167 protein-coding genes, 2 tRNA genes and 1 riboswitch (1 of these 170 only partly in view) are annotated in these 173,570 nt (G+C 61.1%); of the genes, 75 read left to right on the top strand and 94 right to left on the bottom strand.

The genetic code is table 11. The features are described from left to right. Positions 1-206, top strand: the final stretch of a protein-coding gene (locus tag ACH2DG_RS04775) for an MFS transporter (protein WP_395024547.1). Its footprint begins 1,255 nt before the window's first position; the window shows 206 of its 1,461 coding nt (coding positions 1,256-1,461); its start codon lies beyond the left edge, outside the window; the stop codon is at positions 204-206. A gap of 10 nt (positions 207-216) precedes the next feature. Here the strand turns inward: ACH2DG_RS04775 and ACH2DG_RS04780 are convergent, their stop codons facing one another. Continuing rightward, positions 217-876, bottom strand: coding sequence for a helix-turn-helix transcriptional regulator (locus ACH2DG_RS04780; RefSeq protein ID WP_395024548.1), 660 nt, complete (start codon positions 874-876; stop codon positions 217-219). Positions 877-964: 88 nt separating this feature from the next. Here ACH2DG_RS04780 and ACH2DG_RS04785 point away from each other — a divergent pair, with 88 nt between their 5' ends. Further along, positions 965-2,410 carry an MFS transporter gene (locus tag ACH2DG_RS04785; RefSeq protein WP_395024549.1) on the top strand — a complete coding sequence of 482 codons (1,446 nt, stop codon included), beginning with the start codon at positions 965-967 and terminating at the stop codon, positions 2,408-2,410. 99 nt (positions 2,411-2,509) lie between these two features. Here ACH2DG_RS04785 and ACH2DG_RS04790 read toward each other — a convergent pair whose 3' ends face one another. From ACH2DG_RS04790 to ACH2DG_RS04810, 5 genes are all read right to left on the bottom strand, one after another. After that, a complete protein-coding gene (locus ACH2DG_RS04790; RefSeq protein ID WP_395024550.1) occupies positions 2,510-3,304 on the bottom strand; it encodes an ABC transporter ATP-binding protein in 795 nt (264 codons plus the stop codon). Between the two features lie 21 nt (positions 3,305-3,325). Next, positions 3,326-4,210, bottom strand: a complete 885-nt coding sequence (locus tag ACH2DG_RS04795; RefSeq protein WP_395024551.1) for an ABC transporter permease — start codon at positions 4,208-4,210, stop codon at positions 3,326-3,328. Positions 4,211-4,321: 111 nt separating this feature from the next. Next, positions 4,322-5,290 carry an ABC transporter substrate-binding protein gene (locus ACH2DG_RS04800; protein WP_395024552.1) on the bottom strand — a complete coding sequence of 323 codons (969 nt, stop codon included), beginning with the start codon at positions 5,288-5,290 and terminating at the stop codon, positions 4,322-4,324. Between the two features lie 287 nt (positions 5,291-5,577). Further along, the gene (locus ACH2DG_RS04805) at positions 5,578-6,237 is read right to left on the bottom strand and encodes a lipocalin family protein (protein ID WP_395024553.1); all 660 of its coding nucleotides are present in this window, start codon (positions 6,235-6,237) and stop codon (positions 5,578-5,580) included. Positions 6,238-6,435: 198 nt separating this feature from the next. Beyond that, complete coding sequence (locus ACH2DG_RS04810; protein WP_395024554.1) at positions 6,436-8,142, bottom strand: electron transfer flavoprotein-ubiquinone oxidoreductase; 1,707 nt, start codon at positions 8,140-8,142, stop codon at positions 6,436-6,438. A 281-nt stretch (positions 8,143-8,423) separates the two neighbouring features. On the opposite strand from ACH2DG_RS04810, the gene ACH2DG_RS04815 reads away from it, so the two are divergent. Then, positions 8,424-8,846 (top strand): acyl-CoA thioesterase, encoded by a 423-nt coding sequence (locus ACH2DG_RS04815; protein WP_395024555.1) that lies wholly within the window; start codon positions 8,424-8,426, stop codon positions 8,844-8,846. Positions 8,847-8,929: 83 nt separating this feature from the next. On the opposite strand, the gene ACH2DG_RS04820 is transcribed toward ACH2DG_RS04815, so the two are convergent. The 8 genes from ACH2DG_RS04820 to ACH2DG_RS04855 form a co-directional block, all read right to left on the bottom strand. Then, a complete protein-coding gene (locus ACH2DG_RS04820) occupies positions 8,930-9,604 on the bottom strand; it encodes a GntR family transcriptional regulator (protein WP_395024556.1) in 675 nt (224 codons plus the stop codon). 76 nt (positions 9,605-9,680) lie between these two features. After that, the gene (locus ACH2DG_RS04825; RefSeq protein WP_395024557.1) at positions 9,681-10,616 is read right to left on the bottom strand and encodes a 4-hydroxyproline epimerase; all 936 of its coding nucleotides are present in this window, start codon (positions 10,614-10,616) and stop codon (positions 9,681-9,683) included. Positions 10,617-10,659: 43 nt separating this feature from the next. Further along, positions 10,660-11,913 carry an NAD(P)/FAD-dependent oxidoreductase gene (locus ACH2DG_RS04830; protein ID WP_395024558.1) on the bottom strand — a complete coding sequence of 418 codons (1,254 nt, stop codon included), beginning with the start codon at positions 11,911-11,913 and terminating at the stop codon, positions 10,660-10,662. Between the two features lie 52 nt (positions 11,914-11,965). After that, on the bottom strand, positions 11,966-12,952 hold the full coding sequence (locus ACH2DG_RS04835) for a TRAP transporter substrate-binding protein (protein ID WP_395024559.1): 987 nt from the start codon (positions 12,950-12,952) through the stop codon (positions 11,966-11,968). A gap of 26 nt (positions 12,953-12,978) precedes the next feature. After that, the gene (locus tag ACH2DG_RS04840; RefSeq protein WP_395024560.1) at positions 12,979-14,244 is read right to left on the bottom strand and encodes a TRAP transporter large permease; all 1,266 of its coding nucleotides are present in this window, start codon (positions 14,242-14,244) and stop codon (positions 12,979-12,981) included. A gap of 19 nt (positions 14,245-14,263) precedes the next feature. Continuing rightward, the gene (locus ACH2DG_RS04845; RefSeq protein ID WP_395024561.1) at positions 14,264-14,899 is read right to left on the bottom strand and encodes a TRAP transporter small permease; all 636 of its coding nucleotides are present in this window, start codon (positions 14,897-14,899) and stop codon (positions 14,264-14,266) included. A gap of 14 nt (positions 14,900-14,913) precedes the next feature. Further along, positions 14,914-15,828, bottom strand: a complete 915-nt coding sequence (locus ACH2DG_RS04850) for a dihydrodipicolinate synthase family protein (RefSeq protein WP_224149220.1) — start codon at positions 15,826-15,828, stop codon at positions 14,914-14,916. Positions 15,829-16,140: 312 nt separating this feature from the next. Then, on the bottom strand, positions 16,141-16,506 hold the full coding sequence (locus tag ACH2DG_RS04855; protein WP_395024562.1) for a hypothetical protein: 366 nt from the start codon (positions 16,504-16,506) through the stop codon (positions 16,141-16,143). Positions 16,507-16,802: 296 nt separating this feature from the next. Between ACH2DG_RS04855 and ACH2DG_RS04860 the strand changes: the two genes are divergently transcribed. Beyond that, positions 16,803-18,005, top strand: a complete 1,203-nt coding sequence (locus tag ACH2DG_RS04860; protein WP_395024563.1) for a saccharopine dehydrogenase family protein — start codon at positions 16,803-16,805, stop codon at positions 18,003-18,005. Positions 18,006-18,364: 359 nt separating this feature from the next. Next, on the top strand, positions 18,365-19,438 hold the full coding sequence (locus ACH2DG_RS04865) for a TRAP transporter substrate-binding protein (protein WP_395024564.1): 1,074 nt from the start codon (positions 18,365-18,367) through the stop codon (positions 19,436-19,438). Between the two features lie 209 nt (positions 19,439-19,647). Here ACH2DG_RS04865 and ACH2DG_RS04870 read toward each other — a convergent pair whose 3' ends face one another. Then, positions 19,648-21,501, bottom strand: a complete 1,854-nt coding sequence (locus ACH2DG_RS04870; protein ID WP_395024565.1) for an AMP-dependent synthetase/ligase — start codon at positions 21,499-21,501, stop codon at positions 19,648-19,650. Between the two features lie 221 nt (positions 21,502-21,722). Beyond that, a complete protein-coding gene (locus tag ACH2DG_RS04875; RefSeq protein WP_395024566.1) occupies positions 21,723-22,172 on the bottom strand; it encodes a DUF2007 domain-containing protein in 450 nt (149 codons plus the stop codon). Between the two features lie 193 nt (positions 22,173-22,365). Between ACH2DG_RS04875 and ACH2DG_RS04880 the strand changes: the two genes are divergently transcribed. The 3 genes from ACH2DG_RS04880 to ACH2DG_RS04890 all read left to right on the top strand — a co-directional run bounded on the left by ACH2DG_RS04880 (position 22,366) and on the right by ACH2DG_RS04890 (position 25,432). After that, on the top strand, positions 22,366-23,253 hold the full coding sequence (locus ACH2DG_RS04880; RefSeq protein ID WP_395024567.1) for a 2-keto-4-pentenoate hydratase: 888 nt from the start codon (positions 22,366-22,368) through the stop codon (positions 23,251-23,253). A gap of 254 nt (positions 23,254-23,507) precedes the next feature. Beyond that, positions 23,508-24,458, top strand: coding sequence for an alpha/beta hydrolase (locus ACH2DG_RS04885; RefSeq protein ID WP_395024715.1), 951 nt, complete (start codon positions 23,508-23,510; stop codon positions 24,456-24,458). A gap of 65 nt (positions 24,459-24,523) precedes the next feature. Next, complete coding sequence (locus ACH2DG_RS04890) at positions 24,524-25,432, top strand: YbgC/FadM family acyl-CoA thioesterase (protein WP_395024568.1); 909 nt, start codon at positions 24,524-24,526, stop codon at positions 25,430-25,432. A gap of 349 nt (positions 25,433-25,781) precedes the next feature. Here the strand turns inward: ACH2DG_RS04890 and ACH2DG_RS04895 are convergent, their stop codons facing one another. Continuing rightward, positions 25,782-26,702 carry a YgfZ/GcvT domain-containing protein gene (locus ACH2DG_RS04895; RefSeq protein ID WP_395024569.1) on the bottom strand — a complete coding sequence of 307 codons (921 nt, stop codon included), beginning with the start codon at positions 26,700-26,702 and terminating at the stop codon, positions 25,782-25,784. 9 nt (positions 26,703-26,711) lie between these two features. Here ACH2DG_RS04895 and mltG point away from each other — a divergent pair, with 9 nt between their 5' ends. The 6 genes from mltG to ACH2DG_RS04925 all read left to right on the top strand — a co-directional run bounded on the left by mltG (position 26,712) and on the right by ACH2DG_RS04925 (position 31,910). Continuing rightward, positions 26,712-27,731, top strand: a complete 1,020-nt coding sequence (gene mltG / locus ACH2DG_RS04900) for an endolytic transglycosylase MltG (protein ID WP_395024570.1) — start codon at positions 26,712-26,714, stop codon at positions 27,729-27,731. A 101-nt stretch (positions 27,732-27,832) separates the two neighbouring features. Continuing rightward, on the top strand, positions 27,833-28,519 hold the full coding sequence (tmk, locus tag ACH2DG_RS04905; RefSeq protein WP_395024571.1) for a dTMP kinase: 687 nt from the start codon (positions 27,833-27,835) through the stop codon (positions 28,517-28,519). A 2-nt stretch (positions 28,520-28,521) separates the two neighbouring features. Further along, positions 28,522-29,553: a DNA polymerase III subunit delta' gene (locus ACH2DG_RS04910; RefSeq protein ID WP_395024572.1), complete on the top strand. Its 1,032-nt coding sequence runs from the start codon at positions 28,522-28,524 to the stop codon at positions 29,551-29,553. A gap of 143 nt (positions 29,554-29,696) precedes the next feature. Then, positions 29,697-30,086, top strand: coding sequence for a PilZ domain-containing protein (locus ACH2DG_RS04915; RefSeq protein WP_395024573.1), 390 nt, complete (start codon positions 29,697-29,699; stop codon positions 30,084-30,086). Positions 30,087-30,306: 220 nt separating this feature from the next. Next, positions 30,307-31,113 carry a TatD family hydrolase gene (locus ACH2DG_RS04920; protein WP_395024574.1) on the top strand — a complete coding sequence of 269 codons (807 nt, stop codon included), beginning with the start codon at positions 30,307-30,309 and terminating at the stop codon, positions 31,111-31,113. Continuing rightward, positions 31,110-31,910, top strand: a complete 801-nt coding sequence (locus tag ACH2DG_RS04925; RefSeq protein WP_395024575.1) for an ankyrin repeat domain-containing protein — start codon at positions 31,110-31,112, stop codon at positions 31,908-31,910. The genes ACH2DG_RS04920 and ACH2DG_RS04925 overlap by 4 nt, the downstream gene beginning before the upstream one ends. Positions 31,911-32,059: 149 nt before the next feature. Here ACH2DG_RS04925 and msbA read toward each other — a convergent pair whose 3' ends face one another. Further along, on the bottom strand, positions 32,060-33,880 hold the full coding sequence (msbA, locus tag ACH2DG_RS04930; protein WP_395024576.1) for a lipid A export permease/ATP-binding protein MsbA: 1,821 nt from the start codon (positions 33,878-33,880) through the stop codon (positions 32,060-32,062). Between the two features lie 126 nt (positions 33,881-34,006). Between msbA and tolB the strand changes: the two genes are divergently transcribed. The 6 genes from tolB to ACH2DG_RS04960 all read left to right on the top strand — a co-directional run bounded on the left by tolB (position 34,007) and on the right by ACH2DG_RS04960 (position 39,074). Then, positions 34,007-35,320, top strand: a complete 1,314-nt coding sequence (gene tolB / locus ACH2DG_RS04935) for a Tol-Pal system beta propeller repeat protein TolB (RefSeq protein ID WP_395024577.1) — start codon at positions 34,007-34,009, stop codon at positions 35,318-35,320. A 67-nt stretch (positions 35,321-35,387) separates the two neighbouring features. Next, on the top strand, positions 35,388-35,924 hold the full coding sequence (gene pal, locus ACH2DG_RS04940; protein ID WP_395024578.1) for a peptidoglycan-associated lipoprotein Pal: 537 nt from the start codon (positions 35,388-35,390) through the stop codon (positions 35,922-35,924). An 8-nt stretch (positions 35,925-35,932) separates the two neighbouring features. Next, the gene (gene ybgF / locus ACH2DG_RS04945; RefSeq protein ID WP_395024579.1) at positions 35,933-36,694 is read left to right on the top strand and encodes a tol-pal system protein YbgF; all 762 of its coding nucleotides are present in this window, start codon (positions 35,933-35,935) and stop codon (positions 36,692-36,694) included. Between the two features lies 1 nt (position 36,695). Then, positions 36,696-37,496 carry a ThiF family adenylyltransferase gene (locus ACH2DG_RS04950; RefSeq protein ID WP_395024580.1) on the top strand — a complete coding sequence of 267 codons (801 nt, stop codon included), beginning with the start codon at positions 36,696-36,698 and terminating at the stop codon, positions 37,494-37,496. A gap of 73 nt (positions 37,497-37,569) precedes the next feature. Further along, positions 37,570-37,645: transfer RNA gene (locus ACH2DG_RS04955), tRNA-Lys, on the top strand. A gap of 160 nt (positions 37,646-37,805) precedes the next feature. Then, positions 37,806-39,074 (top strand): tyrosine-type recombinase/integrase, encoded by a 1,269-nt coding sequence (locus ACH2DG_RS04960; RefSeq protein ID WP_395024581.1) that lies wholly within the window; start codon positions 37,806-37,808, stop codon positions 39,072-39,074. Between the two features lie 8 nt (positions 39,075-39,082). On the opposite strand, the gene ACH2DG_RS04965 is transcribed toward ACH2DG_RS04960, so the two are convergent. The 19 genes from ACH2DG_RS04965 to ACH2DG_RS05055 all read right to left on the bottom strand — a co-directional run bounded on the left by ACH2DG_RS04965 (position 39,083) and on the right by ACH2DG_RS05055 (position 51,903). Further along, positions 39,083-39,913 (bottom strand): hypothetical protein, encoded by an 831-nt coding sequence (locus tag ACH2DG_RS04965; protein WP_395024582.1) that lies wholly within the window; start codon positions 39,911-39,913, stop codon positions 39,083-39,085. A gap of 12 nt (positions 39,914-39,925) precedes the next feature. Next, positions 39,926-40,558: a hypothetical protein gene (locus ACH2DG_RS04970; protein WP_395024583.1), complete on the bottom strand. Its 633-nt coding sequence runs from the start codon at positions 40,556-40,558 to the stop codon at positions 39,926-39,928. A 12-nt stretch (positions 40,559-40,570) separates the two neighbouring features. Further along, complete coding sequence (locus ACH2DG_RS04975; RefSeq protein WP_395024584.1) at positions 40,571-41,365, bottom strand: TIGR04255 family protein; 795 nt, start codon at positions 41,363-41,365, stop codon at positions 40,571-40,573. 20 nt (positions 41,366-41,385) lie between these two features. Further along, positions 41,386-43,401, bottom strand: coding sequence for a replication endonuclease (locus tag ACH2DG_RS04980; RefSeq protein WP_395024585.1), 2,016 nt, complete (start codon positions 43,399-43,401; stop codon positions 41,386-41,388). Positions 43,402-43,407: 6 nt separating this feature from the next. Beyond that, positions 43,408-43,881: a hypothetical protein gene (locus tag ACH2DG_RS04985; protein WP_395024586.1), complete on the bottom strand. Its 474-nt coding sequence runs from the start codon at positions 43,879-43,881 to the stop codon at positions 43,408-43,410. Then, entirely contained in the window at positions 43,878-44,093 is a 216-nt protein-coding gene (locus ACH2DG_RS04990) for a hypothetical protein (protein WP_395024587.1), read from the bottom strand. The genes ACH2DG_RS04985 and ACH2DG_RS04990 overlap by 4 nt, the downstream gene beginning before the upstream one ends. A gap of 2 nt (positions 44,094-44,095) precedes the next feature. Next, a complete protein-coding gene (locus ACH2DG_RS04995) occupies positions 44,096-44,563 on the bottom strand; it encodes a hypothetical protein (RefSeq protein WP_395024588.1) in 468 nt (155 codons plus the stop codon). A 3-nt stretch (positions 44,564-44,566) separates the two neighbouring features. After that, the gene (locus ACH2DG_RS05000) at positions 44,567-44,770 is read right to left on the bottom strand and encodes a hypothetical protein (RefSeq protein ID WP_395024589.1); all 204 of its coding nucleotides are present in this window, start codon (positions 44,768-44,770) and stop codon (positions 44,567-44,569) included. 416 nt (positions 44,771-45,186) lie between these two features. Then, the gene (locus tag ACH2DG_RS05005) at positions 45,187-45,441 is read right to left on the bottom strand and encodes a helix-turn-helix domain-containing protein (protein WP_395024590.1); all 255 of its coding nucleotides are present in this window, start codon (positions 45,439-45,441) and stop codon (positions 45,187-45,189) included. Then, positions 45,441-45,656, bottom strand: a complete 216-nt coding sequence (locus ACH2DG_RS05010) for a helix-turn-helix transcriptional regulator (RefSeq protein ID WP_395024591.1) — start codon at positions 45,654-45,656, stop codon at positions 45,441-45,443. The genes ACH2DG_RS05005 and ACH2DG_RS05010 overlap by 1 nt, the downstream gene beginning before the upstream one ends. A gap of 170 nt (positions 45,657-45,826) precedes the next feature. After that, complete coding sequence (locus ACH2DG_RS05015) at positions 45,827-46,573, bottom strand: hypothetical protein (protein ID WP_395024592.1); 747 nt, start codon at positions 46,571-46,573, stop codon at positions 45,827-45,829. Positions 46,574-46,708: 135 nt separating this feature from the next. Beyond that, the gene (locus tag ACH2DG_RS05020; RefSeq protein ID WP_395024593.1) at positions 46,709-49,270 is read right to left on the bottom strand and encodes a phage tail tape measure protein; all 2,562 of its coding nucleotides are present in this window, start codon (positions 49,268-49,270) and stop codon (positions 46,709-46,711) included. Positions 49,271-49,297: 27 nt separating this feature from the next. Continuing rightward, positions 49,298-49,573, bottom strand: coding sequence for a hypothetical protein (locus ACH2DG_RS05025; RefSeq protein ID WP_395024594.1), 276 nt, complete (start codon positions 49,571-49,573; stop codon positions 49,298-49,300). 11 nt (positions 49,574-49,584) lie between these two features. Beyond that, entirely contained in the window at positions 49,585-49,722 is a 138-nt protein-coding gene (locus ACH2DG_RS05030) for a GpE family phage tail protein (RefSeq protein WP_395024595.1), read from the bottom strand. Positions 49,723-49,748: 26 nt separating this feature from the next. Next, positions 49,749-50,084 carry a phage tail assembly protein gene (locus ACH2DG_RS05035; protein ID WP_395024596.1) on the bottom strand — a complete coding sequence of 112 codons (336 nt, stop codon included), beginning with the start codon at positions 50,082-50,084 and terminating at the stop codon, positions 49,749-49,751. Between the two features lie 50 nt (positions 50,085-50,134). Further along, entirely contained in the window at positions 50,135-50,980 is an 846-nt protein-coding gene (locus tag ACH2DG_RS05040; protein WP_395024597.1) for a hypothetical protein, read from the bottom strand. Continuing rightward, on the bottom strand, positions 50,934-51,221 hold the full coding sequence (locus ACH2DG_RS05045) for a hypothetical protein (protein WP_395024598.1): 288 nt from the start codon (positions 51,219-51,221) through the stop codon (positions 50,934-50,936). Before ACH2DG_RS05045 ends, ACH2DG_RS05040 begins: the two co-directional genes overlap by 47 nt. Next, on the bottom strand, positions 51,218-51,637 hold the full coding sequence (locus tag ACH2DG_RS05050; protein WP_395024599.1) for an ogr/Delta-like zinc finger family protein: 420 nt from the start codon (positions 51,635-51,637) through the stop codon (positions 51,218-51,220). Before ACH2DG_RS05050 ends, ACH2DG_RS05045 begins: the two co-directional genes overlap by 4 nt. Next, entirely contained in the window at positions 51,634-51,903 is a 270-nt protein-coding gene (locus ACH2DG_RS05055) for a helix-turn-helix transcriptional regulator (protein WP_395024600.1), read from the bottom strand. The genes ACH2DG_RS05050 and ACH2DG_RS05055 overlap by 4 nt, the downstream gene beginning before the upstream one ends. An 858-nt stretch (positions 51,904-52,761) precedes the next feature. On the opposite strand from ACH2DG_RS05055, the gene ACH2DG_RS05060 reads away from it, so the two are divergent. Together ACH2DG_RS05060 and ACH2DG_RS05065 are read left to right on the top strand one after the other, a co-directional pair. Further along, the gene (locus ACH2DG_RS05060; protein ID WP_395024716.1) at positions 52,762-52,860 is read left to right on the top strand and encodes a hypothetical protein; all 99 of its coding nucleotides are present in this window, start codon (positions 52,762-52,764) and stop codon (positions 52,858-52,860) included. 477 nt (positions 52,861-53,337) lie between these two features. Continuing rightward, positions 53,338-54,798 (top strand): hypothetical protein, encoded by a 1,461-nt coding sequence (locus ACH2DG_RS05065; protein ID WP_395024601.1) that lies wholly within the window; start codon positions 53,338-53,340, stop codon positions 54,796-54,798. 731 nt (positions 54,799-55,529) lie between these two features. On the opposite strand, the gene ACH2DG_RS05070 is transcribed toward ACH2DG_RS05065, so the two are convergent. The 18 genes from ACH2DG_RS05070 to ACH2DG_RS05155 all read right to left on the bottom strand — a co-directional run bounded on the left by ACH2DG_RS05070 (position 55,530) and on the right by ACH2DG_RS05155 (position 74,632). Next, on the bottom strand, positions 55,530-55,922 hold the full coding sequence (locus ACH2DG_RS05070) for a VOC family protein (protein ID WP_395024602.1): 393 nt from the start codon (positions 55,920-55,922) through the stop codon (positions 55,530-55,532). A gap of 208 nt (positions 55,923-56,130) precedes the next feature. Continuing rightward, positions 56,131-56,943, bottom strand: coding sequence for an SDR family NAD(P)-dependent oxidoreductase (locus ACH2DG_RS05075; protein WP_395024603.1), 813 nt, complete (start codon positions 56,941-56,943; stop codon positions 56,131-56,133). Positions 56,944-57,294: 351 nt separating this feature from the next. Then, entirely contained in the window at positions 57,295-58,692 is a 1,398-nt protein-coding gene (locus tag ACH2DG_RS05080; protein ID WP_395024604.1) for an Ig-like domain-containing protein, read from the bottom strand. A gap of 456 nt (positions 58,693-59,148) precedes the next feature. Then, positions 59,149-59,490, bottom strand: coding sequence for a hypothetical protein (locus ACH2DG_RS05085; protein WP_395024605.1), 342 nt, complete (start codon positions 59,488-59,490; stop codon positions 59,149-59,151). Further along, positions 59,487-59,891, bottom strand: a complete 405-nt coding sequence (locus tag ACH2DG_RS05090) for a hypothetical protein (RefSeq protein ID WP_395024606.1) — start codon at positions 59,889-59,891, stop codon at positions 59,487-59,489. The genes ACH2DG_RS05085 and ACH2DG_RS05090 overlap by 4 nt, the downstream gene beginning before the upstream one ends. A gap of 162 nt (positions 59,892-60,053) precedes the next feature. Continuing rightward, a complete protein-coding gene (locus ACH2DG_RS05095; RefSeq protein WP_395024607.1) occupies positions 60,054-60,512 on the bottom strand; it encodes a hypothetical protein in 459 nt (152 codons plus the stop codon). 224 nt (positions 60,513-60,736) lie between these two features. Continuing rightward, positions 60,737-61,090 carry a DUF4148 domain-containing protein gene (locus ACH2DG_RS05100; protein WP_395024608.1) on the bottom strand — a complete coding sequence of 118 codons (354 nt, stop codon included), beginning with the start codon at positions 61,088-61,090 and terminating at the stop codon, positions 60,737-60,739. Positions 61,091-61,313: 223 nt separating this feature from the next. Further along, the gene (locus tag ACH2DG_RS05105) at positions 61,314-62,591 is read right to left on the bottom strand and encodes an IPTL-CTERM sorting domain-containing protein (RefSeq protein WP_395024609.1); all 1,278 of its coding nucleotides are present in this window, start codon (positions 62,589-62,591) and stop codon (positions 61,314-61,316) included. A gap of 367 nt (positions 62,592-62,958) precedes the next feature. Then, on the bottom strand, positions 62,959-63,156 hold the full coding sequence (locus ACH2DG_RS05110; RefSeq protein ID WP_395024610.1) for a hypothetical protein: 198 nt from the start codon (positions 63,154-63,156) through the stop codon (positions 62,959-62,961). A 299-nt stretch (positions 63,157-63,455) separates the two neighbouring features. After that, entirely contained in the window at positions 63,456-64,832 is a 1,377-nt protein-coding gene (locus tag ACH2DG_RS05115; protein ID WP_395024611.1) for a sigma-54-dependent transcriptional regulator, read from the bottom strand. Between the two features lie 42 nt (positions 64,833-64,874). Next, entirely contained in the window at positions 64,875-66,878 is a 2,004-nt protein-coding gene (locus ACH2DG_RS05120; RefSeq protein ID WP_395024612.1) for a sensor histidine kinase, read from the bottom strand. After that, positions 66,811-67,935: a 4Fe-4S binding protein gene (locus tag ACH2DG_RS05125; protein ID WP_395024613.1), complete on the bottom strand. Its 1,125-nt coding sequence runs from the start codon at positions 67,933-67,935 to the stop codon at positions 66,811-66,813. The genes ACH2DG_RS05120 and ACH2DG_RS05125 overlap by 68 nt, the downstream gene beginning before the upstream one ends. A gap of 225 nt (positions 67,936-68,160) precedes the next feature. Further along, complete coding sequence (locus tag ACH2DG_RS05130) at positions 68,161-68,889, bottom strand: molecular chaperone (protein WP_395024614.1); 729 nt, start codon at positions 68,887-68,889, stop codon at positions 68,161-68,163. Then, positions 68,886-69,623, bottom strand: a complete 738-nt coding sequence (locus tag ACH2DG_RS05135; protein ID WP_395024615.1) for a 4Fe-4S dicluster domain-containing protein — start codon at positions 69,621-69,623, stop codon at positions 68,886-68,888. The genes ACH2DG_RS05130 and ACH2DG_RS05135 overlap by 4 nt, the downstream gene beginning before the upstream one ends. Positions 69,624-69,634: 11 nt before the next feature. Continuing rightward, positions 69,635-72,262: a molybdopterin-dependent oxidoreductase gene (locus ACH2DG_RS05140; RefSeq protein WP_395024616.1), complete on the bottom strand. Its 2,628-nt coding sequence runs from the start codon at positions 72,260-72,262 to the stop codon at positions 69,635-69,637. After that, positions 72,252-73,133: a hypothetical protein gene (locus tag ACH2DG_RS05145; protein ID WP_395024617.1), complete on the bottom strand. Its 882-nt coding sequence runs from the start codon at positions 73,131-73,133 to the stop codon at positions 72,252-72,254. Before ACH2DG_RS05145 ends, ACH2DG_RS05140 begins: the two co-directional genes overlap by 11 nt. A 109-nt stretch (positions 73,134-73,242) precedes the next feature. Further along, positions 73,243-73,632, bottom strand: a complete 390-nt coding sequence (locus ACH2DG_RS05150) for a hypothetical protein (protein WP_395024618.1) — start codon at positions 73,630-73,632, stop codon at positions 73,243-73,245. 838 nt (positions 73,633-74,470) lie between these two features. Further along, on the bottom strand, positions 74,471-74,632 hold the full coding sequence (locus ACH2DG_RS05155) for a hypothetical protein (protein WP_224149061.1): 162 nt from the start codon (positions 74,630-74,632) through the stop codon (positions 74,471-74,473). A gap of 387 nt (positions 74,633-75,019) precedes the next feature. On the opposite strand from ACH2DG_RS05155, the gene ACH2DG_RS05160 reads away from it, so the two are divergent. The 5 genes from ACH2DG_RS05160 (at position 75,020) to ACH2DG_RS05180 (ending at position 79,905) form a co-directional block, all read left to right on the top strand. Next, positions 75,020-76,144, top strand: a complete 1,125-nt coding sequence (locus ACH2DG_RS05160) for a branched-chain amino acid ABC transporter substrate-binding protein (RefSeq protein WP_184710904.1) — start codon at positions 75,020-75,022, stop codon at positions 76,142-76,144. A 96-nt stretch (positions 76,145-76,240) separates the two neighbouring features. Next, positions 76,241-77,167, top strand: coding sequence for a high-affinity branched-chain amino acid ABC transporter permease LivH (gene livH / locus ACH2DG_RS05165; RefSeq protein WP_224149060.1), 927 nt, complete (start codon positions 76,241-76,243; stop codon positions 77,165-77,167). Next, complete coding sequence (locus tag ACH2DG_RS05170; protein WP_395024619.1) at positions 77,167-78,390, top strand: high-affinity branched-chain amino acid ABC transporter permease LivM; 1,224 nt, start codon at positions 77,167-77,169, stop codon at positions 78,388-78,390. Before livH ends, ACH2DG_RS05170 begins: the two co-directional genes overlap by 1 nt. A gap of 37 nt (positions 78,391-78,427) precedes the next feature. Continuing rightward, positions 78,428-79,195, top strand: a complete 768-nt coding sequence (livG, locus tag ACH2DG_RS05175) for a high-affinity branched-chain amino acid ABC transporter ATP-binding protein LivG (RefSeq protein WP_395024620.1) — start codon at positions 78,428-78,430, stop codon at positions 79,193-79,195. Positions 79,196-79,203: 8 nt separating this feature from the next. Beyond that, positions 79,204-79,905 (top strand): ABC transporter ATP-binding protein, encoded by a 702-nt coding sequence (locus ACH2DG_RS05180; protein WP_395024717.1) that lies wholly within the window; start codon positions 79,204-79,206, stop codon positions 79,903-79,905. Positions 79,906-79,966: 61 nt separating this feature from the next. On the opposite strand, the gene ACH2DG_RS05185 is transcribed toward ACH2DG_RS05180, so the two are convergent. Continuing rightward, on the bottom strand, positions 79,967-80,581 hold the full coding sequence (locus ACH2DG_RS05185) for a 2'-5' RNA ligase family protein (protein WP_395024621.1): 615 nt from the start codon (positions 80,579-80,581) through the stop codon (positions 79,967-79,969). Between the two features lie 263 nt (positions 80,582-80,844). Between ACH2DG_RS05185 and dusA the strand changes: the two genes are divergently transcribed. From dusA to ACH2DG_RS05200, 3 genes are all read left to right on the top strand, one after another. Beyond that, positions 80,845-81,861, top strand: coding sequence for a tRNA dihydrouridine(20/20a) synthase DusA (gene dusA / locus ACH2DG_RS05190; RefSeq protein WP_395024622.1), 1,017 nt, complete (start codon positions 80,845-80,847; stop codon positions 81,859-81,861). Between the two features lie 499 nt (positions 81,862-82,360). Continuing rightward, complete coding sequence (locus ACH2DG_RS05195) at positions 82,361-83,914, top strand: NINE protein (RefSeq protein WP_395024623.1); 1,554 nt, start codon at positions 82,361-82,363, stop codon at positions 83,912-83,914. Continuing rightward, positions 83,911-84,345, top strand: a complete 435-nt coding sequence (locus tag ACH2DG_RS05200; protein WP_395024624.1) for a hypothetical protein — start codon at positions 83,911-83,913, stop codon at positions 84,343-84,345. The genes ACH2DG_RS05195 and ACH2DG_RS05200 overlap by 4 nt, the downstream gene beginning before the upstream one ends. On the opposite strand, the gene ACH2DG_RS05205 is transcribed toward ACH2DG_RS05200, so the two are convergent. From ACH2DG_RS05205 to ACH2DG_RS05220, 4 genes are all read right to left on the bottom strand, one after another. Continuing rightward, on the bottom strand, positions 84,333-85,250 hold the full coding sequence (locus tag ACH2DG_RS05205; RefSeq protein WP_395024625.1) for a thiamine phosphate synthase: 918 nt from the start codon (positions 85,248-85,250) through the stop codon (positions 84,333-84,335). The genes ACH2DG_RS05200 and ACH2DG_RS05205 overlap by 13 nt on opposite strands. 50 nt (positions 85,251-85,300) lie before the next feature. After that, positions 85,301-86,107, bottom strand: coding sequence for a thiazole synthase (locus ACH2DG_RS05210; RefSeq protein ID WP_395024626.1), 807 nt, complete (start codon positions 86,105-86,107; stop codon positions 85,301-85,303). Positions 86,108-86,269: 162 nt separating this feature from the next. Further along, positions 86,270-86,467: a sulfur carrier protein ThiS gene (gene thiS / locus ACH2DG_RS05215; protein ID WP_395024627.1), complete on the bottom strand. Its 198-nt coding sequence runs from the start codon at positions 86,465-86,467 to the stop codon at positions 86,270-86,272. Between the two features lie 46 nt (positions 86,468-86,513). Beyond that, the gene (locus ACH2DG_RS05220; protein ID WP_395024628.1) at positions 86,514-87,617 is read right to left on the bottom strand and encodes an FAD-dependent oxidoreductase; all 1,104 of its coding nucleotides are present in this window, start codon (positions 87,615-87,617) and stop codon (positions 86,514-86,516) included. 62 nt (positions 87,618-87,679) lie between these two features. Further along, a riboswitch (TPP riboswitch) is annotated at positions 87,680-87,794 on the bottom strand. A gap of 122 nt (positions 87,795-87,916) precedes the next feature. Between ACH2DG_RS05220 and thiD the strand changes: the two genes are divergently transcribed. After that, positions 87,917-88,774, top strand: a complete 858-nt coding sequence (gene thiD / locus ACH2DG_RS05225; RefSeq protein WP_395024629.1) for a bifunctional hydroxymethylpyrimidine kinase/phosphomethylpyrimidine kinase — start codon at positions 87,917-87,919, stop codon at positions 88,772-88,774. 669 nt (positions 88,775-89,443) lie between these two features. Here thiD and ACH2DG_RS05230 read toward each other — a convergent pair. Continuing rightward, positions 89,444-90,010, bottom strand: coding sequence for a gamma-glutamylcyclotransferase (locus tag ACH2DG_RS05230; RefSeq protein WP_395024630.1), 567 nt, complete (start codon positions 90,008-90,010; stop codon positions 89,444-89,446). Between the two features lie 487 nt (positions 90,011-90,497). Here ACH2DG_RS05230 and ACH2DG_RS05235 point away from each other — a divergent pair, with 487 nt between their 5' ends. Then, entirely contained in the window at positions 90,498-91,505 is a 1,008-nt protein-coding gene (locus ACH2DG_RS05235; protein WP_395024631.1) for a D-2-hydroxyacid dehydrogenase family protein, read from the top strand. A 126-nt stretch (positions 91,506-91,631) separates the two neighbouring features. Here the strand turns inward: ACH2DG_RS05235 and ACH2DG_RS05240 are convergent, their stop codons facing one another. Next, positions 91,632-92,624, bottom strand: coding sequence for a Bug family tripartite tricarboxylate transporter substrate binding protein (locus ACH2DG_RS05240; protein WP_395024632.1), 993 nt, complete (start codon positions 92,622-92,624; stop codon positions 91,632-91,634). A 342-nt stretch (positions 92,625-92,966) separates the two neighbouring features. Here ACH2DG_RS05240 and ACH2DG_RS05245 point away from each other — a divergent pair, with 342 nt between their 5' ends. Next, positions 92,967-93,686 carry a TIGR02281 family clan AA aspartic protease gene (locus ACH2DG_RS05245; protein ID WP_395024633.1) on the top strand — a complete coding sequence of 240 codons (720 nt, stop codon included), beginning with the start codon at positions 92,967-92,969 and terminating at the stop codon, positions 93,684-93,686. Positions 93,687-93,883: 197 nt separating this feature from the next. Here the strand turns inward: ACH2DG_RS05245 and upp are convergent, their stop codons facing one another. Further along, positions 93,884-94,528: a uracil phosphoribosyltransferase gene (gene upp / locus ACH2DG_RS05250; protein ID WP_377779892.1), complete on the bottom strand. Its 645-nt coding sequence runs from the start codon at positions 94,526-94,528 to the stop codon at positions 93,884-93,886. Positions 94,529-94,732: 204 nt separating this feature from the next. On the opposite strand from upp, the gene ACH2DG_RS05255 reads away from it, so the two are divergent. The 3 genes from ACH2DG_RS05255 (at position 94,733) to ACH2DG_RS05265 (ending at position 97,930) form a co-directional block, all read left to right on the top strand. Continuing rightward, positions 94,733-95,593 (top strand): MurR/RpiR family transcriptional regulator, encoded by an 861-nt coding sequence (locus ACH2DG_RS05255; protein ID WP_395024634.1) that lies wholly within the window; start codon positions 94,733-94,735, stop codon positions 95,591-95,593. 164 nt (positions 95,594-95,757) lie between these two features. After that, entirely contained in the window at positions 95,758-97,218 is a 1,461-nt protein-coding gene (locus ACH2DG_RS05260) for an MFS transporter (protein ID WP_395024635.1), read from the top strand. Positions 97,219-97,249: 31 nt separating this feature from the next. After that, positions 97,250-97,930 (top strand): aspartate/glutamate racemase family protein, encoded by a 681-nt coding sequence (locus tag ACH2DG_RS05265; RefSeq protein ID WP_395024636.1) that lies wholly within the window; start codon positions 97,250-97,252, stop codon positions 97,928-97,930. A 16-nt stretch (positions 97,931-97,946) separates the two neighbouring features. Here ACH2DG_RS05265 and ACH2DG_RS05270 read toward each other — a convergent pair whose 3' ends face one another. After that, entirely contained in the window at positions 97,947-98,927 is a 981-nt protein-coding gene (locus tag ACH2DG_RS05270; protein WP_395024637.1) for a threo-3-hydroxy-L-aspartate ammonia-lyase, read from the bottom strand. Positions 98,928-99,132: 205 nt separating this feature from the next. Here ACH2DG_RS05270 and ACH2DG_RS05275 point away from each other — a divergent pair, with 205 nt between their 5' ends. Beyond that, positions 99,133-99,897, top strand: coding sequence for a basic amino acid ABC transporter substrate-binding protein (locus ACH2DG_RS05275; RefSeq protein ID WP_395024638.1), 765 nt, complete (start codon positions 99,133-99,135; stop codon positions 99,895-99,897). A 137-nt stretch (positions 99,898-100,034) separates the two neighbouring features. Beyond that, complete coding sequence (locus tag ACH2DG_RS05280) at positions 100,035-100,811, top strand: amino acid ABC transporter permease (protein WP_224149042.1); 777 nt, start codon at positions 100,035-100,037, stop codon at positions 100,809-100,811. Between the two features lie 87 nt (positions 100,812-100,898). Here ACH2DG_RS05280 and ACH2DG_RS05285 read toward each other — a convergent pair whose 3' ends face one another. Beyond that, positions 100,899-102,422, bottom strand: a complete 1,524-nt coding sequence (locus tag ACH2DG_RS05285; RefSeq protein ID WP_395024639.1) for a helicase HerA-like C-terminal domain-containing protein — start codon at positions 102,420-102,422, stop codon at positions 100,899-100,901. A gap of 76 nt (positions 102,423-102,498) precedes the next feature. On the opposite strand from ACH2DG_RS05285, the gene ACH2DG_RS05290 reads away from it, so the two are divergent. The 9 genes from ACH2DG_RS05290 to ACH2DG_RS05330 all read left to right on the top strand — a co-directional run bounded on the left by ACH2DG_RS05290 (position 102,499) and on the right by ACH2DG_RS05330 (position 111,324). After that, a complete protein-coding gene (locus ACH2DG_RS05290; protein WP_395024640.1) occupies positions 102,499-103,218 on the top strand; it encodes a YebC/PmpR family DNA-binding transcriptional regulator in 720 nt (239 codons plus the stop codon). After that, positions 103,215-104,492 (top strand): phosphoribosylamine--glycine ligase, encoded by a 1,278-nt coding sequence (gene purD, locus ACH2DG_RS05295; RefSeq protein WP_395024641.1) that lies wholly within the window; start codon positions 103,215-103,217, stop codon positions 104,490-104,492. The genes ACH2DG_RS05290 and purD overlap by 4 nt, the downstream gene beginning before the upstream one ends. A gap of 182 nt (positions 104,493-104,674) precedes the next feature. Then, a complete protein-coding gene (hemF, locus tag ACH2DG_RS05300; protein ID WP_395024642.1) occupies positions 104,675-105,622 on the top strand; it encodes an oxygen-dependent coproporphyrinogen oxidase in 948 nt (315 codons plus the stop codon). A 249-nt stretch (positions 105,623-105,871) separates the two neighbouring features. Continuing rightward, positions 105,872-106,600, top strand: a complete 729-nt coding sequence (gene rsfS, locus ACH2DG_RS05305; protein WP_395024643.1) for a ribosome silencing factor — start codon at positions 105,872-105,874, stop codon at positions 106,598-106,600. Positions 106,601-106,753: 153 nt separating this feature from the next. Beyond that, complete coding sequence (rlmH, locus tag ACH2DG_RS05310) at positions 106,754-107,221, top strand: 23S rRNA (pseudouridine(1915)-N(3))-methyltransferase RlmH (protein WP_224149035.1); 468 nt, start codon at positions 106,754-106,756, stop codon at positions 107,219-107,221. Positions 107,222-107,393: 172 nt separating this feature from the next. Continuing rightward, a complete protein-coding gene (locus ACH2DG_RS05315; protein ID WP_395024644.1) occupies positions 107,394-108,005 on the top strand; it encodes a Maf family protein in 612 nt (203 codons plus the stop codon). A gap of 9 nt (positions 108,006-108,014) precedes the next feature. Beyond that, a complete protein-coding gene (gene rng / locus ACH2DG_RS05320) occupies positions 108,015-109,502 on the top strand; it encodes a ribonuclease G (protein WP_395024645.1) in 1,488 nt (495 codons plus the stop codon). A 164-nt stretch (positions 109,503-109,666) separates the two neighbouring features. Then, positions 109,667-110,776 carry a porin gene (locus tag ACH2DG_RS05325; RefSeq protein ID WP_395024646.1) on the top strand — a complete coding sequence of 370 codons (1,110 nt, stop codon included), beginning with the start codon at positions 109,667-109,669 and terminating at the stop codon, positions 110,774-110,776. 161 nt (positions 110,777-110,937) lie between these two features. Then, positions 110,938-111,324: a DUF2306 domain-containing protein gene (locus ACH2DG_RS05330; protein ID WP_395024647.1), complete on the top strand. Its 387-nt coding sequence runs from the start codon at positions 110,938-110,940 to the stop codon at positions 111,322-111,324. Between the two features lie 42 nt (positions 111,325-111,366). On the opposite strand, the gene ACH2DG_RS05335 is transcribed toward ACH2DG_RS05330, so the two are convergent. The 3 genes from ACH2DG_RS05335 to ACH2DG_RS05345 form a co-directional block, all read right to left on the bottom strand. Next, on the bottom strand, positions 111,367-112,530 hold the full coding sequence (locus ACH2DG_RS05335; protein ID WP_395024649.1) for a pyridoxal phosphate-dependent aminotransferase: 1,164 nt from the start codon (positions 112,528-112,530) through the stop codon (positions 111,367-111,369). A gap of 83 nt (positions 112,531-112,613) precedes the next feature. Then, positions 112,614-113,555 (bottom strand): CysB family HTH-type transcriptional regulator, encoded by a 942-nt coding sequence (locus tag ACH2DG_RS05340; protein ID WP_395024651.1) that lies wholly within the window; start codon positions 113,553-113,555, stop codon positions 112,614-112,616. A gap of 253 nt (positions 113,556-113,808) precedes the next feature. Next, a complete protein-coding gene (locus ACH2DG_RS05345; protein WP_395024653.1) occupies positions 113,809-114,201 on the bottom strand; it encodes a sirohydrochlorin chelatase in 393 nt (130 codons plus the stop codon). Between the two features lie 311 nt (positions 114,202-114,512). Between ACH2DG_RS05345 and ACH2DG_RS05350 the strand changes: the two genes are divergently transcribed. The 4 genes from ACH2DG_RS05350 (at position 114,513) to ACH2DG_RS05365 (ending at position 121,953) form a co-directional block, all read left to right on the top strand. Beyond that, positions 114,513-115,814 carry an efflux RND transporter periplasmic adaptor subunit gene (locus ACH2DG_RS05350; RefSeq protein ID WP_395024654.1) on the top strand — a complete coding sequence of 434 codons (1,302 nt, stop codon included), beginning with the start codon at positions 114,513-114,515 and terminating at the stop codon, positions 115,812-115,814. A 26-nt stretch (positions 115,815-115,840) separates the two neighbouring features. Next, a complete protein-coding gene (locus tag ACH2DG_RS05355; protein ID WP_395024656.1) occupies positions 115,841-119,026 on the top strand; it encodes an efflux RND transporter permease subunit in 3,186 nt (1,061 codons plus the stop codon). An 8-nt stretch (positions 119,027-119,034) separates the two neighbouring features. Then, positions 119,035-120,567: an efflux transporter outer membrane subunit gene (locus tag ACH2DG_RS05360; protein WP_395024657.1), complete on the top strand. Its 1,533-nt coding sequence runs from the start codon at positions 119,035-119,037 to the stop codon at positions 120,565-120,567. A gap of 180 nt (positions 120,568-120,747) precedes the next feature. Then, complete coding sequence (locus tag ACH2DG_RS05365; RefSeq protein ID WP_395024658.1) at positions 120,748-121,953, top strand: NAD(P)/FAD-dependent oxidoreductase; 1,206 nt, start codon at positions 120,748-120,750, stop codon at positions 121,951-121,953. A gap of 28 nt (positions 121,954-121,981) precedes the next feature. Here ACH2DG_RS05365 and ACH2DG_RS05370 read toward each other — a convergent pair whose 3' ends face one another. From ACH2DG_RS05370 to mnmC, 8 genes are all read right to left on the bottom strand, one after another. Continuing rightward, complete coding sequence (locus ACH2DG_RS05370) at positions 121,982-122,368, bottom strand: antibiotic biosynthesis monooxygenase family protein (RefSeq protein WP_395024718.1); 387 nt, start codon at positions 122,366-122,368, stop codon at positions 121,982-121,984. Positions 122,369-122,453: 85 nt separating this feature from the next. After that, a complete protein-coding gene (fdxA, locus tag ACH2DG_RS05375) occupies positions 122,454-122,783 on the bottom strand; it encodes a ferredoxin FdxA (protein ID WP_184710995.1) in 330 nt (109 codons plus the stop codon). A 116-nt stretch (positions 122,784-122,899) separates the two neighbouring features. Then, the gene (locus tag ACH2DG_RS05380; RefSeq protein WP_395024659.1) at positions 122,900-124,276 is read right to left on the bottom strand and encodes a sulfate adenylyltransferase subunit 1; all 1,377 of its coding nucleotides are present in this window, start codon (positions 124,274-124,276) and stop codon (positions 122,900-122,902) included. After that, positions 124,276-125,208: a sulfate adenylyltransferase subunit CysD gene (gene cysD / locus ACH2DG_RS05385; protein WP_395024661.1), complete on the bottom strand. Its 933-nt coding sequence runs from the start codon at positions 125,206-125,208 to the stop codon at positions 124,276-124,278. Before cysD ends, ACH2DG_RS05380 begins: the two co-directional genes overlap by 1 nt. A 74-nt stretch (positions 125,209-125,282) precedes the next feature. Then, positions 125,283-125,906 carry a phosphoadenosine phosphosulfate reductase family protein gene (locus ACH2DG_RS05390; RefSeq protein ID WP_395024663.1) on the bottom strand — a complete coding sequence of 208 codons (624 nt, stop codon included), beginning with the start codon at positions 125,904-125,906 and terminating at the stop codon, positions 125,283-125,285. After that, on the bottom strand, positions 125,903-126,340 hold the full coding sequence (locus tag ACH2DG_RS05395; protein ID WP_395024664.1) for a DUF934 domain-containing protein: 438 nt from the start codon (positions 126,338-126,340) through the stop codon (positions 125,903-125,905). Before ACH2DG_RS05395 ends, ACH2DG_RS05390 begins: the two co-directional genes overlap by 4 nt. A gap of 21 nt (positions 126,341-126,361) precedes the next feature. Continuing rightward, positions 126,362-128,149 (bottom strand): nitrite/sulfite reductase, encoded by a 1,788-nt coding sequence (locus ACH2DG_RS05400; RefSeq protein ID WP_395024665.1) that lies wholly within the window; start codon positions 128,147-128,149, stop codon positions 126,362-126,364. Positions 128,150-128,354: 205 nt separating this feature from the next. After that, the gene (mnmC, locus tag ACH2DG_RS05405; RefSeq protein ID WP_395024666.1) at positions 128,355-130,439 is read right to left on the bottom strand and encodes an FAD-dependent 5-carboxymethylaminomethyl-2-thiouridine(34) oxidoreductase MnmC; all 2,085 of its coding nucleotides are present in this window, start codon (positions 130,437-130,439) and stop codon (positions 128,355-128,357) included. 116 nt (positions 130,440-130,555) lie between these two features. On the opposite strand from mnmC, the gene ACH2DG_RS05410 reads away from it, so the two are divergent. Next, on the top strand, positions 130,556-131,914 hold the full coding sequence (locus tag ACH2DG_RS05410; protein ID WP_395024668.1) for a glutamate carboxypeptidase: 1,359 nt from the start codon (positions 130,556-130,558) through the stop codon (positions 131,912-131,914). 55 nt (positions 131,915-131,969) lie between these two features. Here ACH2DG_RS05410 and ACH2DG_RS05415 read toward each other — a convergent pair whose 3' ends face one another. Both ACH2DG_RS05415 and ACH2DG_RS05420 read right to left on the bottom strand, forming a co-directional pair. Then, on the bottom strand, positions 131,970-132,773 hold the full coding sequence (locus tag ACH2DG_RS05415) for an aminoglycoside phosphotransferase family protein (RefSeq protein ID WP_395024669.1): 804 nt from the start codon (positions 132,771-132,773) through the stop codon (positions 131,970-131,972). A 311-nt stretch (positions 132,774-133,084) separates the two neighbouring features. Further along, entirely contained in the window at positions 133,085-133,357 is a 273-nt protein-coding gene (locus ACH2DG_RS05420) for an oxidative damage protection protein (RefSeq protein ID WP_224149012.1), read from the bottom strand. Positions 133,358-133,613: 256 nt separating this feature from the next. On the opposite strand from ACH2DG_RS05420, the gene ACH2DG_RS05425 reads away from it, so the two are divergent. The 5 genes from ACH2DG_RS05425 (at position 133,614) to pepE (ending at position 137,933) form a co-directional block, all read left to right on the top strand. After that, entirely contained in the window at positions 133,614-134,660 is a 1,047-nt protein-coding gene (locus tag ACH2DG_RS05425; RefSeq protein ID WP_395024670.1) for a sulfate ABC transporter substrate-binding protein, read from the top strand. A gap of 33 nt (positions 134,661-134,693) precedes the next feature. After that, the gene (locus ACH2DG_RS05430; RefSeq protein WP_377779862.1) at positions 134,694-135,674 is read left to right on the top strand and encodes a CysB family HTH-type transcriptional regulator; all 981 of its coding nucleotides are present in this window, start codon (positions 134,694-134,696) and stop codon (positions 135,672-135,674) included. A gap of 94 nt (positions 135,675-135,768) precedes the next feature. Next, the gene (locus ACH2DG_RS05435) at positions 135,769-136,533 is read left to right on the top strand and encodes a M48 family metallopeptidase (protein WP_395024672.1); all 765 of its coding nucleotides are present in this window, start codon (positions 135,769-135,771) and stop codon (positions 136,531-136,533) included. Positions 136,534-136,714: 181 nt separating this feature from the next. Further along, a complete protein-coding gene (locus ACH2DG_RS05440; RefSeq protein WP_395024673.1) occupies positions 136,715-137,122 on the top strand; it encodes a hypothetical protein in 408 nt (135 codons plus the stop codon). Positions 137,123-137,237: 115 nt separating this feature from the next. Beyond that, the gene (pepE, locus tag ACH2DG_RS05445; protein WP_395024675.1) at positions 137,238-137,933 is read left to right on the top strand and encodes a dipeptidase PepE; all 696 of its coding nucleotides are present in this window, start codon (positions 137,238-137,240) and stop codon (positions 137,931-137,933) included. A 164-nt stretch (positions 137,934-138,097) separates the two neighbouring features. On the opposite strand, the gene ACH2DG_RS05450 is transcribed toward pepE, so the two are convergent. The 4 genes from ACH2DG_RS05450 to ACH2DG_RS05465 form a co-directional block, all read right to left on the bottom strand. After that, positions 138,098-138,307, bottom strand: coding sequence for a hypothetical protein (locus ACH2DG_RS05450; RefSeq protein ID WP_224149004.1), 210 nt, complete (start codon positions 138,305-138,307; stop codon positions 138,098-138,100). A 137-nt stretch (positions 138,308-138,444) separates the two neighbouring features. After that, positions 138,445-139,629: a beta-ketothiolase BktB gene (gene bktB / locus ACH2DG_RS05455; RefSeq protein WP_395024677.1), complete on the bottom strand. Its 1,185-nt coding sequence runs from the start codon at positions 139,627-139,629 to the stop codon at positions 138,445-138,447. Positions 139,630-139,902: 273 nt separating this feature from the next. Then, entirely contained in the window at positions 139,903-140,289 is a 387-nt protein-coding gene (locus ACH2DG_RS05460) for a VOC family protein (RefSeq protein WP_395024678.1), read from the bottom strand. A 291-nt stretch (positions 140,290-140,580) separates the two neighbouring features. Beyond that, positions 140,581-141,336 (bottom strand): SDR family NAD(P)-dependent oxidoreductase, encoded by a 756-nt coding sequence (locus ACH2DG_RS05465; protein WP_395024679.1) that lies wholly within the window; start codon positions 141,334-141,336, stop codon positions 140,581-140,583. Between the two features lie 133 nt (positions 141,337-141,469). On the opposite strand from ACH2DG_RS05465, the gene ACH2DG_RS05470 reads away from it, so the two are divergent. Then, the gene (locus tag ACH2DG_RS05470) at positions 141,470-142,174 is read left to right on the top strand and encodes an SDR family oxidoreductase (protein ID WP_395024680.1); all 705 of its coding nucleotides are present in this window, start codon (positions 141,470-141,472) and stop codon (positions 142,172-142,174) included. A 115-nt stretch (positions 142,175-142,289) separates the two neighbouring features. Here ACH2DG_RS05470 and ACH2DG_RS05475 read toward each other — a convergent pair whose 3' ends face one another. Continuing rightward, on the bottom strand, positions 142,290-143,273 hold the full coding sequence (locus ACH2DG_RS05475) for a DMT family transporter (RefSeq protein ID WP_395024682.1): 984 nt from the start codon (positions 143,271-143,273) through the stop codon (positions 142,290-142,292). Between the two features lie 120 nt (positions 143,274-143,393). Between ACH2DG_RS05475 and ACH2DG_RS05480 the strand changes: the two genes are divergently transcribed. Next, entirely contained in the window at positions 143,394-144,299 is a 906-nt protein-coding gene (locus ACH2DG_RS05480; protein WP_395024683.1) for a LysR substrate-binding domain-containing protein, read from the top strand. 27 nt (positions 144,300-144,326) lie between these two features. Here the strand turns inward: ACH2DG_RS05480 and ACH2DG_RS05485 are convergent, their stop codons facing one another. Continuing rightward, the gene (locus ACH2DG_RS05485) at positions 144,327-145,028 is read right to left on the bottom strand and encodes a pseudouridine synthase (protein ID WP_395024684.1); all 702 of its coding nucleotides are present in this window, start codon (positions 145,026-145,028) and stop codon (positions 144,327-144,329) included. Positions 145,029-145,292: 264 nt separating this feature from the next. Here ACH2DG_RS05485 and ACH2DG_RS05490 point away from each other — a divergent pair, with 264 nt between their 5' ends. Next, positions 145,293-146,939: a 3-(methylthio)propionyl-CoA ligase gene (locus ACH2DG_RS05490; protein ID WP_395024685.1), complete on the top strand. Its 1,647-nt coding sequence runs from the start codon at positions 145,293-145,295 to the stop codon at positions 146,937-146,939. A 96-nt stretch (positions 146,940-147,035) separates the two neighbouring features. Then, positions 147,036-147,827 carry an SDR family oxidoreductase gene (locus ACH2DG_RS05495; protein ID WP_395024686.1) on the top strand — a complete coding sequence of 264 codons (792 nt, stop codon included), beginning with the start codon at positions 147,036-147,038 and terminating at the stop codon, positions 147,825-147,827. Positions 147,828-147,860: 33 nt separating this feature from the next. Here the strand turns inward: ACH2DG_RS05495 and ACH2DG_RS05500 are convergent, their stop codons facing one another. Next, positions 147,861-148,316 carry a GNAT family N-acetyltransferase gene (locus ACH2DG_RS05500; protein WP_395024687.1) on the bottom strand — a complete coding sequence of 152 codons (456 nt, stop codon included), beginning with the start codon at positions 148,314-148,316 and terminating at the stop codon, positions 147,861-147,863. Between the two features lie 211 nt (positions 148,317-148,527). On the opposite strand from ACH2DG_RS05500, the gene ACH2DG_RS05505 reads away from it, so the two are divergent. From ACH2DG_RS05505 to ACH2DG_RS05515, 3 genes are all read left to right on the top strand, one after another. Beyond that, positions 148,528-148,956, top strand: coding sequence for a PaaI family thioesterase (locus ACH2DG_RS05505; RefSeq protein WP_395024719.1), 429 nt, complete (start codon positions 148,528-148,530; stop codon positions 148,954-148,956). A gap of 63 nt (positions 148,957-149,019) precedes the next feature. Further along, positions 149,020-149,502 (top strand): GNAT family N-acetyltransferase, encoded by a 483-nt coding sequence (locus ACH2DG_RS05510; protein ID WP_395024688.1) that lies wholly within the window; start codon positions 149,020-149,022, stop codon positions 149,500-149,502. A 129-nt stretch (positions 149,503-149,631) separates the two neighbouring features. Next, positions 149,632-151,083 carry an MFS transporter gene (locus tag ACH2DG_RS05515; RefSeq protein WP_395024689.1) on the top strand — a complete coding sequence of 484 codons (1,452 nt, stop codon included), beginning with the start codon at positions 149,632-149,634 and terminating at the stop codon, positions 151,081-151,083. A gap of 11 nt (positions 151,084-151,094) precedes the next feature. On the opposite strand, the gene ACH2DG_RS05520 is transcribed toward ACH2DG_RS05515, so the two are convergent. Continuing rightward, positions 151,095-151,358, bottom strand: a complete 264-nt coding sequence (locus ACH2DG_RS05520; RefSeq protein WP_395024690.1) for a hypothetical protein — start codon at positions 151,356-151,358, stop codon at positions 151,095-151,097. A 111-nt stretch (positions 151,359-151,469) separates the two neighbouring features. Between ACH2DG_RS05520 and ACH2DG_RS05525 the strand changes: the two genes are divergently transcribed. The 3 genes from ACH2DG_RS05525 (at position 151,470) to phbB (ending at position 155,653) form a co-directional block, all read left to right on the top strand. Next, positions 151,470-153,239 (top strand): PHA/PHB synthase family protein, encoded by a 1,770-nt coding sequence (locus ACH2DG_RS05525; RefSeq protein WP_395024691.1) that lies wholly within the window; start codon positions 151,470-151,472, stop codon positions 153,237-153,239. A gap of 215 nt (positions 153,240-153,454) precedes the next feature. Beyond that, complete coding sequence (locus tag ACH2DG_RS05530) at positions 153,455-154,636, top strand: acetyl-CoA C-acetyltransferase (protein ID WP_395024692.1); 1,182 nt, start codon at positions 153,455-153,457, stop codon at positions 154,634-154,636. Positions 154,637-154,915: 279 nt separating this feature from the next. Continuing rightward, positions 154,916-155,653 (top strand): acetoacetyl-CoA reductase, encoded by a 738-nt coding sequence (phbB, locus tag ACH2DG_RS05535; protein WP_224148990.1) that lies wholly within the window; start codon positions 154,916-154,918, stop codon positions 155,651-155,653. Positions 155,654-155,708: 55 nt separating this feature from the next. On the opposite strand, the gene ACH2DG_RS05540 is transcribed toward phbB, so the two are convergent. Further along, a tRNA-Gly gene (locus ACH2DG_RS05540) sits at positions 155,709-155,782 on the bottom strand. Between the two features lie 50 nt (positions 155,783-155,832). Here ACH2DG_RS05540 and ACH2DG_RS05545 point away from each other — a divergent pair. Then, positions 155,833-156,342 carry a hypothetical protein gene (locus ACH2DG_RS05545; protein WP_395024693.1) on the top strand — a complete coding sequence of 170 codons (510 nt, stop codon included), beginning with the start codon at positions 155,833-155,835 and terminating at the stop codon, positions 156,340-156,342. 100 nt (positions 156,343-156,442) lie between these two features. Here the strand turns inward: ACH2DG_RS05545 and ACH2DG_RS05550 are convergent, their stop codons facing one another. From ACH2DG_RS05550 to ACH2DG_RS05565, 4 genes are all read right to left on the bottom strand, one after another. Further along, on the bottom strand, positions 156,443-156,820 hold the full coding sequence (locus tag ACH2DG_RS05550; protein WP_395024695.1) for a c-type cytochrome: 378 nt from the start codon (positions 156,818-156,820) through the stop codon (positions 156,443-156,445). 217 nt (positions 156,821-157,037) lie between these two features. Then, a complete protein-coding gene (locus ACH2DG_RS05555) occupies positions 157,038-158,234 on the bottom strand; it encodes a serine hydrolase domain-containing protein (RefSeq protein ID WP_395024720.1) in 1,197 nt (398 codons plus the stop codon). 423 nt (positions 158,235-158,657) lie between these two features. Further along, a complete protein-coding gene (locus ACH2DG_RS05560; protein ID WP_395024696.1) occupies positions 158,658-159,272 on the bottom strand; it encodes a GAF domain-containing protein in 615 nt (204 codons plus the stop codon). Between the two features lie 158 nt (positions 159,273-159,430). Next, positions 159,431-160,030, bottom strand: coding sequence for an IMPACT family protein (locus ACH2DG_RS05565; protein WP_395024697.1), 600 nt, complete (start codon positions 160,028-160,030; stop codon positions 159,431-159,433). 219 nt (positions 160,031-160,249) lie between these two features. Between ACH2DG_RS05565 and ACH2DG_RS05570 the strand changes: the two genes are divergently transcribed. Together ACH2DG_RS05570 and ACH2DG_RS05575 are read left to right on the top strand one after the other, a co-directional pair. Beyond that, positions 160,250-160,432 carry a hypothetical protein gene (locus ACH2DG_RS05570; protein WP_395024698.1) on the top strand — a complete coding sequence of 61 codons (183 nt, stop codon included), beginning with the start codon at positions 160,250-160,252 and terminating at the stop codon, positions 160,430-160,432. Between the two features lie 326 nt (positions 160,433-160,758). After that, entirely contained in the window at positions 160,759-163,245 is a 2,487-nt protein-coding gene (locus tag ACH2DG_RS05575) for a YgiQ family radical SAM protein (RefSeq protein WP_395024699.1), read from the top strand. An 85-nt stretch (positions 163,246-163,330) separates the two neighbouring features. Here ACH2DG_RS05575 and ACH2DG_RS05580 read toward each other — a convergent pair whose 3' ends face one another. Further along, complete coding sequence (locus tag ACH2DG_RS05580; protein ID WP_395024700.1) at positions 163,331-165,913, bottom strand: putative bifunctional diguanylate cyclase/phosphodiesterase; 2,583 nt, start codon at positions 165,911-165,913, stop codon at positions 163,331-163,333. Between the two features lie 666 nt (positions 165,914-166,579). Here ACH2DG_RS05580 and ACH2DG_RS05585 point away from each other — a divergent pair. From ACH2DG_RS05585 to bioB, 3 genes are all read left to right on the top strand, one after another. Beyond that, positions 166,580-167,047 (top strand): VOC family protein, encoded by a 468-nt coding sequence (locus ACH2DG_RS05585; protein ID WP_395024701.1) that lies wholly within the window; start codon positions 166,580-166,582, stop codon positions 167,045-167,047. 94 nt (positions 167,048-167,141) lie between these two features. Further along, positions 167,142-167,546 (top strand): glyoxalase superfamily protein, encoded by a 405-nt coding sequence (locus ACH2DG_RS05590; protein WP_395024702.1) that lies wholly within the window; start codon positions 167,142-167,144, stop codon positions 167,544-167,546. 535 nt (positions 167,547-168,081) lie between these two features. Next, complete coding sequence (gene bioB, locus ACH2DG_RS05595) at positions 168,082-169,122, top strand: biotin synthase BioB (protein ID WP_395024703.1); 1,041 nt, start codon at positions 168,082-168,084, stop codon at positions 169,120-169,122. Between the two features lie 70 nt (positions 169,123-169,192). Here the strand turns inward: bioB and ACH2DG_RS05600 are convergent, their stop codons facing one another. Further along, positions 169,193-169,813 carry an FMN-binding negative transcriptional regulator gene (locus ACH2DG_RS05600; protein ID WP_395024704.1) on the bottom strand — a complete coding sequence of 207 codons (621 nt, stop codon included), beginning with the start codon at positions 169,811-169,813 and terminating at the stop codon, positions 169,193-169,195. 105 nt (positions 169,814-169,918) lie between these two features. On the opposite strand from ACH2DG_RS05600, the gene ACH2DG_RS05605 reads away from it, so the two are divergent. Beyond that, positions 169,919-171,403 (top strand): PLP-dependent aminotransferase family protein, encoded by a 1,485-nt coding sequence (locus ACH2DG_RS05605; protein WP_395024706.1) that lies wholly within the window; start codon positions 169,919-169,921, stop codon positions 171,401-171,403. Positions 171,404-171,696: 293 nt separating this feature from the next. Here the strand turns inward: ACH2DG_RS05605 and ACH2DG_RS05610 are convergent, their stop codons facing one another. Continuing rightward, positions 171,697-172,752, bottom strand: coding sequence for a quinone-dependent dihydroorotate dehydrogenase (locus ACH2DG_RS05610; RefSeq protein ID WP_395024707.1), 1,056 nt, complete (start codon positions 172,750-172,752; stop codon positions 171,697-171,699). A gap of 54 nt (positions 172,753-172,806) precedes the next feature. Here ACH2DG_RS05610 and rpiA point away from each other — a divergent pair, with 54 nt between their 5' ends. Then, positions 172,807-173,481: a ribose-5-phosphate isomerase RpiA gene (gene rpiA / locus ACH2DG_RS05615; RefSeq protein ID WP_395024709.1), complete on the top strand. Its 675-nt coding sequence runs from the start codon at positions 172,807-172,809 to the stop codon at positions 173,479-173,481. Positions 173,482-173,570: the final 89 nt, after the last annotated feature.

Consider the following 173,570-nt stretch of genomic DNA (forward strand, 5'->3'; position numbering starts at 1 on the left):
TGGGGCTGGCAGTGCTGGTGATGGTGGCGGCAGCGCCGTTGACCGGCCTGCATGATGCAAGCGATGAAGCCTGGCACCAGGCCAATGCGCTGGGCCTGCAGTACGCCGAATGGGGCGCTGCACTGCTGGCCTTGTTGGCCTTGATGGTTTGCGCAGCCATGGCCAAGCCTGCCCGCGCCGCAGCGGGGGTGGCTGCGTCGACCTGAACGCTGAAATTCAGTGGCTTGGCTGCTGCAGCGGTTGCACCACATACACGCAGCGCTGGCCTGCTTCGAGCAGGTATTCGCTGCGCTCCAGGGTGGCGACATCGGCCAGCACTTCCTGAAACAAGGCCTGCTCCGAGCGGCAAAAACCACGGCAGGCGCTTGCCGCTGCGCAGATGGGGCAGTGGTCTTCGACCAGGAGCCAGCCCTGGCCGTGTGGTTCCACATGCGCCATATAGCCTTCTTCCGTTCGGATGGCGGCCAATTGGGCCAGGCGCTGTGCAAGCTCTGGGGCCGTGCAGTGCGCCTGGTAGCGGGCCCGCGATTGTGCTTCGCGCTCGCTGATCAGGCTGTCCATGCCTTGCTGGCCAAACAGCTTCTGGATGGAGCCGATCAACTGCACCGTGAGCTGCGCATGGGCATCGGGGAAGTAGCGCTGGCCTGCGGCCGTCAGCGTCCACAGTTGGCGGGGCCTGCCGGCACCGGCGGGCTTTTGCATGTGGGCCTGCACCAGCGCCTGCTCGGCAAGCCGGTTGATCTGCTGGCGCGCCGCCTCGGAGGTCATCTGCAAGGCCCGGGCCAGCTCGGCGGTGCTGGCTGGCGCCTGCTTTTTGAGCGCCTCCAGCATGCGCATGGCGGAGGAGTGTTCGGTGGTGGCGAAATGGGATTGCATTTATTTATGCAAGTGATAACTTGTTTTATTGATAACAGTGGGTAATTTTCAAAGAGAATGCTTGCATTATCTATCGGCAAGGATATCCATGGAAACCACCACTTCTTCGGCATCAACGCCCGGCAGCACTGCGGATGCGCAGCAGGCCCCGGCCAGCTGGGGCCAGTTGCTCGGCCGCCAGCACGGCCTCACGGCCCTGGCCTTGACCGGCGCCGTCGCCATGCACGCCATCAATGTGCACATCGTCACTACCATCCTGCCGTCGGTCGTGCAGGAGATCGGTGGCATGGCATGGTATGCGTGGAGCACGACCTTGTTCGTGGTGGCTTCCATTGTGGGGGCTGCACTGTCCGTGCGGCTGCTGTCGCGGCACGGTGCGCGTGCGGCAATGCTGGCTGCCCTGCTGGTGTTTGCACTGGGCACCTTGCTGTGTGCCATGGCCAGTTCCATGCCGATGTTGCTGGCAGGCAGAACCGTGCAGGGCCTGGGGGGCGGCACCGTGGGTGCGCTCAGCTACACGTTGATCCGCCTGGTGTTTCCGCCTGCGCTGTGGCCGCGTGCCATTGCGCTGATTTCAGCCATGTGGGGCATCGCCACCCTGAGCGGACCAGCGGTGGGCGGCCTGTTTGCCCAGGCGGGCCATTGGCGCCTCGCTTTCGGGGCCTTGCTGCCCTTGCTTGTGCTGCAAATGCTTCTGGTGCAGCGCCAGCTGGCGCCTTCGCGCTTGCTCAGCCGCGCTGGCTCGGGCGGTGCAGGTATTGCCGTGAAGCAGATTGCCTTGCTGGCGCTGTCGGTGTTGCTGGTGGCCGCAGCCAGTGTGGTGAATGTGCCGCTGTGGCAGTGGCTGCTGGCTGCAGCAGGCCTGCTGACCGGTGCCTGTGCCATTGCCCGTGAGCGCCATGCTGCGCAGCGCCTGCTGCCCCAGGGCGGCAGCACGCTCGCCCACCCACTGGGCATGCTGTATGCCGCCGTGGCGCTGCTGCTGATCGGCACCATGACGGAGGTGTTCGTGCCTTACCTGCTGCAGCACCTGCACGGGTTGCGGCCCTTGACGGCTGGTTATGTCACCGCCTTGCTGGCGGGCGGCTGGTCGGCCGCATCGGTGCTGTTTTCCGGCAAGAGCGGGGCGGCGGGCCGGGCGTTGATGTTCCGGGGGCCGGTGCTGTGCGCGCTGGCCCTGGTGATCCTGGCGCTGGCCATGCCCTGGCAGGGGAGTGTGGCGCTGGTGGCCAGCGGCATGGCATTGGCACTGCTGGGCTTGGGGGTGGGCATGGCCTGGCCGCATGTGCTCAACGCCATCATGCTGAACGCAGGCAAGGGGGAGGCGGACGCTGCCGCATCCGCCATCACCACGGTGCAGCTGTACGGCATGGCGGTGGGTGCCGCGCTGGTGGGCCTGGCGGCCAATGCGCTGGGGCTCGCGCAGACAGCCGATCGGGCCGTGCTGGGTTTCTCTGCGGGCTGGCTGTTTGGGGTGTTTGCCATCTTCCCGGCCATGGCCGCATGGGCGGTGCGGCGCTACCTGCGAACTTGATGCAGGTCAACTGGTAGCGATGAAAGCAGAAAGGCAGCGGGTCCACCGTGGTGGATGGCCGCTGCCTTGTTGGATGCCGGGGTGGAAGCGAGAAACCTGTCAGCTCAGCAGCAGGGCATCATCGGCCAGTTTTTCGCCGCGCACCTTCTCGAACATCTGCAGCAGGTCAGGCACATCCATGCGGGCGCGCTCTTCGCCGCTCACATCCAGAACGACCTGGCCCTGGTGCAGCATCACGGTGCGGGTGCCGACGTCGAGCGCCTGGCGCATGCTGTGGGTCACCATCATCGTGGTGAGCTTTCCTTCTTCCACAATGCGTGCGGTGAGGTTGAGCACAAAGTCGGCCGTGCGCGGGTCAAGCGCTGCGGTGTGCTCATCGAGCAGCAGGATGCGCGAAGGCTGGAGCGCTGCCATCAGCAGGCTCACGGCCTGCCGCTGGCCGCCCGAGAGCAGGCCGATGCGGTCGGTCAGGCGGTTTTCCAGGCCCAGACCCAGGGTAGCGAGGCGCTCGCGGTACAGCTCGCGGTTGGCGTTCTTCACGGCTTTGGACAGGCCACGGAAGTTGCCGCGCTCGTGCGCCAGGGCCATGTTCTCTTCGATGGACAGGTCTTCGCAGGTGCCGGCCATCGGGTCCTGAAAGACGCGGGCCACCTTGTGGGCGCGGTCCCAGACGGGCTTGCGCGTCATGTCCTCATCGTCGATGACGATGCTGCCGGTGTCGACCATCAGGTCGCCCGAGATGGCGTTGAGGAAGGTTGATTTGCCGGCCCCATTGGAGCCGATGACGGTGACAAACTGGCCGGCAGGAATCTCCAGCGTCATGCCGCGCAGGGCGCGGGTTTCGATGGGCGTGCCGGGGTTGAAGGTGATCTTGAGGTCTTTTGCGCTCAGCATGGCTATTCTCCGATTCTGGGCTTAGGGCTTCTTGCTGAGCTTGCGCTTGAGCTGGGGTATCACCAGTGCCACGGTCACGAGCAGCGCGGTCACCAGATTCAAGTCCTGGGCCTTGAGGCCGATGAAGTCGCTGTTCAATGCCAGGGCAATGAAGAAACGGTACACGATGGCGCCAATCACGACGGCCAGGGTTGCCAGAATCAGCTTGCGCGACGGCAGGATGGATTCGCCAACGATCACCGCCGCCAGGCCGATCACGATGGTGCCGATGCCCATGGAGCTGTCTGCGCCGCCCTGGGTCTGGGCAAACAGCGCGCCAGCCAGGCCCACCAGTGCGTTCGAGACCGCCATGCCCAGCAGGATCATGCCGCCGGTGTTGACGCCCTGGGCGCGTGCCATGCGGGCGTTGGTGCCGGTGGCACGGATGGCCAGGCCCCGCTCGGTCAGGAAGAACCAGTCCATGGCGAGCTTGGCAAGAATCACGATCACGATCAGCAGCAGGGGGCGGAACACGTAGTCTTCCATGCCGGAGGGCTGCAGCTGGTTGAAGAGGGTGGGGTCGTTGATCAGCGGCACATTGGGGCCGCCCATGATGCGCAGGTTGACCGAGTACAGGCCGATCATCATCAGGATGGAGGCCAGCAGGTCCATGATCTTGAGCTTGACGTTGAGCCAGCCGGTGATCAGGCCCGCCACGGCACCCGCCAGCGCCGCGCCGATGGTGGCGACGATGGGGCTGTAGCCGCTGGTAATCATCACCGCGCAGACGGCGCCGCCCAGCGGAAAGCTGCCGTCCACCGTCAGGTCGGGAAAACGGAGCAGGCGAAAGGAGATGAACACACCGAGCGCGACCAGCGCGAAGATCAGGCCGATCTCGATGGCTCCCAAAAATGAAAATAAGGTCATGGATTTTTCTTATCTAAGAGGTGGCTAGATAAAACAAGCCCCGCTTCTGGCGGGGCTGCATCTTGTCATCGCCTGCGCTGCACGGTCAGCACAGCAGCAGGCAATGCGGCATTACTGAACCACCTTGGCGGCCGACTTGACCAGCTCGTCGCTCAGTTTGATGCCTTGCTTCTCGGCAGCGCCGGGGTTCACGAACAGCTCCATCTTGGTCGAGACTTCGGTCTTGATGTCGCCGGGCTTTTCGCCCTTGAGGATGCGCGCCACCATGCGGCCGGTCTGCTCGCCCAGGTCACGGTAGTTGATGCCCATGGCAGCCACGGCGCCACGTGCCACCGAGTCGGTGTCCGATGCCACCAGCGGCACCTTGGAATCCTGGCCAACCTTGACCAGGGCTTCGTACGAGGACACGACGTTGTTGTCGGTGTTGGTGTAGATCACATCGACCTTGCCAACCAGCGAACGGGCTGCGCTGGAGACATCCACCGAGCGGGGAGCTGCGGCTTCCACCAGGGTCATGCCCAGCTTGGGCAGCAGTTCCTTCAGCTCTTTCACGACGACGGCCGAGTTGGCTTCGCCCGGGTTGTAGACCATGCCCACGCGCTTGGCATTGGGCACGACCTTCTTGACCAGTTCCATCTGCTTGTCCAGTGCCAGCAGGTCGGATACGCCGGTCACATTGTTCTTCGATGGCTCCCAGCTGGGCACCAGCTTGGCGGCCACCGGATCGGTCACGGCGGAGAACACCACGGGAACCGTCTTCGTTGCAGCGACGAGAGCCTGGGCCGAAGGCGTGGCGATGGCCACGATGGCATCGGGCTTGTCACCGACGAACTTGCGGGCGATCTGCGCGGCGGTGCCGGGATTGCCCTGGGCGCTCTGGTACTGCCACTTCAGGTTCTTGCCCTCTTCAAAGCCTTCGGTCTTCAGAGCGGCCTTGACACCGTCGCGCACCGCATCCAGCGCGGGGTGTTCAACGATGGCGGTCACGGCAACCGATTTCTGATCGGCGGCCTGCGCCGGCGCGATTGCAGCAATTGCCAGTGCCACTGCGCCCAGAGGCGCCCATGCCAGTTTCTTCATTCGTGTATCTCCGCCAGGGTGTGTTGATATTCGTAGCTGCAGCGCCGCGCGTTGCAAGCAAGTGGCAGCAGTCTACACCCCTGTTAACGGGCGATGATGGTTTTTGAACTCAGGGAGAGCCCTAGTTGCGACGATGCGGAAAAAATGAATGCTTGCAGGCGCAGTTGGACTTGAAATGGAAATAAAAATGCTTGCAACTGATTTTTGGCGCTAAAAAAATGCAATGTTCCTGGTTTTTTGCATGGGCGGCGCAGTAAACATGCATGGCCAAAGGTGCTGGCAGGCGGCTACTTCTCGCCCTCGAGACTGGACCAGACGAGGTCGCCCATGTCCGGGTAGTTGCGTTTGGCTAACTGCGTGAGCGCCCGGCGCAGCGGCTCGGGGATGGTGGGCGAGCGGGAGAGCACGAAATAGGAGCCTGCTCCAGGTCCCTTGACGAGTGCCCATTGGTAGTTGGCGTCGATGGCGAAAGTGCGGTAGTCAACGCTCAGCAGGTTGCCAAAACGGTTGATGCGGAAGGTGACGGGCGGGTCGGTCTTGTGGCCGCTCGGAAAGGCGCTGCCATTCTTGTCCAGCGGCTCCATGTAATCCTCCACCCGTTTCCATTGGTTGGTCAGCGGCAGGTAGTAGGTGTAGATGACGCGCACGGCTCCGTCATAGCGCAGCAGCATTTCGTAGCGTTCCCGGGTGCGAAGCTCGTTGCTGGGTATTTCGGTCTTGCCTACCTTGTACCAGAGGCCCATGTAGCGCTCGGCGCTGTAGCGGGTGGCCAGCTCCAGGATCACCGCACTGGGCGGGGCAGTGGCCGCTGCGGGGGGCGCGGCCGTTGCGGCCCGTGTCACCTGCGCCGAAGCAATTTCGGGCGCAGCCAGCAGGAGTGCACCGCATACAAAGCTGTACAGGGAGCGCTTGGCGTGGATGGCACTGAAACCGAGAAGCATTGGCATGTGCCTTATTCTGGTGCGCAGGTAGGCGGTGTCTTGTCGGTAAATGTCGGTATTGGCGGGGAACCCCATGGCAGGCTAGGTAAAGACTGCCATGGGCTGGAAGGACGGGGCGGTGAACGGGCGCAATGCGGGCAATGCGAGCCAGGGGAGACGAAAAAAAAAGCCGTTGCCGGCCATGGGTGGAAGGGCGGGCCAGGCCTACATGCCCGAGTAGTTCGGGCCGCCGCCGCCTTCCGGAGTCACCCACACGATGTTCTGTGTCGGGTCCTTGATGTCGCAGGTCTTGCAGTGCACGCAGTTCTGCGCATTGATCTGCAGGCGCTGGGCCGAGCCGCCTTTTTCCTCGTCGGCCACAAACTCGTACACGCCCGCAGGGCAGTAGCGCTGCTCGGGGCCGGCAAACTTGGCCAGATTTACATTGACGGGGATGGAAGCGTCCTTGAGCGTCAGGTGCGCGGGCTGGTTTTCTGCGTGGTTGGTGTTGCTGATGAATACGCTGGAGAGTCGGTCAAAGGTCAGCTTGCCATCGGGCTTGGGGTATTCGATGGGCTGGCATTCCGACGCGGGCTTGAGGTAGGCGTGGTCAGGCTTGTCGCGGTGCAGGGTCCAGGGGATATTGCCGCGCAGCACGAACTGCTCCAAGCCATTCATGATCGATGCTGTCACCAGCCCCTTCTTGAACCAGCTCTTGAAGTTGCGGCTCTTGTTCAGCTCTTCGTACAACCAGCTCTTTTCGAATGCGGCAGGGTAGGCGCTCAGCTCGTCGCCCTGGCGGCCAGCCACGATCGCGTCGTAGGCAGCCTCGGCGGCCAGCATGCCGGTCTTGATGGCGGCGTGGCTGCCCTTGATGCGGCTCACGTTCAGAAAGCCTGCATCGCAACCCACCAGCGCGCCGCCCGGGAACACGGTCTTGGGCAGGCTCATCAGGCCACCTGCGGTGATGGCGCGGGCGCCGTAGCCAATGCGCTTGGCAGGCTTGATGCCCTTGGCCTCGTCCCCTTCCAGGTAGTAGCGGATGTTGGGGTGGGTCTTCCAGCGCTGCATCTCTTCAAAGGGCGAGAGATAGGGGTTGGAGTAATCGAGGCCGGTGATGAAGCCGAGCGTGACCTTGTTGTCGTCCAGGTGGTAGAGAAAGGCGCCACCATAGGTGTCGTTGTTCATCGGCCAGCCGGCGGTATGCATGACAAAGCCCGGCTGGTGGCGCTGAGGATCGATTTCCCACAGTTCCTTGACGCCGATGCCGTAGGTCTGCGGGTCTTTGCCGGCATCCAGCTGGTATTTGGCAATCAGCTGCTTGCCCAGGTTGCCACGCGCGCCTTCGGCAAAGATGGTGTATTTGCCGTGCAGCTCCATGCCGAGCTGGAAGTCATCGGTCGGGTTGCCGTCCTTGCCCACGCCCATGTTGCCGGTGGCCACACCCTTGACGGAGCCGTCTTCGTTGTAGATCACTTCGGCCGCAGCAAAGCCTGGGAAGATTTCCACGCCCAGGGCTTCGGCCTGGTCGGCCAGCCACTTGACGACATAGCCCAGCTGCACGATGTAGTTGCCTTCGTTGTGAAAGCACGGGGGCAGCAGCCAGTTGGGGGTGCGCAGGCCCGATTTCTCGGTGAGGAAAATCATGGCGTCTTCCGTCACGGGTTGCGTGAGCGGGGCGCCTTTTTCCTTCCAGTCGGGGATCAGCTCGGTGAGGGCTCGCGGGTCCATGATGGCACCCGAGAGCGTGTGCGCGCCGGGTTCGGAGCCTTTTTCCAGCACTACGACGGAGACGTCGGTACCTTTCTCTGCAGCCAGCTGTTTCAAGCGGATGGCCGTGGCCAGACCGCCGGGGCCGCCGCCCACGATGACGACGTCGTACTCCATCGACTCGCGGGGGCCAAATTGGGCCAGTATTTCTTCGTTGGTCATCGGGGCTCCGTATCGGTAATTCTTGAAAAAGGCTCAGGCAAATCACACTGCCATGCCTTGCGCGCATGGTGTCATGCAATGCCAAGGATTTTATGTGTATGTTGCAGTGCGGTAACTGCTTGGTTCCTAGGGTTAGCCCTAGATTATTGCGGTAAATGCGCGCCAGTACTCTGTTTTTCTGAGATGGCGGGTTCGTGTGGCTGAAAGTCGGCGACAGCCTGCGTTGCTGCGGTGAAGCAGCCGACCTGGGTAGATCGTAAACACGTTCTAAGATGGCGGGCATGAAAATCCTGCTGCCTGATCACAAACGCTGGGTGCACGACTCCCCCATGGATGTCCGCTGGGGAGACATGGACTGTCTCGGCCACGTCAACAACACCGTGTACTTTCGCTACATGGAGAGCGCGCGGGTCGAGTGGCTGCGCTCCACCCGTGAGACGCCGCACGACGGCAATCAGGGGCCGGTGGTCGTCAACTGTTTCTGCAACTACCTGCGCCAGATCGAATATCCGGCGCAGCTGGTGGTGAAGATGTCTGTGAGCGACCCGGCCCGCACGGCATTCGAGACCTGGTACGAGATCGAGAAGGCAGGCGAGCCCGGCGTGGTGTATGCCAACGGCGGCGCCACGGTGATCTGGGTGGATTTTGACCGCCAGAAGGCCGTTGATCTGCCCGCGTGGATGCGGACGATGGTGGATGGCTGACGGCAGAGTTGCTATTGAATAGATAGCTATTGGCGCTTGATGCTTATGTACTGGCGGCTGTTTTCATCGAAAACCCTGGCCGATCATTGGTCGATGATCCGGCGCGCAAAGTGCTCCAGGTAGTCCATCAGCTGGTTGGAGCCCGCGACGGCTGCCGCCTCGTTGCCAGATGAAATGCCCTGCGCAAACGCCAGATGGGCGCGGGCGCCTTCCATCAGGTCGCCCGCGTGCTGGTACGCGTACCAGAAGCGGCGGCATTGCACGATGAGCGGCACCACACAGTTGACGGCAGGCAGATTGCGGCTGGCCAGGTGGCTGATGGTGTCGAGCTCATGGTCGGCGCGCATGTAGTCGTCGATACGGCCACGCTCTGCCGCATCGTGCATGCGGGCTGCGCAGCGCACGATTTCTTCTCGCTGGTGGGTGGTGGCCCGGCGTGCGGCGCAGGCGGCAATCAACTGGTCGAGCACGCGGCGGGTGGCCACGATGTCCAGGTGGCCCGCCAGGTCGATGCCCGACACCAGCAGGCCGCGCCGGGGCTGCGGCTCGATCAGCCCGATGGATACCATCCGCAGCAAGGCCTCGCGCACCGGTGTGCGCCCCAGGCCCGTGCGCTCAGCGATTTCGGCTTCGACCACCGGGCTGCCCGGCTGCAGCTCCAGCGTGCAGATCAAGGCCTCAATGGCGTCATAGGCCACATCGGCAGCCCGGCGCTTGGGGGGAGGAAGAGGCTTGGTTTGGACGGTGCGTGGGCTCATGGGATACGGAAAGAGTGTCTGGCAGACGGTGAGGCCATCGGCGTCAAACAACGAATCGGATGCCGCGCAGCAAAGTCTACAGCCTAATTCCCCAGGCAAACGGATCACCATCCTCTATCAACAGATGTGCGTCTGCGCTGAGGTGGGCGCGCCCCCGGATGGTGGGCAGCACCTGGCCTTCGGCGCCTGGCTGGTAGCTGGCTTCGAACACGCTGCCGATCACGCTCGCCTGGCGCCACACGGCGCCCGGTGCGAGCTTGCCGTCTGCCGCCAGGCAGGCCAGCTTGGCGCTGGTGCCGGTGCCGCAGGGCGAGCGGTCATAGGCCTTGCCGGGGCACAGCACAAAGCTGCGGCTGTCGGCGCTGTCGTCTGGTGCAAACAGCTCGATGTGGTCGATCTCGCCGCCATCATCGCCGCGTATGCCTTGCGCCTCCAGTGCCTGGCGCACGGCCCAGGTGTAGTTGGTCAGGGCGTCCAGGTTGTCGCTTTGCACGCGCAGGCCGTGGTCGTTGATGAGAAAGAACCAGTTGCCGCCCCAGGCAATGTCGCCGGTAACGGCGCCGATGCCGGGCACCTGCACGGTCAGGTGGTGGCGGTAGCGCCGGGACGGTACGTTGTGCACGCTCACGCTGCCGTCTTCGTGCAGGTGTGCGGAGATATTGCCGACGGGCGTTTCGATGGTGTGCTCGCCTGGGCCAATGCGGCCCAGGTAGGCGAGCGACGCCACGAGGCCGATGGTGCCGTGGCCGCACATGCCCAGGTAGCCGCTGTTGTTGAAAAAGATCACGCCTGCGGCATGCGCCGGGTTGACCGGCGCGCACAGCAGAGCCCCCACAACCACGTCGCTGCCGCGCGGCTCCAGCACGGTGGCGGCGCGCCAATCGTCGTGGCGCTCGGCCAGCAGTGCGCGGCGCTCGGCCATGCTGCCTGTTCCCAGGTCAGGAAAGCCATCGATCACCAGGCGGGTGGGCTCGCCGCCGGTATGGCTGTCGATGATATGGATTTTATGCATGGCAGAAAGCTCCGAAGGTGGCTGAAAAGGGGCGTAAAAATGCTCAGGCGAAACGCGCTGCGCTGAAGGGCGCCAGGGCGAGCGGCGGCGTGCGCTGGCAGGCCAGATCGGCCACCAAGCGGGCGGTACCCGCCGATTGCGTGAGGCCCAGGTGTCCATGGCCAAAGGCGTAGACGACGTTGGGGGTGGCGCGGGCGGTGCCGATGACGGGCAGGCTGTCGGGCATCGACGGGCGAAAGCCCATCCACTGCGTGCCGCCCTGGGTATCGAGTTGCGGTAGAAAGCGCTGGGCCTTGGCCAGCATGGCGCGGGAGCGTTCGAAGTTGGGCGGCAGTGCCAGCCCGCCCAGCTCCACGGCGCCGCCTACGCGGATGCCATCGGCCAGCGGCGTCACGACAAAGGCGTGGTCGTTGAAGTAAAGCTGGCGCTGCAGCGCAAAGCCTTGCAGCGGCAAGGTGGTGTTGTAGCCGCGCTCCGTATCCAGCGGTACCACATCGCCCAGGCTGGCCGCGAGCGGTTTGCTCCAGGCGCCGCAGGCCACCACCACCGTGCGCGCCTGCAGTACACGGCCATCGGCCAGATGCACCTGGGCGCCTGCGGGCGTGGTGGACAGCGCCCGCGCCTCGCCAGTGATCAGCACTGCCCCGGTTTGCAGGGCCAGTTGCGCAATCGCCTGGGTCAATTGCCTGGGGTTGCCGACCTGCGTACCCTCGGGGGTGAACATGCCGCGCTGAAACTGCGGCGCCAGGCCGGGTTGCAGGCGGTCGATGTCGGCGCGGCCCACGCGGTGAAAGCGGGCCCCCGCCTGTGCGCGGTTGTCCCAGTCCTTCTGCGCGGCCTGCAGGCTCGCTTCGGTGTCGTACAGATCGAGCGTTCCCACCTGCCGGAAATGCGACTGCAGCGCGCGCTCGCACATCACCTGCTGCATCTCCGTTTTTGCCAGATGCATCAGCTGCGTTTGCGCCGCGAGCGACTGTGCATAGGCTTGCGGCCTGCTGGCCCGCCAGAATCGCCACAGCCAGGGCGTGATCTGCGCCAGATAGGCGGGGCGGATGCTGAGCGGCCCGAGCGGATCAAGCAGCCAGCCCGGAACCTTGCGAAAGACGCCGGGCGCGGCCATGGGGCTGACTTCGGGAAAGGCCAGAATGCCGGCGTTGCCCTGGCTGGCGCCGTGCGCGATCTGCTGGTGCTCCAGCAGCGTGACCGAGCGACCCTCGCGCTGCAGGTACCAGGCCGACATGGCGCCGATGATGCCGGCCCCGATCACGATGACATCGCAGGAGGTGCTTGCTTGCATGGAGGGCATTGTCAATCAGAAAGGGCGGGTGCTGCGGCCATGGCGGGCTGGTTCACAGCGAGGCCCCTACCTTGCGCAGCTCGGCAATGGCCGGGGCCTTGGGCATCCAGATCTTGTCGTAGTCGCGGGCGAGGGCGGCGACGTCCAGCGAAGGCTCGCTGCGCATGGGGAAGTTGGTGGCCTTGAACTTGTCGATCAGCCCCAGCTCGGTGGTGACGATGTCCTTGATCTGCGCGTCGAGGGACTGGCGCACCAGCTCGCGGATCAGCTCCTTGTCCTTGTTGTCGAGCTTGGCCCAGACGCGGCCGGACACCAGTGGCGCAAACGGCATGAACAAGGCGTTCATCTGCAGCATGCCTTTGGCGACCTTGTCGTAGCGCTGGTTCCACGACAGCTCGATATCGGCCTCCAGCCCGTCGACCTGGCCATTGGCCATGGCATCAAATACCTGGGGCGTTGGAATGGGGGTGGGCGCTGCGCCCAGTTGCTGGTAGAAATCGCGGTAGGCGGGCGTCGGGTTGATGCGCAGCTTCATGCCCTTGATATCTTTGACGCCCGTGATGTCCTTGGTGGCAAACACCACCCGCATGCCGGTGATGCCCCAGCCCAGGCCAATGGTGCCAGTCTCCTTGGGCAGTACCTCCTGCAGCTTGAGGGCGGCATCGTGGCGCACGAGCTTGGCGACATCGGTGGTGGACCGCACCAGGTAGGGCGCATTGATGGCGGCGATGGTGGAAACGCGCGAGCCCAGCTCGGCGGCCTGTATCCAGCCCATGTCCAGCGCGCCGGTCTGCATCTGCTGCATCATCGCCGCTTCGTTGCCCAACTGGCCGGAATGGAAGACAACGGCAGAGAGGCGGCCATTGGTCTCTTTCTTCAACAGCTCTCCAAAGGCGAGTGCAGCGCGGTTCCAGGAGTGGCCGCCGGGCGTGATCAGGCCCAGCCGGAACTCCTTGGCCTGGGCGCGGGCCTGGCCGATGAAGGCGGGGGCTGCCAGTGCGGCGCTGCATTGCAGAAAACGGCGGCGTGATTGGGTCATGGAAAACACCTTTCGGGGAGTTGCGGTTACTTGATCAAGGCCAGGGAGAGCTGTGGAAACAGCGACAGCAGCACCAGTGCGATGCAGCAGATCAGGAAGAACGGCAGGGTGACCAGAAACATCTTGCCCGGCTTGGCACCGGTGACGGCGGCGGCCACGAAGAAGGACAGGCCGACCGGCGGGGACATCAGGCCGAGCACCAGGTTCACCACCACCACCACGCCGAAGTGACGCGGATCAATGTGGTAGATCTCGGTGGCAATGGGCAGCAGGATGGGCACGGTCATGATGAGACCGGGAATACCGTCGATCACGGTGCCGATGACCAGCAGGATCGCGTTGGTGAGCAGCAAAAAGCTCACCGGGTCCTTGGCGACGGTCTGAATCCAGGCGGCTGCTGCCTGCGGCACCTTGCCATAGATGAGCAGCCAAGAAAACACGGCTGCCGCCGCCACCAGAAACAGCACAATGGCCGAATACACGGCAGAGCGCAGCAGAATCTGCGGCAGCATGGCAAAGCGGAATTCCCGCGTCACGAACTTGCCCACCAGTGCCGACACCAGTGCGCCAACGGCCGCTGATTCGGTGGGGTTGGCAACGCCAGCCAGAATGGAGCCGACGATGACGATGGGAATGAGCAGGGTGGGAGATGCCTGCACGATGGTGCGGGCACGCTCGCGCAGGGTTTTGCGCTCGCTGCGCGGGTAGTTGTAGATGAAGCCCATGCAGGCGATCACCACGAAGAACAGCAGCGTCAGCAAAATGCCGGGCAGGATGCCTGCCATCAGCATGTCGCCCACGGCCACCTGGGCGAGCACGCTGTACACCACAAACATCACCGAAGGCGGAATGATCGGGCCCAGCATGCCGCCATAGACGGTGACGCCTGCGGCAAAGGTTTTGTCGTAGCCCTGGCGCTCCATCTCGGGAACCATGATCTTGCTCATGATGGCGACCTGCGCCGTTGCCGAGCCGATGATGGATGCCAGCATCATGTTGGCGAGAATGTTGACGTAGGCCAGCCCCCCGCGCACCGAACCGACAAAACCCATCGCCAGGCTGACCAGGCGCCGGGTGATGCCGCCGCTGCTCATGATCTCGCCGATCAGGATGAACAGGGGAATGGCGATGAGGCCATAGCTGTCCACACCGCCGAACATTTGCGTGGGAAAGGACTGGAAGAGGACGGTGGCGTCGGTATCGACAATATAGACAATGCCCGCCAGACACAGGCACACGCCAATGGGCACACCCAAAAGCATGATGGCAAGAAAGAAGATGCTGGTGATCATGGTGTGCGGGCGGGCGGGGTTAATTGACGGTTTCTTCGGCATTGCCCAGGTCGAACCCCTGGATGGTGGCGCGCGGCACCACGCCCATGTCTTCGGCCAGGTTGGCTGCGGCATGCACCGTAAAGCTCACGGCAAACAGCGCCACCACGATCTGTACCACCCAGGTCGGCCAGTTCAGGGTCTGCGTGCGCTCGGTGTAGAGAAAGTTGAAGCTCTCTGCGGCATAGGCCTTGGCGTCGAAGCCGAAGCTTGCGATGCCCACCGGATCCAGCCAGACCCAGCACATGGCGATCATGGCCAGGCCAAAGAGCAGTACGCACAGCGTGGCCGCCATCTTGAGCCAGCGCGCAGCGCGCTCGCCCACGGCATCGGTCAGCAGGGTGACGGCAAAGTCCAGCCGCAGGCGGGTCATGGCCGATGCACCGATGAAACACAGCCACACCACCAGATACACCGCAGCTTCGTCCACCCAGTAGATCGGCATGCCGCTGTAGCGGGTGGCGACGTTCAGCAGAATCAGCGCCGCAATCAACCCCATGAGCCCGGTCAGCGCCCGGCGCTCCAGGCCCAGGATGGCGGCAGAGGCCCGCTGCAGGCCACGGGCCCACAGCGGGCCCGCCAGAGTTTCGTTGCCTGTATGTTCTTGTGAAGGCATGGCGGGCTGCCGGTTCAGTCGACCGAGCGGTACTGGGCCGGACGGGTGGCCAGGGCCTTGTTCACGATGCGGGTGATGAACTCGCGCTCTTCGCCCACCACCGGCATGCGCGGCAGGCGCATGTGCTCGCTGCCCGTGCCTGCCAGCACGTCGATCAGCTTGAGGTTCTGCACCAACTTGTTCGAAACATCCAGGTGCAGCATCGGCGTCATCCACTGGTAAAGCTTGAGGGCTTCGTCAAACTTCTTGGCCTTCATCAGGTCGTAGAGCGCTACCGTCTCGCGCGGGAAGGTGCAGCCCACACCGGCGAGCAGGCCGTCAGCCCCCAGGGCCAGCGCTTCGTAGGCAAGGTCATCCACACCGCAGAACAGCTGGTAGCGGTCGCCCACGGTGTTGCGCAGGTCGGTGATGCGGCGGATATCGCCGGTGCTTTCCTTGATGGCGGCAATGTGCGGGTTGTCTGCCAGCTCGACAAAGTGCTCGGGTTTCAGGTCCACGCGGTAGGCGACCGGGTTGTTGTAGACCATGATGGGCTTTTGGGCCGCATTGGCCATGGCGCGCACGTTGGCCATCGCCTCGCGGGAGTCAGCCACATAGATCACCGACGGCATCACCATGAAGCCTGCCACACCCAGCTTGTTGGCCCCGTCGATGTAGCGCAGCGCTTCGCGGGTGCTGGTTTCCGACACATTGGCCAGCACCGGCACGCGGCCGCCCGATGCATCGAGCGCGATTTTCGCCACTTCCAGCTTCTCTTCCAGCGACAGGGTGCTAGCCTCGCCCAGCGATCCGCAGGTCACAACGCCATGGATGCCATTGCGGATCTGGAAATCGATGTGCCGCGCCGTGCCTTCGGCATCGATGCTTTCGTCAGCGTGGAACTTGGTGGTGACGGCAGGGAAAATGCCTTGCCAGCGTGGATTGCTCATGTGTGTGCTCCTGATGTAGATGCGGATCGCCCGGTTGAAGTTGTTAAATATATTAATGAGATATTTAAAATATCCTTTAGGTATTTTCGAGCACAGGAAAAGCACGCTATTCGGCTGGCGCAATTGGGTGTAATGGGGTGGGCGCACGGCGAGAGTGCCTGTACAAACCGGGCTTGCCAACCCATGCAGCGGGAATGCCGTACGCGGAAACGCTACGGGGAGGGTTGCGCCCACACCCGTATTCGCCCTTGGGGGAGCTTTGAAGAGAAGGTGTTGCAGCAGCTGGTCACGGGCTGCCTGGCACCGTGGCCGTCAACGCCCCGAACCTGGTACTTTTGCAGGAGGGGCCTGCCAGCGCGCCACAAACCAGAAATAAAAGCCTGCACCTGAAAAAATGGCCGCCAATACGCCCAGCAGCATTTGCATGTCGGGATGGTCGGCGTAGGGGCCCCAGACCAGGCGGGCCAGCAGAACGAGTACCACGATGGCGGAGATCACCGCGCAGCGCCGGTTGCGGGCCAGCACCTTGCGCTCTGCCTGGGCGATGAACTGCGCGGCATGTTCGCCGCTGAAGCCCGCCGCGTCCAGCTTGGCCAGCAAGTCTTCGCGCGACTTGCCTTTACGGATATCGCGGGCAAGCAGAAAACGCAGGATGGAGTTGGATGCAGAACCGGCCATGGCAGTGAGAAAACGCTGAAAAAGGGATGCCCGGCTTGTTATGGATGTGTGCTTGGGCGTTGCAGGGATTGCCATTGTGCCTGCAGCGCAAGGTGCGGGTGGCTCATCAGGGCTCCTACAGGCCAGCGTTTGGTGTTTTTTGAATCAAGGGTTTACGCTTATTTTGGTATAAATGACTAAAATAAAAGCTAAATTGACCATATAAAACAAATAATATGACGTTTTAATATGTTCATATTGACAAGAGTTGCTTGTAACATTTCTCCATCCAGATTGCGGATTCAAGGAGAAAAATCATGGGCGACAAAGCCAAGAAAAAACTGGGAAAAGCAGACAAATCGACTGTGACGCCACTGGCGGCAGCATCTGCCCCGACCAAGGCGGGCACGGCAGCGAACACGGAGGTGAAGAAAGTCACCATTCTTGGCGCCGGAAAAATCGGTTTTGCGATGGCGGTGCTGCTGCAGGCCGCTGGCGGCTATCAGTTGCGCATGGCGGACCAGTCCAAGGCCCAGCTCAAGGCCGTTGCGGCGCTGGGCGTGGAGACGGTGCACATCGGCAAGGGAGACGACCTGGCCGTGGCGATGGAGGGGCAGTTTGCCGTGCTCAACGCCTTGCCCTTCCACATGGCTATCGAAGTGGCCACGCTGGCAGCCAAGCTGGGCGTGCACTATTTCGATCTGACCGAAGACGTGCAGTCCACCCACGCAATCCGCAAGCTGGCGGCCAAGGCCAGCAGTGTGCTGATGCCGCAATGCGGCCTGGCGCCGGGCTTCATCGGCATCGTGGGCAACGACGTGGCCCAGCACTTTGACGAGCTGCATGACCTGAAGATGCGCGTGGGCGCATTGCCCCGCTACCCGCAGGGCACCTTGCGCTACAACCTGACCTGGAGCACCGAGGGCCTGATCAACGAATACATCAACCCCTGCGAGGCCCTGGTGGACGGCGAGCCGCTGACCGTGCATGCGCTCGAAGGCCTGGAGACCTTTGCGCTCGATGGCATCGAGTACGAAGCCTTCAACACCAGCGGCGGCCTGGGCACCCTGACCGAAACCTGGGCAGGCAAGGCACGCAATGTGGATTACAAGTCGATCCGCTACCCGGGCCACTGCGCCATTCTGAAACTGCTGCTCAACGAGCTGAAGCTGCGTGACCAGCGCGAGCTGCTCAACAAGATCTTTGACAGCGCCATCCCTGCCACGCGCCAGGATGTGATCGTGATCTTTGCCAGCGCCACGGGCAGCAAGGGCGGGCGCCTGATGCAGGAATCCTATTCCGCCCGCATCGTGGGCACCACGGTGGCCGGCAACGCGCTCACCGCCATCCAGCTGACCACGGCCGCTGGCATCTGCTGTGCGCTTGATCTGGTGGCGGGCAAGGTGCTGCCGCAAAAGGGCTTCATCGGCCAGGAGTCCATCCGGTTTGCGGACTTCATCGCCAACCGCTTTGGCCAGTACTACCGTGCACAGGACCTGAACGCGGCACTGGCGGCATAACACCATTCTCTCCCAGGGAGCTGCCCGCGCTTGCATGGCAAGTGCGGGCAGTTTTTCTTTTGGTTAGCAAGCGCTTTTTTGGCACGGTGGCTGCGGTGAGGAGGGCCGGGGCCTGCGCCATAGGCGCATCCATCTCAGTCGTGACATATATCAAGAAATGTTGCGCCTAAGACAAACGCGCATTGCCTAGTTGGAGCGTCCACGGTAGATTCCGTGCGCTTTATGACGAATTGTCAGTCGTGTAAGACTATGATTCAAGATTGATTGGCAGAACGCAGTTTTCGCACTTGCAGGGTACAGGCTCAAGCATATTCGCGGCGCTTTGGCGACCTGCGGAACTTCATCGAGGGAAAGGTTTTATGGTTGATCAAAACAAACAGGCTCATGCATCGGTAGCGACACAGCTACTGGCACCGCTTGCCCGCCCAACACGGCGTAGATTGCTGGCCACGCTGGGCGCCGCCGCTGGTGCTGGCGTTGCCAGTTGGCTGCCGGCCGGTGCGCAGGCTGCAACCACCACCTTGCAATGTGCGGGCGCCTATACCGACACCTTGTTCCACACCCAGAACCTGCAGCAGTTTGCCAAGCAGGCCGGTGAGGCCAGCAAGGGGGCGTTGCAGATCAATGTGGTCACCAATGCCAAGCTGATGCCGATGACCGAGGTCATGCCCGCGCTCAGCAAGGGTGATCTGGCCATTGGCGAGATCTTCATGTCCAACTTCGCGCAGCAGTATCCGCTGCTGGGCATCGATTCCTTGCCTTTCATCGTGCGCAGCTTCGAGGATGCCAAGCGTCTGTGGGAATCCACGCGCCAGCCAATCGAGGCCTTGCTGCAAAAGCAGGGCATCCGCGTGCTCTATACCGCGCCGTGGCCCGGACAGGGGCTGTTTGCACGTGCTCCGGTCAACAAGCTCGAAGATGTCAAGGGCCAGAAGTTCCGCGTCAACAACGACGCCACCAAGTTCATTGCCCAGGTTGCGGGTGCCACGCCGGTGGACACGGCAGCCAACAACCTGGCCAAGGCGATCCAGAGCGGGCAGGTCGATGTGATGGTGACATCGAGCACCACGGGTGTGGACAGCCAGTCGTGGAATGCCATGGGCATTTTTGTGGACATGCGCGCCTGGATTCCCAAGAACCTGATCCTGATGAGCGAAAAGCACTGGGCCAAGCTGCCCGAGGACGCGAAAAAGGCCCTGGAGACTGCCTCCAAGCAGGCCGAGGCGCGCGGCTGGCAACTGGCGCGCGATGCGGACGATGCCGCCCAGCGCGTGCTGGTGGAACACGGCACCAAGATCAGCCAGCCCAGCTACGAGCTGCGCCGCACGCTCGACCTGATGGGCGAGAAGTTTGCCCGCGAATGGTCGAGCAAGGCAGGGGTGGAGGGCGCGAGCGCGCTGATCACCTATTACTTCCCCACCAGCAAGAGCTGAGCCTGGCCAGGCGGGCCGCGCTTTGCCGTGCGTGCGGGTGAAGATATGGCGATTTCCATATAAAAAGAGCTGCCTGTGCTTTTCAGGTAAGCACAGGCAGCTCTTTATTTTGTAGCAATCGTCCTCTGTTGTCCTCTGTCGCCTTCTGTTGTCCTCTGTTCCTGATGTCCTTGTCTGGTGACCGATAGAAGGCGGGTAACGCAGCCGGCTTACTTGGCGTACATTGCCGCGATCTCGGCAGCGTACTTCTGCATCAGTTGCGGGCGGCGAAGCTTCAGCGTCGGGGTCATCAGGCCGTTGTCCACGGTCCAGGGCTCGGCCACCAGATACACGGCACGAGGCACGGCATATTTGGCAAAGCCGTGGCACAGGTTTTCGATGCGCTGGAGCACAGCCTTGCGCACGGCCGGGGCCTGCAGGCTCACGCTGTTGTCCGGGTCGAGGCCATGGCTTGCGGCCAGCAGCTTCCATTCTTCGCGGTTGACCACGGCCACGCAGGCAATGAAGGGCTGGTGCTCGCCCACCACCATGGTCTGCTCAAACAGCGGATCGGCGCACAGTGCCTGCTCGATGTCGCCGGGCGGCACCTTCTCGCCGGTGGCGGTCACGATGATTTCCTTGATGCGGCCGACGATGCGCACTTCTCCATCGATGATCTCGGCCTGGTCGCCGGTTTTCAGCCAGCCGTCGTCGGTGAATGCCTTTTGCGTGTCTTCGGGGCGGTTCCAGTAGCCCACCATCACATTGGGGCCGCGCGCCTGCAGCTCCTTGTTCTCGCCGATGCGCACTTCCATGCCCGTGAGCGGCTTGCCCACGGTGGAGGGGTCGTTGTGCTCCAGCGAGTTGGCAGTCAGCACTGGAGAGGTCTCGGTCATCCCGAAGCCCTGCACCAGTTGCAGACCCAGGCCCAGAAAGCTGTGCGACACGACGGGCGGGATGGCAGCGCCACCGGTGACCGCGATGCGCAATCGCCCGCCAAACAGGTCCAGAATGGGCTGCGCTACACGCTTTTGCAGAAAGCTCCAGGGCAGAAGGCGTGCCAAACCGCCCTGGGGCGCATCCTTGTTGGCAAGGCCATGGGCTTCGCAGTGGCGTGCCCAGCCTTTGGAGCAGGCCGCAGCAAACAGCGCGCGCTTGAAGGCAGAGCCGGCGAGCTTTTCCTGGACCTTGGCGTAGATGCGCTCGTAGATACGCGGCACCGACACGAGGATGGTGGGCCGCACGGCCAGCATGTCCTCGGCCAGTTGCGCCACCGAGCGCGCATACACCACGGTGCTGGCCACGGCCATGGGCAGGTAGTAGCCGCAGGTGCGCTCAAACGTGTGGGAGACGGGCAGGAAGGACAGGAACACATCGTCCTGCGTGGGCACCACGCGGCCAAGTACGGCCTTCACGTCGCTCATCACATTGCGGTGGCTCAGCATCACGCCCTTGGGCTTGCCGGTGGTGCCGCTGGTGTAGACGATGGCCGCCAAATCTTCGGCCTGGGGTTGAGGGGCGGCGGCTACAGCGGCAACTGCCGGGGCCTGCAGCCATTCCTGCAGGCGAACAATGCGGACGGCGCCCGGCTCACTTGCGCCAGAAGCTCCTGTTTCGATAGCGGGCTGGTGGGGGTCGTCCACCACCACACAGCGCAGGGCTGGCAGCGGCGTGCCGGTGGCGGCGATCTTCTGCCAGGCTTCGAGCCGGTTGACGAGCAGCAGCGAAGCGCCTGCGTCGGCCAGGATGAAGGCGATATTGCCGGCGTTGTCATTCGCATGCAGCGGCACGGTCACGCAGCCCTGGGCGAGTCCAGCCTGGTCAATGCAGATGGCGTGCACGCTGTGGGTGAGCAGGGTGGCGATGCGGGCGCCGCGTTCTAGCTGCAGGCTGCCGATGGCGCCTGACCATGTAGCAACGGCCTGTTGCATGTCGCTCCAACTGAAGGACTGCCATTGGTTGCTGGTTGCATCGAACCAGCGGTAGGCCTCGCGGGCCGGGGTGGTGTTGCAGCGGTACTGAAAAAGCGCAGGCAGGGTGTCAATGGTGCGCAGATCGGGCATCTGGCCTTGGCTCGTCGTCATGTTCTTCCATTCTCCTCATGGCAATCATCGCATCGATTGGCCCCTGTTTTGGCCAGGGAGGGCTGTGAACGATCGTCAGAACGTGTTTACGGCCCGCCGGTATGCAATGGGCGCGATTGTGGATGCGCGTTGCGGCCGGTGTGCTTTTTCGAGGCAGGGTGTACGAAGGAGGGCAGAGAGGTATCTTCAATCGATACTTTTTTGATGAAAATCCCGGAAAGTCATAGAAACACCCATGCCAGAAGCGCGATTGCAGTTCCGATGACCATTGCCAGCAGCAGGCCGCCGATGTAGCTGCTGTGGCCGCCCTGGTCGCCTTGGTCGCTTCGCTCGCTTCGGTCGCGGGATGCCGGCACCGGCGGGGCCTGCGCAGTGCCGGCAACTGTTGCGGGGGGTGGTGCAGCCGCCGCAGTTGCCATCGCGCTACGGTCCAGGCGCGCCAGATCTTCCTCGTCCATTGGGGTGGCGCGCTCCCACTCCTCCACGGCGCGGCGGGCCGCTGCGAAATCCCCGTCGGCCACCAGCAGCCGCACCAGATTGCCAGCGGGCAATTCGCCGATCGCCCCTTGCAGATGCTCCCCCTGTACATGGCTGGCAATGCCGTGCTGGCGCAGCACATCCTGCAGCACATGGGCCTGGATGGCGCCAGAGGGTTCGTACACGCTGCGCATGGATGCCTCCTGAAAATGTTCTTATCAATAACTATAGCGCCAGGCGTGCTCCGGGCGGGTTGTTGCTTGATATACATCAAGAACTTTGGGCGTGGCCCTGGATTGTGGGCGCGTGTCGTGGTTTCCCTGGGTCGGGCCTTGCGGCGCGGATGGTATGTTGGAGGCATTGTCTGGAACGCCCTGGAGATTTTGGATGCTGCAACAGCCCTCGCTTTTTCGTCACCCCCGCCTTGCTGTGGCCGCGCTGGCCCTGGCTGCGGTGCCCTGGGCCCAGGCGGCCTGTCTGGACGACGCGCAGATTGCACAGTGGGTTCAGGCCTACGAGGCCAGGACACCTGCTGCCAACCCGCCTGAGATGAGCGCCGAAGACGGCAAATGCACGCGCAACAAGCTCATGGCTGCATTTGAAGCGGCGGGCCGCAAACCCGTGGGCTACAAGGCGGGCCTGACCAGTGCTGCCGTGCAAAAGCGCTTCAACACCGACCAGCCCGTGTGGGGGCGCCTCTACAAGGGCGCGCTGCTGGCCAACCGCACGGTGGTGCCTGCCAGCTTTGGCGCGCGGCCCCTGTTCGAGGCCGATATGCTGGTGCGTGTCTCCAGCACCGCCATCAACCGCGCCACGACGCCGCTGCAGGTACTCAACAGCATTGACCGCGTGGTGCCTTATATCGAGCTGCCCGATCTGATGGTGGAAGACCCCAAGACCTTGAACGGCGCATCGGTAGAGGCGATCAATGTGGGCTCGCGCCTGGGCGTGATTGGCGATTCGATACGCATTCCTGCATTCCGTGATGAGCGCTATGCCTTTCTGGCGGCGCTGCAGGGCATGGAGATCACCATCCGCGACCAGACCGGCGCCCGCCTGGGCGGCGGCCGTGGCGGTGATTTGATGGCGCAGCCGCTCAACGCTGTCGTCTGGCTGACGCAGGCGTTGCAGAAGGAGGGCTATGCGCTGAAGGTGGGCGACTGGGTGAGCCTGGGGTCCTTTTCAGCCTTGCTGCCTCCGGCGGCGGGCCAGACCATCACCATCGACTACAAAGGCCTGCCGGGCGCACAGCCCGTGGAAGTCACCTTCGAATAAGTCACCGATGAACGGAGGGAGCCGCTCGAACTGATCGGTACATGGGTGCACAGGTGACGGTGACAGGCCCGGTGGATGGCCGATAATCGCCGCAGTCCGCATGGCTGTGGCGGCGGGGCGCCTTGGCGCCAGGTGCGCTGCGCGGCTCTGCTTTTGTTTTGATAGCTGCTGGCGATTGTCCATGGCGCGCCAGGCCGTGATTTATGTCTGAGTCCTCTTCCCGACCTGCCGTCCATGCAGCCGTAGAATTGCCCATGCCCGCCGAGGTGATTGCCGAGTTGACACCCACCATGCGCAGCGTGGTGGAGCGCATGGCCCGTGCCCAGCACACGCCGATGTGGGAGCTGCCCGTGGAGCAGGCGCGGCAGGGCTATGAGGTCGGCTCGGGCGTGCTGGAGATTCCCAAGCCCGCGCTGGACCGTGTCGAAGACCTGCACATTCCCGCACGCGATGGCTACCCGATCCCTGCGCGCCTCTATGCCGCGACCTGGGACCCGCTGCAGCCGGTGCTGCTGTTCACCCACGGCGGTGGTTTTACCATCGGCAGCGTGGCCACGCACGACACTCTGTGCCGCGAACTCGCGCGCCAGGCTGGCTGCATGGTGATCTCGGTGGATTACCGGCTCGCGCCGGAGCACAAGTTCCCCACGGCCAGCAACGATGCCTGGGATGCGCTGCAATGGCTGGCGCAGGAGGGCATGCAACTGGGTGCCGATACCCGGCGCATGGCCGTGGGCGGCGACAGCGCGGGCGGGACCCTGGCGGCGGTCAACGCCATTTTGGCGCGCGATGCCGGCATTGCACTGGCGCTGCAGTTGCTCATCTACCCGGGCTGCGCCGCACACCAGGACACGCCTTCGCACGCCCGGTACGCGCAAGGCCCCATCCTGACCGAGCCCATGATCAGCTGGATGTTCGCCAACTACACCCGCACCCCGGCCGACCGCGATGACTGGCGCTTTGCCCCGCTGCTGGCGCCTGACGTACGTGGTGTGGCGCCCGCCAGCGTGCATCTGGCGCAATGTGATTCGCTGGTGGGCGAAGGCGTGCTGTACGCAGACAAACTGCGAGCGGCTGGCGTGGCGGTCGAGCTGGAGATATATGCCGGCGTGGCGCACGAATTTGTGAAGATGGGCCGTGCGCTGAAGGAGGCGAGAGCCTGCCACGCGAACATGGCCCATGCATTGCGGGCTGCGTTTGATTGATTGCAGCCCATCGGTGGCAATCCTGCGACAGGATTGCTGCATTCCCTACCGTTTTCAGATACACCATGTCAGCAGCACCCGTCATTCTTTTTCCCCAACGCGCCCAATCCCTCGGCGACTTCCGCTGCCGCAACCGCCAGCGTGTACGCTGGTCCGAAGTGGATCTGCAGAAGGTGGTTTTCAACGCCCATTACCTGAACTATGTCGATATCGGCATGTCCGAGTACTGGCGCCAGCTGGCGGTGCCATATGAAGAGGGCACGCAGCGCCTGGGCGGCGAGCTGTTTCTGAAGGCCACGCAGATCGAGTACCACGCCTCGGCCCGGCTCGATGATGTGATCGATATCGGCATCCGCGTCACCCGGCTTGGCAATACCTCGGTGCAGTTCGAGGCGGGCATTTTCTGTGCCGACCGGCTGCTGGTTTCGGCCACCATGGTCTATGTGTTTGCCGATGGCGCGCAGCGGCCTGTGCCGCTGCCCGATGCCTATCGCCAGATGGTGCAGCGCTACGAGGCGGGCCAGGAGATGGTGGAGGTCAAGACCGGCAGCTGGAACGTGCTGGGCCAGGAGGCGATGCGCCTGCGCATGCAGGTGTTTGTGCGCGAGCAGGGCATTCCCGAGGAAATCGAGGCTGACGAGTTTGATGTGACCTCACTGCATGCTGTGGCCATCAACGGCCTGGGCATGTGCGTGGCCACCGGCCGCATGTTGCCCAGCGCCAACCAGGAAAGCCGTGCGGATGTGATGCGCATCGGCCGCATGGCCGTAGCCCGCCCCTTGCGCGGCACCCAACTGGGCCGCCAGGTGCTGGATGCGTTGGTGGAGGCTGCGCGCCGCCAGGGCAAGCGCCAGGTGGAGCTGCACGCCCAGTGCACGGCAGAGAACTTTTACCGCCGCGCCGGGTTTACCGTGGTGGGGGAGCGGTACGAGGAGGCGGGCATTCCCCATGTCTCGATGACCAAGGATCTGTAAAAAACACTTGCGGGCACTAACTAAATGCGCGCCTGCACTTTGTTTTTGATAGCGCTTGGCGCATTGCCATCTTGCCAAATAAAAAGCCGGGCCTGGTTTCCCAGTCCCGGCGAGGAGTGATGGTCAAGATGCGCTTGAGTAGTTGTAGCGTTTTGCAAGTGGAGCCAACGTGGCAGCTCCTGCCTGCAAAGTCCGTCAATTTTAGCAAAAACTACGGCAATGGTGCCAAAATTCCTTGCGTAACAGGTACTTGGAGAAAAATTGGCGGAAAGCAGCGGTTAACTGTCGTATTTTTGATGAATCTTTGACCGGATGCCTCTGCCGGGAAGGCACGAGGCAAGGGGCTCGCTCAGATATCGTCCTTCAGAGCGTAAGGCAGTGCCAGTACCTGCAGCGCAGGGCCGGTGCTGCTGCCCAGGTGCAGGGCATCGGCGGCAGCGGCAATCTGCATCGACACCAGGGCCTCGAACCCGCTGGCCGTGGCGGCAGTCTGCACCACGGTGCCTACGGGCTGGTCGGCGTCGCTGGCGACAAATACTTCCTGGCCCACGGCAGGCTGTGCAGGTGACGCCACGCGGTACATGCGCCGCTTGAGCGTGCCGCGGAACTGGCTGCGTGCCACGACTTCCTGGCCCGGATAGCAGCCTTTCTTGAAGCTCACGCCTTCCACCGATTCAAAGTTCACCATCTGGGGCACAAAGGCATCCACCACGGGCTGGGTGATGAGCGGCACCCCCGCCTGCACCAGCGAGAGCTGCCAGGCTGCCGCATCCAGCAATGGGCTGTGCGCCACCGCATCGGGTAGGGCGCTGTCCCGGGGGGCTGCCAGCAGCGCACGGCTTTCGCCGCTGGCGGCAAAGAGGCGCACAATGGATGCATCGCTCAGTTGCGCCGTCTGCCAGGGTGCCAGTTCGCGGGCTTCGGCAGGCACGGCGTCACCGGCCAGGCCGATCAGCTGCACGGCATCGGTGGCATCGCTCATCTTGACCTTGGCGCGCAGCACGAACATGGACAGGCGCTTGAGCGTTGCGGCCAGCACATCGCGGCTGGTGATGAGCCAGAACTCACCCGCACTACGTTTGATGACAATAAAACTGGCCTGCATGCGGCCCTTGGCAGAGAGAAAAGCCGCAAGGCGGGCCTGGCCTACGGGAAGCAGCTGCACATCGTTGCTCAGCTGCCCTTGCAGAAAAATGGCGGCGTCATCGCCTTCGGCGCGGATCACACCCAGGTGCTGGAGGGCGAGATGTCCTTGTAATGCTTGTGTCATGGGTGAATTATGATGCGCGATCCATTGCACAGAGGTGGTAGGGTTGTGAAGCGTTTATTAGTGTTGATCGTGGTGGCGGCGCTGGCCGCGGCGGGTGCGGGCGCTTGGTGGCTGCACCAGCCGATTGTGGCGGGCGACAAGCCCGTGGAGCTGGAGATCGAGCCGGGCACACCGCCGCGCGCCGTGGCGCAGGCCGTGCAGGCGGCGGGCATTGGCGTCAATGCCGATCTGTTGTACTGGTGGTTCCGCCTCTCGGGGCAGGATCGGAAGATCCGTGCGGGCAATTACGAAATCCCCGTGGGCACCACGCCGCAGAGCCTGCTTGCGCGCCTGGTGCGTGGCGAAGACAGCCAGCGCGTGCTGACGATTGTCGAGGGCTGGAACTTCCGGCAGGTGCGGGCCGCACTTGCCAAGGAAGAGAACCTCAAGCACGACAGCGCGGTGATGACGCCCGAGCAGATCATGGAAGCGCTGGGCAAGCCGGGCACGGCGGCAGAGGGGCGCTTTTTTCCGGATACCTACGCCTTCTCCAAGGGCAGCAGCGATATCGCCTTGCTGCGCCGCGCCATGCAGGCCATGGACAAGCGGCTGGAGGCCGCCTGGTCGCTCAAGCAGGAGGACAGCCCGCTCAAGTCGGCGGACGAGCTGTTGATTCTGGCCAGCATCGTCGAGAAGGAAACCGGCAAGGCCGCCGACCGGGGGCTGGTGGCGGGGGTGTTTGCCAACCGCCTGCGCATCGGCATGCTGCTGCAGACCGACCCGACGGTAATTTACGGCCTGGGCGACAAGTTCGACGGCAACCTGCGCAAGCGCGACCTGCAGGCCGATACGCCATGGAACACCTACACGCGCACCGGCCTGCCGCCCACGCCCATTGCGATGCCGGGCAAGGCCTCGCTGATCGCCGCCGTGCAGCCTGAGAAGACCAAGGCGCTGTACTTTGTGGCCCGGGGCGACGGCAGCAGCCATTTCAGCGAGAGCCTGGACGAGCACAACCGCGCGGTCAATACCTTCCAGCGGGGCAAGTGAGCAGGGGCGGGCCACACCAGTGGTAGTCCGATCCGGTGAGCAACCCGTTGCCAAACCTGCTGTCCAATCCGGCCCGCAAGCTGCGTACAATCCCCCGCAGCATGACACCCTCCCATTCAGCCCCTCCCGCATCGGTCCCCGGTGGCCTGTTCATCACCTTTGAAGGCATTGATGGTGCCGGAAAGTCCTCGCACATCCAGGGTCTGCATGATGCGTTTGTGGCCGCAGGGCGCGCGGTGGTGACGACGCGCGAGCCGGGCGGCACGCCGCTCGCGGAAAAGCTGCGCACCCTGTTTCTGCACGAGCCCATGGATGCACTCACCGAGTCGCTCCTGGTATTTGCCGGCCGGAGGGACCACCTGCAGCAGGTGATCGAGCCCGCCCTGGCGCGTGGCGATGTGGTGCTGTGCGACCGCTTTACCGACGCGACCTTTGCCTACCAGGGCAGCGGGCGGGGTTTCGATCTGCGGGTGCTCTCAATTCTGGAGCGCATGGTGCAAGCCAATCCTGCACTGGGGGCTGATTTCATTCGCCAGCCGGACTTGACGGTGTGGTTTGACCTGCCCACCGAGGTGGCGGCAGAGCGCCTGGCCCATGCACGCGTGCCCGACCGGTTTGAATCGCAGCCCCAGGCCTTTTTTGCGCAAGTGGCCGCAGGCTATGGCGCGCGCGCCGCTGCCCAGCCCGGGCGTTTTGCGCGCATTGATTCCAACCAGCCACGCCCCGACGTATGGCAGGCCGTACGCGCCGCCGTGGCCCAGCGCGGCTGGCTGGCGGTGGAGGCCTGAACATGGCGACCTCTGAAAAGAACACGGCGCAGGCGGTGACGCCGCCAGTAGCGCCCTGGATTGCCCAGCAGCGCGATGCCTTGCTGCAGCAGCGCGGCCATGCCTGGTTGCTGCAGGGGCCATCGGGCCTGGGGCAGTTTGCACTGGCCATGGAGCTGGTGCGCGCCTGGCTGTGCGACGCGCCCGGCGCGCACGGCGCTTGCGGGCAATGCGCCAGCTGCCACGCGATTGACGTGCATGCGCACACCGACCTGTGCGTGCTGATGCCCGAGACCACGATGCTGGCGCTGGGCTGGCCCTTGCCCGAGAAGGCGCAGGCCGATATCGACGACAAGAAGCGCAAGCCGAGCCAGGAAATCCGCGTTGATGCGATGCGCGATGCGGTGGAGTTCACCCAGCGCACATCCGGGCGCGGCAAGGGCAAGGCGGTGCTGGTGTATCCGGCCGAGCAGATGAATGCCGTCACCGCCAATGCCCTGCTCAAGACGCTGGAAGAGCCGCCGGGCGATGTCCGCTTTGTGCTGGCCACCGAGGCGGCGCACCAGCTTTTGCCCACCATCCGCAGCCGCTGCCTGTCGCACACCATGCAGTGGCCGGTGGCAGAGGCCGCCAGCACCTGGCTTGCCGGGCAGGGCGTGCCTGCAGACCAGATCACAAGCGCCCTGCAAGCCGCAGGCGGCCGTCCCGAAGACGCGCTCGCGCAGCTGCAGGCCGGGCGCTCGCCCCAGGTCTGGAAAAAGCTGCCCAAGGACCTTGCCCAGGGCCAGGCCGGGGCGTTGGCGAGCCTGGCGGGGCCGCAGGTGGTGGATGCGCTGCAAAAGCTCTGCCATGACCTGCTGATGCTGCGTGTGGGCGCCGCGCCGCGCTTTTTCGACAAGGCCGATCTGCCCGCCCCGCCGACCCTCGCGGTCCTCAGCCGCTGGAGCAAGGCGCTCACGCAGTCGATGAAGACGGCAGACCATCCCTTCAACCAGGGCCTGATGCTGGAGGCGCTGGTCGCGCAGGCGGCGTCGGTGCTGCAGTCGCGCCGCTGATACCGCAGGCATGGTGACTGGGCTCGGCAACGCATCTGAAACCGGCTGGCACTTTGGTAAAAAGTGGTGCTTGCGCATCAACCATGCGCAGTTTGCGCTATGTGCTTGATAGCTGACACCACATTTGGTTATCCTTGCAGGCTATGAACAGTCCTACCCCCGCATCTGCTGCGTCCGCAGCGTCTGCCGCTGCTGCGCGCCCCAGTGTGCTGCAGCTGGCCATCAAGGAAAAGGCAGCGCTGTACGCCGCCTACATTCCCTTGTTCAAGGACGGCGGCATTTTTGTGCCCACGCCCAAGGATTACGCGCTGGGGGACGATGTATACCTGCTGCTCACGCTGCCGCAGGACCCGCAGCGCTATCCCATTGCCGGCAAGGTGGGCTGGGTGACGCCCGCAGGTGCCAGCGGCAACCGAACCCAGGGCATAGGCGTGCGCTTCCCGAAAGACCCCAAAACCGACGAACTGCGCTACAAGATCGAGCAGATTCTGGGCACGGCGCTGCAGGCGGATCGCGCCACGCAAACCATTTGACCGGCCTTGGCTGCTCCTCTCCCGACCCTGTCTGACAGGGTTTTTTGCTTTTATGGACAGCAGCAAATGCGTCTGAGCAGAGACAATAGCGGTAATTTCTTGACTTGAGTTATGCCAGTGGCACAAGGCAGGGGCCTTGCCCTTGGCTGTGCACGCTGCAGATTCCCCGCCCCATTGATTTTCAAGGCATCGCCCCCTGGTGCCTGTTGCTGACCTTTTGATGTTTACCGATTCCCACTGCCATTTGAACTTTCCTGAACTGGCCCAGGACCTGCCGGCCATCCGTGCCAGGATGGTCGAAGCCCAGGTGACGCGCGCCCTGTGCATCAGCTGCACGATGGAGGAGTTTCCCGACGTGCATGCGCTGGCCACCAGCTACGACAACATCTGGTGCAGCGTTGGCGTGCACCCCGATACCGAGGGCCTGACCGAGCCGAGCGTGGACGATCTGGTGCAGCGCGCGGGCCTGCCGCGTGTGGTGGCCATCGGTGAGACCGGGCTCGATTACTACGGCATGGAAGACCGCAAAGGCGGGCGCACGATTGCCGATCTGGAGTGGCAGCGCGAGCGCTTCCGCACCCATATCCGGGCTGCACAGCAGGTGCAAAAACCGCTGGTCATCCACACGCGCAGCGCCTCTGAAGACACCTTGCGCCTGCTGCGCGAAGAGGGGGAGACGGGTGACGCGGGCAGCGCTGGCGGCGTCTTTCACTGCTTTACCGAAACCATGGAAGTGGCACGTGCCGCGCTGGACCTGGGCTTTTACATCTCGTTTTCCGGCATCGTCACCTTCAAGAGCGCGCAGGATCTGCGCGATGTGGCGGCCTTTGTGCCCGAAGACCGGCTCCTGATCGAAACCGACAGCCCGTACCTGGCGCCCGTGCCTTATCGCGGCAAGACCAATACGCCTGCTTACGTGCCGTTTGTGGCAAAGCAGGTTGCGCAGGTACGCGGCATGACTGTGGAAGCCGTGGCAGAAGCCACCAACCGCAACTTTGACCGGCTGTTTTCAGGAGTGCTGGCATGACGCTTTTCCAGAAGAATAGGCCTGGAGCACGCTATCGCAAGGCGCTTGCTGCTATTGTTTTTGCAACGGTGGGCGGCCTGACGCAGGCTGGCTCCTACGATGACTTCTTTACCCGCATCATCCGCGATGACGCGACGGGCATTGCCGCCCTGGTCAAGCGCGGCTTTGATCCCAACACGGTGAACGAGCGCGGCGAGACGGGGCTGACGCAGGCCTTCAAGCTCGATTCCTACCGCGCCGCCAAGGGATTGATCGATCTGCCTTCCACCAAGGTCAACCAGCCCAACAGCAAGGGCGAGACGCCGCTCATGATGGCCGCCATCAAGGGGCAGTTGGATCTGGCCAAGGCATTGATCGCTCGCGACGCCGATGTGAACCGCGAAGGCTGGACGCCGCTGCACTACGCCGTATCGGCCCCCAGCGAAGACGGCTCCGACCTGAAGATGGTGGCACTCCTGCTGCAGCACCACGCCTACATCGATGCGGCATCACCCAATGGCACCACGCCGCTCATGATGGCTGCCCAGTACGGCACCCGCAGCGCGGTGGAATTGCTGATCAAGGAAGGCGCCGATCCCAAGCTGAAGAACCAGCAGGGCCTGACGGCTGTGGACTTCGCCACCCGGGCGGATCGTGCCGAAGTAGTGCGCTGGCTGGCCCAGGCGGGTGGTGCAGCGGGCACCTCTTCAGCGGTTGGCACGGCAGAGCCTGCCAAACCTGCTGCCGCACCGGGCGGGCATGTGCCGCAGCAGCCGGCCTTCCCACAGGGCAAGCGCAAGATCCAGAGCAACTGGTGATGGCTCGTCAGTTGTTGGCTCGCTGATTTTCATGAAACCATGCGCTGGCGTGCGCCAGTAAAGCGTCTTTATTGCAAAATCCATAGCAAAAAGCACCAAGCCTTCTGAAAGGCTTGGTGCTTTTTTGGGGGCGAAACTGCGTATTGGCGTCAGTGGGGCCGCGACTGCAGCCGGGCATACAGGCCGCCCAGCTCCAGCAATTGCTCGTGGGTGCCTTGCTCCACCACCTGGCCGCGCTCCATCACCACCACACGGTCCGCGTGCTCGATGGTGGACAGGCGGTGCGCAATCACCACGGTGGTGCGCCCTTGCATCAGCCGCGCCAGGGCCTCCTGTACCAGCCGCTCCGATTCGGTATCGAGTGCGGAGGTGGCTTCGTCCAGGATCAGAATCGGTGCATCCTTGTACAGCGCGCGTGCAATGGCCAGGCGCTGGCGCTGGCCCCCTGACAGCTGGTTGGCGTTGTGGCCGACCGTGCTGTACACGCCCTGCGGCTGGCGTGCCACAAAATCCTGCAGGTTGGCGGCTGCTAGGCACTGCTGCAGCCGCGCTTCATCGAGCGGCGCGCCCAGGGCCACGTTGGCTGCAATGGTGTCGTTGAACATCACGACATCCTGGCTCACCATGGCGAACTGGCTGCGCAGGCTGTGCAGATCCCAGTCATGCAGGGGCACGCCATCAATGCTGACCGAGCCGCTGGAGGGTTCCACAAAACGCGGCAGCAGATTGACGAGGGTGGTCTTTCCGGCGCCCGAGGGGCCCACCAGGGCCACCACTTCGCCTGGGTGGATGGTGAGCGAGAGGTGGCGCAGGGCGGGGGCCTTGTCGCTGCCAAATTCGACGGTCACATCGGTCAGCTGGACAGCGCCGCGCGCCTTGTCTGCGCGGTGCTGTCCACCGGCTTCGGGCGGTACTTCGCCCAGCAGGCCCAGGCCGCGCTCCAGCGCTGCCACGCCGCGCGTCAGCGGGTTGGCCACATCGGCAAGGCGCCGGATGGGGGCAATCAGCATCAGCATGCCGGAGATGAAGGAGATGAAGCTGCCGACCGTCACTTCCTGGGCGCTCACCGCCGTGGCGCGGCTTTGCCACAACGCAATGCAGATCACGACGGACAGCGCAACGGCGGCCAGCAGCTGGGTGAGTGGCGTCATGGCAGCCGACGCGATCGTGGCCTTGATGGCCAGTTGGCGCAGCCTGCGACTCAGCGCCAGAAAGCGTCCCGCCTGGGCCGGCTGGGCGGCGTGGATGCGCACCACGCGGTGGGCGAGCACGTTCTCCTCCACCACATAGGCCAGCTCATCCGTGGCCTGCTGGCTGGCCTTGGTGATGTGGTAGAGCCGTTTGGAGAGCGTTTTCATGATCCATGACACGCTGGGCAGCAGCACCGCCACGATCAAGGTGAGCTGCCAGTTGGTGTAGAGCAGGTAAAGCAGCAGTGCAATCACCGTGAACCCGTCGCGCGAAAGCATCAGAAGCGCCTGCACGATCAGGGTGGCGCCGTTCTGTACCTCATACACCACGGTATTGGACAGCGCACTGGCCGATTGCCTGGAAAACAGGCTCAGGTGGGCATCCAGCACGCGATTGAACAGGTTCTCGCGCAGGCGCATCATCCCGTCGTTGGCAATGCGCGCCAGTGCGTACTGGTTGATGAACTGTGCAACACCACGAATGAAAAAAACGCCAACAATTGCTACAGGCACGGCCCACAGCGGCAGGGTGCCGCCGGTAAAACCCTTGTCCACCAGGGGTTGCAGAAGGGCGGGAATGGCCACTTCCGTTCCGGCCACCACCACCGTGGCCAGCACGGCGAGCACCCAGGTCCAGCGCTGGTAGCCAAAGTACGGGGTGAGGCGGGAGAGGCGTGCGCGCAGTGACAACTGGGCTACCGCGCTAGCAGGATCACTGCCTGAAGGTGCTGGCGCGGCCGCAGATGCATGCGCGGAAGATGGTTTTTCTGTTGTGGACATGTGGGCAAGATTCTAGAATGGCCGGCTGTCTTCCTTGGAAGATAATAGTGATTTTGTAGGGTGTGTAACATCCTGCTGCCTTCTGAGGCATGTTCGGCATACATTGCGCATTTATGATGGTCGGTAATGACTAAAAAACGCTTCCCATCTATTTCTTCGGAGGCGGCCAAGCCGCTGTTCCATCGTCGTCACCTTCTTGGCGCTGCACTGGCAGCCCCAGCACTCCCGGCACTGGCGCAGTTCCGCGTCGAAGTGACGGGTGTCGGCATCAAGCAGTATCCCATTGCCATTCCCCAGTTTCGCGGTGAAGGCAGTGCGCCCCAGAAAATCTCGGCCATCGTCCAGGCCGACCTGATCCGCAGCGGCCTGTTCAAGGCTGTGGACGCATCGGGTGAGGAACTGGATGAGACCTCCCGCCCCGACGTGGCCAAGTGGACCGCCAAGGGCGCGGAGTACCTTTCGGTCGGCAGCGTGACGCGTGGCGGCAACGGCTTTGATGTGCGCTTTCGCCTGTGGGACGCAGTCAAGGGCGCGGATCTGGGGGGCCAGAGCTACAACGTGCCGCAGGCTGACTTGCGCCTTGTGGCCCATAAGATCGCCGACTATATCTACGAAAAGATCACCGGCGAGAAGGGCGTGTTCTCCACGCGCATCGCCTACGTCACCAAGAACGGTGCCCGCTATACCCTGTGGGTGGCGGATTCGGATGGCGAAAACGCACAATCGGCGCTCTCCAGCCCCGAGCCCATCATCTCGCCCACCTGGTCGCCTGCCGGCACACAGCTGGCCTATGTGTCGTTCGAATCGCGCAAACCCGTGGTGTACGTGCACGAGGTGTCTTCCGGCCGCCGCCGTCTGATCGCCAATTTCCGGGGCTCCAACAGCGCGCCGGCCTGGTCGCCGGACGGCAGCACGCTTGCCGTCACTCTCAGCCGCGATGGCGGCTCCCAGCTCTACACCATCCCATCGGGTGGTGGCGAGCCACGCCGCCTGATGCAAAGCAGCGGCATCGATACCGAGCCGACCTATTCCAAGGATGGCCGCTACATCTACTTTGTCAGCGACCGTGGCGGTGCCCCGCAGATCTATCGTGTGGGTGCCCAGGGTGGTGGAGCCGAGCGCGTGACGTTTAGTGGCTCCTACAACATCTCTCCCTCTATCAGTCCTGACGGCAAGACACTTGCTTACATCACCCGTGCCGGTGGTGGCTATAAATTGCAGGTCATGGACTTGGCTTCCAGTACTGTGACATCGGTGACCGATACCAGCAACGACGAAAGCCCCAGCTTTGCTCCGAACAGCCGACTCATTGTCTATGCCACCCGCGAAGGAGGTCGTGAAGCGCTCATGACCACAACGCTCGATGGCAAGATCAAGGCACGACTGGCCGGGCAGAATGGAGACATCCGTGAGCCCGATTGGGGCCCATACCAACCTTAAAAACAAGAATTTTGCTAGTGTTCTGAGTCAGTAGTTTTATACGAAAAATCCTTTCGGAGAGTTATACATGTTGTCGTTCAAAAAAGCTTCGTTGGCCCTGGTGGCCGCTGCCGTGCTGGCTGGTTGCAGCTCTGCTCCTTCCCTGGATAACGCCCCTGTGGAAGACAAGGGTGCAACCACCGCCGGCAATGGCGCAGGCACCGGCAGTACAGGTCAGAGCACCGTGGGTGGTGTCGACCTGAACCAGAGTGGCGCCAATGGCCAGGGCCCCGTGGGCGTTGCCCGCGTGATCTATTTCGACTTTGACAGCTACTCTGTCAAGCCAGATTTCCAATCCACGCTCGACGCGCACGCCAAGTTCCTGAAGGCCAATCCTTCGCGCAAGGTCATGCTGGAAGGCAATACCGACAACCGTGGCGGCCGCGAGTACAACCTGGCACTGGGCCAGAAGCGCGCCGAAGCCGTGCGCCGCTCGCTGAACGTGCTGGGCGTGTCCGACAACCAGATGGAAGCCGTCTCCTTTGGCAAGGAAAAGCTGGCTGCTGAAGGGAGTTCGGAAGACGCACACGCACAAAACCGCCGCGTTGAACTGAACTACCGTTAATAGGCTCCATGACCCTCACTCGCAGAACTCCTCGTTTGATCGCGCTTGCCGCCTTGTGGGCATGCGCAACCGCCTCTCAGGCCGCACTGTTTGAAGATGCCGACGCGCGCCGCGCCATTCTGGAATTGCGCCAGCGTGTCGACCAGGTCACCCAGGGCAGCAACCAGAACGGCGAAGACACCTCGCAGGTGCGTCGCAGCCTGCTGGACTTCCAGTCGCAAATGGAATCCATGCGCGCCGAGATGAACAAGCTGCGCGGCGAAAACGAGACCCTGCGACGTGAGGTTGCCGATTTAAAGCGCGGGCAGACCGATCTGGCCAAGGGCATGGAAGCACGCCTGCAGCAGTTCGAGCCCGTCGCTGTCACCGTGGATGGGCAGGAATTCAAGGCCGATCCCGCTGAAAAACGCGATTTTGAAGCGGCCCTGGGCGTGTTTCGCAGCGGCAAGTTTGCCGATGCAGCCAGCGCTTTCAGTGGCTTCGTTCAGCGTTATCCCAAGAGTGGCTATGTACCATCCGCGCGTTTCTGGCTGGGCAATGCCTACTACGCCACGCGCGACTACAAGCCGGCCATCAGCAATTTCCAGCAAATCCTGACGACAGCGCCGCAGCACATGCGCGCGCCTGATTCGGCCCTGTCGATCGCCAATTGCCAGATTGAGCTGAAAGACACCAAGGCTGCGCGCAAGACCCTGGAGGACCTGCTCAAGGCCTACCCTGAAAGCGATGCGGCCAACGCGGCCAAAGAGCGACTCTCCAAACTCAAGTGATATGAGCGATCTGTCTCCCGCGGTGTCCGATCGGCAGGACGCCGAGATGGACGCAGATATCCAGAGGCGCTTTGGCGGCCTGGACCGCCTTTTGGGCGTCGCCCCGGCTGCGAACATGCGCGCCGCATGCATTGCCGTGGTCGGCATTGGTGGCGTTGGATCGTGGACTGCAGAGGCGCTGGCCCGCAGCGGCGTCTCGCGCCTGCGTTTGATCGATCTGGACAATGTGGCCGAATCCAACATCAACCGCCAGATCCATGCGCTCTCCGGCACCATCGGCATGGCCAAGGTTGATGCGATGCGTGAACGCATTGCGCAGATCAATCCGCACTGCCAGGTAGATCTGGTCGAAGACTTTCTGACCCCTGAAAACTGTGCCACCTTGCTGGATGGTGTCGATGGCTTTGTGGATGCGTGCGATCAGGTGCGTGCCAAGGTGGCCATGGCGGCCTGGGGTCTGCGCCATAAACGCGCCTTTGTCTGCATTGGCGCTGCCGGTGGCAAGCGCCATGCCTGGAAGGTAGAGCAGGACGACCTGGCCCACACCACGCATGACCCGCTGCTTGCCCAGGTACGGTACCGCCTGCGCAAGGAATACGGCGCTCCCAAGGACGGCAAGAAAATGAATGTGCCCTGCATATTCAGCAAGGAGGCCGTGGCGGGCCCAGACGCCTCATGCGCGGTGGAAGGCGACGGCTCGCTCAACTGCCATGGTTATGGCTCATCGGTTGCAATCACCGCAACCTTTGGCATGTGCGCGGCTGGCTGGATCATGGAAAAACTGGCATTCTCGAAAAAATGACAAAAAACTTACGCTATAATCTAAGTCTGTTGTGAGCAAGGGAGCTTTTATTAGCGACTGAGCAAACCAAGGCGGGTCTTTAGCTCAGTCGGTAGAGCAGCGGACTTTTAATCCGTTGGTCGCGAGTTCGAATCTCGCAGGACCCACCAAGAATATCAACCCATATGCTCGCGCATGTGGGTTTTTTCTTTGTATTCAAGCATTTACGCCATTTTTCATGGACGAGCATGGCCGCGTATGCTCCTATACAACGATGGCAAATATGTATGCCGTCATGTATGCTTTCTAAAAATAGAACTGGTGGCATACATGAAACGCGCAGACCTCGCTAAAAAGCACCATCCCCTCAAAGACACCACCATTGATGCCCTGGAGCCAGAGGCCAGTGGGTATCGGGTCAGAGACACCTCCGACCGCAATTTGCACCTGTACGTACGCCCAGACGGTCGCAAGTCCTGGGAACTGCGTTACAAGGTGCGACCTGGCTACTGGTCATTTTTTGGCATTGGCGCATACGGCAAGCGCGATGGAACAATGTCCGCGGCTAAAGCCCGTGTGAAAGAGGCCGAGTTGGTGGGGGCTATGTTGGCTGGTGAGACTTTGCGCGACACGCAGGCACGACTAAAAGGCGAAGCCAAAGATTCGGCGGAATGCACCCTAGATGCCTTAACGCAAGAGTGGCTGGCCATCAAAAAGCGTACCTGGGTTGATGCCACCTATGTTCGAAATGAGGCGTCTCTAAAAAAACACATCTCGCCAAAACTAGGCGCGCGCCTCTACACCGAAATTAAGGCCAAAGAATGGCTTGATCTTTTCCATGCCATGCAGGCTGAGGGCATCGTAGAGATGGCGAGCCGCGTGCTCACCATGTGCCGAGACATTCTTGACCTGGCTGTCAGCACCGATCGCATGGAGGCGAACCCTCTGGCCACGATGCACAAGCGTTTGGAGACACGCAAGGCAGTGGCAATGAAGCATGTGGCCCAGCCGGAATTGCCCGAGCTGATTCGCGCCATTCGGCACTACAACTCCAGAGAAGGGGCGATAGGCTTGCAGCTGTTGATGATGCTGGCGTGCCGCCCTTCGGAACTGCGAGAGGCAGAGTGGGGTGAATTTGATTTCAAAAAAGCGCAATGGACGGTGCCAGCCATCCGCATGAAGCGAAAAAAAACGGAGAAGCTGAACGGCGAGCCGCATGTGATCCCGTTGCCAAAACAGGCCCTGGCGCTGCTCAAGGAGCTGCAGCACTTCAACGGAAACTACTTGTTCTTATTCCCTGGCCGCAGCGACGCCAAGAAGCCCAAGAGCGGCATGTTCTTTTTGATGGCGTTGCGCCACCTAGGCTATGAGGGGCGGCAGACGCCTCATGGGTTTCGTCACATTTTTAGCACTGCTGCAAACGATTCGCAGCAGTTCAGCTCTGACCTTATCGAGTCTGCTCTGGCACACGTGACCCAGGGTGTGCGAGGGACCTATAACTTGGCCACATACATTGAGGCGAGACGGCCCTTGATGCAGTGGTGGGCGGACGAAATAGATTTGATGGCCGCACGTGACTCTGTTGCTTCTGGTGGATAGGTTCCTACTTACTCTGCAACTTGGGGGTGCTGTGGCTCAGCTGCTAAGCTAATGTGATCTAGTCTCCAGCGTTTCATCTGCTTGAACTGTTGGTAGGTCAACGTTGCTTCTGAAATGGATTCGCAGAATCTAAGCTCTATGTGCTGCCAAGTTCCAGTTGGCTTGAATAGTTTGTCCTGAAATGAATCTTCTATCGCCTTTGCTGCTGCGCTTGCCGCATCTTGCGAAGGCGTTGAGGCGGGCTCTATGTCGGCTGAGTGAAGGATGACGATATCCAGAGTGTATGTGTCATCGGGGCCGTTGCGTGTCGTCTCTACCCCCTCATCGACGTCAAAGAACACTCCAACGATTCGTTCCCCATGAGGTTTCACTGCTTTAGCAATTTTTTCTGCTAACTTGCATTCTTTCACTAGGCGACGTTCAAATTCGTCTGGGAATGCAGATCTTCGATAGCGGCTTGCAAGCCACATCTGAAAGACGGCACTGTTCTCTGGTGAGAGTAGAAAGTCCAAGCGAGGTTTGAATTTATTTAGCTCCATTTTGTCAATGGATATTTTTGCAGTTGCTTGAAATTCAGACCACAGAGGCTGCTCTCCTATGAATTCGAGATGTAGCTTTCGCGAATTCTTGGCATGAGTGACATTGCCGTTTGCCTCGTTAATCAAGCTCCCGACAATAATCTCAATGTTGGGCTCGCCATCAGGAGATTGAGCGAGGTCGCAATCGTGGGTGGCAACAATGGCGAGCGTCTGGTTGGTGTCTCCTAAATTAAAAGCTTTGATTGCCTCACTGCACAGCAGATGACCTTGCCTCCAAGGGGTATCTCGATTCCATTCCACTATCAATTACCTTCATGCTTGGTCATTTGAGGCGGTGAAATCGAAATCAGCACTTGCAGGCTTCTTAGTGCGATTAGCGAATCGTGCATTCAATTGCTCGCGTTGTATGCTTTCACGCTTATAAATTTGGGCCAGCGAGCGAGCTGCATTGGTTACAGATTCACCTGATGCTGCTACTTGCATCAAGGTGCGGCCATTGGAAATTTTTCGCTTCATAAGCGCGGAGTTGATAGTCAGCCCTTCGCTAACTAGGACATCAGACGCATCCGCAAGGTCTTGGAGTTTTGCGGCATTTTCGTCTGCAACTGGCTCTCCATTAAGCCAGTTATAGACGGACTGACGAGAGACTCCAAATGCTGTAGCGAGATCAGAAACAGCAGGCTTTAACACCTCTCGAATGTGCTTCAAATTTTCTATGGGAGTTCGCGATGGTTGCGACTCTACTGCTGCATTCAACGAGGATGCGTGTAGTTCGGGATGCGATAGGGCGCGTTGGGAAAGCACACCGCCAGTGCCAATGCCCGCAATCACGGTGCTTGCAGCCGCAAACCATCCAACCCACCGAACTAAAGGTGAAGAAGGTCCGGTGGATTTGGTGCTTTCAGCGAGCCATCCACCATAGTCATAGTTCAATGTGTTATTCATTGAGCGTCCTTGTTAAACCCATGATGTGCGAGCATGATCGGTAACAATGGAATTAAAGGAGTTGGCAATTTCTTCATGAAGTGCTGACAGGCGATGTAATACTTCATTCGGGTCAAATGCAATGCGTATGACACTAGAGGCATCTGTATCAATGATTGCGTGCAATCCGTTGTACTTAGTGAAGCGTGGATTGATAGAAAGAGGTGTTTCGCCAAGTTCATTTGGCAACCCTACCTGCCCTTCGCGTATAAACACTCGAGATATGAGTTGGCCAGCGGTCGTCATGACAGTGGTTTCACTAAACGAGTGTTGCAGTTGTCCATGCCCATGTTGCGAAAGTCCCAACACTTCGGGTATGAAATAGTCCCGAAGGGATTCGCTATTTTCTGAGGGGTGTACCGCATCCAAATATCGAATACCGATGCGCTCAACAAGATCGAGGCGCACCGAGCTGCTGACAATCTCCAAACCATTTAAAAATGTCTTGGAAAATGTTTCAAACGTGTCGTAAGCGGTCGTAAGCAGCGTTAGTGAATTGGTATCTAAGATAAATGCTGTCTGCCCATCTATGTCACCAAACATGTATCGTGTTTGAGCAGTTAATGCAGGGGGGACAGCTTGAGCATTTTGCAAGCCCATTATGGGAAATTCAAGTCGCTGAACCATTTGTCTTTTGAAGTCTAAGAAGCGAACTTCACGCATCTTGGACTGAATCGTCGAGACAAAGCTATCTAAGTCCAGAATGTGATTGAACTGAACTTGAGCGATTGTGTAGTACACCGGCGCGTTAGCCAGTTTTGTTCCCATGATGTTCTCTGGTGTTTACTTTACAGACAGGTTGACACTTTACACCATGATTGACAACTGTTGTTGCGGTGGGAGTGTAAATTTTGTGGTGATTGACTGTTGCTAATCTGTTCATTACATCCCATTAACGCCTTGCGCAACCCATGCGTCAGCCTCGCCGTACAGTTATTGAAACCAGTCCAAGCGGCAGGCAAAGCCTGCCGGACTGGCGCGGCGTTTGCGCTCTGCGCTTGGCCTGCGGTGGTGGTGTGTTCGGGGTTGGATGCATGCGCGGCGTGCGTGCTGGTTTCACCGGCTACCGGCATCCAAGCAATGCGGCGGCTCACCAGCCAGCGGCCACACATGCGGCCCCGTTGCGGGGTCAGGCCCACGATGCGGCCCACTTCTACCGCTTCGCCGTAGCGGTTCACCTGGCCTTCTTCCACCATCGTTGTCACGGTGCGTAGGTGCCACTCATGGCGCTTTAAGGCGTGGCCGCCCATGGCCTCCATAAACACGCGCCAGTCCGCGCGCAAGTGGCCCTGGCGGTGGCATGCGCGGAAGGCGCTCATGGTCTGGCGGTCGCCTTCTTGGTTGAACAGGTCGAGCTGGTCTTTGCTCACGCGGCGCAGCTCGCGCCAGGCCGTTACGCTTGGCATGCCAATGGTCTGGAATTGGCGAATGCCCCAACAGGCCGCCCAGGCATCAACCCGTTGGTGGCCCTGGCTGGTTTCTTCGCCAAATTCCATCTTTATCTGGTCGCCGTTCACCAAATCTTGGTGTTCTGTCAGCGCAACATGGCCTACGCTCTTGGCAATGTATTTGGCCACGTAGCCAGCGGCGCCGCCCCGGTCCATGCGCTTGATGCACACGCGGTTGTCTTGCGCGCCGCGTTCCTGGCCATCTTCGGCCAGCCAGTATTGGCGCAGGGTGCTTTCTAAGGTGATGGCGTCGGCCTGGTTTTCAGTCCACAGCAGCGCGTGCCAATGCGGCGTGCCATCGTGGTGCGGCTCAGCCACACGCAGTCCGTATATTTTGACGCCGATACGGGCCAGCTTGGCGCGCGCCTTGGCCCAGGTATCGCGCAGCCATTCTTGGCCGTCGCGGGGCGTGGCGCCTTTGTACTTTTTGTTGTGGCGCGTTTTGCCTGCGCGAATGGTGACGGGATGGAACTTGCTCGGCAAGGTGAGGGTGATAAACAAGCCCACATGGCCATGGCTGTCGGCGTACTCTTCGGCGCCACGGATGCGCGTCATCAGCTCGCCGCCACGCACCAATGGGTTGGCGGTACTCAGTGCGGCCAGCTCGGCCAGGGTGTAGACCTGGCCAGCCTCATTGCGGTAAAGACTGCGCTGCAGCGCTTCGGTATTGCGTTTGATCTGTGCTTGTCGGCGTACCAGGCCACCTTGGCTGATATAGCGGCCCTTGGCCACATTGACCAGCCCCAGGCGAATGGCCCCGGCCTCTACCACGCGGGCCACCAGACGGCGCAACTTGCGGCGCCACCAGCCATCGTCAGAAGATCTCTTGATGGCGGCGCCAATCTTGCGGTCTTTGTCTTGGGGTGTATCGCCATCCTTGAACTTGAACAAGCCCGCCAAATCCTCAGCAGTCAGCGTGCCAGTGGTTCGCAGCATCATGGTCAGCGCCTGGCCACGCTCTGCCAGGCTAAAGCGGGCCAGCTCGCAGCCATCCATAAATTCATCCACCTGCGCGGCCAGCTGCTTGGCCCAGGTGCAAATTTCAAAATCACTCAGGTTGAGGCGCGAGGCGTCACCATAGGCATCGTCAAAGTCTGCCAATTCTTGCAGCTTGTCCCAAGCCTTTACCCAATCGGGTGGCTGCTCTAAAAACCAGCGGGCATGTTCATTGGTGCCTTCTTGGAAGGGCGATGCAGCATCGTTGACAGGGAAGCGCGCACGTATCGCTTGGCGCCAACCGCTTGGCGCGGCATTCACAATCCGCTCCAAGTGGTAGGTCACCATGTGCAAGCGCGGCTTGTTGGCCGCCCAGTCGGCTAGATTGCCGTTAGGCAGGCTTCGCGCAATAGCAGGCATCGCAGGCTATCCCGTGGTACGCAGTCGCAGCGCTTGTGTGCGGCCCAGCACGGCAAAGGCTTCTCGCAAAGCAGAGCGTATGCCATCGCGCTCTTTGGGCGGTATCAGCTGCCAGCTGCGTGCAGCAAGCTGGTGCATATCCGTATCCAAATCGCCCACGCCGCCCATCATTAGCATCACAATGCGCCAGGGCAGGGGCATACGCGCCCATTCCGCATCCATTACGCCGCTGTGGGCGGTATTGCCGGCCTTGTTGGCAAAGTAGTCGCGTAGCTCTGCAAACTGTGGTCGTAGGCGTGTGGGTATGCCTTTTTCTGGTGGCCCCACAAATGCCGCAGGCGTTGCCACGGGCAACGGGGTAAGCAGCACCAAGTCAGGGTCTAGGCATTGCGCATACGGCTGGTCAATTACCGGGAATGCCTGCAGACGGTGCAGCAAAGCATTGGCAATGGCCTCCGCTTCGGCCCGGTCTTGTTTCATGCGGCACCACCTTTCGGCAGTGCTGCGCGCAGTGCCTGCGCCACACGGTCAACCAAGCCCAGTGCAAAGAGCAGGGCGGTTTCATCGCCTGGCTGTGGCGCTTCGCCAGCGCATGCGCGGTCTATCGCCCAATAGGCTCGGTCGGCTTTGTCGGCATCGCTCAGGTCGTAAAAGCTGAGTGCTACGGGCATGGAGGGGGCAGCGTTTGCCATGCTTAGACCCTCCCTTGACTAGGCTGCGCGGCTTTCAAAATGGTGCGCAACTCAGCGAGCGCAGCATCCAGGGTTTCTAGGCGGCTGTTCACTGCCTCGTTGCTGGCACGGATGATGGCGCCGAGCTTTTCTGGCTGCGGCATGGCATGGTCGGCAGCGCAAGACACCATGTATTCCAGCCCTTCATAGGCCTGCATGGCGTAGCGCAAATGGCCAATGGCATCTACCGCGCGAAAGGCCAGTTTGTCAGCACTTTTGGCTAATGTCACGACGCTGGGCTGCATGCAGGGCTTGGCATCGGGTGATACTGCCGTGCATTGTTCGCGGTACTGTTGGCGGCTTTGCTCTTGCAGTTGGTCAAAAACATCTGCAGTAGCAGTGTCGTAGTACATGGCATGGCAGCCCACGCAAGGTATTGGCAGCCTTGTGCCTGCCGTGGCTGGCACGGGATTTATCTTGATGGAGGTCATGGTTTAGACCTCCGCTTGCAGTTGGTTGATGGCTGCCAGCGCAAGCACCAGCTTGCGGCGGGCGGCAGCAAAGTTGCCGCGTTCGATGTAGCTGCTCGCCAAGTTGGTGGCGTTGAAGGCCCCCAGCACGGCATGCAGATGGTCTGCTGGAATGGTGTTAGGTTTGGAGGGGGCAGCGCTGCGGCTGGCCGTGATAGTTACAGTCATGGTCAAGGCTCCTTGTCGAGTCAAGAAAGCCACCGTTTGCGTTTTCAAGCGCATAGGGTGGGTGGGATGTTGAAAACACGGGACAAGCCGTGCGCCCAGCCTTACGGTATGGACCATCCCACCCGAAACCGTACGGGGTAGGTGCTGACGCACCCGCCCCCGGAAATTGGGCGTGACAAAACCCCGCTTGACGGTGGGGGCTGCAACCTCTTGTCCAATGGTGTTTTCAAGCACCGGGCCTCTCGGCTTGCAAATAGTGTAGCCCAAAACTTGCAGTTGTGGTGCTGCAATTTGTGTGGCCCCGGTGCCTATGGCTTTTTGTGGGGCTTGTTCTGTAGAATCTTGCTTTGTATGCGTGAGCGCCTTGGTAACTGCTGTTGTGGTTCCAGGCGCATTTTTTTTGCGTGCGTTGGTGGTTAGCATGGCTCGCCCTCCAACTGGTAAAGCGCTAAGCGCCTTCGGTAGCCATCGCGGTCAAAGGTGTCCACAAAATTGGTGATGATCTCGTGGCCCGCTTTACGCAGCTCGGCAATGCGGGAGTTGGACGAGTAGGCGCCCATGCAGCGCAGTTCATCCGATGTTTTAGGCCCAGCTTTCAGGGCCTCCAGAATCATCAAGCGCTGGCCTATGGCAGTGGTTGCGCTGTGGTTGGATGTAGCGAGCTTTTGCATCACATCACCCCCTGTGCAGCTTGGCTGCCGCGTTTAGCCTTCAAGGTGTCAATCCAGGCGTTCAACTCGCCTTCGTCAAACAGCACGGCGCTTTGGCGGTGTTCGCCCAGCTTGATGGGGCGGGGGAAGCTGGGATCAGTCCTGACGATGGTGTCGAGGGCCGTTTTGCTCAGCCCGATCAGTGCGGCTGCGCTGTGTTTTCTAAGAAGTGCCATGTTCATGCATCCTTGTTGGTTGGGATGCATGTATTTCATTTGAAAAGAGGTTGTCTCAAAAGTCCGTCTAGCGCTAGATGGACTGGGAAACGGGTTCACTTAGCGGTAGGTGAACCTAAAAAACCGATGCCTGATGGCCTAGACACAATTAAGCGATATTTTCAACACGCTCAATCAATGTTTTTTGGTTTGTGAGGACCTTCTATCCAATCATCCCGTTTCCAGCGCTTCAACGAAGACTCAGAAGCAAGTCCTTTGTCCTCCATAACTCTGCAGAACTCGGCAAAATTTTTATAGATTTCAGGCCTTCTTGACCATATATCAGCGAAGTTTTTAGCTGCTATTTTGTTTGGACTGTCTTCTGCGTTCGCTGCTTTAGTCAATCCTCCTTTGGAGCTCTTTCGCCGTTCCTCACTCTTGGAAATGGGGGCTAATAGATCAGCGAATGGTTCAATTCCATTCAATCGATTGGTGAGAATGTTGAGCAATGCCAAACAATGAACGGACTTCCGAATTTCTGGTCTTTTATATAGCTCTTTTAATCCATTTTTTAGTGCTTGGCGAGCTGCTCGTTCCTCGTCATCCCAGCGCGTCAGTTCTTGAATTCTGGCGATTTGCAAGTCTGTTTCAGATTTGCTTTTTTCAGACGCAGACTTTTGAAGTTCGCGTGCTTTTTTGATCGCAGCTTCTATGGCCTCTCGCCGACGAAACTCAATCACGTGGGGATTGCTCAGGTTAGGGCCTCTATCTATCTCAAGGCTTTTGTTGAAGAATGACTCGAAAACATCAACGTGGATAAGACGATACTTTTCCGTCAAAGTGTCGTGTGATGATTTTCTCGCCTCTGCTTGTTGTAGCAGTTCTTCAAGCGAACGTATCTCAACCCATGACTCAGGTTGATAATTTTCATTTGCCATACGCATCCCTCGATGCCCCTGTCAGAAATGCCAGCCCAGCCTGTCAGGGTCACAGGTGTTCGGGGATCAGCCTAGGGCTGGCATGTTCAATGGTAGCAGCGAGACGGTGCCGATAAAGTAGGGTGGGTGTCGCGTTTAATCAATATCCATAAGTGAACTGCCTCGGCGAGCAGCTGTCTGGCGGTCGCGTCTATCCATCTCGAAGGTGATAGCGCGCGCCACGGCTCTCTCGTCCATACCCGGTGCGGCGGTGATATTGAACGTGTTGTTGCTGCTCACCGAAACCGGGGCGGCTGCCTTGGGTTGCAGGGTGAGCAGCTCTTGTTTGACCTGAAACTGCTGACCATCTTGTAGCGCCTGTGCGCCTACCGAAGGCCCAGCCGTTGCGCTAGTGGCCAACGCAAATGCCGCCGCCGTGGCTTTGGCTCGACCTGCCACTTGCACAGGTGAATCGTCGGCTGCAGTGCTGCCTGCACCGACAGCACTTTTCATGCCCTCCCACACAGCGCCAAGCGCCTTCTTGGCCATGGTCATGAAGAAGTCGTACAAGCCCAGCGACGCGGCATTCAAGCCCCATTCAATGGCTGCCCATATCTCCTTGGCCAGGTTCCACCATTGACCCTGATCCCAAAACTCTTTGATCTTGTCCCAATGGGCTGTAAAACCCGCCACAGCACCGGCAATGCCCATAACAATTGCGGCTACCGGATTGGCCCGGGCAAAGGTGAACACCAGTTTGAGCAAGCCCCACAGGCCACCTTTGAGCAGGCCAAACACGCCGCGCAGGCTGGAGAGTTGCGAGAGCGCTCCAGTGATGGCCGACCCAATGGCGCGGAAGATACCGGCCACTCCCATGGCTTTGAAGGCGCCCCAAGCTGATACCAGCCATTGCACGGCCTTGGCGGCTATGCCGGTGCCAGCTGCAGCGGAGGCACCGGCTGCCCGCATGCCTAGTAGGTTGAGCAGCGCGCGGCCTGAGAGCACGCGCAGCATGGCCAATGAACCGATCACGCCCACCAAGGCAATGCCCAGGGTGCCCAAAACGGTGAGCACGGCAGCGCCGCCGGCGGCAATGAGCATCAGGGTTTTGGCAACTTGCGGATTTTCTTTGACCCACGCTTTCATGCTGACGGCCATGTCGCCTAGCCAGTTGAGCACGGCTTTCGCTTCTGGCGCTATCAACTCGCCCAGATCGACCAGCAGGTTGGTGAAGCTGCCCTGGGCGGCTTCGGCCACGTTTTTCAGGGTGCCCAGCAATTTGTTGACGCGCTCTTGCAGGTCTGCCTGGTCTTGCAGCTTGACCACGGTTTCTTGGTAGCCTGTCAGTCCCTTTTCAATGAATTGGTTGAGCACGCGCAGAGTTTCGGCATCGTCGCCAAACAGCTCTTTGATGATGCTGCCCCGCTGCATGGTGTTGAAGTTTTTGAGCTTTTCGAGCTGGGAAAACATGTTTTCCAGCCCGCCGAATTCACCTTTGCCATTGCTGAAATCAAGCCGGAATTTGCCGCCAGCCTTCTTGACGGCCTCATTGGCCTTTGCCAGTTTTTTGGCGTCCATCGTGTACTGGTACACCTTGCGGATGGCATTGCCAGCACTACCGCCATCGGTCATGCCGGCCTGGTTCATCATCACCATCATGGGCGAGAGCGTTTTCATCGCCTCCATACCCTTTTTCTTGATGATATTGAGCACCGGTGCCATGTTGCCGAAGCCGGCCAGCATGTAGCGCGCGTCTGCGCCGGCGTAGTGGCTGCGCTGCAGCATGTCGAGGATGCCCATCATCTCGGATTCGGTAGCCTGTAGGGCGTCTTGCATCTTGGCGCCGAATTTAGCCGCTTCCGTGGGCGTTTCTTCCAGCATGACGGCAAGGTAGGCCGATGCCTCCCCCAGGCCGCCCAGGATGGTTTTAGCGCTCATGCCTTCCTTTTTGAGCGCAGTCATCATGTTGATGAAGTCGGAAGTGGTGCCGGGCAGGCGGTCGCCCAGCCGTTGGGCCAGGTCGGTGATTTGCTGCAGTTCTGCCGATGCGCCGCCGTCTTTGGTCATGAAGGCTACTTGCAGCTGAGTACGGGCCTGTTCGGCGTCCGCAAATTCTTGCACCGGGCGCTTGACCCAGCTGCTCATTTTTTGCCCGGCCATCTGCACGCCTACGGCTGCGCCGCCCCATTTGGCCAGCTTCATCATGGTGGCACCGTGCTTTTCGCGCAGAGAGGCCAAGCGCGTTTCTACCTGGCGCTGCTGTTCGAGCTTGTGACGCTGGGCGTCAATCTGGGTGTTGGCGGCGCCAATGCTGGTAGCCAGCTTGGCCTGGGCCTGGGATGCACTGCCCAAGCCCAGGGCCGTCACTTCAGAACGTAAGCGCATGACAGCAACACGTTGACGCTCGTAGGCAGCCGCCTGCTGGGCAACTTCCTTTTCTTTGCTGTCCAGCTGCTTTTTGCTGGCAATGCCTTGCACGCGCATGGCAGACAGCTGTTCTTTGAGCATGCGCAGTTTGTCGCGCTCGCGGATCAAATCAGGCTTGGCATCATCCAGCCTTTGCAGCAGGCGTTGCTGCTGCTGCAGTTTTTTCAAGGCCAGCTCGGCTTCGCCCAAAGTTTTGGCGGTAGCACGGCTGCCGGTTTGGATGGCTTTGAGCGGGCCGGTTACTTTGTCAACAGCCGCCAACAGCACTTCGAGACGCAGTTTGTCAGCCATGGCACACCTCACAGCGTGCCAGGCGGTTTAGCGCAGAGTGCTGCCAGCCTTTGCCATCAGTAGTGCTTCTTGCGCGTGATCTGCACGCTGCTGGGCAGCGCACAGCTGCTTGGCGTTGTGCCGGCTGGGCTCCAGGGTCTGGTCGAACTGCATGTCTTCCAGTTCTTGTTGCAACTGCTCGGCCCGCACGCGCAACTGGATCAAGGCCAGCTCGCGTTTGGTTTGCGCGGTCTCGCGTTCGGCCAGCACTTCTTCCAGCTTGTAGTACGCGGCAATGCCCGCAAAAAACAGCAGTGGATTCATGAAGGGGCATCTTAGCTCTTTCGCTCAGGCGGTGCGTTGACGGTGTTGAAGCGCTGTACGGCCAAATGCTGCCAGCCTACTAATTCGTCCAGCTCCATGGCATCCATGCAGCTGGGCAGCCAGTGGAAGACGAAGGCAATGTCTGCCATTGCCTCCTCAATGTGTTTTGGCAGTGCTATTGCAGCTCTGCCTTCGGCACGAAAAAACTGACCAACGCCATCCCCAGCATGAGCAGGTCGGCAGGGTCAAGGTTTTCCACCTCGTGCTTCACCAGAAGTGGCTCCGTCACGCGGGGCAGCACTTGCATGATGGCGTCGGCATTGGCATTGAGCATGGCACCCAGGTCGATGCCGCGTAGCTCGCCGCTTTTGGGTTTGCGCACATGCACCTTGGTGATGACTTGCGCGCCACGAGTGATGGGCTGCTGCAGCGTGATGGCACGGGCAGGACGGCCATTGATGATTTCTTCGCCTTCGAGGGTTTGGGTCTGGCTGGTTGCGGTCTCGGTCATGGTGTTGTTTCCTTTGTTGAATGGGGTGGTAGAGGCGAGGTAAGCGGTGCTCATGCAGTTCGGTTTTCAGCCACGAACCTGAGCTTGTGATGGTCGGCAGGGGTGAGCAATTTGCGGCCGTTCATCGGCCCGAGGTCGAGCGTGCCGATGGCATCGGCAATGGGCTGGGTGATGCCACTGGGAGCTTCCATGGACTTGCTACGCAACAGGCTTAGCAATACGCTCATCCGACTTTCAAGGGTGATCCGGGCGGTCTCTGGGCTGAACCCCAGTGATGGGCCTATGTCAGCCTCGACCGCTGCGTTGCCAGATCGCACATTGCAAATCAATGCAAGTGCGTCGGCCATTGCAGGCCCGTGTTTTTCCAGCAGTGCAAACGCATGAAACCGCGCGCCTGCAGAAAAGGCAGAACCATGGGCTGCCTGGTACGTTTCAGCCTCGATGCTGGCCTGCATAAATAGCGGCTGGTGCTCCGCACACTCGGCCTTCATGCTGGCAATAGCGCTTTCCAGCTCTTCACAGATGGCAATGGCGTCGTTCTTTTTGTTGAGGATTTTTTGCACCGCTGCAGTTTTTTCAAACCCGGCAGCCTCGAACGCGGATTTGAATTCGGACTCGGCTTTTTCGCGTTCCAGGCGGGCGGCTTCCAGCTTGGCTTTCAAGGAGTCCTGGTTGCTGAAAATCTCTTTCAAGCGAACCACGGCGCCGGTGTTGAACGCTTCGCGCGCAGCCCTCAGGCGGGCCTGCGCATCCAGCCAAGTGGCTTTGGCTTCTTCGGCTTCTTGGGTAAAGGCGTTGGCAGGAGTATGTGTAATGGTCATGGCTGGATTGGTGCGGTTTTCAAGGGGATTAGCAGTCGGCCAGTTGAACGGCGTCATGGCCGCCGACAGCAGCATTTAGTGCCGTGGCCAGTTGACGGGCTTGCTCGGTAGTGAAGTAGGCAATGGGCTCTGCATTTGGGCCGCTCCCCTCTTGCAGCACTACCTGGGCATGGATGGGGGCGCTTTCGCTGGAGAAATTCGCGCCATTGGCGCCGGCCAGTACTTCCAGGGTGCTGGTTTTGCGTCCGTTTTTGTCGCTGCATTGGGCTGCGCCTTTGAGGCTGTATTTCTGGTCGTTCAGGCGATGGGTGGTCATGTTCGCTCCTGTTTAGGGGTGACGGTGTAGTGAATCAACGAATGCCACTGCGGTAGGTGTGCCTGGCTGCTGGCTTGAGGCTGCATCGCTGCAATGGGCTTAATGGAATTTCTCTGTGTATCGGCTTCTTTTTGCACCGGCTTTTTGTAGGCAGCAAGCGCCTCTTTTCTTAGCAATGCAATGGCGTAGTCGCTACTGGGTAGATTTACTTCTGCATGCGGCATAGCCGATGGCGATATGGTTTGAATAGCCTCAAAGCTCGCCACGAAAGTGAAATTGCACAGCACATTGGTGCATCGACATATCAAGCTGCGCATGGTTCTGGTTTCTTGCTTGCTGGTGCGCACCTTGGCCTGAGCTTCACAATGCGGGCAGCGAATGAAGAAACGGCTTGCCCTGTTTTCCTGGGCTGTCATTTCGCTTCCTTTGAAGATGGCAGATCGGCACGTGGGCGGCTGTCGATCCAGGCATTGATTTCAGATTCTTTCCAGGCAATACGCTTGCCGTGCACACGAACTGCCAGGGGAAATGCGCCACTGTCCATCCAGCGGTAGATGGTTTGGCGGCCAGCCCCCGCCAGCTGCTGAACAACATTGATTTGCAGCAGGCGGTCGTGGTACGTACTTGGCAGCTGCGAAATCAGCGGAAATTTTGTGGCTGAGGTGGGGGTCTTCTTTTCCATGCCTCAATAGTGCTTTTGAGGCGGTGAGAAGTCACGCAGCACAGGTTGTGACTGTGTTTCTCACAGAAAGCAGCGCCTTTTTCGGCAACGCAGATGCCTCGCCAAAAGGTGCGCAAGCTTTTCGCGCGCCACCTCCGTCATTTCTCGACGAATCCCGACACTTACCAAAGGGGCAAAGCCGTCCCGCGAGACCGCACCAGCGCTGAAAAGTGCCGGTGTCGGCGGTACCGACGAAAGCGATACATTAAGAGTGCGGGCGGGGCGGGGTCTCGCTAGCGCGCGGAGAGGTGATGCGGGAGTGGGGCAGGTAGGTCACGCTGGCCTCTGTAAGGCTGCCGCGTGAACTAGGCAAGGGGTAGGGGTGCATGGCAGTGCTTTTGCGTTGCTGGCTGTTTTATGGCCTTGCGCCTGCCGCGCTGGCTGGCCTGTCTTGGGTGGGCGTCCGGTCTAAGGTCGATGGCCTGGGTGCCCATATGACTAGGCCCGTACGTATCGGGCCAGAGGGTGCGGACGCTTGCGACTATTCAACGGGCGATGCGTGGCGTGTGTTTAAGGTCTGCGAGGTCTTTGGTCGGTGGCGGCGTGCAGCTGTGCTTTCTGCAGATATGAATTGAGGTTTTTGCTAACTTATAGCAAGCTATCACCTTGTACGACCATACACGGCTCTGCTTAACGAGCTATCCTATGTATGCCGCTGTGTATGCCAAAAAAATTTAGAACTCATTTAATCAAAATAAATCAAATGCTTGTGATTCATTGATGTAAGACGCAGGACAAGAAATTCAAGCCCCTGTAGCAATACAGGGGCTTTTTCTTTGCTCTCTTTTTTGCTTCTCACGCAGCTTTTCTTTTTTGGATGTGCGGGTTTTTTGCCCACCAACGCTACAACATTCCGAAGCGTCTGTGCTACCAGATGGCTGTATCACCTGGTGCTCACGGTTGACTTGTATTCAATGACTCCGCCCACTGTGTGGAGATCCATACCCGTGCTGATCATTTCGCTGGCAGTACTGTACCGAAGATCATGTAAGCGTTCGTGTCCAGCAGAAGCCCTCGCAAGGGGGCTTTTTCATGCCATCCGGCGCCAATTGGAGTACCAGCGTCCACCGTCGCCAATGCAGGTAGCGCTCTCCGATGAGCATTTCCGACCCGAGCCTGGACATGAGGGGGAGAGTAGGGGCGGGCGAGGTGTGGTATCGGATGAGGACAAGCTCGCTTCGGCGGATTTTCGATGGCACAGGCAACGAAAAATTGCACAAGGGTGGGATAAGCAAGGCGGCTGAGACCTCCAGACTATCGCATGCTCGGTTTGTCTCTTTTCATATACAGAAACTGTTCTGAAAAGTGAATCACTCTCTGAAAGCACATGTTGCATCAAATCTTCAGATGGTTGAGGGTACCATTCACCACTTACCTTTTGACACAAAGAATCTTATGAAAAAGATAAAAGTCCGCTTGGCTGCCGCTCTGCTCATGACCTCGTGTGTTGCAGCACATGCTCAGACAGAGACCAATCAATACGCAGTAGGCTGGACACTCAACTCGCCCGCAGGCACCCTGGCTCCCTCGCTCGCCAACACCACACTGGTGCCGCAAGCTGATCCAATTGGCATATCTGGGATGACGAGGGTCGCGTCGAATGTGACACTTCTCGCTCTGACAGGTCTTCCTCCCGCCGAAGATTCAGCAAAATATGTCAGCTTTCGCTTTAAAACCGGAGGCGTAGCTAATGCGGATATTGTGCTTAATCTGGCGGGATATTCACTCAATAATACTGGCTATGGTCAGCAGTTCCAAGTCAAGGCAGTCTTGCACGACTTGACTTCTAATGTTGGCTATCCTTTGGGGAGCACTGTTAACTTCTCTCAAGTTCGATCAGTGGTGAATGTTGGATCTGCAAATCAGTGGGCAAGTTACTTTTTTGTAAACAACCAGACTTGGCCAATGCAAGCTGCTGAAATTCAGCCTCAACAAGGAAATTTGCCGGCTTATAAAAAGCCAATTGTTCTTGCACCAAACAATGACTATGAGTTCCGTATGTACTTGTCTCAACTGGGAGCTGCTGATGGCAGGGGCATGATCGACGATGTTACGGTCTACATGAAAACAGTCTCTGTGCAAGCACAAGCGGATGGCGTCTTCAGCTTTCCGGCGCAAAGTGGTGGAACCACTACAGTCAAAGTGCAAGACAATGACTCAATAAATCAACTTCCATTGCAGGCCGGCACTTATGTGCTAAGCACTGTGACAGCTGACCCGGGTTTGACTCTCAATGCAGATGGGACCATCAGTGTAGTAGCAGGACAACCTGGCACTAAAACGCTGACTTACCAGATATGTCCAAAGTACGACACCAATATTGTCTCTGATTTTCAATCAAATGCATGCAAAACAGCAACTGCGACCGTGCAGTTAACTGGTGCCGCCTTCCCTCCAGGCGTATCCATTAGCTGTACCCCGAAAATCCTAACGGATTCGGATAACCAGCAAGCTATTTGCACTATCAAAGCAGATACGGTTGTTAGCAGCGATCTCAATATTAGCCTTGAATCTTTAGCCAGTACAGCAAGATTTAATGGCGCCTGTACTAACCGTACAAGCATTACTATCCCTGCGGGCCAGGATTCAGCTACATGCGATATTTCTGCTGTCGCCAATACAGTTGTAGGCGATGGCAATGTGACTGCTGTGATGACAATTGCAGATCCCACACCTTCCACTGCACCGCTATACACTGTATCTATACGCTCAGACAGTGTTGAGATACAAAATGACGATGGTGTTGCGCCTCCAGTTGCAACACCTGTACCTGCCATTGGGGAGTTGGCGGCCATTGCATTGGCTGGACTATTGGCAATGTTTGGAGTAGCGCACTTAAGACGCCAGCGCAAGTAGCGCTTGATTTCACAGCCACCTTTGGGTGGCTTTTTAATGCTGGATCGGATTCCGAAAAAAGCCCAGTCAGCCCGATCCAGTCTCCGTTACAAGCCTTCGCGGTAGAGCTGCCCCTCGATCTCAGAACCACTCCAACCTCAGGGCGCAGAACAGTCCCACCCAGAGTAGTACCAAGGCAACGAATGCAGCCTTGATGTAAATAGGCCAACTCAGGGTTACCTTCCAGATGTTTTTGTTCTTCCAAGCCATGTGGTGAATCTTCTATATGCGGAAGGCCTACGTTTCTAGAGTAAAAGCGATGGTTGGCGAGGGGGGAGAGGGGGCGTTGCTCAGGGTCAAGGAGGGCTCGCTGTAGAACTGCAGAAATCGGCTAGAGAGTGTCTTTTACCTCAATCGAGAGGTATGTCGCCCAGGCCGGTCAGATTGCAAAATCTATCACGAACTTGCAGCACGGTGCCATTTCGATTACCAACTTTTTGAAAGATGGAGCTTTTGTAAATACCTTCATCTATATCCAATTTGCATATCCCTCTCCTGAATATGGCGTCTCGTGACGAGTGCGTCGAATCGATTCATCCACACTTGAGTTTCACTTTTTCTCCTGGTTTTTAATCAGTATATATTGATTATTTTTATAACCAGGGTTCCTGCTTCAGGACCACTGGAGCCACCCACCGCAAAAAGCCCGCTAGTGCAGGCTTGTCGTTGGCTGAGTTGTTGCCTGAATAAGATCACTCACCCATAGGCGTACACAATTCGATAAGTGTCCCGTCTGGGCATCGTACATAGGCGATAGTTTGTCCCCAGGGTTTCACTTCTGGGCTTTTGATGGCCTTGGCGCCTGCGGCTACTGCAGCGTCAAAGGCAGCGGGAACATCATCCGTCGTGAACGCGATCTCAACACCCAGTGGCAGAAGTGAGTCACTGGCTGCGATGTAACCCTTGGGAAAGTTGGCCTGGCCCAGTTCGTGAGAAGCAAAGGCCAGCGTAGTCTCGCCTGTGTCGAGCTCGCCATAGTCCCCTGATTCGTGCAGGAACTTCCTGCGAAGCCCGAAAGCCTTCTCGAAGAACTCCAGTGTCCTGGATACCTGTGGGACGTAGATGATCGTGTAGCCGAGTTTCATTTGTTGCCTGAATTCTTAGAGGATTTGGAGGGGCGGGGGGAGGACTAACTCCTTTATAGCTCGCTTCGGCGACGGGATGAGCGATGACTGAGACATTGATTCCAAAAGATCCGAGCATTTCGGCTTCGCTGGCGCGCAAAGGCGTGATCCCCTGTATTGACCTAGCACTTTCTGCACAGTTCAATACAACAAGCCGTTGCTCACCAAATCAGCCAGCAAGGAAGCCACCATCAACGGCCAGGCAATGACCGACCACAAATCCTGATTCGTTTGATGCGAGCCAAACTAACGCGGCTGCTACTTCCTGCGGGTGGCCCATTCGCCCCAGCGGTAGTCCTGCCGCAACAGCGTTCATGTCGGCAATTCCCGAGCTCAGCATCATGTCTGTGACTACACGGCCTGGCGCGATCGCGTTGATGCGGATGCCTTCCTTCGCATACTCCATCGCTGCTGCGCGTGTAAGAGAGATCACTGCGGCCTTTGATGCGCCATAGAGCGACAGCCCGGGGTTAGGGTTGCGAATCCCACTGACGCTGGCGTTGTTCACGATGGCCCCTCCGCCTGAGGCCTGCATGGCCACTATTTCGTGGCGCATTGCATGAAAAATTGCGCGGACATTGGTGTCGAATACCTCGGTATAGACTGCGTCATCTTGCTTTGCCAGCGGGGCGCGTCGTTCCTGAAATCCAGCATTATTGAAGGCAACGTCCAGGCGGCCAAAGCGAGATGTGACTTGCGCCACTATGTCCGCTATTTCTGCTTCTCGAGTCACATCGCAAGCGAGAAACAACCCATTAGATCCTCTGTGTCTGATCTCCTGGGCCAGCGCCAGCCCCAATTCCTGGCGGCGGCCGGTAACCACTACGGCGGCAGCCCCTTCATCCGCCATGCGCAATGCCGTTGCCTGTCCTATACCACTTGTGGCTCCCATAACAAGACATATGTGGCCCGCAAGTCGCGCTGCAGGCGCAAACACGGGCACCGGCCCGGCAAGGTCCAGTAGATTTGAACGGAGGTTCATGCGCATACCCCTTTGGATTAGGTTGCAATATACAACTATATATGAAATTGGCAACTAGGACTTTTCCGCATGAGCTTGGCGCAGAGAGCATTTGAGGCCCTATAGATCGGCCTGGCCGGTCAGAGCTGCGCTTTGGGGCTTGCTTCAAAAAACTTGGGCATCAGTTTCAATGAGATTTTTCGCCTCTCGGCAGTGAGGAGCTAGACCCTGGTTGCTGGAGGTCGCATTTTTTGATGGAAGCAGGGATTACCTTGTCTTGCTTTCGTTCTTGAGTCTGTAGCGGGGTTCAGGCGTTGCTGTTCGATGCAATGCGAACAAGGAATAAAAAAGCCGCCCGAAGGCAGCTGGCATTCAGCGCTGGAGCCTACGAAGTTGACCAAAGCCAAGCATTGCGACGAGCGTGGTCAATCCGATCAACGTCCATCCACCCAGCGTAGGTACTGAGGTTGGGGAAGAACCGCCTCCGCCGCCTTGCACATTGAAGGTCAGGACGGCGTCATCGCATACCGTGCTGTTTGGAGCGGGTAGACACACTCGAACAGTTGCGGTGTCCGTGCCCGCGTAATTGGCGCTGGGTGTATATGTGAATGCGCCAGTCGTTGGATCAATCGTCAACTGGCCATGTGCAGGCGGAATCGCTGTCTGGAATGCGGAGCCGGGAGGCACTTGCCCGCCAGAGCCTGCGTTTGCGTTGACCGGAGTGTTCACTGGAGTCGTATGGCTCGCGTCGTTGATGACTGGAGGAGCTGGTGGCACCGCGTTCACCGCAATGGCCACCGTAGCTTGCGCGCATTGCGGAACTGCAGTTTGCGTGCAGACTTGGTACTTGAAGGTATCGGTGCCAGTGAAGTTGGCGTTTGGCGTATATACGGCATTGCCAGAACCATCAATAGACACGGTGCCATTGGTCGGCTGCGTGGTGATGGTTGGCGTGTTCAAGCTTACGTATCCAGGCTGGTTCGTGAAATCGTTGGCACGCAGATCGACAGTAATTGGCGCTGCAGGGGTTGTGGTCCCCGTGTCATCAACAGCAGTCACTGTGGCGGCAGGAAGACCAAAAAAGAATAGCTCTCCGCCGCTATTGCTATTTGCGGTGCTGACGAGCCGAACGGAACATACACTGCTATCGCGGATAGTGATTCCAAACAATTCATTAGGAGAGCTGGCGTTAAGACTCGCTCTGGTTGCGGACCAGCTAGCACCGGGCGTGACACTGGGGGTTGTTGCAGAAGGGTTGGATACTCGCAGCAGATCGAAGCCGCTTGCATCGATTGCTTGGCCAGAGCAGCTCAAGAATGAAACGTTCACCGATTCTTGAGCATCCAAATCCTGTACGAAGAAAGTCGTGCCAACAGGAAGCGCCTGAGGAAAGGTGTATTGCGTATTTCCCCTGCGGATATTGACCGCGCTCACACTCGGAGGCGCACCGATGCCAGCAGGCATCCCTTGTCCAAAGGTCCATATCGGGCAGTTCTGCCATTGCTCAGGAGTGGGCGATGCATCCGCCGCGAGTTGGAAGGTTCCCGAGCCAAGCGTGCCGGCAAACACGGTGGTGGCTGAAGTGTTTTCGGAAATACAACCAGTTCCCGGAGACGTAGAAGTATTGAACTGCCAACCGTTGAAGTAATTCGAGTTCGCTGAGACTTGGGTTGTTGCTGCACTGGCCGAAGCTGCCAAGATGACGCCACTCATCAGGGCCAATGCATTTCTCAAATTCGGTATTTTGACTTGAATGATCTGTTTATACATCTCACACCTTTTTTAGAAAGTTATAGATTGAGTGGTCAGATTTGGTTATAGCAAATCAGATCTGATTGATGTAGGGCAATGTATCTTCCAGGCTGCAATTTGCAATTGTTGATTTAGATGAAATCCAGCGCGTTGAATATGACGATTTGACAGATTTTCTCGTTAATTAGACTTCTCACCTCGCTTGGAGCTACTAACGCAACCCATCAAATTGCAGGCTTGCGGTTGAGTCCAGGTGCTGGGCCGCGTAGGGTGAAGCCGCAGGCAGAACAAACGTATGACAAGGCTGGGAGTTCCTGACCGAGCATCCCTAGAAGGTCCTTCTGGGTTGGCGTGAAATCGGGCGATTTCTGCGCGCTCGCCCTTGCTTGCGCCCCGGTGCAAGCTGCGATCCAGTACTTTGAGCCCATCCCGATTGCTCTCCAACCCGGCTGCGCAGGGATCGTAAACGCGTTTTTAGAACTGGTCGAAGTAGGCCTGCCGAAGCTTTGCGAGGCATACGGTGCTGGCAATGGCAGCGACAAGGATGAACAACCAGCCGGCAAGGGGCTTATCGTGTTGTTCATCACCCCGCTGGGTCCACAAGGCCAGGCTGCACGCCATCACAGCCGGAATGCCCATGGAGAGCAGTGCGCCGATGGTTTCTGCATGGTCCAACCAATCTTTGGCATTGCAGTCCCCATCGCAGAATTCGACATGGCCTCGAATGGCCAGCCGAATCCATGGAGTTGCCGCCCCTGCCAGGGTGACAAACAGTGCAGTAGCCTGCGCACGGGGGCGGAGGATGCTGTGCTTCACAGATTTCCCTTCAGAAATTCCGTGACCTCGCTCTTCAGTCTGCGATGAACCGCAGGCCGATCAACACCGGGCTCGTCGAGGCAGACCAGGGCCGATTCTGCGGCGACTGCCTCAGGGCATGGGTCCACGAAAACGAAACCGCCTTGGCGACCATGTGACAGCAGTACCACAGGAAATTGCCCAGGCGCCACCGACGCGTCCTGGCTGGCGGCGATCCTGAAAGGGCCCGCCTGCCAGGGAACTTCGGCCGCATCGGTTGGGTACCAGATGATGCTGCTACTGGTCTCCCCTCCATCTTCTTTTGCCGCCAGGCGGGGAACACCGGCTTGGTAAGGCGCAGCCATGGCTGCAATCCCTGAAAAACCGAGGCAGAGAACGGTGAGGGCCAGGGCGCGGAACATGGTGTTCACTTTTAGAACGCTGAAGTTTTCATCCTATCGTTAAATATCGCTAAAACTTGATGATTTGATGGTTGCGCATGTTCTTGATGGACGACATTGTCTTGCCCTAACCTTTGTCTGGCCAAGAGCTGCCCATGCAGCCCTTGTGCGCAGACCCAGCTTTCATTGCAAGGCGAATTTCTCTGCAATCCTTTGCAGTTGCGAAAGTTGCCAGGCCCTTTCTGGGAGAAATGAATCCGCATCGCAAACCGCGCCATAGCCACCGCTGCCGTAGACCGCAGCATAGGCAGCGTAGTCGGCCGCCTGAACTGCACGGCCAGCCAGGGCATTCGCAACGGCATAGCTGGCGGATACCGCTGCGTGCCCAACGCCATCCAACGAGCGTGAGCCCTGGTGGCGATTTGCCAGGGCAGATGCTTCAGATGCGGCGCTGTCAAGTGTGCATCGGTCCGCGCGTCCAGCGACGTACTCACCGAGCGTATCGAGACATCGAAGTACCCCCTCGTCTTCGAGCAGGTGGCGGACACGCTCTGCACATGCCAGTGCGAATGCCAACTTCAGCGCCTCGAAATAGGCGGTTTGCCCATAAGCCTGCAGAGCCGCAGAGACAGAATCGTTCATGGACTGGATCCCCAGTTTTCAGATCGCCAGCTTAGCGCGCATCTGCAACGGCTGCCAGCAGGTGCTGGCGTGCCTTTGTCACGTTCATGGTGTCGTGGCAGGCCCAGGCCTCCATGACGAACTGGCAGGATGTGGCACCGTGCAGGCAAGCGCTTTTCCGTCTGACTCAGCAAGGTGTGCGGTTTCCGATGCGGCTGCAGCACACCCAGGGCATTCGCTTGTTCCTAGTTGCGATACAACTCAGCGCGGGCCTTGCGCTCTTCAGGGGTCTGATTGCGATATGCATCCATCACCTGCTGGCGGGTTATGCCGGAGGTTTGCTGCTGGGTGCGGGGAGGCCAGATTCCGCGGCGCATGTCGTCGGCGTTGCCGCTTTTGAAGTACTCGGCAGCTTCTGCCTGTACCTGTTCGCGCGTTTTGGTGCTCTTGAAATGCTCAGGCACTGTCACATACCCTTTTTCCGTATTGGTTTGATGAATGTACTCCGCAGCTTGCGCTGTATTTGCGGATATGGCGAAGACGGCTGCTGTGACCAGCACGGCCAGTGCGGGGTGGCGTGTCTTTTGCGTCTTTTGCATGTGTTGCTCCTTTGTGTGGGGTTCGGGTCATCTCGAGGCCGAAACATTCGAGATGGACCTATTGTTGAGAACCCTTGCTGACAGAAGGAGCACAGGCAAATGACATTGCTGCCATCTTCAGTCGCGCATGATTTTGAGAAGGGGCAAGGCCGCTACGGCGCGCCTGTTACTTGATGCAGGGCCTGCCAAAAAAAGAAAAGCCACTCGAAAGTGGCTGTGTGGGTCAGCTACGGCGTCTTCGCATGAACCCAGGCAGGGCTAGCAGGAATGACAGGCCGATCAGACCCAGTGGGCTGAGTGCGGGCACGGCTTGAGGTGCGGTTGGCACCGGAGGTGGCTCAGGAGGGTTTGGCGGAGGCGGCTCAGGTGGCTCGGGCGGAGTCGCTGCACGGACCTCGAAAGTGCCGAGCGCTGACTGTATGGACGGCTGATCCGCCAGGCTGGCAATGACCTGGTAGCTGCCCGCCTGAAGACCTGCTGGCCAGGTAATGCTGTATTGGCCGGCATTGCCAACCACATTGGTGGATTGGGTTGCCGTGAAGCCATTGGGGCCTGTCAAGGTGATGGTCACAGGCGTTCCGGCGGGCAGGGGGGCTGCGGCACCGCCCGACGATGGAGTGGCGGTTGCCACACCTGAGAATGTTTCTGTCTGCTCGGGCGTAATGACCGGGGTCTGAACCGACACGGTAACCCCGAGGGCGCGCATGTCTGCAGCGCAGTCGGAAGCCGTTGCGCCCCCGACCACCAAACGTGTCGCCGATGAAATGGTGTCAAACAGCGCAACCGTCAGGGTGTTGAGGCCGGTACGCCATTGCTGATCGGCGGCGGCTCCGCCTCCCAATTGGGTTCCTGCACTTTGCCAGGCCGTCCCATTCAGGTAGTAGCGCAAGATCTGGTCATCGGCAGACACCGCGTTCAGTGTCAGTTTGTAGGTGCTGGGATCCACCTCGGGTGCCAGGTAGAACTGAAACTGCAGGAAGCGGGTCTGGTTCGAGGCTGCTCCTCCGTTGGGGTTTGACAGATAGAACCCGACCGATGTCAGGGACTGCCCGGTACCCAGTTGCGGGGCCGTAGCAGTTCCCCCGCCATAGGCGAAAACCTCGCGGCCGGAGAAATACTGCCAGGCCATGGAGGACAGGCTGCCCAAATCGGGCGGCGGAGTGTTTCCGGCCAGGGTGTAGGAGGTGGGAATCTGCTCGGTACTCCCTGCCACAGTCTGCGGAATGGTATGGGAGCCGGGATTGGCTGGATCGTACGCATAGGCCCAGCGCTGCTGGTTGCCGCGATCGGCCACGCTGACCGCATTGGTGTTCAACGCCTGGCCCGGATTCTTGAGTGCACCTGCAGTTGCAAGTGGCTCCGGGGCATTGGCGCAGGTGAAGGTGGGAACCGGCAATGCGGAAGCAGGCCTGAGCGTCAATTGCGCGTGGCTGGCAAGTGGGGACGCGAGCGCCAGTCCGGCAGCCAGCGCTTGTGCATGAAGGTGGCGATGAAGAATCATTGTTAGTGCTTGAGCGATGCAATGGTGTTGGCGTATCCAGCGGGCAAGCGCCATGGAACCATCCATGGCTGCAGCTTGTATCTGACTACATACTCACTAACAAATTTATCACAAATGAAAAACTAATTGAATTTATTTATCAAAATTCTGTTGCGTTTTGGACCCTGCGAGGACCAGCCCTGCCTAGGCGATTTGCCGAGGATTTATCGGGATATGGACCGAGGCTCCAAGAACGTGTTTACGATCTCTGCGCAGCCGCGTTGAAGTGCCCGATTGCAGCTTGCACCGGGGTGCAAGCAAGGGCGAGCGCGCAGAAATCGCCCGATTTCACTCCAACTGTAGGGACACAGGAGAGCGTAAATACGTTCTAAAAAGGCACATCCTCGGCGAGGCTCTCGAAAGCAAAGGGGACGGAATCAGGCAGCAGGTACTTGATCTGCGATCCAAGCACGGGCATCGCCTCGGGATGCTCTGCTTTCATGGTAATGGCGCGCTCGTGGTAGTGGGTCACGTACCAATGACCGTTGACCCGGATGTGCCAGCGCCAGTAACTCATAAGGGGCATGGGGTTCTCCTGAATACTGTTTATTTATACAGTATTCTGATTGGAGCACGATGCCGTGGCTGCATTTTGATGCCTTGGATCGACCGTATGCAACCCATTCAGACAAAGCCCCGCGGGTCGCAGCAATCGTGTATAGATGCATTCGATAGGAGCGATCTCGCAAACGGCAAAAAAACATCACCCCTATCGGTCAGACCGTCCTTCGCAGCATCTCGTCGCTTTTTCCGGTTTCCCGGCGATTGTCTACAACGCGTCAGATATGGTCGGCGTGGCGGCAGCGTGCAAACACAAGGAGGCAGTCATTTGTAGCCAAAGCGCTCCATCATGCGGTAGGCGGTTCGTTCAGAGATACCCATGGCTTCGGCAGCGCGCCTGCGATTGCCGCCGTACTTTTTGAGCAGACTGGCCAGATACTCCCGCTCAATGTGCTCAAGCGTCGGTTCGTCCGTCAGAATCAATGCCTCGTGTGCGGGTTGGGCGGACGGCGGGTTCGGAGGAATATGTACAGCCTGAGCCTGTGGCGCATGCCAGGTCGGCGAGAAACCGAGATGCGAGTCCAGAATGGTTTTTCCTCCGCCCAGCATGATCAACGCGCGCTCCATGACGTTGCGCAATTCACGCACGTTGCCTGGCCAACTGTAGGCGGTCAATTGGTCCAAGGCTGCACGGCTGAAGCTGACCGGGTCCAGCCCCATGGCTTGTCGCCGACGGGTGGCGAAATGAGCTGCCAATGCGGGAATGTCGCTTTTGCGGGACCTGAGTGGTGGTACCTCGATGACGAAGGTTGACAGTCGATAGTACAGGTCTTCTCGAAAATGACCCGCCAGTGCCCGATCTCTCAAGTGTCGATTGGTTGCCGCTACGATTCGAACTTCGGATCGCAGGTCTGAAGTAGCTCCCACATGCCTGAACCGTCCGGTTTCTATCACACGCAATAGTTTGGCTTGAATGGATGCTCCTGCCTCACCAATTTCATCGAGGAAGAGGGTGCCCCGCGCCGCAGCTTCGATCAGACCTGCTTTACGTCTGTTCGCACCAGTAAAGGCACCGCGTTCATGCCCGAAAAGCTCGGACTCGAACAACGACTCCTGGAGCGTGCAGCAGTCGACGGCAACAAAACTTTCATGTGCACGCGGGCTGGCGGCATGAATGGCCTGTGCAACCAACTCTTTGCCTGCTCCGCTTTCGCCCTGGATCAGCACTGTGATTTCGCTTTGAGCGACCTCATGAATCAAACGGTGCAACTGTTGCATGGCATCGCTATCCCCGATCATCGCTCGAGTGGCGTCAGCCTGACGCAACGCGTGTTGGGTCTGCCACTGGCTGCGCTCCAGTGCGCTGCGGATGACCATCTCCAGTTCATCCAAATTGACGGGCTTGATCAGGTAGTCTGCAGCGCCCAGGCGCATTGCTTCAACCGCCTGGTTCACATTGCCGTAGGCCGTCAGCATGACAACGGGCCTCGTGCGGGCAATTTCCGCTAGCGGGCCAAATCCCTCTGCGTCGGGAAGATTGACATCCAGCAGCACCAGATGGGGTGCGAAGGCTGCAATGCGTTCGCGAGCAAGTTGCCATGAGTCTGCGCCTTCTACCTCGTAGCCAGCTTTGCTCAACTCCTTCACCAGCAAGCGATTGAGGACTGGATCGTCTTCTACAACCAGAATAGATGCGCGCATGGATATTCTCTAGTGAAGTGCCTCAGTGAGACCGAAGGCCGATTACGTTTTCTGCGCATTGGAGGGTGCATTTGCACATACCAGAGTCAATGTAAAGCAAGTTGCTTGGCCAGGGAGGCTGGTTACATCAATGCTCCCGCCGAAACGCTCCATGGTGGCCTTGCTGATAGCCAGACCCAGTCCCGTTCCTCGTCGGCCGTCGACACGTCGGCTGAAAAATGGCATGAAAATCAAAGGTAGATCTTCTGCGGCTATGCCGCAGCCCGTATCTCTGACCGACAAACGAAATCGATTCTCTGCTTTGGCTAGCATGCCAAGAATTTGGATATGGCCACCATTCGGCATGGCATGCAGAGCGTTGTGTACCAGGTTGACCAATACTTGCCTCAACTCTGCCTCATCACCCAACACGCTTGGCGCAGGTTCCCAGTCTTCCATGGAAACATGAACGCCGCGTATCCGACATTCTTCACGCAGCAGCGCCAATACATCGTCGACTGCACAGGTTAGGTCGACTGGACTCAGTATTTCTGCCGGAAGTTGGCTCATCTGCATCATGCGCTGTGTGGTCATGACGCAGCGGTCAATCTCATGGTCTACCAACTCCAGATACCCCACCAGTTCTTGGTGCTCCATCTTTCCCTTTCGCAGCCCACGAAGACTGGCTTGGAGCGCGATTCGAATGGACGCCAAGGGGTTGTGGATTTCGTGTGCCACGCCGTTGGCCAAGAGGCCGAGCGTAGATAGACGCTGTTGTTGCGAGAAGCGAAGGCTGCGCTCCAGTGGTCGAAGAACTTCGATAACCAATATGCTTCCATCCTCCATGGTCAATGGCGCTGCATCGATGTCCACATCGACGGTGCTTCCATCCGCACGTCTCAAACTCATCATGCTACGCAATGGACGGGTGTGCTGCCGGACCTCCGCGACCGGACAGGTGATCAAGGTGCTTGGGCATGCCTCTTGGGAGCCACGGCTGACCAGGTGGCAGCACTTGCCTGCTAGCTCTGTGGGATTCCAGCCAAGCAGATTTGCATAGGCGTGGTTGGACATATGAATGCGGTAGTCAGTATCGATGACTGCGACAGGGTCTGGTATACCGTCGATCAACTGCTGCAGAAAATGACGCTCCTTTTTCAAGGTGAGCACCGTTGCGCTCAATTCGTTGGCCATGCGATCAAAGGCTTGCGCTACTTTGCCGATTTCGTCTGGTGTATGTAGATTGACGCGCGCTGAAAGCTCTCCCCCGGCCAATGCTTCTGCAGTTTGGGCCATGCTGGAGAGCGGCTCACTCACCTGCCTGCGCAGTGTCATGAGCATGATGAGCGCGAACAGAACCAAGGATCCCATAGCGGCACAAGCCAGTAGCAGCATGGAGCCCAACCCCAAAGCAGAGGCGTTGGGAAGAAAGTCCACGACCAGCAAGCCGTTGACAGGATGGTGATCAATGGAGCCATGGCATTGGCTGCAGCGAGCCTGGTTCAGGATCGGGTAGGTGATTTGCAGCTGGTCGCCACTTTCGGCGGCACCGAGCGTCCAAACCATGCGCTCCTGACAATTTGCCCCAGTGCATGGCTGGCTGACAGTGACTGCAGAACGCTGGCCGGCAGATTTTTCTTGAGATGAGAATCTGATTTCGCCTTCCGGCGTCAACAGCTGTGCCTTGGCCACACCGGGGGCCTGGCCAAGGCATTTGAGAATGTCAGCCATTCCCTCCAGGTCGCCCTTGAGCATCGCATTTTGCAAGCTGGCCTCGAACAGTTGCGCTATCCGTTTGGCCGATGTCTCCTGTTGCGCGCGCAATGTGCTGTGATTAACCGTCAGCATCAAGCCCATCAGAACACTGGCAGACAGCAGCAGTGCCACGATCAGACCCAAAGTCAATCGGCGAGATAGCGAAATCCCGAGCCAGGTACGCAAAGGTGCGGGCAGTCTGACATTTTGGGTGAAGATACCTGGCAAACGCATACCCACAGAATCAATCGGATTGCGCGGGGGCGTTTGCAGCTGACTGTACCAACCTGTTTTGCTGTCTTGGGCGGCCACAGGCACAGGTATGGCAAAGGCCGTTTGCAGTGATTGCGGAGCTATGAATCACCAAGCGGTGGAACATTGCGCCACAAGCCTTGCAACATTGCTGATTCAATAGGGAGCGCTGTGGAGCCCAATTTTTGTTCTTGGGACGAGAAGATGACCAGCTTGTTTTTCCCAAGGCATTGGTCTGACAAAGTGCAATACACAAGCCGCAATCAATGCAGCGAAACATATCTGCGACGAATGAGGTGGCTGTCGATTCTCCATGAGCGATCTCTACGTGTAGGGCTTGCGTGGGACATATTCGTGTGCAACTGAGGCAAGCCGTGCATTGCGCAGGATTCCAGCCTATGACCCACAAAGGCTGCAAGGGGGCGGTGGTCGGTGTGGGTACTTGGGTTCTCAGCTGATTGATCAGCCAGAAGCGTGCGCTTGAGATGGTGTGACTGTATTTCTGCGTGTTGGCTGCCTGCAGGCTTGAGGATGGCATTGACATCTTGCGAAAGAATGCACGACGAGCTGGAATGTCCGGGTTCTTGTTACGCGGGTTCGAGGTCCACGCGCTTGGTGAAACGAGTTTTAGCTGGGGCAGTGAGCTAACCATGGACGCGGTTTGCGCAATCTGTGCCCATTGGCGGCGCCACTCCGGGCCTGCCAGACCTCGCTCACATTGCGCGCAATCTCCTACTGCTATTTCAAGATAGATCCAGTGGTGCCGGTGTGAATGCTGCCAGAGCCAACCTGGCGCGGCGGCATACAAACAAGGTAACTGAGTGACATCAGCTGCCATCTCGTCCGAAATAGAAATGCGATGGCAGACAAATCGCCCATAGTTTTTTGAGGGGCGTGATGCGATGGTGTGCGCTACTTCTATATCTATGGTCAGTGCTTCCATAGGGCACGCGGCAACACAGAGACCGCAGCCATCGCAAAGGTCTTCGTCAACACTCAAACCGTCTTCATGCATTCGCCACGCCTTTTGGGGACATGACTGGATGCAGTTTCCACATTCCGCGCCAACAACTCGTTGGTGCACGCATTGGTCAGCATGGACGGCGAGGTAACTCATTCAGGTGGTCATTGAGCTTATAAAGCGGACGCATCGATGGCGAAAAGCGCAATCAATAAGGTCTAAGAGCCGCTAAAAAGAACCCAGAAAATCGCAGATTTGCAGTTGAGACAAGGAGCGAAGCCGCAGGCAGTACAGCCGTACGACAAGGCTAGGCGCCCCCGGCTAGGCGCCCCCGACGAAGCAACGACGTATCAAGGGCTGTGTTAGCGGCTCTAAGTGGCATTACACCGATGAACTACAGCCTCCGTCTTGATTGGAGTCAACAGAGCTTGCTGCCAGGACCGGAGGAATGACCGCCACCTTGGGTAAGCGTTCGACACAACCTTCGCATGCCGAAAGCGTCAATCCAGCGAGGGCCGCATAAAAAGGGGTGGATGCGCGTTGCCCCACACGGGCTGCGAAATGGGGCAACCAAGTGAGCAGATGCGATTTCAGGAATCGAGCCGCTTCTTTGAGCTCTTTGCGCTCCAGCAGCGTCGCAGTGAACTCTAGCTCCGTGACTAAATGATCATCAGCGCGCTGACGCCAGTCAAAGGCCTGCAATCCGTGTCGACGATAAAAAGCGCGTACTGCAAATGTAGGCTCTTGCAACATCAGATGATCCTCGTCACGCCAGACCGACTCATGAGGTGATGCGCGCAAGGCGTGGGTGAGATAGATTGCTGCAAAATCGGAAGCCAATTCGTCTTCGCCCAATGCAGTGGACTCCGAAATCGAGTATCCGGAGCGAGGGACGATCAGTGCACTCAATGCCTGATTCATGGCAAGGATCCATGGATCTGGCTGTTTGACCAACGTAAGCGCGGAGGGAAAGCCATTGGTGTGCAGATCGATTAGTACATGAGGCGAGCGTTCGCTGGCGTGAATCCACGCCAGCACTCGCAGATCTTCAGCCGCCAAAAGAAACCATGGATCGCCAGACTCCGTTGGGGCCTGTAAAAATTCGCTCATGAGGATTTATTTGGTGCCGGCGTCTCGGGGGGCTGGGGTTTAGAGTTCACGCGGCCTTTCGGGTGAGCAATGAACACGATGGACGGATTGGTCAAATCTGGGCTGGCCATATTCTGAACCTGTCGTACTGGCGTGTCTTTGCCGCTCACCATCGCTTTGGTTTCCCACGTTCCCGCTCGGAGTTCGTCAATGGGGCCAATGTCCAACACCCGCATCATGCATGCAGAAACACAATAGGGCTTGCGCCCGGCTTCCAATTCGTCGATGCACATATTGCACTTTTTGATGGTGTTGTCTGTTGGGTCGTATTGAGGGGCACCAAAAGGGCAAGCGGCTTCACATCGGCGACATCCAATGCAAAGCGAGGAGTCGATATCGACCACACCGTTGTCAGCCCGTTTCCAGATGGCACCGGTGGGGCATGTCGGCAAACAGGCTGGTTCCGCACAGTGATTGCATGACATATTCACCTTGTAGGCGAACACGTCGGGGAAACTTCCTCCCTCGATGTACATGACGCGGCGAAAACGTGGACCAGGGGGCAAGCCATTTTTGTCCTTGCATGCAATTTCACAAGCCCTGCAACCAATGCAGTCCATGTTGTTGTGAATGAAGCCCCATTGCTGGACAGGCTTTACCGGTTCGTAAGTCGTGGCATCACGGCGATCTTGTGCGTACTTCACTCGCGACTTGGCATCGATACCCAGTTTGTTGATGACTTTTTTCTCGGCCATTGCTTCGCCTCCTACATATCACGACGAAACACCGACGAACGGGCTACTGCGAGTTCATCCCAGCCTGGTCGGTGCGTGAGATCAGATTTCTTCAACTGAACCATGGCGTTGTTGTAGGCAAAGGCGCCTGCTGGGCTGGGGTTGTCCAATGTGAGGAAGTCTGGGTTGCCGGCGCGGTCAACGCCATTTTTGTCTGGGTCCATCCAGGCACCCTCAAATAGAACCAGGACGCCAGGCAAGAGACGTTCGGTGACATAGGCGGGAACAACGCACTTGCCGCGGTCATTCCACACCTCCACCGTGTCGCCGGTTTTGATGCCCAGTTTCTGCGCATCGCTGGCGTTGATGGTCACCTCTTGCTCATAGGTTTCCCTTAACCAAGGAATATTGTTAAAAATGGAGTGGGTGCGCCATCGAGGATGCGGGCTGATCAGATGGAACGGATACTGTTTTGCTATCGGGTGGTTCAGCGATTCAAAAGGCTCAACCCACTTGGGTATGTAGGGGATTTCATAACCAAACTGGGTTCGGGTCCAGTCCTTGATGCCAGCCAGATAGGTTGAGAAGATCTCGATCTTTCCAGATGCCGTCTCAAATGGCTTTCCTTTGGTGATCTGCTCACGGAAGGCGACGTGGGGCTCTTTCAGGATGAATTTGTAGGTGCCATGCTTTTTGAACTCGTCCCAGGACATGGTCACATGCTGGTGGTGTTGGACGCTGCCTTCCCACCAGGACTGGAGATAGGCCTCGTCCACTGCATCAGGGTCTTCAAAATAGCTTCGATCGGCCTTCGGGTTGTAGCGCTTGCCAAGATCTTTCAGGCTGGGATCGAGCGCTTCGAGGCGATAGCAGAGTTCCGTAAATACCTGAAAGTCGGTTTTGCTTTCTCCAAGCGGTTCAATGACTTTGGGGCGATGAATATAGTAGTGCCCCTTGTACCAGGGCAGTGCAACGTCATGGCGTTCAAAATGCGTTGCAATGGGTAGCAGGTAATCAGCCCATATGCCCGAGGGCGTAATGGTGGAATCCATGCATACCACCAGCTCCAGCTTTTCGATGGCCTTGATTTCCTTGTTGATGTTGGTGAGCTGATTGAACCAATCGCTGCCTTGCCAGAAAATGCTCTTGATGTTGGGAATCTGTCCATCGAGATGGTCCTCACGTGGCCACAGTCCAATCTCTTCTCTTTTGACATTTGGGTAGTTGAGTACGCAATGCGCCCAGCGGTCGGACTTGATGGAAGCCCACCACAGGTTGGCATTTTCATCGTAAGGGTAGGCCACGCTCTCGCTATGCCAGGCCTTTCCCACACCCTCTGCGCAGCCACCCAGGACGCCAATGTTGCCGGTCATGGCCTGAAGTGCTGCAGCCATGCGGTTGTACTGCTCCCCATAGCTGGCGCGGCCAGGTGCCCAAGAAGCCTTCAAGGCTGCAGGCTTGGTCTTGGCATACATGTCAGCCAGCTTGCGAATGTCTTCTGCTTTGACGCCACAGATCTGCTCTGCCCATTCTGGGGTTTTAGGCGTGTTGTCGTACTTTCCAAGAATGTAGTCCTTAAAATTCTCCTTTCCCGCGTATTCCTTGGGTAGCGTGCCCGCATCCATTCCCAATACGAAACGGTCGATGAATTTTTGATCGTGCAGGTTGTTGGAAAAAATATGATGCGCCATTGCTGCCATCATGGCTGCGTCTGTATTGGGCTTGATGGGAATCCACCAAGCGTCATAGACTGCAGCGGAGTCGGTGTACTGCGGATCAATCAACACAAATTTGCAGCCGCGCTGTTTGGCCATCCGCATGTAGTAGAAGGTGTTACCTCCATGGAAGGTGTACGCTGGATTCCAGCCCCACATGATGATCAGTTTGCTATGCGCAAAGGTATCGTCCTCATTGCCATCCTGGATGGTGCCAAATGTCATGCGGCTGGAGAATGTGGTTGCCTGGTATGAAGGCACGGACCATGAGTTGGTGCGGCAGCCAAACATACCTAGAAAACGCGCCAGAAGACCTTCGATCTGATCGCTTTTGTGCAAGACGCCATAGCTGGCTCCGGCGTAGGCCTGATCGAGAATCGCGGTGGGCCCGTAGTCCTTCTTCAACTGAACCATCTTTGCAGCGATTTCGCTCAGCGCTTGGTCCCAACTGATGCGCTTGAATTTATGTTCCCCACGCGCGCCCACCCGCTTCATGGGATAGAGCAGCCGTTCAGGGGAGTACAGACGCGCTCGATAACTACGGCCGCGTAAGCAAGCACGCAATTGGGGTTCGGCTTCGGTATCTTTACCATAGCTCCCGCCTGCTTGGTACTGGCCATTGTCCGTGGAGAGGCGGACAATGACGTCTCCTTTTTTATGGGCTACCAGTACGTGACGTGATCCACAGTTGTGTGCGCACGAAGTAACGACAGTTGTGAGCTGGTCGTCGCCAAGGTAGGGTTCGTAGGCAAAAGCGCTTGCCTCTTCGGGCTTGATCGTGATACCAACGCCTATTAAAGTGGCTGCACCCGTGGTTGCACCAACAATTTTCAGAAAGTCACGGCGCTTATATCCGCCTGCAGGGTCAATGCTGTCGCTCACGCTGGGAAACCGTACTGCAGAAGCCGGAGTCTGAGATTGTGCATCAGACCATTCATTTTTCATTTTTCTCTCCTTGACCCATGGCGTTGGTGATAAATCGCACCTCTGATTCCGTGGGGCGCTCTTTGGCCCAATCAGGTACCTCCGTTCCCATTCCGGGCCATGCATGCCGAGGGTATGGATAGTGCGTGCGATACCACGAGCGGCCGCCATGGCAGCCAAAGCAAACATTGCCGCCGTCAGGTTTGGCGGCCATTTCTTCTATGGCCTTTGCATTCAGATAACTGACCTGATGCCGATTGGTTCGAATATTGGCATGGCATAACAGGCAGTTATTTTGAAAAATGTGCTTTGATTGTTCCCATGGGCCGGGCAGCCCCATTACAGGCCAGTTCAGCTTGCCATGGCATTTGAGGCAGGTGGTTTCTGGATTCACCATTTTTCGCAATGTCAAATTGCTTTGGGTGGTTGCCGAACTGCCCGATGCTTCTTCTCGCGGATCATTACCTTGGTGGCAAGTTGTGCACCGGAGATTCATCACCTGCTTGGCGAGCGCAGTGGTGAGATGTCGGCGATGGAAGGTATCTTGGTCGCCTTGGTAGGTTGGTGTTTGCTGGTACCAGGCTGTTGCCGTGGCCGACTCCACTCCTGCGGAAGATCTTTTTTTGACCGAAGGTTTGAGCACCTCTGCATGGCATGCCAAGCACTGCTGGTCGCTGGCTTTGTCAATGGCCGGCTTGAAGTGGATGGGGTCGTACTTTGCCGCTTGGTAGCTCGCAGGAGCTGCCGATGAAGACGCAACGGATGACTCTGGTGTGCTGCCTTTGGCGATAGGGGGCGCAGTGGAAGAGTTTTCCTTGCAACCAGTGATTGCAAGGACTATTGTGAAGCTGGCTAAAACAATTTGCCACCGCCTAGGCCACAAGGCACTCATAGGTGTACTCCTGGGAAACAAAATTGCGATTTCCCGCCAATATTGATATGGGACTGGTTTGTGAGATTGATCGCTCCTCAAGCGACCAATCTCAATGCTTGGCAGGGCGCTACTTGTTATTGCCGGACATGCCGCTCATGCCGCTCATGCCTTGCTGCCCTTGAGGTGTGTGCTTTTTGGCCTTGTTGCCAGACATGCCACTCATGCCTTGTTGGCCGGACATGCCACTCATACCGGACATCCCCGACATGCCACTCATGCCTTGTTGACCGGACATGCCACTCATACCGGACATCCCTGACATGCCACTCATGCCTTGTTGACCGGACATACCGCTCATACCGGACATCCCCGACATGCCTTGTTGACCGGACATGCCACTCATGCCAGACATCCCCGACATGCCGCTCATGCCGGTCTGCTGGGCCGTCACCGGCAAGACAGTGGCCAATGCAGCGGCCATAACCGAAAGACCGAGGATTTTGCGAACAACTTTCATAGCTTTTCCTTACGTACTTAGAAGGGACCTCACAACTTTTGGGGCACACCGCCCCCTGCCTGTCGGCAGGACCGCTGCCACCCTGAAGGGGTGTCGACGATTCCGATACAGCGCCTCCATTTCTCGTTTCTGGAGGGCGGTAAAAACGTGGTATTGAATGCGAGAGGGCGCTCAGCGCGCGGATGCTGAGCCGGGACTGCCTGCGGTTGTGTTGCTATGCCACCCCCGTAGGTCATACGGCCCCCTCATGCCAGGGCCCCGAAGTGGAACCCACCAACTGCCTGTTGTGGCGATGGATTCCACATTTCCGGGTATTGGACGTTCTATGCCTCGCAGAACTTGATCTTGTTTCTCTGAGGCCAAGGTGGCTTGTACCAATTGCGGTGCGCCGTCCGGCCTGCGATCTGGCTGCAGCCCGGACACAGGGCCTGTCGTTTGCGCCCATGCGCCACCGGACAATGCCAGGATGCATAGCGCGAAAGACTGTCGATTCATCATGGTGTTCATTTCATGTCATTGCTTGTGCTCGTATGGCTTAAAGCAAAATGCTTGCCAGACGGTCATGAATTACTAACTCATTGAATCGAAATATATTTTTTTGTGCTTGAGAGTGATGTATGACGAATTGACAAATCATGAAAAGGTGATTTGACAGGTTGTCATGTCATCTTGGCAGACGGGCGAGAATGTTGGGGATAGGCCATTTCGCAAAAGGCGGTGCACGCCTGGTCGGGTTGTCTACCAGTTTTTTCCTGATGGTTCGACGTGATGCCATGCCTTGAAAACGAGAAAACCGCCATGAGAGGCGGTTTTGGGTCAGAGGTATCGGCTGAAAACCTCACTTCTTTTCCTGTTGCGCCATCAAGCGCCTGTATTTGTCGAAGGTCTTGCGGATGTCAGTCGCCACGGCGGGGACGTATCGACTTTGCTTCTCTCCTCGTTGGGCGACGAGAGGGCGCGATGGCATGGTGAGCATGGGGAAGGTCGGTGCTTGCTGCATATCGGACTCCTTTCATGGTGTCCTCTATGCTCTGCGAAAGCGCGGCTGTCTTCTGTAGGGCGTGTCTGAGTAATGTTAAAAAGCATTAGCTATGCGGCACAACCCTTATGGAAATACGCGCCAGATGTGGGCCCCCGTGGTGGATCGTCGGGGGCGCTGGAGGTAGTCAGGGTGAAAGAAAAAGATGTAGAAAAAGTGGCGCCGACCCTGAAAAAACCGTCAAATCGAATATTTCAATTACGCTAGCACAAAAGTGACAGTTTTGCCAATCCTTGGCATCCCTGTTGCAGGATTCGCCTGTAACGATATGCTCCCCGGATCGCCCGTGATCGTTGTTGTCGAAACAATGTAAGGCGACCAATATTTTGACTACAAAGGATCTGAGATATGAAGGTACCGTTTCGCCTGAACACCTTGGCGGTTGCGTTTGGTCTGGCTGGTTCCCTGTTGGCTGGCGCTGCCCAGGCAGAGAACATCAAGATTGGTGTGGTGATTCCTGCCACCGGTCCTCTGACCCAGTACGGCGACATGGTCAAGGAAGGGGTGGACACCGCTCTTGAGCAGATCAATGCCGCTGGCGGCGTCAATGGCAACAAGCTCGAAGCCGTGGTGGTGGACGATGCCTGCGAGCCCAAGCAAGGCCCTGTGGCCGCCAACCGCGTAGTCAATGCCAAGATTCACTATGTGGTGGGCCCTGTGTGCTCGGGTGCTGCCATTGCAGCTGCGCCGATCTACAACAACGAAGGTGTGGTGGTGGTGACGCCATCGGCCACGTCGCCAGCGTTGACCGAAGGCAAGAACTTCACCTCGGTCTTCCGCACCATTGGCCGCGATGACCAGCAAGGTCCTTTCGCTGCCAAATTCATCGCGCAAACCATCAAGCCCAAGAAGGTTGCTGTGCTGCACGACAAGCAGTCGTACGGCCAGGGCATTGCAACCGCTGTGCGTGACACCCTCAAGGCCGATGGCGTGAATGTCGCGCTGTTCGAAGGCATCAACGCCGGTGACAGCGACTACTCCGCCGTCATCACCAAGCTCAAGAGCGCCGGTGTGGATTTTGTCTACTACGGTGGCTACCACCCAGAAATGGGCCTGCTGTTGCGCCAGGCCGCCGAGCAAGGCCTGAAGGTCCGCATCATGGGCCCAGAAGGCGTGGGCAACCCTGAGATCAACGCCATTGCAGGCCCCGCCGTTGAGGGCATGCTGGTGACGCTGCCTGCAGACTTCGCGTCCAACCCGAAGAATGCAGCTCTGGTCAAGGCATTCAAGGACAAGAAGCGCGATCCTTCCGGCTCGTTCCAGATGGGTTCGTACACCGCCGTCAAGGTGATCGCAGATTCGATCAAGGCGGTGGGCAACGACGCTGGCAAGGTGGCCAAGCACTTGCACACTGCAACCTTTGAAACCCCCCTGGGCAACCTGGCATGGGATGCCAAGGGTGACCTGAAGGCCTATGACTTCCAGGTGTTCAACTGGCACAAGGACGGCAGCAAGACCCCTGCTACGAAGTAATCCGGGTTGGTGAGATGAAGGGCATGGTTCTAAAACATAGAACCATGCCTTCTTGTTTTGGCCGTCACAGCGGCCAGGGAATTGAGGCGGTAAGGTATGAGTGATTTTTTGCCCCAATTCATACAACAGTTGTTCAATGGCCTGTCACTGGGTGCGATCTACGCGCTGGTGGCCATTGGATACACGATGGTGTATGGAATTATCGGAATGATCAATTTCGCCCATGGCGAAATCTACATGATTGGTGCCTACATAGGTCTGGTGACTTTGTCGGCAATTGGTACGCAAAGCGGCATTCCGGTGTTTGTCGTGATCGGGGCCATGCTCCTGGTATCGGTGGTATTGACGGGTGTGTACGGCTATGTGGTCGAGCAGGTGGCGTACAAGCCGCTGCGCAGCAGCCCGCGTCTGGTGGCGCTGATCTCGGCCATCGGCATGTCGATCTTTTTGCAGAACTGGGTGGCCCTTGGCCAGGGCGCGCGCGACATGGCTGTGCCTTCGCTGCTACCCGGTGCATTCAACTTCCACATGGGTGATGGTTTTGAGGTGTTTGTGCCGTATACGCGCATCCTGATCATCGTCGTGGCCGTGGTGCTGATGATTGCGCTCACGCTCTACATCCGGCATTCGCGCATGGGCCGTGCTTCGCGGGCCTGCGCGCAGGACATGCAGATGGCCAATCTGCTGGGCATCGACACCAACAAGGTGGTGTCCTTCACCTTCATCCTGGGCGCCGTGCTGGCGGCAGTGGGTGGTGTGCTGATTGCACTGGCGATCGGCAAGCTCAATCCCTACATTGGCTTTGTGGCAGGCATCAAGGCCTTCACGGCTGCCGTGCTGGGCGGCATTGGCAGCATTCCCGGCGCGATGCTGGGCGGCGTGCTCCTGGGCGTGGCGGAGACTTTCGCCGCTGCCTACATTTCGTCGGAATACAAGGACATCGTGGCTTTTGGCCTTCTGGTGCTGATCCTGCTGTTCCGTCCCACAGGTCTTCTCGGCAAGCCCGAAGTGGAGAAGGTCTGATGAAAGCGAATTTCAAGAATGCACTGATTTCCGCCGTACTGGCTGCGCTGGTGGTGCTGCCCATCTTCGGCCTGCACCTGGAGCGCAAAGGCACGCGCAATTACATCGAGCCGCACTGGAACCTGGTGATCTGGGGCTTTGTGATCGTGCTGGTGCTGCAGCTCATCAAGCCGTTTCTGGCCAAGCAGATGGCGCATATCAAGGCGCCAAGCCTGCCTGCCATGAAGCACGGCACCCGCACTACCTTGATGTGGCTGGTGATCGTGGCGGCCATCGTCTGGCCTTTCTTCAGTGGCCGCAACGCGGTCGATATAGCCACCCTGGCGCTCATCTATGTGATGCTGGGTCTGGGCCTGAACATCGTGGTGGGCTTCGCGGGTCTGTTGGATCTGGGCTTTGTCGGCTTCTACGCCGTGGGCGCCTATACCTATGCCTTGCTGTTCCATTGGGCGGGGTGGTCGTTCTGGGAGGCGCTGCCGTTCTCGGGGGCCGCTGCCGCGCTGTTCGGCTTTGTGCTCGGCTTTCCCGTATTGCGGCTGCGCGGCGATTACCTTGCCATCGTGACCTTGGGCTTTGGCGAAATCATCCGGCTGCTGCTGGTCAACCTGGTGGGTTTTACTGGCGGGCCTGATGGCATCTCCAACATTCCCAAGCCAACGCTGCTGGGCTTTGAGCTGACGCGCACGGCCTCCAAGGAGGGCGCGCAGACCTTGCAGCAGTTCCTGGGCTTCGAGTTCAACACCATGCACATGGTGATCTTCCTGTATCTGCTGGCGCTGATTCTGGCCCTGGTCACTCTGTGGATCAGCAACCGCCTCATCCGCATGCCGATTGGCCGTGCCTGGGAGGCATTGCGCGAGGACGAGGTGGCCTGCAAATCGCTGGGCATGAACCCCACGAAGATCAAGCTGTCGGCCTTTACGCTGGGCGCCATGTTTGCGGGCTTCGGCGGTGCGTTTTTTGCCGCACGCCAGGGCATCGTCAGCCCCGAATCGTTCAGCTTCATCGAGTCTGCGCTGATCCTGGCGATTGTGGTGCTGGGCGGCATGGGCTCGCAACTGGGCGTGATCGTGGCGGCAATCCTGATCACGGTACTGCCCGAGTTTGCGCGCGAGTTCTCCGAGTACCGCATGCTGATCTTCGGCTTGGTGATGATTCTGATGATGGTGTGGCGTCCGCAGGGCCTGTTCCCGATGAAGCGCCACCACGAAGAGTTGAAGTGACCGTAAACACGGATAACGCAAACAGGGAGAAGTGTTTATGAGTCAAACCATGTTGAAAGTGGACGGTCTGTGCATGCGCTTTGGCGGCCTGCTGGCCGTCGACCATGTGGCGCTGGACGTCAAGCAGCAAGAGATATTCGCCATCATCGGCCCCAACGGCGCTGGCAAGACCACGGTGTTCAACTGCATCAGCGGTTTCTACAAACCTACCGAAGGGTCCATCACGCTCAATGGGCAGTCCATCGCGGGCCTGCCCAGCCACGCGGTGGCCAACCATGGCGTGGTGCGCACCTTTCAGAACGTGCGCCTGTTCAAGGGCATGACGGTGATGGAGAACCTGCTGGTGGCACAGCACCAGCAGGTCAAGCGCAACCTGCTCTCGGGCCTGTTCAAGACCAAGGCCTACCGCGCGGCGGAAGAGGGAGCCAAGGCCAATGCCGCGCACTGGCTGGACGTGATGGGCCTGCGGGCCTTCGCCAACCGGGAGGCGGGCAATCTGGCCTATGGCCACCAGCGCCGGCTGGAGATTGCGCGCTGCATGATCACCAACCCCAAGCTCCTGATGCTGGACGAGCCCGCAGCGGGCCTGAACCCGCAGGAGAAGGTGGAGTTGCAGCACCTGATTGACCAGCTGCGCAAGGAGTATGGCGTCACCGTGCTGCTGATCGAGCATGACATGAGTCTGGTGATGGGGGTGTCCGAGCGCATCCTGGTGATGGAATATGGCAAGCCGATTGCACTGGGTGTGCCGGAGGCGATCCGCAATGACGAACGCGTGATCAAGGCGTACCTGGGAGAGTCGTGATGCAGCCGATGTTGGAAATCAAGAATATCAGCACGCATTACGGTGCGATCTGTGCAGTCAACGATGTGAGCCTGCATGTCAACCAGGGCGAGATCGTTTCGCTGATCGGCAGCAACGGCGCGGGCAAGACCACCTTGCTGATGACCGTGTGCGGCAACCCGCGCGCGACGAGCGGCTCCATCAAGTTCGAGGGCGAGGAGCTGGTGGGCCAGTCATCGCACCTGATCATGCGCAAGGGCATTGCCGTCTCGCCGGAAGGCCGCCGGGTCTTCAAGGACCTGACCGTGGTGGAGAACCTGCAGATGGGCGCCTTCTTTCTAAGCAAGGATGAGATTGCACAGGGCATCGACTATGTGTATGGCCTGTTCCCGCGCCTCAAGGAGCGGGCCGAGCAGCGCGCCGGCACCATGTCGGGCGGGGAGCAGCAGATGCTGGCCATTGGCCGGGCGCTGATGAGCAAGCCGCGCCTGCTGCTGCTGGACGAGCCCACGCTCGGCCTGGCGCCGCTCATCATTGCGCAGATTTTCGAGATCATCAAGGCCGTGCGCGAGCAGGGGGTGACAGTGTTCCTGGTGGAGCAGAACGCCAACCAGGCACTGCAGATCGCCGACCGGGGCTATGTGCTGGAGACTGGCAGGGTCACGCTGGAAGACAGTGGTGCCAATCTGCTGCGCAACCAGGATATCCGCAAGGCCTACCTGGGCGGTTGATCTCAGAAGGGCGTTATGTATGCCAAAAGCCGCTGTAGTGCCAGGCACTGCGGCGGCTTTTTCACGGGCTGGTTGGGTCCGCTGGTGTGCTCACCGGTGCAAACAGCTCCAACTGGCGCTCGTTGGCAGGCATAAGGGGCAACTCCCAGCTTTGCAGCACCTCGTAGCGCCAGCCATCGCCTGTGCCCTGTCGTACCACCAGCGAAATCTGCTGGATCAGCCAGTCAATGGGCTGAATGCGTAATGTATCCAAGGGGGCAGGCGCTCGGTAGCTGATGGTGACATGGGGCGTATGCCCCGTGTCCGGTGGCAGGTCTGGTTGCACCTCGGCCTGCAAGCATCGGAGCAAATCATCAAATTCGCTGGGCCGGCCCTGGCATAGGAAGGACCAGTGCATGCGCTCTCCAGCCGGCCTGCGGTCGCCGCGAATGCGGTTCAGACGCAACCGGAAAGCCCGCATCGGCGCGGCCAGCGCTGCATCGCATGCGCGCGCCAGTGTCCGCTCTGTGGCAAGGCAGGCGGGGTAGGGGCCGCACAGCGTCTGGTGCCAGTTGCGCTCGGGGAATATGCGCGCACCCAGAAACTCGCGCAAACCTCGCTGGTCGATGGCGTTGCTCATACGGCTGAGCACCGGGTCAGAGGGTTGGCACATGACCATCATGCGTGAGGTGTCCATGGTTTTCCTCCTATAGCGCTCGCTGCAGTGTATGCCGGGGCAGGTGCTGCCGTGTAAGAACGTGTTTACGATCTCTACGCGGCGCGAGGAGATCGTAAACACGTTCCAAGCGGTCATTACGGCGCTGTTGTGGCTTCGGAGCCCGTCTAAATTAAAATGGCGCATTACCAATCATTCGCCGATGCATGCTGCCGGGACCGGCTTTCAGGCATGCAATGGCTTTGCGTCCGGGTAGAAGATCTGCGCCCGGGCTGCCTGACACCATGACCGAATCCCCAAAACACAGCCCCTGGCGCATGAGTGTGGCGCCGATGATGGACTGGACTGACCGCCATTGCCGCTACCTGCACCGCCTGCTCACGCGCCACACCTTGCTCTATACCGAGATGGTGACGACCGGCGCCCTGATCCATGGCGATGTGGCCCGGCACCTGCGCTTCAACGATGAAGAGCACCCTGTTGCCCTGCAACTGGGGGGGAGCGAGCCCGCCGATCTGGCCCAATGTGCCAGGCTGGCGCAGGAATGGGGCTATGACGAGGTCAACCTCAACTGCGGCTGCCCCAGCGAACGCGTGCAGCGCGGCGCGTTCGGTGCCTGCCTGATGAACGAGAAGGACCTGGTCGCCGATTGTGTGAAGGCGATGCGCGATGTGGTGGATATACCGGTCACCGTCAAGCACCGCATTGGTATCGACAAGGTGGAGAGCTACGATTTTGTGCGCGACTTTATTGGCACCGTGGCCGACGCGGGCTGCGAGGTGTTCATTGTCCACGCGCGCAACGCCTGGCTCAAGGGGCTGTCTCCCAAGGAAAACCGTGAGATTCCCCCGCTGCGCTATGACGTGGTGGCGCAGCTCAAGCGCGACTTCCCCAAGCTCACCATTGCCATCAACGGCGGCATTGCCGATGACGAAACCGCTGCTGCGCAACTGGCCCAGGTGGATGGCGTGATGGTGGGCCGTGAGGCGTACCACAACCCCTGGTGGCTTGCCCGCTGGGACGCGCTGTACTACGGCGATGTAGCCAGCGACGCCACGCGCGAATCGGTGGAAGAAGAAATGGTGCGCTACATGGAGCGCGAAGCCGCTGCCCATGGCACGCACTGGTACAGCATCGCCCGCCACATGCTGGGCCTGCGCCAGGGCATGCCGGGCGCACGACGCTGGCGCCAGGTGTGGAGCGACCATCGCCTCAAAACCTCGCCTCCGCACGAAGTGATGCAACTGGCGCGCACCAAGCCTGGCCGTTCGGTGGAAGCAATCGAATTGGCTGGTGCGTAACTGATTGCTATATATTTTATAGCTATCAGCGAACGTCAGTGGTGTATTGGAGTTGTTTTTTCTCAAAAATAGAACTGCGAGCGGGCCGCAGCCGGGCTGTATCCGGCCTTGCCGTCCCGGAAGATTGGATGGCTCCATGAGGCGCACCCGTAAAGGCCCGTGCGGATGAGAGCGGTTGAGCGCAGATGGGCACGCATTCAGGGCCACAGCATCCTCCTTGAAGCCTTTGCAATCGAAAATCGGCTGTTTGCGCAGAATCGCTCATGGCTGTCGTGAGCCGAACACGATCAAAATTGCTGCGAACTTGATAGCTGTCGCTGCGCGTGCACAGTTGCGCGATCCGATGCGGTCCATGGATGGGCAATTGCTATACTTCCTATAGTAGCAATCGCCTGTCGGCGCGCAGCAACGGTGCGCCTCGCCCAGGAATGCTGCCGATAAGAATCCAGAAATCCGCCCATTTGGCTCCGGCCCGGGGGTGAAGAGAGGGGATGCAGGGATGGGGGAAAAACAAGCGCGTCTGGCCTATGGCTTGCTGATCGGGGCAGGCTGGGCGGGTGCACACCGCTTTTATCTGCAGCGCTATGCAAGCGCCACGGCGCAACTCCTGCTGACGGTGCTGATGGTGGTGCTGTGGATCTGGGGTGGTCGCTGGGCGTCCTACGCTCCCTATCTGCTGGGCCCCATGCTTCTGTGGCTGGGCCATGATGGCTTCTGGCTGCATGACTACTTCAGGGTGGAAGAGGAGATGGATACCCAGCTGGCCGGGTTTGTGGATTCCGGTCGCGCGCCGCTTGGGCGAGCCGCACCCCTGGCAGCCGCCGTGAAGGAGGCCGCACCTTCCCGTGACGAGGTTGACGCACACAAGAAAACCCGTGCCATCCAACTGACCAAGAAGCAGATTGCCCAGACGCTGCAGGACAACCATCCCAAGGGTGCGCATACAGCGGCAGAGCGCCTGGTCCAGTACCTGCAGCAGCGCAGCCGCCGCCCGCAGCACGATCCGCACCTTGCCGAAGCCTATCTGCTGCATGGCATGGTGCTCTACCAGACCCAGTACCTGGAGGGAGCGCGCAAGAAACTGCAGATGGGCGTGCACCTGGCAGCTCCGTTTGCGCACCTGTCGGTGCAAGCCCAGCAGGCCCAGGGCTGGCTCGACCGCTTGCGCACCCCGCCGCTGCAAAGCCAGCCGGGTGCCCCAGCCATGCAGGTGCAGCCCGGTCAGTATGAAGCGCTGATGCGCTCAGGCGACTGGCAGCAGGCCGCCACACTGTGTGCGCAGATCATTGCGCTGCGCCAGTCTGCCAAGGCAGTGGATGCGCCCGATCTGGCTGCACACCTGCTCAACGCCATGGAAATTGCGCACAACCTGGGCCAGACCGCGCAAGTGCAGGCCCACGGTGAGCAGTTGCTGCAACTGGCTGGTCAGCTCGGTGGCAAGTCCTCTGCCCATGGCCCTGTGCCGGAGCCGCTGCAACGCCAGGCGATGGAAAAGCTGGGTGATCTGGCCTTTGCCCAGGGCGATACGGCCGAGGCCACGCGTTACTACCGCCAGGCGCTGGCGCTGGTCACGCGGAGCGCAGGCAGCGGCCCCCAGGTCTGTGGTCTGCTGCAGCGGCTGGCGCTCAATTTCGAGCGCGCAGGCGATGTCTCCGGCGCGTCGGAATGCTGGGCCAGTGCCCACGAGCACATCATCGCGATGGGAGATGTGATGGAAGACAGCGAGGCCGTCTCCGATGTGCTGACCCGCTATGCCGCGTTCTCGGTGCGCCACCAGCCTGCCAGGGTCAAGGCACTGATCGAGCAATCGCTGCGCATTCAGCACCGCACCTACCGTGGCTATTCGCTGGCAGCGGCGCGCGCCTATGAGGTTTTTGCCGGTTTCATGGCCGAGGTGGGGCAACCGGCGGCGCGCCTTGCGCACCTGCAAACAGCCTTGCTGCTCTACCAGGTGTGTGATCCTGACAATGTTTCCCAAATTGCCGCCATGAAAAAATCCATTGCTGCGGCCCAACAGGTGGTGCAGGCCGGGGCTGGCGAGGTGCCCGCATGACGGATGAAGGCCTGCTGTATGCCGTGAGCCGCTACGACCTGCGCGGCTTCCTGATCGAGCCCGCCAGCATCGATCCCTACCTTCAGCGCAGCGCGATCCAGGCCGGCCCCAATGCCCTGATGCAGATGGGCCCGCTGTGGCAGCAGCTGATGGAGATATTGCCCGAGCTGGCAGACGGCGTGCCCGTGGAAGGCACCCCCGCATTGCATTGCTGGGTGTGGCCGGCCGACAGGGTGGAAGATGGCGTGCAGCGCCTGCAGGTGCTGGATGCGGGCGTGTTTTCGCAGCGCGTGCAGGCGCTTGTGGCGCGCGGTGCTGCAGGCAACCAGCTGGAAACGCTGCGCCAGTTGGTGCGCCTGCAGGCCGAGCTGCGTGCGTTTCTGCAGGCAGCTGCCGAGCGGCGCGATGCAGTGCTGCTTTACGTGGTGTAGCGCTGCGGCATCAAGGCCATCAAGTCGGCTGCAGCCTTCTCTGGATTGTCCGCATTGACGATGGCGCGCACCACCGCGATGGAGCCAACGCCGCTCTCCAGCACCTGTGCAAACTGCGCAGCGCCAATGCCGCCAATCGCCACCTGCGGGTAGCCGCGCGTCAGGGCGGCATAACGCATCAGGCGCGCCAGGCCTTGCGGCACGGTGGCCATTTTCTTCAAGGTGGTGGGAAACACCGCCCCCATGGCGATATAGCTGGGCTGCGCCTGGCTGGCGCGCACCATCTCGGCGTAGCCGTGGGTGCTGACGCCCAGGCGCACACCGCTGGCGCGCAGGGCGGCCAGATCGGCGCTGCTGAGCGCATCGAGGTCTTCCTGACCCAGGTGAACACCGTAGCTGCCCGCTGCGATCGCCTGGCGCCAGTGGTCGTTGATGAAGAGCAGGGCGGGCGTGCCCTTGACGGCTTCCACTGCAGCCTTGACTTCGCGCTCCACCGCTGCGGCATCTTCCGATTTGAAACGCAGCTGCACGGTGGGCACGCCGGCATGCGCCATGCGGCCCACCCATTGGGCACTGGGCAGCACGGCGTACAGGCCCAGTTGCTCGGGGCAGGCAGCAAAGGCTTCTGATTCTGTACGCAACTGCAGGCCAAAATCTGCAGCGGCTGTGGGCCAGGCGTGGGCGTCGAACGCACCGAGCCGCTGGCTTTGCGTGGACCATGCCTTGGCGATGCAATCTGCATCGATGGCAATGAAGCCCAGCTGGCTGCAGGCAGCAACCGCACCTGCATATACGGTGTCCTGCTGCTGCGCGCGCGTCAGTGGTGGTGCGGGTTGCGGTGGAAATTCCGCAAAATCTGCTTGATGAACATCAAGAATGGCTTGGGCGATGGGGCTGGCGGTCATGGTGATGGGGGTGTTTCTCGCTGATTTGGCAGGCGCTCTCAGCTATCCATTCAGGCGTTGTGCCAGAAAGGCGTGCCCAGCACCGGCGTGCTGGGTTGGGCCGTGTCCTGCGCCTGCATGGCGCCTGCCCGGAAGGCGGCGTGGCCCGCTGCCGTGGCGTCGGCAAAGGCACCAGCCATGGCGACAGGGTCTTGCGACAGCGCCACCGCGGTGTTGAGCAGCACGCCGTCAAAGCCCCATTCCATCACCTGGCAGGCATGGCTGGGCAGGCCCAGGCCTGCATCGCAGATCAGCGGTACGTCGAGGCGCTCGCGCAAGGCCTGCATCGCGTACGGATTGACGGGGCCACGGCCCGTGCCGATGGGCGCTGCCCAGGGCATGACGGCCTGGCAGCCAACGTCGACAAGGCGCTGGCACAGCACCAGGTCTTCGGTGCAGTAGGGCAGCACCTGAAAGCCGTCCTTGATCAGGATGGAGGCCGCTTCAACGAGGTTGAGCGTATCGGGCTGCAAGGTGTAGTCGTCACCGATCAGCTCCAGCTTGATCCACGGCGTCTCGAACACCTCGCGCGCCATCTGCGCGGTGGTGATCGCCTCCTGCACCCGCATGCAGCCTGCGGTGTTGGGCAGCACAGGCACCTGAAGGCGCTTGAGCAGGGCCCAGAAGTCGCTGCCGGTCTCTGCCGCATTGCTGCCTTGGCGGCGCAGCGATGCAGTCACCATGGCAGGCCTGGCACGGGCGACTGCGGCCTCCAGCACCGCGGGCGATGGGTAGCGCGAGGTGCCCAGCAGCAGCCGGCTTTGAAAGCGCTGGCCATACAGAACCAGAGCGTCGTCAGAGGAGGAAATGGCAGTCATGGCTAGAAGTTGGTAGAAAAATGGCTATCAGCGCTCAACTGGAAAGCGCAGGTAGCTATCAAAAATAGAGCGAATCTGCAGGAAGGCGCTGGCACGCGGAACCCTGGGCGTGTTCTCACAGCGCACATCGGTGGCGGCTTGCGGGCGTCGTTCATGCGGTTGTCAGCCGCCGGTGACCGGCGAGATCACCTCGACCTTGTCATTGGCCTGGAGCACCCGGCTCTCGTAGAGCGCCTTGGGCACGAACTCGGTGTTTACCGCCACCGCAAAGGGTGGTTGCGGCTGCAATTGGGCCAGTGCCTGGGCCACGGTGGCATGGACGGGCAGCTCGGTGGCCTGGTTGTTCAAAAGGATTTGCATCGTCATCTCGGTTGAGGTGCCCATCATAGAGGGTGAAAACAGGTTTTCAGAGCAGGCTGACGGCCAGGCCGAACTGCGCCGCCAGCGGCGAACTGCCGGTTTCCACCACCTGTACGGCACAGTCGAGTACCGCAGGAGAGATCATGAAGCCGTGGCGGTACAGGCCATTGACTTCCAGTACACGCGGCCGGGTCTGCCGTATGGCGGGCAGGTTGTCGGGCAGGGCGGGGCGGCACTGCACGCCGATCTCCAGAATGCGCGCCTCGGCAAAACCGCTGTGCACGGTGTAGGCCGCCGAAAGCAGTTCCATTGCCGAGCGGACGCTTGCGGGCGACATATCGTCCGATTCGATCTCGGTGGCGCCGATCACGAACAGATGGTTCTGCTTGGGGGCGATGTAGATCGGGTAGCGCGGGTGCATCAGGCGCGTGGGGCGGCTCAGGCTCACCTCGGGGGCATGCACACGCACCACTTCGCCGCGCACGCCGCGCAGGGTGCTCCACTGCGGTTTGGCGCCAAGGCCTCGGGTGTCGATCAGCCAATCAGGCTGGCCGGCCTCGCCCGGGGCAAAGTCGCTCACCTCGTGGGGCGTATGCCAGTGCAGGCGCACGCCGCCCGCCTGCAACGCGGGCACCAGGGCAGCCAGCAACTGGCGGTTGTCCAGCTGGCCTTCGCCGGGCAGGTAATAGCCTTGTTGAAAATGCGAGGCCAGTGCCGGTTCGAGCACTTGCAGGGCGGAGCGATCCAGCGTCTGCAAGGGGGGCAGATCCGCAATGGCTGCCTGGGTGCGCTCCAGAATGCCGCGAAAGCGCTGGGCCTCGGCCGCATCCTGCCGGTGCCAGACCACCATGGTGCCGGCTTGCTGAATGAAGACCGGGTCGGCCAACCGGGCGAGCAGTTGCGGCCAGCGCGCAAGACCATACTGGCCCATGCGCACCACGCCGTGCTCGGTAACTGCCGACTCGGCCAGCGGGGCGAGCATGGCGGCGGCCACATGTGCGGCTGCATGCTCGGCCTGCGGGCCGCCACGGTCATACAGATCGATGGAATAGCCCTTGCCCGAGAGCACAAGCGCCAGCAGGCGCCCGAGCAGGCCACCGCCAAGGATGGCAAGGCGGGCAGGAGCGGGAATCAGTGCGTGAGAAGTCATGTTTGCCTATGGGCGCCCGGGCCGGAGAAAGCGCCCAGCGCGCAACAGACAAAACAGCGGATGCAGCCGTGTCGAAAACTCCCCACGCCAGCATGGTCTGGATCGGGTGAAAGGGTCTGATCTCAGCCGCACTGCACATGCGAGGATGCATGCACAGGGACACCCCTGTTTCGTCTCAGGGCATATTAGAGCACAGCGCCTGGTGTGGTGGCCTGCGCAGCATCAAGCCGCACCTGCAATCGTGGATAATTTCTGCGCGCCGGGCCTGTGTTGCCCGGCCTTTGTTTTGGATACCTGCCATGACCCGTTCGAATCTCACCGCTTCCGCCACCTTGCCGCGCTACGCCCGGGTGCTGTCGATTGCCGGCTCCGACAGCGGTGGTGGCGCAGGCATCCAGGCCGATCTGAAAACCATGAGCGCCTTGGGCTGCTACGGCATGACGGCGATCACGGCGTTGACGGCGCAAAACACCCAGGGCGTGCGCGGCATCCACGGAGTGCCACCCCAATTCCTGCAGGACCAGCTCGATGCCGTGCTGCAGGACATCGGCACCGACGCCGTCAAGATCGGCATGCTGCATGCGCCGGAGGTGGTTCAGGTGGTTGCGAGCGCCATTGACCGGTATGCGCTGCGCAATGTGGTGCTGGACCCGGTGATGGTGGCCACCAGTGGCGACCGCCTGATTGCCGAGGCGACGGTGGGTGAACTGGTGGAGCAGCTATTTCCCCGTGCTGCGGTGATCACCCCCAACCTGGATGAGGCAGGCTTGCTGCTGGGCCGCACCATCCAGGGGGCGGACGAGCTGGAGCGGGCCGCTCAGGATCTGCTGGCCATGGGCACCAAGGCGGTACTGGTCAAAGGAGGGCACCTTCCCGGCGAGGAAGTGGTGGACCTGCTGGCCATGGCCGATGGCACGCGCCTGCGCCTGGCTTCACCCCGCATCCACACCCACAACGGCCACGGCACGGGCTGCACCCTGTCATCCGCCATTGCCTGCCAGCTGGCTTTGGGCCATGCGCTGCCGGATGCCGTACAGCGTGGCCGCCAGTACATCCTGGGCGCCATTGCCGCCGGCGCCGATGTGCATACCGGCCAGGGCCACGGCCCGCTCAACCATGGCTGGCAGCCACAGGCGCAAGTGGTCGTTCGAAGCTAGGTGTGAAGATGTGATCGTCGAATTGACCTTTAATTCAGGCTTTTAGATCGTTTAAATTAAAAATTTATCGTCTAATCAGCTATAAATTTGATTATTTTTTGTCGAATTGAAGGCTTTGTAGGTCTGGCAGCCCCTGGTTTGATAAATTAAGTTACTTATTAAGATTTTTGGATAATGCATTGATATAGAAGAATAAGTTGGGAAATTTCTCTGCATTTCAGTAACTGATTGTTGATCAATCTATTTAATTAAACAATGGTAAAAATATAAATTGTAAACATTTTGTAAATATCAATTTACGTGCAAGTCACTGTCAACCTGCGTCGGACGCGGCCCGTTGTAGTTTCATCTTTAGGAGATTTTTGACATGACCCCCACCACTGTTTTCAGCATCTGGCCAGAAGACGAACGTGATCGCAAGCGCGCACCGGCATCGCTGTAAACCCATCATTCCTGTTGCAGCCCAAGGGCTGTAACCTCGGCAAACGGCTCCTCCAGGGAGCCGTTGCTCACGTCAGGGCTCCATCCCTTTGCACTGGAACCTGGAAACCCCATGACCACCCTGTGGCCTGGCACTGCAAGCATTGCAGTCGGGCGCAGGGTGTTTGTTTTGGGCTGTAAAAAAGCCTGCCAGGGGGGCAGGCTGGGGAAAGCGGTGGTGTCGGGCGCTCAGGCGTGGGGTGCAGCAGCTTCCGCCGAGAGTTGAAGCAGGCGCTCCAGAGCCCGGTCATGGATGCCTTGCTGCAGCAGCGCCGTGAAGGTGGACTGGGCATAGTCGAGGGTAGTGCCGTAGATGCCGCATGATTGGGCAAAGATGCGGCGGTAGTCATCCTCGCACAGGGTGCCCGTGCAACGCGGGCTGCTTTTTGACAGGGTAAAAGCCAGCGCCTTCACATTGCCGTTCTCGGTCTGGCAATCGAGCCACTTGGGGTCGTAGGCATCGGCAGCCATTTCACGCTGCCACAGGCGCGGCATCATTTCCGGAACATGGTGGCGCGCGATACGAAAGGCCATGCCCCGGCAGCTGCCCCCCGAGAACATGCCGAACACGAGGCCAGGGCACTCGGGCGTGCCACGGTTGATGTGGCTCCACATCTTGAGCGCGCGATGCCAGCCGTACACGCGGGCGTGGCGGCATTCCAGAAATTCGAATTCCGGACGCCAGATCAGCGAGCCATAGGCAAATACCCATAGATCCTGCTCACCCCCCCATTCCTCCATCGTTCTTTCGAACATATGTTTGGAGCAACAGTTGCGGGAGCGGACAGCCGGTTTCGTCATGATGGTATCAACCAACAAAGCAGATGTGGAGCAATAGTTATAGCGCCAAGCACACACAGTTGCTAGCGTTGCGCCAGTAAAGCGGTAGGCTTTGGTGGCGAAAGCAACAGCTGCGCGGGACAGATGCGCATTTCGCTACAACGCGGCAGCATGACGGCGCGATGACGGAATTGTCGAACAATCAACGATTCTTTCTAGAATGCATGGTTGATACGCGAAGGGTATTTATCTGCGACCCAAAGCCGCCGTGGCTTTTTTGCATGGATAGATGCTATGATGTTCATAGCTTATGAGGCCACGGGCGCTGTGCAAAGAATTGTTTTTGCCATGAAGCCAAAGGCCAGGGTGCCCTGTCATGGCGTCGGCAGACTGGTGCATCACGGTTTGCAGCCTGTAGGCCAGTTTTGACTGGATGTAGCGTTCGAGGAAAAATGGTCTTCGTATGAATATTGTGATCTTGGACGATTATCAGGATGCAGTGCGCAAGCTGCAGTGCGCGTCGCGCCTGGATGACTATTCAGCCAAGGTCTACACCAATACTGTCAAGGGCCTGGGCCAGTTGTCGGTGCGGCTGCGTGATGCCGACATCATCGTGTTGATCCGTGAGCGCACCCACATCAACCGCCTGCTGCTGGAAAAGCTCCCCCGACTCAAGATGATTGCGCAGACCGGCCGGGTCGGTTCGCACATTGACCTGACGGCCTGCACCGAGCGCGGTGTGGCTGTGGCTGAAGGTGTGGGCTCTCCTGTTGCCCCTGCAGAATTGACCTGGGCGCTCATCATGTCGGCTGCGCGCAGGCTGCCGCAGTACATAGCCAACCTCAAGCATGGTGCCTGGCAGCAGTCGGGCTTCAAGGCGGCCAACATGCCGCCCAATTTTGGCCTGGGCACGGTGTTGCGCGGCCGCACCCTGGGTATCTGGGGCTACGGCAAGATCGGCCAGATGGTGGCTGGTTATGGCAAGGCCTTCGGCATGGAGGTGCTGGTCTGGGGCAGTGACAATTCGCGTGCGCGCGCCCTGTCGGACGGGCACAAGGTCGCCCCCAGCAAACACGCTTTTTTTGCTGCCAGCGATGTGCTCTCGGTCCACCTGCGACTCAACGACCAGACACGCGGCTGCATCAGCTTTGACGACCTGTCGATGATGAAGCCGACCGCCACCTTCGTGAACACCTCACGGGCCGAACTGGTGCAGCCCGATGCCTTGATCGCCGGGCTCAACCGGGGCCGCCCGGGTATTGCAGCCGTGGATGTGTTCGAGAGCGAGCCCACCTTGCAGGGCCACGCCCTGCTGCGGCTGGAGAACTGCATCTGCACGCCGCACATCGGCTATGTGGAGCTGGACAGCTACGAGATGTACTTTGGCGCTGCGTTCGACAACGTGATCAACTACATCAAGGGTCGGCCAACGAATATCGTCAACCCGGGCGCGCTGCAGGTGCGGCGCTGAAAGGCGCTACCGCTGCTGTATTGCCGCCGCGCATTGCGGCCACTATCGACCATCCCAGCGCCTGAATCTTCATAGCGCAGCCAATACTTGGCAGACCATGGGGCGTATTGACCCAGGGCAAGCAACTCACTCAAGCTGCAGCTTTTTGCGAGCAATCAGCTCGTTGTACATCTTGCGGTCGGCGGCAATGCGCTGCGAAAGCCGAACGGGGGAGGGGTCGTCCAGGGTCCAGGCCTGGCGCAACAGCTGCTCCTTGATTTCCGCACTGCCCAGCACCTTGACCAGCGCGTCGCTCAGCGTGCCTTGCACCGCCGCGTGCATGCCTGCGGGGGCCATCAGCGCGTTCCACACCTCGATGTTCACATCCTTGGCGCCGATCTCGCGCATCGAAGGCGTGTCTGGCATCAGGCTGGTGCGCTGGGCCGATGTCACAGCCAACGCCGTGAGCTTGCCGTTCTGCACCAGGGGCAGGACGGACGAGATGGGCAGCAGCGCGCAATCGAGCTGGCCGCCAAGCAGGGCGGTCACCACGCCCGGCGCACCGGTAAAGGGCACATGCAGCGCTTCAAAGTGCAAGGCATCCTTGAGCAGTTCCATGCCCAGGTGGCCACCCGACCCCAGGCCGGTGGAGCCATAGCTGGCGGCCTTGCCTTTCTTGTGCAGGCTGGCCAGCGCCTTGTCGGCGGAGGCGCCTGCCGCAGCGGGTGCCACCCAGGCCAGCGGTGATACGCCAACCAGTGCCAGCGGTGCAAAATCCTTGGCCGGGTTGTAAGGCAGCCTGGAATACAGCGCTTGTGATGACGTCAGCGGGCCGTTGCCGATGATGCCGAAGGTATGGTCATCGGTGGCGCGGGCCACCTGGTCTGCCCCGATATTGCCGCTGGCGCCGGGCTTGTTGTCGACCACCACCGGCTGGCCCAGGATCTGCGCAAGCGGCTGGGCGATCATGCGCGCCTGCATGTCGGGCGAGGAGCCGGCCGGGTAGCCCACCACAAAGCGCAGCGGTTTGTTGGGCCAGGCAGTATCGGCAGCATGTGCGCGGGTCAGGGACAGGGGCAGTGCACAGGCGCTGGCCAGGCTGGCAAGTCCTTGGAGCAGGTGGCGGCGGGTAGGGGTCATGGGGCAGCAGGGCGGTTGACGGCAAGGCCGTGTGATCGCAACGGATGCGACGAATGCAAAGGCGGCCATCCTAACGCAGCGCGCTGCATGCCGGTGCAAGGAAGCTGTCACCTGCGGTGGCGCCTGACAGGGGGCAAACGCTCCCGGTGTGGGCCGCCGCACACCAGGGCGCTGCGGATGCCTGCGGTGCCGGTATGATTCAGTCTCTGTCACCGGCTGGCGCATCCTCTGTGTGCGTTGGCAAAAAAACGCGACTTACGCAAACCGGGCGCAGGCGAATGCGCTGGCCCGCTGGAGGTGCACCTGCTGCATTTCTGTTTGGGTAGGTTCTGAAGCTGATCCATGAGCCGACTTCGCACCCAAAACCCCGACCCCGCTCCTGCCACGCCGGATGCCAACCTGTCCGCAGAACCGCCCGCGACCGCTTCGCCGCCGCCAGCACCATGGCAGGCGCCTTCGCCTGCCTCAGATTCTTCAGTGCCCCCAACACAACCACCCGCGTGGCCGCCCGCATACCCGCCTGCAGCCCCGCCGGGCGCGTCGCGCAAGTCTTCACCGAGTGGCGGCCCGCCAGCGCCCACGCGTCGCACCACCTGGCTGCTGCTGGGCGGCTGGGCGGCGGTGACGCTGGTGATCTATCTGGCCACCGATGCGTACCGCAAACCCGCCGAAGGCAAGGTGCTGGCCCACGGCGTGCTGGAGATTCCGCGCGACCGGGACGGGCACTTCCGCGTGGGTGGCGCCGTCAATGGCGTGCCGGTGCAGTTCATGGTCGACACCGGGGCGAGCATCATCAGCATCACCGACAAGGTGGCCGAGCGCGCCCAGTTGCCCGAAGGCGTGCCCATGCAGTTCCAGACGGCCAATGGTGTGCGCGAAGGCACCATGCGCAGGGCGGAGCGCATTGAGGTTGGCCCGCTCGCCGTCAACAACCTGCGGGTTGGCACTGGCTACACCGGTGAGAGCGACAAGGATGCGCTGCTGGGCCAGAACTTTCTGCGCTACTTCGATGTCAGCATGGCCGGCAACACCATGGTGCTGCGGGCGCGGGAAACCGATTGATCAGCGATGGACTGGTCAAAATGCATTGCAGCGCTTTACTGGTGTGCGCCATGCGCTATGTATTAAATAGCAATTGAATAGCAGCTGAATGGCTGCTGAATAGCATTCGAAGGCGTGAAAGCCGGTTTTGGGCCGGGCAGATGCAAAAAAAGCGCCCGGCTTGAAGCGCGGGCGCGGCCTGCCGGAGCGGCGTTTCGTTACTTGGTGCCGAAAATGCGGTCGCCAGCATCCCCCAGGCCGGGCAGGATGTAGCCGTGGTCGTTGAGCTCGCGGTCTACGGCAGCCGTGAAGATGGGCACATCAGGGTGCGCCTTCTGCAAGGTGGCAATGCCTTCGGGGGCGGCCAGCAGGCACATGAACTTGATGGACTTGGGCTGGCACTTGTCCTTGAGCTGCTGCACGGCTGCAGCGGCCGAATTGCCGGTTGCCAGCATCGGGTCCACCACGATCACATCGCGCTCGCCCATGTTGTCGGGCATCTTGAAGTAGTACTCGACCGGCTGCAGCGTCTGCGGGTCGCGGTACAGGCCGATGTGGCCGATGCGGGCGCCCGGCACCACGTTCAGCATGCCGTCCAGAAAACCGTTGCCTGCGCGCAGGATGGACACCAGGGCCAGCTTCTTGCCGTCAATCACTTTGCCGACCATCTTCTCCATGGGCGTCTCGATTTCCAGGTCCTGCAGCGGAAAGTCGCGTGTGATCTCATAGGCCATCAGCGTAGACAACTCGCCCAGCATGCGGCGAAAACTGTTGGTGCTGGCTTCCTTGCGGCGCATCAAGGTCAGTTTGTGCTGAACCAGGGGGTGGTCGATGATGGTGACTTTGGCGATGTTGGTGGTCATGGACGTTTTTTTGTTTTTCAGGGTGAAAACTGGGCACCAAGTTTGCCAGAAACCGATGCCTGCCTTGGCTGCGGGGTGGAAATGACCTGCTTGCGCACTCCAATGCAATGGCAATGATCGCAATACCTTCATGGACTCGGTATCGGGAGGCGCAGACATCTGCCTTACGATAGCGCGTTCACCCGCAGCAGACACAACCGGTCAATGCACCATTCCAAACCACACGCCAATTCCTTTGTTCGACGCGTTCGCAGCCAGCTAGACGCGCTTTCCACCGCAGAGCGGAGGCTGGCCGATTTCATGCTGGAGTTTCCTGGCGAGCTCGCTAGCTATGCCGCCAGCGAGCTGGCGACGCTTGCCGGCGTGTCCAACGCGACCGTGAGCCGTTTCATACGGCGCCTGGGCTATGCGAGCTACGAAGAGGCAAAGCGCGATGTGCGGCGCGAAAAGGAGTCGGGCTCGCCCCTGTTTCAGGCCGCCAAGAGTGCGGCGGGCCAGACGCCGCTTGCTGGCCGGATTGCCACCAACCTCGAACAATCGCAGTCGAACCTGGCGCGCACCTTTGCGCAGCTGAACGACATGCAGATGCAGGACATCGTCACCGCGCTTGTCAAGGCGCCGCGGCTCCTGATTTTCGGCACGCGCGGCAGCCATGGCTTTGCGCGCTACCTGCGCTGGCAGTTGCTGCAGGTGATTCCTTGCGTGGTGGCGATTCCCGATGCGGGCGAGTCGCTGGGCGAGCATCTGGCAGGGCTCGCACCACAGGATTGCCTGGTGGTGTTTGGCATGCGGCGCCAGACGCGGCAGATGTCTGGCCTTCTGGAGGCGGCCAGCAAGTTGGGCTGCAAAATCCTTTTCATCAGCGATGCCATGTCGCCCGATCGCCGCGAGGCGACCTGGTCGATCCAGTGCCAGTGCATGGGCCCGGGGCCGCTGGACAACCATGTAGCGGTCATGGCGCTGTGCGACCTGATCTCCACCATGGTTGTGGAGAGCGCCGGCGCGGCCGGCCGCAAGCGCCTCGCGGCCATCGAGCTGCTGCACGAAGACCTGGACGAGTTGTGACGACATTGCTCGTCTGACAGGGCGGCTTTCAGGCACCAATGCAAAACCATCCATCAAGGGTTTGTCCTTGGAACGGATTCTTTCGTTGTGATTGAAAATTGATTTTCAAATTTATAAATTCTGGAAAATAACTTTCCATTTTTTGCACGCAACTGGAGTCTCATATGGCAGGCGGACCTCAACTCTCATCGCTTCCCAGTTCTCCCAAGGTGGCCCAGCTCGACCTGGCGCTGGACCAGATCGGGGTCACGCGGTCGCACCACACCATCATCTTTCTGATTCTGATCGGCTGTCTGTTCGATGCGTTCGAGCAGAACGCGGTCGGCATCGTCGGCCCCATGCTGCGCGAGCAGTGGGGTCTGGAGGCTGCGCACATCGGCATGCTCAACACCGTCACGTTTGCAGCAGCGGCCATCGGCCGTGTCGTATCCGGCTACGTGGCCGACCGGTATGGGCGCCGGGTCATGCTGAGCATCGACCTGCTGCTCTTCACGCTGGGGGCAGGCATCTGCGCCATGGCACCGAACCTGACCGTGATGGCGATTGGCCGAGCGGTGGTGGGTTTTGGCCTGGGCGGCGAAATCGCCATTGCCGTGACGATGCTGGCCGAATTCTGCTCGACCAAGGCACGCGGCGTGGCCATCGGTACGGTCAATGTCGCAGCTGGCGGCCTGGGCAACTTTCTGGCGCCAGGATTCGGCCTTCTGGTGTTCTGGCTGTTTCCAGGCGACAACAACTGGCGCTGGCTGTTCCTGTGCCTGATGGTGCCGGCCATCCTGGGTGCGTTCTACCGCCGCTACATTCCCGAGACGCCGCGTTTTCTGCTCTCGCAAGGCAAGGTAAAGGAGACCAATGCCGTGCTCTCCAAGCTGGCAGCAGGCCGCCTCTCGGGCAAGGACATTCCGCAGCGCGAATTCATCACCGATGACGGTGTGGCTCCGCCGGAATCGAAGATCAAGGTGCGGGTCACCGAAATCTTCCGGGGTGCCCTGGCGCGCCGCACCATCCCGTTGTGCATCACGATATGGATGACCTACGGCGCGCAGATTTCCGTGCTCACCCTGATGCCGACGATTCTGGTGACGCTGGGCTACTCCATCTCCAAGAGCCTCATGTTCACCATGGTGATGCAGTGCGGCAGCCTGCTGGGCGCCATTGCCGCATCGGCTCTGGGTTTCCACTTTCCGCGCAAGCGCGTCCTGACCATCGGCGCCGTCTGTGCCTGCATTGCCGCGCTGTCCATCGGCTTTCTGGCCAAGAACATCGTCGTGCTGCTGGCGGCAGGTGCGGTGTTCCAGTTCTTTGTGCTGCTGCTCAACACCACCATCTGGATCTTTGCGCCCGAGCTCTATCCCACCCGGGTGCGCGCCTTCGGCACTGCCTTCATCCTGGCGACAGGCACGGCCGGTGGCGCCTTCATGCCGCTGGTGGCGGGCAAGCTGCTCGATTCTGTGGGCCTTGCAGGCGTGTTCTCGATGGTGGCCGCGATGTATGCGATCTTCGTCATCAGCATCCAGAGCGTGCCCGAGACCTACGGAACCTCGCCGGACGCCACGCCCATCGATGGCGGCAGCGAAGCACAACCAGCCGCCACAGCGGCACCGATCCAGGCACGCACGCACTGAGCGGAGCGTCACGATTTCAGGAAGAATTTGAATGCGGAACATTCTGGTCATCAACCCGAACTCATCCAGGGCCACCACGTCGATGATGGTCAATATCGCGGCAGACGAAGCACCCGCCGGTGTAGCCGTCAGCGGCCTGACTGCACAACGTGCGCCTTTGATGATCGTGAACCAGCAGGAGCTGGATGCAGCAGCGCTGGAGGTGGAGGCCACATGGCGCTCGGCACAGGCCGAGGGCTGGTCGGGCGTCATCGTCAGCGCATTTGGCGACCCGGGCGTGCACCTGGTCAGGCGCACGACCGATCTTCCCGTGGTCGGCATCTGCGAGTCGTCGATGCTGGAGGCGGCAGAAGGCGGCCGGCGGTTTGGCATTGCTACCGTGACGCCCGATCTGGCCGATGCGATCAATGGCAAGGCCTGCGAGCTGGGGCTCGCAGAGCTGTTCACAGGCATTCGCCTGACCTCGGGCGACCCACGCGCCCTGACGGCGGATCCCCAGGCGCTGGACGCTGCGCTGGCGCAGGCGGTGCGCCAGTGCATCGAGCAGGACCGGGCGGAGGCTGTGATCATTGGCGGCGGGCCACTGGGGCAGGCGGCGCTGCAGCTGGCCCCGCGTTTCCATGTTCCAGTCATTGCGCCCATCTCGGCGGCAGTGCGGCGGCTCCTGCGCCTGATGGCGCCTGCGCACGCGTCGGCCATGGCGCAGGGCTGAGCGAGTGTGGCTCCCTTCAGCTGGCGAGCAACTGCCCGTAGCTGGCCAGATCGACGTTGCCGCCGCTGATGAGGACGCCCACGCGCTTGCCCTTCAGGTCCAGGCCGCCATGGCGGGCGCCTGCGAGCGAGAGCGCGCCGGTGGGTTCGACCACGATCTTCATGCGTTCCGCATAGAAACGCATGCTCTCAACCAGCTGCGCATCGCTGGCGGTCAGAATGTCGGTCACATCGCGACGGATGATGGCGAAGGTGAGATCGCCCAGCGCCTGCGTCTGCGCGCCGTCAGCCAGCGTCTTGGGCGTGGCAATCTTCACAATCTCGCCCTTGCGCAGCGACTGCTGCGCGTCATTGCCCGCTTCGGGCTCCACGCCATAAACCTTGCAGGCAGGCGCCATGGCCTTGGCCGACAGCAGGGTTCCCGACAGCAGGCCGCCACCGCCCAGCGGCGTGAAGAGGTAGTCAAGATCGGGTACATCCTGCAGCAGCTCCAGCGCGGCCGTTCCCTGGCCGGCAATCACGTCGCGGTGGTTGTAAGGCGGCACCAGCGTCATGCCGCGCTCCTGCGCAATGCGGGTGCTGATGGCTTCGCGGTCTTCGGTGAACCGGTCGTAGGTGACGACCTCAGCCCCGTAGCCGCGTGTGGCCGCCAGCTTGGCCGCTGGCGCGTCCTGCGGCATCACGATCACGGCAGGCATGCCCAGGATGCGGGCTGACAGCGCAATCGCCTGCGCATGGTTGCCTGACGAGAACGCCAGCGCACCGCGCCTGGCCTGCTCGGGGCTGAACTGTGCGAGCGCGTTGTAGCCACCACGGAACTTGAACGCGCCCATGCGCTGGAGGTTCTCGCATTTGAAGAAGAACTCGGCGCCTGTCAGCTTGTTGAGCGTGGTCGAATGCAGCACTGGCGTGCGGTGGGCGACGCCTTTGAGCCGCTCCGATGCGGCTTGCACATCGGCGAAGGTGGGCAGGGTGGTCGGCGAGATGGATGCGTTCATCGGTCTGGCGGGTGAATGGGAAGGTTTTGCCATATTAGAGGAAAACCAGGGGCGGCCCGGTGCCGCAAGCCGGCAACGCGGGCCATCGCAGAGTGTTGCTGTATTGAAAATCGGTACCGCAGGCGAGCGCCTGCGCGGCGATTGCGAACATGTGCTTACGTATAATCCAGCGTTTGTACTGGTTTTTGCTGCAAAGGGTTTGCATATGTGGAACAAGAAGTTTGCGCTGGTAGCGGGCGCATTGGCTGTCTCGGCGTTGACTGCATCGGGCGTGCAGGCGCAGGGCCGTGAACTGGTCGTGGCCTCGAGCGCAACCTATGCGCCTTTTGCGTTTGAGAACAAGGACAAGCAGATCGTCGGCTTCGACATCGACATCGTCAACGCCATTGCCAAGCAGCAAGGCATGAAGCTGCGCATCGTCAATACGCCGTTCACCAGCATCTTTGCTTCGCTCAACAATGGCGATGTGGATTTCGTGATCTCGGGCGTGACGATCAATGAAAAGCGCAAGCAGAGCTTTGATTTCTCGGAGCCATACTTCGATGCACGCCAGCTGATCGCCGTGCCCAAGGACAGCAAGGTCGCATCGCTCAAGGATCTGAAGGACAAGAAGGTGTCCGTGGTCAGCGGCTCGACCGGTGACGACGTGATGAGCCGCGAAGTCGGCAAGACCAGCACCAACATCCGCCGTTTCGAGAGCACGCCGCTGATCATCTCCGAGCTGGCCAGCGGCGGCGTGGATGCCGCCATTGGCGACAACGGCGTGATTGCCTACCGCGTGTCGCAATACCCTGCGCTCAAGACCGTCGATGACGCCAGCTTCCCCAAGGAGCATTTCGGTATCGTCGTGCGCAAGGGCGACAAGGCCCTGCAGGACAAGATCAACGCGGGCCTGGCCGCCATCCGCGCCGATGGCAGCTACAACGTGATCTACAAGAAGTGGTTCAACCAGGACTACAAGGCGCAATAAAACGGGATGTGTGTCGGCAGGCTGCGCGGGGCGCAAGCCAGTGGCCCTGAGGCCTGCCATGTAAAACTATAATATTGATAGCTATTACTGCACGCAGGACGGCCACCAGGCCGTCTTTTTGCTGGAAAGAATAATGTATGGATAACAATACACCCGTCGAATGGTTCGGCTGGTTCCGCCCCGATATCCTGGTGGAATACAAGCAGCTGTTCTGGCAAGGTGCCGCAGTCACGGTCGGCATGACGATTGCGTGCATCCTGATGGGGTGCGCGTTTGGCCTCATGCTGGCGCTCGCGCGCCTGGCCGATGCCCGCCACCAGCCCTGGAAGGCAGTGTGCAAATACCTGTTGCGCTGGCCGTCCACCGTGTATGTGAGCTTCTTTCGCGGCACGCCGCTTTTCGTGCAGATTCTTTTGATGCACTTTGCCGTGATGCCGCTGTTCATCCATCCGGTGAACGGCTGGTTGATCAGCGGTGACCTGGCGCGCACCCTGAAGCAGGACCATGGCGCGCTCATCTCGGGCGTGGTGGCGCTGACGCTGAACTCATCGGCTTACATCTCGGAGGTGTTCCGCGCCGGTATCCAGTCGATCTCGGCGGGCCAGAAGATGGCGGGCCTGTCGCTGGGCATGACGCATGGGCAGATGATGCGCTATGTGGTGATTCCGCAGGCTTTCCGGCGCATGCTGCCGCCACTGGGCAACAACATGATTTCCCTGCTCAAGGACACGTCGCTGGTCTCGGCCATCGGCCTGGCGGAGATGGCCTATGCAGCCCGCACGGTGGCAGGCGCCTATGGACGCTACTGGGAGCCGTACCTGGCCGTGGCACTGGCGTACTGGCTGATGACCTTCCTGCTGACCGTGGGGCTGCGCAAGCTGGAAGACCACCTGGCACGCAGCGACAGAACCTGAAGGTGCTCACAGCGCTGTCATCCTTGCGCACTCTGCAAACAACAAAGCCGGCAACCAGCCGGCTTTGTTTTCTTGGGGATGAGCGCGCTACTTCTTGCCACCCATGATACTGCCCAGCACGCCGCGCAGAATCTGGTTGCCCAGCTTGGTGCCCAGCGAGCGGGCGGTGGATTTGGCCATGGTCTGCACGATGCCGTCCTTTTTGCCGCCGCGCGGGCCGGTGGTGCCAAACAGAATGTCGTTGAGGCTGCCCATCAGGCCGCTGTCACCTGCATTGGCGGTTGCTGCACCGCCCGAGCCGGCCGTCGCCTTGCCGCCTTCGGCTGCGGTGGTTTCCCCAGCGCGGGCCTTGAGGATTTCGTAGGCGGACTCGCGGTCCACGGCCGTGTCGTACACGCCAGCCACTAGCGAGCCCTGCAGCAGGGCCTTGCGCTGCTCGGGCGTGATGGGGCCCAACTGGCTGCCGGGCGGCACGATGAATGCGCGCTCGGTCACGCTGGGGCGGCCTTTTTCATCGAGAAAGCTCACGAGCGCCTCGCCCACGGCCAGTTCGGTGATGGCAGCTTCCATGTCGATGGACGGGTTGGCGCGCATCGTGGTGGCCGTGGCCTTCACCGCCTTCTGATCGCGGGGCGTGAAGGCCCGCAGCGCATGCTGCACGCGGTTGCCCAGCTGCGCAAGAACGCTGTCTGGAATGTCCAGCGGGTTCTGCGTGGCAAAGTACACACCAACGCCCTTGGAGCGCACCAGGCGCACCACCAGCTCGATGCGTTCGAGCAGCACCTTGGGCGCTTCGTTGAAGAGCAGGTGGGCCTCGTCGAAGAAGAACACCAGCTTGGGCTTTTCCGGATCGCCGATTTCGGGCAGCTTTTCGTACAGGTCCGACAGCATCCACAGCAGGAAGGTGGAATACAGGCGTGGCGACTGCATCAGCTTGTCGGCCGCGAGGATATTGACCACCCCCTTGTTGCCCACAGTCTGCATCATGTCGTCGATATTGAGCATGGGCTCGCCAAAGAACTTGTCGCCGCCTTGCTGATCGACTTGCAGCAGGCCGCGCTGGATGGCGCCGATGCTGGCCGAGCTGACGTTGCCGTACTCGGTGGTGAACTGCTTGGCGTTGTCGCCCACGTAGGTGAGCATGGTGCGCAGGTCTTTCAGATCGAGCAGCAGTAGGCCGTTGTCGTCTGCAATCTTGAAGACCAGGTTGAGTACGCCCATCTGCGTGTCGTTCAGGTCCAGCATGCGGCCCAGCAGTAGCGGGCCCATGTCGGAGACCGTGGCGCGCACGGGGTGGCCTTGCTCGCCAAAGACATCCCATAGCGTGGTAGGACAAGCCATGGGTTCAGGCGCGTCGATGCCGCGCTCCTTGAGCGTGGCGGCCATTTTTTCGCCCACCTTGCCGGTCTGGCTGATGCCGGTCAGATCGCCCTTGATGTCGGCCATGAAGACCGGCACGCCAATGCGAGAGAAACCCTCGGCTAATGTCTGAAGGGTTACAGTCTTGCCGGTGCCGGTTGCGCCGGTGATCAGGCCGTGCCGATTGGCAAAACCCGGCAGCAAAAAGCATTCAACCGATCCATGTTTGGCAACCAATAGGGGTTCAGCCATAGGTTTTCCTCAAAAGCGTCAAAGTCAAAAGTAAAATCGCAGTCTAGCTAGATTAAACGATAGCAAAGGAAATTCTGTGGCAGGACACAGCAAATGGGCCAATATTCAACACCGCAAGGGCCGGCAGGACGAAAAGCGCGGCAAGATCTGGACCCGCATCATCCGTGAGATCATGGTGGCCGCTCGGCAGGGCGGTGGTGATCTGACCGCCAACCCGCGCCTGCGACTGGCCGTGGACAAGGCCAAGGCCGCCAACATGCCGGCCGACAACATCAAGCGCAACATCGACAAGGCCACCGGCAATCTCGAAGGGGTGACCTACGAGGAAATCCGTTACGAAGGCTATGGTATCGGAGGCGCCGCTGTCATTGTCGACACGATGACCGACAATCGCGTTCGCACCGTGGCCGATGTGCGCCATGCATTCAGCAAGCACGGCGGCAACATGGGCACCGAAGGCTCGGTGGCCTTTCAGTTCAAAAACGTCGGCCAGCTGATTTTTGCACCTGGCGCTGACGAGGAGAAGATCATGGAAGTGGCGCTCGAAGCGGGCGCCGACGACGTGATCACCGACGAGGAGGGCGCCGTCGAGGTACTGACGCCCCCAGCGGATTTCGAAACGGTGCGCAACGCCCTGGAGGCAGCCGGCTTCAAGCCCGAGGTTGCAGAGGTGACGATGCGTCCCGAAAACACGATCGATCTGGATGAGGACAGCGCTGCCAGGATGCAAAAGCTCCTGGATGTGCTGGAAGATCTGGACGATGTTCAAGAGGTTTACCACAACGCTGCGCTATGAAGGTTCTTGTGATTGGTGGCGGCGGCCGTGAACACGCAATGGCCTGGAAGTTGGCGCAATCGCCCAAGGTCACCAAAGTCTATGTTGCCCCCGGCAACGCAGGTACCGAGCGCGACAAGTGTCTGGAGAACCTGCCCATTACCGATGTGGTGCAACTGCGCGAATGGGCGCAGCAAAACCATGTGCTGCTGACCGTGGTGGGTCCGGAGGCGCCCCTGGCTGCCGGTGTGGTCGATGAGTTCCGCGCCCATGGCCTCAAGATCTTCGGGCCGACCAAGGCTGCTGCGCAGCTCGAAAGCTCCAAGGCGTTCTCGAAGGATTTCATGGCACGCCATGGCATCCCCACAGCACAGTACGAAACGTTCAGCGACCCCGTCAAGGCGCACGCCTACATCGACAAGCTCGGCGCACCCATCGTGGTCAAGGCCGACGGTCTGGCGGCGGGCAAGGGCGTGGTGGTGGCCACCACGGCGCAGGAGGCCCACGATGCCGTGGACTTCATGCTGGTGGACAACAAGTACGGTGTCAGCCACAACGACGGCGGCGCCCGTGTGGTGATCGAAGAGTTTCTGGACGGCGAAGAGGCCAGCTTCATCGTGCTGTGCGACGGCAAGAACGTGGCTGCCATGGCCACCAGCCAGGACCACAAGCGCCTGAAGGACGGCGACCAGGGCCCGAACACCGGCGGCATGGGCGCATATTCGCCCGCGCCCGTGGTGACGGCCGATGTGCACGCCCGCGCCATGCGCGAGATCATCCTGCCGACCATCCGTGGCATGGAAAAGGACGGTATTCCCTATACCGGCTTCCTGTACGCGGGCCTGATGATCGACAAGGCCGGGCATCCCAAGACGCTGGAATTCAACTGCCGCATGGGAGACCCGGAGACGCAGCCGATCATGATGCGCCTCAAGAGCGATCTCGTGGACGTGATGCAAGCTGCCACCGAAGGCCGGCTCGACCAGATCGACCTGCAGTGGGACCGCCGCACCGCGCTGGGCGTGGTGATGGCTGCTGCCGGCTATCCGGAAGACCCGCGCAAGGGCGACCTGATCACCGGCCTGCCAGAAGATGCGGAGGACTCCATGGTGTTCCATGCGGGCACCGCCACCCAGGATGGCGAGCCTGTCACCAGCGGCGGCCGCGTCCTGTGCGTCACAGCATTGGCCGACAACGTCAAGCAGGCGCAGACACGGGTGTATGCGGTAGCCAGCCAGGTGCATTTCGACGGCGCGCAGTACCGGCGTGACATCGGCTATCGCGCGGTGAAGTAGAGCGCTCCTGCGCAGCATGGCTGCATCCTCTGCCGCTGCCGCGTGCAGGAGAAAGGGGCAACTGTTACCGGAGCTGCTGCGAGAAGATTGCTCCAACAGAACTCTCCCGTGCATACGGGGCCTGCGTTGCAGCACGCTCCGTATGCGCGCAACGCCATGGACAAGGTATTGGACAGATCACAATGGCTGAAATCAATCTCGATGGCGACCACGTGCAGGCGGTCTCGGGCTACCTGCAAGGTCTGCAGGCCTCGATCACGCAGGCGCTGGAGCGCGTGGAAGCTCAGGCCGGCAGCAGTGCCCGCTTTCTGTCAGACGCCTGGGAGAAGGCGCCCGGCGAAAAGCTGCAAGGGCAGGGCATCACCAGGATCATGGAAGGCGGCGCGGTGTTCGAGCGTGCCGGCGTTGGCTTCTCGCAGGTTCGAGGTCCGCAGCTCCCACCCTCTGCCACGCAGCACCGGCCGGAGCTGGCAGGCGCTCCATTTTCGGCCCTGGGCGTGTCGCTGGTATTCCACCCCCGCAACCCCTGGGTGCCCACGGTCCACATGAATGTGCGCATGATTTCGGCGGGCCACGCGGGCAAACCGCCAGCGTTCTGGTTTGGCGGTGGCATGGATCTGACGCCGTTCTATCCGTTCGAGGAAGACGCGGTGCACTTTCACCAGACCTGCCACGATGCGGTTGCGCCGTATGGCCCCGATCTGTACACGCGCTTCAAGAAATGGTGCGACGAGTACTTCTATCTGAAACACCGTGACGAGCAGCGCGGCATCGGCGGCATATTCTTCGACGATTTCTCGGAGCTCGGCTTTGAAGGCGGCTTTGCCATGCTGCAATCGGTGGGCGATGCTTTCCTGAAAGCCTATCTGCCCATCGTGGAGCGGCGCAAGGATGCGGCCTATGGCGAGCGTGAGCGGGATTTTCAGCTCTACCGCCGTGGCCGCTATGTGGAGTTCAACCTGGTGTGGGACCGCGGCACCCACTTTGGCCTGCAGTCAGGCGGGCGCACCGAATCCATATTGCTGTCGATGCCGCCGCTGGCGAGCTGGAGCTACCAGCGCCAGGACCCGGAGTGCACGCCCGAGGCGGCGTTGCTGCGCGAGTTCCTGGTACGCAGGGACTGGCTGTAGAACCCTGTTGCAAACTGCCATGCAGCGGCCGTGGAGTGCCATCGGGATGTCTTTCAAGCGCCTCCCGAGCCACTCTCGTATAATCGATCCCTTCGCTTGCCGATTTGCGTCCACTCTGCGCGCACCGCCTGGCAACGTGAACCATGCACATTTGGCGCTACGCCAAATTCCTTGATACTGCGTGTTGACACGATCAACAATAACTGCAACACGCGCTATAGTAGAACCACCTTCATCCATCAACGACTGATGACCACCGCCAAAAAATCCGAATCCTCTGCGAAAAAATCTGTGCAATTGCTCCAGCGTGCCGTCGTTGATGGCCTGGAAGATGTGAAAGCACAGGATATCCAGGTGTTCAACACCGAGCACCTGTCGCCGCTCTTCGAGCGCGTGATCGTGGCCTCCGGTACCTCCAACCGCCAGACCAAGGCGCTGGCCTCCAGCGTGAAGGATGCGGTCAAGGAAGCGGGTTTCCCCAAGCCACGCACCGAAGGCGAAGACAACGGCGAATGGATCATTGTGGACTGCGGCTCCGTGGTGGCCCACATCATGCAGCCCATGATTCGCCAGTATTACCGCCTCGAAGAGATGTGGGGCGAAATGCCTGTGCGTCTGAAGCTCGGTGGCGCCAAGCCCAAGGCCGCCAAGCCCAAGGCGGATGCCGATGAAGCAGCGCCGGCCAAGAAAAAGCCAGCAGCACGCAAATCCGCTGCTGCTGTGGACGACGACGCCGCGCCCGCCAAAAAGGCCGTGAAAAAGCCTGCCGTCCGGAAGATCACCGGAACGGTTGCCGCCAAGCCGGCTGCCAAGCGCGCCACCAAGACGGCGGCAAAGCCTGCCGCAGCGGTGAAGAAGGTGGTGGTGAACAAGCCCAAGCCTGCAGCGAAATCCACCGCCAAGCCCGCAGTCAAGTCGACTGCCAAGCCTGCCACCAAGAAGCCCGCAGCCAAGCGCGCGCCTGCCAAGGCCAAGTAAGCCGCACGGGCTGGACCAAAGAGCTGTACTGCCAGGGCAGGCCAGCTCTTTTTTCATTGCCGCGGCGCGCGGAATGAAACGCCTCGTGAAGAGGCTGCATCCACATGCACGGGAGTTGTGTGGAGGTGCCATTTTTCGTTGGAGCCATTCGATATGAGAATTTTCATCGTCGCGGTCGGCCAGCATGTGCCCGATTGGGCGCAGACGGCATACGACGACTATGCCAAGCGTTTTCCGCCGGAGCTGAAGGTGGAGCTCAAGGCGGTCAAGACCGAGCCGCGCGGCTCCAAGACCGTCGAGACCCTGTACGCCGCCGAGCGCAAGCGCATCGAGGCGGCGATTCCTCGTGGCACCCGCATCGTGGTGCTGGACGAGCGCGGCACCAGCCTGCGCACCACGGCGCTGGCAGAACGCCTCAAGAGCTGGCAGCTTGAAGGCGATGACGTGGCGCTGGTCATTGGCGGCCCCGACGGGTTGGAGCCCGCCTTCAAGGCTGCGGCGCACGAACGCATTCGCCTCTCCGACCTGACCCTGCCGCACGCCATGGTGCGTGTGCTGCTGATCGAGCAGCTGTACCGGGCCTGGTCGGTGAACGCAGGCCATCCCTACCACCGCGAATAACAGGGCTGCCGGGCACGAATGATTGCGGACAGGTGGGAGATGCATTCGCAGTATTCTTCAAACCCATCTTGCCAGCGCACCTCGGGATGCGGTATGCTGCAAAAACAATAGCTGCTTGCGCTTGATGGATGGGCGCAAGCGCTTGTTTTTTAGAAAAAACGGACCCCGCACCATGGAACCCTTTGTCTACCTGGCCTCGCAATCTCCGCGCCGCCGCCAACTGCTCGAGCAGATCGGGGTGCGCTATACCTTGCTGCTGGCCAACAGCGAAGACCATGAGCCAGACCCCGAGGCGCTGGAGGCCGTGCTGCCCCGCGAATCGGCAAGCGATTATGTGCAGCGCGTCACCGGCCTGAAGCTGGATGCGGCCTTGGCGCGGCTGGAACGCCGAGGGCTGGAAGGCGCGCCCGTGCTGTGCTCTGACACCACCGTGTCACTGGGGCGGCGTATTCTGGGCAAGCCCGGGTCGGCCGAGGAGGCCACCGAGATGCTGCAGGCCCTCAGCGGCAAGACCCACCGGGTTCTCACCGCTGTGGCGCTGCACACGGGCCGCAAGCGTCTGACCACGCTGTCGGTGTCCCAGGTGCGGTTTGCAGACATGAGCGATGCCCAGATTGCTGCCTATGTCGCCAGTGGCGAGCCCATGGGCAAGGCTGGCGCCTATGGCGTGCAAGGCCACGCGGCGGCGTATATTGCCAACATCAATGGCAGCTACTCCGGAATCATGGGCTTGCCCGTATTTGAAACTGCCAACCTGCTGCGCGCAGCCGGCCTCGTTCTCTGAAGGCTCCCCATGCAAAACGATATTCTGATCAACTGGTCGCCACAGGAAACCCGCGTGGCCGTCATTGAAGGCGGCGCCGTGCAGGAGCTGCACCACGAGCGCACGCTGGAGCGCGGTCTGGTCGGCAATGTGTACCTGGGCAAGGTCTCGCGCGTGCTGCCCGGCATGCAGTCCGCGTTCATCGACATCGGCCTGGAGCGCGCGGCCTTCCTGCATGTGGCCGATGTGTGGCAGCGCCAGGAAGGCGGAGAGGCGCCGATGTTTGCCCGCAAGGGCGAGCCGCAGGTGCCGATTGAAAAGCAGGTGTTCGAAGGCCAGTCGATCATGGTGCAGGTCATCAAGGACCCGATCGGCACCAAGGGTGCACGCCTGTCCACGCAGATCAGCGTGGCGGGGCGCCTGCTGGTGTTTCTGCCACAGGACGACCATATCGGCGTGTCGCAGAAGATTCCGCAGAACGAGCGCGATGCGTTGCGCGCACGCCTGCAGGCGCTGGTAGGCACGCCCGAGACGGGTGGCGGCGGCGGATTCATCCTGCGCACCAACGGCGAAGACTCCTCTGACGAAGAGCTGGCCGAAGACATTGCCTACCTGCGCAAGGTGTGGAAGCGGATCAAGGAATCCTCCACCAAACTGCCGGCCAAGACCTTGCTGCACCAGGATCTGAACCTGATGCAGCGCGTGCTGCGCGACATGGTGACGGAGAACACGCAGTCGATCCGCATCGATTCGCGCGAGCAGTTTGCGCTGCTCAAGACCTTTGGGCAGGAATTCATGCCCGCTGCCGTGCCCAAACTGCAGCTGTACAAGGGCGAGCGGCCGATTTTCGACCTGTACGCGGTGGACGAGGAGATCGCCCGTGCGCTGGGCCGTCGGGTCGATCTGAAATCGGGCGGCTACCTGATCGTGGACCAGACCGAGGCGCTGACCACCGTGGATGTGAACACCGGCGGTTACGTCGGCGCGCGCAATTTCGACGACACCATCTTCAAGACCAACCTGGAGGCGGCGCACGCCATTGCCCGCCAGCTGCGCTTGCGCAATCTGGGCGGCATCATCATTGTCGATTTCATCGACATGGTGCATGAAGACCATCAGAAGCAGGTGCTGCAGGAGCTGCGCAAGCAGTTGCAGCGCGACAGGGTCAAGACCATGTGCGGCGAGTTCTCGCAGTTGGGCCTGGTGGAGATGACGCGCAAGCGCACGCGCGAATCGCTGGCGCATATGCTGTGCATGCCATGCCCGGTGTGCCATGGCGTGGGAGAGGTCAAGACCGTGCGAACGGTGTGCTACGACATCCTGCGCGAGATCCTGCGCGAGGCGCGGCAGTTCAATCCCAAGGAATTCCGCGTGCTGGCGGCGCCCCCTGTCATCGAAATGCTGCTGGACGAGGAGAGCCAGCACCTTGCGGGCCTGTCCGATTTCATCGGCAAGCCCATCTCGCTGCAGGCAGAAGGGCGCGACGGCTCAGACCAGTACGACATCATTTTGCTGTGATGGCGAGTGCGCCCTGCTGCGCAGGGTGGCGCGTCTCGTTCAAAGCGCAACGGCTGGCAATCCCGAGTTTTCCCTGAAGATTCACAGCTCACATGACAGCTGAATGACAGCTTCTCCTTCGATGATGCCCTTGGCTTTCATTAACCATAGAAGGAGACAGCACTATGACACTTGAACCATCGACCCTGCCGCAGCCCCGGCATGTGCGGCGCAAAGCGGCAGCTGCAGCCATTGGGCTGGCGCTGGTGTGCGCCGGTGGCGCAGCGCAGGCGCAATCCCGGGTGCAACTGTTTGGCGTGATCGACTCGGGCATCACGCACCTGTCGAGCAGCGGCAGCGGCTCGCTCAATCAGTTGGGCGCCGATGGCAATACCTCCAGCCGCCTGGGCTTTCGCGGCACGGAAGACCTGGGTGGTGGCCTCAAGGCCAGCTTCTGGCTGGAGGCTGCATATGAGGCCGATACGGGCGCAGGCGGCTCCACCAGCGTGGACAACATGAAGAACCAGAGCGGGGGCTTGACCTTTGGCCGCCGCTCCACCGTCAGCCTGTCGGGCGATTTCGGTGAAGTGCGCCTGGGCCGCGATTTCGTGCCAGGCTTCAGCAACCTCGCGGTGTCGGGTGGCGGCTACCATGCCTTTGGCACCAACGGCGTGGGCTCGTCGGCGGCGCTTTTCTACCCGCCAGCGGGTGCGCGCGGCGTGACCCACGTGCGGGCGTCCAACTCCATTGCCTACCACATGCCCAAGATGGGCGGCTTCTTCGGTACCGTGATGTATGGCTTCAGCGAGAGCATGGCCAACAACGATGGCCGCGTGGTCGGTGCCCGTGTAGGTTACGCGAGTGGGCCGCTCAGCCTGGCTGTGGCGACGACCAAGACAACGCACAGCGTGCTGGGTGACCTCAAGCAGTCCAACATTGGCGCAAGTTACGATTTCGGCGTGGTCAAGCCCATGCTGCTGCTGGGCGAGAACAAGGCGGGCGACGACAAGAAGACGCGTGTCTGGGCGCTGGGCGCGCATGTGCCAGTGGGCTCGGCCGGTCAGTTCCGCGTGAGCTACGGCGCTGTCAAGGCGACCAATGTGGCCAACGACGCCAACCATATCGCCCTGGGCTATGTGCACAACCTGTCTAAGCGCACGGCGCTGTACGGCAATGTGGCCCGCGTCAAGAACAAGGACGGCGGCAAGGCCTATACGGTGGGCGATGGTCTGGCGGTGGCCGACGGAAATGGCTCGGGCACCGGCTACCAGGTCGGTATCCGCCATTCGTTCTGATGGGGTGGGGCGCTGTGCCGTCCTGTGCTGCATGTGCCCCGGACACCAGAACGTGGTGTGATTGCGACTGAGGTAGGTTACTCCTGGTTTGATAGCTGCTTGCGCTTTATAGTAAAGCGCAAGCAGCTTTTTTCTTATAAAAGATAACACCAAGGCCACGCATGAACTATCACCAGCTGATGTACTGGCACATGGCCACGGTACTCGCCGCGTTCGTGCTGGGCACGGCGCAGATGCTGATGCCCAAGGGCACACCGTTGCACCGATCGTGCGGACGGGGCTACATGGTGTTGATGATGGCAACCGCCCTGGTTGCGCTGTGCATGCCTGCGCATATCGGCCCGGCGCTATGGGGGCACTTTGGCTGGATTCACCTTCTGTGCCTGCTCACCCTGTGGGCGGTGCCCCGCGCGTGGCTGGCCGCGCGCCGAGGCAACATCGGTGAGCATCGGCGCACCATGGTAATCCTCTACTGCGCCGCGTTGCTGGCGGCGGGAGCGTTCACCCTGTTGCCAGGGCGCTACCTGCACCAGGTACTGTTCGGGTAGCCACAGCAATCCCTCGGGCGGCTGGTGCAGCAGTTGACTCGCCTACAGCTTGCGCAGCCGCTCCAGGGCTGCCGACAGTGTCTCGTCCTTCTTGGCAAAGCAAAAGCGCACCACCTGCTGGTCGAAGCCATCGCCATAGAAAGCGGACAGCGGGATGGCGGCAACGCCCAGGTCCTTGACCAGTTGCTGACAGAAATCGGCTTCGCTGGCGTCCGTTACGGCCGAAATGTCGACACACTGGAAGTAGGTGCCAGGGCAGGGCAGCAATTGCAGGCGCGAGCCTTCGAGACCTGCTCGGAAGAGGTCGCGCTTCTTCTGGTAGAACGCGGGCAGGCCGAGGTAGGGGGCCGGGTTTTTCAGGTAATCGGCCAGGCCCACCTGCATGGGCGTATTGACTGTGAACACGTTGAACTGGTGCACCTTGCGGAATTCGGTGGTCAGCGCTGCAGGCGCGGCGACGGTAGCCACCTTCCAGCCGGTGACGTGAAAGGTCTTGCCAAAGCTGCTGACCATATAGGTGCGCGCCGCCAGGGCGGGGTAGCGCGATGCGCTTTCGTGGCGCGCGCCGTCGTACACCATGTGTTCATACACCTCGTCGGACAGCAGCAGGATGTTGGTGGGAGCCAACAGGTCTTCGAGCTGCTGCATCTCCTGCGCCGTCCAGGTGGTGCCGCTGGGGTTGTGCGGGGTATTGATCAGCATCAAGCGGGTTTTGGGCGTGATGGCTGCAGCGATTTTGCCGAAATCGGGGCGGAAGGTCTTGGGCGTGAGTGGCAGGCGCACCGGCACGCCACCAGCCAGCTCGATGTTGGGCACATAGCTGTCGTAGCAGGGGTCGAGCACGATCACTTCGTCGCCTGGGCTCACGCAGCTCAGGATGATGGTCAGGATGGCCTGGGTGGCGCCAGCGGTAACGGTGATCTCGCTCGCGGCGTCATAGCGCCTGCCATAAAGGGTCTCGATTTTCTGCGACACCACTTCGCGCAGCGCAGGCACGCCGGTCATTGGTGGGTACTGGTTGTGGCCCGCCTGCATGGCCCGGGTCACGCCTTCGATCAGCGCCGGGTCGCAGCCGAAATCCGGAAAACCCTGGCCCAGGTTGACCGCCTTGTGCTCGGCAGCCAGTGCCGACATGACGGTGAAAATGGTGGTGCCCACCTGGGGCAGGCGGCTGGGGAAGCTGGGGGTGGAGGCGGTTGCAGTCATGGGTTGGCAGTGTTTTATGTAACCAGCGCCCATTGGACGGGCGCTGGCAGCTATCAATTCATGAGTATTTTTAGGTGGCAACTTTACAGCTCATAGTCCGCCACGTGACCGACCATGGCGCGGTCAATCAGGTCATGGCTCAAACGGTCGCTCAGCAGCTCGGCAAACTTGTAGACGAAATTGCGCATGTAGGCGCCGCGCTTGAAGGCCACTCGCGCCACGCTCTGGCCGAACAGGTAGCCCATGGGGCGCACCGCCAGGTCCTTGAGAGGGTCGTCGCGCATGGCCATCTCGGCCACGATGCCGATCCCCAGGCCCAGGCGCACATAGGTCTTGATCACGTCGGAGTCGATGGCCTCGAGCACGATGCGGGGCTTGAGCTGGCGTGCTGCCATGGCCGCATCGATCTTGCCGCGCCCGGTAAAGCTCGGGTGGTAGGTGATCAACGGCTCACCCGCAATGTCTTCGAGCGTGACGCGCTCTTTCTGCGCCAGCGGATGCTGGTGCGGCATGACCAGCACGTGCTGCCATTCGTAGCAGGGCAGGGTGACGAGGTCGGGGTAGTCGGCCAGCGATTCGGTGGCCATGCCGATATCGGCCTGCTCGTCGATCACCATGCGGGCCACTTCCGCGGGCGTGGCCTGGTGCAGGCTGACGGTGACCTTGGGGTAGTGTTCGCGCAGCTTGGCCACGGGCGTGGGCAGCACATAGCGGGCCTGCGTGTGGGTGGTGGCAATCGAGAGCGTACCGCTGTCCTGCGTGCTGAACTGGTCGCCGATGCGCTTCAGGTTACCCACTTCGCGCATGATGATCTCAATGCTCTTGAGCACCTGCAGGCCGGGCTCGGTGATGCGCTTCAAGCGCTTGCCGTGGCGGGCGAAGATGTCGATGCCCAGCTCTTCCTCCAGCTCGATGATGGCCTTGGAGACGCCGGGTTGTGAGGTGTGCAGCGCCTTGGCGGCCTCGGTCAGGTTGAGGTTGCGGCGCGCGGCCTCTTGCACGAAGCGGAACTGATGCAGGTTCATAAAAGATTCGGCCTTCGCTCAGCAGCTGGGTGCGCGCTTCGCACAGGTCCTACAAGATTATGGAATATTGATCTGCATCATTATGCTTCATTGGAATATAAACGCCAGTGATATCGATAGAACACTGAAATTTTGCCGGGGTTCGGCAGGCCGATGCTGGCGGTAGTGTAGTGGCGCCCGGATTGCTAGCGCATGGGCGCACCACTTACCAGCGCACCGGCACAGCAAGGCCGCAAGAGCGAGGCGCGGGGTTTCAGCTTTGCAGATAGCCGGCGGCCATGCTTGCCAGCAGCTGCATCACCCGGTCGTCTTCACCCATGGCGGGCGCGATGGTCAGGGCGATCTGCGGAAATTGCGGTGCTGTGCGTTGCACCAGGGCGGGAATGTCATCACGCGCATGCTTGCCCACGCCAAACAACAGCGGCCAGATGGTGACCTGGGTCAATTCTGGGTGCTGCTGCACCAGGTGCTCCAAGGCGGCGCCCAGCGCTGGCTCGCACCAGTCCAGGTAGGCGCAGGCGACCGCCGCCTGCGGCCTGCTCTGCTGCACCAGGGCCAGCAGCCGTTCGGTATTGCCGCGCCAGACCGGGTCCTTGGAGCCATGCGAGAGCAGAATCAGTCCGGAAGGGGGGGCAGAGATGGGCATTGGAGCACTCCTTGGGGCAAAAGGGGGCAGTCCGGTGAAACAGGCTGGCCGTATGGAAAGCGGGGTAACTCTGTGGTGAAAAAAGAAACCGGTGTCAGAAAGGTGACTCGAAGGGAACCTTTGCGCATTATCGCTTTCCCATAGAGCGTTGCAGTGCCTGTATCGCAGGGATACAGGCTGTAGCAGAATGTGTGATTCGCCGGAGTGCCGCATTGCAGCATGCACAAGCCAATCTGCTGGCGGGCTTTACATTTCCTACATATTAAGCTGCAAAAATAGTAGTTTGCTCTCTACCAAAATCACCACCGATGATGCTGGATGCCCATTCTCCCTCACGCCACACCATGGTTGCTTCTGCCCCTCTGCATTCAGCACTTCCGTTTTCATCTTCCGGCTGGCGCTGTGTTGCTGCCGTAGCGACCATCGCCTTGCTGGCGGCATGTTCCGAGAAGAAGGCGGTGGAGGCGCCTGCTGCCAAGGCGACCGAGGTGGGCATCATTACCGTGCAGCCAACAGCGCAGAGCCTGATGGCCGAGCTGCCGGGCCGCACCAGCGCCTTCATGATGGCCGACATTCGTCCCCAGGCCAACGGTATCGTGGAAAAGCGCCTGTTCACCGAGGGCGCGCAGGTGAAGTCCGGGCAGGTGCTCTACCAGCTGGATGACCGCTCGGCCACCGCCGCCGTCAACAGCGCCCAGGCCGCCGTTGCCAAGGCCAAGGCCACCGCGCAGACCGCGCGCAGCAACGCAGCGCGCAATGCCGAGTTGGTGAAGATCGACGCGATCAGCCGCCAGGTGTATGACGACAGCCAGGCTGCAGTCGCACAGACCGCATCCGATGTGGCCGTGGCGCAAGCCGCGCTCGACAACGCCAAGGTCAACCTGCAGTACACCCGCATCACATCGCCCATCAGTGGCCGGGTCAGCACCTCTTCGGTGACGCCGGGCGCGCTGGTCACGGCCAACCAGACAGCGCCGCTCACTACGGTGGTGCAGCTCGATCCGATGTATGTGGATTTCACGCAGTCGAGCACCGAGATGCTGCAACTGCAGCGCGATCTGGCGGCCGGGCGCTTCCAGAAGGTGGATGGCGACCAGATTCCGGTGCGCATCCGCCTCGATGACGGCACCCAGTACCCCCACACCGCCAAGCTCAAGTTTGCGGGTGTGATCGTCAACGCCACCACCGGCACCGTGACCCTGCGCGCGCAGGTGCCCAACCCCGATGGCATGCTGATGCCCAATATGTATGTGCAGGCTCTGTTGCCCACGGCAGTGGCGCCTGATGCGTTGCTGGTGCCGCAGCAGTCGGTGACCCGTGATCTGACCGGCCGCGCCAGCGTGATGGTGGTGGGCCAGGACGACAAGATCGAGAAGCGCCCCCTCGAGATCGACCGCGCCATCGGCAACCAATGGCTGGTGGGCAGCGGCCTCAAGGCAGGCGAGCGTGTGGTGGTGGATGGCTTTCAGCGCGTGAAGGTCGGCGACAAGGTGAATCCCACTGTGATTGACCTTCAGGCGAAGGCTGACAAGCCACGCAGCCCGGGAAGAGCGCCTGGTGAGGCGGCTGCACCCGCCACGCCCGCCGCTTCTGCGCCTGCGGCTGGCAAATAAGAAGCAAGAAGAAAAAGGCTGCACCCATGGCACAGTTCTTTATCCAGCGCCCCATCTTTGCATGGGTGATCGCCATCGTCATCATGCTGGGCGGCGCCTTGTCCATTTTCAAACTGCCGCTCGAGCAATACCCCGAGATCGCGCCGCCGCGCGTGACGATTGGCGCCCAGTACACTGGCGCGTCTGCGGAAACGGTGGAAAACTCGGTCACCCAGATCATCGAGCAGCAGATCAAGGGCATCGACAACATGCTCTACATGAGCTCGTCGAGCAGCGCGTCCGGCCAGGCGCGGATCACGCTCACCTTTGCGCCCGGCACCAATGTGGACGTTGCCCAGGTGCAGGTGCAGAACAAGATCCAGGGCGCCCTGAACCGCCTGCCCGATGCGGTCAAGAGCCGGGGCGTTTTCATCAACAAGGGCGGCCAGGATTTTCTGGTCACCTACAGCTTCTACTCCAAGGACCCCTCGATCACCGAAGTGGACATTGGCGACTACATCAACTCCAACCTGGTCGATGTGATCGGCCGCATCGAAGGGGTGGGGGACGTGAACGTCTTCGGTACCTTCTACGCCATGCGGGTGTGGATGGACCCGGCCAAGCTGGAGAAGTACGGCCTCGTGCCCTCCGATCTGGTCAACGCGCTCAATGCGCAGAATGCCCAGGTCTCGGCGGGCCAGCTGGGGGCTTTGCCCGCCGTTCAGAACCAGCAGCTCAATGCCACCATCACGGCGCGCACCAAGCTCAAGACGGTGGACCAGTTCGAGAACATCGTGCTCAAGGCTGCCACCGACGGCTCGGTCGTCACCATCGCCGATGTGGCGCGGGTGGAACTGGGCGCCGACAACCTCTCGATCCAGGCCAAGCTCAACGGCATGCGTGGTGCGGGCATGGGCATCATCCTGGCCGACGGCGCCAACGCCATGGCGGTATCGGATGCCGTGGCCGCTAAGCTGGCGGAGATGAAGCCGTTCTTCCCCAACCAGATCGAGTACTTCGTCAGCTCGGACTCGACGCCCTTTGTGCGCGCCTCGATCCATGAGGTGGTGAGCGCGCTGGGCGAGGCCATGGTGCTGGTGGTGATCGTGATGTTCATCTTCCTGCAGAACCTGCGCGCCACCCTGATTCCTGCGATTGCCGTGCCAGTGGTGCTGCTGGGCACCTTCGGCGTGCTGTCCATCGCGGGCTACTCCATCAACACCCTGACGATGTTTGCCATGGTGCTGGCCATTGGCCTGTTGGTGGACGATGCCATCGTGGTGGTCGAGAACGTCGAGCGCGTGATGCACGAGACGGGCCTGTCCGCCAAGGAGGCCACCAAGCTTTCCATGCGCGAAATCACGCCCGCCCTGGTGGGCATTGGCGTTACGCTGTCGGCCGTGTTCGTTCCCATGGCGTTCTTTGGCGGCTCGACCGGGGTGATCTACCGCCAGTTCTCCATCACCATCGTCGCGGCCATGGCGCTGTCGGTGTTTGTGGCGCTGACGCTGACACCCGCGCTGTGCGCCACCATCCTCAAAGCCCCGCAAGAGGATGCGCACCACGAGCGCGCCGTGCGCAGAGGCCTGCTGGGTGTGAGCGACCGGTTCTTCCGCTGGTTCAACCGCAGCTTTGACGCCACCGCCAGCCGCTACCAGCGCACGGTGGCCTACAGCCTGCGCCGCGCCAAGCGCATGATGCTGATCTTTGTCGCCGTGCTGGCCGCCATCTGGATCGTGGCGCGCGTGCTGCCCACATCCTTCCTGCCGGACGAAGACCAGGGCTTTCTGTACGTCAACGTCAACCTGCCTGCAGGCGCTGCCGACGCGCGATTGCAGGACGTGCTGGACGAGGTGCGCGACTACCTGCTGGACCAGCCCGACATCATCAGTTTCAACCAGGTATCGGGGCTGAACGGCGACCAGAGCTCGGCACGCGGCTTCATCCGCCTGAAACCGTGGGATGAGCGCCCCCTGGCCAGCCAGGCGGCCAATGCCATCGCCTTCAAGGCGAACAAGGATCTGGCGCGCATCCGTGATGCCCGCGTCTATGTGATGATGCCGCCTGCCGTGCGGGGCCTGGGCTCGAATGCGGGCTTCAACTTCATGATCAAGGACGTCAACGGCCTGGGGCACAGCGCCTTGCTGGCCGCCACCAACAAGGTGCTGGACGAAGCCCGCAAAAGCAACCTGCTGACCGCCGTGCGCACCACCAACCTCGACGACGCCAGCGAGCTGCGCGTGGAGGTGGACGACCGCAAGGCCGCAGCGCTGGGCCTGTCGTACAACGACATCAACAGCACGCTCTCCAGCGCCATGGGTGGCACCTATGTGAACGATTTCCTGAACAACGGCCGCGTCAAGCGCGTGTATGTGCAGGGCGACGCCAAGTACCGCATGCTGCCACAGGACATTGGCCAGTGGACGGTGCGCAACAACAAGGGCGAAATGGTGCCTTTCAGCGCCTTCGCCAGCAGCCACTGGGCCTATGGCTCGCCGCAGCTGCTGCGCTACAACGGCGCCCCGGCATATGAAATCATCGGCAGCTCCGCCCCCGGTGTGAGCTCGGGTGTGGCCATGCAGACCATTGAGGACATCCTCAAGCAGCTGCCGCCCGGCATTGGCTACGAATGGACGGGCGCCTCGCTGCAGGAGCGCCAGTCGGGTGCGCAGGCGCCCATGCTGTACGCCATCTCGATCCTGTTCGTCTTCCTGTGCCTGGCTGCGCTGTACGAAAGCTGGACGGTGCCGCTGTCGGTGATGCTGGCGGTGCCGCTGGGCGTCATCGGCGCGCTGCTGTCCACCTACACGCGCGGGCTGACGAATGACGTGTACTTCCAGGTTGGCCTACTCACCACGGTGGGGCTGGCCGCGAAGAACGCCATTCTGATCGTGGAATTTGCCGTGCAGCTGCAAGAGCAGGGCAAGAGCGTGTTCGATGCCGTGGTGGCCGCCGTGCGGCTGCGGCTGCGTCCCATTCTGATGACCTCGCTGGCCTTTGGCTTTGGTGTGATACCGCTGGCCATTGGCACCGGCGCCGGCGCAGCCGGCCGCGTGGCCATCGGCACGGCGGTGCTGGGCGGCATGGTGGCTTCCACCTTGCTGGGCATCTTCATGGTGCCGGTGTTCTTTCTGCTGATCCGCAGCTGGTTCCGCTCGCGCAGCCGCCATGAGGAGGCTGCACCGCGCGCAACCGCAACCGTTAATGCGCACCCGGTGGAGGGCGCGCAATGATTCCGAGCATGAAGACTGTCTGCCCCTCTGCCTTGCGCCTGCCGCTTGCCCTGCTGGCGGCCGGGTTGCTGAGCGCCTGCAACCTCGCGCCCATCTACCAGCGCCCTGATGCGCCCGTGCCTGCCACGCTGGATGGCGCGCTGTCTGCCGTGCCCGACGAGTTTGCGGTGGAGCCCGTCTCTGCCAGCGAATGGCGCATGCTGCCCTGGCAGCAGTGGGTGGAAGACGCCCGGCTGCGCCAGTTGATGGAGACTGCGCTGCAGAACAACCGCGACCTGCGCGTTGCCATCGCCAATATCGAAAAGGCGCGTGCGCAGTATGGGGTGCAACGGGCAGACCAGTTGCCCACCCTCAATGCCAGTGGCCAAGCCAGCCGCACACGTACGGCAGATGACCTGCGCTCGGCCAGCGCGGGCTCCTCCACGGCGAATCAGTTCAATGTGCAACTGGGTCTGGCCAGCTACGAGCTGGATTTCTGGGGCCGGGTGCGCAACCTGAGCGAATCGGCGCTGCAGCAGTACCTGCAGATCGAGGAAAACCGCCGCAGCGTGCAACTGGGCCTGATCACCGACATCAGCAACGCCTGGATCACGCTGGCCAGCGACCAGCAGCGCCTGCAACTGGCGCGCGACACTCTGGCCACGCGCGAGCATGGCTACAGCCTGGTGCAGCGCATGCACCAACTGGGCGCGACCAATGGACTGGTGCTGGCACAGAACCAGACGGCGGTGGAGACTGCGCGCAACGATGTGGCGGCCTATGAATCGCAGGTGCAGCGCGACCGCAATGCGCTGCAATTGCTGGTGGGCGGCCCGGTTTCCGCCGATATGCTGCCGCAGGCGCCTGCGGCGTCGCTCACGGCCCTGGATCTGAAAAAGGCGGGTTCCGGCCAACTGCTCGACGGCGCCACGCCCAAGGTGGCCACGCAGGCTGCCACCACGGCAATGACACAGGTGCCCGCGCGCCTGTCATCCACCGTACTGCTGGCGCGGCCTGACATTGCGGCTGCCGAACACAGCCTGCAGGCCCAGTACGCCAGCATTGGCGCGGCGCGTGCGGCCTTCTTCCCCACCATCAGCCTGACGGCCAACGTGGGCACGGGCAGCAACGAACTCAGCGGCCTGTTCGAAGGCGGCAACCGCGCCTGGAGCTTTGTGCCGCAGATCCGCCTGCCCATTTTTGACAACGGCCGCAACCAGGCGAATCTTGATATTGCGCAAGCCAACCGCGATGTGGCGCTTGCGCAGTACGAGAAGGCCATCCAGACCGCCTTCCGCGAAGTGAACGATGCCCTGGCCGACCGCGCCACCATGCAGCGCAGGCTGGACTCTCAGACTGCCCTGGTGGCATCGGCCAGCCGCGTGCTGGAGCTCTCGCAGGCGCGCTTCAAGGCAGGGGCGGACGACTTCCTCACCGTGCTGGATGCGCAACGCAGCCTGTATGCCGCGCAGCAGACGCAGATCACCTTGCTGCAGGCCGAGCAGGTCAACCGCATTGCGCTGTACAAGGCGCTGGGCGGCGGCGTCGATCCTGTGCAGTAAGATAAAAAGTGAGCTGCCCGCGCCTTCTGCTATTGGTTGTCTGGCCATAAAGTCTTTCGAAACCAATACAAGAAAGCGCGGGCGGCTCTGCTTTTGGGAGAACTGCTTCAGGTAGCGCAGCTCGGCGCATGCATATGCGCAAAGCCATCAAGGCCAAGGCAGCTGCACTACCATCGGGCTATGACCGATACACAGCGCCCCGAAACCGTTCCCGATACCCTGATTGCCGCCACTGAAGCCTCATCAGCCGTTTCCGGCGTTGATGCACCGGCTGCGCAAGAGGTGGATGCGCTCATCATCGGCGCCGGGCCGGTGGGGCTCTTCACTGCTTTCCAGCTCGGGCTGCAGGGCGTGCAGGCGCATATCTGCGACACCTTGTCCGTCATGGGCGGCCAGTGCATTGAGCTCTACGCCGACAAGCCCATCTACGACATCCCCGGCATTCCGCTGTGCACCGGCCGCGAACTGGCCGCCAGGCTGCAGCAGCAGATTGCACCTTTTGCCCCCGTCTTCCACCCCCGCACCCAGGTAGCCGAGGTGCAGGCCCAGGGCGACGGCCGCTGGCGCGTGCAATTACAGGGCCAGGAGCCTGCGCCGGATGGCGGCGATGGAACCACGTGGCTGCTGGCCAAAACCATTTTTGTGACAGCCGGGGTAGGCGCCTTTGTGCCCAAGCAGCTGCGCCTGCCCGGCATTGAAGCCCTGGTGGGGCGGCAGGTGTTCTACCACCCGGATCTGGGCGATGCCTGGGTGGCACAGCAGGCGGCGGCACTGGCTGCATCCAAGGTGCCACAGGTTGTGGTGCATGGCGGAGACGAGGCCGCCGTGCAGGCGGCAGTCACCGCTGCGCAACACCCGTTGCTTGCCTCGGCGTCGGTCGTCTTGCTGCACCGGCGCGACCAGTTCAGCGCGCCGCAGGCCCTGCTGGATGCACTGGCGGCCTTGCGCGCCAGCGGCCGCGTGGAAGTGATTGTCGGCATGCCGCAGAGCCTGGAGGTGGCTGAAGGCGGCGCGGCTGCGCGCCTGCAGGCCTTGGCGTACATCGATGCGGACGGTCAGGACCAGCGCCTGCCTTGCGACCAGCTCTGGGTGTGCCAGGGCATCTCGCCCAAGCTCGGGCCGCTGCTGGAATGGGGCCTGGCGATCGAGAAAAAGCAGCTGCAGGTGGCGACCGACAGCTTTGCCACCAGCGCCACGGGCATCTACGCGGCTGGCGATATCGTCAGCTACCCAGGCAAGCGCAAGCTGATCCTGTGCGGGTTCTACGAGGCCACGATGGCAGCCATGGCGGCCATCGAGTACCTGCACGGCGAAAAGCTGCTGCTCGAATACACCACGACGAGCAAGCGCCTGCATGAGCGGCTGGGTGTGTCGCACCCCGATTGATGGAGTTGCTCCAGCAGCGCTTGCTGCTTTAGCGCTTTCCGTAAGCGCGTTCCACCTTGGCCACCCGCACCTCGTAGTGCTCGTACCAGCGCTCTGCGCCTGCGCGCTGGGCGGCCAGGTGGTCGGCGTTGGCTTTCCAGGCGGCGATGTCGGCTTCGGTGTCCCAGTAGGCAACGGTAATGCCCAGGCCATCGGCGCCGCGTGTGCTTTCTGCGCCTAAAAAGCCCGGCTGTTGCTGGGCCAGAGCCTCCATTGCGTCGGCCATGTTGCCGTAGGCGTCGTTTTCAGTCGCGGTGCGCTGCGAGGTAAAAATGACGGCGTAATAAGGGGGCTGGGGCGTTTTTGCGAATCGGGAGTTGCTCACGGTACACCTGTTGGCAAGAGCGGGCGGTGCGGGAACCCCGTGCGTGCCCATGGCGCGAGGTGGAGACATGCATGGCTGACGGGGCAGGCCCAATAAAAAAGCCAGCTGGCAGGCTGGCTTGTCGAGGTGCTGGCAATCAGCGGATCAGGTCCTTGATCTTGCCGGGCTGGCCGTTGGCCTCGTCGGCGCCTTCGAGCGGCGTCTTGCGCTTGGTGATGCTCTTCCAGCCATCGGCCAGAGCCAGCTCGGCGTTGAGCTTGATGAAGGCGATCTGGTCGGCCGGCACATCCTCTTCTGCGTAGATGGCATTGGCCGGGCACTCGGGAATGCAGACGGCGCAGTCGATGCATTCGTCCGGATCGATGGTGAGGAAGTTCGGGCCTTCGCGGAAGCAGTCAACAGGGCAGACGTCTACACAGTCGGTGTATTTGCACTTGATGCAGTTTTCGGTGACGACGTGGGTCATGGAATTTATTTACGCCAGTGGTTCAGACAAACAGCAGGAATTTTACGGTTTTTGTGCAAGAGCACATAGAGCGTACTTGAATACCATGGTTTCCGGGTACGGGATGGGGGTCATGTTCATTCCACGAGCACCGCCGCAGCCGTGCTGTTGGAGGCCGGGTCCACCAGGATCAGCGAGCCCAGCTCGCGCGAGCGGGCAAAGGGCGCTGCCGGAATCGCCTCCTGCAGCGTGATCTCGACGCGGCCGATGGCATTGGGCTCCAGTTGCTCGGCGGCCTGCCGTTCCAGCGTGTTGATGTCCAGCCGGTGCAGCACCTTGCGCACCTTGGCCTTGATCCAGCGGCGGCCATGCAGGGCCTGGTACACGCGGCCTGGCACCAGGGGCTCGTTGTCCATCCAGGCCACGGTAGCGGTGATCTCGCGGGTGGCGGGCCAGGCGGCCTGCTCGGCGGGGGCGTCAAAGTCGTCGTCGGCAGCCGCAGCGGCCACGGGGGCGGCAATCAGCCAGTCGCCGCGCGAGACATCCACCTCGCGGTCCAGCACGATGCCGGCGCTCTGGCCTGCGCCGCGGTTTTTGGCCTGGCGGGTGTGGTCGAGCACCTGGGCCACGGTGGCGCGCTGGCCGCTGGGCAGGATCTGCACGGCGGTGCCCACGGCGACGTCGCCAGTGGCGACCTTGCCCCAGAACACGCGACGCCCCTGGCTGGTGTCGGCAGAGGACGAGAACTTTTCCACCCACTGCACGGCAAAGGCAAAGGGCTGGCCGGTGTCGGCAGGCGTTGCGGGCAGCTTTTCCAGCAGTTGCAGCAGGCTGGGGCCCTGGTAGCCAGCCCAGTCGGCATGGGGCGTTACCACATTCCAGCCCTTGAGCGCCGACACGGGAACGGTGGCCGCCACGGTGATGCCGGCTGCCTGCGCAAAGGTGGCAAGCGCATTGCGGATGTTGGCAAAGGCGAGGGCCGGGTCGTCCACGGCGTCGAGCTTGTTGACGGCAAACACCAGGGCATTGACGCGCAGCAGGTGCACCAGCAGGCTGTGGCGGCGGGTCTGGGCCAGCAGCGGCAGCTGGGGGTTCTTCCAGTCGAGCTTGGTGGCATCGACTAGCACCACAGCGGCATCGGCGCTGGAGGCGGCGGTGACCATGTTGCGGGTGTATTGTTCGTGGCCGGGCGCATCGCCAATGATGAACTTGCGCGCTTCGGTGGCAAAGTAGCGGTAGGCCACGTCGATGGTGATGCCTTGCTCGCGCTCGGCGGACAGGCCATCGGTCAGCAGCGCCAGGTCGGTTTCGCCGCCACGCTGCACGCCAGCGAGGTGGTCTTGCAGCACCGATTTGCTGTCAACGAGCAGGCGGCCGATCAGTGTGGATTTGCCATCATCGACCGAGCCGCAGGTAATAAAGCGCAGGGCAGAGGCATTGCCTGTCGGTTTTGCATCAATTTGGCTGCCGGCAACCGATGGATGGGCAGTGGCTGCTATGGTTTCGATAGTCATTAGAAATATCCGTCTTTCTTGCGCTTTTCCATCGAGGCGTCGCTGGTCTTGTCGTCCATGCGGGTGGCACCACGCTCGCTCACTTCGGCCGTCAGGGTTTCGAGCACGATGTCGGCGGCTGTCGCTGCGTCGCTCTCTACGGGGCAGGTGCAGGTGATGTCGCCCACGGTGCGAAAGCGCACGGTGCGCTGCTCCACCGATTCGCCATCCTTGGGCGGAGTGAGCGCGGTCACGGGCACCAGCAGGCCCTTGCGCTCGACCACGTCGCGCTCATGGGCGTAGTACAGGCTGGGCAGGGCGATTTTTTCGCGGTCGATGTATTGCCACACGTCCAGCTCGGTCCAGTTGCTGATCGGGAAGACGCGGAAATGCTCGCCGGGCGCCAGGCGCGTGTTGAACAGCGTCCACAGCTCGGGGCGCTGGGCCTTGGGCTGCCACTGGCCAAAGCTGTCGCGGTGGGAGAAGATGCGCTCCTTGGCGCGGGCTTTTTCCTCGTCGCGGCGCGCACCGCCAATCAGCGCGTCGAAGCGGAACTCCTCAATGGCTTCGAGCAGTGTGACCGATTGGTGCACGTTGCGCGATTCGCCTGGGTGCGACAGGCGCACTGTGCCGCGCGCCATCGAGTCTTCGACGCTGCGCACGATCAGCTCGGCCCCCAGTTCCTGGGCGCGGAAGTCGCGGAAGTCGGTCACCTCGGGGAAGTTGTGGCCGGTGTCGATCATCAGCAGCGGGTAGGGGATGCGGCCCGCGCCGAATGCTTTTTCCGCGCACTTGAGCATGACCAGCGAATCCTTGCCGCCGGAGAACAGCAGGGCGGGGCGCTCGAAGGCGGCCGCCACCTCGCGCAGGATGAAGATGGTTTCCTCTTCCAGCGCATCCAGATGCTGGTTGCTCAAGTGGCTGAGCACATCGGTTTCAACACGGGCATTCATTTGTTTATCCAATACTTTCAAAACTGGTGCGCTCCAAGCGAGGGCAGCCGCGAAGTGGCTCAAGGGGTGTCATGTCAATGCGCCAGGTGCAGGCCGCATTCGCGCTGCGCTTCGCCCTTGGTGGGGTCCACATAGTCGAAGTTGTTGGGCAGACCGTGCTTTTCGCAGTAGTCATACAGATCCTTGGACGACCAGTGCAGCAGCGGTGCGACCTTGATGAGGCCATCGGGGTTGATACTGACCGGCTCCATCTGGGCGCGCACGGCGCTGTCGGTGGCGCGCAGCGCGGTGAACCAGACCTGGGGCGCCGTCTCGCGCAGGGCGCGGGCAAAGGGTTCGAGCTTGACTTCTTCGGTGAAGGCGGCGTGGCGCGGGTCATCGAGCGCGGGCGTGGGGCCATCAACCGCCTCGCGGTGCGCACGCGAGCGCAGCGGCAGGTAGGTGCGCAGGTTGAGCCCCAACTGCCGCGTCACTTCGTCGGCAAAGCGGTAGGTGGCCTCGGTGTTATAGCCGTTGTCCATCCAGATGACGGGCACATCAGGTTGCACCTGCGCCACCATGTGCAGGATCACTGCCTCGAACGGACGAAAGTTGGTGGTGACGATGGCACTTTTGCCCAGGCCCAGGGCCCACTGCACGAGGCCGGGCGCATTGTGGCCGAGCTCGGAGTTGATTTGGGAGAGCTTCAGGCTGCTCATGCGGACTCTCCGGCGATACCAGCGGTAGTGGTCGCAGTAGCGGCAGCGTCGCGGGCAAAGTGCGGGCGCGGCTGCAGTGCATCACCCTGGTAGAAGCCGCTGAAGCGGGCAAACTGGCGCTCTGCGGCGGCGGGGTCGATGCCTTCGGCCAGCACGGCGCTGGTAAAGCCGCTGCGGGCCATCTGTACCAACTGGTCGATCAAGACGTCGCCGGTGGCGCGGATGTCGCCAGCAAAGCCGTAGCGGCGGCGCAGCAGCACGGCCTGGCTGAACGCGCGGCCATCGGTGAACTTGGGAAAGTTCAGCTCGACCCGCTCCACGCCTTGCAATGCGCCGCTCGCTGCGATCTCGGCGAGTTCGGCGTCGTTGGCAATGACCAGGGTCTTTTCAACATCGGCGCTTGTAGTGACTGCGCTGGCAGCAATGATTTTCATAGCGTTTTCTCAGTGACAGCGTTATTCGGCAATGGCTTCTTCAGCCTTGGGGTGGCGTGCGGCATTGGCGGCGGCCTTGAACGGGTCGTGGCCGATGCGGCGCAGCGCGTCGATGAAGAATTCACCCGGCTTGCGCAGTTCGCGGAAGGTGGAGAGCATGGCTTCAATCACGTCGGGTACCTCGGCCGCCGAGAACGAGGGGCCGACCACCTTGCCCGGGATGGCTGGGCCGGAGAGCGTGGTGCCGTCGGCGCCGCCCAGGGTGATCTGGTACCACTCCTTGCCGTCCTTGTCGACGCCCAGGATGCCAATGTGGCCGCTGTGGTGGTGGCCGCAGCTGTTGATGCAGCCGCTCATGTGCAGGTCGATGGGGCCGAGGTCGAACACCTCGTCCAGATCCTGGTAGCGCTCGGTCAGCGCTGCCGCAATGGGCAGCGAGCGGGCATTGGCCAGCGCGCAGTAGTCGCCGCCGGGGCAGGCGATCATGTCGGTCAGCAGGCCGATGTTGGGCTGGGCCAGGCCCAGGTTGCGCGCCGCTTCATACAGCGCGGGTAAGTCGCTTTCATGCACCCAGGGCAGTAGCAGGTTTTGCTCGTGCGTCAGGCGCGCTTCGCCCGCCGAGAACTGGTCGGCCAGCTGGGCCAGGGCGTCAATGGTGTCGGCGTCGGCATCGCCCGGAGCAAAGCCCACGCGCTTGAATGACAGCCCCACGGCGCGCAGGCCTGGCAGGCGATGGCCGCGCACGTTCTGCTGCAGCCAGCGCTGGTAGAGCTGGCCGTCCGTCTTGACGCTGGATGGCAGGTTGGCGGGCTGGAGCGCAGGCACCACGAAATTGGCGCTCACGCGGTCCAGCTCGGCCTGGGTGATGGTGTGCGGCGCGCCGTCCTGCTCCACAATGGCGCGGTACTCTGCTTCCACCGCGTCGATGAACTTCTGGCCCTCGGCCTTGACGAGGATCTTGATGCGGGCCTTGTACTTGTTGTCGCGCCGACCGTAGATGTTGTAGACGCGGATCACGGCCTCGATGTAGTTGAGCATCTGGTGCCAGGGCAGGAACTCGCGCACCACGGTGCCAATGACCGGGGTGCGGCCCATGCCGCCGCCCACCTTGACGATGAAGCCGACCTCACCCGCATCGTTGCGTACGGTCTGCAGGCCGATGTCGTACCAGCCAGTGGCGGCGCGGTCTTCGGCAGAGCCGTTGAGCGACATCTTGAACTTGCGCGGCAGAAAGGCGAACTCGGGGTGCAGCGTGCTCCACTGGCGCAGAATTTCGGCAAAGGGGCGCGCATCGGCCACGCTGTCTTGCGCAATGCCTTCGTACGCCTCGCAGTTGATGTTGCGCATGGCGTTGCCACTGGTCTGGATGCCGTGCATGCCCACGCTGGCCAGTAGGTCCATCACATCGGCAGCCTTGGTGATGGGAATCCAGTTGAACTGCACGTTGGTGCGCGTGGTGAAGTGGCCGTAACCGTACTTCAGCGGCGCGGCGGCCAGGGTGAGGCCGGGCTGGGCGGCCTGTAGCTGGTCCTGCGTGGTCTGGGCATGGGCCAGCAGCTCGGGCGTGGGCTTGTCGTATTCGCGGGCAATATGGGCCAGCATGCGCAGCTGGGCGCTGTTGATCTCGCCATAGGGCACCGCAATGCGGGCCATGGGGGCGTAGCGCTGGATGTACCAGCCATTCTGCAGGCGCAGCGGCAGCAATTGCTCGTCGGTCAGTTCACCACGCTGCCAGCGTTCGAGCTGGTCGCGGAACTGCTGGGCGCGGAGTTGGACGAATTCGCGGTCGAAAGAGGTGTATTGGTACATCGTGGTGCAAGGTTTGCTAGGCCCGGACCGGAGAAGCTGCCCCGCAATGGCGGCGGCTGTCCGGCTGTTTCGATGTACTGTAGAAAAGTTTTATATAAACTCAAACGACTTTTTTCTTGTGCACGTATGAAATTCAGTAATAAGAAAAGCAAGAAAGCTTGTGCGGATTTGGCATAAGTGCCCCCGCATCTGCCGGTTTCAGGCGCTAAGACTGGACGGAGCGGTCGGCCCGCGCAGGGAGCGTGCGGTCGGTGGACAAGGCTTTGGCCAGGCTGTTGGCGACCGGCAGGGGCTCGTCATGCAGGCGGGCGGCCAGCAGCTCGGCGCACAGCAGGGCCCAACTGAGGCCGCGCGAGCCCATGGCGGTGCAGACCCAGGGAGGCATTCGGTCATTGAGGGAGTCGTTTGAATCGCTGGCGTTACCGTCTACAGGCAGGGGGCCGACGACGGGCAGGCGGTCTATGGAGGCGCAGCGCACCTGGGCCCAGGTGCGGGCAGCGGCAAAAGAGGCGGCGTAGGCCTGGCTGGCCGTGGGCAGCAGGGTCCGCAATTTGGCCCAGTTGTCGCCATGCGCGCGGGCGGCATCGGCAGGGGATGGTGGCAGCTGTGTCACATCGCGCTCAAAACTCGATCCCATCACCCAGGCGGGCTCTGCAGCACCAGCGGCCCCGGCTGGCGCTTTGAAGAAGGGCACCCAGCTGCCATGGCCGTTGACCGGGTGATGCCGGGCAGGCTCCTCGCCATTGCCGTAGGTGGCCCAACTGACCTGTCCGCGAATGGACTGCAGCGGCAATGGTTGGGGCGCGCTTGCTTCGGGCATGGAGGCCAATACCGCATTGGAATGCGGCCCCGCACAGACGATGACCAGGTGCGCGCGCGCCAGCTCGGCGTCTGCTGCGTCTCGCACCGACCAGGTTGCCGCTTCCGATGAAGCCTTGATGTGCGACACCTGCGCCCGTCCCACAAAGCGGATGCCGGGCTGCCGCAATAGTGCGTGCACCAGGGCTGCCGGTCGCAGCCAGCCGGCATGCGTGTGCCAGAGCGCCGCGTCGTCCGTGGGCAGGCCTTGTGCGGCCAGCACGTCTGCGCTGGCAGGGGTGCTCCAGGCCGCTGCGGCCTGCACAAGAGCCGGGTCTGCGCTCCAGGCAGCCGGGCGTTCGTGGGCGCCGGTGCGGCGGCTGGGAGCATTGTCCGGCACGATTTCGGCATGCGCTGCGGTCTCGTCGCGCGGTGTGGCCAGATGTTGCCGCTCCAGCACGCCGGTCGGGGCCCAGTCTTCACCTTCTTGCAGCAACTGGCACGCCCATTGCCCGGTGGTGCGCACGCCTGCGCGGGTGATGCGGGAGAGCACGCTGTCATCGCTGCTGGTGTGTGGCGCAAAAATGCCGGCGGGCAGGGCCGAGGCGCCTGCGGCAGGGTGGGGGGCTGCATCCAGCACCGTGACCTGCCAGCCCCGCAGGGCCAGTTGGTGCGCGCAGGCAGCGCCTGCGATTCCTGCGCCAATCACGACGGCGGTGGGCTGGAGCGGCGCTGCGAGACCAGCTGTTTTTACAGCCTGCACTCCCAGTGCCCACAGCGGCGCCTTGCGCGGCTCCCATGCAGGGTCGAATGTGGCATGCAGGTTGTCGCGCTTGGGCGGAACGCCGGGCACCTTGTTGACCTGAAAGCCGCATTGCGCCAGATCCTTGCGCACCTGGGCGGCAATCGTCCAGGTGGCAAGGCGGGTGCCGCGCCGTGCGCAGCGGGCCACGGCCTTGAGGGTGTGGAGGTTCCACATCTGCGGGTTGCATGCAGGGCTGAAGCCGTCGAGGTAGATGCTGTCGACCGCCATATCCTGCTGGCGCAGCATGGCCTGGGTATCGCCCACCAGCAGGGTCAGCAGCACGCGGCCACCGTCAAAGCGCAGGCGGTGTACGCCGGGCAGCAGGCCCCACCACTGCGCGGCAAGCTCCCGGGCCATGGCCTGCAGATGCGCAAACTGCTCGGCATGGCGCAGCAGGTCATCCGCGCTCACGGGAAAGGCCTCGGTCGATACGAAATGCAGCAGCTGGCTGCGGGCAGCGTCGCCCCGCCACGCATGCCAGGTGGCGAGAAAATTCAGGCCAAAGCCAAAACCGGTCTCCAGAATGCGCCACTGCGGCTGGCCCGCCCAGGCGGCGGGCAGGCCAACGCCCGCCAGAAAGACCTGCTCGGCCTGCTGCACCGCATGCGCGGCCTCACTGCGGTAGCGGTCGCCAAAGCGCGGGCTATAGGGCGTGCCGTCTTCCATCCATTGCACGATCTCGCTCATGGCTTGCTCGGATTCCTTGTCAAAAACATGAGCATTGTAGGCAGTTGGGGTATACGCCATGCTCACATTTCATTGGCATGACAGAAAGGCCCAGGTGTGCAGACTATCATGGCCCCATGTGTTCCCGCCGCTCTGTGATCCGAACGCTGGCCCATCCTGTGGTGTGCGCTGGCGCCTTGCTCTTTGCCACCGTGGCCAGCGGTGAGGCCGCCATGCCCGTGGGTGCCGAGCCCACTGTCTACAGCGCAGCGCAGGCCGAGCGGCAACCGCTGCTCGATACGCTGCAGACGCTGGTGAACATCGAATCGGGCAGCAAGGATTTTGCCGGTGTCAGCTATATCGCCCAGGTGGCGGCCGACAAGCTCAAGGCCCTGGGGGGCGAGGTGCAAATCATCCGCAGCACCGATCCGGAACGCCTGCAGGATACGCCCGAGCAGCCCGGCCCCGCCGTGCAGGCGGTATTCAAAGGCTCGGGGCATTCCAAGATCATGCTGATCGCTCACATGGACACGGTCTACCACCAGGGCGATCTGGCGCAGCAACCCTTCCGCATTGACGGCGAGCGTGCCTACGGCCTGGGCATCGAAGACGAAAAGCAGGGTGTGGCGCTGGTGCTGCACAGCATGGCCCTGCTGCAGAAAATCGGCTATGACAGGTTTGGCCAGATCACCGTGCTGTTCAACAGCGATGAGGAAATCAGCTCGCCCGGATCGCGCAAGCTGATCACCGCGCTCGCCAGAGACCAGGACGCCGTCTTCTCGTTTGAAAGCGGCGGACAGGACGGCACGCTGCATCTGGCCACCAGCGGCATTGGCGCGCTGTTCCTGTCGGTGGAAGGCAAGGCATCGCACGCCGGCGCTCGGCCCGAATACGGCGTGAACGCGCTCTACGAGCTATCGCACCAGTTGCTGCAGATGCGCAACCTCTCGCAGCCCGATCGTGGACTCAAGCTCAACTGGACGCTGTCGCAGGCGGGCAGCAACCGCAACGTGATACCTGCCCATGCCGAGGCACAGGCCGATGCGCGCGCTCTGCGCGTGCAGGATTTTGATGCGCTGCAAAGCGCCGTGCAGGAGCGCATTCGCAACCAGCTTTTCGACGGCAGCCGGATCAGCGCCCGGTTCGAGCTGCGCCGCCCGCCCATGGAGGCGAGCGACGCCGCCCGCAAGATTGCAGCCCAGGCCCAGCAGATCTACCGCAAGGAGCTGGATCTGCCGCTGCGCGTGAACGACGTCGCGCTGGGCGGCGGTACCGACGCCGCCTTTGCCGCGCTGAGCGCGCGCGGCGGCGTGGTCGAAGGCATGGGCCTGGGCGGCTTTGGCGCCCACAGCAACCATGACGAATACATTCTGCTGGGCAGCATCGTGCCAAGGCTGTATCTGGTGGCGCGGCTGGTGATGGAGCTGTCAGCGCCAAGGGGGGAGGCGGAACACAATGACGCTCACAGCGCGACCATGGATGCGAAGAAACAATAGCGTGTAGCGCTTTTCTGGACTGCACAGAATGCTACTAAAAGTAGAGTAAAAACCGCTACCTTTTGAGCGCCGCAGCTGCCATGCCCGCTACCTGCAGGGCAATGTCGGCAGGGGTTTCGTCCTCCATGTGCCACACCGCAGAGAGCCCGCTCCACGCCAGAATCCACTGCAGCAGGCGCTGTCGATCGAGTTGCGCGGCCTGCGTCACCAGTTGTAGCCGTGCCTCAAAGCGCTGCGGGTGGCAGGCGGCTGCGGCATCGGGGTTGCAGAAGAGGTTGGCATAGTCAAAGCCGCGCTCGCCCAGCAGGCCCTTGGGGTCGATGGCCAGCCAGCCGCGCTTGCCGCCATCCAGAATGTTGTGGTGGTGGATATCGCCGTGCAGGCAGACGACATCGCGCGGCGCAGCCAGCAGCTGCTCCATAGCGCGCTGTGACGCGCGCAGCACGCTGGCGGGCTCGGCACGGAAAGCCGCCAATGAGGCGAAGCGTTGGGGCAGTGGCGTCAAAGCAGGCAGCGGTGTGGCACGTGCAGCGTGCAATTGCGCGACGACGGTGCAGATGGTGCGGGTGGCCTCGCCATCCTCGCCGTGCTGGCTCATCGCCGCAAGTGAGCGTGCGCCGGCAGCCCGCTCCATCAACAGGGCATGGCCGCTGCGTGCGTATACGTGCACCGCGCCGTTCCCGCCCCACCACTGCAGCGCGTCGTAGCCAGCGGCTTCCTCCTCAGATTCACTCACTTTCAGCATGGCCGGGCGGCCCTGGTGAACGACGGGGAGCAGGGTGGCTGCATGGGTATCCACCACCGATCCATCCGGCACCAGCGCCCAGGCTTTCAAATACGTGGAGAACTCAGTTGGCATGCTGAAAATGAGGGTGCGGAACGAACAGCGTCAAAAAAGGCCGGTACAGACCGGCCTTGGTGCAAAATAGCGATCTGGCGCTGGATGGATAAGCGCCTTAAGCTATTAAATAAGTAGCAATTACGCTTCGCTGGGCGGAACGTCACCCGCCGCGGCGTCTGCGCCGCCGCCAAAGAAGTGGTTTTAGCGAAACTCCTTCTTGCAGCGCTCCACTGCGTTACTCGCTGGGCGGGACATAGCCCGCCGCGGCGTCTGCGCCGCCGCCAAAGAAGTGGTTTTAGCGAAACTCCTTCTTGCAGCGCTCCACTGCGTTACTCGCTGGGCGGGACATAGCCCGCCGCGGCGTCTGCGCCGCCGCCAAAGAAGTGGTTTTCCATCTGGCGGGCGAGGTATTGGCGGGCGCGGGCGTCGGCGAGGTTCAGGCGGTTTTCGTTCACCAGCATGGTCTGGTGCTTGAGCCAGCCAGCCCAGGCTTCCTTGCTGACGTTTTCCCAGATGCGCTTGCCCAGCTCACCAGGGTAGGGCGGGAAGTCGAGGCCTTCGGCTTCTTTTTGCAGCTTGATGCATTGAACCATGCGTGCCATGGGGTGGTGTCCTTCTCGTAGTTGACGGGTGTGCAGCGGCTGCCGCACTTCAGCCTTGATTGATCAAGTGGTTGAATCGATTGAAAAATCAGGGAGGCGGAGGCTGAAGATCGTCTTGTTAATAAATTTCAGTCATTAAAAACTGAATTAATAGTAGTTTGAGTTTTGAGGAGCGAATTTCAGAATGCGCTCAAGCCGTGGGGCATGCGATATGCGCCCGCTGACCATCCGATTTCTGAAATTTTGAAAGCTCTTCATGCAACAACGCCGCCACTTTATCAAGTTTCCGATAGCCGCAGCCGCAATCGCGTCTCTGATTGCTGCTGCTCCCGCTGCTTTCATCGGCAGCGCACATGCCCAGGGCGCGGCGCCAGTGACTCTGCTCAATGTGTCCTATGACCCGACCCGCGAGCTGTACAACCAATTCAACCAGGCCTTTGCCAAGCATTGGAAGGCCACGACCGGTCAGGATGTGACGATCAAGCAGTCGCACGGCGGCTCCGGCAAGCAGGGGCGGGCAATCATCGACGGGCTTGAGGCTGATGTGGCCACCCTGGCCCTGGCGGGCGATATCGATGCACTGCACAAATTTGGCAACCTGGTGCCGGCCGACTGGCAAAAGCGCCTGCCACTCAACAGCGCGCCGTACACCTCAACCATCGTATTCCTGGTCAAGAAGGGCAACCCCAAGGGCATCAAGGACTGGGGAGATCTGATCAAGCCCGATGTGAAGGTGATCACGCCCAACCCCAAGACGAGCGGTGGCGCGCGCTGGAACTATCTCGCAGCCTGGGAGTTCGGCAAGCGCACCTACGGTGGTGAGGCAGGCGCCAAGGACTACATCGGCAAACTGTTCAAGAACGTGCCGATTCTGGATACCGGCGCGCGCGGCTCGACCGTGACCTTTGTGCAGCGCGGCCAGGGCGATGTGCTGCTGGCCTGGGAGAACGAGGCCTATCTGGCGCTCAAGGAGTTCGGTGCCGAGAAGTTCGAGATCGTGACCCCCTCGCTCTCCATCCTGGCCGAGCCCACGGTGAGCGTGGTTGACAAGGTGGTGGACAAGCGCGGCACGCGCAAGATCGCCGAAGCCTACCTGCAGTACCTGTACAGCGACGAAGGCCAGGACATTGCGGGCCGCAACTTCTACCGCCCCACCAGCGAAAAGGCCAAGGCGCAGTACGGCAAGCAGTTTGCGCAGCTCAAGCTCTTCACCATCGACGATGCCTTTGGCGGCTGGGCCAAGGCCGATGCCGCGCACTTTGCCGATGGCGGCAGCTTTGACCAGATCTACACCAAGAAATAAGCGCGGGCGCTCATCAGCAAAGCGGAGAATGCCATGAATTTTCAGCAACTGCGGGCCGTGCGCGAAGCAGCGCGCAACGGCTACAACCTGACCGAAGTCGCCCAGGTGCTCTACACCTCGCAGCCGGGCGTGAGCCGCCAGATCCGCGAACTGGAAGACGAGCTGGGCGTGGATATCTTCATCCGCGCCGGCAAGCGGCTCACGGGCCTGACCCCGCCGGGCGAGGCGATCCTGCCCATTGTGGACCGGCTGCTGCTCGAATCGGAGAACCTGCGCCGTGCGGGGGCGGATTTTCATGCCAGCCGCAGCGGGCAGCTGAGCATTGCCGCCACGCACTCGCAGGCGCGCTATGCGCTGCCGGTGGTGGTGCGTGATTTCCGGGCCCAGTTTCCCGATGTGGCACTGCATCTGCACCAGGGCTCTCCCCGCCAAGTGGCCGAGATGCTCCTGAGCGGAGCTGCCGATATTGGTGTGGCCACCGAAGCGCTCACGGGTTATGCAAGCCTGGCCACCTTGCCGGGCTACCGCTGGACGCACAGCGTCGTAGTGCCGCTGGGCCATCCGCTGCTGGCTCAGGTGGAGTCGGGCAGGCCGCTCAGTCTGCAGTCGCTGGTGCGCTTTCCCATCATCACCTACGAGCAGGGCTACACCGGCCGCGCGCACATTGACGAATCCTTTGCCACAGCGGGCCTGGAGCCCAACGTCGTGCTGACGGCCATGGACGCCGATGTGATCAAGACCTATGTGGAGCTGGGCATGGGGATCGGTATCGTCGCCTCCATTGCCTTTGACGAGGAACGTGATCGCCATCTGCGCGCGCTGGATGCGGGGCATCTGTTCAAGGTCAACACCACCCGCATTGCCCTGCGCAAGGGCGTGTGGCTGCGCGCCTATGCGCTGCAGTTCATCGAGAGCTTCGTGCCGACCCTGACGCGTGATGTAGTGCTGCAGGCCGTGTCCGCAGCCGCTCCTGACGAAGATGCATCTGTAAGTGCTGTACAAAAGGCAGCTTAAGTTGTGTTAATTGTTTGAATAATTTGTTTTTGTTGTTCTGATATGTGTACGCTATGATGCAGTTTTTCAACTTGCACCAAGAAGGGGATAGCGTATGCGTAAAGCTCTGGTTTTGACCGCCGTTGCAGGTAGCCTGGCATTGGCCGGCTGTAAAACCATGGATACGGGCAACATTGGCAGCATGATCGACAGCGGCTCGACGGCGATGAAAGCCATGACTTTGTCCGACAGCGATGTGGTGGCGCTGTCCAACGAATCCTGCGAGGCCATGGATGCCCAGAACAAGATTGCGCCCGCCAACAGCAAGTACACCCAGCGTCTGAACAAGGTGATCGCCAACATGCCCAAGGACGTCGACGGCAAGAAGGCGGTCTACAAGGTCTACCTCACCAGCGATGTGAACGCCTGGGCCATGGCCAATGGCTGCATCCGGGTATACAGCGGCCTCATGGATCTGATGAACGACGACGAACTGCGCGGCGTGATCGGCCACGAAATTGGCCACGTCGCCCTGGGCCACAGCAAGAAGCGCATGCAGACCGCCTACGCTACTTCGGCGGCGCGCCAGATTGCAGCCAACAGCGGCAACTCGGCGCTGTCGTCCCTGTCGCGCTCGCAAGCGGGCGAGTTGGGCGAGAAATTCATTCACGCGCAGTTCTCGCAATCGAATGAATCCGAAGCCGACAACTATTCGTTTGACCTGCTCACCAAGCAGAAGATGGAGCGCAAGGGTCTGGTCACCGCATTCCAGAAGCTGGCCAAGCTCGGCGGTGGCGGCGGCAACTCGCTGATGAGTTCGCACCCTCCATCGGAAGAGCGCGCCAAGGCGATGCAGGCTCGCCTGGACGGGAACAAGTAAAAGCCCCTCCGTTCGCTCGAACCCATGCACAGGCCCTTGGCAGACGCCATGGGCCTTTTTGCATGTATTGCGCATTGTGGGCCGATGGGCTTCGCTGCAACGCGCTGTTGGCTGACGGACAGAGCCGGGCGAGCGGGCACAATGCTCCTATCTACGCAAAAAAGCAAAAGAAGGAGCCATCATGGTTGACAAGCATTTGCCCGCAGACAGCACTCCAGGGGCGGCAAGAGGCCAGAAGGTGTTGCGCCGCCTGTGTGCGCCCATACTGGTTCTAGGCGCAATGGCAGGGCTGGCCGGTGGTGCCTGGGCTGAGGGCCTGCGGCCCGCAGGTGCTGGATGGAGCCTGTCCTCTGGCTCATGGGCAACCCCGATCCATGCGCGCGACCGCGATTACCGCAGCCGCGAAGAAAAGATCCGTGAGCATGAACGTTCGCAAGGCTATTACGGCAATGGGGAGCGCCGGGCAGACCGGCAGGATCGCCAGGACCGGCTGAGAGAGCAGCGCCTGCGGGAGAAGCGCTACAAGAACCGTTCGTCCCACCACCGCCGCCACCAACCGGCACAGCCCGCACAGGACTGGCAGCGCTGAGCTGTCAAACGTCGCTGCAAACTCGTCCGCACGAGTCGCCATGGGCTCAGGGACCTGCATTTGCTGAGCCTGGGACTGCTATGCTGTACCTGCATTCAGCCCTGAAAGCTCTTCGATGAAACTGCTTTTGCTCAGCAACTCCCGGGCCCCTGATGGCGGCTATCTCACCCAGCAGCGCGATGCAATCGCCGCCACCTTGGGGGGCATACGCAAGGCATTGTTTGTGCCGTTTGCCGGGGTCACCATCAGCTGGGACGATTACACCGCCCAGGTGCAGGCCGCCATCGCACACACCGGTGTGCAACTGGTGGGCGCACATGCGGAAGATGCCGTCGAGCAGTTTCTGGCAGGCGAGGTGCAGGCCATCATTGTGGGCGGAGGCAACACCTTCCAACTGCTGGCCGAATGCCGCAGGCGCGGCTGGCTGGTGCGCCTGGGCGATGCCGTGCGTTCGGGCCGCATGCCCTATATCGGCTGGAGCGCCGGTGCCAATCTGGCGGGGCTGACGATCAACACGACGAACGACATGCCCATCGTCAACCCGCACGGCTTTGGCGCGCTGGGGCTGGTGCCTTTTTGCATCAACCCGCACTACAACAACAGCCTGCCGCCCGGCCACCAGGGCGAAACCCGCGACCAGCGCCTGGCTGAGTTTCTGGTGGCTAACCCGCAGATGCGCGTGGTGGCGTTGCCCGAGGGCACCTGGTTGGAGGTGAATGGCAGTGCCGTGGTGGTGGCTGGCGCCTATGCGGCCAAGCTGTTCACCGCGAATGTGGACGCGCAGGATCTGGCACTCGGATCCCATATCTAGAGCCAGTTTCTAGAACGCGTATCTGGACCGGGCACGTACCGGGTTAGAGCCGCTAACACAACCCAGCAAATCGCAGATTTGCGGTTGAGACGAGGCGCCGGGCCGCGTCAGGCCGGGCCGCGCTAGGCGAAGTAACGACGTATCAAGGGTTGTGTTTGCGGCTCTTAGTACAGCCGCCGTACATCGCCATTGGTGGGTGAAGCGCTTTCGTGGAACAGGTCTTCCAGGTACTGCACCAGCTCGTGCTCCTCGATGAAGTCGGGGATCACAAAGCCTGCGGGGCGGCGTTTGCCGTCGGAGCCGACTGCCATGACCTGCCAGGCATCGGCCCGGCGTTCCACGTCAACAATGCGGGTGTAGATACAAAATCGCATGGGATGGCCTGTTGCGAATGATGCGTGCACGCGTCCGTGGTACGGACCTGCACGGCCGTTGATGGCATGTGTCCTGCCGTGCGCGCTGTGCCCCGGTGATGCCAGGGCACAGCGAGCAGCCGGTGGTCCGGCCTGGCTTACAGGCGCTCGAAGATCGCTGCAATGCCCTGGCCGCCGCCAATGCACATGGTTACCAGTGCATAGCGGCCGCCCGTGCGGTGCAGTTCGTGGATGGCCTTGACCGTGATGATGGCACCGGTCGCACCGATCGGGTGGCCCAGCGAGATGCCCGAGCCGTTGGGGTTGACCTTGGCCGGATCGGCGCCCAGCCCCTTGGTGACGGCGCAGGCCTGCGCTGCGAAGGCTTCATTGGCCTCGATCACATCCATCTGGTCGAGCTTGAGGCCTGTCTTGGCCAGCACGGCCTTGGATGCAGGAATGGGGCCGATGCCCATGATCTTGGGCTCGACACCCGCGTGTGCGTAGCCCACCAGGCGGGCCAGTGGCTTGGCGCCGCGCGCACCTGCCGCAGATGCTTCCATCAGCACCACAGCGGCGGCGGCATCGTTGATGCCCGAGGCGTTGGCGGCGGTGACGGTGCCGTCTTCCTTGGCGAACACGGGCTTCATCTTCTGGAAGTCTTCAATCCTGGCACCGGCGCGAAAGTGCTCGTCCTTGTCGAAGGCGACCTCGCCCTTCTTGCTCTTGAGCATGACGGGGACGATCTGGCCTGCAAAGCGGTTTTCGGCCCAGGCGGCTTCGGCACGCTGGTGGCTGGTGAGGGCCAACTGGTCCTGGTCGTCACGGCTGATGCCAAATTCCTTGGCCACGTTCTCGGCTGTCACGCCCATGTGGATCTTGTGGAATGGATCGTGCAGGGCGCCGGTCATCATGTCGACCATCTGTGTGTCACCCATGCGGGCGCCCCAGCGGGTGTTGAGGCTGGCGTAGGGCGCGCGGCTCATGTTTTCGGCGCCGGCACCAATGGCGATGTCGTAGTCGCCCAGCAGGATGCCCTGGCTCGCGCTGATGATGGCCTGCAGGCCCGAGCCGCACAGGCGGTTCACGTTCATCGCGGGTGTTTCCTTGGGGCAGCCGCCGTTGATGGCTGCCACGCGGCTGAGGTACATGTCCTTGGGCTCGGTGTTGACCACATGGCCGAACACCACATGGCCCACATCCTTGCCCTCGACTCCGGCACGGGCGAGCGACTCCTTGACGACCAGCGCGCCCAGCTCGGTTGGCGGAATATCTTTGAGGCTGCCGCCAAAGGTGCCGATGGCGGTGCGCACGGCGCTGCAGACAAGTACTTCACGGGTCATGGTGTATCTCCTTGGATGGGTATGCGAAAAGGCGAATGGAAACAGTATGCCGTGCGCAACAGGCAGCTTCTTAGCGGGTTTTATTGGTGCGCTGCAGCATGATCGCATTATTGCCAGCCTCGTGCCTGCCGGACAAGTCGGGACGGCTACGTACAGGCGTGCAGCGCGCCTTGGCGACACTGCTGCAGCCCAGTCGCATGCGAAAAAAAAGCATCTTGCGCCCATCAATTGTGCGCAAGATGCTATGTTTTTCAGAGCAATTGGGGACCAATTTCAACCAGGGGCATGTGTCACGGCCTCGATGTTGTAGCCGTCCGGATCGCGGACAAAGGCCGCATAGTAGTGCGCGTGGTAATGCCTGCGTGGGCCGGGCGCACCATTGTCGATGCCCCCGGCGGCGAGGGCCGCCGTATAAAAGGCATGCACCTGTGCCTGGTTGGCGGCCCGGAAGGCCACATGGACGCACTGCGAGTGCGGAATGCCTTCACGAATCCAGAAATCGCCGCCGGGATCCGAGCCCTGGACTGGCGTGGCGCTGCCAAAGCCGATGGCGCCCGGATGCAGCTTGCGCATCTCGTAGCCCAGAGGAGCGAGCACCCGGGTGTAGAAGGAGCGGCTGCGCTCCAGATTGCTGACGTTGATGCCAATGTGGTCAAGCATGGTGGCAACGTGGCTCCATGTTGTTAGAACGTGTTTACGATCTCTACGCGGCCGCGTTGGAGTGCAATCGGGATGAGTTCGAAGCGATGGGACGCAGCTTGCACCGGGGTGCAAGCAAGGGCCAGCGCGAAGAAATCGCCCGATTTCACTCCAACCCGTAGGGACAGTGGCTTTGCAGGCGGTCTGCGTCGTTGCAGCGCTTGCCAATAGCTGGCTATTGGCTGCGCACTGCGCCTAGCACCCCAACCCGCAAAATCACTGTCGCGGCGCGAGGAGATCGTAAACACGTTCTTACGGCTCACGTACGTCGGCCACTACGTTCTGGCCGAAATCGGGGCGATCGAGCCAGGCCAGAACCTTGGCGCCAGCTTCTGACGGAGAGCTGAGTTTGCCGCCTTCGTGCAGGCCCTTGAAGTTGCCCACATCGGGAAAGGCGCCTGCGTCGGCGCTGCGCAATTGCACCTGCATGTCGGTGTCGATCACGCCTGGCGCGAGCGAGACGATGCGCGCGCCATGGGGCTTGTGCGCTTCTTCCAGCGCCACGCAGCGGGCGTAGGCATCCATGCCCGCCTTGGCGGTGCAGTAGGCGGCCTGCGATGCCATGGGGCGGCGGCCCAGGCCAGAGGACACATTCAGCACCTTTTTCGGAATGGTCCAGCCTTCGGTTGCACCCAGAAAGACCCCGGTCAACGCCATGGGCGCTTCCAGGCCCACGCGCAGCGCATTGCGCAGGTCGGCGGTCGGCACGGCAGACAGGGGAGCGATCTGCGGTATGACCCCCGCATTGTTGATGAGCGTGGCGCTGGCCCAGTCTGCAGGCTGGAGGCTGCGCAGCCAGTCGCCCAGGCGCTGGGCGGCCGCATCGGTCTCTCCCAGGTCCTGTTCCCACTGGATGAGATTGGCAGGCTGAGAGGCCGCAGCAGCCAGTTCGCTGGACGCGCGTCGCGCAATGCTGAGCACGGTGTGGCCCTGGGCCAGCAGTTGCAGGCCCATCGCCAGGCCCATGCCGCGCGAGCCACCGGTGAGGATGTAGAGATGCTTGGTCATAGCCAGCAATCCTAACGGCAGTTGGGGCCCGTTTCGCCCCTCGCAGCTTCATCCTTTTCTATCGGGTTGGCTGCGCACTTTGAAGAGCTTGGTTAGGATGACTGGGTTTGATTGTTTCAGGAGAAATTGCACCATGGGCCAGCAAAAAGTTGCCATCGTGATCGCCGGCGGTTCCGGCATGGGCGCTGCAGCCGCACGCCAACTGCACCAGGCCGGTTTTGCCGTCGGCATTCTGTCGTCTTCGGGCAAGGGCGAGGCTCTGGCCAAGGAGCTGGGCGGCGTCGGCGTGACCGGGTCGAACCAGAATGTGGCCGATATGCAGAAGCTGGTGGACGCCGTGATGCAGCGCTTTGGCCGCATTGACGTTCTGGTGAACGGTGCAGGCCACGGCCCCAAGGGTGATCTGCTCGCCATCAGTGATGAAGACTGGATCAAGGGCCTGGAAGTGTATTTCCTGAACGTGGTGCGGGCCACGCGGCTGGTGGCGCCCATCATGCAGGGCCAGGGCGGCGGCGCCATCATCAATATCTCGTCGGCCTGGGCGTTTGAGCCCGCGGCGCTGTTTCCCACCTCAGCCATGGCGCGCTCGGGCCTGGCGGCGTTCACCAAGATTTTCTGCGACGAGTATGGCAAGCACAACATCCGCATGAACAATGTGCTGCCCGGCTGGATCGACAGCCTGCCCCAGAAGGACGAGCGGCAGGCCGCGGTGCCGCTGCAGCGCTATGGCACGGCCGAGGAGATCGGGGCGACGGTGGCGTTTCTGGCGTCCGAGGGCGCCGCCTACATCACCGGGCAGAACATCAAGGTTGACGGCGGCCTGATGCGCCATATTTGAGGCCTTATTTCGTTGCTGGTGCCAGCCGGGTTCCAGCCCTCTATGCTGCTGGCGCTTTGTTGGTGAGCGCGAGCAGTTATTTTTATGGTGATGCCTTCCAATAGGTGGCGGGTTGTCATCGGTTATCCGCGCTGCATGCTCGCTGCGTGGAGAGTCTGGCGGGAGGAGAAGGGGCGATGGGGCGCGCGGCGCGGGGTGCCAGCGTCACCAGCACAATGCCGATGACCACGGGCACTATGCCCAGAAAATCGGCCAGCGCCAGGGGCTCGCCCAGCACGGCCCAGCCAACGATCAGGCCCAGTGGCGGGGTCAGAAAGAACCAGGCGCTGGCGCTGCTGGCATCGGTGCGGCGCAGCAGGGCGAACCAGAGCGTGTAGCCCGCGATGGAAACCACGGCCACCGACCAGAGCATGGACGCTGCAAAGCGCAGGTTCAGGTGCACATCGGACCACTGTTCCACAGACAGCGCCCACGGCAGCATGATGGCCGAAGCCAGCAGCAGTTGCAGCGCAATATTGGCGGTGCTGCCGACTCCAATGCGCAGGCGCTTGTACAGGACGGTGCCCAGCGAAATCAGCACGAGCGCGAGCAGCAGCATGAGCGTGCCGTGCCAGGAATCGAGCGGGCCGCCCAGCCGGTGGCGCACGATGAAGGCCATGCCCGCAAAGCCGAGCAGCAACCCGGCAAGCTTGCGCCCCGTGAGCCGCTCGCGCAGCAGCGGCACGGCAAGCAGGGCCACCACAATGGGTGCGGCCCCGATCACGATGGTGGCCAGACCCGCAGACACCTCGCGCATGGCGCTCCAGCTGACACCCAAGTACAGCGCGTGGTTGCAGGCGGCTATCAGCAGCAGGCTGGCGAGTTCGCGGCCATTGGGGCGAATGCGCTCGCCCCGGTAGTGGCTCCAGGCAAGCAGCAGTGCCCCTGCACAGAAAAAGCGCATGGCCAGGAACAGCAGCGGCGAGCTGTCGAGCAGCGCAAACTTGGTGGCTGCAAAAGCGCTGGCCCAGACCAGGGTGAAGGGAATGGCAAAGGCCAGCACCGTCAGGCGCGAGGGCGAAGGCAGTGGCGAGACCGAAGAGGGGGGCTGGGCAGACATGGCAGTGGGCGGCAAAAGAGGATGACAAATCCACTGTAGGGGTTTAAGCTGATATTTGGAAATTCAAAGTTTCCATGTGAGATATTCGATTTATCGATGGGTTTGGGGCAGGAGGCTCGAATGGCCGACTTTGATATCAGCTTGTTGCGCACTTTCACCTCGGTGGTGGACAGCGGCGGTTTTTCGCGCGCGGGCGAGCGGGTGCACCGCACCCAGTCCACCGTCAGCCAGCAGATCAAGAAGCTGGAGGAGCAGGCCGGGCGCCAGCTGCTGTCGCGCGGTGCGCGCTCCAGCCTGCTCACACCTGATGGCGAGCGCATGCTGAGCTATGCGCGGCGTATCCTGGCGCTGCACGACGAGGCGCGCAATCTGTTTGCCGAAGACCTGCCCGAGCTGGTGCGCGTGGGCGTCACCGAAGACCTGGCCGTTGATTCGCTGCCTGCAGTGCTCAGCCCGCTGGCGCTGGGAGAAGACCATGTGCGGCTGGAGGTGCGGTGCGGTCTTTCGCGGCTTTTGGAGGCAGACCTGGGCAATGGTCTTCTGGATGTAGCCCTGTTTCGCCGCGTGGAAAGCCAGCCCAGCTCCGGCCCGGACTGCTGGGCGGAAAGCCTGCAGTGGGTTTGCGCACAAGGCAGGCACCCTGAGCAGTCTCAGGTACTGCCGCTGGTGCTCTTTCCGCATGAATGCATCCTGCGCGGATACGCGCTGGGCCAGCTCGACGCCATGGGCCGGCGCTGGCGCATTGCGTACACCAGCCCGAATGTATCGGGCATCCAGGCTGCCGTACGTGCGGGGCTGGGCGTGGCGCTGCTGTCTCAGCGCATGCTGCCCCTGGAAGGCCTGCGGGTGATTGCCCCGGGCGAGGGCCTGCCGTCACTGCCACAGGTGTCCGTGCTGCTGCGCAGCGGCACGGGCGCAGTGGGGCCACGGGCGCAACAGGTGATGGAGTTGCTGCGTGCACACATGGATGAGACGGTGGCTGCCTCCCATAAGCTGGCATCCGTATCGGCGGCCATACCGGCATAGCCCGATCCTCATCGGATCCTGATCGGTTCAAAAATCCGCAGGCAGGGTGCACGCCACCGGCACTTGCGTCACCGGGTGCGTGAAGGCAATGTGCTGCGCCTGCAGCAGCAGGCGGGGCGCCATCGCCTGTACGCCGGACGTGGCATACAGGCTGTCGCCCAGTATCGGGTGCCCGATGGCCTGCAGATGCACGCGCAACTGGTGGGTGCGGCCGGTGACGGGAGCCAGCCACAAGCGCGTGCTGCCCGAAGGGGTGGAGGGCAGAGCCGCTGCTTCTTGGTCCGTCACCGCGCGCCACCAGGTCTGGCTGGGTTTGCCTACGGCATGGTCTACCCGCTGCAGCGGCCGGCGCTCCCAGTCGGCGATCAGCGGCAGGTCGATCAGGCTCCAGCGCTCTGCGTCTTGCGGCATGCCGGCCAGCAAGGCGGCATCGGCAGGTGCGGGTTGCGCCACGGGGGAGCCGCTGGCGACAGCGATGTAGCGCTTGTCCACCCTGCGTGCGGCAAAGGCATCGCCCAGCGCGCGCTGCACGGCCGGGCTGCGCGCCATCACCACCAGGCCCGAGGTCGCCTGGTCGAGCCTGTGCACTACCAGTGCATCCGGCCATTGCGCTTGGGCACGGCTGCTGAGGCAATCGAGCTTGTCCGGACCCCGGCCGGGCACGCACAGCAGGCCGGAAGGCTTGTTCAGCACCACGAGGTGCGCGTCTTCATACACGGGAATCAACACAGGGCACCGTCTCGCCAAAGAAAGACCGTCATTGTAGAAACTGTACGGAAGGCGACAGCAGCATGCTGCCGACCAGTGCGCCGTGCCTTAACTTAACTTACCTTACCGTAGCACCCACATGCACCAGCGGCATTTGCTCATGCCGATTTACCGCAACTAGGGTTGCTACGATGGCCGGGTGCCACCGGTTGGTGCTACAAAAATGGTTGCTGCTGGCGCTTGCCGGGTAAGCGCTGCACATCAAATAAGTCTGAAGGAGAACGTATGCTTGGCCTGATGCAAAACCAGCAATTGCTGACCTCGAACCTGCTGGAGTTTGCGGAGCGTTACCACCGCGATACCGAGATTGTCTCGCGCCGGGTGGAGGGGGATATCCACCGCTACACCTACGCCGATTTTGCCCGGCGCGCGCGCCAGGTGGCAGGCACGCTCGATGCGATGGGGCTTGCGCCGAGCACGCGCGTGGCCACCCTGGCCTGGAATGGATACCGCCACCTGGAGCTGTACTACGGCGTGGGCGGCTCGGGCCGCGTCATCCATACCGTCAACCCCCGCCTGCACCCTGATCAGATTGCCTGGATCGTGAACCACGCCGAAGACGCGGTGCTGTGCTTTGACATGAGTTTTCTGCCCATCGTCCAGGCAGTACACGCCAGATGCCCCACGGTCCGGCAATGGGTGGCGCTGTGCGATGCAGACAAGCTGCCGGCTGGCAGCGGCATCCCCGGCCTGGTGTCCTACGAGGACTGGATTGCCGCTGCGCCCACCAGTTACAACTGGCCGCAGTTCGACGAAAACACCGCCTGCGGCATGTGCTACACCAGCGGCACCACGGGCAACCCCAAGGCGGTGCTGTATTCGCACCGCAGCACCACCTTGCACGCCTATGGCGCATCGCTGCCCGATGTGATGGACATTTCGTCGCGCGATGTGGTGCTGCCGGTGGTGCCCATGTTCCACGTCAACGCCTGGGGGCTACCGTATTCGGGGCCTTTGAATGGCGCCAAGCTGGTGTTCCCCGGCCCGGGGCTGGATGGCCAATCGGTGTACGAGCTGATCGAGGCCGAAAAGGTGACCTTTGCCGCTGGTGTGCCCACGGTCTGGCAGATGCTGCTCAACCATGTACAGAGCCAGGGCCTGAAGTTCAGCACGTTCAAGCGCACGGTGATTGGCGGCTCGGCCTGCCCGCCAGCGATGATCAAGACCTTCCAGGACGATTATGGCGTGACCGTGCTGCACGCCTGGGGCATGACCGAGCTGAGCCCGCTGGGCACGGTCTGCACCCTGAAGAACAAGCACCTGGCCCTTCCTGCGGAGGAGCAGGCCAGGCTGCTGGCCAAGCAAGGCCGGGTGATCTACGGTGTGGACATGAAGATCGTGGGCGACAACGGCGAGGACCAGCCCTGGGACGGCAAGACCTATGGCGATCTGCTGGTGCGCGGCCCCTGGACGGTGGGCAACTATTACCGCAACGAGGGCCCGTCCCCCCTGGTCAAGGATGCGCAGGGGCGCGAGTGGTTTCCTACGGGCGATGTCGCCACCATCGACGCCGATGGCTTCATGCACATCACCGATCGCAGTAAGGACGTGATCAAGTCCGGCGGCGAATGGATCAGCTCCATCGACATTGAAAATATCGCCATGGCCCACCCCGCCGTGGCCATGGCCGCCTGTGTGGGCATGCCGCACCCCAAGTGGGACGAGCGCCCGGTGGTGTTTGTGGCCTTGAAGCCGGGCCAGTCGGTCAGCAGGGAGGCCTTGCTGGCCTTCTACCAGGGCAAGACCGCCAAGTGGCAGATTCCCGATGATGTGGTGTTTGTCGAGAGCATTCCGCTCGGGGCCACAGGCAAGATGCTGAAAACCCGGCTGCGCGAGCAGCATGCCGACTACGTGCTGCCGACCACGGCATAGGCTGCCGGCCAGGAACGGATTTTCAGCAAAATCAATCGATGGCGTAGATGTGAAGCGCGCCTGTAGCTATCAAAATCGCAGTAACGGAGATGCACCATGGCGCGAAGGATTCAACAGCTTTTCGACCTGACTGGCAAGACTGCGCTGGTGACCGGCGGCTCGCGCGGCCTGGGCCTGCAGCTGGCGCATGCACTGGGCGAGGCGGGCGCCAAGATCGTCGTCACCAGCCGCAAGGCCACCGAGCTGGAAGCTGCCGTGGCCGAGCTGCGTGGCGCGGGCATCGACGCGCGCTGGATCGCCGCTGATTGCGCGGTGGAGGCAGACATTGAACGCCTGGCCGCAGAAACACTGGAGCGCGTGGGCGACCTGGACATTCTGGTCAACAACGCGGGTGCCAGCTGGGGCGCTCCTGCCGAAGACCACCCGCTCGCCGCCTGGGACAAGGTGATGAACCTGAATGTGCGCGGCTATTTCCTGCTCTCGCAGCACATTGCCAAGAACAGCATGATCGGCCGGCGCAGCGGTGCCATCATCAACGTGGCCTCCATTGCCGGGCTGGGCGGCAACCCGGTGGCGATGAAAACCATTGCGTACAACACCAGCAAGGGCGCGGTGATCAACTTCACGCGCGCGCTGGCGGCCGAGTGGGGCCACTATGGCATCCGCGTCAATGCACTGGCTCCGGGGTTCTTCCGCACCAAGCTCGCCAGCGGCCTGATCGACCAGTTGGGCGAAGACCAGATGACCGCCAACGTGCCGCTGGGGCGCCTGGGCGACAACGAAGACCTCAAGGGTGCCGCCGTGCTGCTGGCCAGCGATGCGGGCAAGCACATCACCGGCCAGTTTTTGGCGGTGGATGGCGGCGTGAGCGTGGTGACGGCGGGGTAGGCCCCCCGCAGAGCCGCTAGGGGATCAAACTTTTCACAGCTCGTGGCTGTATACGATGAACCCCTTGTGCTGTGCCACCTTGTCGTACAGGGCGCGCCCGGCTGTGTTGTGGTGCTGGGTCTGCCAGTAAACGCGGCAGGCACCCGCGCGGCGGGCCTCGCTGTACACGGCCTCGATCAGCGCCTTGCCAATGCCTTGCCCTCGGCAGGCGGGCAGGGTGAACAGATCCTGCAGGTAGCACACCGGCTGCAGGCGTGAAGTGCTCACGTGGAACAGGTAGTGCGTGAGGCCCAGCAGCCGCCCCTCGGACTCCGCCACCAGCGCAAACATCGGTACTACGGGATTGTGAAAGCCCTGCCAGGTGTTTTGGGTGACGGCATCTGGCAGGGCGGTCTCGTCTTCGCGGCCATAGAAGGCGTTGTAGCCATCCCAAAGCGGCTTCCAGCCCAGATAGTCGGTAGGTGCCAGGGGGCGGATCTGAAGGGACATGGTGTGCGGCTCGCTGAATTTGCGTGTAGGGCCTCGGACTGTAACGGGTTCGCGGCTGCTATAGAGGCCGGACAGGGCGCTGTCACCTAGACGTCAGGGTTTCCCCTTAATGGAGCCCTCGAGCGGTTATGCTTGCTGCATGGGCCGCCCGTCGCCGTGCGGCCTTTGTTGTTTTGTCCTTGCGTTCTACGTTCTCATGCTGGAGCCCGCCGTGCTGCCCTTTGAAGTTGAAATCCCCTTTGTCAGCCACCTGGGCTTTAGCTTGCACAAATGGGCCGATGGCGAGAGCGAGTTGCACTACCACGCGCGCCCCGAGCACCTCAACAGCTTTGATGTGACGCACGGCGGCGCATCGATGACGTTGCTGGATGTGACCATGGCCCACGCGGCGCGCAGCGCGATTGCAGGCAGTGGCGCCGTCACCATCGAGATGAAAACCAGCTTCCTGGCCACAGCCAAGGGCCCGCTGGTGGCCAAGGGCAAGCTGCTCTCGCGCACCAAGACCATGGCTTTCTGTGAAGGCTGGCTGTATGACGAGGCGGGCAAGCTGTGCTGCCACGCCACTGGCACTTTCAAATATGTGATGCCGGAGGTCGTGCAATCCCTGCAGGCTGCCAAGAAGCAGATCAAGACCGATTGAACACCTACCGCTTTCGTTGCCAGCAGCCTGCAGCACTCCACCCTTGTTCGAATCACAGACACCATGCCCAAGCCTTCTTCTCCTGTCGATCGGTTGAACTGGACCTGTCTCTCCTTTGACCAACTGAGCCTGGGCGACCTGTATGACGTGCTGCACGTGCGCTGCCAGGTGTTCATTGCCGAGCAAGTGGCCTTTCAGGACCTGGATTACAAAGACCAGAGCGCCTGGCACCTGCTGGGCCGTGATGGGGCAGGCGTGCTGCAATCGTACGCACGCATACTGCCGCCAGGGAAGGCGTACGAGGAGCCATCCATTGGCCGTGTGCTGGCCATGGCAGCCGTGCGCGGCACGGGGGCTGGCTGGGAGCTGATGCGCCACGCGATGGCCGAGGTGGAGCAGCGCTGGCCAGGGTCACCGATCCGCATCGGGGCGCAGGCCTATCTGCAGACCTTCTACGAAGGCTGCGGCTTCGAGGTGGTGTCGCAGCCATACCTGGAAGACGGCATTCCGCACCTGACCATGTTGTACCGGGGCCAGGGTGCATGATGGCTGCAGTGCATGCATATCCATCCGCCACACGCGAGTGGGAGATTGCATGCCTGAGGTACGAATCGGCTGCTGGCGCTCGCCAGTTATGCGCAGTAGCTCATATTTTCATAGCAAATCGAGCCAGCCATGGATAAGTCTCTGACACCCGATACGGTCTTGGTACAGGCACCGGCTCCAGCCATGAGGGACGGCCTTCCCATGCCCGAGCGGCGCCTCGCGATGTTGGTGATCGTGCTGGGCCTGATTGTGGCCGTGCTCGATGGCTCGATCATGAATCTGGCCCTGCCCACGGTGGCCAGGCAGCTCAATGCCCAGCCCTCGGAGGCGATCTGGATCGTCAATGCCTACCAGTTGGGCACGCTGGGCTTGCTGCTGCCGTTGGCGGCGCTGGGTGAGCGCATCGGCTACCGCAAGGTATATCTCATTGGCTTGCTGTGCTTCACCATCGCATCGGCCGTTGCCATGCTGGCGCAGTCGCTGTGGCTGCTGATTGCAGCACGCGGCCTGCAGGGCATGGGTGCGGCAGGGGTGATGGCGGTGAACGCGGCGCTGGTGAGGCTGACGTACCCGGCTTCCAGGCTGGGCAAGGGCATGGCGCTCAATTCGCTGGTAGTGGCAGTGTCGTCCGTTGCCGGGCCGGGGGTGGCGGCATTGATTCTGTCGATTGCCAGCTGGCCGTGGCTGTTTGCCATCAACGTTCCGTTGGGGCTGCTGACCTTGTGGCTGGGGCGCAAGGCCTTGCCGCACAACCCGCCGCAATTGCTGGCCGCGCCTCACGCACGGCTCACGCCGGTGGATGTGGTGCTGAACTTTGCCATGTTCTCGCTGGTGTTCCTGGGAGCGGAGCGCATCGGCGCGCGGCACGATGCCACAGCCGCAGCGGGACAGGCCAGTACCGGCTGGGCCATGCTGGGACTGGGTCTGGTGCTGGGCACCTGGTATGTGCTGAGGCAGAAAAAACTCAGCTTGCCGCTACTGCCGCTCGATCTGCTGCGCATTCCCGTGTTTGCACTGTCCATGGGGGCGTCGATTGGCGCATTCAGCGCGCAGATGCTCTCATTCATTGCGCTGCCATTCATGCTGCTCGATGCGCTGGGCCGCAGCCATTTTGCCGCCGGCATGCTGATGACGGCATGGTCGGCTGCCATCGTGCTGGTGGCCCCAGTGGCGGGCAAGCTCATCGGCAAGGTGGAAGACGGCCTGCTGGGCGGGATCGGCATGGCCATTCTGGCCCTCGGCTTGCTCAGCCTGGCCTTGCTGCCTGCCGACCCGGGTGACCTGAACATCGGCTGGCGCATGGCGCTGTGCGGCCTGGGTTTCGGCCTGTTCCAGTCGCCCAACAACCACACCATCGTCACCTCGGCGCCGCTGGCGCGTGCCGGAGCGGCCAGCGGCATGCTCGGCACCGCGCGGCTCACGGGGCAATCGCTGGGAGCGGTGCTGGTGGCCATCATCTTCACCCTCTGGCCTGTGACCAGCGGCATGGGCACAACGGTGGCACTGTACATGGCCGCTGCATTTGCGGCCATGTCGGCGGTGTTCAGCAGCCTGCGCCTCAAGCACAAGGCAGCGCACTAGTGCGAGGCGGATCACTCCCTGGGGGGGTGGATGAGCGAGGGTGGTGAATCCTGAGCTGCTTGCCGCGCGTCCTCTTCTAGCTGCGCCTGTTCCGCCAGGCGGCGGGCCCTGCGGCGCGCAGGTGTGCCGCCGATATACATCAGGATGCTGATGGGCAGCGCGCCATAGAGCAGCAGTGTGATCACGGCGCCCAGCACGGAGCCTTGCGGGCTGACGGCCTCAACGACGGCCATCATCAGCACTACATAGAGCCAGCCAATCAAAAGCAGATACATGCTCGGAATTTACCCGAAGTAGGCGCGTGTCGGGGCTTGGGAGGCGGATTTTGGGCCTAAGATGGTGTCGAAATTCATTTCATGGGCACACGGCCAACCAGGGAGACAGCGATGACGCAAGAGCAGTTTTGGGGACCGGGAAGTGATCAGATGGCGCAGCTGTCACAGCTGGGCCAGCAATACGGGCAGATGTGGACGCAGGCGCTGCAGGGCCTGCAAAAGGGGATGCCTGCCATGAACGCCATGGGCGCGCCCACGGGCCTCTTCAACGGCCTGGCCCAGCCGCAGGCTGGCGGCGCGCCCGTCAGCCTGGATGCCGACAAGCTGCGGGCCATTCAGGAGCAATACGCCAAGGACGCCATAGCGCTGTGGACTGAAAGCGCCAAGGGCGTGGTGCCGGTACCCAAAGACCGGCGTTTTGCAGGCGATGCCTGGCAGCACAACCCGATGGCCGCACTGACAGCTGCGAGCTACGCCCTCAATGCCAAGGCCTTGATGGACATGGTTGATGCCGTCCAGGGTGACGAAAAGACCCGCGCCCGTATCCGTTTCGGCGTGGAGCAGTGGGTGGCGGCAACGGCGCCCAGCAATTTTCTGGCGCTGAACGCCGAAGCCCAGCAAAAAGCAATCGACACCAAAGGCCAGAGCATTGCCCAGGGCATCCAGAACATGCTGGCCGACATGCGCCAGGGCCATGTGTCGATGACCGATGAATCGCAGTTCGAGGTGGGCCGGAATGTGGCTACCAGCGAGGGTGCGGTGGTGTTCGAGAACGAGCTGTTCCAGCTGATCGAGTACAAGGCGCTGACCACCCAGGTGTACGAGCGCCCCATGCTGTTTGTGCCGCCGTGCATCAACAAGTACTACATCCTCGACCTGCAGCCGGAGAACTCGCTGATCCGCCATTCGGTGGAAAACGGCCACCGCACCTTTGTGGTGAGCTGGCGCAACCCCGACGAGAGCCTGGGCAACAAGACCTGGGACGACTATATCGGCGATGCCGTCATCAAGGCCATCGAGGTGGTCAAGGACATCTCCGGCCAGGCGCAGATCAATGCGCTGGGCTTTTGCGTGGGCGGCACCATGCTCGTCAACGGCCTGGCGGTGCTGGCGGCGCGGGGTGACAAATCGGTGGCCAGCGCCACCTTGCTTACCACCCTGGTGGATTTTTCCGATACCGGCGTGCTCGACGTGTTCATCGACGAGAACTTCGTCAAGTTCCGCGAACTGACCATGGGCAAGGGCGGCCTGATGGCCGGGCAGGATCTGGCATCGACCTTCAGCTTTCTGCGGCCCGTCGATCTGGTGTGGAACTACGTGGTGGGCAACTACCTCAAGGGCGAAACCCCGCCGCCGTTTGACCTGCTGTACTGGAACAGCGACTCCACCAACCTGCCTGGCCCTTACTACGCATGGTACCTGCGCAACTTCTACCTGGAGAACAAGCTGGTACAACCTGGTGCGCTTACTGTGTGCGGGGAGCCGCTCGATGTGAGCAAGATCAACATGCCGATCTATATCTATGGATCGCGTGAAGACCATATCGTACCGATTGGCGCGGCCTACGCCAGCACCCAGGTGTTGGGCGGGAAGAAGCGCTTTGTGATGGGCGCCTCCGGCCACATTGCCGGTGTCATCAACCCGCCTGCCAAGAAAAAGCGCAGCCACTGGTTGCGTGAGGACGGCAAGTTTCCCGCAGGCATCGATGCATGGCTGCAGGGGGCGGACGAGCTGCCCGGCAGCTGGTGGACGGACTGGATGGACTGGCTTGCCAAAAGCGGCGGCAAAAAAGTGCCCGCGCCCAAGACCTACGGTAAGGCACGCACCGCCTACAAGGCGCTGGAGCCTGCGCCGGGCAGCTATGTCAAGGCCCGGGCGTGATCGCCACACGGCGGGCCCGCAAGCGCCCCCTTGGGGCTGGTCTGCGCAGGGTAGCGGGTCATCCGCATGCGGGTGCGAGGGCCGCTGGAAGGTGGGTATGCTGCAATGCAATAATGTGGGTGCTCCTGCAGGCAGGCTGCAACAGCGAGTATCGGATTTGATAGCTGAAAAGCTAAATATGACAGGCGCCAGCGCCAATTTTTAAAGGAAGAACCATGGAAGACATCGTCATCATTTCGGCCGTGCGTACGGCAGTCGGCAAGTTCGGTGGCTCGCTGGCCAAGGTGCCTGCAACGGACCTGGGCGCGACGGTGATCAAGGAAGCACTGGCGCGCGCCAAGGTGGGTGCAGACCAGGTGGATGAGGTCATCATGGGCCAGGTGTTGGCTGCTGGCGTGGGACAGAACCCGGCGCGCCAGGCGATGATCAAGGCAGGCGTGGACAAGAAGACGCCTGCGCTGACCATCAACGCCGTGTGTGGCTCGGGCCTCAAGTCCGTCATGCTGGCTGCACAGGCCATCAGCAATGGCGATGCCGATGTGGTGGTGGCTGGTGGCCAGGAAAACATGAGCCTGTCACCCCACGTATTGAATGGATCGCGTGACGGCCAGCGCATGGGCGACTGGAAAATGACCGACACCATGATCGTCGATGGCCTGTGGGACGTGTACAACCAGTACCACATGGGCATCACCGCCGAGAACGTGGCCAAGGAATTCCACATCGACCGTGAAAAGCAGGATGCCTTTGCACTGGCCAGCCAGCAAAAGGCAGCGGCTGCGCAGGACGCCGGCAACTTTGCAGAAGAAATCGTCACGGTCGCCATCCCGCAGCGCAAGGGCGACCCCATCGAGTTCAAGGCTGACGAATACATCAACCGCAAGACCAATGGAGATGCACTTGCGAGCCTCAAGCCAGCCTTCGACAAGGCTGGTTCGGTCACCGCTGGCAATGCATCGGGCCTGAACGACGGTGCTGCTGCACTGGTGGTGGCCAGCGCCAAGAAGGCCAAGGAACTGGGCGCAGAGCCGCTGGCGCGCATTGCAAGCTTTGCAACCGTGGGGCTCGATCCCAAGATCATGGGCATGGGCCCGATGCACGCCGTGCGCAAGGTGCTGGCCAAGACCGGCTGGAAAGAGGGCGAGGTCGATCTGTTCGAACTCAATGAAGCCTTTGCGGCCCAGGCCTGCGCCGTGAACCAGGAACTGGGCTTGGACACGAGCAAGGTCAACGTCAATGGCGGCGCCATCGCCATCGGTCACCCCATTGGTGCGTCGGGCGCGCGGATTCTCGTGACCTTGCTGCACGAGATGAAGCGCCGCGGCTCCAAGCGCGGCATTGCCGGTCTGTGCATTGGCGGCGGCATGGGCGTGGCCCTGGCTGTGGAACGCGTATAAGCGAACACGGCGCATCCAGAGCTGTCATGCATCCATGGCAGCTTTGTGACTTTCTGCAATCGAGGCCTGCATATCGATAGCCTTCAAAATGGCTCGAATTCAAAGGAAAAAAAGCGCGCTCCAAGGAGCGCGTTTTTGTTGTTTGCGCATGACATTCACCCCAAAAAATGGCGCCAGACGGAGATTCTGAGCGCTTGGCGTAAACGAGGGTTTCGGGGCCTTGTTTCTTGGTTAAAGTGGTAGTGCGCTATCAAACCACGCAATACCAAGGAGATATGAATGAGTCAAAAAGTGGCCTATGTAACCGGCGGTATGGGAGGCATTGGAACGGCCATTTGCCAACGCTTGCACAAAGACGGATTCAAGGTGATTGCGGGCTGTGGCCCCACGCGTGATTTCCAGAAGTGGCTGGACGAGCAAAAGGCGCTGGGTTACACCTTCTACGCATCGGTCGGCAATGTCGGCAGCTGGGAGTCCACGGTTGAGGCGTTTGCCAAGACCAAGGCGGAGCACGGCACAGTCGATGTGCTGGTGAACAACGCCGGTATCACCCGCGACCGCATGTTCATCAAGATGACGCCCGATGACTGGCAGGCGGTGATTGAAACCAACCTGAACTCCATGTTCAACGTGACCAAGCAGGTCGTTGCCGACATGGTGGAAAAGGGCTGGGGCCGCATCGTCAATATCAGCTCGGTCAATGGCGCCAAGGGGCAGGCCGGGCAGACCAACTACTCGGCTGCCAAGGCCGGGATGCACGGCTTCTCAATGGCGCTGGCGCAGGAGCTGGCAGGCAAGGGCGTCACGGTCAACACCGTCAGCCCGGGCTATATCGGCACCGACATGGTCAAGGCCATCCGTCCCGATGTACTGGAAAAGATCGTTGGCACCATTCCCATGAAGCGGCTGGGCGAGCCCCAGGAAATTGCAGCCATCATTGCCTGGCTGGCGTCGGAAGATGGCGGCTATGCCACGGGCGCCGAGTTCTCGGTGAACGGCGGCCTGCATACCCACTAAACTTCTTCGCAAGCAATGAAAAACGCGCCATTCGGCGCGTTTTTGTTTTTAATTCTGGAGCGGGTGATGGGAATCGAACCCACGTTATTTGCTTGGGAAGCAAGAGTCCTACCATTGAACGACACCCGCGTCTGCATGCCTTCAATAGCGACATCACGGCATGCGGGGAAGATTCTACATTGCAATTCGATCCGCGAGCGGCGAAGTTGCTGAAAGTGGGGCGGCGACCTGTTGGCCATTCCGACGGCGTAGGCTTTTACAGGCTTATGCTCTGCTGCAAGAGCAGTTCTGAGGGCAGAAAATTCCATTTCTCGGAGAAACCGATGGCAAAAAAGACACCTGAGCAGAAGGCCGCAGAGCAAAAGCGTTACATCGCCGCATGTGGTGCAGCAAACACTGCAGAGCTGGAGCCGTTTCTGACTGATCCTAACCAGGCCATTCGGGCCACTGCAGCGATGAATCCGGATGCCGATGCAGACATTCTGGACCGCTTCGCCAATGACAAGTTCTGGGGTGTGCGTGTGGAAGTGATCCGCAATACCAATGTTGGCAAGCACACTCTTTTTCGGTTGCTGGAAAAGGACACCAGCAAACGCGGCGTGGTGCACCATGAGGCGCGTGCGAAGCTGGAACAGCTTGGCGTGGCCTTTGGTGTGGACGGAATGCCATCTGATTCTGGCGAAGCGTAGGCGCCTAGGCGAGGTTCAGGCGCGCGCGGGCAAAATCTTCACAGCCGACCCGGCACAATGGAAAAGCGAGGCTCGGGGCAGATGTGATGCGGCATGCAAGTCAGCGGCTTCTTGAAATCTCTCCGCTCATGTATTGATGCAGATCGCGAAGGTCCTTGTTTCTCCAATTGAACGGCGCGAGCTTCACTCCGTTCTCCTGCAATGTTCTAGGGATCAAATCGCCATTGGGGCGAAGCACCACGGATGAAACAATGACGCCGGGGTAGTCGTTGAGCCGTTTTTTGAACGCAGGGGTTGTCAGGTCAGGGGTTGGAGGCGTGCTTTTCCTGGCCAGCGCGCCTGTTCCTTTCAAATCGGTACCGTGGCACATGGCGCAGCGCTGAAGGTATATGGTTTTCCCATTGACGTTGTCGGCGAGCGATGGAGTTGGTCGAACCAGAGAGAACAAGGCAAGTGAGGCAATGAGAAATTTTTTCATTTTTATGCCAATTTGTTGATGAGCCGATGATGTGTCTGGAAAGAGCTTCCCCTGTGCCACGGCGGCACGGAGAAGTTCTATTTGTTGGGGATGGTGGAATTTACAGCCTTATCGGGGTGGGAACCCCAGCATCTGCTGCAATCTTTCACCGTTGATTTAGGCCTTCATCACCAGGTGGCCGTGTCGGCAGTCTTTGCCGGCAGAGGTGGGGAATTTGTCAGCGCGAAGGTGCCATCAAATGCAGTGCGAGTGCATGGAATGCAGGCAGGGACGTGGGATCGTTGGCCGCATTTCCGGCGACGGGGTGTGATCCATACCGGGCGATGACCATTTCTGCCTGGGGGTCGACATAGATGGTTTGACCATGTACGCCGCGCGCGGCAAAAGCGCCGTGCTCGTTGTGCGTGATCCACCACATGTTGCGGTAGGTCCAGCCATGGAGGAGTTGGTAGCCGGCTTTCGCGAAGTCGGAGGGCTTTCCGCCTTTGCGAATGTCGTCGATTGCTGCTGCCGGGACGATCTGCCTGCCGTTGTAGAAGCCATTGTTGCGAATCATTTCACCAAAGCGGGCGAGGTCGCGCAGGCCTGTATTGAGGCCGCCGCCTGCAAATGGCGTTCCGATGGAGTCGACGGACATATAGGCGTCTTGCTCTGCACCCAGCTGGCTCCAGATGCGGTCTGCCAATAGCTGTGCTACGGACTGGCCGGTAACCCGCGCAATGATCCAGCCAAGGGCATCGGTATTGGCCGTGCGGTAGCCGAATGCTTCGCCGTGCAAGCCTTGCGGCTTCACTGTTTTCAGGAATTCGTAGTAGGTGCGCGGACCGGTAAAGTCCTTGGGTTTGGGTAGCGGATTGCCGGCCGCCGCATGGGCCCAGACCTCAGCGTTGGGGTCTGCGTAATCTTCGCTGAACTGGATGCCAGTGGTCATGTCCATGATCTGGCGCACGGTAGCACTGCCAAAAGCCGAAGAGGCGAGCTCCGGTACATATTGCGCCGCCTTGCGCGCTGGATCCAGCCGTCCCTCGGCAACGAGCATGGCAGCCAGTGTTCCCACAAAAGATTTTGTTACTGACATGGCCCCATGCTGGCCATCTGGCTGGAGGGCGCCAAAATAGCGCTCATAGACGATGCGCCCTTGGTGCAGCACCACGATGCCATCGGTGTAGTTGGCTTGCAGCGATTCGCTCCAGGTCATTTTCTCGCCGGTATCAAGGCGCTTGAACTCCAGCCCGTCGATGTCTTCGCGCAATGCCCGCGATAGTGACGTCGCGGGACCCAGACCACGCGAGACGTTCACTGTGGGCATCAGTTCTCGAAAGTGCGAGACACTCCAGCGCATGGCGGGAAAGCGGAAATACGAGCCATCGTCGAACCGCAGAATGCGATCTGCAGGGGGTGGGGAGCCTACCATCCATCCCAGCTTGACAGGGTCGCTGGCCGCGGCATCTGGGTACTGCTGGTGCGGCGGCTTGTCCGCCGCGTGTACAGGACTGGCAAGCAAAATGGATGCGGCAATCAGGCTTGCGATGCGATTCAGCCATTGGTGAGGTGTCATGTCCGGGTTCCATGGGGCGTATCAAATCGTTGAAGCCTGAACAGCTCGGGTGAGGCGGGTTCGCTGCATCGTGCAGGGAGTGTGTCACCGACCAGAACACTGGTGCTCAGGCAGCTGGCAAATACTCAAAGCATGGCCCATTCTCCTCCGCTGAGCCATTGCAGCGGGGAACCACGTCAATAACTGTGATCTGCCCGGCCCGGTCTTTCGGGCTTTGTGGCGGCAATGCGACTCTTGTCAGGTTCCAGACGGATGTCCATGGGGTGCATCCACCGGCCGTCAGGGCCGCGTCGTGCGTGGCCTGGGGAGGGTGGGCCGGTTGTCTTCCAGCGGCTGGAGCTTCCACTGCCCGCTTTCAGCTTCGCGCTCCAGGTTGCGGCGGACGTCGATGCGCTTGGCCGTGTATTTGGCGATGCATTCGAGCTTTTGCAGATCCTGCTCCCGCAGGCTGGGGTCGGGCTCGGTGCTGAAGCAGCACAGCGTACCGTAAACCTGGCCATCGCTCAGCACGATGGGCGTGCTCAGGTGCGCGCCGACCCGGAATGGAGTTGAAGGCAGGCGGGCTTGCTCGGCGTGGTGCGCAGCGTCGTGTACCAGGCGGGGCAGGCGGCCATCGAGCACGCATTGGCAAAAGGATTCTTCCAGCGAGGAGCCGCCTCCAGTTTCGATCAGCGCACGGTCGGGCTTGTGGTTGACGTACTTGAACATGCGTTTGCCGTCACGGATTTCGGAGACAAAGATCACATCCATGTTCAGGTGCTCGCGCAGGCCATGCAGCACCTCTTTCACGTTCTGGTCAATCAGCGTATCCGCATCATCGGCGGTTGCCACCAAAAGTTCGCTCATCGCCACTTCCAAGGCGTCCGGCGCATAGTCCCACAAATGAATTGCCATCGATCACTCCTGCCAAAAACGATGCGCGGAAGCGCAGCTTTTTTGAATTGATGATACGAATCTTAAACATAAAAATAGGTATGTTTGGCCAGCTGCGCCAGCGGAAATGTTTTAGCAGTCGTTACAGCCCGATGAGCAACGCGCTTTGTAGAGATTCCCTAAGGCAGGTCGGGTATGTCGATCCAGCCAATGCGCCCCTGGGCCAGATCGTTCATGCGATCAATGAACGCCGGGGCGGCACTGGCTGGCAGTTCAATGGTGGCTACAACCTGGCTTGCGTGCTCGATGGCAAGCAGTTGGGCCTGGGCTTGCGCAATTTCGCGGCGCAACGTGCCTTCCAGTGCGTACGGAATGCTGCATTGCAGACAGGCCATGGCCTGGCGCTCCACCTTTTCGGCCTGTAAGAGCGCTTGGGCGATGGCATCGGTATAGGCGCGCACCAGGCCGCCAGCTCCGAGCTTGACGCCGCCAAAGTACCGCACCACGGTGGCCAGCGCGCCTTCAAGCTGCTGGTGGCGCAGCACATCGAGCATGGGCCGGCCGGCGGTACCACTGGGTTCGCCGTCGTCCACCGCTGCCGATTGGCCCCCCGCCAGCAAGGCCCAGCATACATGGTTGGCTGCGGGGTGTTCGGCGCGCAGGCGTTGCACGATGGTCTGGGCCTGGGCACGGTCTGCAACGGGCTGCACGCAGCCAATGAATCGGCTTTTCTTGATCAGCAGGTCGCTATGGACGGCTTGCGCCAGGGTGTAGGGCATCGGACGAGAAAAGAGATGTTTGCTTACAACATGTTGGCGTCAACGAGACAGCAACGTCATGCGTTAGACACATACCATTGTTTCAATGACGGGGTGCATCAGAGACGGCGCACTGCATCAGGCAAACAGGGACAACGAGGCAAGGCGCGAGTCTACCTCGATTCTTTTTTTATCAACTTCAGCCTTTTTTACTCACACAGATCTTTTTCGGGAGCACATATGCAACACCAACTGCAAACCAACTTGGACGCCTTGAACAACCATGGCTTTGGTAGAGCAGACATGGAGCTGCCTGCCTATGCAACCGAACTCGTGGCCGCCTTGCCGGCACATCCCAGCGCCAACGATGACGACGGCTATGTGGACCTGGCGCAGCGTGTGCGTGAATGCGGCGAGTGGTGAACACCGGGCATCTTCCCGGCCTGGAGCTGGGTGGATGCCAGGCAGGGCCACGGTTCACTGACTGATGGAAATAGGGCAGCGCAGGCTGCCCTTGGTTTTTGTAATCTGAGTCAAACATGCGACAATGTGAGACACATTGATGCAGCGCAATATCTGTATGGGGGCTTTCGCTGTTGGCCGCCTGCGCTGCATGTTGCGAAAACTATAAAACTAATAGCAACAATACCCGTATGAAAGCGCGCTACGGGCTATTTTCCTAAAATATCGGGCCTGTTGCTGCTATGGCCTGCCCGAGCCAGAGCGCGCTTTACCCTGACTGTTGCCCCATGACTGCCCCCATTGACGTCTCTTTTTTTGAACGTGCCGCCAAGCCGCTGACCAGCTACAAGCCATACTGGGCCAAGCGTTTTGGCACTGCTCCGTTCCTGCCCATGAGCCGCGCAGAAATGGATCAGCTGGGCTGGGACAGCTGTGACATCATTCTGGTCACGGGCGATGCCTATGTCGATCACCCGAGCTTTGGCATGTCGGTGATCGGCCGTGTGCTGGAAGCGCAGGGCTTTCGGGTGGGCATCATTGCCCAGCCGGATTGGCACAGTGCCGAGGCCTTCAAGGCCCTGGGCAAGCCCAACCTGTTCTGGGGCGTGACGGCCGGCAACATGGATTCGATGATCAACCGCTACACGGCGGACCGCAAGATCCGCTCGGACGACGCCTATACGCCGGGCGACGTGGGCGGCAAGCGCCCCGACCGTGCTGCCATCGTCTACAGCCAGCGCTGCCGCGAAGCCTACAAGGACGTTCCCATTATGCTGGGGGGCATTGAAGGCAGCCTGCGCCGCATTGCCCACTACGACTACTGGAGCGACAAGGTGCGCCGCTCCATCGTGGTGGACAGCAAGTGCGACATTCTGCTCTACGGCAACGCCGAGCGGGCCCTGGTCGAGGTGGCACACCGCATTGCGGCGCGCGAGCCTGTGGAGAGCATCACCGATGTGCGTGGCACTGCGTTCTTCCGCCGCGCATCGGAAGAGGGCTGGTATGAGGTGGATTCGTCCATTGTGGACGAGCCTGGCGTGGTGGAACCCCACATCAACCCCTATATGACCACCAGCGAGCAGGCCGAAGCCCAGGGGCAGACCTGCTCGAAGGAAAGTGCTCCTGATTCAGGAGCAATGGGCGCAGAGGCCATCAATGCCGGTGGCCTCAAGAAGGCCGATGCAGGGCCTGCCGTCCAGCCCATTCAGTTTATCCCCAACCTCTCGCTGCGCGCCAAGGGCAAGCAGCCACCACGCGACAAGACGGTGCTGCGCCTGCCCAGTTATGAGCAGGTCAAGGCCGACCCGATTCTTTACGCCCATGCCAACCGCGTGCTGCACCTGGAGACCAACCCCGGCAATGCCCGCGCGCTGGTGCAGGCACACGGCGAGGGTGCGACAGCCCGCGATGTGTGGCTGAACCCGCCTCCCATTCCGCTCACCACTGCCGAAATGGACTGGGTTTTTGGCCTGCCGTACGCACGCAACCCGCACCCCAGCTACGCTGACGCACAGGGCAGCCATGAGGGCGAGACCAAGATTCCCGCCTGGGAGATGATCCGCACCTCGGTCAACATCATGCGCGGCTGCTTTGGCGGCTGCACCTTCTGCTCGATTACCGAACATGAGGGCCGCATCATCCAGAGCCGCTCCGAGGATTCGATCATCCAGGAGGTCGAAGACATCCGCGACAAGGTCAAGGGCTTTACCGGCACCATTTCCGACCTGGGGGGGCCCACGGCCAATATGTACCGCCTGGGTTGCAAGAGCCCAGAAATTGAAGCGGCCTGCCGCAAGCCCAGCTGTGTCTTTCCCGGCATCTGCCAGAACCTGCACACCGACCACGCGCCGCTCATCAAGATCTACCGCCGCGCACGCAAGTTGCCCGGCATCAAGAAGATCCTGATTGGATCGGGCCTGCGCTACGACCTGGCCGTGAAGTCGCCCGAGTACGTGAAGGAGTTGGTGCAGCACCATGTGGGCGGTTACCTGAAGATTGCACCCGAGCACACCGAGACTGGGCCGCTGTCCAAGATGATGAAGCCTGGCATCGGCAGCTACGACCGCTTCAAGCAATTGTTCGAGAAGTTCAGCGAAGAAGCGGGCAAGAAGCAGTACCTGATTCCGTACTTCATTGCAGCCCATCCGGGCACCAGCGACGAGGACATGATGAATCTGGCGGTCTGGCTCAAGAAGAATGGCTTCCGTGCCGACCAGGTGCAGACCTTCTATCCCAGCCCCATGGCCACCGCCACGGCCATGTACCACAGCGGCCGCAACACGCTCACCAAGGTGCGGCGCCAGATGCGCGACGCGGATGAGGAGTCGGTGGACATCGTGCGCGGCGAGAAGCGCCGCCGGCTGCACAAGGCGTTTTTGCGCTACCACGACCCGAACAACTGGCCGGTGCTGCGCGATGCGCTCAAGGCCATGGGCCGCGCCGACCTGATCGGCAATGGCAAGCAACACCTGATTCCCACCTTCCAGCCGCTGGTCGATGGCAGCTACCAGAGTGCGCGCAAGAAGAACAGCACGTCGGTCAAGTCCGGTGGCGGCGGGCTGGGCTACACCGTGAACAAGGATGGCAAGGCGGTTGCCCTGGCGCCCCGCCGCCCGCAGGTCCAGCAAGAGCCCAAGGGCGACGTCCGGTTCCGTTCTGCGCAGCAGCCCAAGGCGGGCCAGATGCTGACGCAGCACACGGGCTTGCCGCCGCGTGCAGGTGTCAAGGTCAGCGGCAAGGCGGGCAAGCCTGGCAAGGCGCGCAGACCTGGCTGACCACCCGCTGCACCACAAACGCAAAGAAAAAGCCCGATTGCATCGGGCTTTTTTACGTGGGCGACATCGAAGCCAGCTGCCGCCCCTAGATGAGCCCGCGGGCAATGGAGAGCGGCAGGTTTGGCGCAGGGCTGCCGAGTCTGGTGCTGGTGGCGGAAGATGCCACTGCAGCGGTTTCATTGGCGGCGGGGGATGCATTCACCCCCGGGAAAGGCTTGGGCGCACCGGTGGCATAGCCTTGGGCATAGTCCACGCCCATGTCGCGCAGCATCTCCACGATTTCGGGCGTGGCTGCAAATTCGGCAATGGTCTTCATGCCCAGTGCATGGCCCAGGTGGTTGATGGCTTCCACCATCGCGCGGTGCGCGGGCTCGCGCTGCATGTCGGCCACAATGGCGCCGTCGATCTTCAGAAAATCGACCGGCAGGTTCTTCAGGGACGCGAAGGACGAGACCCCCGCGCCGAAATCATCCATCGAGAACTTGCAGCCCATGTCCTTGAGCGATTTGACCAAGCGGATCGCGTTGGGCAGATGGGTGATGGCTGCTGTCTCGGTGATTTCAAAGCACAGAATGCGCGGGTTGATGCCGTGCAGCTCGATCTGGTGGCGCAGAAAGTCCAGCAGCTTTTCGTCGCCCAGGGTTGTCCCCGAGAGATTGATGGCGCAGCACGAGATGGGCATCACATGCCACGCCTTCTGCATGGCAGCCAGGGTTTCCAGCGATTTGTTGACCACCCAGCGGTCCACCAGCGGCATCAGACCGTAGCGCTCAGCAGCGGGAATGAAGTGGATAGGACTGATCACGCTGCCGTCGGGCATGCGCATGCGTATCTGCACTTCCACATGCAGGCCATGGCCGGCAGCCGCTTCGGCGCTGCTGTTCAAGGCGTGGATCGGTTGGGCATGCAGGATGAATTGGTCACTCTCCAGCGCGGTCTTGATGCGCTCCACCCATTCCATTTCGCCCACATAGCGGGCAATTTCCTGGTCTACGGCCGGGTCGTAGGCATACACCACGTTGCGGCCACGCTGCTTGGCGCCGAAGCAGGCCATGTCGGCTACGCGGAAGACTTCCTCCACAGAATCCAGGGGAGCGCAGAGCTTGACCAGGCCAATGCTGATGCTGGAGCTGAGGCTGCGCTCGCCCCACTGGATGCGCAGATGCTGGGCGGCGTCCCGGATCTGCTCGGCCAGCTCCCTGGCCAGATCGAAGGGGCAGTTCTCCAGCAGGACGGCAAATTCATCGCCGCCAACGCGGGCCAGGGTGTCTTCAGCCCGCAGGCCATGCTGCAGCATGGTGCTGATGGCACGCAGCATGGCGTCGCCCGCAGAATGGCCGCCAGTGTCGTTGATAACCTTGAACTGGTCGAGATCCAGATACATGATGGCACCAGCCGGGCCATCCGGCCGGTGCGGCTGGGCCAGCACCAACCCCAGGCGTCGCTCGAATTCATAACGGTTGACAAGACCGGTCAGCTGGTCGTGCGTCGCCTGCCAAGCCAGCTCGCGGATGAAGGTCTGCTCCTGGCTCACATCATGGAATACGAACACTGCTTCGACAGTGCCGGTGTGCGTGCCGATGGGGGTGTAGGCCATTTTCACCTGCCGCGCCCGACGGTGGCTGTCGTAGATGGTGAAGATGGCTTCATTCACCAACGCTTTGCCGCTCAAGGCGTCCAGGATGGCATCCTGAACCAGGTAATTTTCGAGGTCTGCCGGCGGGGTGCGCATGCGCTCTGCGAGGTTGCGCAGGAAAAGCTGGTGAAGGCTGGCCCCCAGCAACTGTTCGGCGGCCTTGTTCATATAGAGCACATCGCCTGCCGCATTGGTGGTGATGACGGCATCGCCAATGGCTGCCAAGGTAGTGGTGGCGCGCTGGCTCACCATGTCCAGGGTGTTTTCCACCTGCTCGGTATCGCGCTTGAGGCGGCTGGTGTGCCACATCAGCAGCACCAGCATGAGCAGGGCGCCTCCGATATTGAGCCACAGCAGGCTTGCCTTGAGCTTGCGGGCAGACGTATTCAGGGCGTTGGAAAAGTCCTGCTCCAGGGTGGAGAGCTGGGACTGCAGGGTATTGAGCTGGGCAAGCCAGCCCCGTTGCAGGGTAAGTGTGGGAGGGCCGATCTGCAAACTGGCATGGATCAGGTTGCCAAGAGACTGGAGTTCCATCAGGGCGCCGTCGCTGGCTTGCCATTTCTCCAGGAGCGGGGCCACAAGCTCGGTGTTCTTGAAGTAACCGGTCAGCCAGAACAGCTCCTTGATCTCTGCAAGCTCATTGCGGCCTTCCTTGAGCAGCAGCGCCGCCTGGATTTCGGCTTCGCTGCCCCGTGCTTCGATCAGCTTGCGGGCCTGCATGTCGCTCATGGGAATGCGCAGCCCTTTCTGGAACTGGCCATAGGCACTGGCATCGCCTGTGGTGGCGTAGTGACTCAGTGCGTAGATGGCGTCCTTCTGGCCCTTGCTCCACTGGCTTTCCCCGGTGCTGAACGAGCGCAGTGCGCTGAGCATCTGCAGGCTGATGACGGCAAGCGTGGCCTGCACAATGGCCAGTGCAATGAACGGCCAGATGCTGCGCAGGGTTCTCAGGCTGCGTTGCCAGCGCTGATCCGCAGCCCCGCTCGCAACCGTACCTGAGGCAGAAGGGCGTTGCGAGGCGTAGTAGTCCATGGGTTCACCTACCGCCATGACCAGGCCAGCAGTTGCTTGGCCCGTTGAGAGCATTGACAGGTGGGTTTGCCTTGCATGGAGTGGATGTTTTCAAATACTACGGTTGCAAATCAAGTCGGGCTCCATATCAGGAACCGATGGCTAATATTCTATAGATAGCTTATTACTATTTTTTCAATAAATGTAATTGGTTTTCGATTCTTACAAAAAGCAGCACCCGATCGGCCCCAATTTTCCGACGATTCCTGCGGCGGATCTCCTCTGAGACTCCCAGGGAGTGGGGTCTTGAACGGGCTCCTGGATACGCAGTCCGCCAGGTGACAGCAAAGCCTTGGCACAATGGTGGCGTCGGCGCAACCAAGGGTTGTGCCGTGGATTGTTTGAGAACGTGTTTACGATCTCTACGCAGCCGCGTTGGAGTGCAATCGGGATGAGTTCGAAGTGCTGGGCCGCAGCTTGCACCGGGGTGCAAGCAAGGGCCAGCGCGCAGAAATCGCCCGATTTCACTCCAACCCGTAGGGACAGTGGCCTTGCGGGCGGTCTGCGTTGTTGCAAATCCTCGCAATAGCGGGGCTATTGCTGCGGTATTGCGCCTAGCATCCCATCCCGCAAAGCACTGTCGCGGCGTGAGAAGATCGTAAACACGTTCTAAGGAGATACATACACATGTCACAAGCGCGTCCGTTCAAGGTTCTGGGGATTCAACAGGTTGCCATCGGTGGTACTGACAAGGGCCGCATGAAAAAGCTCTGGGTCGATATGCTGGGGCTGGAGCAGACCGGCACCTTCCAGAGCGAGCGAGAGAATGTGGATGAGGACATCCTGGCCATGGGCAAAGGCGCGATGAAGGTGGAAGTGGACATCATGCAGCCTATGGACGTCGAGAAAAAGCCTGCCGTCCACGCCACGCCGCTCAACCATATCGGGCTGTGGATCGATGATTTGCCTGCCGCTGTGGAATGGCTCGGTGCCAATGGTGTGCGTTTTGCACCGGGTGGCATCCGCAAGGGGGCTGCGGGCTACGACATCACCTTCCTGCACCCCAAGAGCAATGATGAGTTTCCCATCGCCGGTGAAGGGGTGCTGATCGAGCTGGTGCAAGCGCCCCCGGAGGTGATTGCCGCACTGGGCTGATCGGAAGGCAAAGGGAGCATTGCTCCGTCATGCGCTGGTGCTTGTCCATGGCACGCCAGCATCTCAAAAGCGATAGCGGACCAAGGTTTTTTTCATGCTGAGCAACCCCATCATTCCCGTGCTGCGCAGTTTTGACGAGGCCAAGGCCGTCGAGTTCTACCAGGGGTTCCTGGGCTTTTCGCAGGACTGGACGCACCGCTTCGGCGACGATTTTCCGCTCTACCAGCAAGTGAGCCTCAAGGGGCAGGACGGCCGCGTCTGCATTCTGCACCTGAGCGAGCACCATGGAGACGCGAGCCCCGGCGCCAATGTGCGCATTGAATGGCCGGGGCTGGCGGCTTTCCAGCAGGCTTTGCTGGCCAAAAACTACCGCAACGCCAAGCCAGGGTTGGAGCGCATGCCCTGGGGCATGCAGGAGTTGCGCATTGCCGACCCGTTTGGCAATCGCCTCGTGTTCTTCGAAGAATTACAGGATGAGGCGCCTCCGGCCTCGCCCTAGCGGAAATACTCGCAGATCGCGCCACCCACCACCGCCCACGAAATACATCCTGGGCCGACCTCCGTGGACACTTCAAGCGCCGTACTTCTGGCCTGCGCGGCGCTCTCTTGCGCTTGGTCTGGAATAACCTCAACTGCCGCTCGGGATTGAACGCATTACCGTCGTGCTAAAAGCTCCCAAATCCTGCCAGTCCTGTTGCGGCTGCTGCAGCACTTCTGCGGCATTTCAGCCAGCGGCGCCCGGTTCGCTTGGGCAAACCACGTCAATTGCCACCAAATCGCCGGTAACGGACCGCAGTACAGGCGCAGCACTGCCGTGATTTGCAGGAAATTGAAGGGCGGTTGACGCAGCTTGCTGTATTTGGCGGTCTTCGTGCAGGCTATGGGCGTCTATCTGCAGGCAAATATGCCGCATCTGGATATCTGCCAAAACTGCTTCCCGCGGGGCTTGTCATGCGCTTGGGATCGGCGCCGCTTCTGCAGACAATGGACTCCATGCCAGGCCAGATCGGCTTTGGCCTTGATTGAGGAGCCCCATGTCCAGCCCATCTCATTTTTCCGGAGCGGCACCTGCCACCGCTGCCGTGCACTGGCACCCCGCTGCAAAACCGGCGCAACCAGCCACAACAGAGCGCTGGCCTGTGCAGGCCGTGCAGGAACTGCTGGAATTGCCATTTACGGAGCTGATGTACCGTGCACAGACGGTGCATCGTGCGCATTGGCCAGCAGGCGATATGGAGCTGGCGACCTTGCTGTCTGTCAAGACGGGAGGTTGTCCGGAAAACTGCGGCTACTGCCCGCAGTCGGCGGAGTTCGATACCGGGGTGAAGGCCGAGAAACTGATGAGCGTTGCCGAGGTGACTGCTGCAGCCCAGGCCGCCAAGGATGCAGGCGCTACCCGTTTTTGCATGGGTGCCGCATGGCGCGCGCCCAAGGACCGCGATATCGAGAAGGTGGGCGAGCTGATTGCGGCCGTCAAGGGCCTGGGCCTGCAAAGCTGCGCCACCCTGGGCATGCTGGCCCCGCACCAGGCGCAGGCCTTGCGTGAGGCGGGGCTGGATTACTACAACCACAACCTCGATACCGCGCCAGAGTACTACAGCGATGTGGTCAGCAGCCGCCAGTACCAGGACCGGCTCGACACGCTGGCTGCGGTGCGCGAGGCCGGAATCAACGTCTGCTGCGGCGGCATTGTGGGCATGGGGGAGGCGCCGGTGCACCGTGCAGGCCTGCTGGCCCAGTTGGCCAATATGGAGCCTTATCCGGAATCGGTGCCCATCAACAGCCTCGTGCGTGTGCCGGGTACGCCGCTGGCCGATAGCGATCCGGTCGATCCTCTGGACTTTGTGCGGGTGATTGCCGCTGCCCGCATTCTGATGCCCAAAGCCCGCGTGCGCCTGTCGGCAGGCCGCCAGCAATTGGGCGAAGCGGTGCAGACGCTGTGCTTTCTGGCAGGTGCCAACTCCATCTTCTACGGCGACAAACTGTTGGTGACCGGCAACCCGGAGGCGGATGCCGATGCGCGCCTGCTCGCCAAACTGGGCATGGCCGCGCGCAGCAGCGAAGTGCCTGCATAGCGCCAAGGCCCTTGGCAGCTTTCCCGGGCGCAGCGTCTTGCGTGAACTCGTGCACCCGTCTTGAACCGGTTTATTCCGGTGGCAAGGCAGTACCTCGCATGGCCTGGGCCAAAGCATGGTTGCCTTGTGACTCCAGCCCGGCAATGGCGCCTTTCCGGTCGGGTGTTGCGTGGTGCTGGTTGAGCTTGCGTTTGGCCTCGAGGCGCTGTATGCGGATCTCGATGCCCACGATGTGGCCCAACTGCTCCTGCAGGAAATCGGCAGGGGCATCAGCCATCTTCCAGGGCTTGGGCTGGCCCGCTTCGTGCTGACGCGTCAACAGCCCCACCACGCGGCGCACAAATTTTTCTTCGTCGCGTACATGGATGGTGCCATGGGCATGCACCACCTCGTAATTCCAGGTGGGGACGCGCCGGTGGGTCTCGTGCTTGCTGGGGTACCAGTTCGGCGAGATATAGCCTTGCGCACCACGGAACACCACCAGCACCTCATCGCCGTCGCGCACCTCGCGCCAGAGCGGATTGGCGCGCGCAATGTGGGCAATCAACGTGCTGTCGTCAAGGAGCAGCGGCAGGTGGTTGGCTTCCAGCCCGTTGGCGGTCTGGGTGACGAGCATGCCCAGGGCGTTTTCTCGCATGATGCGATGGAGTTCCTGAACATCGGTTTCGGCAAAAGCGGGTGGGAGGTACATGGTGTTCTTTGAAAAAATGCCGGGCTGAACCGGCCAAACGCCACTGTGCCGCATTTGTGGCATGCATAAAATAGCCAGTTTTCCGAATATTTACCATACCAGTTGATGAAGCCTTCGCACCATCGGCGTCTGGGATTGAGCCGGGCGCTGTATGAAGAAATCCGGGCGCGGATGGCCGATGGCACCTATGCCGTGGGTGCCACCATGCCATCCACCCGCGCGCTTGCGGCCGAACGGGGGCTATCGCGCGCCACGGTCACGCTGGTGTATGAGCAGCTGGCGGCCGATGGTTTTATCGAAACCCGGCCGGGGGCAGCCAGCCGTGTGGCGAGCGGCGCGGCTGTGACGGTAAATTTGCCACGGTTGGTGCGGGGGGCTGTCATCCCCACGCAACCGACAAGGCCGCTGTCGGCCATTGGCCAGCGCATTGCCGCGCTCGGGCTGGCAACGCACAGCCCGAAAGAGGGCGCGCAAGACATCGACTTTGTCTATGGCCCCTTGTCGGGTGGCGATTTTCCAACCCTTGACTGGATGAAGGCCCTGCGTGCAGCCGAGCGCCAGCGCAGCACCCGGCTGGAGTATGACAATCCGCGCGGCAGCATTGCGTTACGCACGGCCTTGCAGGCCCATTTGAGCCGTGCGCGGGGCCTGGCCTGCGGTGCCGAGCAGATCGTGATCGTGAGTGGCTCGCAGCAGGCCCTGGACTTGTGCGCACGTCTGCTGGTGGACCCGGGCGACTCGGTGGTGGTCGAGAACCCGGGCTACCGGATGGCGCACCATGCCTTTGAGGCTTATGGCGCGCGGCTGCGTTTTCTTGGCATTGACGAACACGGCGCGATGACCGATGGGCTGGAGCGCCTGGGCCATGCCAAACTGGCCTATGTGACGCCTACGCACCAGTTTCCGCTGGGAGGCTTTTTACCCATTGGCCGGCGGCGCCAGTTGCTGGATTGGGCGGGGCGCAGCAAGGCCTGGGTCATCGAAGACGATTACGACAGCGAGTACCGCTATGCCGTGCGTCCGGAAGCCACGCTGCTGTCGCTGGATACGCATGGCTGCGTGGTCCATGTGGGCACCTTCTCGAAGACGCTCTCACCCCAACTCCGGCTGGGTTACATGGTGCTGCCACCGGCACTGGTCGAGCCCTTCGCTGCGGCCAAGCGCGTGACCGATCGGCATGCTGCCACTGGCGTTCAGCGTGCCCTGGCGTTGCTGCTGGAAGACGGTAGCTACGACAGGCACGTACGCCGCATGCGCCGCTTGCAGCAGGCACGCCAGGTGGCGCTCCTGCAGGCCTTACAGCGCCACCTGGGCGCGAAGGCGCAGGTGCAAGGCGCTGCCAGCGGGCTGCATGTGGTGGTGTGGTTGCCTTCCTTGCCGGCAAGCGCAGAGCCGCTCCTGGTGGCTGCGGCGCAGCGGCGGGGCGTGCGGGTCCATCCGCTCAGTCCCTTGTTCCACCCCCAGGCCCCGGAACAGGCGCTGCCCCGGCCCTGCGGGCTGGTGATGGGTTACGCCTTGCTGCAGCCCGAAGTGATTGAGAAAGGGGTGGAGCGCCTCGCACAAGCGGTGCGCGAGGTGGAGCAGGCTTAGAACGTGCTTACGATCTCCTCGCGCCGCGACAGTGGGCTAGCCGGGCGGACTGCGAGGCGCAATACCGCAGCAATAGCCCCGCTATTGCGAGGTTTTGCAACAACGCAGACCGCCCCTAGCCGGGCGCCCCTAGCCGGGCGCCCGCAAAATCGCTGTCCCTCCGGGTTGGGGTGAAATCGGGCGATTTCTGCGCGCTGGCCCTTGCTTGCACCCCGGTGCAAGCTGCGGCCCATCGCTTCGAACTCATCCCGATTGCACTCCAACGCGGCTGCGTAGAGATCGTAAACACGTTCTTAGCCCCGTCCGCCTTGTGCCTTGAGCGCCTGCGCAATCTCGGGAACCAGGGCCGGGCCCTTGTAGATCAGCCCGGTGTAGATCTGCACCACATCGGCGCCGGCCTTGATCTTTGCGACCGCGTCGGCGCCGCTCAGAATACCGCCCACGCCGATGATCGGGAACTGTGGCCCCAGCGCTGCACGCAACTGGCGAATGACGGCATTGCTCGCTTCGAACACCGGGCGGCCCGAGAGGCCACCGGTTTCTTCCGCATGCTGCAGGCCTTGCACGGCATCGCGGCTGATGGTGGTATTGGTGGCAATCACGCCGTCCATGCCATGGGCCTTGAGGCTGGCTGCGATGACGGCGACCTGCTCGTCAGTCAGGTCGGGCGCGATCTTGAGGAAGACCGGCTTGTGCCTGCCATGCTCGCGCGCCAGTTGTGCACGGCGTGTCACCAGGGCTGAGAGCAGGGCATCGAGCGCTTCATCGCTTTGCAGCGCACGCAGATTCTTGGTGTTGGGCGAGCTGATGTTGACCGTGATGTAGTCGGCATGCGGGTAGACGGCGTCCAGACATTGGAGGTAGTCACTCGTAGCTTCCTCAATCGGGGTCACAGCATTCTTGCCGATGTTCAGACCCAGCAGCAGCGGGTTGGCTTGCTTGCGGAATTGCGCCTTTTTCACATTGGCGATAAAGGCCTCCAGGCCGCCGTTGTTGAAACCCAGGCGGTTGATGAGGGCGTCACGCTCGGGAATGCGGAACATGCGCGGCTTGGGGTTGCCCGGCTGGGCCAGCGGAGTGACCGTGCCCACTTCGACAAAGCCGAATCCCATGGCGCCCAGCCCGTCAATGGCGCGTGCGTTCTTGTCCAGCCCCGCAGCCATGCCGACGCGGTTGGGGAAGTTCAGGCCCGCCAGGGTCACCGGGTCGGACACCCGCGCCTGGCGCCAGGCGCAGGCCAGGGGCGAGTTCTGGCCTTTGGCCAGCATGTCCATGGTGAAGTCGTGCGCAGCCTCGGGCTGCATGCCAAACAGGATGGCTCGGGACAGGGAATAGGGGATCAGGGACATGGGATGGGATAATTGCGCAATTGTTTGTATTTTCGCTGATCTGACAGCACCAACATGACTCAAGACGAATTGAAGGCCGAAGTCGGCCGCGCGGCCCTGCAATACGTGGTGGCGGGCGAGATTGTAGGCGTGGGCACCGGCTCCACGGTCAACAAATTCATTGATGCCCTGGCCACGATCAAGGACCAGATTCCTGGCGCAGTGTCCAGCTCGGTCGCCAGCACCGAACGCCTGCAGGCGCTGGGCATCCAGGTGTTCGATGCGAACGAGGTGACCAACCTTGCCGTCTATATCGACGGCGCGGACGAAATCGATCACCAGGGCTATATGGTCAAGGGGGGCGGCGCGGCGCTTACGCGCGAGAAGATCGTCGCCTCGCTGGCCGAGCGCTTTGTCTGCATTGCCGATGCATCCAAGCGCGTGCAGACGCTGGGCATGTTCCCGTTGCCGGTAGAGGTGATTCCCATGGCTGCCGCGCAGATTGCCCGCCACTTTGCCGCCAAGGGGGGCACCGCCACCTTGCGCATGAAGGATGGCCAGCCGCTGGTGACTGACAACGGCCAGCATATCCTGGATGTGACGGGTCTTGCGATTGCGGACCCGCTGGCATTCGAGACGGAAGTGAACCAGTGGGCCGGTGTCATCACCGTCGGGGTGTTTGCCAACCAGAAAGCTGCAGTGTGCCTGCTGGGCACCGAGCAGGGCGTGGAGACGCTGGAGTTTGCCTGAGGATTGTTGTGGCAGCTGTCTTGTCGCTGCCAAATGACCCGTCCTAGATTAGGTTGACACCTGGGACGGTAATTCAAGCCGGCGGATGC

This window comes from Comamonas odontotermitis (assembly GCF_040396735.1).
Lineage (GTDB): Bacteria > Pseudomonadota > Gammaproteobacteria > Burkholderiales > Burkholderiaceae_C > Comamonas > Comamonas odontotermitis_C.

Coding starts and splice junctions, on each gene's coding strand:
- ACH2DG_RS04780 (WP_395024548.1), bottom strand. CDS start 876: ATGCAATCCCATTTCGCCACCACCGAACACTCCTCCGCCATGCGCATG.
- ACH2DG_RS04785 (WP_395024549.1), top strand. CDS start 965: ATGGAAACCACCACTTCTTCGGCATCAACGCCCGGCAGCACTGCGGAT.
- ACH2DG_RS04790 (WP_395024550.1), bottom strand. CDS start 3,304: ATGCTGAGCGCAAAAGACCTCAAGATCACCTTCAACCCCGGCACGCCC.
- ACH2DG_RS04795 (WP_395024551.1), bottom strand. CDS start 4,210: ATGACCTTATTTTCATTTTTGGGAGCCATCGAGATCGGCCTGATCTTC.
- ACH2DG_RS04800 (WP_395024552.1), bottom strand. CDS start 5,290: ATGAAGAAACTGGCATGGGCGCCTCTGGGCGCAGTGGCACTGGCAATT.
- ACH2DG_RS04805 (WP_395024553.1), bottom strand. CDS start 6,237: ATGCCAATGCTTCTCGGTTTCAGTGCCATCCACGCCAAGCGCTCCCTG.
- ACH2DG_RS04810 (WP_395024554.1), bottom strand. CDS start 8,142: ATGACCAACGAAGAAATACTGGCCCAATTTGGCCCCCGCGAGTCGATG.
- ACH2DG_RS04815 (WP_395024555.1), top strand. CDS start 8,424: ATGAAAATCCTGCTGCCTGATCACAAACGCTGGGTGCACGACTCCCCC.
- ACH2DG_RS04820 (WP_395024556.1), bottom strand. CDS start 9,604: ATGAGCCCACGCACCGTCCAAACCAAGCCTCTTCCTCCCCCCAAGCGC.
- ACH2DG_RS04825 (WP_395024557.1), bottom strand. CDS start 10,616: ATGCATAAAATCCATATCATCGACAGCCATACCGGCGGCGAGCCCACC.
- ACH2DG_RS04830 (WP_395024558.1), bottom strand. CDS start 11,913: ATGCAAGCAAGCACCTCCTGCGATGTCATCGTGATCGGGGCCGGCATC.
- ACH2DG_RS04835 (WP_395024559.1), bottom strand. CDS start 12,952: ATGACCCAATCACGCCGCCGTTTTCTGCAATGCAGCGCCGCACTGGCA.
- ACH2DG_RS04840 (WP_395024560.1), bottom strand. CDS start 14,244: ATGATCACCAGCATCTTCTTTCTTGCCATCATGCTTTTGGGTGTGCCC.
- ACH2DG_RS04845 (WP_395024561.1), bottom strand. CDS start 14,899: ATGCCTTCACAAGAACATACAGGCAACGAAACTCTGGCGGGCCCGCTG.
- ACH2DG_RS04850 (WP_224149220.1), bottom strand. CDS start 15,828: ATGAGCAATCCACGCTGGCAAGGCATTTTCCCTGCCGTCACCACCAAG.
- ACH2DG_RS04855 (WP_395024562.1), bottom strand. CDS start 16,506: ATGGCCGGTTCTGCATCCAACTCCATCCTGCGTTTTCTGCTTGCCCGC.
- ACH2DG_RS04860 (WP_395024563.1), top strand. CDS start 16,803: ATGGGCGACAAAGCCAAGAAAAAACTGGGAAAAGCAGACAAATCGACT.
- ACH2DG_RS04865 (WP_395024564.1), top strand. CDS start 18,365: ATGGTTGATCAAAACAAACAGGCTCATGCATCGGTAGCGACACAGCTA.
- ACH2DG_RS04870 (WP_395024565.1), bottom strand. CDS start 21,501: ATGACGACGAGCCAAGGCCAGATGCCCGATCTGCGCACCATTGACACC.
- ACH2DG_RS04875 (WP_395024566.1), bottom strand. CDS start 22,172: ATGCGCAGCGTGTACGAACCCTCTGGCGCCATCCAGGCCCATGTGCTG.
- ACH2DG_RS04880 (WP_395024567.1), top strand. CDS start 22,366: ATGCTGCAACAGCCCTCGCTTTTTCGTCACCCCCGCCTTGCTGTGGCC.
- ACH2DG_RS04885 (WP_395024715.1), top strand. CDS start 23,508: ATGCCCGCCGAGGTGATTGCCGAGTTGACACCCACCATGCGCAGCGTG.
- ACH2DG_RS04890 (WP_395024568.1), top strand. CDS start 24,524: ATGTCAGCAGCACCCGTCATTCTTTTTCCCCAACGCGCCCAATCCCTC.
- ACH2DG_RS04895 (WP_395024569.1), bottom strand. CDS start 26,702: ATGACACAAGCATTACAAGGACATCTCGCCCTCCAGCACCTGGGTGTG.
- mltG (WP_395024570.1), top strand. CDS start 26,712: ATGATGCGCGATCCATTGCACAGAGGTGGTAGGGTTGTGAAGCGTTTA.
- tmk (WP_395024571.1), top strand. CDS start 27,833: ATGACACCCTCCCATTCAGCCCCTCCCGCATCGGTCCCCGGTGGCCTG.
- ACH2DG_RS04910 (WP_395024572.1), top strand. CDS start 28,522: ATGGCGACCTCTGAAAAGAACACGGCGCAGGCGGTGACGCCGCCAGTA.
- ACH2DG_RS04915 (WP_395024573.1), top strand. CDS start 29,697: ATGAACAGTCCTACCCCCGCATCTGCTGCGTCCGCAGCGTCTGCCGCT.
- ACH2DG_RS04920 (WP_395024574.1), top strand. CDS start 30,307: ATGTTTACCGATTCCCACTGCCATTTGAACTTTCCTGAACTGGCCCAG.
- ACH2DG_RS04925 (WP_395024575.1), top strand. CDS start 31,110: ATGACGCTTTTCCAGAAGAATAGGCCTGGAGCACGCTATCGCAAGGCG.
- msbA (WP_395024576.1), bottom strand. CDS start 33,880: ATGTCCACAACAGAAAAACCATCTTCCGCGCATGCATCTGCGGCCGCG.
- tolB (WP_395024577.1), top strand. CDS start 34,007: ATGACTAAAAAACGCTTCCCATCTATTTCTTCGGAGGCGGCCAAGCCG.
- pal (WP_395024578.1), top strand. CDS start 35,388: ATGTTGTCGTTCAAAAAAGCTTCGTTGGCCCTGGTGGCCGCTGCCGTG.
- ybgF (WP_395024579.1), top strand. CDS start 35,933: ATGACCCTCACTCGCAGAACTCCTCGTTTGATCGCGCTTGCCGCCTTG.
- ACH2DG_RS04950 (WP_395024580.1), top strand. CDS start 36,696: ATGAGCGATCTGTCTCCCGCGGTGTCCGATCGGCAGGACGCCGAGATG.
- ACH2DG_RS04960 (WP_395024581.1), top strand. CDS start 37,806: ATGAAACGCGCAGACCTCGCTAAAAAGCACCATCCCCTCAAAGACACC.
- ACH2DG_RS04970 (WP_395024583.1), bottom strand. CDS start 40,558: ATGAATAACACATTGAACTATGACTATGGTGGATGGCTCGCTGAAAGC.
- ACH2DG_RS04975 (WP_395024584.1), bottom strand. CDS start 41,365: ATGGGAACAAAACTGGCTAACGCGCCGGTGTACTACACAATCGCTCAA.
- ACH2DG_RS04980 (WP_395024585.1), bottom strand. CDS start 43,401: ATGCCTGCTATTGCGCGAAGCCTGCCTAACGGCAATCTAGCCGACTGG.
- ACH2DG_RS04985 (WP_395024586.1), bottom strand. CDS start 43,881: ATGAAACAAGACCGGGCCGAAGCGGAGGCCATTGCCAATGCTTTGCTG.
- ACH2DG_RS04990 (WP_395024587.1), bottom strand. CDS start 44,093: ATGGCAAACGCTGCCCCCTCCATGCCCGTAGCACTCAGCTTTTACGAC.
- ACH2DG_RS04995 (WP_395024588.1), bottom strand. CDS start 44,563: ATGACCTCCATCAAGATAAATCCCGTGCCAGCCACGGCAGGCACAAGG.
- ACH2DG_RS05000 (WP_395024589.1), bottom strand. CDS start 44,770: ATGACTGTAACTATCACGGCCAGCCGCAGCGCTGCCCCCTCCAAACCT.
- ACH2DG_RS05005 (WP_395024590.1), bottom strand. CDS start 45,441: ATGCAAAAGCTCGCTACATCCAACCACAGCGCAACCACTGCCATAGGC.
- ACH2DG_RS05010 (WP_395024591.1), bottom strand. CDS start 45,656: ATGGCACTTCTTAGAAAACACAGCGCAGCCGCACTGATCGGGCTGAGC.
- ACH2DG_RS05015 (WP_395024592.1), bottom strand. CDS start 46,573: ATGGCAAATGAAAATTATCAACCTGAGTCATGGGTTGAGATACGTTCG.
- ACH2DG_RS05020 (WP_395024593.1), bottom strand. CDS start 49,270: ATGGCTGACAAACTGCGTCTCGAAGTGCTGTTGGCGGCTGTTGACAAA.
- ACH2DG_RS05025 (WP_395024594.1), bottom strand. CDS start 49,573: ATGAATCCACTGCTGTTTTTTGCGGGCATTGCCGCGTACTACAAGCTG.
- ACH2DG_RS05030 (WP_395024595.1), bottom strand. CDS start 49,722: ATGGCAGACATTGCCTTCGTCTTCCACTGGCTGCCCAGCTGCATGGAT.
- ACH2DG_RS05035 (WP_395024596.1), bottom strand. CDS start 50,084: ATGACCGAGACCGCAACCAGCCAGACCCAAACCCTCGAAGGCGAAGAA.
- ACH2DG_RS05040 (WP_395024597.1), bottom strand. CDS start 50,980: ATGCTGCTGTCGGCGGCCATGACGCCGTTCAACTGGCCGACTGCTAAT.
- ACH2DG_RS05045 (WP_395024598.1), bottom strand. CDS start 51,221: ATGACCACCCATCGCCTGAACGACCAGAAATACAGCCTCAAAGGCGCA.
- ACH2DG_RS05050 (WP_395024599.1), bottom strand. CDS start 51,637: ATGACAGCCCAGGAAAACAGGGCAAGCCGTTTCTTCATTCGCTGCCCG.
- ACH2DG_RS05055 (WP_395024600.1), bottom strand. CDS start 51,903: ATGGAAAAGAAGACCCCCACCTCAGCCACAAAATTTCCGCTGATTTCG.
- ACH2DG_RS05065 (WP_395024601.1), top strand. CDS start 53,338: ATGAAAAAGATAAAAGTCCGCTTGGCTGCCGCTCTGCTCATGACCTCG.
- ACH2DG_RS05070 (WP_395024602.1), bottom strand. CDS start 55,922: ATGAAACTCGGCTACACGATCATCTACGTCCCACAGGTATCCAGGACA.
- ACH2DG_RS05075 (WP_395024603.1), bottom strand. CDS start 56,943: ATGAACCTCCGTTCAAATCTACTGGACCTTGCCGGGCCGGTGCCCGTG.
- ACH2DG_RS05080 (WP_395024604.1), bottom strand. CDS start 58,692: ATGTATAAACAGATCATTCAAGTCAAAATACCGAATTTGAGAAATGCA.
- ACH2DG_RS05090 (WP_395024606.1), bottom strand. CDS start 59,891: ATGTTCCGCGCCCTGGCCCTCACCGTTCTCTGCCTCGGTTTTTCAGGG.
- ACH2DG_RS05095 (WP_395024607.1), bottom strand. CDS start 60,512: ATGAACGATTCTGTCTCTGCGGCTCTGCAGGCTTATGGGCAAACCGCC.
- ACH2DG_RS05100 (WP_395024608.1), bottom strand. CDS start 61,090: ATGCAAAAGACGCAAAAGACACGCCACCCCGCACTGGCCGTGCTGGTC.
- ACH2DG_RS05105 (WP_395024609.1), bottom strand. CDS start 62,591: ATGATTCTTCATCGCCACCTTCATGCACAAGCGCTGGCTGCCGGACTG.
- ACH2DG_RS05110 (WP_395024610.1), bottom strand. CDS start 63,156: ATGCCCCTTATGAGTTACTGGCGCTGGCACATCCGGGTCAACGGTCAT.
- ACH2DG_RS05115 (WP_395024611.1), bottom strand. CDS start 64,832: ATGCGCGCATCTATTCTGGTTGTAGAAGACGATCCAGTCCTCAATCGC.
- ACH2DG_RS05125 (WP_395024613.1), bottom strand. CDS start 67,935: ATGAGTTACCTCGCCGTCCATGCTGACCAATGCGTGCACCAACGAGTT.
- ACH2DG_RS05130 (WP_395024614.1), bottom strand. CDS start 68,889: ATGAGCGAATTTTTACAGGCCCCAACGGAGTCTGGCGATCCATGGTTT.
- ACH2DG_RS05135 (WP_395024615.1), bottom strand. CDS start 69,623: ATGGCCGAGAAAAAAGTCATCAACAAACTGGGTATCGATGCCAAGTCG.
- ACH2DG_RS05140 (WP_395024616.1), bottom strand. CDS start 72,262: ATGAAAAATGAATGGTCTGATGCACAATCTCAGACTCCGGCTTCTGCA.
- ACH2DG_RS05145 (WP_395024617.1), bottom strand. CDS start 73,133: ATGAGTGCCTTGTGGCCTAGGCGGTGGCAAATTGTTTTAGCCAGCTTC.
- ACH2DG_RS05150 (WP_395024618.1), bottom strand. CDS start 73,632: ATGAAAGTTGTTCGCAAAATCCTCGGTCTTTCGGTTATGGCCGCTGCA.
- ACH2DG_RS05155 (WP_224149061.1), bottom strand. CDS start 74,632: ATGCAGCAAGCACCGACCTTCCCCATGCTCACCATGCCATCGCGCCCT.
- ACH2DG_RS05160 (WP_184710904.1), top strand. CDS start 75,020: ATGAAGGTACCGTTTCGCCTGAACACCTTGGCGGTTGCGTTTGGTCTG.
- livH (WP_224149060.1), top strand. CDS start 76,241: ATGAGTGATTTTTTGCCCCAATTCATACAACAGTTGTTCAATGGCCTG.
- ACH2DG_RS05170 (WP_395024619.1), top strand. CDS start 77,167: ATGAAAGCGAATTTCAAGAATGCACTGATTTCCGCCGTACTGGCTGCG.
- livG (WP_395024620.1), top strand. CDS start 78,428: ATGAGTCAAACCATGTTGAAAGTGGACGGTCTGTGCATGCGCTTTGGC.
- ACH2DG_RS05180 (WP_395024717.1), top strand. CDS start 79,204: ATGTTGGAAATCAAGAATATCAGCACGCATTACGGTGCGATCTGTGCA.
- ACH2DG_RS05185 (WP_395024621.1), bottom strand. CDS start 80,581: ATGGACACCTCACGCATGATGGTCATGTGCCAACCCTCTGACCCGGTG.
- dusA (WP_395024622.1), top strand. CDS start 80,845: ATGACCGAATCCCCAAAACACAGCCCCTGGCGCATGAGTGTGGCGCCG.
- ACH2DG_RS05195 (WP_395024623.1), top strand. CDS start 82,361: ATGGGGGAAAAACAAGCGCGTCTGGCCTATGGCTTGCTGATCGGGGCA.
- ACH2DG_RS05200 (WP_395024624.1), top strand. CDS start 83,911: ATGACGGATGAAGGCCTGCTGTATGCCGTGAGCCGCTACGACCTGCGC.
- ACH2DG_RS05205 (WP_395024625.1), bottom strand. CDS start 85,250: ATGACCGCCAGCCCCATCGCCCAAGCCATTCTTGATGTTCATCAAGCA.
- ACH2DG_RS05210 (WP_395024626.1), bottom strand. CDS start 86,107: ATGACTGCCATTTCCTCCTCTGACGACGCTCTGGTTCTGTATGGCCAG.
- thiS (WP_395024627.1), bottom strand. CDS start 86,467: ATGCAAATCCTTTTGAACAACCAGGCCACCGAGCTGCCCGTCCATGCC.
- ACH2DG_RS05220 (WP_395024628.1), bottom strand. CDS start 87,617: ATGACTTCTCACGCACTGATTCCCGCTCCTGCCCGCCTTGCCATCCTT.
- thiD (WP_395024629.1), top strand. CDS start 87,917: ATGACCCGTTCGAATCTCACCGCTTCCGCCACCTTGCCGCGCTACGCC.
- ACH2DG_RS05230 (WP_395024630.1), bottom strand. CDS start 90,010: ATGTTCGAAAGAACGATGGAGGAATGGGGGGGTGAGCAGGATCTATGG.
- ACH2DG_RS05235 (WP_395024631.1), top strand. CDS start 90,498: ATGAATATTGTGATCTTGGACGATTATCAGGATGCAGTGCGCAAGCTG.
- ACH2DG_RS05240 (WP_395024632.1), bottom strand. CDS start 92,624: ATGACCCCTACCCGCCGCCACCTGCTCCAAGGACTTGCCAGCCTGGCC.
- ACH2DG_RS05245 (WP_395024633.1), top strand. CDS start 92,967: ATGAGCCGACTTCGCACCCAAAACCCCGACCCCGCTCCTGCCACGCCG.
- upp (WP_377779892.1), bottom strand. CDS start 94,528: ATGACCACCAACATCGCCAAAGTCACCATCATCGACCACCCCCTGGTT.
- ACH2DG_RS05255 (WP_395024634.1), top strand. CDS start 94,733: ATGCACCATTCCAAACCACACGCCAATTCCTTTGTTCGACGCGTTCGC.
- ACH2DG_RS05260 (WP_395024635.1), top strand. CDS start 95,758: ATGGCAGGCGGACCTCAACTCTCATCGCTTCCCAGTTCTCCCAAGGTG.
- ACH2DG_RS05265 (WP_395024636.1), top strand. CDS start 97,250: ATGCGGAACATTCTGGTCATCAACCCGAACTCATCCAGGGCCACCACG.
- ACH2DG_RS05270 (WP_395024637.1), bottom strand. CDS start 98,927: ATGAACGCATCCATCTCGCCGACCACCCTGCCCACCTTCGCCGATGTG.
- ACH2DG_RS05275 (WP_395024638.1), top strand. CDS start 99,133: ATGTGGAACAAGAAGTTTGCGCTGGTAGCGGGCGCATTGGCTGTCTCG.
- ACH2DG_RS05280 (WP_224149042.1), top strand. CDS start 100,035: ATGGATAACAATACACCCGTCGAATGGTTCGGCTGGTTCCGCCCCGAT.
- ACH2DG_RS05285 (WP_395024639.1), bottom strand. CDS start 102,422: ATGGCTGAACCCCTATTGGTTGCCAAACATGGATCGGTTGAATGCTTT.
- purD (WP_395024641.1), top strand. CDS start 103,215: ATGAAGGTTCTTGTGATTGGTGGCGGCGGCCGTGAACACGCAATGGCC.
- hemF (WP_395024642.1), top strand. CDS start 104,675: ATGGCTGAAATCAATCTCGATGGCGACCACGTGCAGGCGGTCTCGGGC.
- rsfS (WP_395024643.1), top strand. CDS start 105,872: ATGACCACCGCCAAAAAATCCGAATCCTCTGCGAAAAAATCTGTGCAA.
- rlmH (WP_224149035.1), top strand. CDS start 106,754: ATGAGAATTTTCATCGTCGCGGTCGGCCAGCATGTGCCCGATTGGGCG.
- ACH2DG_RS05315 (WP_395024644.1), top strand. CDS start 107,394: ATGGAACCCTTTGTCTACCTGGCCTCGCAATCTCCGCGCCGCCGCCAA.
- rng (WP_395024645.1), top strand. CDS start 108,015: ATGCAAAACGATATTCTGATCAACTGGTCGCCACAGGAAACCCGCGTG.
- ACH2DG_RS05325 (WP_395024646.1), top strand. CDS start 109,667: ATGACACTTGAACCATCGACCCTGCCGCAGCCCCGGCATGTGCGGCGC.
- ACH2DG_RS05330 (WP_395024647.1), top strand. CDS start 110,938: ATGAACTATCACCAGCTGATGTACTGGCACATGGCCACGGTACTCGCC.
- ACH2DG_RS05335 (WP_395024649.1), bottom strand. CDS start 112,530: ATGACTGCAACCGCCTCCACCCCCAGCTTCCCCAGCCGCCTGCCCCAG.
- ACH2DG_RS05340 (WP_395024651.1), bottom strand. CDS start 113,555: ATGAACCTGCATCAGTTCCGCTTCGTGCAAGAGGCCGCGCGCCGCAAC.
- ACH2DG_RS05345 (WP_395024653.1), bottom strand. CDS start 114,201: ATGCCCATCTCTGCCCCCCCTTCCGGACTGATTCTGCTCTCGCATGGC.
- ACH2DG_RS05350 (WP_395024654.1), top strand. CDS start 114,513: ATGCTGGATGCCCATTCTCCCTCACGCCACACCATGGTTGCTTCTGCC.
- ACH2DG_RS05355 (WP_395024656.1), top strand. CDS start 115,841: ATGGCACAGTTCTTTATCCAGCGCCCCATCTTTGCATGGGTGATCGCC.
- ACH2DG_RS05360 (WP_395024657.1), top strand. CDS start 119,035: ATGAAGACTGTCTGCCCCTCTGCCTTGCGCCTGCCGCTTGCCCTGCTG.
- ACH2DG_RS05365 (WP_395024658.1), top strand. CDS start 120,748: ATGACCGATACACAGCGCCCCGAAACCGTTCCCGATACCCTGATTGCC.
- ACH2DG_RS05370 (WP_395024718.1), bottom strand. CDS start 122,368: ATGGGCACGCACGGGGTTCCCGCACCGCCCGCTCTTGCCAACAGGTGT.
- fdxA (WP_184710995.1), bottom strand. CDS start 122,783: ATGACCCACGTCGTCACCGAAAACTGCATCAAGTGCAAATACACCGAC.
- ACH2DG_RS05380 (WP_395024659.1), bottom strand. CDS start 124,276: ATGACTATCGAAACCATAGCAGCCACTGCCCATCCATCGGTTGCCGGC.
- cysD (WP_395024661.1), bottom strand. CDS start 125,208: ATGAATGCCCGTGTTGAAACCGATGTGCTCAGCCACTTGAGCAACCAG.
- ACH2DG_RS05390 (WP_395024663.1), bottom strand. CDS start 125,906: ATGAGCAGCCTGAAGCTCTCCCAAATCAACTCCGAGCTCGGCCACAAT.
- ACH2DG_RS05395 (WP_395024664.1), bottom strand. CDS start 126,340: ATGAAAATCATTGCTGCCAGCGCAGTCACTACAAGCGCCGATGTTGAA.
- ACH2DG_RS05400 (WP_395024665.1), bottom strand. CDS start 128,149: ATGTACCAATACACCTCTTTCGACCGCGAATTCGTCCAACTCCGCGCC.
- mnmC (WP_395024666.1), bottom strand. CDS start 130,439: ATGAGCGAGATCGTGCAATGGATGGAAGACGGCACGCCCTATAGCCCG.
- ACH2DG_RS05410 (WP_395024668.1), top strand. CDS start 130,556: ATGTGTTCCCGCCGCTCTGTGATCCGAACGCTGGCCCATCCTGTGGTG.
- ACH2DG_RS05415 (WP_395024669.1), bottom strand. CDS start 132,773: ATGCCAACTGAGTTCTCCACGTATTTGAAAGCCTGGGCGCTGGTGCCG.
- ACH2DG_RS05420 (WP_224149012.1), bottom strand. CDS start 133,357: ATGGCACGCATGGTTCAATGCATCAAGCTGCAAAAAGAAGCCGAAGGC.
- ACH2DG_RS05425 (WP_395024670.1), top strand. CDS start 133,614: ATGCAACAACGCCGCCACTTTATCAAGTTTCCGATAGCCGCAGCCGCA.
- ACH2DG_RS05430 (WP_377779862.1), top strand. CDS start 134,694: ATGAATTTTCAGCAACTGCGGGCCGTGCGCGAAGCAGCGCGCAACGGC.
- ACH2DG_RS05435 (WP_395024672.1), top strand. CDS start 135,769: ATGCGTAAAGCTCTGGTTTTGACCGCCGTTGCAGGTAGCCTGGCATTG.
- ACH2DG_RS05440 (WP_395024673.1), top strand. CDS start 136,715: ATGGTTGACAAGCATTTGCCCGCAGACAGCACTCCAGGGGCGGCAAGA.
- pepE (WP_395024675.1), top strand. CDS start 137,238: ATGAAACTGCTTTTGCTCAGCAACTCCCGGGCCCCTGATGGCGGCTAT.
- ACH2DG_RS05450 (WP_224149004.1), bottom strand. CDS start 138,307: ATGCGATTTTGTATCTACACCCGCATTGTTGACGTGGAACGCCGGGCC.
- bktB (WP_395024677.1), bottom strand. CDS start 139,629: ATGACCCGTGAAGTACTTGTCTGCAGCGCCGTGCGCACCGCCATCGGC.
- ACH2DG_RS05460 (WP_395024678.1), bottom strand. CDS start 140,289: ATGCTTGACCACATTGGCATCAACGTCAGCAATCTGGAGCGCAGCCGC.
- ACH2DG_RS05465 (WP_395024679.1), bottom strand. CDS start 141,336: ATGACCAAGCATCTCTACATCCTCACCGGTGGCTCGCGCGGCATGGGC.
- ACH2DG_RS05470 (WP_395024680.1), top strand. CDS start 141,470: ATGGGCCAGCAAAAAGTTGCCATCGTGATCGCCGGCGGTTCCGGCATG.
- ACH2DG_RS05475 (WP_395024682.1), bottom strand. CDS start 143,273: ATGTCTGCCCAGCCCCCCTCTTCGGTCTCGCCACTGCCTTCGCCCTCG.
- ACH2DG_RS05480 (WP_395024683.1), top strand. CDS start 143,394: ATGGCCGACTTTGATATCAGCTTGTTGCGCACTTTCACCTCGGTGGTG.
- ACH2DG_RS05490 (WP_395024685.1), top strand. CDS start 145,293: ATGCTTGGCCTGATGCAAAACCAGCAATTGCTGACCTCGAACCTGCTG.
- ACH2DG_RS05495 (WP_395024686.1), top strand. CDS start 147,036: ATGGCGCGAAGGATTCAACAGCTTTTCGACCTGACTGGCAAGACTGCG.
- ACH2DG_RS05500 (WP_395024687.1), bottom strand. CDS start 148,316: ATGTCCCTTCAGATCCGCCCCCTGGCACCTACCGACTATCTGGGCTGG.
- ACH2DG_RS05510 (WP_395024688.1), top strand. CDS start 149,020: ATGCCCAAGCCTTCTTCTCCTGTCGATCGGTTGAACTGGACCTGTCTC.
- ACH2DG_RS05515 (WP_395024689.1), top strand. CDS start 149,632: ATGGATAAGTCTCTGACACCCGATACGGTCTTGGTACAGGCACCGGCT.
- ACH2DG_RS05520 (WP_395024690.1), bottom strand. CDS start 151,358: ATGTATCTGCTTTTGATTGGCTGGCTCTATGTAGTGCTGATGATGGCC.
- ACH2DG_RS05525 (WP_395024691.1), top strand. CDS start 151,470: ATGACGCAAGAGCAGTTTTGGGGACCGGGAAGTGATCAGATGGCGCAG.
- ACH2DG_RS05530 (WP_395024692.1), top strand. CDS start 153,455: ATGGAAGACATCGTCATCATTTCGGCCGTGCGTACGGCAGTCGGCAAG.
- phbB (WP_224148990.1), top strand. CDS start 154,916: ATGAGTCAAAAAGTGGCCTATGTAACCGGCGGTATGGGAGGCATTGGA.
- ACH2DG_RS05550 (WP_395024695.1), bottom strand. CDS start 156,820: ATGAAAAAATTTCTCATTGCCTCACTTGCCTTGTTCTCTCTGGTTCGA.
- ACH2DG_RS05555 (WP_395024720.1), bottom strand. CDS start 158,234: ATGGTAGGCTCCCCACCCCCTGCAGATCGCATTCTGCGGTTCGACGAT.
- ACH2DG_RS05560 (WP_395024696.1), bottom strand. CDS start 159,272: ATGGCAATTCATTTGTGGGACTATGCGCCGGACGCCTTGGAAGTGGCG.
- ACH2DG_RS05565 (WP_395024697.1), bottom strand. CDS start 160,030: ATGCCCTACACCCTGGCGCAAGCCGTCCATAGCGACCTGCTGATCAAG.
- ACH2DG_RS05570 (WP_395024698.1), top strand. CDS start 160,250: ATGCAACACCAACTGCAAACCAACTTGGACGCCTTGAACAACCATGGC.
- ACH2DG_RS05575 (WP_395024699.1), top strand. CDS start 160,759: ATGACTGCCCCCATTGACGTCTCTTTTTTTGAACGTGCCGCCAAGCCG.
- ACH2DG_RS05580 (WP_395024700.1), bottom strand. CDS start 165,913: ATGGACTACTACGCCTCGCAACGCCCTTCTGCCTCAGGTACGGTTGCG.
- ACH2DG_RS05585 (WP_395024701.1), top strand. CDS start 166,580: ATGTCACAAGCGCGTCCGTTCAAGGTTCTGGGGATTCAACAGGTTGCC.
- ACH2DG_RS05590 (WP_395024702.1), top strand. CDS start 167,142: ATGCTGAGCAACCCCATCATTCCCGTGCTGCGCAGTTTTGACGAGGCC.
- bioB (WP_395024703.1), top strand. CDS start 168,082: ATGTCCAGCCCATCTCATTTTTCCGGAGCGGCACCTGCCACCGCTGCC.
- ACH2DG_RS05600 (WP_395024704.1), bottom strand. CDS start 169,813: ATGTACCTCCCACCCGCTTTTGCCGAAACCGATGTTCAGGAACTCCAT.
- ACH2DG_RS05605 (WP_395024706.1), top strand. CDS start 169,919: ATGAAGCCTTCGCACCATCGGCGTCTGGGATTGAGCCGGGCGCTGTAT.
- ACH2DG_RS05610 (WP_395024707.1), bottom strand. CDS start 172,752: ATGTCCCTGATCCCCTATTCCCTGTCCCGAGCCATCCTGTTTGGCATG.
- rpiA (WP_395024709.1), top strand. CDS start 172,807: ATGACTCAAGACGAATTGAAGGCCGAAGTCGGCCGCGCGGCCCTGCAA.